We start from the raw sequence: 230,686 nt of genomic DNA, 5'->3' as shown, positions 1-230,686 counted from the left end.
CGGCAGCCCGATTGATATTCTCAACCGCGCCGCACCGGTGGCGCTGCTGGCGATTGGTATGACGCTGGTGATCGCCACCGGCGGGATCGATTTGTCGGTGGGTGCGGTAATGGCGATTGCCGGCGCGACGGCGGCGACGCTGACGGTGGCGGGGCACAGCCTGAGTTTTATTATTCTGGCCACGCTCGGCACCGGGCTGCTGTGCGGCCTGTGGAACGGCGTGCTGGTGGCCCTGCTGAAGATTCAGCCGTTTGTCGCCACGCTGATTCTGATGGTGGCCGGGCGCGGCATCGCGCAGCTGATCACCCAGGGACAGATCGTCACCTTTAACAGTGACAGCCTCGCGTGGTTTGGCAGCGGTTCGCTGTGGCTGCTGCCGGTACCGGTGTGGATTACCCTGCTGGTGGCGGTAGCGGTATGGCTGCTGACGCGCAAAACCGCGCTTGGCCTGTTCATCGAAGCGGTAGGCATCAACCTGCGTGCGGCGCGCAATGCCGGGGTGACCGGCTGGCTGGTGGTGATGTCCACCTACGCCATCAGCGGCGTGTGTGCGGCGGTAGCCGGGCTGATTGTCGCCGCCGATATTCGCGGTGCCGATGCCAATAATGCCGGGTTGTGGCTGGAGCTGGACGCCATTCTGGCGGTGGTGATTGGTGGCGCCTCGCTGATGGGCGGGCGTTTTAACCTGGTGCTGTCGCTGGTTGGCGCGCTGATAATCCAGTCAATGAATACCGGCATCCTGCTGTCAGGTTTTCCGCCGGAGCTGAACCAGGTGGTGAAAGCGGTGGTGGTGATGTGCGTACTGCTGCTGCAGTCGCCGCGCTTTATCGTCATGCTGAAGGGGAGACGTAAACCATGATCAAGCGTCATTTACCGTTAATGATTACCCTGCTGGTGTTTGTCGCGGGTTACCTGTTCTGCCTCAGCCAGTTTCCCGGCTTTGCCTCAACGCGGGTGATTTGCAACATCCTCACTGATAATGCGTTTCTCGGCATCATCGCCGTCGGCATGACGTTTGTGATTTTGTCCGGCGGCATCGATCTGTCCGTTGGCGCGGTGATCGCCTTCACCGGCGTGTTCCTGGCGCGCATCATCGGCGACTACCATGTCGATCCGCTGCTGGCCTTTGCATTGATTCTGGCGGCAGGCGCGCTGTTTGGTGCCATGATGGGCTGGCTGATTGATGCATTAAAAATCCCGGCCTTTATCATTACGCTCGCCGGGATGTTTTTCCTGCGCGGCTGCAGCTATCTGGTGTCGGAGAACTCGATTCCTATCGATCATCCGCTGTATACCACGCTGTCGAGCCTGGCGTGGAAAATTCCCGGCGGCGGACGTCTCAGCCTGCTGGCGGTGATTATGCTGGTGGTGGTGGCGGGGGGCATTCTGCTGGCGCACCGTACGCGCTTTGGTAATCAGGTGTACGCCATTGGCGGCAATCTGACGTCGGCTCAGCTGATGGGCGTGTCGACGCGCGCCACCACGATTAAGATTTATATGCTGTCGACCACGCTGGCGACGCTGGCAGGCATCGTATTTTCCATTTACACCTCGGCCGGCTACGCGCTGGCCGGGCTGGGCGTCGAGCTGGATGCCATTGCTTCGGTGGTGATTGGCGGTACGCTGCTGTCGGGGGGCGTCGGTACGGTGCTGGGCACGCTGTTTGGGGTGCTGATTCAGGGGTTGATTCAGACATGGATTAACTTCGATGGCACGCTGAGTTCGTGGTGGACCAAAATCGCCATCGGTATCCTGCTGTTTGCCTTTATTGCGCTGCAGCGTCTGCTGACGGTGATGTGGGACCGCCAGCAGAACGCGCCGGTTAAGCGTTTAACGTCTTAGTCGTGATCGCATGTGTATTAAGAGGTGCGCAAACTGGCGCACCTTTTTTTATGCTCTGATTCGTGGATGTTGGGTAGGATTGCTGTTAATTGGGTGCCCGGCCCCACAAAGGCCAGCCCGATCGCAAAGAAACCCCGCATCCATGCCGATCGGCCGCGCCATCCCTGGCGCGGACGCTTTGCTAATCGGGCTGGCCTTGATGGGACAGTTAAGTTGTTCATCGCTGTCATTTGTGCGCTGCGCAGCATTTAAATCTGACCACTCGCAGCACACGGATATGAGAAATAGAGGCGGGCAGTGGCGTAAAGCGTACGCTGCAGGGATGCGGCGGCCGGGGCGACAGGGAGGTATTCACGCCGGCTTTACATAACGCCTGCCTTTGTTGACTGGACCGCACGTTTTAAGCCAAAAAAAGCCGCGATACACTCGCGGCTTACTTCAACATCTCAGGCAATTAACGTTTCAGGCGGTAGTACGCGTCGTTCCAGCGCAGCGCATCTTTGAAGGCCGGCAGGCGCGTCTCGTCATCAATCACCAGCACTTCGATGCCGTGCAGTTCGCCGTACAGGTACATATCCTCAACATCCAGCGCCTGGCTGAACACCGTATGGTGTGCGCCGCCCGCCAGGATCCACGCTTCAGAAGCAGTGGCCAGCGACGGCTGTGCGCGCCACAGCGCGCGTGCCACCGGCAGCTTCGGCAGCGCGTGCGGCTGTTCAATGGTATCGACCACGTTGACCAGCAGACGGAAGCGGTCGCCCATGTCGATGACGCTGGCGTTCACCGCGCGACCCGCCGGCGTCGAGAAAATCAGACGCGCCGGATCGGCTTTACCGCCAATGCCGAGGAACTGCACATCAATCAGCGGCTTCTCCTCTTTGGCGATCGACGGGCACACTTCCAGCATGTGCGAGCCCAGTACCAGCTCGTTGCCCGGCGCGAAGTGGTAGGTGTAATCCTCCATAAACGAGGTGCCACCGGCGCGCGTGCCGGCCTGTACTTTCAGGATGTGCAGCAGCGCTGCGGTTTTCCAGTCGCCTTCACCGGCGAAACCGTAGCCCTGAGCCATCAGGCGCTGAACCGCCAGACCGGGCAGCTGGGTCATACCGTGCAGCGTCTGGAAATTGGTGGTAAAGGCTTTACAGCCTTCGCTATCGAGGAAGCGCTTCAGGCCCAGTTCGATGCGTGCGGCATCCAGCACATTCTGCCGCTTGTCGCCGTTTACTGACGCCGCCGCGCTGAACAGATACTGGCTCTCATATTCGTCGACCAGCGCGTTGACATCACCGTCGCTGACGCTGTTCACCACCTCAACCAGATCGCCGACGCCCCAGCCGTTAACCGCATAGCCAAACTGAATCTGCGCTGCCACTTTATCGCCTTCGGTGACCGCCACTTCGCGCATATTGTCACCGAAGCGCGCCACTTTCAGCTGCTGGCTGGCCTGCTTCGCCAGGGCGGCATTGATCCAGCGCGCGATACGCTGCTGGCTGGTTTTATCCTGCCAGTGACCGGTCACCACGCTGTGCTGCAGACCCATGCGCGCGCCAATGAAGCCGAACTCACGGCCGCCGTGCGCGGTCTGGTTCAGGTTCATGAAGTCCATGTCCATGCTGTCCCACGGAATTTCCGCATTGAACTGGGTGTGAAACTGCAGCAGCGGCTTATGCAAAATACTCAGTCCGCCAATCCACATTTTTGCCGGCGAAAAGGTATGCAGCCAGGTAATGATACCGACGCACTGGCTGTCGTGATTGGCCTCACGGCACAGCGCCAGCGCTTCATCCGGTGATTTCACCAGCGGCTTCAGCTCAAGAGGCACCGGCAGCGTACCGGCCTGGTTCAGGCCGTCCATCACCTGGCGCGCATGCTGCTCAACCTGGCGCAGGGTTTCCGCTCCGTAGAGATGCTGTGTACCAATCACAAACCAGACTTTCTGTTCCATTCATCGCTCCTTTACTTAGCGGATGCGGCGCGCGCGGCGTACTGCGGTTCAGCCGCCTGGCACCAGTGTTGATAACGTTGATAAAGCTGCTGATAAGTCGCCACGCGCGCGCTGTCCGGCTGCAGGGTGACGGCAATCGGACTGGCCATCACCTGCTGCGCCGCCGGCACATCGGGGTAAACGCCGGCGGCAACGGCGGCAAAAATCGCCGCGCCCAGCGCGCAGCACTCATCGGAAGCGACAATGTCCAGCGGCCGGTTCATCACATCGCAGCAGGCCTGCATGATGGCAGGGGATTTGCGCGCAATGCCGCCGAGCGTCAGGATGTTCTGCACCGGAATCTGCTGCTGCTCGAAGCACTCCATGATGGCGCGTGCGCCAAAGGCGGTGGCGGCAATCAGGCCACCGAACAGCGCCGGCGCATCGGTGCCGAGGTTGAGGTCGGTAATCACGCCTTTCAGGCGCTGGTTGGCGTCCGGCGTGCGGCGACCGTTAAACCAGTCCAGCACCACCGGCAGGTGATCGAGTTGCGGATTTGCCGCCCAGGCGTCGGTCAGCTGGCGGATCAGATCCTGCTGCAGCGCAGCCAGCTGCGGCTGTAATTCAGGATGGCGCTGCGCCGCCTGCTGCAAAGGCCAGCCGAGCAGGCGACTGAACCAGGCATAGATGTCGCCGAACGCCGATTGTCCGGCTTCACAGCCGATGGCGCCCGGCATTACGCTGCCGTCGACCTGACCGCAGATGCCTTTGATCGCGCGATCGCCAACCTGTTCGCTGTCGGCGATCAGGATGTCGCAGGTGGAGGTGCCGATGACTTTCACCAGCGTGTACGGCTGTGCGCCCGCGCCAACCGCGCCCATGTGGCAGTCAAAGGCGCCACCGGACAGCACCACCTGTTCTGACAGACCGAGGCGCTGCGCCCATTCGCCCGACAGCGTGCCGACCGGCACATCGGCGGTAAAGGTATCGCTGAACAGCGGCGAATCGAGCTGTTCCACCAGCATGGGATCGAGCGCGCGAAAGAACGCCGCCGGCGGTAAACCCTGCCACTCCGGATGCCACAATGATTTGTGCCCGGCGGCGCAGCGTCCGCGCCGCAGTTCGGCCGCTGCGGTGGTGCCGCTCAGCAGCGCGGGCACCCAGTCGCACAGTTCTACCCACGAAACCGCCGCCTCTCGCACCGCGGCATCGGCACGCGACACGTGCAAAATTTTGGCCCAGAACCATTCGGAGGAGTAAACGCCGCCGATGTAGCGGGTATAGTCGGTGAACTGGCCGCTGCGGCACAGGCGGTTGATCTCTTCGGCTTCTTCTATGGCGGTGTGATCTTTCCACAGCACAAACATGGCGTTGGGATTGCTGGCGAATTCCGGACGCAGCGCGAGGACGTTGCCGTCGCGATCGATGGGGGCCGGCGTCGAGCCGGTAGAATCGACGCCAATACCCACCACCGCGGCGCGCTGCGCCGGGGTTAACGCCTGCACCACGCTGACGATGGCCTGCTCCAGCGCATCAATATAATCCTGAGGATGATGACGAAAGCGGTTGGCGTGGGCATCGCAGAATTCACCCTTTGCCCAGCGCGGATAGTTGACCACCGCCTTTTCCAGCTCTTTACCGCTGTGGCACTCCACGGCCAGCGCTCGTACCGAGTCACTGCCGAAATCCAGCCCAATTGTTATGGCACCCGCGCTCATCGGGATTCTCCTGTGTGAGTTGTCTCGCTCTATCCTGGAATGGGGAGCGGGCGGCGGTTAGTCATCAGCGGCTGAGAATATGCACTTTTCTGTCATCGGCGGGGTTGTGTGATCGACAGCAAAAGTTAATGTCCGGTTAATTTTGCTGAATATATGGAGGATTTAGTCATCGTTTTGGGATGTGATACCGCTCTACATTTTTCCGCGCTTTTCCCGCTACAACTAGCCCAGCGTTTGCACAGCCTTTGTACAACCTTTGAGCTAACGCGCTGATTTTGCGCTGTACCCGAACGTGAAATCTGATTGGTAGCGTTTACACCGATTCGTTGATAACAGCGATAAAACACCATTGTGCCGGAGAGCATCATGCATAAATTCACTAAAGCACTGGCGGCCGCAGGCCTCGCCGCGCTTATGTCACAATCCGCTATCGCCGAGACCATGAAGCTCGGTTTTCTCGTCAAACAGCCGGAGGAACCCTGGTTCCAGACCGAGTGGAAATTCGCCGATAAGGCCGGCAAAGATCTCGGCTTTGAAGTGATCAAAATTGCCGTGCCGGACGGTGAAAAAACCCTGAACGCTATCGATAGCCTGGCGGCGAGCGGCGCCAAAGGCTTTGTCATCTGTACCCCGGATCCCAAGCTGGGCTCGGCCATCGTCGCCAAAGCACGCAGCTATGACCTGAAAGTGATTGCCGTGGACGACCAGTTTGTCACCGCCAAAGGCAAGCCGATGGATACCGTACCGCTGGTGATGATGGCGGCAACCAAAATCGGCGAGCGTCAGGGCCAGGAGCTGTACAAAGAGATGCAGAAACGCGGCTGGGATGTGAAGCAAACCGCCGTGATGGCGATTACTGCTAACGAACTGGATACCGCGCGCCGCCGCACCGGTGGCTCAATGGCCGCGCTGAAAGCCGCCGGCTTCCCGGAGAAACAGATTTATCAGGTGCCGACCAAATCCAACGATATCCCGGGCGCGTTTGACGCCGGTAACTCGCTGCTGGTGCAGCATCCGGAAGTTAAGCACTGGCTGATTGTCGGCATGAACGATAACACCGTGCTGGGCGGCGTGCGCGCCACCGAAGGCCAGGGCTTCAAGGCGCCGGACGTAATCGGTATCGGCATCAACGGGGTGGATGCGGTAAGCGAGCTGTCGAAGGGCGCGCCAACCGGCTTCTACGGTTCCCTGCTGCCGAGCCCGGACGTGCACGGCTATAAGAGCAGCGAAATGCTCTACAACTGGGTGACCAAAGGACAGGAGCCAGCGAAATTCACCGAAGTGACCGACGTGGTGCTGATCACCCGCGACAATTTCAAAACCGAGCTGGCGAAGAAAGGGCTGATGTAAGTCGGTTTTAAGCCGTCCTCAATGTGATGTTAATTAACAGGCAGCCGGCATAGTTCGTGCTGTAGCAAGGCGGCAGGCACTTTTATCCCCGGGAGCTTACTGAGGTCAGTGACCGGGGTAAATGTGCGCAGCCAACGCCGCTACGGTGTGAAACATGGAGGCTCAGGAGTTCCCATGAACACGGATCCAGCATTTCTGTCATTTCATGGCATCAGCAAAACCTTCCCTGGCGTGAAAGCGCTGCAGGATATCTCTTTTCAGTGCCGCGCCGGGGAAGTGCACGCGCTGATGGGAGAAAATGGCGCGGGCAAATCCACGCTGCTGAAAATCCTCAGCGGCAGCTATCAGCCCAGCGGCGGCGAAATCCGCATCAAAGGCACAGCGAAAAGCTTCAGCAATACCGTTGATGCGCTGGATGCCGGCGTGGCGATCATTTACCAGGAGCTGCATCTGGTACCGGAAATGAGCGTGGCGGAGAACATCTATCTAGGCCAGCTGCCGCACAAGCGCGGGCTGGTTAACCGCAAGCTGCTGCGCTACGAAGCCGGTCTGCAGCTGAAAAATCTTGGCATGGATATCGATCCCGACATGCCGCTGAAATACCTGTCGCTCGGCCAGTGGCAGATGGTCGAAATCGCCAAAGCGCTGGCGCGCAACGCGCGCATCATCGCCTTTGATGAGCCGACCAGTTCGCTGTCGGCGCGCGAAATTGAGCATCTGTTCCGCGTGATTCGCCAGTTGCGCGAGCAGGGCCGGGTGGTGCTGTACGTTTCGCATCGCATGGAAGAAATTTTCGCGCTGAGCGATGCCATTACCGTATTTAAGGATGGGCGCTACGTGCGCACCTTCACGGATATGGCCAACACCCACCATGACGATCTGGTGGAGGCGATGGTCGGACGCAATCTCGGAGATATCTATGGCTACGCGCCACGTGAGCTGGGCCCCGTGCGTCTGCAGCTGGACAAGGTGGAAGCGAAAGGCGTGCGGATGCCAATATCGCTGACGGTGCGCGCCGGAGAAATTGTCGGTCTGTTTGGACTGGTCGGTGCCGGCCGCAGCGAACTGATGAAAGGGCTGTTTGGTGCCACCCGGCTGCGCGCAGGCACGGTCACGCTGGACGGTAAACAGCTCAACATCCGCGAACCGATTGATGCCATCCGCGCCGGCATCATGCTGTGCCCGGAAGATCGCAAAGCCGAAGGCATCATCCCGGTGCACTCGGTGCGCGAGAACATCAATATCAGCGCGCGCCGCCACAACCTGAGTGCCGGCTGTCTGATCAAGCCGGGCTGGGAAGCGAAAAACGCGGACCACCACATTCGCTCGCTGAACATTAAAACGCCGGGCGCGCATCAGCTGATCATGAATCTGTCCGGTGGCAACCAGCAGAAGGCAATTCTGGGCCGCTGGCTGTCGGAGGAGATGAACGTGATCCTGCTCGACGAACCGACGCGCGGCATTGATGTCGGCGCCAAACATGAAATCTATAACTTGATTTATCAGCTGGCGAACAAAGGGATCGCGGTGCTGTTTGCCTCCAGCGATCTGCCCGAAGTGATGGGACTGGCCGACCGCATCGTAGTGATGCGCGAAGGTGAGATTGCCGGTGAACTGCCCCACGACGCCGCCACGGAGCAGCTGACGCTGAGCCTGGCCATGCCGAAAACCACTCAAGCGGCCGCCGTGGCCTGAGGTAAAGGAGAGTAAAAATGGCTTCATCTACCACGTCCAATACGCCACCGGTGCAGCGCAGTGGCCTGCAGCTCGGGCGCATCTGGGACAACTTCGGCATGCTGGTGGTGTTTGCGCTGCTGTTTATCGTCTGCGCCATCTTCGTGCCTAATTTTGGCACCTTTATCAACATGAAAGGGCTGGGCCTGGCGATGTCGATGTCCGGCATGGTGGCGTGCGGCATGCTGTTTTGCCTCGCCTCCGGCGATTTCGACCTGTCGGTGGCGTCGGTGATTGCCTGCGCTGGCGTCGTCACCGCCGTGGTGATTAACATGACCGAAAGCCTGTGGATCGGCGTCGCCGCCGGCCTGCTGCTCGGTATGGCCACTGGCTTCGTTAACGGCTTCGTGATTGCGCGTCTGAAGATTAACGCGCTGATCACCACGCTGGCGACCATGCAGATTGTGCGCGGCCTGGCCTATATCTTCTCCGACGGTAAAGCGGTGGGGATTGAGGATGAGCGCTTTTTCACCCTCGGCTACGCCAACTGGCTGGGCGTGCCGGCACCGATCTGGCTGACCATCGCCACCATGATCGTGTTCGGTTTCCTGCTGAACAAAACCACCTTTGGCCGCAACACGCTGGCGATTGGTGGCAACGAGGAAGCGGCGCGGCTGGCCGGGGTGCCGGTGGTGCGCACGCGCATCATCATCTTTATCCTTTCCGGGCTGGTATCAGCGGCGGCCGGCATTATCCTGGCTTCGCGCATGACCAGCGGTCAGCCGATGACCTCGCTCGGCTATGAGCTGATCGTCATCTCCGCCTGCGTGCTGGGCGGCGTGTCGCTGAAGGGCGGTATCGGCAAGATTTCCTACGTGGTCGCCGGGGTGTTGATTCTGGGTACCGTCGAGAATGCGATGAATTTATTGAATATCTCGCCATTCTCACAGTATGTGGTGCGCGGTTTGATACTGTTAGCGGCGGTGATCTTTGACCGTTACAAACAGAAAAGCAGAACCGCCTGATCCCGCGGGCGCAGCCGCAACGCTGCGCCCCAACGTCACGCGAACCGGGAGATCCTTATGTACCACCGCGAAGCGCCGAGTGAACAGCAAAATCCTTTACTGCCGGGCTATCCGTTTAACGCCTGGCTGGTGGCCGGGCTGACGCCGATCAACGCCGGCGATCAGCTCGATTTTTTTATCGATCGCCCGCACGGCATGAAAGGTTACATCCTCAATCTGACCATTAAAGGCCAGGGACGGGTATTTGACGGGGCGTCAGCGTTTGACTGCGAGCCGGGCGACCTGCTGCTGTTTCAGCCAAAAACGCCGCACTATTATGGCCGCGCGCCGGACAGTCCGTGCTGGCATCATCGCTGGGTCTATTTCCGTCCGCGCGCCTACTGGACCGACTGGCTGCAGTGGCAGGATCAGAACCAGGGCGTTGGCCGGCTGCGGCTGCCGGATGCGCTGCGCGCCGAATTTGACCGTCTGTTTGCCAGCATCGAACAGACGCACAACTCCGGACGTCGCTTTGCCGAAGAGCTGGCGATGAATCTGCTGGAGCGCCTGCTGCTGCGTGCGGTGGAAGAGGATCCGCGCAGCCATCAGCAAATTCGCGACCCGCGCGTGATTGAAGCCTGCCAGTACGTCACCAATCATCTGGCCAGCGAGGTGAAAATCGAGGAAGTGGCGCGCCACGTCTGTCTGTCGCCGTCGCGTCTGGCCCACCTGTTCCGCGAGCAGATGGGCATTAATCTGCTGCGCTGGCGCGAAGATCAGCGGGTGATCCGCGCCAAGCTGCTGCTGCAAACCACTCAGGAACCGATCGCCTCGGTGGGGCGCGAGGTCGGCTACGACGACCAGCTCTACTTCTCGCGCGTCTTCCGCAAGCGGGTGGGCGTCAGTCCGAGCGATTTCCGCCGCCGCAGTCAGGATGCGCACGACGCGCTGGTGGCCCAGGAGAGCTGGCAACCGGCACGGAGTGCGATCTCCTGAGCTTTCAGGTGATTCCGCCTTGTTCTTACTGACTGATTCGTCTTAAATCAGTCAGGTCACGAACAAGAGGAATGAGAATGAGCGATAAACTACGTGTCGGCCTGATCGGCTACGGATTTGCCAGCAAAACCTTCCATGCGCCGCTGATCGCCGGTACGCCAGACGTTGAGCTGGCGGCGATCTCCAGCAGCGATGCCAGTAAAGTGCACGCTGACTGGCCGTCGGTGCAGGTGGTGGCCGATCCCCAGGCGCTGCTGGATGACCCGACGCTGCACCTGATTGTAATTCCTACCCCGAACGACACCCATTTCCCGCTCGCCAAAGCGGCACTTAATGCTGGCAAGCATGTGGTGGTCGATAAACCGTTTACCGTGACACTGTCACAGGCGCGTGAGCTCGATCAGCTGGCCAAAGCCAAAGGGCTGCTGCTGTCAGTGTTCCACAACCGCCGCTGGGACAGCGATTTCCTGACGCTGAAAACGCTGCTGAACGACGGCACGCTGGGCGAGGTGCGCTATCTGGAGTCGCACTTTGACCGTTTCCGTCCGGAAGTGCGTCAGCGCTGGCGCGAAATGAAAGGCCCGGGCAGCGGGATTTGGTTCGATCTTGGACCGCACGTGCTGGACCAGGCGTTGCAGCTGTTTGGACCGCCGGTGGCGATCAACGTCGACATGGCTGAACTGCGTCCCGGCGCGCAAACCACCGATTACTTCCACGCGGTGCTGACTTATCCCACCCGGCGCGTGGTGCTGCACGCCAGCATGCTGGTGGCCGCGGAATCGGCGCGTTTTGTGGTGCACGGCACGCGCGGCAGCTACGTTAAGTATGGGCTCGATCCGCAGGAGGACCGTCTGAAAGCGGGTGAGCGTCCGCCGCGTGAAGAGTGGGGCTACGATATGCGCAACGGCACGCTGACGCTGGCCGAGGGCGACGTGATGGTGGAGAAAGAGCTGCTGACGCTGCCGGGCAACTATCCGGCCTATTATGCGGCGATCCGCGACTCCATTGCCGGTAATGGTGCCAACCCGGTTACGGCGGAAGAGGCGATTCAGGTGATGGAGCTGATTGAGCTTGGCCTGCAGTCGGCGGAGAAACGCCAGACTCTGTCCCTGAAATAAACCGGACGGCGTTATCGCCAGCCGATCAACAAGGAGCGCAATCTGCGCTCCTTTTTTATGGCTTATGCCGCCACGCGCTGGCGCAGCGCGGCTTTCTCCGCCTCGGTTAAAAAGGCGATGGCAATACCGTTCTCCTGCGCCTGGCGAATCTCGGCGGCGCTCAGGCCCGCCTGTGGCGCAGCGACCTCATATTCATGCGCCAGCTCAATGCCCTGTACCGCCGGATCGTCAGTGTTGATGGTTGCCAGAATGCCATGCTGCAGGAACGCCTTCAGCGGATGGCTGGCCAGCGAGGCCACGGTGCTGGTCTGAATGTTCGACGTCAGGCAGGATTCAACGCCAATGCGCTGTTCGGCGAGGAAATCCATCAGCGCGCGGTCTTCAATCGCTTTGACACCGTGACCGATGCGCTCAGCGCCCAGCTCGCGGATCGCCTGCCAGATGCTCTCCGGTCCGGCGGCTTCACCGGCATGTACGGTGATGCGGAATCCGGCATCGCGGGCGCGGTTAAAGTGGCTGAGGAATTCGCTGCCCGGGAAGCCCAGTTCGTCACCGGCCAGATCGACGGCAGTGATGCCGTCGCGGTGCGCCAGCAGACCTTCCAGCTCGCGCAGGCAGGCTTCTTCGCCGAAGGTGCGGCTCATGATGCCAATCAGCTTCACATCAACGCCGTACTGCTGCACGCCCGCGCGCACGCCATCAATCACCGCTTCCACCACGCCAGCAATCGGCAGCTGATGGTTCATCGCCATGTAGCCCGGGGAGAAGCGCAGCTCAGCGTAATGGATACCGGCCTGCGCGGCGTCAGCGACGTTTTCCAGCGCAATGCGGCGGCAGGCGTCGAGATCGCCCAGCACTTTGACGCCCCAGTCAAGCTTCTGCAGGAAGCTCACCAGGTCCGGCTGGTTGGCGGTCACCTGCACGTGCGGACGCAGCGTATCCAGCGTATCGGCGGGCAGCGCAAGATTGAACTGGCGACCTAAATCAAGGATGGTCTGGGCGCGGATATTGCCATCAAGGTGGCGGTGAAGGTCGGTGAGGGGAAGTTTCGCATCAATCATGTCGCACTCGCTGAATTAACGTAAAGTGCAGACCATTATAAAAACATCTTGCGCAACCGCGCCAGTGATTTGCGCAAAGCGGGCAGCGGATGCTGAATTAATCAGCATCCGCTGTGGTTCAGAACGATTGCAGTGCGGCAACCAGCCGGTCCAGCCCGTCATCCAGCTTGCTGCGCGGGCAGCCGGCGTTGAGACGCAGGTAGCTGCGGCTGGCGCTGCCGTAGGTGCTGCCTGGCATAATCGCCACCTTATGCTGCTGGATCAGCCGCTGCTGCAGCGCGACGTCATCAATGGCCAGCGGCGCGGTGTCAATCCATGCCAGATAAGTGGCCTGCGGCGGTTGCCAGTTAAGCCCGGCAAACGCCGCGTTGAGCCGTTGCGCAATGTGCTGCATATTGGCACGCAGATAATCGCGCAGCGCGTCGAGCCAGGGTGCGCCGTGACGGTAGGCGGCAATGGTGGCAGCCAGCGCCATCACCGCCGGTGACGACAGCCCGTCCTGCTGCTTCAGCGCGTGAAACCACGCCCGGCGGTCGTCCGCGTCCGGGATAATACCCCAGGCGCCGGTCAGCGCCGGAATATTGAAGCTCTTCGAGGCCGAGGTAAACAGCGCCCAGCGGCCTTGTGCCACTTCGCACCATGGCGTGTGGCGCGCCTCGCTCAGCACCATATCCATATGGATTTCGTCGCTGATCACGCTCACGCCATGCCGTTCGCACAGTGCCGCCATCTGCTGCAGCTCTGCGCGCTGCCACACTTTGCCGGTGGGATTGTGCGGGCTGCACAACAGCATCACCTTACAGCGCGGCCGCGCCAGCAGGGTTTCCAGCTGAGCCATATCACAGTGCCATGTGTCGCCAGCGCGCTGCAACGGTAACTCCAGCACCCTGCGCTGATTCCCGATGATTGTCTGGTAAAACGCATCATAGGCGGGCGTATGAATCAGCACTTCATCCTCCGCCTGCGTCCAGTGGCGCAGCAGCTGCGCCACCATATAAATCACCGACGGGCCATACACCAGCGACTCTGCCGCGATCTCGCTGGCAAAGCGGCTGCGCATCCAGTGCTGCAGGGCGGAGAGAAAATCCTCGTGCTGCCAGCGGCTGTAGCCCAGCACGCCGTGATTCAGCCGCTGCTGCAACGCGTCAATGATGCAGGGAGCGGTGGCGAAATCCATGTCCGAGATGGTGAAGGGCAGCAGATCGGCCACGCCAAAGCGGTCGGCGACAAAGTCCCACTGCGTGCACCAGCTGCCGTGGCGATCCACCACCCGATCAAAATTAAACGCCTGCATATTTACACCGTCGCGCTCATCAGATGGGCCATTTCATCCTTGACCGACTGCACCTGCGGGCCAATGACTACCTGCAGATTGGTCTGATTGAGGTGCACCACGCCGATGGCGCCGTTGGCTTTCAGCGCGGCATCGTCGACCTTGCTCATGTCGGCCACCGACAGGCGCAGGCGCGTCAGGCAGTTATCCAGCGAGGTGATGTTGTCAACGCCACCCAGCGCCGCGAGAATCGCTGGCGTGTTGTAGCCGGATTTGCCCACGCCGGCGCGGCTGACCTGCTGCTCAACGCGGCTGGTTTCTGCTTCGCGGCCGGGTGTTTTGATGTTGAAGCGGGTGATGGCGAAACGGAAGATGGCGTAGTAACCCACAAACCACACGGCGGCAATCACCGGCACCCAGTACCATTTAGTAGAAAGGCCGTGCAGCACGCCAAACACGAAGAAGTCGATCACGTTACCGTCGGTATTACCGATGGTCACGCCAAGCATCGCCATTACGGTGAAACCGAGACCGGTCAGCAGCGCGTGGATCAGATACAGCACCGGTGCGACAAACAGGAACAGGAATTCGATCGGTTCGGTGGTGCCGCCGACCACGCAGGCAACCACGCCCGAAATCAGCAGACCTTTAATTTTGTGACGGTTTTCCGGGCGTGCGCAGTGGTAAATCGCCAGCGCTGCCCCCGGCAGGCCGCCAAGGAATGCCGGCATTTTACCCTGCGACAGGAAGCGGGTAGCGCTTTCCGCGAAGCCGTGAGTTTCCGGACACGCCAGCTGCGCCTGGAAGATCGTCAGCGCGCCGCTGACGCTGTGACCACATACCTCCATGGTGCCACCGGCATCGGTAAAGCGAATAATCGCCACCAGAATATGCTGCAGGCCAAACGGCAGCAGCAGACGTTCACCGGTGCCGAAGATCATTGGGCCGAATTCGCCCGCGCTGTTGATCATCCAGCCAAGACCGGTGATCGCGCGCGCAAAGAATGGCCAGATCAGCGGTACCACCAGCCCCAGCAGGCCCATCACCACGGTAGTGATAATCGGCACAAAGCGCGTGCCGCCGAAGAATGCCAGCGCATCCGGCAGGCGAATATTGTGGAAACGCTCGTGCAGCCAGAACACCACAATGCCGACAATCACCGCGCCGAGAATACCGGTGTCGATGGACTGAATGCCGAGAATGTTCTGCACGTTATTGGCTTTCAGCACCGCCGCATCGGTAGTCGGCAGAATCCCGTTGATGTTCAGCCAGAAGTTAACGCTGAGATTGAGCACCGCAAAGCCGACGAAGCCGGCAAATGCCGCCACGCCTTTGTTTTCCCGCGCCATGCCCAGCGGGATGGCGATGGCAAACATCACCGGCAAATAGCTAAAGGCAAAGGAGCCGATTTTCGCCATCCAGATAAACAGGTATTGCAGGAACGGCTGGTCGAGCAGCGGGATCAACGTCAGTACATCATGGCTGCTGAGTGAACTGCCGATCCCTAACATGATGCCGCAAAACGACAGCAGCGCCACGGGTAGCATGAAGGTTTTCCCCAGGCTCTGGAAAAATTCCCAGAGCGACATTTTGGGTTGGCTGTGAGGCATAGTCTCTCCTGGCTAAAAAGTAACAAGCGGGTAAAGTGGTGGGGGATGATAAAACGTTTTATCACGGCTTTTTGTGGTGATAATCACAAAGCGTGACGAGCATCAGGCTTTATTTTTATGTGAATCAGTGTAACGTTTTACCTCTTTGAATTTTCCGGCAACGAATAGCGTCACACTATGTCCCAGCAAAAAATCACCATCCATGATGTCGCGCAGGCCGCTGGCGTATCGGTTAGCACGGTATCGCTGGTGCTGTCCGGCAAAGGGCGGATTTCAGCTGCCACCGCCGCGCGGGTGAATCAGGCGATTGAGCAACTCGGCTATGTGCGTAACCGCTCGGCCTCCATGCTGCGCGGCGGTGAGAGCGGGGTGATTGGCCTGATCGTGCGCGATCTCAGCCAGCCCTTTTATGCGGCAATGACGGCGGGACTGAGCGAGGTGCTGGAGCAGCAGGGCAAAGTGCTGGTGCTGACGCAGAGTGGTCAGCATGGCCAGCATCTGCAGCGCTGTTTTGATTCGCTGGCGGCGCAGGGCGCCGATGGCATTGTGCTGGGCGGCGCGGTGGCGCAGGCGGAATCGCTGCGGCTGCAGGCGCAGGAGCAAAATATTGCGCTGATCTGCGCCGCGCGCGCCAGCAGTCTGGAAAAGGTCGATTCGCTGCGTCCGGATAACAGCCAGGCGGCGCGGATGGCCACCGAGTATCTGATCAAACAGGGACATCAGCGCATTGCCTGGGTGGGCGGTCTGGGGTCCTCACTGACGCGCGCCGAACGTATCGGCGGCTATTGCGCCACGCTGCTGCAGTACGGTTTGCCGTTTCGCCCGGACTGGATTATCGAATGTGACGATCGCCAGCAGAGCGTCTCCGCGCTGACGCAGGCGCTGTTGCATCAGCATCCGCGTATTACCGCTATTCTGGCCCACAATGCCAGCACCACGCTCGGCTGCTATTTCGGCGCGCTGCGCAGCGGCCGCACCCTCGGGGAAGACGCCGTGGACAGTTACTACACCCAGCAGCTGGCGCTGGTCGGGTTCAACGACGATCCGCAGCCTGAGCTGAACGATCCGGCATTGACGTTTGTCAGCAGTGAAGCGCGCATCGTCGGGCGGCGCGCGGCAGAACGCATATTACAGCGCCTGGCGCAGCCACAGGCCGATGTGCAGACGTTAATCGTGCCGCCGCAGCTGGTGCAGGGCCGCTAAGCCTGTCGCCCGCCCGGCGTCAGATCATTACTCGCCGCGTTTCTGTTACCGCTGCTTACCGATTGTCAGCTGGCCTGTGATCATCGTTCTGCTTATGCATTGCGGGCCAGCAGAAAATAAAGATTAAGCTTCAGCATCAAATATTGACACGAAACTGTCATAATATGGCCAGCGTTAAATGAAAATCAACGCGTTAGCCATTTATCTGAATTCCGCGAATTTTGTATTGATTAATATTCTTTACCGGCCGCGCCTGTATTTTATTCAGGCTGGCTGATGTTATTACCTGTCACAAAATGTGTATTTTCTTATTGTTTAGCGCGGGTTTACTTGCTCGCTGGATTTGTGACTGGCGAGGAATATACTGCCAGCTATGCTTATTTTTCCTGTGCCGGGGCACGTATGAAAATAATCGTAAATGGGAAAGGTTATCCGGAAAAGAGAAATATCATCGTCAACGATTCACACCATTATCTCAATCTGAAATATAAAAATATCTGGTTTTATCGTAACGCCGTCAGGCAGAAAATCCGCAAAGCCAATAAGTTGTTTATTTTCGCGCCGCTACCGTTCTCGGTGCCGGACGATGCACAAATCATCCATCTTTTTAATGAAGTGGCCTGCACGAAAAAACGCTGGATGGCGACATTTGAAACCGAAATTCCGCGCGTGCTGCCGGTGCCGGGCATGGCCAAACTGCATAATCCACAATTGCAGAAACAACTCAAACTGATCGCGGCACCGCAGTGTACGGCGCTGCTGGCTATCTCCGACGCGACGAAAAAAATTCAAATCAAGCTGTTACAGGCGTTTCCGCAGCAGGCTGCAGCCATTTTGCCCAAACTGCACACCCTGCATCCGCCACAGGCAATTATCTGTGATCGGGTCAGGCCGGTGAATCAGGCGAAGCTGACGTTCAGCTTTGTCGGCAATGAGTTTTATCGTAAAGGTGGGGCGGAAGTGGTGCTGGCCTTTAGCGAGTTGCTGGCAGAAGGCATCATTCAACCCGACAGCGTGCAGGTGAATTTAACGGGCAACCTGAAGCATCGCTATAATATCGCGCACGGCGCGCAGCAGGATGACGCGCAATTTCATCAGCGGATTGAAGACCTGATTAATCAACAGGCAATCTTCAGGCATGAAACATTTTTGCAAAATGATCGGCTGATGAAAATGCTCGAACAGACCGATGTGGGATTATTACCGACCTGGCAGGATACCTACGGCTTTTCAGTGCTGGAAATGCAGGCGTGCGGCTGTCCGGTTATTACCACCAATGTACGCGCACTGCCGGAAATAAACCCGGCTTCGGCCGGCTGGCTTATTGATTGTCCGTTGAATGATATGTTTGAAATCGCTATCGGTTCAGCGCAGGAGAAACAGGCGATCAGGGCCAGAATTATTGCGCAGCTCAAACAGATCATCACGCAGATGATGGCGCAGCGCGAGGCGATCAGCACCCGCTCGGCGCGGGCGCTGCAAAGAATTAAAGACCAGCACGATCCGGCGCGCTTTCGCGCCCGTCTCGACGCCTTTTATCAGCAGACAGCACAGGTGAATCGTGCCCCGGGCGTCAGCGCTAAAGAGATTTGACGCATGAATCACGCCGGGTGGAGGAAGCGGATCCCCGGTTGTCGCAGGTGGCGCTGACGCAACGGCCAGCGCGCACGGCATTAGCGGGCTCTGGCCGTCAGACTAAAATAGGGATGTTTTCCTGCCAGCAGCAGCAAAAACTCATATTCTCCCTGACTGAGCGGCGACGGTTTTGCTGCGGACTCCTTCATCTGCCAGACCCGCAGGCTGAGGTCGAAGCGTTCAGCCGCGTGCAGTTGGGTCATGCCCGTGGCGATGCGTAAGTCACGCACATCAGTCTGAACCGGAACGATGTGCTGCAATGATTGATGGCTCATAAGTTCTTCTCTTTCTGTGGCCTGTCCCTGGCGGTATGGTTATCGGCTGCGAGCTATGCCGGGTCAGAGACGGCAAGCTTTTCTGTCGCGAAGCTGTCAATGGCTGAAACGGGGCGCTGACCGGCCAGCAGCGCGCTGTCATGCGGGCTGTCAGAAAAGTTAAAATGACTGATTACCGCAGCCAGCGTTCCGGTACGGCCATTCAGGCTGCCGGCCGAGGCGGCAATCTCTTTCACCAGGGCGGCATTCTGCTGGGTAACGCGATCCAGATCGGTCACGGCCAGCGTAACCTGGGCAATGCCTTTGCTCTGTTCGTCTGACGCCAGCGCAATCTGGCCAATCAGCGAGGTGACGGCGGAAACGCTTTGCGTGGCGCTGTCCATGATGGCGCCGGCGCGCTGCGCGGTCTGCGCTCCCTCGCCAACGCGCATCACGGTGCCATTAATCAGCCCTTCGATCTCCTTCGCGGCGCTGGCGCTGCGTTGTGCCAGCGTGCGCACTTCAGCTGCCACCACGGCAAAGCCGCGTCCCTGCTCGCCGGCGCGGGCGGCTTCAACAGCCGCGTTCAATGCCAGAATATTGGTCTGAAACGCGATGCTGTTAACCGTGGCGGTAAACTGACGGATTTTATCGGCTTCGGTGGCGATATCGGCCATCATCGCTGACACGCTTTTGACCAGCGCTTCGCCGTCGCGTGTTGTGCGCGCCGCATCCTCAGCCAGCTCGCGCGCTTCGCCGGCGCTGTGGGCATTTTTCTCTACGGTGGCGCTAAGCTGCTCCATGCTGGCCGAGGTCTGCTCGAGCGCGGCCGCCTGGCGGGTGGTGCGGTCGGACAGATCGGCGTTGCCGCTGGCGATATCCGCAGACTCCTTGCGCAGCACGTCGGTGTTGTCATGCACGGCGCGCACCGTGGTCAGCAGGCTCTGCTGCATCAGCCTGACCAGCGGAATCAGCTGACCCACACAGTTGCGGCCAAAATCCTGCGGTTCCCGCGTAAGATCGCCAGCGGCGATGCCGCGGAAATGTTCCCGCAGCGCCCCCAGCGGCCGTACCAGATGCGTGACCAGAAACCGGTCACAGAACAGCAGCAGCGCGAGCATCAGCAGTGCAGCTATGCCAAAGGCCATTTGCAGACGCTGGCGGTCGGACTGGTCGGCATGGTTATTCGCTGCGATGTCGCGCTGCAGCAACTGCAGGCGCTCAGCCGCAGGCACCGCAAAGTCAGCCGGCGAGGCGGCGAGGGCGGCACGCAGCGGCGCCCAGTCGCTATCGGCCGGGGCATCGGCCGCTACGGCCGCTTTTGCCGCCGTGGTTCCCGATGCCATCACTAAACTGGCACGATTGAGAAACAGCAGCTGGCTGGTCAGGGTGGCGTTATGCAGTTCGCGCTGATGCATGTCGCGCAGCACCGTGCTGCCATAGATCCCGGCCAGCGCCACAATCAGCAGCGCCGCGACCAGGATGCACTGCACAACCCGGCGAATGGTGAAGTTTTTAAGAAATTGCATGGTGAGTTTCCCCGGTGTCGTTTAAGACACAATGGTGTCGAGCGTTATTATTTATTGTTCGCGATAATATCGCGTACTATGGTTTAGCGTTTTAAGCATGGCAGGGAATTCTGAAAAAGAAAATGAATCGTCGATAAAATATTTCTTTCCCGAAGACACGCCAGATTAATTTATAAAAGGGTTATTTCGCCGGGCCGCGGCAGTCAGGCTCGCCGGCGGATAAATAAACATTCATTGTTTTTGCCGTTTGCTGAAATTGAGCGTTCAGTGCCCGTTAATTTAGCTTAAGTCACGCCGTAATGATTAACAGCACTCCGCCTGCAACACGCTGGGCATCAACAAATAATAAACGCTGCCGCGTTAACGCTAATTTCACCCGTGACCATCACCGATTATAAATTCACACTGTAAAGCACCGGACCCGTTGGACGTCCGGTTGGCGAACCGCCGTGCGGCTCGAGACTGATCGCCAGCGTTGCCTTAACCAGCAACTGCTGTTTCTCAATCGGATACTGCTGCGGCGCACTTCCGGTGACCAGACCGAGTGAAACGGGCGCCCGGCCAGGCGGAATCAGCCACAGTTCCAGACTCTGATCCGCCCTGACCGCGCTGACCTGCAGTGGCGCCAGACTGATCACGTCCTGCCGGCGGCTGGCGCTCACCACCCATTGCTGACTGTGTTGCGCATCGGTCAGCACCGCCAGCGGTGTCATCACCGGCTCGCGCAGCCAGTAAGCCGACAGCGCGAAGCCCAGCGCGACGCAGGCGGCAGCCAGCCACGGCAGCGTCCGGCGTGCGGGCGCGACGCGCTTGTCGGGCGGCAGGGAAAGGGCAATTTTTTTCCATAGCGTTTCCGGCGGTGTGACGGGCGGCTGAACCTGGTCGAGACCCGCCAGCAGCGTCTGCCAGCGGGCGACCTGCGCCGCCAGCACCGGCTCGGCCTGCAGTCTGCGCTGAAAGCGCAATCGCGCGCTGCCGCGCAGCGTGCCGAGGGCGTACTCCGCCGCCAGGGCGTCATCCCGCTGCACCTTGTCACTCATCGTCCAACACACTCCCGCAGATGGTCCAGGCCACGTCGAATCCAGCTTTTAACCGAGCCGACCGGCTGCTGCAGCCACCCGGCAATGTCGCTATGTGATAAGCCCTGATAATAGGCCAGCGCAATCGACTGGCGCTGTTCACTGCTCAAATGCTGCAGACAATGGTGCAGGCGGGCAACCTCGCGATCGTGCTGCTCATCCAGACTGACGTCACCCGGCGTGCTGCTTAAATCGTCGAGCCAGGCTTCATCTGCATGGAATTGTCTGGCATAGCCGCTGCGCAGCCAGTCAATACAACGGTTGCGTACAATGTGCGTCATCCAGGTCAGGGGAGAACTGAGCGCGCTGTTAAATGACGCGGCGTTGTGCCAGACCGTGATGTAGCATTCGTGCAGAATCTCTTCCGCCCACGCCCGCTGGCGTAACATGCGCAGCGCTACCGCAAACAGATGCGGGGAAGTCAGCCGGTACAGCTGTTCAAAAGCCAGGCGATCGCGCTTCGCGACCGCCTGTATTAAGGCTATTTGTTGCTCAGCCTGAGAGGCGTCCATAATACTCCTGGCCGGTTTGTTTAACCTTACCGAGTATAGACAGTTATTCAGGCATTAAGACGGTATCAATAACGTCAATGACGCCATTTTTCTGGTTTACATCATAAGTGCTGATATTTGCCACATTACCCTGACCATCTTTCAGCTGAATATTGTGTGGCCCGTTGCTCATAATCCACAGCGGCTGACCATTCACCGTTTTCAATTCGGCTTTACCGCCACCCTGTTTAATTTTTTGCTCCAGCGCTTTCATATCATATTTACCGGCGACCACATGGTAGGTCAGCACGCTGGTGAGTTTGGCTTTGTTTTCCGGTTTGAGAAGTGCATCAACGGTGCCGGCAGGCAGTTTGGCAAAGGCGGCGTTAGTCGGCGCAAAAACCGTAAACGGGCCTTTGCCCTGTAAGGTATCGACCAGACCCGCGGCTTTAACGGCGGCGACCAGCGTAGTGTGGTCCTTCGAGTTCAGGGCGTTTTCAATAATGTTTTTTTGTGGATACATTGCCGCGCCGCCTACCATCACCGAATCGGCGTGCATGGCCGCCATCGCAGCGTTCGCGCCAAGCAGGGCGGCAGACAGGACGGCATAACTGATTAACTTTTTCATCATATATCCTCATTGAAGGAGCAGAAGGGTGCTCACAAAGGGATATACGTACGGTGCGGCTGAACGGATGCAGAAAAGGGTGAAATTTTTTTTGCCGGGGGAAAACGGCAGCCCGGAGCGGGCTGCCGCGGGGATTACTCTGGCATGCCTTCGCTGGTTGGCGCGCCTAACATGTAGCGCGACAGGAACTGCTCCAGCGTCATTTTGTCGCCATTCATGGTGACCTGACCGTTAGCGTATTGCAGGCTGGTGGTGATGTTATCGTCCTGCTGCTGCGTCAGACGGAACATCTGACCCATCGCCGCCAGACCTTTAACCTGCTGATCGGCCAGCTTCTGCGCGTCATCACCCTGATAACCTTCCGCCAGCCCGACGTGACGCATCACTTCGGTCGCCATCGGCATATTGATGCTCAGCTTGCCGTCGAGCGTTTTCAGCACGCGATCCACGGCGGCACCCAGACTCTGCGGTTCACCGGTGACGGTCGCCGGATCGTTAAAACCGACGTTAAGGTTGAACGTGCTCTCGCCTTTGTCATTTTTCCAGCTCAGCGGCGCCACGCTTACGGTCGGCGAACCTTTCAACAGGGTCGGCAGGTTATTTCTCAGGATAGTCTGCACGCTGGCCTGGTAGCGGATAGGATCGTCCACCACGCCAGGCTGGTTCAGCAGATCCTGCATCTGCGCATTGTACTGGTCAGAGAAGGTTTTCACCGCCTGAGCATCAAACTGCGCAAATTTCATCGCCAGTTTGGCCTCGCCGAACGGCTGTTTCTGCAGGCTGATGTTGTCGACCTGATAATCAATCTGGCCGCCAATCTTGCCGTCTTTATTGTCGAACGAGGACTTCCCGTCCAGCTTCTCCAGCGTCAGGCCTTCCTGACCGTTGATGCTGGCGTCGAGCTTATCCAGCGTGATGGTCTGGTCGCCGACGCGCACGCCTTCCGGACTCAGGTGGGTGTCACCGCCCAGCTTCAGACCGTTAAGGGTAAACAGCACCGGCTGCTGCAGCTGGTTTTTGCTGGTGACGGCGATGCTGGAGAAGTCGCCCTGCAGACTCACTTTGTCGCCTTTGCTGTCCGCGCTGACGTTGAGCGTGCCGCCGTTAGTGGCGAGGCGATCACCGGTCTGCGCATTGCTGTAATCCACCGGCAGCAGGTGCAGCGCGGTATCGGTCGCGCCGCTGTAACCAACGCGGGTATCGGCATTAACCAGCGATTTGCCCTGGGTCAGTTCAAACAGTTTCTTCACCGCATCGGTGTTTTCCAGTTCGGTGTGCACCGAGGCCATGCTGGGGATCAGGTTGCCGCGCTTCAGCTGAGCAAACGGGAAAGGACCGTGGTCGATGGTTTCGTTGAGCACGATGCTTTGACCCGGCTTCAGCAGCGGATTGTCTTCGGTCTGCGAACTGGCCTGAATTACCAGTTTGGTTTTGCTGCTGAATACGCCACGCTGGTAATCCTGATAGCTGAGCGTCAGACGGCTATTCGGCGCGTACGCGTTGATCTGGCTGTTGGCATTTTGCAGCATCTCATCCATGTGGCTTTCCAGCTGTTTACCGGTAAACCACGCTGCGCCAGTCCAGATTACGCCGAGCGCCACAATCACACCTACGGCAACCTTGGTCTTTTTCATCGCTGAGTCGTCCTTATCCTTGCGTGCGCATACCGTTGGGCCGCGCGACGGGTGAAGAAAAACGCCCGCAGGCGTTTTTTAATTAATAGTTTGAAATAATAGCAGTTAATGCTGCAGGCGTCAGCCGCCTCACGTCAGCGCGTTGAACACCCGCGCCAGACGACCGTTCCCCGCCGCGCTCACCGGCGACTCGCTGGCTGCGACAAAGCAGGATTCGCCTGGTTGCAGTACCAGCTGCTGCCCGGCCTTTTCAATCACCGCCTGGCCTTCAATGCAGAACAGCAGGGCGGCACTGTGCTGTGCCAGCGTTTGCGGCGTGGCCGAAAGCGTGTGGATGGCGAAGGCAAAATCCTCTACCGGAATCGGGAAGTTGAGGCTGTCGCCCTGTGTCTGCGGCTGTGTGAGCAGCGTCGCCGCCGGTTTGGCCTCGAACTTCAGGTTGGCCAGCAGTTCCGGAATATCAATGAATTTCGGCGTCAGGCCGGCGCGCAGCACGTTATCCGAATTGGCCATCACTTCCAGCGCCACGCCTTTCAGATAGGCATGCGGCGTTTCGGCGAACAGGAACATCGCCTCACCCGGTTGCAGGGTGATGACATTCAGCAGCAGCGGTGAGAACAGGCCATTATCGTCCGGATAGTCGCTGGCGATCGTTTTGATGGTCTGCCACGGTTCGCCTTCGCGCGCGTTCAGCGCGGATTTCAGCACGCCGAGTGCGCGGGTTTTGCTCTCGTCTTTCAGCGACAGCAGGGTAGCGAACAGTTTAGCCAGCGCGGCTTCGCTGGCGTTTTCGAGGAAATGGGCGATCTGCGGATGCGCGCCCGCGACCGGCTCCAGCAGCGAGACAATCTCAGGCAGTTCGCGAAAGCCGTTCATCGCCTGGAACGGCGTCAGGGCATAGACCAGCTCGGGCTTGTGGTTAGCATCTTTATAGTTGCGCTCGGCGGCGCTGAGCGGAATGCCCGCCGCGTTTTCACGCGCGAAACCGGCTTCAGCGGCAGTTTTACTGGGATGCACCTGAATCGATAACGGCTGATCGGCGCACAGCACTTTAAACAGAAACGGCAGCTCACCGAAACGCTGCGCTACCGCAGCCCCCAGCGTCGCGACCTGATCGTCATTGATCACGTCACGCAGCGAACGGGTGATGCCATTCACTTCAACGGTAGAGGGGCTTTTGGGGTGCGCGCCCATCCATAATTCCGCCATCGGCAATCCCTGCGGGTTTTCGATGCCGTAGAGTTCGGTCAGCGCGGTTTTGCTGCCCCATGCATAATTTTGCAGCGAATTGTTCAATTTTTGCATCGTTTACCCTTAATAACGGTAAGTAAATAAGCGTATTAAAGCAGAAAGTGCCATAGAAAATACACGAACAAGTGCAATAAACGCGATGGGCTCGCATAATGTTAATTTCTTGTATGTGACAATCTTGCTCGCTCTAAGGCGTCGCGGGAAGACGACTTAGGCGGAAACCTCAAAATCTGAGCTAAGGAGACGTAGTCATGGCAGCCAACCGCATTGAAAAAGATTCAATGGGTCCGATCGAAGTTCCGGCAGATAAGTTGTGGGGCGCACAAACGCAGCGTTCGCTGGAGCACTTCCGTATCTCCACCGAGAAGATGCCCGTGGCGCTGGTGCATGCGCTGGCGCTGACCAAGCGCGCCGCCGCCCAGGTTAACCGCGATCTGGGGCTGCTGCCGGCTGAACGGGCCGGGGCGATTATCGACGCCGCTGACGAGGTGCTGGCCGACCAGCACAGCGACGAGTTCCCGCTGGCCATCTGGCAGACCGGCTCTGGCACCCAGACCAACATGAACATGAATGAAGTGCTGGCGAACCGCGCCAGCGAACTGCTGGGCGGCGAGCGCGGCATGTCGCGCAAAGTGCATCCGAATGATGATGTTAACAAGAGCCAGAGCTCCAACGATGTGTTCCCGACGGCGATGCACGTTGCCGCGGTGATTGCGCTGCGCGAACAGCTGATTCCGCAAATTGAAGTGCTGAAAAATACCCTGAGCGAGAAGTCGGCTGCGTTTAAAGACATCGTTAAAATTGGTCGTACCCACCTGCAGGACGCCACACCGCTGACGCTCGGCCAGGAAATTTCCGGCTGGGTTGCCATGCTGGAGCACAATCTGAAGCACATCGAACACAGTATTCCGCACGTCGCCGAGCTGGCGCTGGGCGGCACCGCGGTCGGTACCGGTCTGAATACCCATCCGGAATATGCGGTGCGCGTGGCGAAAGCGCTGGCCGACCTGACGCAGCAACCCTTTGTCACTGCGCCCAACAAGTTTGAAGCGCTGGCGACCTGCGATGCGCTGGTGCATGCGCACGGCGCGCTGAAAGGACTGGCCGCGTCGCTGATGAAAATCGCTAACGACGTGCGCTGGCTGTCATCCGGTCCGCGCTGCGGCATCGGTGAAATCAGCATCCCGGAAAATGAGCCCGGCAGCTCGATCATGCCAGGCAAAGTCAATCCTACCCAGTGTGAAGCGCTGACCATGCTGTGCTGCCAGGTGATGGGCAATGACGTGGCGGTGAACATGGGCGGTGCGTCCGGTAACTTCGAACTCAACGTCTACCGGCCAATGGTGATCCACAACTTCCTGCAGTCGGTACGGCTGCTGGCCGACGGCATGGACAGCTTCAATCACCATTGCGCGGTGGGCATTGAGCCCAACCGCGAGCGCATCGATCAGCTGCTCAACGAGTCGCTGATGCTGGTTACCGCGCTGAATACCCATATCGGCTATGACAAAGCGGCGGAAATTGCCAAGCAGGCGCACAAACAGGGGCTGACGCTGAAAGCCTCGGCGCTGCAGCTCGGCTACCTGACCGAAGCGCAGTTTGACGAATGGGTGCGGCCGGAAGAGATGGTTGGCAGCATGAAGCAATAGCTTTACTTTACTGCCGGACACTACAGCGCGACCTGTCGCGCTGTTTTTTTGCCTTACAGACGGTCACTCCATAAATGCAGCCGCGGGATGATCAGATGCAGCGGCTGCGCCAGCGGCTTGTAACGGTGCGCGATGTTTTCAGCATCGTAATCCAGCAGTTCACCCAGCGTCGGCACCTGCGTACGATCGCGGCACAACACCAGCAGCGGCGAAGGGCAGGCCAGCTGCAGCTGTTTTTTCTCGCTGGCGCGCCACAGCCGCGCGATAGGTTGCACTTTGACCGGCCGCTTGATCTTCAGCTGCGCGCCGTCCGGCAATGACCGCACCCGCTCCAGCTCCTGCTGCACTTTCTCAGCCCACTGTTCGCGCGTCCACGGCGCCTGCGCGCGGTTCGCCTTCAGGCTGCGCTCCAGCTGCCCGACGATGGCCTCGCGCGTCACCTTCTTGATGATGTTTTTATTCGCCCAGCCAAAACGCAGCGTATCCGGCGCCTGCAGTAGCGTGACGCTGCGGTAGGCGTTGAGGGTGATCAGGCCACGCAGATGCTGGTGCACAAACTCAAAACGCGCCTCGCTCGGCAGGCCGGAGTCGACGGTGATCAATTGCTCCAGCCGCTGCTTGAGGGTGTTGATGGTCGTGACCTGCTGCTCCAGTCGCTGGCTGGCTGCCTCATCCGCCTCAATGCAGAGGGCGCCAGGCAGACGCACCGCCGCTTTGGTGCTGAGTTTTTCTGACTGATGCTGCATAAACAGGCGACAGTAGTGGGCGAGGGCCATTTCGCGCGCGCGTTTACCGAGATGCTGGGTCACCGCGATGCGGTTTATTTCATCATGCTCTTTGCCTTTCTCGATCTCAGGCAGGCTGAACACGCGCGCCAGCAACAGCGGCTGCTGTTCAACCGACGCCCGCAGTGCAGTGAGTTCGCGCTCCAGCGTATTGACGCATTCATGTAAATCAGCCACCAAATCATAGCGAGCCATCGCGGTTCTCCATAGTTACAACATACCAAAGGGTGGCACTGAATGACGCGGCGAGCAAGCAGGCATACTAGTTACAACATACTATAATAGGGTTTATCCATCCAGTCGCTGAAACCCCGGCGTGGAATTCGGCTCAACAGGACGCGCGGGCATTTTTCCTGCCGGATGAACATGTTATAACCGTGATTTACCTGTTAACGGATATTAGCTGTGGAGTATCAGCCAAAACCGGGCGCGCCCGCTATCGTCACGCTCGGCGCCGTGCAGATCCTGTCATGGGGCGGATCGTTTTATCTGATGGCCGTGATGGCTAACCCGATCATCGCGGAAACCGGCTGGTCGCAGCAGTGGGTGTATGGCGCACTTTCGCTCGGCATTCTGGTCTCGGGCCTGCTGGCACCGCTGTGCGGCCGGCTGATTGCCCGCGCACAGGGTCGCCGGCTGCTGGCGGCAAGCGGGGCGGTGATGGCGCTCGGGCTGGTGATCATGGCGCTGAGTCACAGTTTGCCGCTGTTTCTGTTTGCCTGGCTGATTATCGGCGCGGGTATGGCGATGGGCCTGTATGACGCGCTGTTCGCCACGCTGGGCACCTTATATGGCGGCCAGGCGCGTGGCGCAATTACCGGTATTACGCTGATCTCAGGATTCTGCACCTCGCTGGTGTGGCCCGGCATCGCGCTGCTGATCCACTGGCTGGAGTGGCGCGGCGCCTGTCTGGCTATTGCCGCGCTGCTGTGTCTGGCGGTGCTGCCGGCTTACCTGTATGCGCTGCCGGCGCCGCGCACGCCATCGATGCCAAAAACCAGGCAACAGTATACCGCACAGAATTCACTGGCTCCCACGCTGTTCTGGCTGCTGTGCAGCATCTTTACCCTCGCGTCGGTGATCATGACGGCGATATCGGTGCAGCTGATTACCCTGCTGCAGGCGAGCGGGCATTCGCTGAGCGCCGCGCTGGCGATCAGCACGCTGCTGGGGCCGTGCCAGGTGGCGTCGCGCATTGTCGATATGGCGTTCAAACGCGGCCATCCCATCTGGACCACTTTCTTCTCGGTCGGACTGGTGGCGCTGGGATTACTGCTGCTGGCCTGTTATCCCGCGTGGGCGCTGGTGAGTATGGTGCTGTACGGTGCAGGGAATGGCTTGCGGGCTATCGTGCGCGGTACGCTGCCGCTGGCGATGGTGAAACCGGAAGAGTACGCCATTGTGGTTGGCCGCATGGCGCGACCGGCGCTGATTGGTCAGGCGCTCACACCGCTGATTGGCGGCTATATTTTCCAGCATTCCGGTGCGCAGGCTACGCTGTGGCTGTTATGTGCGCTGGCGCTTATCAACGTGCTTTTGGTGGTGGTGCTGAAGCGGAAATTGCCGGCAGGCGCTCCGGAATCCGCAGGTTGAAATCGCCACTGACGGCTAACGGGCAGAGATGGCCGCTGCTGCGCTTTAGTGGCGATCCGTCAGATATTGCAGCAGGCAACACAACGCGCTTAACAGCAGAGTGCAGCCAGCCGAGACAACGAAAGGCAGCGGTGCCATACGCACGCATTGCCATAAGGTTGGCGCGTTCAGGCAGCTGGTTGCCGCCGTGATGATGCCCACCGTCAGCGGGAGAACGGTCAGCAATAACGCGCCGACGACCGGGGATAATACAGACATTATTTCGCGCCTCGAAAATAGTAACGGCGCGCATTTTGTGCAAAAAATAGCAAGGGAATCATGACCCTGATCAATATTATTCCTTTCAGAAACCGGTTAATCGACCCTGACGCAGCCCCTTCGCCGGTGTGTTTTTGTTTCTTACACAGAAACAATGGTTTGTCTGAAGGTCGGTTGCGCACACGGCGCGACACCCGTGCAGAAATAATCGTCCCTTTGTCACAACGTCCTTCACCAGCCCGCAGCTACAGCGGTGGGGGCAAAAAAGTGACACGTCGCGCATATTGTTGCGCAAGGCTCAGAGTGCTAAAGCGGTCAGCGGCATGCCATGTTGGAATATACTTATCTAAATTCAATAGTTTAAGACGATATTAAGGCGGGTAATAGCTCAGGTTAGTCACGAGTGGAAAGCATTTTCGGTATTCTAAAAAGCAACAGTGTTTGTTATATTTATTGCTCATTGATTATTCACTGCCGCGGTATGAAAACAAGAAGATAGGCCGCAACTCAGGAAACAGAAATGCTAGATTACCGCTTCCCGACAGCTTTGCAGATGGTTTTGAGCGTAGCGATGGCGGAGCAATTGGGTAAACGCTCGACCAGTGCCATTCTGGCGTACGGTCTTGAAGCGAACCCCAGTTTCATTCGGAAACTCATGGTTCCGTTAACGCGCGATGGCATCATTGTCTCGACGCTTGGCCGTACCGGCTCGATCCATCTGGGTCGTCCGGCCGCTGAGATCACGCTGCGCGATATCTACACCTCAGTGATTGAAGACAAAAAACTGTGGGCGTCGCGCCCCGATGTCGCACCGCGCTGTCTGGTCAGCGCCAACCTGTGCTGGTACTTCAAATCGATCGCGGAGCAAGCGGAAGAGGCGTCGCTTAAAGTGCTGGAAACCCGCACCGTCGCCGATGCCCTTAACGAGCTGAAAAAGCACGATACCAGCAACTGCGAACCGCTGCCTGACCTCGAAATCGCCGAACTCTGCAAAAAAGATCGCTAACCTCGCGTGCGCATCGCTGATGCGCACCTTGCCATTCCGCTTCTGCACGCGCAGTCTACCCCTGTAAATCCTGTGAAATCCCGCTGCTGTGCTCTGGCGCAGAGGCGCGCTGTTACTGTGTAACATCGTCATGCTGCGCCAGGTAAAAAAAATCCGGGCACGATGGCCCGGATGGGTTTTACTCCTTAGCGTTTACACCGTCTGCGTTTCCACCGCCGGCTGCTGCTTGCGCGTCACCAGCTTACGCAGCGTCACGTAGAACACCGGCGTCAGGAACAGGCCGAACAGCGTAACCCCCAGCATGCCCGAGAACACGGTGATGCCGGTTACGCCGCGCACTTCCGCACCGGCGCCTTCACCCAGAATCAGCGGCACGGTGCCGGCGATAAAGGCGATGGAGGTCATGACGATCGGACGCAGACGCAGGCGACAGGCTTCCAGCGCCGACTCGACAATTCCTTTGCCCTGCATCTCCAGCTCGCGAGCGAACTCGACGATCAGGATAGCGTTCTTACACGCCAGCCCCATCAGCACCACCAGCCCGACCTGCACGAACACGTTGTTATCGCCGCCGGTCAGCCACACGCCGACCAGCGCGGAGAGCATCGTCACCGGTACGATCAGGATCACCGCCAGCGGCAGCGTCCAGCTCTCATACAGCGCCGCCAGCACCAGGAACGCCAGCAGCACCGCCACCGGGAACACGATAAACGCGGTATTGCCCTGGGTTGCCTGCTGGTAACTCAGATCGGTCCATTCGATATTCATGCCGTTCGGCAGCACCTGGCTGGACATCGCCTCGAGTTTTTCCATCGCCTGCGCAGAAGAGAGCACACGCGGATCGGCATCGCCAATCAGGTCGGCCGCCGGATAGCCGTTATAGCGAATCACCGGGTCCGGACCGTAGGTGGTGGTGATGTTCACCATGCTGCCAATCGGTACCATCTCACCACGATCGTTGCGGGTACGCAGGTTCGCGATATCCTGCACGCTGTCGCGGAAATCCCCGTCAGCCTGCGCCATCACGCGCCAGGTACGACCAAACTTGTTGAAGTCGTTGACGTAAGACGAACCCAGATACACCTGCAGCGTCGTGAACAGATCGGTCAGCGATACGCCCTGTGCTTTGGCTTTGTCGCGATCGACCTGCACATCCAGCTGCGGCACGTTGGCCTGATAGGAGGAGATCGGGAACATCATGCCAGGCGTCTGCATCACCGCACCGGACAGGGTATTAATCGCGGTTTGCAGTGCGCCATAGCCGAGGCCCGCACGGTCCTGCACATACAGCGAATAGCCCGATCCCTGGCCCAGACCGAGGATCGGCGGTGGCATGATGGAGAAACCGAAGCCCTGCTGGATTTTGGAAATTTTCGCGTTGATCTCAGCATTGATTTCCGCCGCAGTGCGGCTGCGCTCGCTGAATGGTTTCAGACCGAAGAACACCGTGCCGGTATTGGGCGTATTGGTGAACTGCAGCGCATTCAGGCCGGGGAAGGCGACGGAGTAGGCCACGCCTTCGGTGTTCATGCCGATTTCGCTCATCTTACGAATCACTTCATCGGTACGCGCCAGCGATGAGCCTTCCGGCATCTTCACGCCACCAATCAGGTACAGCTTATCCTGCGTCGGAATAAAGCCGCCTGGCACGGTGTGGAACATGAAGCCGGCACCGGCCAGCAGCAGCACGTACACGCCAAACACCGCACCGCGCCGGCGCAGGGTTTTGCCGACCATCGATTCATAGCCGTCCGAGCTGCGCTGGAAGAAGCGGTTAAACGGCCGGAACACCCAGCCCAGCAGGCGATCAATCAGGCGCGTCGGCAGGTCCTTCGGCGCACCGTGCGCCTTCAGCAGTTTCGCCGCCAGTGCCGGAGAGAGCGTCAGCGAGTTAATCGCCGAAATCACCGTCGAAATGGCAATGGTCACGGCAAACTGCTTATAGAACTGACCGGTTACGCCCGAGAGGAAGGCCATCGGCACAAATACCGCACACAGCACCAGCGCGATGGCGATAATCGGCCCGGAGACCTCGCGCATCGCCTGGTGAGCTGCCGCCACCGGTGTTAAGCCCTGCTCAATGTTACGTTCGACGTTCTCCACCACCACGATGGCGTCATCGACCACGATACCAATCGCCAGCACCAGCCCGAACAGACTCAGGGTATTGAGCGAAAAGCCCAGCAGATAGAGCACGCTGAAGGTACCGACCACCGACACCGGCACGGCCAGCAGCGGGATGATCGAGGCGCGCCACGTCTGCAGGAACAGAATCACCACCAGCACCACCAGCACGATGGCTTCGAACAGCGTCTGGACCACGGCGCGGATCGAGTCACGCACGAACACCGTCGGGTCATAAGGCGCGGCCCACTGCACGTCATCCGGGAAGCGCGTTGCCAGCTCGGCCATCTTGGCGCGTACCGCATTCGACAGGTCGATGGCGTTTGCGCCCGGTGACTGGAAGATACCGATACCGACCGCATCCTTGTTGTTCAGCTGCGAACGCAGGGCATAGCTGCCGGAGCCCATCTCGATGCGCGCCACGTCACGCAGGCGCACCAGCGTGCCGTCGTCGGCGGTTTTCAGGATGATGTTGCCAAACTGCGCCTCATCTTCCAGCCGCCCCTGGGTGTTGATCGACAGCAGAAAATCGCTCTCTTTCTTCGTCGGCTCAGCGCCCAGCTGCCCGGCAGAAACCTGCACGTTCTGCTCCTGCATGGCGCTGACCACGTCGCCGGCGGTCATGCCGCGCGCCGCCACTTTGTTCGGGTCGAGCCAGACGCGCATCGCGTAGTCACCGGCACCGAAGATCTGAATCTGGCCGACGCCCGGCAGGCGCGCCAGCTCATCTTTCACCTTCAGCGTGGCGTAGTTACGCAGATAGAGCGAATCGTACTTGCCGTGGGGCGAGAACAGATGCACCACCAGCGTCAGGGTAGGTGACTGCTTCTGGGTGGTCAGGCCGAGCTGACGCACCTCTTCCGGCAGACGCGCTTCAGCCTGCGCCACGCGGTTTTGCACCTGGACCTGCGCCTGGTCGGGATCCGTCCCCGGGCGGAAGGTCACGGTGGTAACCAGCACGCCATCTGAGCCGGCTACCGACTTCATGTACATCATGTTTTCCACCCCGTTGATCGCTTCTTCCAGCGGCGTTGCCACCGAATCAGCAATCACTTTGGGGTTGGCACCGGGATATTCTGCGCGCACCTGCACGCTGGGTGGTACCACGTTGGGGTATTCACTGATCGGCAACAGCGGAATGGCGATCAGTCCGGTGGTAAATATCAAAATCGACAGCACCGCGGCGAAAATCGGTCGGTCGATAAAAAAGCGGGAGAAATCCATAACGGGCAGTCTCGATTATTATTGAGCGGAGCGCATGGCCACCGGCTGCGCTTTTACCGGCATACCGGGCATGAACACTTTCTGCAGACCGTTGACAATCACCTTGTCGCCTGGCTTCAGACCCTGCTGCACAATACGCAGGCCGTTAGCCAGATCGCCCAGCTGAACATCGCGGCGTTCGGCTTTGCCTTGCGCATCAACCACGTAAACGTATTTACGATCCTGGTCGGTCAGCACCGCGCGGTCGTCGACCAGCAGCGCGTTGAATTCTGCGCTGCCCGGCAGCCGCACGCGGGCAAACAGGCCTGGGGTAAACTGACGCTGCTGATTGTCGAGCGTGGCGCGCATGCGAATGGTGCCGGTGCTGGCGGTCAGCTGGTTATCGAGAAAATCGACGGTGCCGCGGTGCGGATAGCCCTGTTCGCCGGTCAGCGCAATCTCTACCGGCAGCGAACCGCGGTTCTGGCCCTGACGCGCCATCGCCTGGTACTGCAGATAAATCGCTTCGTCGACGTCAAAGTAGACGTACATGCGGTCCTGCGACACCAGCGTGGTGAGGACGCTGGCGCTGTCGCCGGCGGTCACCAGGTTACCGGTGGTGATCATCGCCCGGCTGGCGCGTCCATCAATCGGCGCGGTGACGCGGGTAAAGTCGAGGTTCAGCTGCGCCATATCGACTGCCGCCTGGGCGGCCAGCACGCTGGCCTGCGCCTGACTGGCGGTCGAACGCCGCTGTTCCCACTCTTCGCGCGATACCACCTGGGTGCCGATCAGCTTGTCGGTACGGGCCGACTCGCTGCGGGCCAGCGCCGCCTGGCTACGTGCGCTGGCCAGTTCGGCCTGCGCCTGCTCCAGCGTGGCGCGGTAGGTGCGGTCATCAATGGTAAACAGCACCTGACCTTTCTTCACCTCATCGCCTTCGCGATAGTTAACCTGATCGATGTAGCCCGAGACGCGCGGACGCAGCTGCACGCTCTGCACCGCTTCAATGCGGCCATTGAAGCTATCCCACTGGCTGACTTTTTGTTGCACCACCTGCGCGACACTCACTTCGGGCGGAGGCGGCGGCGCATTTTGCGCCACACCGCGATCACAACCGGCCAGCAGGCTTCCCAGCAACATCACTCCTGACAGGCTTACGGCCCGACGAACCCCATATGTTTGCAGATGCATTGTTGTTATTCCGCGTTGGTGAAAAAGAAAGGAGACGTACGAAAAATCTGCAACTTTTAAGATTGCATTAAAACCACAGGAGTGTAGGCTTGGGCGAACTGCATCTGCAAGAATATCTGATACACTTTATGTGCGGTTTTGATCAATTCGTAACAGGTAGCGAAAGCCCCTACGGCGAGTGCGGCATTTAATGCAATAATAAAACTTGCATTAAGTGCGATAGTCAGTCACCCTTAAAGTGTAATTGCAACTGATACTGATACTGTTCGCCATGGCGACGGGAGAGAATGGGATGATGAGCGACGCTTTTATTCACGATCTGATCGACTGGATTGATAACAACATTGAAGCACGTCTGGATCTGGACACCGTAGCGGGGCGCGCCGGCTATTCGAAGTGGCACCTGCAGCGCATGTTCAAAGAGCACACCGGCTATCCGCTGGGTGAGTACATCCGGGCCAAAAAGCTGAAAAAATCGGCCGACCGCCTGACCACCACCAACGAACCGATCCTCAACGTGGCGATTTCGCTGGGCTTCGATTCACAGCAGTCGTTTAACCGCAGCTTCAAGCGCCAGTATGGCGTGGCACCGGGCGCATGGCGTCGTCACGCCGCGCACACCCCGAGCGCGATGCAGCAGTAAACCTCCGCCAGGGCCAGCCATGCTGGCCCGCGTTTTTCCCCGCCTGAAACCTGCTATTATCGGCGTCCTGCTTTTCAGGATGTCACTATGTCGAAAAAACTCTGGATTGGATTACTGTTTGCGCTGGTGGTTTGCTGGATCGGGCTGAAGCCCCATCTGAGCGGTACTGCGCCGGAAAAACAGACGGATATTGCGCAACTGACCGATGCAAAGCGCGTGGCGCGCTGGCTGCAGCAGCATCACCGTTTGCCTGATTTTTATCTCACCAAAAGTGCGGCACGTCGTCAGGGCTGGAACCCGGCGCAGGGTAACCTGTGTGAGGTGTTGCCAGGGCGGGCGATTGGCGGCGATCGCTTCAGTAACCGCGAACGGCGGCTGCCGATGCAGGCAGGACGCCAGTGGTATGAAGCGGACGTCAATTACGACTGCGGCCACCGCGATGCCGATCGTCTGCTTTACTCTTCTGATGGGCTGATCTTTCTCACCACCGATCACTATCGCAGCTTCACGCCGGTACCCTGACTATGCTGACACTCCATTTTGATTTTCGCACGCTGGGCACGCGCCAGGCCTTTTATCAGGCGCTGGTCGATCAGAGCGGCTGCGGTGAACGCTTTGGTTACAATCTGGATGCGCTGTGGGACTGGCTAACCGGCGGCATGGCGCTGCCGGCAACGCTGCATCTGCAGCATGTCGCCGAGGTCAGCACCAGCGCGGAGTTTGCCCCGGTGCTGGCGCTGCTGGAAGAGGCGGCGCAGCAGCTGGCGGGCGAGCTGCGCCTGATTACTCACTGACTACGCGTGCAGCGGCAGCAGCATAATCGCCAGCGTCTGGCGTGCGCTGGCCGGCAAATCGCCGCCGCCGGTGTAGCCGTTATTTTCGACGATCAGCGAATTTAACCCCACCAGCCAGTCATAAATGTAATAGGCGGTGTGGTTAGCCGGCGCGGCAGACAGCCGCGTCAGACGCTGGCCTGACGAAAAGCTGACGCTGGGCGCCGGCGGGCGGGCGAAAATCGGGCTGCCGCGATTGACGCGACTCTGCGGCCGTTCACATTCATCCCGCTGCAGGAAGCCGAGCCAGGCGACAAAGTCACCCAGCACCGTCATGGCACGCGACACCTGGCGATCGGTGCGCGCTTCATGGGCACTGGCCTGCGTCTCCGTTTCGTTCAGCGCGCTTTGCAGTTTGCTCAGCACCTGCAGACGGAAGCTGGCGGTGATGAGCTCTTCCACCAGCAGTTCCAGCGTTGGCTTATCAACGTTGAGCAGCGCCAGCAGGCTCTGGCTCTCCGGCAGCTGACGCAGGTGCGCCAGCCACAGCGCGAACACCTGCTGGGGAAACTGCTGATCGCGCTGGCCGCTGCTGCTGCGCGGTTCGGCGGTGGTTACCGGCTCATCGTTAAACAGGTCAAACTCAAAACCAATACCAAAATAGCTCTGCTCTGCCGCGGCTGGCTGGCCGCCGGTGGACGGCGTGCTGCCGTGGCTCTGACTCAGCCACAGCTGGCGCACCGCTTCGCGCGAGGGCTGCAGACGCTCAAGCAGCTCGCCGTGCAGGCCGGTGCGATGTTGTAAACACTTCAGCAGCGTATCGGCGATGGCCTGTTTCCGCGCGGCCTGTTCCGGCGTGGCGCTGGCTTCGGTCCACGGCTGCAGACGCTCCACCAGTTTCTGCTGCAGCGTGCTGAGCTGCAGCGCCAGCCGGTCGCGCCGTGCCTCCGGCTGCATCTCATCCTGCAGCCAGCTGCTCATGCGGTCGACACCGGCGCGATCGCGCGCCAGCATGGAGCCCCAGCTTTGGCCAGGCTGACCAATCTGCCGCTGTACCGCTTCATCGACGTTGATTTGCGACTGCTGATAGCGCGCATCGTGCGGCGTAATCGCCCAAATCAGGCGCGGCTTATCCGCGCTGGCCGTCGCGCTCTGCTGCAGTTGCCACTCGCGCAGCGCGCTGGCGGCGAGATCCGCATCCTGACGCTGGCTGGCGGCGGTACAAATCAGCATTAAATCGATGCCCTGACGGGCGGCATAGAAGCCCGGCTGCAGGGCACGTTTCTGTTCCAGCAGAGTGGCGCGCAGTGCATCACGCGCCTGCAACCTTGCGCGCTCGTCCTGCTGATCGCGGTCGGCGGGCGTGCCCGGTGCGGGCAGTTCCAGCATATCGGCTTCGTCATATAGCGCCTGACGCGGCGTCGAACTGAGCGGGAGGGTGATTTCCAGCGTCAGCAGCGCCAGCCAGCCGAGCGGTACTGACTGCGGTTTGCCCACGCGGTTGGCGACAACCGGACACACTTCAATCAATTCGTTCAGGTCGGCGTCATGGCCGATGAGCTTTTCAGCGGGCAGTGAGGCGTCATCCACCAGCAGGCTGAGCGGTGCCAGCACGCGCGGCGCGTGCCGCAGCTGATGGCGCAGATGCAGCAGGCTGCGCAGGGTTTCATTCAGCGCCGGACGCTGCGGCCACAGCAGCGCAAACAGCTGCACGCGGTCGTCCACGTTGAGCCACGGTGCCAGCTCAATCGCCTGCGGCCAGAAATGACGGTCCAGCACCTCGGCGTGGTCGGGCTGGCGGCGATGCCACGCCCACAGCGTCACCAGCGCGTCGCTGACGAGGCCGGGCTGCATCTCGCTCTGGCGATGGCGCTGCAGGCGCTGCAGCGCGGCATCAATCGCCGCGCTATCCGGCTGGGTGTCTGCGCTGGCACAGGCCAGCATCAGACGAATCAGCTCGGCTTCGCTCAGCAGCGTCATCTCCAGCGGCCACGCACCAGACTGCGCTTCACGCTGATGGCTGAAACGGGTGGCGATGGCAAAATCGAGATTGCCGGGATTGATGTGCTGAAAATAGTTCAGGGTTTTGTCGCCGAGACGGGCGATCAGCTGGCCCTGCGCGTCGCCGACCATTTCACTCAGCAGCCAGGCTTTACCCGCCTGCGACTGACCAAACAGCGCCAGGGTGACCGGCCGCGCCAGCTGTCGTGCCAGCGCGTGGCTTTCAACGCGGGCGCGACGCAGCTGGAGCCGCAGCGTATCGGCTTCCAGCGCCAGACGCGGCGAGTGCGCCTGGTGGCTCTCCACCCAGTTCAGCGCGCCGTCAACCGTCTCCTGCAGCAGGCCCAGGCGTTTAGCAGGCGTCGCCGGCGTGGCTTTTTTGGCAGTTCTCATCGTTTACACACGCTCCCGCTGTCGATCCAGTATTGCGCATTGGCGTTGCCGGTGGCCGACAGCGTATTCAGTTTCAGACTCAGTTGCTCCAGCGGCACGCGCGTGCCATCGTCCATGCGCGCCTCGCTCAGCACCAGCCGCTCCGGGCCGAGATTATCCGGGCCCGGTTGTACCGCCAGCCTGATGCGCAGCACGCTTTCGCCCGCTACCTGGCGCGCCAGCTGCGGATCGGTAATGCTCAGGCTGTAGAGCGGTGTCGCCGGCCAGCGGTCGTTCTCCAGCTGGCGGAAACCGAGGCAGACGTTACCGCGAATGCGGAAGCTGCTTTTACGGTCCAGCGCGAAGCTGTGGCTGTCGAGATCAATCTCGCTGTAGCACAGATTGTCATCGCTCAGCGTGGCGTTTTCATCCAGCACGCCAAGATAGCGAATGGTCGAGTAGGGTTCAAAATCGCCGGCGCGGAACCAGAAGCTGCTGAGACGCAGATCGAGTGCCAGCAGACACAGCATGGCACCGACCGCCGCGGTGGATTTCGGGTTATCAATGCGTCCCTGTTTGTTGAACGGATACCAGTCGCTGGTGTGATACCCCTCCAGCGACAAAATGCGGCTGCCCGGCAGCGGCTGCAAATGACGCACCAGCGCCTGAATGCCCGGGAAGCGCGACGGGCGACCGGTCAGCAGCAGCACATCGCACTGATAGAGGGAAACCACTTCGCACATGGCGCGCAGCGCCGGGATGATCGCCATCCGGTGCTGCAGGAACTCAGCATGCAGCTGCGCCATGCTCACCACCAGCGGCACGTCAAGCAGATCGAAACGGCTGTCGCCGCCGAGCGTGCGCTGAATCTCTCCGTTGACAAACGCCAGCACGCTGCTGGCTGGCTTCTGCGGCACCAGCTCGCCAAACAGCGCGTTAATTTCGCTGTGGCTGTCGAGCGGATTCCAGTTTTCATAGCGCTCCAGCACCGCCTGCGCCAGCGGAATAAACAGCTGCAGGGTGACCTGCTGGCGCAGCGTGGCCTGACCGTCCATGCGGCTGTCGTGTCCAAACAGCTTGTTCATCAGCGGTTCCGCCAGCGCCAGGCCGGCTTTTTGCAGACTCTGCTGTAACGCGGGCAGGATCCACAGCTGAATCACGTCCAGCAGAATGTCATCGCCGGCCACTTTAAACCCTTCCCGGAACAGCAGACGCGGGGTGATTTTCACGTTGTTGCCCTGACCATCATCCAGACGATACTGGGTGATGGCGAGATCGGTGGTGCCGCCGCCGATATCAATCGAGGCGATGCGCAGGCTTTTGCCCGGCAGCTCATCCGCTTCGCGCGGGCGATCCGGGCGCGCCATGCTGCTGAAGAAATCTTCCGCGCGACCGGCAAAGTTCACCTGGGTTTCGTTGAATAGCCACACCATCTGACCGCAGGTGGCTTCATCCCACTCCATCTGCACATCCGGTACCGGCCGCAGGCTGTGTGCCTGGCTGGCGGCGTCAAACGCGGCGTCGGCCGGATGCCAGCCTTCGGCTTTCCACACCAGCGCGATGGCTTCCTGCATGCGGCGACGGAAAATTTCCCGCTCCGGCTTCGGCATGGCCGACGGCAGCGTCAGGATCACATGACGCAGCTGGCGCGGCGCCTGGCTTTGCGGCATACGCTGGCGCTGGGCCACGCTGTTCATCTGCATCATGGCCTGCGCCAGCAGCTCACACAGCATAAAGGTCATCAGCGAGCTGCGGCTGTAGCTGGCAGAAAACACCGGCAGGCGGTCATCTTCCGGCAGGGCATGCAGCGGCTGCCCCTCATCGTTGAGCAACAGGGTAAACGGCAGCGCGGTGGCCTGCGGCTCGTCGCTGCCGCCGCTGGCGTTGAAGCGCCAGCCGGGCTGATAACGCGCTTCGTCCCATAAGTAGCGGCGCGGGCTGGAGAGGCCGGTGCTGCCCTCGGTGCCGGCGCGCTGCAGCGCCAGGCGGCTGGCTTCGCGACCGACGCGGGTCAGTGAGGGCCACATAAACGCGTTTTCGCGGCCGCTCTCCAGCGAGAAGTTGGCTTTGCCAAAGTGCGTTTCGGCAAACTCCAGCCGGCTGTCAAACAGCTCGTTGTAGACCTGGTGCGGCTGCGACAGATCGCGCAGCTGCAGCTCATAGGTCTGGCGCAGGCCGTTGCTCTCTTCGGGGTGATCTTCCACCAGAATGCCGCAGGTATGCGAGTTGCCGACGTCGAGAATGATATCCACGTTGACCGCCGGCGTTTGCGGTGAGGCCGCCTGGATAGTGATTTCTGCCAGATCGAGCTGTTCGCCCAGCAGTTCCAGCACGTTGAGATAGTGCGCCTGATATTCAAATTCGCGCAGCGCCTGGTTTACTTCCTGCTCGCGGCGTGATTCCAGCGCATACACCTGCTGGCTGAACGTCTCGCGCAGCCAGCCGTCAACCCAGGTGAGGTCGAGGAACTCGCCCAGTTCATAGTTGTGCCACGCCAGCGCAAAGCTGACGTCGTTCTGCGCATCGGCTTTGCTCAACCCCAGCTGCTCACCGCCGTCCGTGTCGGCCACCAGGCGCGTATCGAAGGCGAGGGTGATGCGATGGGTATTGCCCGCCGCGTCGGGCTGGCTGAGCGGCGCAAGGCGCAGACGCGCCCAGTTATCCGGGCCACCGATGAAACGACGGCCGCTGGAACAGCGCAGCACCGGCAGCGGCAGCCACTGCCCGGCCAGCAGCGTCAGGGAATCGGCCAGCGCGATATCGGTTTCCGGGCGCACCACCTCAGCGGCGCCGCCATCCTGCGGATAGAGCAGAAACTTGCCGCTGTTGCCATCAACGTTGAGACGCAGCAGCGGACCATTGGCGGTCTGGCGCACAAACTGCCGCCGCGCCTGTAGCGCGGGCAGGCGCAGACCAAAATCAAGAAACTGCACACCGCTGTCTTCGATCAGCGTGATTTTCTGTTTGTCATCAATCAGGGGAGCCAACATGGTTACTTACTCTCACGCTTAATCGTCAACGGGAACACCTGATCGGCGCCATACTGCGCCGTACAGCTGGCAATGCCATCACCGGCTTTGCACACCAGCTCCGGCATGCGATAGCGTGATTTATCGCTGCAGCTGGCAGTATAGCGGCTGCGCACTACCATGGTGCCGTCGCTGGTCATGGCGGCGGTGACATCAGCTTTACAGCGAATATTGTCGCCCTGGGTAATCACTGCGCTGCCTTTACCGTTGCGGATCTGATAGCGCAGGCTCGGCGGCTTGCCGGTCGGCAGATTGGTCTGACGCAGCGTCACGCGCCAGGTACCATTGATAAATTTCACCGAGCCGAGGCGCGCGTCATCGGGCGTCATCACCAGATCGTCCGCTTTGGCCGGTTCGGTATGTTCCGCTACGACCTCCGGCGGTGCCGATGGGGCAGCCGGTGCCGGCGCAGGCGTCACTGTCGCACTGCTGTGCGGCAGCGTGGCGGCCAGCGTCTGTGCTTTCGCCAGTATCGCCGGGGCCAGCGCGGGCGCGGCGCTGACCACAGGCGCGGTTTCGGTTTCTGCCGGCTGGACCGGCGCGTCGTGTAACCAGAAGGCCACGCCCGCTGCGGCGGCAGCGGCCAGAGGCAGCACCAGCAGCAGCGGGCGCAGTGCGGATTTCTTCCGCGCGGGCGCGTCGGCGACAACGCTCAGCGGTGCAGGTTCAGGCTGTGGTTCGGGTTCCGCCAGCCGTTCCGGCTCGGGCTCCGCCACAACGGGGGCCGCAACCGGTTCAGGCGCGGCAGCCCTTTCTGGCTCGGGCGCGGGCACCACCAGCGGCGGCAGTTCTTCATCAAGGCTGTCGCGCAGGCAGGCCAGCGCATCATCACGCGTGCGCGCCTGCGGGTCGACAAAGCCCCAGAAGGTGATCACCGGCTTGCCATCCACCAGATAGACGTATTGCTGATCGGGAAACTGCAGCGTCTTCGCCAGCAGTGCCCCAAACAGGCGCATCGCCGGATTGTCGGCATCCCGGGCGCGCAGGCTGAGCGCCTGCAAATCCTGCTGATTAAGGGTGAGCTGATCCAGCGCCTGACGCTTTTCGCGATCGCTGGCCGCCAGCCAGGATTTCACTTTGCCGCTGAATGGCGCGTACCAGTCAAGGCGGTCACCGCGCTCGTTGGCCTGCGGGATCGCGAGGCAGTTGGCCAGTGTCGTCTGGCGGCGCAAACGTAACGTTTCGCGAATTTGCAGGGCAGAAGCCCAGACCGGCTGGCCGTTCTCCCCCAGTGCCAGTAACGCGTCGAGATTACCGCTGCGCAGAAAAGTTTTTGCCACTCGTTGGGCCCTTATCGGTGGTTATCTGAAGCCAAACATCGGGTGTGATGGGCGATGGTAGTGATCTTAAGCCAAATGCGCCGCAATCAAACGGGGGAAAAAGGGGGGAAAACAGGGCGTTATTCCCCCCACGGTACGCGGGGTGGTGAAATGTTAACCGTTCCGGCGCGGGCTGAGCAGCAAATGGGTGAGGACGCCCCCGATCAGGCCCCAGAACGCCGAACCGACGCCGAGCAGGGAGATGCCGCTGGCGGTGATCAGGAATGCCACGATGGCTCTATCGCGCTGCGCCGGTTCCGCCAGCGCGCGCTGCAGACTGCCCGCCAGCGTGGCCAGCAGTGCCAGACCGGCCAGCGTGGCGATCAGCACCGGCGGCAATGCGCTGAGCATCACGGCGATCAGCGCGCCGGTAAAGCCGGTCAGCAGATAGAACACGCCCGCCAGCGCGGAAGCCACCCAGCGGCGCGCCGGGTCCGGATCGACATCATCGCCCATGCAGATCGCGGCGGTGATCGCCGCAATACACACCGAAAAGCCACCGAACGGCGACAGCAGTAGCGCGATCAGGCCGGTCCAGCCGGTGAGCGCGGAGACCGGCGGCCGGTAGCCATGCGCCTGCAGCGTGGCAATACCGGGCGCATTCTGCGACGCCATGGTCACCAGAAAGTAGGGTAAGCCGACGCCAATCAGCGCGGCAGGATTAAAATGCGGCATGATAAATTCCGGCACGCTCAGCGTTAGCGCATGAGGCGGAAAGTGGATGGCGCGCTGACCCAGCGCCACCAGTACGCCCGTCACCAGCGCCAGCAGAATGGCATAACGCGGCAGCCAGCGGCGGCCCAGCAGCCATACCAGACACATGCTGCCGCACAGGGCAAAATGATCCTGTAAGCCGCTGAAGGTGCCGATGCCAAAACGCAGCAGAATCCCCGCCAGCATCGCGGCCGCCAGCGACTGGGGAATATGGTTCATCAGCCGGGCAAACAGGCCGGTCACGCCGCTCAGCACAATCAGCAGATTGGTAGCGACAAACACCCCGACCACTTCATTCAGCGTCAGGCCGTGCACGCTGGTGGCCAGCAGCGCGGCACCCGGCGTCGACCAGGCGGCGAGCACCGGCATCCGCGTCCACAGCGACAGGCCGAGTGACGCCAGCCCCATGCCCACGCCCAGCATCGACAGCCAGCCGCCAATCTGCGCCGGTGAGGCGCCTGCGGCCTGCGCCGCCTGGAAGATCAGCGCCGCGGTGCTGCTGTAGCCGACCAGCACGGCGATCAGGCCGGAAATCAGCATCGGAAAGGAAAAAGCCGGACGAACAGTCGCAGTGGTCATGGAATCACATCCTGTTGTGCGTTATAACGCACATTGTGGCACGCACGGTATGGCGCGCACAAGTGGTACACTGCGCGCCCGCTTTTCAGGAGAATTCATGGAAAATCTGCATCAACATCTCAGCCAGGCGCTGAAGCAGCTGCGTCAGGCCAATGGCTGGAGCCTGACGCTGGCGGCGGCGCGCACCGGCGTGAGTAAAGCCATGCTCGGTCAGATTGAGCGCGGGGAGTCGAGTCCAACGATCGCCACGCTTTGGAAAATCGCCACCGGCTTTAATGTGCCGTTCTCCTTTTTTGTGCAGAGCGGGGCGCAGCCGTCGGGCGATGTGGCGACCTTCAGCCAGCCCAATGCACAAATGCAGGTGAAGCCGCTGCTGCCGTATGACGCGCGTTTGCGCTTCGATCTGCTGGAAGTGACGCTGGCGGCGGGCGCGCAAAGCGATTCGTCAGCGCACGAAAGCGGGGTGATTGAGCAGGTGGTGGTGCTGGAAGGTGAGCTGTTGCTGGGCATGGCGGGCAGCTGGCGTCGCCTGCAGGCCGGAGAAGCCAGCCAGTTCGCCGCCGATCAGCCGCACAGCTACCGCAATCCGCTGGCCAGCCCGTTGCGCTTTCATAGCCTGATTCACTATTTGCAGCGCAGCTGAGTGGCGGGATGCGCAATTACAAATTGATACGAAGGCAAACTACACAGTTTACCTGCGTATTTATATACTGCGGTCTCATCAGTAAAGGAGAAGGGCGATGAGCGAGCTGATTAGCGCCGCTGCCGCGTTACGCAGCATCAATGGCAAACTGATGCGCCGCCTGCGTGAATCGGCCCCGCCGGGCGATCTCACCTGGCCGCAGGTTTCCGTGCTGGGGTATCTGGTGCGCGACGGCGCAATGACGGTGACCGAGCTGGCCGCGCGCGAAGGGGTGCGCAGCCAGTCGATGAGTGCCACGGTCGCCAGCCTGCAGACGCTGGGCCTGGTACAGGGCGTGGCCGATGCGCAGGATGGCCGCAAAACCCGTTATCAGCCTACCGCTGCCTGCCTGCAGCTCATCGCCAGCAATCGCGCTCAGCGTGACGACTGGCTGCTGCACAGTATCAGCAGCCTGCTCAGTCCGCAGGAGCAGCAAACGCTGCTGGCCGCCATTCCCTTACTGCAACGACTCGCTGACCACTAATTTGAGAGGACTCACCATGGCTGTCACCACGTTAGATGCCCAAACCGCCCTGATTGTCATCGACCTGCAGCACGGCATCGTCCGCCTGCCGGTTACGCCGCGCCATCCGGATGAAGTGATTGCACGCGCCACGCAGCTGACGCAGGCGTTTCGCGCGAAACAGCTGCCGGTGGTGCTGGTGAACGTGGCAGGCGGCGCGCCGGGCCGTAATCAGCAGCCGCGCCACGATGCAGCTTTGCCGGCAGACTGGGCGGTGCTGGTGCCGGAAATGACACCGCAGCCGGGCGATATCAGCGTAACGAAAAAAACCTGGGGCGCGTTCCACAATACCGATCTGCACCAGCAGCTGCAGCAGCGTGGCGTAACGCAGGTAGTGGTGTGCGGGATTGCCACCAGTATCGGCGTGGAATCCACGGCGCGTCAGGCTTACGAGCTGGGCTATAACGTCACGCTGGCGACTGATGCGATGAGCTGCCTGAACGCTGAAACCCACCACAACAGCATTGAGCGCATCTTCCCGCGCCTCGGCGAAACCGGCACCACTGACGAAATTCTCGCGCTGCTGAACTGATCTTTTCCCTCCAGGGCTGGCGTTGCCGGCCCTTATCTTTACCGTTCCCTGAAGGCTGTCTGGCGATGCTGGATGTTAGGCTGGCGATGAATAGTTAATTTAATAAAAAATCAGCCCAAAATGTGAGCTTTAAAGTTGCACAGTAACCATTTTTATCAGGCTCATTACCACAAAAACCGCATATAAAAGTAATGAAAATATTGACAGGTAATAATAAGTGTCAAGCCACTTTGTTACGTTTACATCGATAGCATTTAGAAAGGTAGAAATAGCCGCCTGCTCTTTGGGTTGAAAAATAATTTTCTGGCCTTTTTTAAGCCTGGAGAAGAAGTAGGACATGCCAAAAGAGCCAAAAAAACCCATGGAGCCGTAGAATCTATACAGTGGTGGTAATTCGAATGCGCTGTCGAGGTATTGCGATAACAAAGTGTTATATTTGCGTTTGTTAATTAAATAAATAATAAACTGTAGCGTAGTTATAAAGAAAGGGATGATCGCACATCCGAGAGCAACATAAGAAAGAGTCGTGTTCATGCTATTTCAACCATAGATCCATAAGATAATCACTTGCTGAGCTGGCAGCAGTCCCACCTACTAATGAACCTACAGCGGCGCAAGCAACCCCTCCGGCTCCTGCAGTGGCTATGCCTACAGCAAAACAAATACCGATACCAGCAGATGCACCCAGCGTCCCTCCAGTAATACCAGCAAATGTACCGCTGGCGAATTTACTATATTCTTTAAAGGCAGTTTTGCCACATTCACTCTCGCGTCCCCTGGTGCACGCGTTAACTACCTCATTAGTGGTGTTTGCAAATGAGAAACCGATACCAATAAAACCGCCCATCCTGAGAAAACGAGCCGCCCTGGCGGCATTCCCTACGTAATATGAATAGCCTGGAATTCCACCCATCCCAACGGTAGACCACTCATGCACAATAGATCTACTGGACAGGTTAAGTGCGCGTTTCATATTCTCGTATTGCTGAAACTTAACTGAATATCGAGCAAGATTACTAAGCACAGGTTTGTTGACCAGTTCTTTCAGCTGGTTCAACAACTGATTTCGCTCAATAAAAATTGCTGGCTTATCAGTGTTCCCTGAGTGCGAAACTGGTTTTGATAACTTGCTTCGATTTTCTTAAGCGTCTGCTCAATGGCATTGAAGTATTTTTCACCAGCATCACCGACGGTTCCGAAAACCTTATCTCCAGCACTGGTTAGCGCAGCAATTATGCCATAGTGTTTCTGCATAAAACCGGACTCGTCAACGCTGACTCCGACCAGGGCGTTATTAGTGCGGGACTTTGCCTGTTTTAATGCTGTAAGTGCTTGCATGGTTAGAGGGGCCGGCGTCTCTGGGTCAGCAACAATCAGTATCTGTCCCGGCCTTAACCAGGGCGTGTCAGCGTTCAACTGCATAAACATGGTAACTGCCGGAGCACGGGTGTCGCGAAACAATTCTCTGGCCTGGTACTCCAGTGATCCAGCGCGTTCGACAACACAATATCCCGGGGCGATGTTACGTGTCATGAATCCTTTCTCCCTTACCTGACTAACATCCTGCACGCCTGACTGCAGCAAACAATATAAGTAATTCTATTGCGCGGCGCAAAATGTGTTGGCTAACAAATGTGGTGTGAGCGCTCAGATGCGTAAACGCGAAACCGGCACCACTGACGAAATCCTCGCGCTGCTGAACTGATCTTTTCCCTCCAGGGCTGGTGCTGCCGGCCCTTGTCTTTGCGGCTCCCTGCCGCGGGTTATTCTGCTGCGCCTCGCTTTCCCTGCCGCCGTTGAGAATTGGTTGTAACAGTGCTGGTTACTGTCACAGTATGCACAGCAACACGATAACCAATATTTAGCCTGACTTTACGTTTTTATTAACACCAGTGAGCAGCAGGAACGGGCAGAGCAGTACAGCGCTATTCTGCTGCAGGGAGGTAGGGATGCTAAAAAAATTAAACGTGCTTTATCTCATCGCCAGCCTGTTTTTTCTGGGCACCGGTATTACCTTAGGTCTGGTGCTGTCACCGTTAATTACCGCGGAAGTGAATGCCACGCAAAAGGAGGTTGATCTGGTGAAACAGCGGGCGCTATATAGCGGTGAGTTTGATCGCCATCAGCCGGGCAGTGATGCGCTATACTGGGCCAGCGGTAAGGTCTATCTCAATGAAAACGTTATCGCCTTTGAGGGGGAAATTGCCCCCGGTCCACACTATAAAATTTACCTCACCAAAACTCAGGCGTTTGATCAGCACTCATTTCTGCAAATAAAGCATCAGTCGGCGTTAATTGGCGATTTAAATAACTTTGGTGATTTTATTAAATCGCTGCCGGAAGGCATCGATCCGCAGGAATATTGCGCCGTGCAAATCTGGAGTGAGCAATTTTCGAAATTTGTCGGCTCAGCGCGTTATCGCACCTGAATAAGGCACCGACGTGCGCCGGTGCCCGATTTAGATTACTGGAAAGCGTAACTCAGCGTTAGGCCGACGCTGTAATTACGCCCCGGTGCCGGTTCGTAATACCGGCCATTGCTCTCATTAACGATGACCGAGCCGATATAGTGGCGATCGAGCAGATTATCCACGCGGCCAAACAGATCCAGCGTCCAGTTCTGCACCAGCCATTTATAGCCGCTGTTCAGTCCCACCACCGTATACGCCGGCGCTTTAACATCATTCTGGTCGTTGGCCGCAATGTCGCTCAGGTAGCGCAGGTCGCCGCCGGCATACCAGCCTTGCTCCGGCGCGTAGGCCAGTCCGGCGTAGGCCATATTGCGTGCAATACCGGGGATGCGCTTGCCGTCACAGCTGTCGCTGCCGCAGGCGTTACTGCGGTAGCGCGCGTCGAGCAGCGTCCACGCGGCTTTCAGATGCCAGTCATAGCCAAACTGCTGATCGAGCCCAAGTTCCAGGCCACGGCGGCGCGTCTCACCGGCGTTTTTGTAGCTGGTGCGGCCTTCGTAACTGCTGTCTGACACGATCTCGTTTTTGGTATCGGTCTGAAACAGCGCAGCGGTCAGCAGGCCGTTGCCGAGGCGTTTTTTGCTGCCGAGCTCAACGGTATTGCTGGTGGCCGGCTGCAGGTTGAGATTGAGCCCGGCCTGATCCGCCGCGCGGTAGGAGAGTTCATTGAGCGTCGGCGTTTCAAAGCCGCGACCGGCGGAAACATAGGCGTTCCAGCCATCATTAATCGCGTATTTGAGCGAGGCCGCAGGCAGCCAGCGGTGATAGCGGCGGTTACCGCTGTCATCCGGGTCGCTGGCGGTCACATAATAGTCGTTAGCATCGAAATTGACCGTGCTGAAGCGCACGCCGGCGTCCAGCGACCAGCGATCGCTCAGCTGCCACGCGGTCTGCAGATAGGGATCGAGGTTCCACATCAGGTTGCGCTCGTTGCGGCGCAGATCACCCCGCACGCCGTAGTCGGTGGCACCGTCACTGCGGGTAAAGTTCTGATAGCCTTTGCGCTTCTCGCTCATGGTCTCATAGTCGAGGCCGCCGGTCAGGGTCACCGGCAGCGTCAACAGCGTAGCGCGGTGCGTCCAGCGCGTATCAATGCCCTGGTAGTGGCGCGCCAGTGAAATGACACCGCCGGGATAGCCGGCTTTCAGCTGAGTCGCCAGCGGGATAGACTGATACTGGGTGGTTTCGCGTTCACCGGCATAGAGCATCACGCTGAGGTCGTCGTTGTCGCTCATCTGGCGCTGGTAGTGCAGGCCCGCCTGGGTCTGGTCGACGGTTTTACGCGCGTTGTACAGCGTGACGTTGCTGGCCACCTGGCGCGGATTATCACGCCACTGTTCCGGCGTCAGGCCGCCCGGATCCTGCGCCTCAACGTGAACGCTGTTGAACAGCAGCGTCAGGGTGCTGACATCGTCAATGCGCACGCCGAGCCTGGCATTGCCGAGGTTTTTCTGCGCGGCGCTGTGGTCGCGATAGCCGTGCGTGGTGAAGCGCGAAGCCGACACCGTATAGTCAACGTCGCCGGCGTGGCTGCCATCACCGGTGGCACCGCTCGCTTTCACGCTGTTGCGCCAGCTGCCGTAACTGCCGTACCAGCTGCTGGCTTCCAGCGTGGTCGGCTGCTGGCCGCGCTGGGTTTCCACGTTGATCACGCCGCCCGATGCATTGCCGTACAGCGCGGAGAACGGACCGCGCAGCACTTCCACGCGATCGATGGAACCGATATCGATATTCGAGGTTTGCCCCTGGCCATCCGGCATGCTGGCCGGAATGCCGTCGACGTAGAGGCGAATGCCGCGCAGGCCGAAGGTGGAACGCGAGCCAAAGCCGCGCACCGAAATCTGCAGGTCCTGCGAATAATTCTGGCGGTTCTGGATTTGCAGACCCGGCACGCTGGTGAGGTTTTCAGACAGGTTAACGCGCGGTGCGGCGTGGCGCATATCGTCGCCGCTGACGACGCTGACCGCCGCCGGGGTATCCAATTCGGAGAGTCCACTGGCCGCGGGCGCGGCGCTCACCACCAGGGTATTGCTGGCATTGTCCGCCGCCAGCAGCGGCAACGGCAGGAGTGCAGGCAGCATCAGCAACGGTGCCTGTCGCAAAAGAGCAATTTTCATTTTAATAACCGTAAAAGACGTGAAATGAACCAATCGGGACATTTATCGCGCGTATGTTAATCGTTTTAGCGCGGGTTTGAAAAGCGTTAATAGTAGGGCAGAACCCTGTTAAGTGTGGCGTGAAAAATGTCCTTTCACCGCACCTCTGGCCTGGCTGTCAGCCCCAATTTCTGTCAGTGTGATCGTTTTGCCTGCGGTAAGAAGAAGGAGAAAACATGAGTCAGCAACCTGTAGTGGCGGTACTGGGATTAGGCGCGATGGGACACGCATTTGCCGCCAATCTGTTGAAGAAGGGCTTTACCGTGCGCGGCTGGAACCGCACGCGTGCCAAAGGTGAAGATCTGGTGGCCGCAGGCCTGACGCTGAGCGACAGCGCCGCGCAGGCTGTGGAAGGCGCAGACGTGGTGATTGCCATGCTGGCGGACGGCGCTACCACGCGCGCCACGCTTAACCAGGTGCAGAAAGCACTGCAGCAGGGGGCTACCGTGGCGCAGATGGGCACCATCGGTGTTGAAGCGACCGACGCGCTGATCGCCGGGCTGGCGGCCGCACGGCCGGACGTGGTGTTTATTGATGCGCCGGTCTCCGGTACCAAAGCGCCGGCTGAAAACGCGCAGATTCTGGTGATGGCCAGCGGCGACCGGCAGCGCGCCCAGGCGGCGGAGCAGGTGTTCGCCGCGATTGGTAAAGGGACGCAGTGGCTGGGGGCCGCCGGTGCCAGCTCGCGCATGAAGCTGGTGGTGAATAGCTGGCTGATTGGCCTGATGCAGAGTCTTGCCGAAAGCACCCGGCTGGCAGAGCAGTTTGGTTTCACTACCGACGATCTCTGGCAGGTGCTGGTAGGCGGTCCGCTGGCAGCGCCGTACGCCAAAATGAAACTCGGCATGATTGCCAGCGGCGACTTTACGCCGCAGATGCATCTGATCTGGGCGCTGAAGGATGCGCGGCTGGCGCTGGACGCGGCCGGCGACACCTCGCTGCCGGCGCTGGAAAACATCGTCGATGTCTGGCAGCAGGCGGTCGATGCCGGTTACGGCGAGCAGGATCTGGCGGCGGTTTATCAGTACCTGAAACGCTAAATGAGTCAGCGGCTCGACTTTGACTTCTCGCAGCGTCCGCTGGTGCCGTATGCGCATGATTACGCGCACGGCGATGCGGAGCCGTGGCACTATCACCACTGCGCGCAGCTGATACATACTTTGAGCGGCGTGGTGAAAGTGGAAACGCAACACGGCAGCTGGATTGTGCCGCCCAGCCGCGGCGTGTGGCTGCCGGCCGGCACGCGTCATGCGCTGCACATCGTTGGCAGCGTGGCGGCGCGCACGCTGTTTGTCGATCCGCTGGCGCGCGCCGATCTGCCCGCCAGCTGTCAGGTGGTGCAGATATCGCCGCTGCTGCGGGAGCTGATTGTCAGCGCGCTCACGCTGCCGGAGCATTACGCGTCTGGCAGTCGCGCCGAGCGCATTTACGAGCTGATTCTCGATGAAATTCGCGTGATGGACGTGCTGCCGTTTGGCCTGCCACTGCCACACAGCGACCGGCTGCTGGCGCTGTGCCAGCAGATTCAGCAGGCGCCGGGCGAGAGCTGGACGCTGGCGCGCGCGGCAGCGCAGCTGTGTGTGGCGGAACGCACGCTGGCGCGCCATTTCAGTCGCGAAACCGGTTTGCAGTTTAGCGACTGGCTGCGGCGTGCCCGGCTGAGCGTGGCGCTGACCCGGCTGGCACAGGGCGATACGGTGCTGGCCGTGGCGCTCGACCTCGGCTACGACAGCCCGAGCGCCTTCAGCGCCATGTTTCGTCGCGTGCTGGGCGTTACGCCAGCGAACTACTTTCCGGCGGCAGAAAAGCGCCCGCCGCGTTAAGCAATGCCTGGAGCGAGGCGCGCGTCACGTCATTATCAATACCCACCCCCCACGCACGCTCGCCACGCGGCGTGATGCAGCTGATATAGCACACCGAACGGCTGTCGCTGCGTTTGCCCAGCGTGTGTTCATGGTAATCCTCAATGGTTACGGCCAGATCGTAGCGCTGACGCAGCGCGGCGACCGCTGCTGACAGCAGTCCGTTGCCGCGGCCTTCCAGGGTCAGCTGCAGCGGACCCTGCTGCAGGCGCGCTTTAATCCGCGTCTCGCCCTGATCATCGCTATGGCTCTCCGCCTGCAGCAGGCGACACCGCGGCTGTTGCAGGCCGTACTGCTGACAGAACAGCTGCCACAGCGCGTGGTGCGTCATCTCCTGGCCGTGAGCATCGGTCTGCTGCTGCACGCAGCGGCTGAAATCCTGCTGCAGGCCGCGCGGCAGTTGCAGACCGTGATTTTGTTCCAGCAGCCAGGCGGCACCGCCTTTACCGGACTGGCTGTTCACGCGGATCACTGCTTCATAGCTGCAGCCGATGTCCAGCGGATCGAGCGGCAGGTAGGGCATTTGCCATACCACTTCATTACGCGCGCTGCGTTCGGCAAAGCCTTTGCGAATGGCATCCTGATGCGAGCCGGAGAAGGCGGTGAACACCAGTTCGCCGGCGTAAGGATGGCGCGGATGGACCGGCAGCTGGTTACAGCGCGTCACCACTTCCAGCACCTCGCGCATATCGCTAAAGTCCAGCTCAGGCGTCACGCCCTGGGTATAGAGATTCAGCGCCAGCGTCACCAGATCGACGTTGCCGGTGCGCTCGCCGTTACCAAACAGACAGCCTTCAACGCGATCGGCCCCGGCCAGCAGCGCCAGCTCGGCGCAGGCGGTGCCGGTGCCGCGATCGTTATGCGGATGGACGCTGATGGCCACCTGCGAGCGCTGGCTGAAGTGGCGACAGAAATACTCGATCTGGTCGGCATACACGTTAGGCGTGTTGACTTCCACCGTGGCGGGCAGGTTGATGATCATCGGCCGCTGCGGTCCCGGCTGCCAGATGGCGGCGACCGCTTCACAGATTTCCAGCGCAAACACCGGCTCGGTAAAGCAGAAGGTTTCCGGCGAGTACTGAAAGGTCCAGCGCGTGGCGGGCTGCGCCGCACAGCGTGCGCGGATTTGCCGCGCGGCGGCGCAGGCCAGCTCGACGATTTCAGCTTTGCTCTGACGAAATACGCGCTCACGGAACAGCGGGGCGGTGGCGTTATACAGATGGACAATCGCCTGCGGCGCGTCACGCAGCGCTGCAAAGGTGCGATCGATTAAATCGTCGCGCGCCTGGGTTAATACCTGAATAGTGACGTCGTGAGGGATGTGCTGCTGTTCAATCAGCAGGCGCACAAAGTCATAATCGGTTTGCGAGGCGGCGGGAAACGCTACTTCAATCTCTTTAAAGCCGCAGCGCAGCAGCAGTTGCCAGAATGCTAATTTGCGCGCGCTGTCCATCGGCGTAGCCAGCGCCTGATTGCCATCGCGCAAATCGGTTGAGAGCCAGCGCGGCGTGCGGGTGATCTGGCGTGACGGCCACTGGCGATCCGCCAGATTGATGACAGGCCACGGGCGATATTTTTCAGCAGGTTGAGTCAGCATGGGGGTCTCCTTGAGGTCTGCCTGTAGTCTGCAGTAACCTGCCGGACGCGGCTCACGCATAGCTGACAACCCGGCGTGCAAAACTGACAGCTGCCGCAGCGCGACGCCTTCAGTGATACCCGTCTGTTAAACCCTACTGAGATTCGATCCCGTGTTTTTTCATCATCGCCCGCAGCTGATGATAAGTGACGCGCAACAGTTCAGCGGCGCGGCGCTGGTTGTATCGCGCCTGTTGCAGACTGGCTTCGACCAGTGCGCGCTCCTGCTGGTTTTGCCACTGGCGTAAATCCAGCGGCAGCGCCGGCAGGGCACTTTCACGCTGTTCTGCTTCCGCTTCAGTTACCGCAGGAGCGCTGCGTGGCGCAAACGGATTGATGATGATGGTGTCGAGCGCCTGTTCGGTGCTGTGATGACGGTACACCGAGCGCTCCACCACGTTTTTCAGTTCACGCACGTTGCCCGGCCAGCTGTGCTGCAACAGAGTGAGCTGAGCGCGCTCGCTAAAGCCGGGAAACAGCGCCAGTCCCAGCTCGCGGCACATCTGAATGGCAAAATGCTCGGCCATCACCAGAATATCGCTGCGGCGCTCGCGCAGCGGCGGCAGCTGGACGACATCGAACGCCAGGCGATCAAGCAGGTCGGCGCGAAAACGGCCGGCGGCGGCCAGCGCGGGCAGATCTTCGTTGGTAGCGCACACCAGCCGCACGTTAACCTGCAGCGACTGATTGCCGCCAACGCGTTCCAGCTGGCCATACTCAATTACGCGCAGCAGTTTCTCCTGCACCAGCATCGGCGCAGTGGCAAGCTCATCCAGAAACAGCGTGCCGCCATCGGCGCGCTCAAAGCGGCCAAGGTGGCGCTTCTGGGCGCCGGTAAAGGCACCGGCTTCATGGCCGAACAGCTCGGAATCCAGCAGGTTTTCATTCAGCGCGGCGCAGTTGAGCGAAATAAACGGCCCCTGCCAGCGGTCGGAGAGGTAGTGCAGGCGGCTGGCAATCAGCTCTTTACCGGTACCGCGTTCGCCAGTCACCAGCACCGGTTTCTCCAGCGGTGCCAGTTTCGATACCTGTTCCAGCACCTCTAAAAAGTTATTCGACTCGCCCAGCAGATTGTCTTTACCGTTTGCCATGATGAAATTCACCACTGATTAATTAATTTCACTACCTTAACGGATTGCGCCGCGCGTGTAAAACAGTCAAACCCAGTAAAATCAGCACATTAAAAACTGGCACGCATCTTGTATTAGTCATGAGCGTAAAGACATGACAACCAGAGGAACATCATTATGGGTATTTTTTCTCGTTTCGCCGATATCGTGAACGCTAACATCAACTCGCTGCTGGAGCGTGCCGAAGATCCGCAGAAACTGGTACGCCTGATGATTCAGGAAATGGAAGACACGCTGGTGGAAGTACGTTCCACCTCGGCCCGCGCGCTGGCAGAAAAGAAACAGCTGCTGCGCCGTATTGAGCAGGCCGAAATTCAGCAGGCCGAATGGCAGGAAAAAGCTGAGCTGGCGCTGAGTAAAGAGAAAGAAGATTTAGCCCGTTCGGCGCTGATTGAGAAACAGAAGCTGACCGACCTGATCGCCGCGCTGCAGCAGGAAGCCAGCCACGTTGAAGAGACGCTGGACCGCATGAAAGGCGAGATTGGCGAGCTGGAGAAAAAACTCAGCGAAACCCGCGCCCGCCAGCAGGCCCTGACGCTGCGTCACCAGGCGGCTTCATCGTCACGCGATGTGCGTCGTCAGCTCGACAGCGGCAAGCTGGATGAGGCGATGGCACGCTTCGAATCGTTTGAACGTCGCATCGATCACATGGAAGCAGAAGCGGAAAGCCAGCGCTTCGGTAAAAGCAAAACGCTGGACCAGCAGTTTGCCGACCTGAAAGCTGATGACGAAATCAGCCAGCAACTGGCTGCGCTGAAAGCCAAAATGAACCGCAGCGAGTGATCGCCCCGGGCCTGCTAACGGGCCCGGATTGCCGGGTGTACTGAAAAAGGAGAGTCAATGAGCGCACTATTTCTGGCCATACCGTTAACGATCTTCGTGCTGTTTGTGGCACCGATCTGGTTATGGCTGCACTACAGCAACAAACGCAACGGCGGGACGCTTTCGTCCGGTGACCTGCAGCGCCTGCAGCAGCTGACGCAGGAAGCGCGCCGCATGCGTGACCGGGTCGAAGCGCTGGAAGCGATCCTCGATGCCGAACACCCGAACTGGAGGCAGCCATGATGAACGGACGCAAACTGTGGCGTATTCCGCAGCAGGGCAAAGTGCGCGGCGTGTGTGCCGGGCTGGCCGAGTACCTGGATATTCCGGTGCGGCTGCTGCGTGTGATTGTGGTGCTGTCACTGTTTTTCGGTCTGTTTATGATCACCGTGACCGCCTATTTTATCCTTGGCTACGTGCTGGATGAAAAACCGCTGGACGCACCCTCTGAGCGCACACCAACAGCGCGCGAACTGCTGGATGAGCTGGAGAACACGCTCACCGCGGATGAGCGTAACGTACGCGATATTGAGCGTTACGTGACCTCAGAAACCTTCAGCGTACGCAGCCGTTTCCGCCAGATTTAATCCCTGTCGCGGGCCCGTCAGCGAGTCCGCTGCTCTAAGAGAGGCGCTATGCATACGCAACGTTTAACTGCTCTGCGCCGCCGCGCAACGCCTGCGTTGAAGTCGGCGGGAAAATTCATCATCATCAGTGCAGTAACCTATGCGCCCGGCGGCCTGGCCGGCTGGGCAGTGAAATCGGTGGCGCGCCGTCCGCTGCGCCTGTTGCTGGCGGCCGCCCTGGAACCGTTGCTGAGTAAGGCGTTTAACCGCCTGTCAGCACGTTTCATCAGGGAGAGCGATGAAAAGACTGCAAAATGAGTTGATGGGGCTGATGAACCGTGGCGTGGATCGTCATCTGCGCCTCGCCGTCACCGGCCTGAGCCGCAGCGGCAAAACCGCCTTTATCACCTCGCTGGTTAACCAGCTGCTCAATGTCCACAGCGGCGCGCGTCTGCCGCTGTTTTCCGTGGTGCGCGAAGAGCGGCTGCTGGGCGTGAAGCGCGTACCCCAGCGAGAGCTGGGTACGCCGCGCTTTACCTATGACGAAGGGCTGGCCCAGCTGTACGGCACACCGCCGATGTGGCCGACCCCGACGCGCGGCGTCAGCGAGATGCGCCTGGCGCTGCGCTACCGGCCGGATCAGTCTCTGCTGCGCCATTTCAAAGATACCGCCACCCTTTACCTCGAAATTGTCGATTATCCCGGCGAGTGGCTGCTCGATCTGCCGATGCTGGCGCAGGATTATCTCAGCTGGTCACGCCAGATGGTCGGCCTGCTGCAGGGCGATCGTCAGCAATGGGCCGCGCGCTGGCACAGCCTGAGCGCCGACCTCGACCCGTTCGCGCCCGCCGATGAAAACCGCCTGGCGGAGATCGCAGCGGCCTGGACCGACTACCTGCATCAGTGCAAAACCGAAGGATTGCACTTCATCCAGCCGGGACGTTTTGTGTTGCCGGGTGACATGGCTGGCGCGCCGGCACTGCAGTTTTTCCCCTGGCCCAACGTCGATGAACAGCAGGCCGGCAAGCTGCTGCAGGCGCCGGCTGGCAGCAATTTCGCCATGCTGCAGCAGCGTTTCCACTACTACTGTCAGCATGTGGTGAAAGGATTTTATAAAAATCACTTCCTGCGCTTCGATCGTCAGATCGTGCTGGTCGATTGCCTGCAGCCGCTCAACAGTGGACCGCAGGCGTTCAATGATATGCGGCTGGCGCTGACCCAGCTGATGCAAAGTTTTCACTATGGCCAGCGCACGCTGTTCCGCCGTCTGTTCTCGCCGGTCATCGATAAGTTGCTGTTTGCCGCCACCAAGGCCGATCACATCACCGCCGATCAGCACGCCAATATGGTGTCCCTGCTGCAGCAGCTGGTGCAGGACGCGTGGCAGAACGCCGCGTTTGAAGGCATCAGCATGGATTGCCTGGGGCTGGCGTCGGTGCAGGCGACCGAGAGCGGGCTGGTGGTGCATCGCGGAGAAAAATTACCGGCGCTGCGCGGCCATCGCCTCGCCGACGGTGAACCGCTGACCTTTTACCCGGGCGAAGTACCGCCGCGCCTGCCGGGCAACAGCTTCTGGCAGCAGCAGGGGTTTCAGTTTGAACAGTTCCGGCCGCAGCAGCTGGATGTCGATCGGCCGTTGCCGCATATCCGCATGGATGCTGCGCTGGAATTTTTACTGGGAGATAAATTGCGATGAGCGATGAAACGCCACTCAAACCACGGATAGATTTTGCCCGCCCGTTGCAGGAGCCTGTGGAGCCGACCCTGCGCGCGGCACACACCTTTAGCAGCGACGCGCAACAGGGGTTTCTGGTGACGCCTGACGCGGAGCCGCTGGAAGAGGGCGCCGGCGAGAAAGTGGTGGAAGCCGCGCTGCGGCCAAAGCGCAGCCTGTGGCGCAAAATGGTGGGCGTCGGGCTGGGTATTTTTGGCATCAGCGTGGTGGCGCAGGGCGCCCAGTGGCTGCACGATGCCTGGCTGACGCGCGACTGGTTTGCACTGGGCAGCGGCGTGGCCGGTGGGCTGATTGTCGCCGCCGGCGCGGGCGCGCTGATTGCCGAATGGCGTCGGCTGTATCGTCTGCGTCAGCGGGCGGAAGAGCGGGACGTGGGCCGTGAGCTGCTGGCCAGCCACGGTATCGGCAAAGGCCGGGCGTTCTGTGAAAAGCTGGCGCGCCAGGCGCAGCTGGATCAGGCGCATCCGGCGCTGCAGCGCTGGCACGCGGCACTACACGAAACCCATAACGACCGCGAAATTGTCACGCTGTATGCCCAGCTGGTGCAGCCGGTGCTGGACCGTCAGGCGCGGCGCGAAATCAGCCGTCACGCGGCAGAATCGACGCTGATGATTGCCGTCAGCCCGCTGGCGCTGGTGGACATGGCGTTTATCGCCTGGCGCAACCTGCGGCTGGTGAACCGCATCGCGGCCATCTACGGCATTGAACTCGGCTACTTCAGTCGCATCCGGCTGTTCCGGCTGGTATTACTGAATATGGCGTTTGCCGGTGCGTCAGAGCTGGTGCGTGAGGTGGGCATGGACTGGATGTCGCAGGATATCGCCGCGCGTCTCTCGGCGCGTGCGGCGCAGGGCATCGGTGCCGGGCTGCTCACCGCCCGGCTGGGGATCAAAGCCATGGAATTATGCCGTCCGCTACCGTGGCTGGCGGAGGACAAACCGCGGCTCGGCGATTTCCGCCGTGAACTGGTGGGACAGCTTAAAGAATCGCTGGCCAAAAGTGGTGATAAAGCAGGTCAGGCTGCTAAATAATCTCACCATGTCTGCCTTTCACGCTGCCGATGGCGTGAAAGGTGAAATTATCTGTGCTCAGAGCGATTTCTGGCGGGATTATTGTTGGTTGTTCCGCTACACTTCTCTTCGTCACCTGCCTCAGAGTGTCAACTTTTCATGACAGAACTCTTCTGAGGCGCTGCAAGTTAGCGTATTATCTCTAAAATCAAAACCTGACTAAGGCTCATCGCAATGCGTTTGGAAGTTTTCTGCCAGGACCGTATCGGTCTGGCGCGCGAGCTACTCGACCTGCTGGTTGCCCGTAATATTGACCTGCGCGGCATTGAAATTGCCTCGCTGGGCCGCATCTACCTCAACTTTTCTGCGCTGGAATTTGACGCATTCAGCAACCTGATGGCGGAGATTCGCCGTACACCGGGCGTGACAGACGTTCGCACCGTGTCTTTCATGCCGTCTGAACGTGAACATCGCGCGCTGAGCGCGCTGCTGGTGGCGATGCCCGAGCCGGTGTTCTCCCTCGACCTGAAAGGTAAAGTCGAACTGGCGAATCCGGCGGCGCAGAACCTGTTTAACCTCGACGAACAGAAGATCCGTAACCAGAACGCCGGCACGCTGATTGCCGGCTTTAATTTCCAGCGCTGGCTGGAGAGTGAACGTGTTGACGCGCAGGCGCAGCATGTGGTGATACAGGGGCGTGATTTCCTCATGGAAGCGCGCCCGATCTATCTGGCGCAGGAAGATGAGCAGAACGATCAGCCGGTAGGTGCGATGATCACCCTGAAATCCACCGCGCGCATGGGGCGGCAGTTGCAGAACCTCAGCGTCACCGATGACTCCGAATTCGATCACATCGTGGCGGTGACGCCGAAAATGCGTCAGGTGATCGACCAGGCGCGCAAACTGGCGATGCACGATGCGCCGCTGCTGATTGTCGGCGACACCGGAACCGGTAAAGATATGCTGGCGCGCGCCTGCCACCTGCGCAGTGCACGCGGTAAAAAACCGTTCCTGGCGCTTAACTGCGGCTCGATCCCGGATGACGTCGCTGAGAGCGAGCTGTTTGGTCACGCGGCGGGCGCGTATCCCAACGCGCTGGAAGGGAAGAAGGGCTTCTTTGAGCAGGCGAACGGCGGCTCGGTGCTGCTGGATGAAATCGGCGAGATGTCGCCGCGCATGCAGACCAAACTGCTGCGCTTCCTGAACGATGGCACCTTCCGCCGCGTCGGCGAGGATCATGAAGTGCATGTGGATGTGCGCGTGATCTGCGCCACGCAAAAGAATCTGATTGAGCTGGTGCAGCGCGGCGAGTTCCGCGAAGACCTGTTTTATCGTCTGAACGTGCTGACGCTGAATCTGCCGCCGCTGCGCGAACGTCCGCTGGATATTCTGCCGCTCACCGAAATGTTTGTGGCGCGCTTCGCCGATGAGCAGGGACTGCCGCGCCCGCGTTTGTCACCGCAGCTGACGCCGTTCCTGACGCGCTATAACTGGCCGGGCAACGTGCGCCAGTTGAAAAATGCGCTGTATCGCGCGCTCACGCAGCTGGAAGGTTATGAACTGCGTCCGCAGGATATCGTGCTGCCGGAGCAGGCGCTGGATGTGTCGCTGGGCGAAGAGGCAATGGAAGGGTCGCTGGATGAAATCACCAGCCGTTTTGAGCGTTCAGTGCTGACTCGTCTCTATCTTTCGTATCCCAGCACGCGTAAACTGGCGAAACGTCTTGGGGTGTCACACACCGCGATCGCCAACAAGCTGCGCGAATATGGCCTCGGCCAGAAACGCAGCGAAAACGAATAATCCGCGTTATGCATGAAAAAGCCGTCTGCTGCAGACGGCTTTTTTTATCAGCAATAGCCTTACTTCAGCGCGGCCAGTGCCGCTTCATAGTTTGGCTCTTCGGTGATTTCATTCACCAGCTCGCTGTACAGCACCTTGTCGTTCTCATCCAGCACCACCACGGCGCGAGCGGTCAGGCCTTTCAGCGGGCCATCGGCGATGGCAACGCCGTAACCTTCAATGAATTCTGCACCGCGCAGCGTAGACAGGGTCACTACGTTGTTGACGTTCTCGGCGCCGCAGAAGCGCGACTGCGCAAACGGCAGATCGGCTGAGATGCACAGCACCACGGTGTTGTCAGCTTCGCCAGAACGCTCGTTGAATTTGCGCACCGACGCGGCGCATACGCCGGTATCAATGCTTGGGAAAATGTTCAGAACTTTGCGTTTGCCTGCATACTGAGAAAGGGACACATCACTGAGATCTTTCGCTACCAGGTTGAACGGTTTTGCCTGCTCGCCAGCCTGCGGGAAGTGGCCGGCAACCGGCACCGGATTGCCCTGAAAGTGAACATTCTGCGACATACAATTTCCTTTTAACGATGAAATATCTGGCGTTAACCCCACCAGAACAGGTATAGCGTTTGTTTATGACATAAATTTTAAGGGTTTACGAGCCTAATTCAACGTGGAGCTGCACCAGCACGTTATGACGTCATGGATTTGAGGAGTCAGTATGAGAACAGTGAAAAGTTATCCGGAAGCCTGGCCGCTGCACTCGCCGTTTGTGATTTCGCGCGGCAGCCGCACCGAGGCGCACGTGGTGGTGGTGGAGATTGAGCAGGATGGCCTCAAAGGGATTGGCGAGGCCACGCCCTATGCGCGCTATGGCGAAAGTGAGGCTTCGGTGCTGCAGCAGATTGCTTCACAGCTCGGTGCGTTACAAAACGGCATGACGCGGGCGGCGCTGCAACAGGCGTTGCCGGCCGGTGCCGCGCGCAACGCGATTGATTGCGCGCTGTGGGATCTGGAGCGCCAGCAGCAGCGCACCAGCCTGGCGGCGCTGTGTGAGGCGGTGCCGGCACAGGAGATCGTCACGGCGCATACCGTCAGCATCGATACGCCAGAAGCGATGGCCAGCAGCGCGCTGGCGCTGTGGCAGCACGGCGCGCGCCTGCTGAAAATTAAGCTGGATAACCATCTGATCAGCGAACGGCTGGTGGCGATCCGCAGTGCGGTGCCGGACGCCACGCTGATCGTCGATGCCAATGAGTCCTGGCAGGCAGAAGGGCTGGCGGCGCGTTGCCAGTTGCTGGCGGATTTGCAGGTGGCGATGCTGGAGCAGCCACTGCCTGCCGCGCAGGATGCGGCGCTGGCCCATTTTATCCATCCGCTACCGATCTGTGCGGATGAGAGCTGCCACACGCGCGACAGTCTGGCAGCCCTGCACGGGCGCTACGACATGGTGAATATCAAACTGGATAAAACCGGTGGGCTGACCGAAGCGCTGGCACTGGCCACGGCCGCGCGCGCGCAGGGATTTGCCATCATGCTGGGCTGTATGTTGTGTACCTCACGCGCCATTCGCGCCGCGCTACCGTTAACGCCGCAGGCCACGTTTGCTGACCTCGACGGTCCGACGTGGCTGGCGGCCGATGTGGAACCGTCGCTGCACTTCTCGCACGGCGTGCTTAAGACGACGGCTGCCAGCGCAGCAGGTTGATCATCGCATCGAGATACACCTCGGTGGCTTCGTCCACCGAGATGGCCGGCATTTCGGCGGTGATGCAGGGCAGACTGAGATCGGCGCACCAGCTGCCAAACGAGCCCGGCGTGGCGTAGCCGACGCTGCTCACCACCGGCAGACCGGTTTGTTCCGCCAGCCAGCTGGCCAGCGGGCTGTGGTGCGGATCGTCAATACAGGCCAGCGGTTCGTGCCAGGAGACGACCCAGCGCGGCCGGATACGATGAATCAGCTGGCACAATGCGGCGGTTTCCGGCTCTGACGCCGGCGCGTTTCCGGTTGAGAGCAGCACATCGCGCGCATCGGCCACGCTGTTCCAGCGATAGACGGTATCGCCCGCTTGCCAGTTGGCGGCAGGGAAGTTGCGGTTGAGATCGACACCGTTGACATTGGCGCGCAGCCCGAGCTGGCAGCCGTCCGGATTGACCGCCAGAATCACATGATGACGCCGCAGCGTGTCCGGCAGCGTGCGCATGGCGGCAGAGAGCGTGGCTACCGCCGCGTTTTCATCGCCGTGCGTGCCGGCGATAATCAGTCCGCTGTCCTCGTCGGCCGCCGGTGCCGGAAACCACAGCAGCGGCGCACCCAGCACCGAATGTCCATATTGTTGCCAGACGGCGTCCAGCTTACCGCGCAGCGGGCGCGGGTGGTGTGTCGACATAACCTTCCTCTCTGTCATGCATCGCGTTCAGCCGCAAAAATTGTGAGCTGCAATCCAGCCTCAACATAACGGTAAACAGCAGACGGGGAAATAGCTATTTATCAATCAGCGATTTGCGATAAAGTGCGAAAAGTTGCTGGCGACGCATTGGTTTGGCCGTCGCCCTTTTTTCGGGTCAAGGAGTCGTGATGAAACTAACTTTCCGCACCACGCTGGCCGCGCTCATCATCAGCAGCGCTCTCTCATCCGCCTATGCCGCCAGTGTGCCAGCCGGGGCGCAACTGGCCAGCAGCCAGGAAATCGTCCGCCATATCAAAGATGAACCGGCCTCGCTTGATCCGCTCAAAGCGGTCGGTCTGCCGGAGATTCAGGTGTTGCGCGATCTGTTTGAAGGGCTGACCAACCAGGATGCGCAGGGCAAAATCGTGCCGGGCGTTGCGCAGAGCTGGAGCAGCAATGACAACAAAACCTGGCTGTTTACGCTGCGCAAAGATGCGCGCTGGTCCAGCGGTGAACCGGTGACCGCACAGGATTTTGTCTACAGCTGGCAACGTCTGGTCGATCCCAAAAATAGCTCGCCTTTCGCCTGGTTTGCCGCGCTGAGCGGCATTGAGAACGCTGAAGCCATCACCAAAGGGCAGATGAGCCCGGACAAACTGGGCGTGGTGGCGACCGATGAGACGCATCTTAAGGTGACATTGTCACGTCCGCTACCGTGGTTCCCCAGCATGGTGGCCAACGTGGCGATGTTCCCGGTGCCGCAAAAGGTCATTGCGCAAAACGGCGATGGCTGGACTGCGCCGGGTAAGCTGGTAGGCAACGGCGCTTATCAATTGCAGGAGCGCGTGGTTAACGAAAAGATTGTGCTGGTGCGTAACCCGCACTACTGGGATAACGCCCATTCGGTACTGACGAAAGTGACCTTTATTCCCATCAATGAAGAATCCAGCGCCACCAAGCGTTACCGCGCCGGGGATATCGATATCACGGAATCCTTCCCAAAAAATATGTACGGCCTGTTGAAAAAAGAGCTGCCGGGGCAGGTGTATACGCCGGATCAGCTTGGCACCTACTATTACGCGTTTAATACCCAGAAAGGGCCGACGGCGGATGTGCGGGTGCGTAAGGCGCTGTCATGGAGCATTGACCGCCGCATCATTGCGGAAAAAGTGCTGGGCACCGGCGAGAAACCGGCATGGCACTTCACACCAGACGTCACCGCCGGCTTCACGCCGCAGCAGAGCTTTCTGCAGCAGCACAGCCAGCAGGAACTGAATGCGCAGGCCAAATCCCTGCTGACCGCCGCCGGTTACGGCCCGGCTAAACCGCTGCACCTGACGCTGCTGTATAACACCTCTGAAAGTCACCAGAAGATTGCGATTGCGGTGGCCTCGATGTGGAAAAAGAATCTCGGCGTTGACGTGACATTGCAGAACCAGGAGTGGAAAACCTATATCGACAGCCGCAACAGCGGTAATTTCGATGTGATTCGCGCTTCGTGGGTGGGCGATTACAATGAGCCGTCGACCTTCCTCAGCCTGCTGACCGCCAGCCACAGCGGTAATATTTCCCGCTTCAGTAACGCGGAATATGATGCGGTGCTCAGTAAGGCCAGCAATGAAACCAGCGTGGCGGCGCGCAATGCCGATTACAACAAAGCCGAGCAGATCATCGCTGACCAGGCGCCGATTGCGCCGATCTACCAGTACACCAACGGGCGGCTGATCAAGCCGTGGGTTAAGGGCTATCCCATCACTAATCCGGAAGACGTTGCCTACAGCCGGGAATTGTGGATTGAGAAGCACTGACGCTGAACCGCCACGGAGGGCGGTGAACGATCCGGTTGCGCTGTCATTTTTACTCACACCCTGGTAATTGCAACTGTCCCGCGCCGCGCTAGACTGTATCGTATTGTTTTTGCTAGTGAGGCGAGTACGTGAACGTCATTGAAGGAAAAGCGCTGCAGGTGTCGGATGCGATTGTCGCCTGCCAGTTCGACGGCAAGGGTGGCGTTATCGCCATTGAAGATAAAGATGTCATCAACTGCGAGCGTCACTGCTGGCTGCACCTGAACTATACCCAGCGGCAAAGCGCCGACTGGTTGCAGCACACGCCGCTGATCCCTGATGCGGTGCGGGATGCGCTGGCCGGTGACAGCATGCGACCGCGCGTGACGCGCCTCGGTGACGGCTTTATGATCGTACTGCGCAGCGTGAATCATAACGCCGATTCGCGCCCGGACCAGCTGGTGGCGATGCGGGTATTTATCAATGACAAGCTGATTGTTTCTACCCGCCGTCGCAAAGTGTATGCCATCGATGAAGTGCTGACCGATCTGCAAAACGGCAACGGGCCGGTGGACGGCGGCAGCTGGCTGGTGGACGTCTGCGATGCGCTCACCGATCACGCCAGCGAATTCATTGAAGAGATGCACGATAAAATTATCGCGCTGGAAGATGCGCTGATGGACCAGCAGGTCCCGGCGCGCGGTGAACTGGCGCTGCTGCGCAAACAGCTGATCGTGATGCGCCGCTATATGGCGCCGCAGCGTGATGTCTATGCGCGGCTGGCAAGCGAGAAACTGCCGTGGATGAGCGACGACGATCGCCGCCGCATGCAGGATGTTGCGGACCGGCTGGGGCGCGGGCTGGATGACCTCAATGCGGGTGTGGCGCGTACCGGTATTCTGGCGGATGAAGTGGCCTCGCTGCTGGCGGAATCCATGAACCGGCGCACTTACACCATGTCGCTGATGGCGATGATTTTCCTGCCTGCCACGTTTCTCACCGGGCTGTTTGGCGTCAATCTCGGTGGCATTCCCGGTGGCAGCTGGCCGCACGGCTTTACCATGTTCTGCGGGTTGTTACTGGTGATGGTGCTGGGGGTCGCGCTGTGGCTGAAACGCCGCAACTGGCTGTGATGTTATCAGGGGGTTATCTGCAGCTCATGAACGGATAATTGTGGCGGTGCAGGGGAGAAAAGCGGAAAAAACCTGATCGACATCAATAAGCGCATAGCCCAACCGGGGCAAACTCTCTCCCGCAGGTGAATGCAACGTCAAGCGATGGGCGTTGCGCTCCATATTGTCTTACTTCCTTTTTTTGAATTACTGCATAGCACATTTGATTCGTACGACGCCGGCTTATCCGCCGGCTTTTTTTTGCCGTTTGGCTTGCTGCCGCATCCTTTCCTATGCTTAACAGACATTCAGCGAACAGGAGAACGGCATGCGCATGATTCACGCCAGCGAACCTATCCCGACCGATCCGCCACCGATTCCCGAACCCGTGCCGCAACCGCAGCCCATTCCCGAGCCTGAGCCGCCGCACGATCCTGAATTTCCGCCGATTAGCGATCCTCCGCCGCACCGTTAATAAAAAAGGCGCGTTGCCGGAGCAACGCGCCTCTATGTTGCAAAGTCACCGCGTTATTTAATTTCCAGCACGTCGAGGCGAGCACTCAGGTCCGGCTGATCGTCCTCGTCAGCCTGCCAGCCGACTGGCTGCGCTGGCAGCGATTCGCGATCGAAACCAATGTCCCCGCCGTCAACCACCGCATCACCATGCTTAATGCCTTTAAAATCAAACAGATTAATATCAGCCATATGTGATGGCACGATGTTCTGCATGGCGCTGAACATGGTTTCAATGCGGCCTGGATAGCGCTTGTCCCAGTCACGCAGCATATCGGCAACCACCTGGCGCTGCAGGTTCGGCTGTGAACCACACAGGTTGCACGGAATGATAGGGTACTGGCGCGCTTCGGCAAACCGTACGATATCTTTTTCGCGGCAGTAGGCCAGCGGGCGAATCACGATATGTTTACCGTCGTCGCTCATCAGTTTTGGCGGCATGCCTTTCATCTTGCCGCCGTAAAACATGTTGAGGAACAGCGTCTGCAGGATGTCATCGCGGTGGTGACCTAAGGCAATCTTGGTGCAGCCCAGTTCAGTGGCGGTACGGTAAAGAATACCGCGACGCAGGCGCGAACAGAGCGAGCAGGTGGTTTTGCCTTCCGGTATCTTCTCTTTAACGATGGAATAAGTGTCTTCGTTGACGATCTGATACTCCACGCCCAGCGTGTCGAGGTAAGCCGGCAGCACGTGTGCCGGGAATCCCGGCTGTTTCTGGTCAAGATTCACCGCCACCAGCGAAAAATTGACCGGCGCGCTCTGCTGCAGGTTACGCAGAATTTCCAGCATGGTGTAGCTGTCTTTACCGCCGGACAGGCACACCATGATGCGATCGCCTTCCTCAATCATGTTGAAATCCGCAATCGCTTCACCGACGTTACGGCGCAGGCGCTTCTGCAGTTTGTTCAGGTTGTACTGCTCTTTTTTATTAACTTCTTGATGTTCAGACATGAATTTCGGTCTCGGTGATCGCTGGTCAGCTGCGGATGTCGCGTTGATGCGGCCCTGCTCAGGCCTGCATTAACTGTGTCCGCGCACGCTGCGGGTCGCTGCGCTGGCCTTTATGGGTGCCGGCTGACCGCAGTCAGCAGGAAAAGTCTGTGGCGTATGGTACGGATTACAGCGCCAAATTCCAGCACGATTTATGGGTTTGCCGGTGATGCGCTCTGTGCGCCGCACGATCGCGGTCAGAGACCTGTTGCGCTATTCACAATTTTTAGTTTGTCGCGGATTTTGCAAGCGGTACACTGCCTGCTTCCCCAGGGAGGAATAAGCGATGAAAAATGTTGTGTTAAGCATGCTGGCGAAGATTTCACAAATTGATGCCACCACCAAGCAGTTGACCGCGCGCGTTGAGGCTCAGTCGCTGCTGATCGGTGCGCTGGTACTGGCCGTCAGTAAGAAAGGCGGCGTCACTGAAGTTATTGAAAGCGCCAACAAAGCCATCAACATGGTGATTGAGTCAGCCGAGGCTGACGATATGCTTAAGTCGGACGCCGCTATTCTGCTGAGCGAGTTTCAGGATCTGTTGACGATTTCGCGTGCGGTTGACAGCGCCGATGATGTCATCAATCAGCAGGCGCTGGAAGGTATTACCGGTGTGAGCAGCGCCAGCGATGACGACAAAAAGGATCCGTCCTAATCGCGCAGCGCCGCAGTCGGCTACCATTGCGCACATTTTGCCAGCGGTAACTGCATATTTATTGATCTGGGTAAAGATTTCTTCTCACTGCGCTGACAGGATGGATTCAGCGCTTTTTTTAGTTTTTAAAGGTGAGGAGAGGAACAATGCAAACGTACGATATGGTGTTTGAGGAGGCGTGCCGGCTGGTGGGGCAATGCTATCTGGAACTGGCGCAGCGCGGTGCCGCTACCGAAAAAGAGGTGCTGGCCAGCGAGTTGCGTAACCTGCAACTGCGTTATCGGGAATTAACCGGCGCGCCTAACCGCGCCGTTGAAATGGCGATTGGACAACTCAAACCCTGCTAACCCAGCCGCCCGGCCTGCAGCGCCGGGCTTTTTATCTTCCATCGACCGCAGCGATTAACCCGCCAGCGCCAGCGCAGTCAAACCATTTCCAGCGACTGCACGCCTTTGATTTCCATCACTTTGTCATAAATGCTGTGCATAGGAAATCTGCGTGACAATGTCACCTCAACGCTCAGCTCGCACAGGCCGCTCTCTTCGTTACGATTGACTACAGCGATGTGGCCATAGCGCAAATTTTCGCGCTGCAGTACCAGCAACACCAGCGGTACGCTTTTGGCTTTGAGATGGACGATGAGGGTGTGATGGCGGCCAATCAGCCAGTGGCTGATACGGCGGAACGTTTCCAGCACCACCAGCGCCAGCACCGTGCCGTAAATACCGATTTCATACATGCCGCTACCGATCACCAGGCCAATTGCGGCGGTCACCCACAGGCCGGCGGCGGTCGTCAGGCCTTTCACAATCTGCTTTTGAATGATGATGGTTCCAGCGCCAAGGAAGCCCATGCCGCTGACCACCTGCGCCGCAATACGGCTGGGATCCAGCGCCACATGATCATTAGTCAGCATATCGGCAAAGCCATATTTTGACACCAGCATGAACATGGCGCTGCCAATGCCGACCAGAATGTGAGTGCGCAGGCCCGCTTCTTTAGCGCGCATCTGGCGCTCCAGACCAATCAGTCCACCCAGTATTCCGGCTAACGCGATGCGGATGAGCATGTCGGCTAACATCCTTCCTCCTTATTGATTGATGTTGCGTATGAACAGGCAGAGAAAAGAGGCAAAACGCTGCAATCAGGATAATTCTGCTTGCCAACGACGATATTAAATTTTGTAAAAAGCTGTGTCGCCTATCGATCGCGCACCGCTGCTGACATATGCTGGTGCGACTTTTCCGCTCACACTCCCGGAGCCCGACCGATGAAAGCCGCAACTTTACTGCTGGCCGGCGCAGCGCTGTTACTCTCTGCCTGCAGCAGCAACAGCGACAATGAACCGCCGCAACAGGCCACCGCCGCGCACGTGCAGCCGCACGTCGTGATGTCGTCCATGGCAGAAGCCAACTGCAACAGCGCAGGTGGCACGCTGGCGTTCTCGCGTCAGTTAGACGGATCACGCATCGGGATGTGTCAGCTGGCTAACGGTCGTCGCTGCGACGAACAGGCGCTGATCGGCGGTGCCTGCGCCCGCTAACGCAGGCGCAGAACGTTACGCCTTAACCTGATTTGCACAGGTTTCCCCGCGCGCCAGCTGCTGTAAATTGCTGAGCGTGGTTTCTGAAATCGCCGTCAGCGCTTCGGCGGTGAGAAAGGCCTGATGGCCGGTAAACAACACGTTGTGACAGGCCGACAGGCGGCGGAACACGTCGTCCTGAATCACGTCATTCGACTTGTCTTCAAAAAACAGGTCGCGTTCGTTCTCATACACGTCCATGCCGAGCGAGCCGATTTTCTGCTGTTTCAGCGCCTCAATCGCCGCCTGTGAATCAATCAGCCCACCGCGGCTGGTATTGATAATCATCACGCCATCTTTCATCTGGCTGAACGCCTGTGCGTTGAGCAGATGATGGTTTTCCGGCGTCAGCGGACAGTGCAGGGTGATGACATCGGACTCCGCCAGCAGCGTTTTCAAATCAACATATTCCGCCCCGAGCGCCAGCGCGGCGTCACTGGGGTACGGATCGTACGCCAGCAGACGCATGCCAAAACCTTTCAGGATGCGCATCGTCGCCACACCAATCTTGCCGGTGCCGACCACGCCAGCGGTTTTGTTATGCATGTTGAAACCGGTCAGGCCGTCCAGCGAGAAGTTGGCATCGCGCGTGCGCTGGTAAGCGCGGTGAATGCGGCGGTTGAGCGTCATCATCAGACCTACCGCGTGTTCCGCTACCGCTTCCGGCGAGTAGGCGGGCACGCGCACCACCTGCAGCCCCAGCGCGGCTGCGGCGTCGAGGTCGACGTTGTTGAAACCGGCACAGCGCAGCGCGATATATTTCACGCCCAGCGCCGCCAGCTCCGCCAGCACCGCTTTGCTCCCGTCATCGTTAACGAAGATACAGACCGCATCACAGCCAGCAGCGTTTTTCGCCGTGGTTTCGCTCAGCAGGAAGTCAAAAAACTGCAGCTCAAATCCGTAGCTTTCGTTAACGTGCTCGAGGTATTTTTGGTCGTAATGCTTGGTGCTGTAAACCGCAACTTTCATTGTTTCGCTCCTGAAAAATGTTACGTCGGTATCACATCAGGATAACGTTTTCCGCGTCATTTTGCTGTTCTTCAGCCAGACTAAAGCGGTAACGCCTTCATTTGCCGGGCGTAACATGCCATCATCACTGTCAGGATTGGGTAAAGAACAGGAACGTTAACAGCCATGACGCGGGGCCTCCGTCGACTACTTGCTGCGCTACTGGCGCTGATACTGCTGCTGCTGGGATTGCTGCTGACGCTGACGCACTGGCTGCCGCGGCTGGCAGGTATCTGGCTGCCGGAAAATACCCGCGTGGAGCTGCACGGCGCGCCGCACTGGCGGCAGGGCCGGCTGGTGTTTCCTGATGTGCGCTATCTGGCCGGCGACTGCCTGCTGGCGCAGGTCGCCGACGTGGGGCTTGGCCGGACGCAACAGCGCTGGCAGCTTGATGCGCGCGAGGTGGCGTTCAACAGCGATTGCCTGCAGGCGCTGCCGCACAGTGCCACGCGCGATGCGCCGCGCAGCCTCGCAGAGTGGCAGCAGATGCTGCCCGGCGCGGATATCCATCTGCAACAGCTCAGTATTTTGCCATGGCAGCAATATGCGGGCCGCTTCGATCTGACTTTAGATAAAGACCTTCAGCAGCTGCATTATCAGGGCGACAACCTGCGCGTCGCCGCGCGCCTGCAGGGGCAGCAGCTGCACATTGATCAGCTGCAGCTCAGCCATCCCATACTGCCGCAACCGGTCGAACTGCATGGCAATCTGACGCTGCCGACTTTTGCCGATGGCCTGCCGGTGGCGGGTGAGCTCAGCGGTGCGCTTAACCTGACGCAGTGGCCGCAGCCGCTGGCGCTGACGCTCAACTGGCAGCAGCAGCAGGGCGAACTGGTGGTGCGCCAGCAACAGGAACCACAGCCGTTGTTACAGCTGCCGTGGCAGGTCGATGCACAGCAAATCCGCATCACTGCCGGTCACTGGCGCTGGCCGTTCGGGTCGCAGCCGCTGTCGGGCGGCGTGGCGCTGACACTGGATGACTGGCAGCAGGGGCTGGAACAGACGCAGATCCGCGGCCGCTTCAATTTACTGACCGCCGGACGCGGCGGGAAAGGCAACCTGGTACTGAGCGTTGGGCCGGGCAAGCTGAGCCTGACTGACAGCGCACTGCCGTTCCAGTTAACCGGCGAAAGCAAGTTTGCCGACCTGCAACTGTACGGCACCATTCCCGGACAAGTACATGGCATGCTCAGCGATCCGCAGCTCAGCCTGCAGCCGGGCGCACTGCTGCGCCTGCGCGGACGCTTACTCTCGACGCTGGAAGTAGATGAAGCGCGCTGGCCGCTGGCCGGCGTCAGCGTGGCCTCGCGCGGCATCAACGGCCGGTTACAGGCGATTCTCAACGCGCACGACCCCAGTTTCGGCCGCTTCAGGCTGCATCTCGACGGGCGCGCCAGCGACTTCTGGCCAGACAGCGGACGCTGGAACTGGCGTTACTGGGGCGAAGGCGTGATGGCGCCGCTTAGCGCCAAATGGGATGTGAAGGGCACCGGCAGCTGGCACGACACCCTGATCAGCCTCGATACGCTGAACACCGGGTTTGATCAGCTGGCGTACGGCATGGTGCAGGTGGATAAGCCGCGCCTGATGCTGACCGCGCCGGTGCGCTGGCAGCGCGATGTGGCACAGCCAGCGTTTAACGGCGGGTTTGCGCTGCGTTCCGGCCAGACGCGCTTCAGCTACGGTGGCTGGCTGCCGCCGTCCGAACTGCGTTTCGATGCCAAAGGGCGCGATCCAGGGCATTTTCTGTGGCGCGGTCAGCTCACCGCTGAAGACATCGGACCGCTGCGCGTGCATGGCCGCTGGGACGGCGAACGGCTGCGTGGTGAAGCCTGGTGGCCGGCGCAGTCGCTCAGCGTATTTCAGCCGCTGCTGAGCAGCGATCTGAAGATGCGTATCCAGTCTGGCGAGCTGCGCGCGCAGATGGCCTTTTCCGCCGCCAGCGGCCAGGGGTTTGAGGCGGGCGGTTTCTGGGCGGTGAAACAGGGCAGCGTATGGATGCCGGACAGCGAAATTAACGGCATCGATTTTACCCTGCCGTTCCGCCTAAAAGATCATCAGTGGCAGCTGGGGCGCCGCGGGCCGGTGTCGCTGCGCATCGCCGAAGTGAAGAACCAGTTTGCGCTGCAAAACATAACTGCGGATCTGCAGGGCCACTATCCGTGGCAGGAGCGCCAGCCGCTGACGCTCAGCAACGTCAATCTCGATCTGCTCGGCGGGCACGTCAGCATGCCAGCATTGCGTTTACCGCAGCATCAGCCGGCGCGGATTTCGCTGCGTGACATTGATCTCAGCCGGCTGGTGACGGCGCTCAAGCCGAAGCAGTTTGCCATGTCCGGTAAAGTGAATGGCGAATTGCCGCTGTGGGTGAACAATCCGCACTGGCTGATTGAAAAGGGCTGGATCGCCAACAGCGGCCCGCTGACGTTCCGCATGGACAAAGACATGGCGGATGCGATTGTCAGCAATAACGTGGCCGCCGGGGCGGCGATGGACTGGCTGCGCTACATGGAGATTGCCCGTTCGTGGGCGACGCTGGATCTGGATAACTTCGGTAACCTGATTCTGCAAAGCGAGGTGAAAGGCACCAGCCAGTTCAGTAACCGCCGCCAGTCCGTCAATCTCAATTACCGTCATCAGGAAAACCTGTTCCAGCTGTGGCGCAGCCTGCGCTTTGGCGATAATTTGCAATCCTGGGTGGAGCAAAACGCCACCCTGCCATCCAACAAGGACCCGAAACCATGAGCCTGAGGGCATTACTGGTGCTGACAGCGGGACTGCCGCTGCTGGGCTGTGTGCCGCGCATCGAAGTCGCCGCACCCAAAGAGCCAATCACCATCAACATGAACGTAAAAATCGAACATGAAATCCACATCAAGGTGGATAAAGACGTCGAAGCGCTGCTGAAGAATCAGAGCGGACTGTTTTGAGGAGAGGCCCGATGAAACGCAAGGGGATAGCGCTGTTAGTGGCGCTTTTGCTGGTGCCGTCGGCCTGGGCGCTGACGCTGGATCAGGCGCGCCAGCAGGGGCGCGTGGGCGAAACGCTGAGCGGTTATATCGCCGCTCGTCAGCAGGATGAAGAGACGCTGGCGCTGGTTAAGCGCATCAATGACGGCCGCAGCCAGCAGTATCAGCGCGTGGCGCAGCAGAACAACCTCACCACCGCCGAGGTGGCGCGCATCGCCGGCGAGAAGCTGGTTAACCGTGCCGGCAGCGGCGAATATGTGCGCGGGATAAATGGTCAGTGGGTGCAGAAATAATTGCTTCCACGATAGCGCAGGCATAAAAAAGCCGGGCACTCAGGCCCGGCAAGATAGATAGCATTGTTTTAATGATGATTACGCAGCAACAATCTGTTTGATGGCATCTTTAGCATCGCTGGCGGCTTTGGTTGCCACTTCCGGACCGTAGGCAATGCCTTCGGCAAACACGAAGTCAACGTCGGTGATGCCGATGAAGCCGAGGAACAGTTTCACGTACGGGGTCAGCAGATCAGTCGGGGTGTCTTTGTGAATGCCGCCACGGCTGGAGAGGATCACCGCACGTTTGCCTTTCACCAGTCCTTCCGGGCCTGCTTCGGTGTAGCGGAAGGTGACGCCGGCACGGGCAATCAGGTCAAAGTAGTTTTTCAGCTGAGTAGGAATGTTGAAGTTGTACATCGGGGCGGCGATAACCACGGTATCGTGCGCCTGCAGTTCAGCAATCAGTTCATCGGACAGGGCCAGCGCGTCCTGCTGACGTGGCGACAGCGGCGCGTCTGAAGGACGCAGGGCGCCAACCAGTTCACCGTCCAGTACCGGAATCGGCTGGGCAGCCAGATCGCGTACCGTGACCTCATCGCCTTTGGCGCGGGCTTCATCAGCGTAGAAGTCTGCCAGCTGGTTAGACTGTGAGTAACCGGCAAGGATGCTTGATTTCAGAACTAAAACTTTGCTCATGGTATTTTCCTGTACGTTACGCGGTTGGCTTACCGCTCAATGCGTTACACTCTACGGAGTTCGTCCGGCAGGTAAAAGCGCAATATTTCGAGGCCTATGTTCGAAATTATTGAATAAGGTGGCACGTCCGGTCAGGTGAGATGTTCCAATCTGTGCTAAGATGGCGGGCATTAATCGATTGAATCCGCCGGAAAATTCTGCCCGGCGCCGAGCCGCGAATGCCGGCTCACTGCAACAACAGGTAATTCATCACTATGTCATCATCCGTTACGTCACCTCTGGCCCCACTCTGGTCGCGGCTCAATAACCTGATGCTGCGCGACCGCAAAGCGCTGCAGCGTCGACTGCACGGGGCGGCAAAGGTGAAAAATCCCGCGGCGCAGCAGGAAATTATGGCTGAGCTGGAGCCGGTGTTCGCCGCGGCAGAACAGCGCGTGGCGCAGCGCGCTGCCGCGACGCCGCGCATTACGTTTCCGGACAATCTGCCGGTCAGCCAGAAGCAGCAGGACATCGCCGACGCGATTCGCGATCATCAGGTAGTGATTGTCGCCGGTGAGACCGGCTCAGGTAAAACCACCCAGTTGCCAAAGATCTGTCTGGCGCTCGGGCGCGGTGTGAAAGGGCTGATTGGGCATACGCAGCCGCGTCGTCTGGCGGCACGCACCGTGGCGAACCGCATTGCCGAAGAGCTGGAAACCACGCCCGGCGGCACCGTCGGTTATAAGGTGCGGTTTAACGATCAGGTCAGCGAAACCACTCAGGTCAAACTGATGACCGACGGTATTCTGCTGGCGGAAATTCAGCAGGATCGTCTGCTGCTGCAGTATGACACCATCATCATCGATGAAGCGCACGAACGCAGTCTGAACATCGATTTCCTGCTGGGTTACCTGCGCGAACTGCTGCCGCGTCGTCCCGATCTGAAAGTGATCATCACATCAGCAACCATCGATCCGCAGCGCTTCTCGCGCCACTTCAATAATGCCCCGGTAATCGAGGTTTCGGGCCGCACGTATCCGGTCGATGTACGCTATCGTCCGGTGGTAGAAGATGCCGAAGACACCGAGCGCGATCAGCTGCAGGCAATTTTCGATGCGGTTGACGAACTGAGCAGCGAAGGGCGCGGCGATATCCTGATCTTCATGAGCGGCGAGCGCGAAATTCGCGATACCGCCGATGCGCTGATGAAGCGCGATTTACCGCACACCGAGATTCTGCCGCTCTATGCGCGCCTGTCCAACGCCGAACAGAACCGGGTGTTTCAGGCGCACAGCGGCCGCCGCATTGTGCTGGCGACCAACGTCGCTGAGACCTCGCTCACCGTGCCGGGCATTAAATATGTCATCGATCCCGGCACTGCGCGCATCAGCCGTTACAGCTACCGCACCAAAGTGCAGCGTCTGCCGATCGAGCCGATCTCGCAGGCGTCGGCTAACCAGCGCAAAGGGCGCTGCGGCCGCGTGTCGGAAGGGATCTGTATCCGCCTTTATTCAGAGGATGATTTCCTCAGCCGCCCGGCGTTTACTGACCCGGAAATTCTGCGTACCAACCTGGCGTCGGTAATTTTGCAGATGACGGCGCTTGGACTGGGCGACATCGCCGCATTCCCGTTCGTCGAAGCGCCGGATAAGCGCAATATTCAGGACGGCGTGCGCCTGCTGGAGGAGCTCGGCGCGATCACCCTGAGCGAGGAAGGTGCGTACAAACTGACGCCGTCCGGGCGCAGCCTGGCGCAGCTGCCGGTCGATCCGCGCCTGGCGCGCATGGTGCTGGAAGCGCAGAAATTTGGCTGCGTGCGCGAAGTGATGATTATTGCCGCTGCGCTGTCGATTCAGGATCCGCGCGAGCGTCCGGTGGAGAAACAGCAGGCATCTGACGAGAAACACCGGCGTTTTGCTGACAAAGAGTCGGATTTTCTCGCCTTTGTTAATCTGTGGAACTACCTGCAGGAACAGCAGAAAGCGCTGTCCGGCAACCAGTTCCGCCGCCAGTGTAAAAGCGATTATCTCAATTACCTGCGCGTGCGCGAATGGCAGGACATCTACACCCAGCTGCGTCAGGTGGTGCGGGAACTGGGCATGCCGCTTAACAGCGAGCCGGCACCGTATCGCGAAGTGCATTGCGCGCTGCTCACCGGTCTACTGTCACACATCGGTCAGAAAGATGCGGAAAAGCAGGAGTTTACCGGCGCACGCAACGCGCGTTTCGCTATTTTCCCCGGTTCCGGGCTGTTTAAGAAGCCACCAAAATGGACCGTGGTGGCGGAACTGGTGGAAACCAGTCGCCTGTGGGGCCGCGTTGCGGCGCGCATCGATCCGGAGTGGATCGAACCGCTGGCCCAGCATCTGCTGAAGCGCAGCTACAGTGAACCGCACTGGGAGAAAGCGCAGGGCGCAGTCATGGCCACCGAGAAAGTCACGCTGTACGGGCTGCCGATTGTGCAGGCGCGTAAGGTCAATTACAGCCGCATCGATCCACAACTCAGCCGGGAGCTGTTTATCCGTCATGCGCTGGTGGAAGGCGACTGGCAGACGCGTCACGCCTTCTTCCGCAATAACCTGAAACTGCGCAGTGAAATCGAGGATCTGGAGCACAAATCGCGGCGGCGCGACATTTTAGTCGATGACGAGACGCTGTTTGCGTTTTACGATCGCCGCATTGGCAGCGAGGTGGTCTCAGCGCGGCACTTTGACAGCTGGTGGAAACAGGCCAGTAAGGACAATCCGGATCTGCTGAGCTTTGATAAGCAAATGCTGATCAAAGACGGCGCGGAGAAGGTCAGCCAGCTGGATTACCCGAACTTCTGGTATCAGGGCAACCTGAAACTGAAGCTCAGCTACCAGTTTGAACCGGGGGCCGATGCGGATGGTGTGACGGTGCACATCCCGCTGCCGCTGCTCAACCAGGTCGACGAAGCCGGCTTCGAGTGGCAGATCCCCGGCGTGCGCCGCGAGCTGATCATCGCACTAATTAAGTCGCTGCCCAAGCCGGTGCGACGCAACTTTGTGCCGGCACCCAACTACGCTGAAGCCTTTCTTGGCCGCGTGACGGCGCTGGAGCAGCCGCTGCTGGATGCGCTGGAGCGTGAGTTCCGCCGCATGTCTGGCGTCACCATTGAGCGCGACGCCTGGCAGTGGGATCAGGTGCCCGATCACCTGAAAATGACCTTCCGCGTGGTGGATGAGCACAACCGGAAGCTGCAGGAAGGCAAAGACCTGCATCAGCTGAAGCAGGTGCTGAAAGGCAAGGTGCAGGAGACGCTGTCCAAGGTGGCGGATGACGGACTGGAGCAGAGCGGATTACACCTGTGGAGCTTCGGCGATCTGCCGCAAAACTATGAGCAGAAGCGCGGCAACTATCAGGTCAAAGCCTGGCCGGCGCTGGTGGATGAAAAAGACAGCGTCGCGATTCGTCTGTTTGACAGTGAACGCGAGCAGCAGAAGATGATGTGGCGCGGCCAGCGGCGGTTACTGCTGCTGAACATTCCTTCGCCAATCAAGTATCTGCACGAGAAGCTGCCGAACAAAGCCAAGCTCGGGCTCTATTTCAATCCGTACGGCAAAGTGCTGGAGCTGATTGATGACTGTATCGCCTGCGGCGTGGATAAGCTGATGGCGGACGCCGGTGGGCCGGCGTGGCAGCAGGAAAACTACGAGCAATTGCGCGATAAAGTACGCGCCGAACTCAACGACACGGTGGTGACCATCGCCAGCCAGGTCGAGCAGATTCTCACCAGCGTGTTCAACATCAACAAGTTCCTCAAGGGGCGGGTGGACATGACGCTGGCACTGGCGCTGGCGGATATCAAAACGCAGCTGAGCGGCCTGGTGTATCGCGGTTTTGTCACCGGCAACGGCTATCAGCGGCTGGGCGACACACTGCGCTATCTGCACGGTATTGAGCGCCGGCTGGAGAAGCTGCCGGTCGATCCACACAGCGATCGGGCGCGGATGCTGAAAGTGCAGGCGGTGGAGCAGGCGTGGCAAAGCTGGCGTAACAAGCTGCCGCCGCAGCGTCAGGACGATGAAGAGGTACAGGCGATTCGCTGGATGCTGGAGGAGCTGCGCATCAGTTATTTTGCGCAGCAGCTGGGCACGCCGTATCCCATCTCCGACAAACGTATCCTGCAGGCGATGGAGCAGCTGGGCTGACTTATTGCGCCAGCGCTTCCAGCTTGTCTTTAAAGGATGTGACGGCAATGGCGCGGTTATCGGCGCGATAGCGATCGGCCGGTGCCGGCGCCGAGCTCTGTACCGCAATCAGCTGCCACTCGCCGTCGCGCTTCAGCAGCAGCGGTGAACCGCTGTCGCCGGGCAGGGTGTCGCACTGGTGCGACAGCACGGCACGCTGCGCCCAGCCGGTGATCAGGCAATCGCTGTGCGAGTAGAGCGTATCCAGATGGTCAGCGGGATAACCGGCCTGTGTCACTTTGCGGTCGGTGGTTTTCAGCGCGGCGGTTAAATCGCTGCGTGAACCGTCAAACAGCGGAATCGGCACGATACCGGACGGCGGATTGTGCAGAATCACCAGGCCGTAATCGTAAGGTGCCGCGTCTGGCGGCACGATCCAGCCTTCACCATCCGCCTGCAGACGCCGCGCCAGCGAAGGCTCTACGCGCGCGTCAATATCATGAATTTCGTAGCGCCAGCCTTTGGCACCCGCCATAAAGCGCAGCGCGACCGGCTTGTCGAATTTGCCCGGGGGCGTCAGTAAGCAGTGTCCGGCCGTCAGCGCCAGATGGGCCGAAATCAACGTGGCACTGCACAGATTGCCGCTTTCCGTCTCTAACTGACCAATGGCATCCCACGGCGCCGCACTGACGTCGGTAATGGCTTTACGATGATCTTTGCCGAAGAACAGGGTCTTAATCTCTTCCGGGCTGGGGCCGTCTTCATCATCGGCATGGGCTGTGAGGTTAAAGCTAAAAAGACCTACAAATAACAGGATAGCCAGGCGCATAGTTCTCTCAATGGCGAGAATAAATAGAGGTTATGGTCATCACGCTTGAGCGATAACTATAGTCGGTGAGCGGTAAAAAAGGGAGAAATATTGGAGTAATCAGCACGCTACAACGACTAGATAAAAAAGCTGGCCGCAATAATGCCGCACAGAATCATGACAATCAGGATAATTTCGAAGCGATAGCGACGCACCATTTTTCGCTACTCCAGTAAATAAACACCCGGCAGAACCGGGTGTTTTCAATCATTAATGCGGTGTTGGCGCGCAAGGCAACCTTATTTAGCAGCTTTTTTCGCTTTGTGGTGCTTTTTAGCAGCCTGAGCTTTCTGAGCAGCAGGTTTGGTTACTTTTTTGTGGTGCTTTTTAGCCGCCTGAGCTTTCTGTGCAGCTGGCTTGGTGGCTTTGTGGTGTTTTTTAGCAGCCTGGGCTTTCTGAGCAGCTGGCTTGGTGGCTTTCTTGTGGTGCTTTTTAGCGGCCTGGGCTTTCTGAGCAGCTGGTTTGGTGGCTTTCTTGTGGTGCTTTTTAGCCGCCTGCGCTTTCTGAGCCGCTGGTGCTTTCTTCTCTACTTTCTTGTGCTTTTTGGCAGCCTGCGCTTTCTGAGCAGCGGCTTTTTTGTGGTGAACAGCTTTGTGCTTAGCCGGTGCAGCGGTAGTTGCAGCAGCAGCAGGAGCAGCAGTTGTTGTCTCAGCAGCGAAGGCTACAGAAGACAGACCCATAGCAGCGGCGATCACCAGCGCAAATAATTTTTTCATTGCAAAACCCTCGAACTATTTTTTCATGTGTAGCCCACTGCGGGGCCGGTGAATGCACTATATGTAAAACAATTCGTGCCTTCAGTGAGGGAATGGTATCGGCGTGTAACGGATTGTACAAAGCAGGAAAACCGGGCGAGGGCGCTGCAATCGCGGGCGACTGTACGGGTAAAAAACGGCGGCCAGCCCGGCCGCCGCACGGTTATGCAGAGAGATAACGCTGTTCCAGATGCTGACGGAAATAGTGTGGGTTGAGCGCTTCGCCAGTGGCGTTGACCAGCAGCTGCTGCGTTGGGAAGCGGCTGCCGTGCTGCCAGATGTTCTGCTGCAGCCAGTCAAACACCGGTTGCAGTTCACCCTGCTGAATCAATTGGTCCACCTGCGGAATGGCGCGTTTTACCGCCTGGAACAGCTGAGCGGCGTACATCGCACCCAGCGTGTAGGTCGGGAAGTAGCCGAAAGCACCGTCGGTCCAGTGAATATCCTGCATACAACCGTCGCGGTAATTACCACGCGTATCGATACCCAGCGACTGCTGCATTTTTTCATCCCACAGCGCCGGAATATCCTCGACTTCAATCTCGCCTTCAATCAGCGCCCGCTCGATTTCGTAACGTAAAATCACGTGGGCCGGATAGCTCAGCTCGTCGGCATCGACGCGAATGAAGCCCGGCTGCACGCGCTGGGTCAGACGAATAAAATTGTTGCGCTCCAGCGCCGGCTGGTCGCCCATCAGCGCCACTACCTGGGGATGAATATGCTGCAGGAACGCGTGGCTGCGCCCCAGCTGCATCTCCATAAACAGGCTTTGCGATTCATGCATCGCGGTCGAGCGCGCCAGCGCCACTGGCTGTCCGCGCCACTGCTGTGGCAGATTCTGTTCATAGCGCGCATGGCCGGTTTCGTGGATCACGCCCATCAGCGCGCTGAGAAAATCGTTTTCGTTGTAGCGCGTAGTGATACGCACATCTTCCGGTACGCCGCCGCAGAACGGGTGCGCGCTCACGTCCAGCCGGCCGTGATTAAAATCAAACCCTAACGTCGCCATCACGCTCAGGCCGAGCTGCTTTTGTGATTCGATGGCGAAGGGGCCGACCGGCTGGGCAATCGGCGTTGCCTGCTGGCGGGCTACCGCTTTTTGCAGCAGATCCGGCAGCCAGCTTTTCAGATCGCCAAAAGTGCTGTCGAGCTGCGCGCTGGTCATGCCTGGCTCAAACACATCCAGCAGCGCATCGTAGCGTGATACGCCGAGCGCATCGGCGCGCAGCTGTGCCTCTTCGCGGCTCAGCTTCACCACTTCTTTCAGGTTAGCGCTGAAGCCCTGCCAGTCATTGGCCGGACGCTGACTGCGCCACGCGTGTTCACAGCGCGAGCCGGCCAGCGATTTGGCTTCCACCAGCGAGGCCGGCAGCAGCGTTGCCTGGCGCCACGCGCGCTGCATTTCGCCCAGATTGGCCTGCTCCACATCGTTCAGCGACTCCTGCTTGGCGGCGTCAAACAGCCCGCCGAGGCGCTTGTCGGTCAGCAGCTCGTGCATAAATACGCTCAGCTCCGCCATCGCTTCTCCACGCGCCTGGCTGCCGCCCGGCGGCATGGTGGTTTGCATATCCACGCCGGCAATCGCGCCCAGATGGCCAAAACGCGCCAGGCGCTGAAAGGTGCGGCTAAGTTCCTGATAAGCTGCGGTCATGTAACATGCTCCTTATGAAGGTAAGCGCGGCGTCACGTCGCGCAAGGGGAGATCAACTGGCCAGCAGAAGCGCACGCAGGCGCCGCCCAGCGGACTGCTCTCAATCGAGACCTGGCCCTGCAGCGCCTGCGCAATAGAGTGCACAATCGCCAGACCGAGGCCGCAGCCACCGGTGGCGCGATCGCGGCTGGGATCGAGCCGTACGAAAGGCTCGAATACCCGCTGGCGTTCATCCGGCGGAATGCCCGGACCATCATCTTCAACCTGCAGATTGCCGATGGCGCCGTCAAACCACAGGCTGACGCGCAGCCGCTGCTGCGCATAGCGCAGGGCGTTATTAACGAGGTTATCCAGCACCCGCTCCATCAGGCGCGTATCTGCCGCGCCAATGTTTTCCAGCTGCGGAATATCCAGCGTAATGTGCGTTTGCGGATTCATGGTCTGCACGTCAGCGATGTGCACGCGCAGCCACTGGGCCAGATCGAAAGATTGCAGATTGAGGTCAACGCGCGGCCGGTCGAGGCGCGCATAGGTCAGCAGCTCCTCAATCAGGCTCTCCAGCTGGCCGACGTCACGGTTCAGCGCCGCGGATTCTGCCGCGCTGAGGTTTTCACTCATCTCCAGCCGGTAACGCAGCCGGACCAGCGGCGTGCGCAGCTCGTGCGCGATACCGTCAATCAGCTGTTTTTTACTCGCCACCAGGGTATTGATGTTGTCCGCCATCTGGTTGAACGCCACGCCAAGGCTGTGCAGGCTGGAGGTGTTTTCAAAATGGGTGCGCACGTCAAGCTCGCCGCGACCAAAGCGCTGAGCCGCTTTCTCCAGCCGCTGCATCTCCTGCCAGTGCGGTCGCAGCCAGATGAACACCGGCAGCGCCAGCGACATGCCAATAAACGCCAGCAGGGCGATATCAAGGATGCGCATCTGGTGCAGATAAAACAGGTAAGGGATCGGTCCGACCGACAGCACATAGTGGCTGCGCGGGATGTGCTGCAGGAAGGTGTACTGATCGTCGAGGGCGACGATCTCACCGGCGCGCAGCCGCTTCATGTCGGCTTCGTCCAGCTGATATTTGCTCATCGGTTCGATGTGCAGCTCAAAGGATAAATCGAGATCGAGGTTGCGGATGGTTTTGTTCCAGTCGCGCGGCGGGATCTCACGCAGTTCGCTGCGCATCAGAAACAGCGAGCTGGCCATCAGGTCGTTCATTGACTGACGTCCGGCGCGCTCGGCGGTGAATTTGTACACCAGACCCACCAGCAGCGTCATCACCAGGAAGCAGACGAACAGCAGCAGATAGAACTGAATGAATAGCTTTCTCATCAGGAGCGGGTATCCCAGGCCTGCGGCGCGAACAGATAGCCTTTGTTACGGATGGTTTTGATGCGGAACGGCTCGGTGGCGCTGTCGTACAGTTTCTTGCGCAGGCGTGAAATGGCGACGTCGATGCTGCGATCCATGCCGTCATAGCTCACGCCGCGCAGGGTTTTCAGCAACGCGTCACGGTCGAGAATTTCTCCGGCGTGGCTCGCCAGCTCCCACAGCAGGTCAAAATCGGCGGTCGAAAGGGTGATCGGTTCGTCGAACAGGATCACCTGGCGGTTGAGCGCATCAATGGTGAGTGAACCAAACCGCAGCACCTTTTGCGAGCTCTGCACGGCGGGTGCGGCTTCCGGTTTGGCCACGTGCGCCTGGCGCAGATGCAGGCGCAGACGCGCCAGCAGCACCGCCGGCGGCGTGGTTTTCAGAATATAGTCATTGGCGCCCATCTCCAGCGCCAGAATGTGGTTCATGTCGCTGTCGAGCGAGGTCAGCAGCACAATCGGTCCCTGCCAGTGCGCACGCAAATCGCGGCACAGCGTCATGCCATCTTTGCCCGGCAGCATGATATCCAGTAATACCAGATCCGGATCGGCGGCGAGAATGGTCGCTTCCGCGCGATCGCCGCGCGTCTCAACCAGCACCTCAATATCGTGGCGGCCAAGATAAGCCGCAATCAGTTCGCCGACTTCCGGCTCATCTTCCACATAGACAATTTTGTTCATAATGCTCTGTCATGGCTGAGAATGTCAGCAGCATAGCTTTTCCTGGTCCTGAGCTCTACGCTACCGCACGAATTATCCTTGTCTTACTGGTATGTACACCGTGAAATGTGCCATTATTACCGGCGCGTTCTGGCGCAAGGTTCGGAATCGTACTGAAAACAGGAGGAGTGCGAGGGTGTCTGATAAAGAGCTGGCTTCAGCCGGATACAGTGACCGCATCTGCTTCAACTACAGTGACTTCCTTTCCGCTTCCTGCAAAAAACGCTGGAGCTTTGTCGATGCCATTTACGGCGTGATGCCAATTTTTGGCATGGTGACGCGCAAGTCCGGGCACAGTTTACAGGCCAGCGACGACCATCTGAAAGAATTAGCATTACAAATCATTTCAACCCAGGTCAGCGACGAAATTAACATTGCCCGCCTGATTACCCTGGCCGAACAGCAGCACATCAGCCGCTTCGATATTCAGCTGCCTTATCCGCTGTCCGCTGAGCAGCTTGACGCCATCCATCTGGAATACCGCAAGCCGCTCAATCTGACACAGCAGAACGATCTGCTGTGTGTTTCCATTCCTTTACAACCGCACTGATTAGCGCGTCAGCTGCCACAGCGCGGGCAGTGAGGCGGCAATTAACAGCACGATGGCGATGCGCTCCAGCGCAAACAGCGGTTGATCGCCGCGGCCACCGCGTCGTGCGTACAGGAACAGCAGCAGACCCGGCGCGTAAAGCACCACCGACAACAGCAGATGCAGCGGCCCCGAGGCGTACAGCAGCCATAACCCATAGGCGCTGGCACCGAGACCGGTCAACAGGGCCAGCGGTTTGTGCTGACCGCGTACCACTTTGACCAGATACAGACCGACCAGCAGATAGGGCACGAGGATCATTTCTGAGGCGATAGTCAGCAGCGTATTGTAATCCGCGCCGGTAACCGCAATCAGAATCAGGCACACCTGCACGCTGCCGTTAGTCAGCCACAGCGACGCCGCCGGCGCGTTATGGCGGTTCTGCCGGGCAATGCTGCGCGGAAACGCGCCCTGCTGCGCGGCGAGGAATGGGACTTCCGCCGCCATAATGGTCCAGCTGAGATAGGCCCCGCACACCGATATAATCAGGCCAACCGCAATCACCGCATCGCCCCAATGACCCAGCAGGCGTTCCATCAGACCGGCCATCGACGGATTGCGCATCTGCGCCAGTTCCGCACGCGGCACCACGCCAAGCGACAGCAGCGTCACCAGCAGATAGACCAGCAGCGCGGCCAGCACCGCCAGCAGGGTGGCGCGCCCGACATCTTTCTTGTGGCGCGCGCGGGCAGAAACTACCACCGCGCCTTCCACACCAATAAACACCCACAGTGTGATCAGCATGGTTTGTTTAACCTGCTGCCACAGCGGCTGGCCGAGCGCGATACCGTCAAAATCAAAACGGAAGCGATCGTAATTAAATGCCAGTAGCGCCAGCACCACGAACAGCAGCAGCGGCACCAGCTTGCCGAGCGTCGCCAGCAGGTTGATACTGGCTGCGGTCTGGACGCCGCGCAGCACCAGCCAGTGCACCAGCCACAGCAGCACGGAAGCGCCGAGCATCGCCTGCCAGGTATTGCCATCGCCAAACACGATGCGATCTGGCGTATCGGTAAAGAAGCTCAGCGCCGAGAACACAATCACCAGATACGAGACGTTAGCAATTACCGCGCACAGCCAGTAGCCCCATGCCGAGCAGAAGCCGGTCAGCTCGCCGAAGCCGGCGCGCGCGTAGGTGAAGATGCCGCCATCCAGTTCCGGCCGCAGGCGCGTCAGCAGCAACATCGCCAGCGACAGAAAGAGGATACCGACACCGGTGATCAGCCAGCCGATCAGCAGCGCGGCCGGACCGGCAACCGCCGCCATATTTTGTGGCAGGCTAAAGACGCCCGCGCCGAGCATCGAGCTGAGCACCAGCGCAGTGAGCGCGCTAAGACCTAATTTTTTATCCAAAACGCCATTCCTGAGCAGCAGAGTGTGCTGGGTAGTAGTTGTTCAGCCAGAGTGTAACGTGGCAATCAGTCCCGTTTAAAACGGAATACCCTGAAAACAGGCGGCAGATTTTACGGAGAGCGAACGGTGAAGGCAATGCAAGACTATGCAGATTTGCACACGGATTATGCAAACGGCAGGGCGACGGGCGCCGCCCTGCGCGGGGATTATTTAAACAGGTCAGCGGTGACGGTCAGGTTGCCGCCGCTCTGGTTCTGCCACTGGCGCGTAATGTGATAATACTTCGCGCCTTTGGCGATGGCGCGTTTGCCCACGGCTTCTGAGATCTCGGTTGGCGTGCCGAAGTGATCGGAGAAGGAGATGGTGTCAAACGGTTGCATCTGTGCGGCCGTGATCGCATTGACTTCCTGCACGCTGCGGCCATCCGGCTGCGTCACAGTATAACGCTGACCGGTAGAGCTTTGGGTTTCAAAGAAACGACCCACGCTGGTGCTTGGCGTATCTGAGGAAGCAACGCCAGGGATTGCCACTTTCTTCGCCGCTGCGCCGCCCGCAGCCAGGGCTGCTTTGCCGGCTTCTGAGTCAGCCGGAATGGAGTCAGAGGTATCCTGCACCACGCGCGCTTTGGCATCGGCTTTATACACGTAGGCGGTCACGTACTGGTTGCCACCGTTGTTAGCATCCACCTGACGCACAATAAAGAAGGAGGCCGCGCCTTTGTTTTTCGCCGCTTTGGCGATGGCTTCGTTCACGTCCGGCTGGCTGGAGAAGAAGCCGCTGACGGAGACGGTGTCAAACGGCTCAAGGCGATATGCTTCCGCCTTCGGCAGCTCTTTCACGCCGTTGAACATCCGGTATTGCGTGCTTTGTTCCACTTTCGCTGCATTGGCTTTGTACAGATCGGCGGTAACGCGCCAGTTGCCACCGTTACCGTTGCTGTCGTTGATGCCCTGCACGTAGAAAGAGTCCGCGCCTTTGGCGTCGGCGGCTTTAGACACGGCGTCTGTTGCATCGCCAATTGCATTAAAACGGCCGCTAATATTGATGCGTTCGAATGGTTTTAACGCGGCCGCTTGTTCTGGCGTTAACTCTTTGGCAGCAAACGCATTGGCTGCCAGCAGTGATAACAGGGTCGACGCCAGAATGGTGTTCTTCAGCTTCATAAAAATGATCCTTCGCCTTACGCAAATTGAGTACGAAAACGTGCTGGACTCTTGATGTATAACAGATTAGCCGCTGATTATTGCATGTAATAATCGGCCTGTCTCAGCCAATTTATGCGCATAACATTGACAATCCCAGCATTTTATTCATCGGCCTGTCATCTTTCGCTGTTATGGCTTTTTTTTGGTCAGCTTACCGCTTTAACCGGTATCGCTTAGTACCAGAATAGTTAACGCATTGTTAAATATAGGTTTTTAAAAACAGTTAATTCGTCATGACACGATTAGGCACAGCAGATTATTTTCCATAATGCCGCAAACCTGGTCGCATACCGCGGTATTCATCGCTGGCATCTGAATATCTGTGTGAATGTCATAAGTGTGCGTTATGGCGCTAGATCGTCCTGGGCATTTTCAGTAGGTTATAAAGACTTTGTTACATAGTGCATTTCGCTCATAAAAAGCTGAAACAGCGTTTCGGCTTTTAAGCATGTGCCCCTTACAGAACCTCATCCTTTAATCATGGAAAGGAAACAGTATGTTAATTGGGATACCCAAAGAGCGGTTAGCCAATGAGTCCCGCGTCGCAGCGACGCCAAAGACCGTTGAGCAGCTCATCAAGCTGGGATTCAGCGTCACCGTTGAGCAGGGCGCCGGTTTACGCGCCAGCTTTGATGATGACAGTTTTATCGCCGCCGGTGCCAGCATCAGTAACACACAGGATGTCTGGCAGTCCGACATCGTACTGAAGGTGAACGCGCCAGACGACAGCGAGATCGCCCTGATGCGCGCGGGCAGCACGCTGGTGAGCTTTATCTGGCCAGCGCAGAACCCGGCGCTGCTGGAGAAATTAGCCGCACGCAACATCACCGTAATGGCGATGGATTCCGTACCGCGTATTTCACGCGCGCAGTCGCTGGATGCGCTCAGCTCGATGGCGAACATCGCCGGTTATCGTGCCATTGTCGAAGCAGCCCATGAGTTTGGCCGCTTCTTCACCGGGCAAATCACCGCTGCCGGTAAAGTGCCACCGGCAAAAGTGATGGTTATCGGGGCTGGCGTGGCCGGTCTGGCGGCGATTGGCGCGGCGGGCAGCCTCGGCGCCATCGTGCGCGCCTTCGATACCCGTCCGGAAGTGAAGGAGCAGGTGCAGAGTATGGGCGCCGAGTTCCTTGAACTCGACTTTGAAGAGGAAGCGGGCAGCGGCGACGGTTACGCCAAAGTGATGTCCGAAGCCTTTATCAAGGCGGAGATGGCGCTGTTCGCGGCGCAGGCGCAGGAGGTGGACATTATCGTCACTACCGCGCTGATCCCGGGCAAGCCGGCACCGAAGCTGATCACCGCAGAGATGGTGGCCAGCATGAAGCCGGGCAGCGTGATTGTTGATCTGGCGGCAGCCACCGGCGGCAACTGCGATCTGACCGTCGCCGACCGCGTCACGCTGAGCGACAACGGCGTCAAAATCATCGGCTACACCGATCTGCCGAGCCGGCTGCCAACGCAGTCCTCTCAGCTGTACGGCACCAACCTGGTGAACCTGCTGAAGCTGCTGTGTAAAGAGAAAAACGGCGAGATCACCGTTGACTTCGATGATGTGGTGGTGCGCGGCGTCACGGTGATCCGTGATGGCGAAGTCACCTGGCCAGCACCGCCGATTCAGGTCTCTGCTGCGCCACAGGCCGCAAAACCTGCCGCACAGCCGCAGGTGAAAGCGGCAGAGAAGCCCGCTGCGCCGTGGCGCAAATATCTGCTGCTGGCGCTGGCGGTAGTGCTGTTCGGCTGCCTGGCCAACGTCGCGCCAGCGGAATTCCTGTCGCACTTTACCGTGTTCGCGCTTGCCTGCGTCGTCGGGTATTATGTGGTGTGGAACGTCAGTCACGCGCTGCATACGCCGTTAATGTCCGTCACCAACGCCATCTCCGGCATTATTGTGGTGGGCGCGGTGCTGCAGATGGGCCATGGCGGCTGGGTCACCTTCCTGGCGTTTATCGCCGTCCTGATTGCCAGCATCAATATCTTCGGTGGTTTCACCGTCACCCAGCGCATGCTGAAAATGTTTCGTAAGAATTAAGGGGTAACAACATGTCTGGCGGATTAGTGACTGCAGCATACATTGTTGCCGCAATTCTGTTTATTTTCAGCCTGGCCGGGCTCTCGAAGCATGAGACCTCAAAGCAGGGCAATATCTTTGGTATCAGCGGCATGGCGCTGGCGCTGCTCGCCACCATTTTTGGTCCGCACAGCGGCCACGTGGCGTGGATTCTGCTGGCGATGGTGATCGGCGGTGCAATTGGCGTTCGTCTGGCGAAGAAAGTCGAAATGACCGAAATGCCGGAGCTGGTGGCGATTTTGCACAGCTTTGTCGGTCTGGCGGCGGTGCTGGTCGGGTTCAACAGCTACCTTGACCACGCGCCAGGGCTGTCAGCGGTGATGGAAAATATCCATCTGACCGAAGTGTTCCTCGGCATCTTTATCGGCGCGGTGACCTTCACCGGTTCGGTGGTGGCATTTGGCAAACTGCGCGGCAAGATCTCCTCAAAAGCGCTGATGCTGCCGCATCGCCATAAAATGAACCTGACGGCGCTGGTGGTCTCATTCCTGCTGATGCTGTGGTTTGTGCGTACCGACAGCACCGCTGCACAGGTCGTTGCGCTGCTCCTTATGACGGTGATTGCGCTGGTGTTCGGCTGGCATCTGGTGGCGTCGATTGGCGGTGCGGATATGCCGGTGGTGGTCTCGATGCTCAACTCCTATTCGGGCTGGGCGGCGGCGGCGGCGGGCTTTATGTTGAGCAACGACCTGCTGATCGTCACCGGTGCGCTGGTGGGCTCCTCCGGTGCCATCCTGTCGTACATTATGTGTAAAGCGATGAACCGTTCCTTTATCAGCGTGATTGCCGGCGGGTTCGGCACTGACGTGAGCGGTGCCGACGCGGGCGAAGAGGCGGGTGAACACCGTGAAATCAGCGCGGAAGAGACGGCAGAACTGCTGAAAAACTCGACCTCGGTGATCATCACGCCGGGCTACGGTATGGCGGTCGCCCAGGCGCAGTATCCGGTGGCAGAGATCACCGAGAAACTGCGCGCGCGCGGTATCAAGGTGCGTTTCGGTATTCACCCGGTCGCCGGTCGTTTGCCGGGGCACATGAACGTGCTGCTGGCGGAAGCCAAAGTGCCGTACGATGTGGTGCTGGAGATGGATGAGATCAACGATGATTTCAGCGATACCGACACCGTGCTGGTTATCGGTGCCAACGACACCGTCAACCCGGCGGCCCAGGACGATCCGCGCAGCCCGATTGCCGGTATGCCGGTGCTGGAAGTGTGGAAAGCGCAAAACGTCATCGTGTTCAAACGCTCGATGAACACCGGCTATGCCGGGGTGCAGAACCCGCTGTTCTTTAAAGAGAACACCCAGATGCTGTTTGGCGATGCCAAAGCCAGCGTCGAAGGCATTCTGCGCGCGCTGTAGGAAACGAAAAGGGCGGTGATATCACCGCCCTGATAAGCTCAAACCGGGGCGGCGCAGGATGGCCGCCCTGCGTTATTTAATCCTCTTCATCTTCCTCATCGTCGAGGTCAATCGGCGATTTGAAATCATCCGGCTTAATCGCCAGCAAATCACAGCGCAGGTGATCGATTACCTGTTCAGCGGTATTGCCGAGAAACGCAGCTGACAGACCGGTACGACCGATGGTGCCCAGCACCACAATCCCGGCGTCGAGATGCGACGCGATATCCGGGATGACTTCTTCCGGCAGGCCCTTCGCCACGTGGGTAAACTCCTCGCCGATGGAGAATTTCTGGCGCAGCGCTTTCATCGCCACCAGATGCTGGCCGCGAATGGCATCGTTATAGACGCTGGGATCAAAATCCGGCAGTTCGATGGCAATGTTGATCGGCGTGACGGGATAGGCGCCCACCAGATGCACCTCGGTGTGATTCACCATTTCAGCCAGCTGCGTGGTCTCGCGGATCAGTTTTTGATTAAGCTCATCATGATGCGGTTCCTCGCTGGCAAGGTTTACCGCCACCACCGCTTTGCCGCCTTCCGGCCATGGCTGGTCTTTGACCATCCACACCGGGCACGGGCACTTACGCAGCAGGTGCCAGTCGGTGGGGGTAAAAATCACCGCTTCCAGACGATCGTGCTGGTGCGCCATCTTCAGGACCAAATCATGCTGATGCGCCAGCACTTCCTGAATGATGGCTTCGTACGGCCGGTTATGCCACACCACTTTGATCTCGATATCCACGCCGGCTTCCAGATAGGCCTGCGCCTGTTCGCGGATCCATTCGGTACGCTGGCTAATCACCCCTTTGCGCATGTTGACGCGCTCGTCGGGCGACAGCAGGGTGGTCATTTCGTAGGAGAAGTCGTAGATAGGCAGGAAGGCTTTGATTTTTCCGCCGATACGTTGATTGAGATACACCGCACGCCGCAGCGCCGGCTGGTCGTCCTGCTGAGCATCAATCGCCACCAGAATATGCTGATACCGGGACATAAGGCACTCTCCTCAAACCAAAGCGAAGTTGGATTAAAGATAGCCTAAGATGGCGCAGGGCAGAAGCGGAAAAGTTGTTGCCGGATCAATAAAATAACATTTATCGACCCGGCAGGCGGTTACGCTGCCTGATCGGTCTGGCCAGCCAGTTCAGCCAGCAGCGCATGGTTTTCGATGGTGATATATTTGCCTTTCACCGCCAGCATGCCGCTTTTCTGGAAACGACCCAGCAGACGGCTGATGGTTTCGACGGTGAGTCCCAGATAGTTACCGATGTCGCCGCGCGTCATGGTCAGGCGGAATTCACGCTGTGAGAAACCGCGCTGGCCGAAGCGGCGCGACAGGTTCCAGATAAACGCCGCCAGACGCTCTTCCGCGTTCTTCTTCGATAACAGCAGGATCATATCCTGATCGCCTTTGATCTCGCCGCTCATCAGACGCATCATCTGCTGACGCAGCGCCGGCATTTTACCGGACAGATCGTCGAGGGTTTCAAACGGGATTTCACACACCATGGCCGTTTCCAGCGCCTGAGCGAAGCTCGGATGATGCGCACTGACGATGGCATCAAAGCCCACCAGATCGCCCGCCAGATGGAAACCGGTGATCTGTTCATCACCCTGTTCGGTAATGGTGTAACTTTTAATGGTGCCGGAGCGGATAGCATAAAGGGATTTCAGTTCATCACCGGCTTTGAACAGCGTCTGGCCTTTCTGAATCGGCTTTTTGCGTTCAATAATATTGTCCAGCTGATCCAGTTCATGTTCGTTCAGCGTGAAGGGAATACACAACTGGCTGATACTGCAATCCTGACAGTGGATGGCACAACCGCCAGACTGAATACGTCGAATGCTGCGTTTTTCCGGGATCATATAGGTACGCTCGATGATTATTGACTGTCGTCAATTTTAACATTTTTCTTTGTCATGTGAACTCATCCGAGCAGTAATAATGATCAAAACCGCACAAATGCTGGGTATTCGCGGCTTTGATGTCTGCAAATGACCAGCCGTTTTTTGATCTGGAACGTTTTCTTTCCATATTTACATCCGGACACAACCTGATCCCGCGCAGAAAGTGACGGATGTGATAGCCGATAACCTTTGCTACTATTTTGCTTTCGGGTGGCATGTTGCGCCCGATTCACCACCAGGCGTGAGGAAAACACCATGAACCTTGATGATGAAGACCTTTTCCGCGATGCCATGGGTGATGTAACCCCGTTAAAAGATTGCGCCAACACCCAGTGGCTGCGCGCGCCGTCTACCAAAGCGCCGCGCCAGCAGCCGCATGACGACGCACCGGAAAACTTCCTGACGCGCGGCTTCCTTGAGATTATCCCGCGCGACACGCCGCTGGAATATAAAGCCGATGGCATTCAGCAGGGCGTGCTCGATAAGCTGCGGCTGGGCAAATATACGCTGGACGCCAGTCTTAATCTGTTGCGCCAGCCGGTGGAGACCTGCCGGCAATCGCTGTTCAGCTTTATGCTGGAAGCGCGCAAACAGGGCCTGCGCAATCTGCTGATTATTCATGGCAAAGGGCGGGATGATGAAGCGCACGCCAATATTGTCCGCAGCTACGTGGCACGCTGGCTGCGTCAATTTGACGACGTTCAGACCTTCTGCAGCGCGCAACCGCAGCACGGAGGCAGCGGCGCAGTTTATGTCGGGCTGCGCAAAACCGATCGCGCGCGCCTCGACAATCGCGAACGCCACGCCAAACGCAGCCGTTAACTGTGAAATTTGCGGATGGTGGCCATCAGCACTTCCGCGCTTAACGAGAGAGAGTGGCCGCTGCGGGTAATAATGCCCACCGGTTCGCCGGGGCCGGGCGATGCGATGGGTAGCGCGCTGAGCGCATTGTGACTTAAATCTTCCTTCACCGCGCCGGATGGCACAAACCACACATAGTCATAACGCAGCGCCAGCTGGCGGGCCAGCGAGGTGGAAGAGGTTTCGACACAGTTGCCCGGCAGCGAGCAGCCTTGTTCATCCAGCATGTGCTGGGCAATGCGGCGCGGCGCGGTGCCTTCAGGCGAAATCACTACCGGCCACTGCATAGCGCGGGAAAGTGTGACATTGTCACTTAACAGCGGGTGCTCCGGTCGCACCACCAGCTTGAGCGATTCGAGAAACAGCAATTCGTAGGTCAGGCCGGTCATCATTTCGCTGTCCGCCATACGGCCAATGCCAATATCAAACTCCCCGGCGCGCAGGCCAGCCAGCAGCACATTATTGTGCAGCGTGGCTACCTGTACCGTGGTGTTCGGCTGCTGTTCATGGAAGCGATCCAGGATCTGCGGCAGCATCCCCATGGCGGCGGTGGTGAGGGCGCCAAGGCGGATCACGATCGGGCGTCCGGAAACCGGCGAGTTGAAACTTTGTCCGGCGTGGTTAAGCGCATCCAGTACTTTCACCGCGTGGGTCAGGAACTGTTCTCCCAGTGTCGTCAGCTGAGCACCGAGGCGACCGCGCTCAAACAGACGTGCACCCGCCAGTTCCTCCAGCTCATTCAGCGTCTTAGACAGCGCCGGCTGACTCAGATTGAGGGTTTCCGCCGCGCGGCCCAGCGTGCCCTGTTGCGCGACTGCCACAAAGGTGTGTAAATGGCGCAGACGAATGCGCTGATTAAAGAGATGATTTTTGTCCATAAACGCCAGCGTAATGAGTCAGAGTGGTCAGCGGCAAGTGGCTGACCGAGATTCTGTTAACTTACCTGCAAAATTATATTAACAAAAACAGTCAGCGTGAGAAGTTTTAGTAAGTGGCTGTATTGGTTGGCTTTATAAATAACCGGGTATCCAGGCGCGTTTCTGTACTCAGCGTTATCAGTAGCTTAGCGGGTAAAATGTTGAATAATTCTCAATTTCACTTAAAAATCCTGCCCGTTATTGTTAACGATGCGCTATCATAAGCGCCGTTTTTTTTACCAAAACTGATGACCTATTCGTGATAATCCTGCAGGAGTGGTACCGTGACCAGCGCTGAAGCCATTGACGTCCGCCAGCTCATCAACCAGAGCGCGTTAAGCAGCTGGCAGAAGCGTTTAATTGCGCTGTGTTTTGTCGTGGTGGCGCTGGATGGCATGGATATCGCGCTGATGGGCTTTATCGCGCCGACGCTGAAAGCCAGCTGGGGCGTGACCAATCATCAGTTGGGGATGGTGATCAGCGCGGCGCTAATTGGGCTGGCGCTGGGTGCCATGGTGGCTGGACCGCTGGCCGATCGCTACGGCCGCCGCGTGATGATTCTGCTCAGCGTGCTGTTTTTTGGCCTCTGGACGCTGGCGACCGCCATGGCGCAAAACATCGAACAGATGATGCTGTTCCGCTTCCTCACCGGTCTGGGACTGGGAGCGGCGATGCCCAACGTCGGCACGCTGGTGGCCGAATACGCGCCCGAGCGGCGTCGCTCGTTTATTATCACCGTGGTGTTCTGCGGCTTCACCTTTGGCGCGGCCTCCGGCGGTTTTGCCGCCTCGTGGCTGCTGCCGCGCTATGACTGGCATTCGGTGATGCTGATGGGCGGCGTGCTGCCGCTGCTGGTGCTGCCGTTTCTGCTGCGCGGCCTGCCGGAGTCGGTGCGCTTTCTCATCAGCCAACGCGCGCCCGCTGCGCGCATTCACGCCATTCTGGCGCGCATGCTGCCGGGCAGCGTCCGGCCTGAAAGCCATTTTCAAAGCAGTGAACCGCTGGCCGCGCGCCACGGTGCAGTGGCCACCGTCGTCTCACCCCGCTATCTGTTTGGCAGCCTGATGCTGTGGGGCGGCTACTTTATGGGGCTGTTTCTGGTCTACCTGATTGGCAGCTGGCTGCCATCGCTGATCAACACGCTGGGCATGTCTGTCACCGAAGCGGCTATCGTCACCGCCATGTATCAGGCGGGCGGCACCGTTGGCTCACTGTTTGCCGGCTGGCTGATGGACCGCATCAACGCCAATCTGGCGCTGGCCATCATTTACTTTTGCGGCGGCATCGCCATCGTGGCGCTCGGGTTTTCCCCGGCGCAGGTCGGGTTGATGAGCGCCATCGCCTTCTGCAGCGGCTTCTGTTTTAACGGTGCCAACACCGGCATGAATGCACTCTCGGCCAGTTACTATCCCACCCATGCCCGCGCGACCGGCTCCAGCTGGATGCACGGCGTTGGCCGCATCGGCGCGATCATCAGTGCCTTCGTCGGCGCTGAGCTGCTGTCCCTCGGCTGGTCGTTTAGCCAGATCTTTCTGCTGCTGGCGTTGCCGGCGGCGCTGACCACGCTGATGCTGGTACTGAAATGTCGCTTTGGTGACCAGCCGCGCGCCACCGAGTGACAGGGCGATCACAGTTCCGCGAAAATGTTACCCGCCGCTAAAGGGTTGATCTACAGTAGCAGCAACCCTTTAGCCCAAGGTGATGACCATGGATAACTTTCTCACCCGCGATGCCATCCGCACGCTGTTCTCTCAGGCCATGTCGGCCATGTACCAGCAGGAGGTGCCGCAATATGGCACCCTGACGCAGCTGGTTACCGCCGTTAACGAACGCACCTTAGAAGCGCAGCCGGCGCTGAAAAACCGTCTGGCCGCCGCCGATGAGCTGAGCCGCCTCGGCGTGGAGCGTCACGGTGCCATTCGCGTCGGCACTGCCGCAGAGCTCAGCACGCTGCGGCAGATGTTTGCCGTGATGGGGATGGAGCCGGTGGGCTATTACGATCTGTCACAGGCGGGCGTGCCGGTGCACTCTACTGCCTTTCGCCCGGTCAGCGACAGCGCGCTGCGGCGCAATCCCTTCCGCGTTTTCACCTCGCTGCTGCGGCTGGAGCTGATCGACGATGCCGCACTGCGCGACAAAGCCGCGGCTATTCTGGCGGCGCGCGACATCTTCACGCCTGGCTGCCGGGCACTGATCGCGCAGCATCAGCAGCAGGGCGGTCTCAATGCTGCCGATGCCGCGCGCTTTGTTCAGGAGGCGCTGGAAACCTTTCGCTGGCATGCGCACACCACGGTGGACAGCGCCACCTACCGCGCGCTGAGCCAGCAGCATCGCCTGATTGCCGACGTCGTGTGCTTCCGCGGTTGCCACATCAATCACCTGACGCCACGCACGCTGGACATCGATCGCGTGCAGGCGCTGATGCCTTCGCGCGGCATCGAACCGAAAATCCTGATTGAAGGGCCGCCGCCGCGCGCGGTGCCGATTCTGCTGCGCCAGACCAGCTTCAAAGCGCTGGAAGAGGCGGTGCATTTTAATGATGGCACGCCGGGCACCCATACCGCGCGCTTCGGTGAAATCGAGCAGCGCGGCGCGGCGCTCACGCCTAAAGGCCGCGCGCTGTACGACCGGCTGCTGGCGCAGGCCGGTACCGGCAGCGATAACCAGCAGCATCAGCAGCACCTCAGCGCGGTGTTTCGTGATTTTCCTGATGATGAACAGACGCTGCGCGAGCAGGAGCTGGCGTGGTTCCGCTACCGTCTGACGCCGCAGGGTGAGCATCAGCCGCCGCGCGCCGGGGAAACCGTGGCGCAGCTGCTGGCCGCCGGCCGTTTACAGGCGGAACCGATCGTCTACGAAGATTTTCTGCCGGTGAGCGCGGCCGGGATTTTCCAGTCTAATCTGGGCAACCAGACTCAGGCACGCAGCGCCGGCAATGCCAGTCGTGCCGATTTTGAAGCCGCACTCGGTGCCGCCGTGCAGGATGAGATGGTGCTGTATCAGCAGACGCAACAGCGCAGTCTGGCGCGCTGCGGCGTGCAGGAATAGGGCGTAGAAAAGCGGCCTGAAAAGTGACAGGATCACTTTTACAGGCCGGCTGGTTTTCTTTCTAATGATTATTGCAGGCGTGCGTCGCGCACCAGCGTATATTTTCCGGCACCCAGGAACAGGATGGCCAGCGCGCCTAGCAGGTAAAGCGCTTCCGTTTCCAGCGACCAGGCGCCGACATCGGTGCGATGCCAGAGTGCGCCCATTTTCACCAGCAGCGTTGCGACTACCATGTTAACGGCAATGATAAAGGCCGCCGGGCGCGTCAGCAGGCCAACGATGACCATAATGGGTGCCACAATTTCCCCGATGTAAGCACCGTAAGCGATGAAACCTGGCATGCCTTTGACGCTGAGCAGATGGGCGATCCAGCCGACGCCATGAATCGCCTTAAACTCGCCATGAAACAGCAACAGCCCGCCGAAGGTTAAGCGTAACAGCAATTTACCGAAATCCGGGTGATCGCTCATCCGGGTGAACAGCTGATTGATGCCAGCAAACATCGCGTCTCTCCGTCACGCCAGGTTAACTTGCAACCATAAAACAGAATGTGCCGCTGCAGTTAACCAAAAAATTTGATGAAGTTGTTCAATGAATCGGTCGCTTATTCGGCTTAATCTGCAAATGCTTGCAGAACATAGACATTCCACTGAGGCCTGCAAATAATGGAATCAGGCTTTACCAGGAACCCGCAATGAAAAATGAACGACGTCTGAGGATCATGACGGCAGAAGGTGAACTCAGAGGCCTGATGGATGATGAACTGTTTACCTTTAAAGGAATACCTTATGCAGCACCGCCGGTTGGCGCACTGCGCTGGCGTCCGCCGCAGCCGGTGGTACCGTGGCAAACGCTGCGCGACGCCACCGCGTGGGGCGATGCCAGCTGGCAAAATCGTGACTACTGCGTGGCGGCCGGCGGCGGCGATCCGGGCCGCTTCAGCGAAGATTGCCTCTATCTGAATGTCTGGACGCCCGATGTCGAACCCGCTACGCCGTTACCGGTAATGGTATGGCTGCACGGCGGCGGCTTCAGCATTGGTGCCGGCAGCCTTGATCCCTATCGCGGCAAAGCGCTGGCAGCGCAGGGCGTGGTGGTGGTGACACTCAATTACCGCCTTGGCCATTTCGGCTTTTTTGCGCATCCGGCGCTCGACGCCCAGTATCTGCCGGGCAAGGTGGTCAATAATTTTGCGCTGCTGGATCAGATTGCCGCGCTGCAGTGGATTCAGCGCAACATCCCGGCATTTGGCGGCGATCGCCATAACGTCACGCTGTTTGGCGAATCGTCCGGCGCGCGCAGCGTGCTGTCGCTGTGTTGCTCGCCGCTGGCCGAAGGGCTGTTTCATAAGGGCATCGTGCAAAGTGCCTACAGTCTGCCGGACGTGCCGCATAAGCAGGCGCAGCAAACCGGCCTGCAGGTGGCAGCGCATTTCAATCTGGCCGCGGATGCCAGTGCGGAACAGCTGCGCGCACTGCCGGCCGACAGTTTCTGGCCGCTGGAGCGACCGCTGGCGCTGGGGCCGGTGGCCATCAGCGGCGATGCGGTGCTACCCAGACCGATGCTCGACACCTTTATGGCGGGTAAACAGCATCGCGTGCCGTTGATGATTGGCAGCAACAGCGACGAAGCCAGCGTGCTGGACTACTTCGGCGTGGATGCCCGCAGCGTGTTACAGCAGCTGCGCAGCAAAAGTCGCCTGAGTTATCGCCTGCTGAAGTGGCTGTATGATATCCATGATGACAGTCTGCTGGGGCGCGCGGTGGCGCGCGACATGGCGTTTACCGTCATGCCGCTGCTGGTGGCACAGTCACAGCACAGCATCGGCATGCCTGCGTGGCGTTACTGGTTTGATTATGTGTCAGAAAACGCGCGTCATCTCTATCCGCACGGCACCTGGCACGGCAACGAAATTCCTTATGTCTTCAATACGCTCGCGACGCTGCCGCCGCCGGGTGACTGGCATTACAGCGCCAGCGATATCGCCTTTGCCGGTCGCGTCAGCGCCTGGTGGGTGGCCTTTGCACGGGATGCCAGTGAGTTCAGCCATCGGCTGCGGCTCGATGGAGAACCTGACTGGCCGGTATGGCGGCCAGGGGAAGATTTGACTCTCGCCTTTGGCCACGACGGTAAAGCGGAATCGGTGCTGAAGGCGCGATTTATGCGCGGCCGTCTGCGTCTGTTTCGCCTGATGATGCGCAGCCACGTTAAACTTTAATAAGCCTGCTAATCATGTAAAAACATCAATGTTTTTTTAAGGCAAATTGGCCGCTATCTGCCTGATTTTACGACCGCTCAGCCGCTCCGCGCGGCACCTCATCCTGCAATTAATTAGCTTACAAAACATTTATCTTTTCCCGGTTCGCTGCCGATAAATACCCTAAGCCCTGTTTTATCCGGGCTGCCAGCGTTCACACCAGGGGATTATGTATGGGTATGTTAAAAAACTTCACGATTCGCGCCGTTATGCTGACCATTCTCGGGCTTTTCTGCCTGTTATGGTGTGGCGTAGGGCTGTTCAGCGTCCACTCGCTGAATGCGCTCGGCGAGGGTAACGAGATTGATCGTCAGCTGGTAAACCAGATGACGGCGCTCAGCAAAGGCAACGATCAATATTTCCGCGTGGTCACGCGTCTGTCGCGGGTAATGGAAGGCCGCACCGCCGGTAACGCGCCGACCGCAGAAGCGTTCGCGCCGGTGCAGCAGGCACTGGATAACATGAAACAGCAGTTAACCCAGTTCAAAGCCATGGCGCCGGGTCCGATGGACAGTGAGACGGTGAACAATGTGATCAGCAGCTGGCAGAAACTGCTGGATGAGGGTATCGCGCCACAGGTGGCGCTGGCGCAGCAGGCTTCACTGGATGCATGGCGCGCGCAGGCCAACAATGTCACGCCGCCGCTGAGCCGGGCGTTTGGTGCCAGCGCAGAAGCGTTTAATCAGGCCGCCAGCAGCAAGCTGGATGAGACCCGCGTGACCGTGGACACGCTTACCAGCATGACCAAAGTGATTATTGTGTCGGCGGTGGTATTCGGCTTATTGATTCTGCTGTTCACCGACCGTTACCTGGTGACGATGCTGGTGAAACCGCTGGATCGCATTCGTAACCATTTTACCGTGATTGCGCAGGGCGATCTCAGCCAGCCGGTGGAAGAATTTGGCCGCAACTGCGTCGGCAAACTGGTGCCACTGCTGCGGGCGATGCAGGACAGCCTGCGTGAAGCAGTCAGCGCCATCCGCAGCGGCACGGAGAACATCTATCGCGGCGCGGCAGAAATTTCAGCCGGCAATAACGATCTTTCATCGCGCACCGAAGAGCAGGCGGCCGCGCTGGAACAGACCGCGGCCAGCATGGAGCAACTGACCGCCACGGTGAAATTCAACGCCGACAACGCACGTCAGGCCAGCGCGCTGGCGGAGACCGCCACCGGCACCGCGCAGCAGGGCGGCCGTCTGGTTGGCGAAGTGGTGACCACCATGCAGGGCATCTCCGGCAGTTCGAAAAAGATTGCCGAAATCACCAGCGTGATCAACGGCATCGCCTTCCAGACCAACATCCTGGCGCTCAACGCGGCAGTCGAAGCGGCGCGTGCCGGTGAGCAGGGGCGCGGCTTTGCCGTGGTGGCCAGCGAAGTGCGCAACCTGGCGCAACGCAGCGCCGGCGCCGCAAAAGAGATCGCCACGCTGATTGAAGATTCAGTATCACGCGTTGAAAAGGGCTCGGAGCTGGTCAGCAGCGCCGGCAGCACCATGCATGACATTCTGAAGTCGGTGCAGGATGTGAATGAGATCATGAAGCACATCGCTGCCGCGTCGGAAGAGCAGAGCAAAGGGATTTCGCAGGTCGGCACCGCCGTCACCGAAATGGACAGCGTCACCCAGCAGAACGCATCGCTGGTGGAGCAGGTGTCGGCGGCGGCCAGCGCGCTGGAGCGTCAGACCGAAGAGCTGCAGGCGTCGGTGGCGAAGTTCCGTCTGTCCGACAGCGCGCCGCGCGCACAGGCTGTGGCATCCACTGCTGCGCCTGCGCTGCGCCGGCCGGTGTTATCTGCCGCCGCAGGCGCTCAGGGTAAACCCGCCAGCAGTGAAGAGTGGGTTTCATTCTGAGACTGACACAACCACGCCACCAGCTGCGGCAAAAACGGTGGCGCATCTTTTTCCGCCCGCTGTAACAGGCTGTAGCTCGCCCCGGTTGCCACACTCGCGGCAAACGGGGCGATTAACCGCCCATTCGCCAAATCATTCTCCACCAGCGTAATATCCGCCACCGTCACGCCAAATCCCTGAATCGCCGCGCTGATCGCCAAATCCATGGTGGCGAAGTGCTGATTGCGCGCCATCGGCAGCTGCTCCGCCTGGCCGGACAGCCACAGCTGCCAGTCGCGCGTGTCGCCGGTCGGATGCAGGAAGGTGAATTTGGCCAGTTCGCTGACATGGCGCGGCGCCGGCACGCTGCTGGCCAGCACCGGCGTCAGGCGCTCGGCAAACAGCGGAATGGCACCGGCAGGCGGCGTGCCGAATACAATTGCCGCATCAAAGTTTTCCAGCTGCGACGCATGATCGAGCGTGGTGGTCAGCGCCACGTGAATGTCTGGCCGCTGCTGCTCCAGCGCCACCAGACGCGGCACCAGCCAGCGCATGGCGCAGGTCGGGGCTTTCAGCCGAATCGAGGCGTTGCTGCGGCTGGCTTTCTCAGTGGCATTGACCAGCAGATTGAATCCCTGTTGCAGCTCCGGCAGTAGCGCCGCGCCCTGATCGGTGAGATGCAGACCGCGCGCGTGGCGTTCAAACAGGGCAAATCCCAGCCAGCTCTCCAGCGCCGCAATTTTGCGGCTCACCGCGCCCTGAGTGATGCACAGTTCGCTGGCGGCGCGCGTCAGGTTGAGATGACGGGCGGTGACCAGAAAGGCATGAATGGCGTTGAGCGGCAGAGCAGAACGGGACATAACGGCCTCGAGCTATGATTTTTTATCATGGCTATTATGACAACAATTCGCTTGTCGACTCAAGCGTCGCGCCGTTGAATAGAAATCTACTTCCGATACGTGGTTATGCAACCTGTGGAGCAATGATGACCCTGAACAGCAGCGTGAAGCTCTCCTCCAAACAGCCGGACGTCGGCACCACCATTTTTAGCGTGATCGGCCAGCTGTCCGCACAGCATCAGGCCGTCAATCTCTCCCAGGGCGCGCCCAATTTCCCGTGTGACCCGCAGCTGGTTGAGCTGGTCAGCCAGGCGATGCGCGACGGCCATAATCAGTACGCCGCCATGACCGGTTTACCGGCGCTGCGTGAAGCGCTGGCGGAGAAGGTGCACCGCCTGTATGGCCAGCAGTACGATGCCGCCAGCGAAGTCCTGATCACCGGCAGTGCCAGTCAGGGCATCTACATGGCGATTTCGGCGCTGGTGCATCCGGGTGATGAAGTGATCTTCTTTGAGCCAGCCTTTGACAGCTACGCGCCGGTGGTGCGGTTACAGGGCGCGACGCCGATCGGCCTCAAGCTGCAGGTGCCGGATTTTGCGATTGACTGGGACGAACTGCGTGCCGCGATCACGCCGCTTACGCGCATGATTATCATCAATACGCCACATAACCCGAGCGGACAGGTACTGAATGCCGCCGATCTCGACCAGCTGGCGGCCCTGACGCGTAATACCGACATCGTGGTGTTGTCTGATGAAGTCTACGAACACATCGTGTTTGACGGCCAGACGCACTGCGGCATGGCCACGCACGCGGAACTGGCACAGCGCAGCGTGGTGGTGTCCTCCTTCGGTAAAACCTTCCACGTCACCGGCTGGCGCGTCGGCTATGCGCTGGCGCCTGCTGCGCTGATGGCGGAGATCGTCAAGGTGCATCAGTTCATGATGTACGCCGCCGATACGCCCATGCAGGTTGGCTTCGCGCAGTATCTGCAGAACCCGCAAAATTATCTGCAGCTGTCGTCGTTTTATCAGGCGAAGCGCGATCGGCTGCAGACGCTGCTGCAGGATTCACCGTTCAGGCTGTTACCGAGCGCCGGTTCGTTCTTTATGTTGGCCAGCTACGGACATTTCAGTGACGAAAGCGACAGTGAAATGGTAAAACGTCTCATCGTCGATCACGGTGTGGCTACCATTCCGCTGTCGGCGTTTTATATGGATGGCACTGACAATAAATTAATCCGCCTTTCTTTTGCTAAAGACGACGCAACGCTCGAAGCCGGCGCGCAGGCGCTGTGCCGGGTTAAAGGGTAATTAGGGGAAAAATAATGAAAAAACTGAACGCACTGTTTATCGCACTGGGCATGATCACCTCCGTGCAGGCGCTGGCGCAGGAGAGCCTGCGCTATGGCCTGGAGTCGCAATATCCGCCGTTTGAAAGCCGCAACGCGCAGGGCGAGCTGGAGGGTTTTGACATCGAACTGGGCAAAGCCATCTGCCAGGTCGGCCATTTTGACTGCAAATGGGTTGAGAGCAGCTTTGATGCGCTGATCCCGGCGCTGCAGGCGAAAAAATTCGATGCGATTAACTCGGCGATGAACATCACCGAGGCGCGGGCGAAAAGTATCGACTTCACCAACCCGATCTACCGCATTCCCACCATGCTGATTGTGAAGCAGGGCGAGAAACTCGAGCCGACGGCGGCGTCGCTGAAAGGAAAAAATATCGGCGTGCTGCAGGGCTCAATCCAGGAAACCTACGCTAAAAAGCACTGGGAATCCCAGGGCGTGACGGTGACGTCGTATCAGGATCAGAACCAGGTATACAACGACATGGTCGCTGGCCGTCTTGACGGTACGCTGGTGATGTCCGCCGCCGGTCAGTCTGGTTTCCTCGATAAGCCGCAGGGCAAAGGTTTCGCCTTCGCCGGTAAGCCGGTGGAAGACGACACCATTCTCGGTTCCGGCATTGGTTTCGGTCTGCGCAAAGGCGATAGCAAGCTGAAAGGTGAACTGGATGCGGCCATCGCCAAAGTCCAGGCCGACGGCACCGTGACTAAACTGGCGGCGAAATTCTTCCCGGGCATTGACGTCAGCGTTAGCAAATAAGCGGGTGTCAGCCTGACCGGCAGTCGCCGGTCAGGCAGTTTCAACATTTCTCTGCAACCGCGCTTATCGGGCTGCCAGATAACACAGCGCTTCCGCCACCTGATACGACTTCACAAATGACGGGATCGGCAGGAATTCAAAGCGCGAATGGAAATTGTGCGCGCCGGTGAAGAAATTCGGCGTCAGTAACCCTTTGGCCGACAGCGCAGACCCATCGGTGCCGCCGCGCATCGGAATCACTTTAGGTTCCACACCCACCTGCTGCAGCGCAGCAAAAATCAGATCGATTGCCCGCCGGTCCTCACCTATCGCGTTACTGATGTTGCTATAGATATCATTGATCTTCAGCGCGACGTGACCAGTCGGATAGTGCGCGGCGATCTGATCGGCGACTTCCACCAGTTGCTGCTTCTTCGCATCAAACCCCTTTAAATCGAAATCGCGAATCGACGCTTTCAATACCGCGTGGCTGGCATTGGCCTGCATATCATTGAACCAGATATAGCCTTCGCGCCCGGCGGTATGCTCAGGCGTGGCAAGCCGGTCGAAGCGGGCGATGAAGTCGTGTGCCATCAGCAGCGGATTCACCAGCACGCCTTTGCCTGACATCGGATGCGCCGGCACGCCGGTAAACGTAATCTCGGCGGACGCACCATTAAAGCACTCATACACCACTTCGCCCAGCTCGCAGCAGTCGATGGTCCAGGCGAAATCGACGTTAAAGCGCGTCTCCAGGTCCAGCGCTTTGGCGCCGCGCAGGCCGATCTCTTCATCCGGCACAAACGCCACCACCACATCACCGTGCTCGCCACGCAGGTTCTCCACCAGCGTCATCACCACGCTGACTGCCGCTTTGTTGTCGGCCCCCAGCACGCTGGTGCCGTCGCTGAACACAATCTCCTGACCGACATACGGCAGGATTTCCGGATGCTCCGCCACCCGCAACCAGATGTCCTGCTGCGCATTCAGACACAGATCCGCGCCCTCAAAGCGCAGGGTTTGCGGATGGATATCCGGCGATAGCCCGACATCGACGGTATCAATATGGGTGATAAAGCCTACGCGCGGCGCGCCAGGCCGGTTGCCCGGTTTCACGGCGGTCACCGTGGCATGCTGATCAATCACCACATCCTGCAGACCGAGATCGCGCAGCTCCTGCGCCAGCAGTTCCGCCATGGCGTGTTGCGACGGCGTACTGGGCAGCGTGCTGGATTTGGCATCGCTCTGGCTGGAGACCGCCAGATAACGGTAAAAACGCTGGGTCAGCTGACGGGCAAGTTGGTCTGTCATCACAATTCCTTATTAGCTTTGCGCCACTGGAGATACGCCAGACGGCTAAATCATGTTATTTATGAAATAAATACCGATGCTGGCTCATGGAAGTCAATAAAAAGCGAGAAGACGATGAAAAAGATGATAGGAAAACTGGCGCTTAGCGCACTGGGGTTAGCGGTTGCAGGCGGCGTCTCGGCCAAGACGCTGGTTTACTGTTCTGAAGGCTCGCCGGAGAACTTCAACCCGCAGCTCTACACCTCCGGTACCAGCGTGGACGCCAGCGCCGTGCCGATTTTTAACCGCCTGGTGGATTTCAAACCGGGCACCACCGAGCTGGTGCCCAGCCTGGCGGAGCGCTGGGAGATCAGCCCGGACGGCAAGGTGTATACCTTCCATCTGCGCAAAGGGGTTAAGTTCCAGAGCAATAAACTGTTTACGCCGTCGCGCGATCTCAACGCCGATGACGTGATCTTCTCGTTTATGCGCCAGCTCGATACGAAAAACCCGTATCACACCGTTTCGGGCGGTAACTATGCCAACTTTGAAAGCCTCGAGCTGGCAAAACTGATCACCCGTATCGATAAGGTGGATGATCTGACGGTGCGGATGACGCTGGCCCATGCCGAAGCGCCGTTTCTCGCCGATCTGGCGTGGTATTTCGCCTCGATTCACTCGGCGGAATATGCCGACCAGATGCTGAAAGCCGGTACGCCGGAAAAGGTCGACATGCAGCCGATTGGCACCGGACCGTTTGAGCTGGTGCAGTATCAAAAAGATTCCCGCATTCTCTACAAAGCCTTCCCGCAGTACTGGCAGGGCAAGGCTAAAATCGATCGTCTGGTGTTTTCCATCACCCCGGACGCCTCGGTGCGCTATGCCAAACTGGAGAAAAACGAGTGCCAGGTGATGCCGTTCCCTAATCCGGCCGATCTCGACAACATGCGCCACAACCCGAACATCACGCTGGAACAGAAATCTGGCCTCAACACCGGTTTCCTGTCGTTCAACACCACCAAAGCCCCGCTGGACAACGTGAAAGTGCGCCAGGCGCTGGCGATGGCCATCAATAAGCAGGCGATCATTGATGCCATCTTCAAAGGTACCGGCACGGTGGCGAAAAATATTCTGCCGCCGGATGTGTGGAGTGCAGATAAAGATCTGCAGGATTACGCCTACGATCCGCAACAGGCCAAAGCGCTGCTGCAGCAGGCCGGCATTCAGCCGGGCACCGAAATTTCACTGTGGGCGATGCCGGTCCAGCGGCCGTATAACCCCAACGCCCGCCGCATGGCTGAGATGATTCAGGCCGACTGGGCAAAAGTGGGCATCAAAGCCAACATCGTCAGCTATGAGTGGGGCGAATACCTGAAGCGCGTCAAGGGCGGCGAGCATCAGGCGGCGCTGATGGGCTGGACCACCGCCACCGGCGATCCGGATAACTTCTTCGGGCCATTGTACAGCTGCACCTCGGCGAACGGCGGCTCCAACTCGTCCAAATGGTGCTATGCGCCGTTTGAGAAAATCATCACCGAGGCGCGCGCCGAGCAAAATCACGACAAGCGCGTGGCGTTGTACCGCGAGGCGCAGCAGATGATGCATGACCAGATGCCGGCGGTCATGATTGCGCACTCAACGATTTTCGAGCCGGTGCGTAAATCGGTCAGCGGCTACCAGGTGGATCCGTTCGGCAAGCACATCTTCTATCCGGTGGATATCACGCCTTAATCGCAGCGGACAGCGCGCTGAGCTGCTGTTGCAGAAAGGTCAGAAACAGAGTCAGGGCGGCGCTGCGGGGTCGCCCTGACTGCGTCTGCAGCTGCAGCGTACGCTGGCTAAGCTGATCGATATTGACCGCGCGCATCACCAGACCCTGCTGCTGCGCTTCCTCCGCCAGGGTAAAACTGCTGCAAATGGTCACCGCCAGCGGCGTGCGCAGTAAAAAATGGAACAGGGTGGAGAAATTGTCGCAGGTCAGCACCGGTTCAATCAGGTGGCCACTCATGTGGCTGGCCAGCTCAAACAGCTGGCGTACCGTGGTGTTTTGCTGCGGTAGCGCCAGCGGATAGTGGCTGAGATCGGCCAGCGCCACCTGCGGCACGCCCGCCAGCGGATGGCTGTCATGCATCACCAGCAGCACTGGCGCCGGCCATGAGCCCACCACCTCAACCGCACGTTCCGCGTGCAGGCTGAACTGCAATGCCACATCGCACTCGCCGCTGCGCAACAGTTCAGCCACGTCCTGTGCGCTCGCCACCCGGACGTCAAACAGCACGCCGGGATGATCGCGGCGAAAGGCGGCAATCAGCCGGGGCAGCAGGGTAAACGCCAGCCCGTCGGTGCAGGCGACACGAATCAGCGTGCGCCGCACCGCCTTCAGGCCTTTGATCTCCGCCAGCGCATACTCCATATCCAGCAGATTTTTGCGCACGTGATGGGCAAAAATCTCGCCGGCCTCGGTCAGCACCATGCCGCGCGCATGACGCGCAAACAGCGTCACGCCCAGCTGCTGCTCCAGCCGCTGAATCTGGCGGCTGATGGCAGAGACCGCCACAAACAGCTGGGCGCTGGCCGCGCTGAGCGAACCGCAATCGGCTACCGCGAGAAAATAACGCATTTCCGTGCTTAACATGCCATGGCCTCCGTCTGTGCCTGCCTCGAAATCGGGCAACGCAGCTTTGCTTTAAAGGCAAATCTTACTCGATAAATTGATAATTGTGGCAAAGCTGCCTTTCCGCAAAGATGAAAAAACAGCAGACCTATAACAGGCAGGGCAAACATGACAGCACAACAGGCGGTTCAGCAGGCCACCGCATATTTCGACAGCGGGGAATTTCAACGTATCCTGGCGCGCCGCGTGGCGTGGCGCACCGAGAGCCAGCGCAACGATCGCGATGCGGCACTACAGGACTATTTGCAGCAGGAGATTGCGCCGCAACTGCAGGCGCTGGGCTTCACGCTACAGCTCATCGATAACCCGCACGCCGCCGGCCGGCCATTCCTCGTGGCGGTGCGCATGGAAGATCCCGCCTTACCGACCTTGCTGAGCTACGGGCACGGTGATGTGGTATTCGGCGATGACGAAAACTGGCGCAGCGGGCTGTCGCCGTGGCAGCTGACCGAAGAGGGCGATCGCTGGTACGGGCGCGGCAGCGCCGACAACAAAGGTCAGCACTGCGTCAATCTTGCGGCGCTGGAGCAGGTGTACCAGGCGCGCGGCGGCCGTCTCGGCTTTAACTGCAAATGGCTGTTTGAGATGGGCGAAGAGATCAGCTCGCCGGGGCTGGCGCAGCTGTGTCAGCAGCAGGCGGAACTGTTGCAGGCTGACCTGTTCATTGCCTCAGACGGTCCGCGGCTCAACGCCGTGCGGCCGACGCTGTTCCTCGGTTCGCGCGGTGCGGTAAATTTCCGCCTGACCATCAGCGCGCGTGACAATGCTTATCACTCCGGCAACTGGGGCGGACTGCTGAGCAATCCCGGCACCCGACTGGCCAGCGCCATCGCCACGCTGGTGGACGCGCAGGGCGTGCTGCAGGTTGAGGCGCTGCGGCCCGATTCGCTGACCCCGCAGGTGCGCGCCATTCTCAGCGATATCGAGGTGGGTGGCATGCCAGGCGATCCCGCGATTGACACCAACTGGGGCGAGCCAGGCCTGACGCCTGCCGAACGCCTGTACGGCTGGAACACGCTGGAAGTGCTGTCGTTTCTTACCGGTAACCCGGCGCGCCCGATGAATGCCATTCCCGGCAGCGCGACGGCGGTGTGCCAGCTGCGTTTTGTGGTCGGTACCGACTGGCAGCGGCTGGCGCAGCACGTCAGCGCGCATCTGGCGCAGCACGGCTTCCATGATGTTGAGGTTGAATTTTTGCGCGGTTCACCCGCCACGCGTCTCGATCCTGACGATCCGCTGGTGCACTGGGTGCTGAACAGCATGGCGGCAACCAGCGGCAAAAAACCGGCACTGCTGCCCAACCTTGGGGGATCGCTGCCGAATGAAGTGTTCGCGGAGATTCTGGGCCTGCCAACGCTGTGGGTGCCACATTCGTATCCCGCCTGCGGTCAGCATGGCGTGAATGAGCACATGCTGAAATCGATTGCCCGCGAAGGGCTGCAGATCATGACGCAGCTGCTGTGGGAGCTGGGCGAGCAGGGCACGGAATGGCTGGCGCAACACCGCGCCTGTGCCGGAGGTGGCGCATGAGCAGCCTCAGCCATAGCGCGCCGCTGAGCGGGGTGAAGCCAAACCTGCATAAAACGCTGTTTGCGACCTGCATCGGTAATGCGCTGGAGTGGTTCGACATTGCGGTGTATGGCTTCTTCGCCAGCTATATCGCCCACGCCTTCTTTCCCACCAGCGATGCGTCGGTCTCGCTGCTGCTGACCTTTGGCAGTTTCGGCGTCTCCTTTCTGATTCGCCCGCTGGGCGCGGTGGTGCTGGGCAATTATGCCGATCGCCACGGGCGTAAAAAAGCGCTGCTGCTGTCGATCAACCTGATGATGCTTGGCGGAGCCATCATTACTTTTATGCCGGGCTACGACAGCATCGGCCTGCTCGCACCGCTGCTGATCCTGCTGGCGCGCCTGGTGCAGGGCTTCTCTGCCGGTGGCGAATTTGGCAGCTCTACGGCGTTTCTGGTCGAGCATTTTCCCGAGCGCAAAGCCTTTATCGCCAGCTGGCAGTTCGCCACCCAGGGCGCCAGCACGCTGATGGCCTCGGCGTTTGGTCTCGGTCTGACGCAGATCCTGAGCGAAGGCCAGATTCAGGCATGGGGCTGGCGTATTCCGTTTGCCTTCGGCCTGCTGATTGGCCCGCTCGGGCTGTATATCCGCCGTCACGTGCACGAGCCCGCCAGCTTTGCCGCACAGACGCCGGAAGCGGCCCCGCTTAAACGGCTGTTTGGCCGGCAAAAAGCGCTGATGCTGCTGGCGATTGGCCTGATGGTGATCTCCACGGCGGTCAACTACATGCTCAACTACGTGCCGACCTACGCAACCAAAAACCTGCATCTGCCGGGCTCGGTGGCCTTTACCGCCACGCTGCTGGCCGGAGTGATTCTGACGGTGGTGACGCCGCTGATGGGATTGTGGGCGGAGCGCATTGGCCGCCTGCCGCTGATGTGGGGATCGCTCATACTGCTGATGGTCACCATCTATCCGGCCTTTCGGCTGGTGGTCAATCACACCACGCCGGCCACGCTGATCGTGCTGGTGTGCTGGATGGCGCTGCTGAAATCGATCTATTTTTCTACCGTACCCTCGGTGATGGCGGATCTGTTCCCGATTGGTACGCGCGCCAGCGGCATGGCCATCAGCTATAACATTGCGGTTACGGTGTTTGGCGGTTTTGCACCGCTGATTTGCACGCTGCTGATCAGTGCCACCGGCACCAGTCTGGCGCCGGGCTACTACCTGATGGCGATGTCGCTCTTTAGCGGGGTAGCGCTGCTGCGCAGTCAGAAACGGATACGCTAAGTGGCAACCGGTGCGCGCGCTGCGCACCGGTGTTTACGCATCAGGCAAACTGCAGATAGGCGACGTGCGTTTGCAGATACTCCTCCAGCCCGTGGCGGCCATCGGCACCGCCGATGCCGGATTTGCGCCAGCCGGCATGGAATCCCTGCATCGCTTCAAAATTTTCGCGGTTAATGTAGGTTTCCCCGAATTTCAGCCGGCGCAGCGCGATCATCGCGGTGTTCAGATCGCGGGTATACAGCGATGAGGTCAGGCCATAGTCGCAGTCGTTAGCCAGCGCGATGGCTTCATCCAGCGTGTTAAAGCGCATCACCGGCAGCACCGGGCCAAAAATCTCCTCACGCATGATCGCCATCTCCTGACGTACCCCGGTGATGATGGTCGGTTCAAAATAAAAGCCGCGTTCACCGGCGCGTTTGCCGCCCAGCACCACTGTGCCGCCCTGCGCAACGGCGCTGGCGACCTTTTGCCCGACGCGGTCGCACGCGGCTGCGCTAATCAGCGGCCCCATATCCACATCGGCCTGCTGCGCCGGATCGCCAAATTTCACCTGCTGCATCGCCCCGGTCAGGGCGCTGATAAAGCGATCGTAAATACCGTCTTGCACATACACGCGCTCGGCGCAGTTACACACCTGACCGCTGTTAATAATGCGCGAACTGACGATAGCCCTGACGGCCAGATCGAGGTCGGCGTCGTCCATGACAATTGCCGGCGCTTTACCGCCCAACTCCAGCGACACTTTGGTCACATTCGGCGCCGCCGCGGCCATGGTGGCGATGCCGGCGTTGACGCTGCCGGTCAGGCTCACTAACCCGACTTTAGGATTGGCGGCCAGTTCCTGTCCCACCTCCGGGCCATAGCCATAAACGATGTTAATCACTCCGGGTGGCAGGCCGAGGTCGTCGATAATGGCGGCGAACAGGGCGGCGTTGTTCGGGGTGATCTCACTCGGCTTCAGCACGATAGTGTTGCCGGTGATCAGCGCCGGTGCCGCTTTGCGCGCAATCAGGAAGAAGGGAAAATTCCACGGCAGAATGCCGGTGGTCACGCCAATCGCTTTCTTAAACACAAAGATGTTTTCGTTTGGGCGATCGCTGTTGACGATTTCCCCTTCGTAGCGTCGCGCCCATTCCGCCATGTAGTCGAGATAGTCAGCGGTAAACAGCACTTCGGTTTGCGCCAGCGCCTGGGTTTTGCCGCCCTCCGCCACGAGGGTGGCGCTCAGCTCAGGCTCGCGCTGGCGAATTGCCGTGGCGATGCGGTGCAGCCAGCCGCCGCGCGTCACCGCCGGTAACGCTTCCCAGCCGGGCTGAGCGGCTTCTGCGGCGGCAATCGCTGCCGCCGCCTGCTGTTTGCTGCCCTGGGGCACGCGTGACAGCAGGGTCTCCGTCGCCGGGTTAATCACTTCAATCCAGCTATCGTTATGCGCCTCGACAAACGCGCCATTAATGTAGTGTTGATGATGAAGGGTCATGTGCAGGGGCTCCACGCTCGGTTTTGTTAAACTGATGTGAAGGAAGAGTGAAGCAGATGAACGCTGGCGACCTTTTTATCACTGCCAGCACTGGCAGGGCGCTGGCAATAGCGGCAAGAATCACGCGACCGACGCAGCATTCTGCGTCAGTGGACCGTTTCAGGAACCGGGCATCATGGCGCCGCTGGCAATAAACCAGACCAGAAAACTGACACCGGCAACAATAATGGCGATGGGGAACAGCAGACCGATTTTCATATGCATCCTGAGCGTTAGGCGAGCTGGATTAGCGCGCGGTGGGTTTTCATCATACTGAATAGCTGAAATTGTGTCGCGTCATCGACCTGACGCAGATGTTCGCCTTTCTGATACTGAATCTGATGCACATGGCCGAGCTGACGCCACACCACAATGGCTGACGCCAGCAGCGCGCAGTTCTCTTCACTCTGCACGCAGTCCAGCGTGGTGTAGTGAGTAGTATCTAAGCCATTAATGAACACATTCAGCGCCTCGGGCGGCACGATGGCGCGGATGTCATCCAGCATCACGCGGCTCACCGCCTGCGACAGCACCAGCGTTAACCGTTTGCTCTTCATCTCAATCCCTGGTTCCGATGATTTTTCCCACGTTATACGGATTTAACCTCGTCGGGGGAAGTGCTTCGCGCAGCTTTGTGTGAGTGCCATGTTAAGCGGCGCGCTGGCAACAGAGGAAAAACTGTGCCGATCAACACAACATAAATCAAAAATATGCCGAATAATAAGCAACTTAAATAACTTATCCGGCATAACAGCGGCAAATGCGAATTTGTGATCCTTATGTTGCATACCCCCCCGATTTTGCCAGTCAGCCTGGCTTTACGGCAACCATCCAAAGGCTGAGTCCACACAGTGCGCCATAGACTGCCACTAATCGGAAACCGCAGGTGTTTCCGTCTGGCCTCAACCTTACGAAGGAATAACAATGAACAGTGCCATTCTTGCAGGTATCTTCTGGCATCTGGTGGGTGCCGCCAGCGCCGCCTGTTTTTATGCTCCGTTTAAACAGGTTAAAAAGTGGTCATGGGAAACCATGTGGTCGGTCGGCGGCGTGATGTCGTGGCTGATTCTGCCCTGGGCAGTCAGTGCCGCGCTGTTACCAAACTTCTGGGCGTACTACAGCAGTTTCAGTTTATCGCAGCTGCTGCCGGTGTTTCTGTTCGGTGCCATGTGGGGCATCGGCAACATCAACTATGGCCTCACCATGCGCTATCTGGGGATGTCGATGGGGATTGGTATCGCCATTGGCATTACGCTGGTGGTGGGGACGCTGATGACGCCGCTGTTGCAGGGCCGATTCGTTGAACTGTTCAGCTCCGCCGGTGGCCGGATGACGCTGCTGGGCGTGCTGGTTGCGCTGCTGGGTGTGGCGATTGTGTCACGTGCCGGACTGCTAAAGGAGCGGGCGCTGGGGATCAACGCCGAAGATTTTAACCTGAAGAAAGGCCTGGTGCTGGCGGTGCTGTGCGGCATCTTCTCTGCCGGCATGTCATTTGCCATGGATGCGGCGAAGCCGATGCATGAAGCCGCTGCCAGTCTGGGCATCAATCCGCTGTATGTGGCGTTGCCGAGTTACGTGGTGATTATGGGCGGTGGCGCGCTGATCAACCTCGCGTACTGCTTTATCCGCCTGGCGGTGAAGCCGGAGCTTTCGCTGCGCCGCGACTTTTCCGTGGCAAAACCGCTGCTGATCGCCAACATCGCCTTCGCCGTGCTGGGGGGAACCATGTGGTATCTGCAGTTCTTCTTTTATGCCTGGGGCCACGCAAAAATTCCTCCGCAGTACGACTTCGTAAGCTGGATGCTGCACATGAGCCTGTATGTGCTGTGCGGCGGCCTGGTGGGACTGGTGCTGAAGGAGTGGAAATCGGTGGGGCGTCGACCGGTGAGCGTGTTGTCGATTGGCTGCGTGGTAATCATTATCGCGGCAAACATTGTCGGTCTCGGTATGGCCGCCTGATAACGCTTAACACCGCACCGCCTGACGCGTCTCTGCGCGCGTCAGGCTTTTTCTTTGTCTGCCATCGATTCGCGCGGCGACAAAAAACGCTGACGCCATGCGCTGGGCGTTAACCCGGTTTCGCGCGTAAACACCACGGAAAAGTAGTTGCTGTCATCAAACCCGCAGCGCGCCGCCACTTCGCTAATCAGGCATGCCTGCGTGCGCAACAGATATTTTGCCTGACACAGCTGCAGCTGACGCAGGTAGTGGCCGATGGTCATGCCGGTTTGCTGACGGAACAGCTGTTTCAGCGACCGTTCGCTGAGCTGATTTTGCTGGCAGAAATGGGGCAGATCGAAGGGGCGGCTGATATCGCCGAGCAGCGCCGACATCAGCAGATCGAGCTGTTCGCCCTCCGGCAGCACCCACGGGCGATCGGCGGCGTAGCCGTGACGGCGCAATATCAGTGCCAGCTGCAAAAACAGCGCTTCCGACAGCTGAATCGATAGCGAATCGCTTTTGCGACTTTCGCGCTCCAGCTGGCTGATGACGCCGCGCGCCAGCGCCATGCCGCGCGTGGTCAGACGCCAGCTGGCGGGTGTCTCTTCATCCTGTGGCGGCAGCAGCTGCTGCCAGTCGAGCGCCAGGCTGAAGCGATCGCGGCAGTAGAGAATATTGTCTAGCGCCAGGTCGTTGACGCTATCAAAGCTGTGGCAATCACTGTCGCGGATGTAAAACACATCGCCGCAGGTGATCAGCCACGGCCGATCGTTGAGGATATGCAGGCCATTACCGCGCCAGACAATCACAATCTCGCTGAATTCATGCCGGTGCGGTGGGAAAGAGGGCTGCGGCATGCGTTCTGCCACGGCTATAGGCAAATTGCTGGCCGGGAAGTAATCCTCGCGCGTCAGTAACAGCGGCATGTCAGCCCTCCGGTTACCCCATCTGCTGGCGCGCCATGCGCGGCGCGCAGCCAAATTCCCGCCGGAACAGGGTGGAGAAGTGATTACTGTCACCAAACCCACACTGATAGGCGATGTCCGTGATGCGCATCTCGCTGTGGCGCAACAGGTGCCGCGCCTGCAATAAACGCAGCCGATTAAGATAGCGCTGCGGCGTGCTGCCGGTCTGCTGCTTCATCTGGCGATGCAGGGTACGCAGCGACAAACAGAAGCGATCGGCCAGCGCTTCCCACGCAATCTCCTCACTGTAGTGCGCATTCAGCCAGTCCAGCAAGCGGTGCAGGCGGGCATCCTGGTCCTGCGCCTGATCGTTGTGCGCCGCCTCGCGCAGCAGCACCAGCAGCTGCAAAAAGTGCTGTTCCTGCTGCGCCTGACGTTCCAGCGACCAGCTGGCCGGCTGCTTCATCTGCGTCACCAGCTGCAGCGCCTGCGCCATCACTTTATGGTTAACTCGCCAGTGTGAAACATACTGGCCGTCCTGTTCGCGCGGCAGCAGCGCCTGCAGGCCGGACAGAAAGCGGAACGCCGCCGGACTGCGATACAACACATTCGTCAGGCACAGATTGTCGGTTTGCTCGTACAGATGGCGATCGTGATCGCGCACAAAACAGACGCAGCCGGCGCTGAGCGCCTGCGGCTGACCATTAAATACGTGGATGCCCGAGCCCTGTTCCACCAGCACAATTTCGTGAAAATCATGGTGATGCTCCGGAAACGCCGACTGCGGCACACGTGGCTCAATGGCAATTGTGTAATCGCCGGCCGGAAAGAAATCAGCACTGTGTAATACCGTCATCATGCGCCCTCAGTTAACAAAACCGTAACCGAGTCTACGCAGCCGCCTGCCACCTTACCTTGAATTTTGCACCGGGCAGCGCAGGAAAATCGCCAATTATTCAAGATCGCCTAAGTGATTGATGGAATTGCGGCAAGGCTCACAACTCTGCCGTTATGCGGTTCTGTGAGCTCACTCACGAACATCTTTGCAAACCTGCCAGCAGTGATGACCCGCTGGCACTCGCGGGAAGGTGTCTGCGGCGCAGGATTTCTACTCTGTCGCCATGTCTTCACAGGGAGTACTCGCCATGAGTCTGCGTAATATTGTTGCCATCGATTTAGGCGCATCCAGTGGCCGCGTCATGCTGGCCAGCTGGCAGGCTGACCGTCAGCAGCTCAGCCTGCGCGAAGTGCGGCGTTTCGCCAACCCGCGCGTGCAGCGCGGCGATTATGACTGCTGGGATTTGGACCGGCTGGAACAGGAGATTCGCGCCGGGCTGCAGCAGCTGGATGAGGAGGACATTGTGCCGGACAGCCTCGGCATTGATACCTGGGGCGTGGATCTGGTGCTGCTGGACGCGCACGGCGAGCGGGTGGGTGAAGCGGTCAGCTACCGTGATAAACGCACCGACGGCCTGATGGCCCAGGCGATGCGTGAACTCGGGAAACCGGCGCTCTATCAGCGCACCGGCATTCAGTTTCTGCCGTTCAACACGCTGTATCAGCTGCGCGCGCTGCATCTGCAGCAGCCGGACTGGCAGGCGCAGGTGAAGCACGCGCTGATGATTCCGGATTATCTGCACTATCGCCTGACCGGTGAACTCAACTGGGAATACACCAACGCCACCACCACCCAGCTGCTTAACATTCACAGCGGCGAATGGGATCGCGAGCTGCTGGCCTGGGCGGGCGCAGACGCCAGCTGGTTCGGCACGCCGCGTGCGCCGGGCAATACCGTCGGTTACTGGCGCAATGCCAGCGGCCAGCGCATCCCGGTGATCGCCGTCGCCACCCATGATACCGCCAGCGCGGTGCTGGCCACGCCGCTGGAGCAGGACGATGCTGCCTATCTCAGCTCCGGCACCTGGTCGCTGATCGGCATCGAAAGCCTGCAGCCCTGCGTCAGCGAGGCGGCGCTGCAGGCTAATCTGACCAATGAAGGCGGTGCGGAAGGCTATCGGGTGCTGAAAAACATCATGGGCCTGTGGCTGTTGCAACGGGTGTGCAGCGAACTGCACATCAGCGATCTCACTGCGCTGATCGCCGACGCCGCGCGGGAACCGGCCTGCCGCGCCCTGATTCACCCTAATCATCACCGCTTCATCAATCCGGCCAGTATGGTGCAGGAGATCCAGAACGCCTGCGCCGAACAGGCGATGCCAGCGCCGCACAGCCCGGCGGCACTGGCGCGCACCATCTTTGACAGCCTGGCGCTGCTCTATTCGCAGACGCTGCAGGAGCTTAGCCACCTGCGCGGCACTGCGCTGCGGCAGTTACATATCGTCGGTGGCGGCTGCCAGAATCCGCTGCTTAATCAGCTGTGTGCCGATGCCTGCCAGCTGCCGGTGTTTGCCGGTCCGGTGGAAGCCTCGACGCTGGGCAACATCGGCTGCCAGCTGATCGCGCTGGGTGAGTTGCGCGACGTGGCCGATTTACGCCGCTGCATTCGCCACAATTTCCCGTTAGAAAAATTTATCCCGCTGAATCACAGCGTCTTTGCGGCCCATCAGGCTCGCTTTGCGGCGCTGAGCCTACCTGCTAAGGAACTTGCATATGACTAAGCTGATTGAACAGGCCTTTGAACTGGCCAGACAACGCTACGCCGCCATTGGGGTGGATGTGGAACAGGTGATGGCACAACTGGATACCATTCCGGTGTCGATGCACTGCTGGCAGGGCGACGATGTGCGCGGGTTTGAGAATCCGCAGGGGGCGCTCACCGGCGGCATTCAGGCGACCGGCAACTATCCGGGGCGGGCGCGCAACGCGGTTGAACTGCGTGCCGATCTCGACAAAGCGATGTCGCTGATTCCCGGCGCCAAACGCCTCAACCTGCACGCCATCTACCTCGAGAGCGACCGCCCGGTGGAACGTGATGCGATTGAACCGCAGCACTTCAGCAACTGGCTGGAGTGGGCGAAAAGCAAAAAGCTGGGGCTGGATTTTAACCCAACCTGTTTTTCTCATGCGCTCAGCGCAGACGGGTTTACGCTGTCGCATGCCGATCCGGGCATTCGCCAGTTCTGGATCGACCACTGCACCGCCAGCCGCCGTATTTCCGCCTGGTTTGGCGAGCAGCTGGGCACGCCGTCAGTCATGAATATCTGGGTGCCGGACGGCATGAAAGATCTCACCGTCGATCGCCTTGCGCCGCGCCAGCGTCTCGCCAGCGCGCTGGATGAGATCATCCGCGAACCGCTGAATCCGCAGCACCACATTGATGCAGTGGAAAGCAAACTGTTTGGCATTGGCGCGGAGAGTTACACCGTGGGTTCCAGTGAGTTCTGCCTCGGTTACGCCACCAGCCGCCAGACCGCGCTGACGCTGGATGCCGGCCACTTCCATCCTACCGAAGTGATCTCCGACAAAATCTCCAGCGCCATGCTGTTTGTGCCGCGCCTGCTGTTGCACGTCAGCCGTCCGGTCCGCTGGGACAGCGATCACGTGGTGCTGCTGGATGATGAAACCCAGGCGATTGCCAGTGAGATCGCCCGTCAAAAGTTGTTCGACAGGGTGCACATCGGTCTCGACTTCTTCGATGCCTCGATCAACCGCATTGCCGCCTGGGTGATCGGCACGCGCAATACCCAAAAAGCCCTGTTGCGGGCGCTGCTGGAGCCGGGCGAACAGCTGCGTCAGCGGGAGCGTGATGGGGATTTGACCGCCCGTCTGGCGCTGCTTGAAGAGCAGAAATCGCTGCCGTGGCAGGCGGTATGGGAAACGTGGTGCCTGCGCCACGATGTGCCAGCCGATGCCAGCTGGCTAAGCGAAGTCCGTCACTACGAACAACACGTGCTGCGTCAACGTTAAGGAATCGACTCATGCAAACAATTCTCTCCGCGTGGTTTGTGCGCGACATGGTTAAAGCCACCAGTGACATGTGGCTGAAAGGCTGGGATGAACGTAACGGCGGCAACGTCAGTCTGCGTCTGTTGCCGGAAGAGGTCAGCGCGTATGCCAGCGATTTTTATCCGGCACCACGCTGTATTGAACTGAGCAAGCCGGCGCCCGCGCTGGCCAACGACTGGTTCCTGGTGACCGGCTCCGGGAAGTTCTTTCGCAACGTGCAGCTCGATCCGGCAGACAGTCTGGTGCTGCTGCAGGTGGATGACAAAGGGCTGTCGTACAAAATTCACTGGGGGCTCAGCAACGGAGGGTTGCCAACATCCGAGCTGGCGGCGCACTTTCAGTCACACAGCGTACGCAAGGCACTGAGCCACGGCGCGGACCGGGTGATTATGCACTGTCACGCCACCCACTTTATGGCGCTCAGCTATGTGGTGGATCTGGATGCGGCGCGCTTTACCCGCCTGCTGTGGGAGGGCAGCACCGAGTGCCTGGTGGTGTTCCCCGATGGCGTCGGCATTTTGCCCTGGATGGTACCGGGTACCGATGGCATTGGTCAGGCGACGGCAGAAGCGATGGCCAGCCATAGCCTGGTGATGTGGCCTTTCCACGGAATCTTTGGCGCCGGACCGACGCTCGACGAAACCTTTGGTCTGATTGATACCGCTGAGAAGTCATCGCAGGTGGTGGTCATGGCGCTGTCGATGGGCGGCATTCGTCAGAGCATCACCACTGAACAGCTGATTGCGCTGGGCGAGCGCTTTAACGTGAAGCCGTGGCCGGCGGCGCTGCAGGCGGAGCGCAGTGATGTTGCGTAAAGCGTTCGTCATGCAGGTCTATGCGCACTGCCATGCGGAGTATCAGCGCCGTCACACGCCAATCTGGCCGGAGCTGGAACGGACGCTGAAAGCGCATGGCGCGCATAACTACGCGATCTGGCTGGATGCTGAACGCAACCTGCTGTTTGCCAGCGTCGAGATTGAATCCGAAGCGCGCTGGCAGGCTGTAGCGCAAACTGAGGTGTGTCAGCGCTGGTGGGCGTCAATGCGTGACCTGATGCCATCAAATCCCGACGACAGCCCGGTGAGCAAAGCCCTGCAGCCGATGTTTTTCCTGCCTTAGCCGGCCATGTCAGCAGCGGTGCCGCCAGGGGCGCCGCTGCCTGTGAAACGCATTAGCCGTTGGAGCGCAGCTGCGGATAACGGCGGAAAATGGCGATACACCAGAACAGTCCCGCCAGGCCAATGATTGCGCCCACGTTGCCCACGTCTGCCATCTGCAGATGCAGACTGACCTGGTTACCGAGTAGCGCGCCTGCGCCAATACCGATGTTATAAATACCGGAAAACAGCGACATGGCGACGTCGGTGGCGTCCGGTGCCAGCGATAGCACGCGCACCTGCATCGCCAGGCCGATCATCATCATTGCCATTCCCCAGATAATACACAGCACGGTAATCGCTGCCGGGCGTACCGCAGCAAACACCAGCAGACCCATACACAGGGTAATCAGCGCAATGGCGGCGATCAGCAACGCGGACGGGAATTTATTGCCCAGCGTGCTGAACAGAATACTGCCCAGAATGCCGGCTGAGCCGAACAGCAGCAGTAACAGGGTGGTAAAGTTCTCATCAGCGCTGGCTACCACCTGCATAAACGGCTCGATATAGCTGTAAGCGGTGTAGTGCGCGGTCACCACGACGGTGACCAGAATGTACATCGCCACCAGCGCCGGGCGGCGAAACAGCATCGGCACGCTGCTGAGTGAACCGGTGTGCTCACTCGGCAGGCGCGGCAGTATCCGCACCAGCATAATCAGCAGTACCAGCGCTGACAGGCCGATCATACCAAAGGTGGTACGCCAGCCCAGATACTGACCCACAATACGACCAATCGGTACGCCCAGCACCATCGCCAGCGCCGTGCCCGTGGCCAGCATACTCAACGCCTGGGTTTTCTTGCCGGCCGGCGCAACGCGAATCGCCAGAGAGGCGGTGATCGACCAGAACACCGCGTGTGCCAGTGCAATGCCAATGCGCGACAGCACCAGCGACGTGAAATCCCACGCCACGGCCGATAACAGGTGGCTGGCAACAAACAGAATAAACAGGATGGCCAGCAGCAGGCGGCGCTCGACGTTGCGCGTCAGCAGCATTAACGGCAGCGATAACAGCGCCACGACCCAGGCATAGATGGTGAGCATGATACCGACATCAGCGGTTTTCATTGCAAAGCTGCTGGCGATGTCCGAAAGCAGGCCAACCGGCACAAATTCGGTGGTATTGAAGACAAAAGCAGCGATAGCCAGCAGCACCACGCGCAGCCAGGCTGTTTTACGGGAAACGTTTGTAGATTGCATTGAATTCAAATCGGCTAAACGACGAGTGAGGGGGGCAGGAACGCACCCGGTAAAGTGACCTCGATCACAAATTTCCGCTATTGTGGAGCATTAGTCAGCCGATGAAAACCGTTAACCCGGGTTTTATCACTGAATATTTCTTATCGCGCTGAGCGTGGTAAATAGCCTGTGGTTATGGGGAGTTGTTGCGCCAGCGTGCTGCCGGCCCGCAAGTCTGCCGTACCAGGACAGGCTAAGTCAGCTGTTTCTGTCATAGAAAAATCGCTTAGCCGTGCTGAGGGCGAGTACCGTGCGGGCGGGTGCGGTTCAGACCAGGATTATCAGAGTCACGCCATATGCTTTAGTGCCACGCTAAAGTTGTGTGTCGGATTTTTTTTTACGCCCACCGGGCAGCAGTGTTCGCAGCCCAACGCAGTGGCATAAAATTTACGCGCCTGCTGGATTGCGGCTCCGGGCGTGTAAAAAGTCCCCAGAAAACGGCGACCGCCGTCGGAAGGCAGGAACGGACAGCCCTTCGCATGCACCACATGATTGTCGTTATAACCGGCATGCTTATCGACATAATAGTAAAGCTCCATCTGACTACCTCATTGCTGTGTAAAAAATAAGTCTATGTATTATTGGAATAGAACGAATTATAGCGATGAATTGCTATTTTGTTTTAAGTGGTACGGCGCGAATGCCTAATTATTCGAATCCAGCGGAGCAGGCGGGACGCTGAGGTCCCGCGCTAACGATGAAGGGTATTACAGTTTGCGGCCCTGTAAACGCAGGCCAACCAGCAGTGCCAGCACCAGCAGGGCGCTGATAAACAGGGTTACGCCCGGCCAGCCGTAGCGGTGCCAGAACACGCCGCCGAGGGTGCCGGCCACGCTGGATCCCACGTAGTAGCTGAACAGGTAAAGTGATGATGCCTGGCCTTTCGCCCGGCGCGCGCGCGGTCCAATCCAGCCGCTGGCCACCGAATGGGCGGCAAAGAAGCCGGCAGTGAACAGCATCATGCCCGGCAGAATCAGCCACAGCGAATTAAAGGCGGTCAGCAGCAGACCGGCCAGCATGATTGCCGTGGCGCCCGTCATCACCGGACCGCGACCAAAGCGGCTGGTCATCGCGCCGGCTTTCGGCGAACTCCACGAACCGGTGAGATACACTACGGACAACAGCCCGACCACCGCCTGGCTCAGTGACCACGGCGCGCTCAGTAAACGGTAGCCGATGTAGTTAAACAGCGTGACAAACGCGCCCATCAGCAGAAAGCCTTCGGCAAACAGCAGCGGCAACCCTTTGTCGCGCCAGTGCAGGCGGAAGTTGATAAGCAGACTGCGTGGCCGCAGCGAGGCAGGGCGAAAATGGCGCGACGCGGGCAGAATTTTCCAGAACATCAGCGCGCCAGCCAGCGCGCAGCAGCCAATGACGCCAATGGCAATACGCCACGAGAAAAAGTCGGTCAGCACACCCGAGAGTAAACGACCGCTCATGCCGCCAATCGAGTTGCCGCTGATGTACAGCCCCATGGAGAAGGCGATGACCCGCGGATGCATCTCTTCGCTCAGGTAAGTCATGCCCACCGCCGCGACGCCACTGAGCGAAAGACCGGTCAGCGCGCGCATCAGCAGAATCCCCTGCCAGCTGCTCATGGTGGCGGAGATCAGCGTACAAATCGCCGCCAGCATCAGCGCGGTCACCATCACCGATTTACGTCCAATCGCATCTGACAGCGGGCCGGTGAACAGCAGGCCCAGCGCCATCAGCCCGGTGGAGAGCGACAGCGAAATACTGCTTTCGGCAGGCGTCACGCCAAACTGCTGTGACAGCACCGGCAGAATCGGTTGTACACAATAGAGCAGGGCGAAAGTGGCAAGACCGGCAGAGAACAGCGCCAGCGTCACGCGCATAAACTGCGGCGATCCACGTTCAATCCATTCAGTAGCGGTATCGGCGGTAACAGGCTTCGTGGACAAGCTGTCCTCATCAAGCGTCACAGCCTGGGAAGAGCGACTCACAGTACATCCTCAATTCAGCAAATGTCTGAATACTGTAGGAAAGGCTAAATAGGTTGTACAATATATTAATAATCTCAAATGAGACGTTTAAGATATGATGATTGAGCTGCGCCATCTGCGCTACTTTATTGCCGTTGCGGAAGAGCTGCACTTTGGCCGCGCCGCACAGCGGCTGCACATTTCTCAGCCGCCGCTCAGTCAGCAGATTCTGCAGCTGGAACAGGCGCTGGACGCGCAGCTGTTCACCCGCACTAATCGCAGCGTACAGCTCACGCCGGCCGGCCAGTCGTTTTTACAGGATGCGCGCGCGGTTTTATTGCAGGTGGAACAGGCGGCCGGGCGCGCGGCGCGCATTCATCACGGTCAGCAGGGAGAGCTGCGCATCGGCTTTACCTCCTCGGCGCCGTTTACCGGACTGGTGTCGGATGCGCTGTATCACTATCGGCAGCGCTGGCCGGAGGTGCATATTCAGATGCAGGAGTACAACACGCGGCAGCAGCTGGCGCCGCTGCACGAGGGGCGACTCGATCTGGGCGTCATGCGCAATACGCCGCTGCCGGAGGATCTTCAGCACCGCCTGTTGCTGCGTGAACCGCTGTGCGCGGTGGTGCACCACGCGCATCCGCTGGCACAGGCCACGTCAATTAGCATCCGGGCGTTAGCCAGCGAACCTTTTGTTTTCTTTGATGCGCAGGGCGGCACGGCCCTGTACGGTGAAATTCTGGCGCTGCTGCATCGCTACCAAATCAAACCTTACATTACCCAGGAAGTGGGTGAAGCCATGACGATACTCGGTCTGGTGGCAACCGGGCTGGGCGTTTCGATTTTACCCGCCTCGTTTGCCCGCGCGCGACTGGCGGAAGTCGCCTGGATTCCGCTACAGGAAAGCGATGCCATTTCTGAGGTGTGGCTGGTGTGGTCAGCGCTGCGCCAGCCGAGTGCGCAGATGAGCAATATGATGGCGCTGCTGCTGCACAATGCCGAGGAATGAACCCGCGGGTACAGAAAACCGCGTTCTTTGTGTGCGATAAATCACATTTCTAATCAAATATTTGACGCTGCGCGCCAATCTGCATCACCATAGCTGCTGTTTATTTAGAAGCGCGAAAATATCCGGGAGCAGGGCGTGAATCTGGACAGTCAGCCTGGCCATATTGACCAAATAAAACAGACCAATGCCGGTGCAGTGTATCGTCTGATTGACCATTACGGTCCGATTTCGCGGATTGAGCTGTCGAAACGTGCCCAGCTGGCCCCGGCCAGCATCACCAAAATTGTGCGCGAAATGCTGGATGCGCATCTGGTGCAGGAGACCGAGTTTCAGGAGCCAGGCAGTCGCGGACGGCCGGCGATAGGGCTGATCCTCGATACCCTGGCCTGGCACTATCTGGCTGTTCGCCTTCAGCCGGGGTTCATCACCCTGACGCTGCGCGATCTCAGCAGCCGCGCGCTACAGGAAGATCGCCTGCCGCTGCCTGCCAGCGCCGACACGCCGCTACTGCAGACGCTGCAGGAGCTGGTCAACGCCTTTTTCATTCGCCATCAGCAAAAACTTGAGCGTCTGACCGCTATCGCCATTACCCTGCCGGGACTGATCAACGCCGCCTCCGGTGTGGTGCACCGTATGCCGGGCTATGACGTACAGGATATGCCGCTGGGCGAAACCCTGGCGCAGCGCACCGGGCTGCCGGTATTCATCCAGCATGATATCTCCGCATGGACGCTGGCAGAGGCGCTGTTTGGTGCCTCACGGGGTGCGCAGGACGTGATTCAGATTGTCATTGATGAAACGGTGGGCGCCGGGGTGATCAGCGGTGGCCAGCTGCTGCACAAAAGCGGACGCGCGCTGGTGGAGATTGGTCATACGCAGATCGATCCTTACGGCCAGCAGTGTTACTGCGGCAACCATGGCTGTCTGGAAACGGTGGCCAGCACCGGCAGCCTGCTGCAGCTGGCGGCACAGCGCTTATCGTCACAGCCGGACAGCCAGCTGCACCAGCAGCCGCTGACGCTGGCCTCGCTGTGTGCCGCTGCGCAGCAGGGCGACCGGCTGGCGCGGGACGTCATTGCCGGCGTCGGTCATCATATCGGGCGCATGCTGGCGATGATGGTCAACATCTTTAATCCTCAACAAATTCTTATCGGTTCACCGCTTAACCAGGCGGCGGACGTGCTGTTCCCGGCGGTCAGCAGCACCATTCGCCAGCAGGCCCTGCCGGCGTACAGTCACGCTATCCAGCTAACCCCCGCGGCTTTCAATGATCCCGGCACGCTGGGCGGCGCGGCGCTGATCAAAGACGCGCTCTATAGCGGCCATTTACTGATAAAACTGTTGCAGGGCTAACGCCAGCCCGCCTTAAGTTTGCGCTAACGCAAGCTCTCGCCTGGGACAAATCCTTAAACTGCCTCCTTTGCAGGTTACACATCGCTTTAATGAAGGAGGAGAAAGGTGAAAACGATTTTTGTCACCGGTACCGACACCGCGGTGGGTAAGACCGTGGTTTCCCGCGCACTGTTACAGTGCTTTGCCAAAGCGAATCTGTGTGCCGCTGGCTACAAGCCGGTTGCCAAAAGCGCGCAGCACACGCCGGAAGGGCTCCGTAATAAAGATGCCGTACTGCTGCAGCAGGCATCCGGCCTCACGCTGAACTACAGCGACGTCAATCCCGTGACGCTGGAAGAGGATGAAATCAGCACCAGCCCGGCGCAGCGCATCGATTATCCGTTACTCAATCGCGGGCTGGCTGGCTTACAGGATCGCGCTGCACGCGTGGTGGTGGAAGGCACGGGCGGCTGGCGCAGCCTGATGAACGACTTACGGCCGCTGTCGCAGTGGGTGCAGCAGGCGCAACTGCCGGTGGTGCTGGTGGTGGGCATTAAAGAGGGTTGCATTAGCCACGCTTTACTGACCGCCGAAGCGATTGCCGCCGATGGACTGACGCTGGCGGGCTGGGTCGCCAATCGTATCAATCCCGGTCTGGCGCACTATGCTGAAATCATTGATGTTCTGCGCGATAAGCTGAACGCGCCGCTGTTGGGTGAACTGCCTTATCTGCCGCGCGCCGAACAGCGTGATTTGAGTGGTTATCTGGATATTACGTTACTCGGGGGTGATGCGTTGCACAGCGAAAGTGCAAAGCCCGCCGCCTGATGAAACAAAATGCGGCATATCGCACGCAGCTGAATCCGGAGTTTCAGGAGCGGCTGCTTTTTTTTACGCCGTAAACCTGTTTGTATTCAATCATCTGCCCTGAATTTTTTCTCTCCGCTGTCGCCCTGGCGCGTTTCATGCATCAGGCAAACTGATAAATCGTTTGCCGGAGCCCTGCTATGTCGCACCCAGAAGAAGAGAAAGGTTTGTTGTACGGGCTGGATGCCCGCATCGGTCCTGCACCGGCGTTCTTTGCCGCCCTGCAGCACGTGCTGGCCAGCGTGGTCGGTATCATCACGCCGCCGCTGATTATCGGTTCCGTACTGGGGTTACAAGCCTGGATCCCGTATCTCATCAGCATGTCGCTGTTGGTTTCCGGACTCGGCACCTTTCTGCAGGCGCGCCGTTTCTGCGGCATTGGCGCAGGCATGATCTGTCTGCAGGGCACCAGCTTCGCCTTTCTCGGCGTCATTCTCTCGGCGGGGATGACGGTGAAAGCGCAGGGCGGTTCACCGCAGGCGATCCTCGCCATGATTTTTGGCTGCAACCTGGTGGCGGCGCTGATCCCGATGCTGATTAGCCGCTGCATCACACCACTGCGAAAAGTGCTGACCCCGGTGGTGACTGGTACGGTGATCACCCTGATTGGTATCAGCCTGATAAAAGTCAGTATTACCGACTGGGCGGGCGGGCATAACGCCCGCGATTTTGGTGCGCCGGGTAATCTGGCGCTGGGGGCGGTGACCCTGCTGGTGATTATCGTGCTTAACCGCTCCCACTCGCGCTGGGCGCGGCTGGTGGCGGTGGTCGCCGGCATTGGTGCGGGCTGCATCGCGGCGGCGCTGAGCGGTCATCTGCCGCTGAAGCCGATGGCGGAGACGCACTGGCTGGTGCTGCCTTCGCTACTGCATTTTGGCTTTGATTTTAGCTGGACGCTGTTTGTGCCGATTGCGCTGGTCTCGGTGATCTGCGTGATTGAGGCGGTGGGCGATCTGACCGCCAACTGTCTGATTTCACGCCAGCCGCTGGAAGGCGACGGGTTTCAGCGTCGGCTGCAGGGCGGGATTCTGGCCGATGGCCTCAGCTGCCTGCTGGCGGCACTGTTCTCGGCGTTTCCCAATACCACCTTTGCGCAGAACAACGGGGTGATTCAGATGACCGGCGTCGCCAGTCGCTACGTGGGAATGGTGATTGGCCTGATGCTGGTGCTGCTGGGCATCTTCCCGCTGGTCGGCAACCTGCTACAGCAGATTCCGCCGCCGGTGCTGGGCGGGGCAACGCTGGTGATGTTTGGCAGTGTGGTCGCCGCCGGTATTCGCGTGATGACGCAAGCCCCACTGGGGCGGCGTGAGATGCTGATTGTGGCGGTGTCGTTTGGCATTGGCCTCGGGGTGGAAGCGGTTCCGGACGTGCTGAAACAGTTTCCGCCGCTGGTCAGCAACCTGTTTGGTCATGCGGTCACCACCGGCGGGATTCTCGCCATGCTGCTGAACGTGGTGCTGCCGAATGAAGCTAAAACGGTTGCGGCGGTCGGCGCGGTCGAAGAGAGCAACTGACGCACAATTTACCTGGAGAATCGCGCCCTCCGTGGCGCGGTTCGGTCGGGGTTACGGGTTGAGACGACGGCGCGTGCGGCCGGAGCTGAGGTAATCCGCAATGTAATCCTGCGAAATTTCGCCGCTGTAGCGACCTTCCTCATCGACAATCGGCATCCATACCGTGTTGTGTTCATACAGCTTCGACAACACCACGCGCAGGTTCTCCTCCGCTTTGCCGGTGACCTTAAAGGTGTGCAGCATCTCCTCGCAGCGGCCGGTGGCGCCGCGCGCTTCACGACGTTTGACAAAGCCCAGCGGTTTGCCATCTTCGTCGACCACCGTGACCGAACGCATGTCGTTGTCGTCCATGGTCGCGAACGCCTCCTGCAGCGGGGTGCTGCGCTGCACGGTGATGGTCGGCTGCTGATCGGTGACGTCGCCCGCCTGCACCAGCAGCAGACGCTTAAGCGTACGGTCCTGACCGACGAACGAGCCGACAAATTCGTTGGCCGGCTGCGCCAGCAGTTCGTCCGGGCTGGCGCACTGCACGATTTTGCCCTGGCCAAACACCGCGATGCGGTCACCGAGCTTCAGCGCCTCGTCAATGTCGTGGCTCACCAGCATCACGGTTTTCTTCAGCTGGCGCTGCATATCGAGGAACTCGTTCTGAATCACCTCGCGGTTGATCGGGTCGACGGCACCGAACGGTTCATCCATCAGCAGTACCGGTGGATCCGCCGCCAGCGCGCGGATCACGCCGATGCGCTGCTGCTGGCCGCCCGACATCTCACGCGGGTAGCGATGCAGAAACTTCGTCGGGTCAAGCGCCACCATGCTCATCAGCTCCGTCGCCCGTTCCCGACAGCGTTTTTTGTCCCAGCCCAGCATGCGCGGCACCACGGTAATGTTCTCTTCAATGGTCATGTTCGGGAACAGACCAATCTGCTGAATCACATAGCCGATGTTGCGGCGCAGCGTGACAGTATCCTGGCCACTGGTGTCTTCGCCATTAATTAAAATCCGTCCGCTGCTGGCGGGGATCAGACGGTTAATCATCTTCAGCGTGGTGGTTTTGCCGCAGCCGGATGGGCCCAGCAGCACACACATCTCCCCGGCAGGCACTTCCAGGCTGACGTTGTCAACGGCATTGAACGTGGTGCCGTTTTTTTGCGTAAAGGTTTTCGTCAGGTTTTCCAGTTTTATCATTATCGAATCCCCTTAGGAGTCAGCGCCGACTGCAGACGGTGCAGCAGCCAGTCAAGAATAATCGCCAGTAAACAGATCATCAGTGCGCCGGCTATCAGCATACGCACATCACTGCCGCTGATGCCGTCCAGCAGTTGCAGGCCCAGGCCGCCGGCACCGATCACCGCCGCAATGGCCATCACGCCGACGTTCATCACCACGGCGGTACGGATACCGCCGAAAATCACCGGCAGCGCCATCGGAATTTCCACCCAGCGCAGGCGCTGCCAGAAGGTCATGCCGATACCGCGACCGGCTTCGCGCAGCCCGGGCGGCAGGTTTTCCAGCGCGGTATGGGTATTACGCACAATCGGCAGCAGTGAATAGAGAAACACCGCGGTAATCGCCGGCAGGGCGCCAATTCCCTGACCGATCAGTGAAAACAGCGGAATCATCAGGCCAAACAGCGCAATGGTCGGGATGGTCAGCACGATGGTGGCGATGCCCAGCACCGGTGTTGCCAGCCATTTGAAGCGGACAATCAGAATGCCCAGCGGCACGCCGACGAGGATGGCAAAACCTACCGCTACCAGCACCAGCCAGGTGTGCTGCCAGGTCAGCGCCAGCAGCGTGTTCCAGTTATCCATGATGTAATGCAGGGTATCCATTGCGCCTCCTTACAGCATGTTTTTGGATTTGAGAAAATCACGCGCCACCTGCTGCGGCGACTGGTGATCGATATCGACGCGCTTGTTCATCTCGGTGATGGCTTCATCGGTGATCAGCGGCGACAGCGCATTCAGCGCGGCCTCAAGGCCAGGATGGCTTTCCAGCACATCCTGACGCACTACTGGCGTGACGTTGTAACTTGGGAAGAAGTGCTTATCATCCTCCAGTACTTTCAAATCAAAGCCTTTTACCCGGCCATCGGTGGTGTAGATCAGTCCGGCATCGACAAAGCCGTCGCGTACTGCGTTGTAGACCAGACCGGGGTCCATCTGACGAATCTGTGGGCGATCCAGCGGCATGTTGTAGGCTTTTTGCAGCGGTTTCAGACCATCCGAGCGGCCGGCAAACTCCAGATCGAGACCGAGTTTCCAGTTGTGATCCGGATCGGTGTTGCGTACCTGTTCCAGCTTCGCCACCAGCTGCGACATGGTGCTGATGCCTTCGGCGTCAGCGCGCTGGCGCTGCATGGCAAACGCGTAGGTGTTATTCATCGGGGCAGGATTGAGCCACACCAGTCCCAGCTTCGCGTCCAGCTGTTTAACGGTTTTGTACGCCTCTTCAGACGACATCGGCTTGTTGATATGGTTAAAAATAATCAGCGAGGTGCCGGTATATTCCCACGTCATATCAATCTGCTTGTTGATCATCGCGTTGCGCCCGATGGTGGTGGCGATATTGGTTTTCGGGATGACCTGAAAACCTTTCTTTTGCAGCCACATCACCGTCATCGCAGACAGGATATGTTGCTCGGTAAAGCTTTTGGTCGCCATTACGATGGGCGTGGCGGCGAGCGCGCCGTGACTGAGGGTTAAGGTGGCGGTCAGGGCCAGCGCGGTGCGTTTGACCCAGCGCGCCAGCAGATTAGCAGTGGCCATAATTACATGCTCCGGGTTAAGCCGCAGAGTGCGGGCTGAGGACGCGTCCCAATGCTGCCAGCAGCATGTCGAGGATCAGGGCAAACAGGGCGGTGGCCACTGCGCCGAGGATCAGCGTCGGGAAGTCGTTGAGATAAATACCGGGGAAAATCAGCTCGCCGTAGCTGCTGGCACCTATTAAAAAGGCCAGCGGCGCGGTGCCGACGTTAATCGCGGTCGCGATGCGTACCCCGGCGAGGATCACCGGCAGCGCATTCGGCAGTTCAACCCGGCGCAGCCGCTGCAGTTTGGTCATGCCAATACCGTTAGCAGCTTCAATCAGCGACGGCGGCACCGCGCTCAGACCGGCATAGGTGTTGCGCACAATTGGCAGCAGCGAGGCGAGGAACAAGGCGATCAGCGCCGGGCGATCGCCAATGCCGACAATCACCATCGCCAGCGCCAGCACGGCCAGCGGTGGCAGCGTGTTACCGACGTTGAAGATTTGCATCACATATTCAGCCCAGCGACGGGCGAAGGGACGGCTGAGCAAAATCCCGCTCGGGATGCCAACCAGTAAAGCGCATAACATCGACCAGAACACTAAGTACAGGTGTTGCTGCCCAAGGTAAAGTAAATCCACCTTGCGGTCGCGCAGCGTATCCAGCCCTAATCCCCACACCAGCAGGGCTATCACCACCACGATGGCGAGCAGTGCCAGCCCGGCACGTCGGGCGAGCGATGCATTGTGCATAGCGTGCGTCTCCCTGATTGAAAAAATCGATTGATTTTATGACGTTATTTTCAGCGTACCGGCGTTATGCGGTACAATACACAGACGAAAATCCAGCACGCTGTCAAATTGCAGTTAAAATGACTGTTTCCCGGCTTTTTCACAGTGAAAAACCAGAAACTGCCTTTAGAGCTATAGCAACGCTTGATGATCATTGCCAGTTTTCACGGCAAAATCAGGTAGATACAAAAGCGGTAAAACTAAGCGAAACCCGCATGAAATAAGGTGTCGCTCTACAATAAAAAATTTTCATCAAGATAGGTGACATTGTCACAAATAGGCGCACGCAGAGGAAACTGAGTCGGCGAAATTTCGACTAGCCTTGTAAGAAAAAGGGAGACGTATGACTGAAAGCGCACAATTACAAACGGAACATCGCCACTGGATTCTGATTGCCTGCATGCTGGCGATGTTTATGGCTGCCATTGAGGTCACCATTGTGGCCACGGCCATGCCAACCATCATTGCCGATCTTGGCGGTTTCGCGCAGTTTGGCTGGGTGTTTTCTATTTATCTGCTGACGCAGGCGGTAAGCGTCCCGTTGTACGGCAGACTGGCGGATATCTGGGGCCGCAAACGATTATTTTTCATCGGCGTAACGCTGTTTTTGCTGGGCTCGGTGCTGTGCGGTTTTGCCCATAGTATGACGTGGCTGATTGTATTTCGTGCCTTTCAGGGCCTGGGTGCCGGGGCGATCATGCCGCTGACTACCACCATCGTGGCGGACATTTACTCACCGCGCGAGCGCGCCAGCGTGCAGGGCTGGCTCTCCAGCGTCTGGGGCGTTGCGGCCGTCATAGGTCCGCTGAGCGGTGCCTGGCTGGTTCAGCACTTTAACTGGTCGGTGATTTTCTGGGTAAACGTGCCGATTGGCCTGCTCTCAATGCTGCTGCTGGCGCGTTTTCTGCCGGCGCGCGAACAGCATCAGGGCGCAACGCTGAATCTGACCGGCAGCTGCTGGTTGATGATCAGCGTCACCGCACTGCTGGTGGCGCTGTTACAGGCGGAAGCGCTGGGTTTCTGGCTGGTGCCGTTCCTGGCGCTGGCGCTGCTGGCCGGCTGGCGGCTGAAACACCATGAGCAGCGCGCCGATGCGCCGCTGTTTCCACTGGCGCTGTGGCGCAGCCGCCTGATTGTTGCCGGTAATGCCGGGAACCTGATTATCGGGGCCACCATGATGGGCATCAGCGCGTTTCTGCCGACGTGGATTCAGGGCATTACTGGCGGCACGCCACTGCAGGCGGGCAGCGCGCTGGCGATGATGTCAATTGGCTGGCCGCTGGCCAGTACGCTCAGCGGGCGCCTGATGCTGATCACCTCGTATCGCTTTACCGCGCAGCTCGGCGCGTTTTTACTGATTGCCGGCAGCGCGCTATTACTGCTGCTGCGCGCCGACAGCAGCATCATGCAGGCCGGGCTGACGGCGTTTGTTATTGGCACCGGGATGGGCATGACCAGCACCACCTTTCTGGTGTCGGTACAAAATCATGCGCACTATGAAATTCGTGGCATCTGCACCGCCTCAATTATGTTCAGCCGCATGCTGGGTTCAGCCATCGGCACCGCGATAATGGGCGCGGTGCTCAACCTTAACCTGTCGCTGCGGCTGCCGCAGGCCAGCGATCCGATGCAGAAAATTATGGCACCGGAGAGCCGTAAGACGCTGCCGCAGGAACAGTTACACTTCTGGACCGGACAGATTGCCAGTTCGCTGCACTGGGTATTTGTGGTGGCATTGCTGATTGCGCTGCTGACGTTGTGGATTGCGTGGCTAATGCCGCGTCAGCGGCCGGAGGCGGAATAAAGCAGGGCGGCCGACCAGCCGCCCGAAGAGATTACTGTGCGGGAGCATCCTGCGAGCTGCCCGCGCTGTCCGGCACGCTGCTATCCGCATCGCGACCGTTTTTCTTGTAAACGATTTTCTGCGTGTCGTTTTCACAGTGGCCAACGACCTGACCGCCTGCCTGATCAACCTGATCGTTCGGCACGATATCCAGCGTAAAATCCGATTCTGCCACGCCATTGTTGATGATCTTTTTGCTGATGTCGGCGCGCACGCTTTCGCAGGACGCCTGCACCGCCAGCGGTAACGCCAGCGCCATTAGCAACACAACTGCATTACGTTTTTTCATCACTCACTCCTTGTTGCGTCATTCCCGTGAAAACTATAGCAGCTGTCGCGCGTTACGGCGCCAGCGGACGGCCGGTGCGGCGATCGAGGCAGCGCAGGGTGTTCGGTTCCCAGTACGCATTAACGTTGTAGCTTTTTTCGCAGGCGTCGCGGGTATCAAAGGCCCGGTCTGCCTTATCGAACTCTTTCTCCACGCGGGTATTTACCTTGTTACGCAGGTTGCGCGTATCGTTCCACTGCTCTTTGCTCTGACGCGCCGCCTCGTTGCTGGCCGCGTTGTTGCCATCTTCGATAATCAGGCGATCCGTCTTAGCGACAGCCAGCGGCGCAGTCAGCAATACGCTGGCGGTCAGCGTGGTAGCCAGCAGGGCGGAAAACAGTTTTTTCATCGTCATTTCCTTTCGTTAACTCCAGCACAGCGCGCAGGGCGGCTGTCACAACACTGTCTGTCAGTATATCATCGCTGCTTCTTTGCTCACCAGCGGTGAGCGGTTTGTTTAACGATCAGAGAGACTTTGTATGCTGGTGAAAACCGCGCTGCTGTTTTTTATCACTGCGATTGCCGAGATCACCGGCTGTTTTCTGCCGTGGCTGTGGCTGAAGCGTGGTATGAGCGCCTGGCTATTGTTACCGGCCGCAGCCAGCCTGGCGCTGTTTGTCTGGCTGCTGACCCTGCATCCGGCAGCCAGCGGCCGGGTATATGCGGCTTATGGCGGCGCGTATGTGTTAACGGCGCTGATCTGGCTGCGGCTGGTCGATGGCGTCAAACTGAGTGCATGGGATTGGGTGGGTGCGCTGGTGGCGTTCAGCGGCATGCTGATTATCGTTATCGGCTGGGGCAAGGCCTGAACCGGCCGCGCAGGGCGACCCGACGGGCCGCCACGCGCAGCTTGCTTATCCTTTAAACACTTTCAGTCCGGCGGTGGTTTGCGTCACCGGCATAATTTCCAGCGTGTTGATGTTGACGTGCTTCGGCAGCGTGGTCACCCAATAGACCGCTTCCGTCACGTCTTCCGCCGTCAGCGCGGTGGTGCCTTCATACACCGCATCCGCGCGGCCATCGTCACCTTTGAAGCGCACGTTCGAAAACTCGGTGCCGCCCACCAGGCCAGGCTCGATATCGGTGACGCGCAGCGCGGTGCCGTGCAGGTCGGTGCGCAGATTGAGGCTGAACTGGCGCACAAACGCCTTGGTTGCCCCGTACACGTTGCCGCCGGCGTACGGCCAGCTGCCGGCTATCGAGCCAATGTTGACGATGTGACCGACGTTGCGCTCTACCATGGCAGGCAGCACGGCGCGCGTCATGTACACCAGCCCTTTGTTGTTGGTGTCGATCATATTTTCCCAGTCTTCAACGCTGGCTTTATGCGCCGGTTCGACGCCCAGCGCCAGCCCGGCATTGTTAACCAGCACATCGATATCACGCCATTCGGCGGGCAGGGCAGCGATGGCTTCTTCGATAGCCGCGCGGTTACGCACATCCAGCTGCACGGTATACAGGTTGTCGCCCAGTTCCTGTTTTAATTCCTGCAAACGCTCAGCACGGCGTCCGCTGGCGATCACTTTGTGACCTGTAGCAATGAAGCGGCGGGTGATACTTTGACCAAAACCGGCGGTCGCACCGGTAACAAAAATAATCATCTCACTGTTCCTTATACGATTTCAGGTTCTCTGCCACACCTTAGCATTAACCCCGCAGCGGCGCTCATGAAAAGCGTGAGCGGCGTGTTGCAGAATCTTTCCTGCACGTTTGCGGTGCAGCCCTGCACCATGAGCGTGCCCGATCAGGCCCCTTTTCCCGGCGTAAAACGCCAGCGCAATGCGCAAGGGCAATACCACGAACAGGCAATCGGTTACGCATACGATTGCCTGCAATTTTTGCGACGATAATCGCGCTGAAACTGTGTATTTATCTGAATTTAAAGTGATTGTTGGGTGAACTTGCCTGGCATGCGGTTTGCAATATCTTTGCTATATCTATCTGAAACCTGCATTACACCCTGAAGGAAGCGTCATGTCAGACTCTGTTGTAACCCGCCTGCGCGCCAGTTTTTTTGATTTCCCCGCGCTGGCCGACCAGCCCGATGGCCTCGCCGACCGGGCGCGCTATATTGAAGACGGTCTGCTGACGCTGCGCGACGGCAAAGTGGTGAGTCTGGAGCGCTGGCAGTCGGCACATCAACACCTGGAATCAACGCAGGTGATCGATCTGCGCGGCAAGCTGATCCTGCCGGGGTTTGTGGATACCCATATTCACTATCCGCAGACCGAAATGATCGGCGCATTCGGTGAACAGCTGCTGGAGTGGCTCAATCAGTACACTTTTCCGGTCGAGAGCCAGTACCACTGTGCGGCGCACGCGGCGCGCATGTCAGCGTTTTTCCTGCAACAGCTGCTGGCCAACGGCACCACGACTGCGCTGGTGTTTGGTACGGTGCATCCGCAATCGGTAGACGCGCTGTTCAGCGCCGCCGAACAGCTGGAGATGCGGCTGATCGCCGGCAAGGTAATGATGGATCGTCACGCACCGCCGGAACTGACCGAAACGCCGGCGCAAAGTTATCAGCAGACGCGTGAGCTGATTCAGCGCTGGCACCAGCGCGGGCGTCTCGGTTATGCGCTGACGCCGCGCTTTGCGCCGACCTCATCGCCGCAGCTGCTGGAAAAAGTGCAGCAGCTGAAAAACGAGTTTCCCGATACCTGGCTGCATACCCATCTCAGCGAAAATCAGCAGGAGATCGCCTGGGTAAAAAAGCTGTTTCCCGCCCATGATGGCTATCTTGATGTGTATCACCAGCATCAGCTCACCGGCAAACGCAGCGTATTTGCCCACTGCCTGCATCTGGAGGATCGCGAATGGCAGTGCCTGCACGATACCGACTCGGCGATGGCCTTTTGTCCGACCTCCAACCTGTTCCTCGGCAGCGGGCTGTTCAATCTTAAACGCCGCTGGCAGCAGCGCGTGCGCATGGGCATGGGCACCGATGTTGGCGCCGGCACTACCTTCAATATGCTGCAGACGCTGGGTGAAGCCTATAAGGTGGGGCAGCTGCAGCAGTACAAACTCAGCGCTGCAGAAGCGATTTACCACGCTACGCTGGGCGGCGCCCATGCGCTGGATCTTGATGACAAAATCGGCAACTTCAACCCCGGTAAAGAGGCAGATTTTGTGGTGATCGATCCTGCCGTATCACCACTGCAGCAGCTGCGCATGGCCAACAGCGACGATATCCATCAGCGTTTGTTTGTCCTGATGACGCTGGGTGATGACCGTAACATCGCACAAACCTGGGTCAACGGTAAGTGCGTGTGGCAGCGGGAAAGCCATACGCACGCGCAAGGTTGTTGCCAGGCGACGAAACTGCCAGGATAAAAGCATCCCGCCGCAGGTGGCTGCGGCGTTGCTGATTATCAGGAGCGATAATGACTTCACGTGCCAATCCGTTTTTTAACGTCAGCCCGTTGCCGTACCAGACACCGCCGTTTGATCTGATCGACGAAGCGCATTTCCTGCCGGCGCTGGAAGCCGGAATTGCCGAAAAGCGCCAGGAAGTGGCGGCCATCGCCAGCAACCCCGAGCCGGCAACCTTTGCCAATACCTATGAAGCGCTGGAGCGCAGCGGTAGCCTGCTAAATCGGGTGTACCCCGTTTTTGCCGCGATGACCTCAGCCAATACCAGCGAGCAGCTCCAGCAGGTTGATGAGCTGATCACCCCGCAGCTGACGGCGCTCAATGACGAAATCTACCTTAACCCGGCGCTGTTTGCGCGGCTCGACAGCGTGTATCAGCAGCGCGGTTCGCAGTGCCCGGATGCCGAAGCGATGCGTCTGGTGGAAGTCACCTGGCAGCGCTTTCAGCTGGCCGGCGCCAGCCTGAGTGAGAGCGATAAAGCGCAACTGCGCGCCTGTAATCAGGAGCTGGCCAGTCTGGGCACGCGTTTCGGTAACCGGCTGCTGGCGGCAACTAACGCCGCCGCTTATACCGTCAGCAGCGCGGCGGCGCTGGACGGCCTGTCGCCGGCGGCGCTGGCACAGGCGAAGGACGCCGCTGAGGCGCGCGGGCTGCACGACGCATGGCTAATCCCTCTGCAAAATACCACCCAGCAGCCGGTGCTGCAGTCGCTGACGGTGCGCGCCACGCGCGAAGCGCTGTTTCAGCAGGCGCTGACGCGCAGCGAGCAGGGTGACGACAACGACACGCGCGCCATCGTATCGCGCATGGCGCAACTGCGTGCGCAGCAGGCCAGTCTGCTGGGCTTCGACAGCTTCGCAGCATGGAGCCTGCAGGATCAGATGGCGAAAACGCCGGAAGCCGCCCAGTCCTTCATGCGCAACATCGTGCCCGCCGCGACGGCGCGCGCCGGGCGTGAAGCGGCGGATATTCAGCAGCTGATCGCCGATCAAAACCACAGCTTCACGCTGCGCGCCTGGGACTGGAATTACTACGCGGAGCAGGTACGCACCGCGCAATACGCGCTGGACGAAGGGCAAATCCGCCCCTATTTTGAGCTCAACACTGTACTGGAAAAGGGCGTGTTCTGGTGTGCCAGCCAGCTGTATGGCATTCGATTTGAACAGCGCCACGATCTGCCGGTCTACCATTCGGACGTCAACGTTTATGAGATTTTCGATGCCGACGGTGCACCGTTAGCGCTGTTCTACACCGATTTCTTCACGCGGGATAACAAGAGCGGTGGCGCATGGATGGGCAATTTCGTCGACCAGTCGACGCTGCTGGAAAGCCGGCCGGTGATTTACAACGTCTGCAATTACAGCAAGCCGCAGCCCGGTCAGCCGGCACTGCTCAGCTGGGATGAGGTGATCACGCTTTTCCATGAGTTTGGCCACACGCTGCACGGCCTGTTCGCCACCCAGCGCTATGCCAGCCTGTCCGGCACCGCCACACCGCGTGATTTTGTCGAGTTTCCGTCGCAAATCAACGAACACTGGGCCAGTCAGGATCAGGTGTTTGCCCACTATGCACGTCATTATCAGACCGGTGAAGCGATGCCCGCTGCGCTGCGCGACAAAATGGTGCGCGCCGCGAAATTCAACAAAGGCTATGACATGACCGAACTGCTGGCGGCGGCACTGCTTGATTTGCAGTGGCACTCGCTGTCACCGCACGATAATCCGCAGGATGTCAGCCATTTTGAGCAGCAGGCGCTGGCGGCGGAGAATATTGCCCTGAGTGCCGTGCCGCCGCGCTATCGCTCCAGCTACTTTCGTCATATCTGGGGTGGCGGCTATGCGGCCGGGTATTACGCCTATATCTGGACGCAGATGCTGGCCGACGATGGTTATCAGGCGTTTGTCGAGCGGGGCGGTCTGACGCGCGAAAATGGTCAGCGCTTCCGTGAGCAGATTTTGTCGCGCGGTAACAGCAGCGATCTGCAGCATCTGTGGCTGGCCTGGCGCGGTAAAGCGCCGGACATCGGGCCGATGCTGAAACACCGCGGCCTCGACGAGGCGTAACGCGCCGTAACCGAAGGGCCAGCCAGCGGTGCAGCTGGCTGGCCTGCACGCTTATCCCAGCGGACCGCCTTCAATGGTGTCACACATGCCGGCCAGCACGCGCTCGCCGGTTTCCTCTTTCAGTCCGGCATACCATTCCGCGGTGACCGCCGCATCTTTGGCGTGGGTGACATCACAACGCTTGCGCGCTTTCAGCACCAAATCACGGGTGCGCTCGACGCGGCGCGCTTCATAGCGCAGCAGCCCGTCCTCAATGCCCAGCGAGTGGGCGGTCAGGGTTTGCGCCAGTACCACCGCATCTTCCATGGCCGCACAGCCGCCCTGACCGATATCCGGCGTGGTGCTGTGTGCCGCATCCCCCAGCAGCGCCACACGTCCTCTGACAAAGCGGCTGAAGGGTTCGATATCATGAATCTCCACGCGATTGGTGGTTTGTGCGTCAATGCTGGCGATCAGCCGCTGAACCGGCTCGGCCCAGCCGGCAAAATAGCCGCGCAGATCGTCTTTCACCGTTGCGCGATCCTGCGCCAGCCCTTTTGGCAGCGGGACATCAAAGAAAAAGTAGAAGCGGTTACCGCTCACCGGCATCAGCGAGACGCGCTTGCCCTCGCCGACAAACGTGGTCCACTGATCGGCGGGCGCGATGCTCTCATCGATGGTGACCAGGCCATTCCAGTTAACGTAGCCTGCGTAGCGGCGCTCGACGTGTTCGCCCAGCACGTGATGGCGAATCACCGAGTGGGTGCCGTCGGCGGCCACCATAAAATCCCCTTCAGCCTGGCTGCCGTCATCAAACCAGGCGGTCACGCCGCTGGCATGCTGCTCCACCCGTTCAACGCGTTTGCCAAAGCGGATGCGTTCGCGGCCGTAGCTGTCGATCAGCAGCGCCTGTAACTCTGCGCGTGCGACCGGATAAGGGTATTCGCCAACCTGCTGCACCAGCGGTGACAAACTGAAGCGGGTCAGGGTGCTGCCGCTGTGGCCATCGTTGTAAGCCATAAACGCCATATTGCCGCCGAGCGCGCGCAGCTGTGCCTTGAGCCCCAGCGCATTGAGACACTTCACGCCGTTAGGCCAGATAGAGATGGCCGCGCCGACCGGTTTCATCTCTTTCACCGCTTCATATACCGCGGTGCTGAAACCCGCTTTTTCCAGCGCCAGCGCCGCGCTCATGCCGCCGATGCCCGCTCCAATCACAATCGCTTTCATTATCGTCTCCTATACTGTGCACCCTAAGCCCTGCAACTTTTGTACCATCTTGCAGGGTCAGGGTGATGGTGAGTTAAAGTATTGAAAATAATGATTTCTATTCTGGTCGGGTCAGACGCTGCTTCGGCAATGGGCGCAGATGCTGCACCTTAACAGGGCGTCATCCGGGGGAAGGTGAACCAAAGGTTTCACGCTGGCAATCATCCGGCCAGCGTTCATACTCTCTACATCCATCCTGCGAGGACTGAATGATGAAATGGATAATGATGTTATGGCTGCTGGGCAGCCTGAGCGCAGCGGCGCAAACGCCGTGGCAGCCGGAGAGAAAAGGGGATTTGCCGCAGCTCACGCCGGTAGCAGCGAAGTGTGATGTCTCTTCCTGTCAGCAGAATTGTTATGTGCAGCAATCGCAGTGCAAGAATGACAACGGCGGCGGTTGTGGCTCGCTGGCGCAGATTTGCGTACAAAACTGTGCCAGCCAGTGCCGCTAGAGCGTTTACGGATCGTCTTTGATACGGCGATCGATGGCGAAGGGAGCGGAGGTCGCTGTGGCAATCAGCGCGGCCGCGGCCGGGTGATCGGGGTTAAACAGCGCATTATCTTCGCCGGTGAGGATGCTGGGCACCGTCATCAGCAGGGGAAAGCCATTGTGCGGATCGAGAAACGCCGCGCCGATGGCCTGCGTCTCCTCCTGCTGCTGATATTTTTCCCAGCCGGCCGGCAGTTTACTGCTGTCGAGGGCGATGATGTCGGATTCCGGTACCGCCACGGTAAACACCACAAAGCGGCTTTGCTCCAGCAGCGTTTTCCCGGCGTGCACCACCAGTTCCAGCGTCGCCAGCGCTTTAGAGCTGCTGAGGTAAACCGCTTTCATCCCGGGCGGATTCCAGCGGCCACCCCATTTTTCTGCGCCAGCACCGTTAAACGCCTGGCTGGCGTACTCCGCTTTGACAATTCGATAGAACACCCTGACGGGTGTGGCCGGATCCTTCCGTCGTGTCATCAGACAATCACTCCGTGCTCCAGGCGGCCAATCAGCGTCAGCACCGCATCGCAGCCGGCGGGCGTACTGAGCATGTTAATCGGCTGCGCGTTGTCGAGCGCCAGCGCAGGCTGATACATCCAGTGCATCGCCACTTCCGGATCGCCAGCGAACAGCTGGATCACCGCATCCAGCACTTCAAACACCTGATAGATGCGCGCGCCCTGTTCGACCGAGAGCTGCGATCCAGACTTCTCGCGGCGCCGGTAGGTATTGCGGTCAATCGAGACCATTTGCGCGATGTCGATCGGCGTCGCTTTCAGAATCGTGGCGGCGCGTTCGACAATGCCGACATCCATGCCGTCGGTGATCAACTTATGCGCCTTAAGCCGGTTACGCGGCAGCCCCATCTGATCCATAAAAGAGGGGCGGGCGTGCTGAATCAGCGACGGATCAAAGATGCGCGATCCGCTGGTGGGATTAAAAGCCGATGCGGTGGACATCACAACCTCCTGATAATGTTCATGTGAACATTTTTATGCATCAAGTGTACAGCATTTGCCCGCCGGTGTCATGGTTTGTTCACGCCGCACCGCCATTAACTGGCGGTGCGCCAGATGTCGCTCATCGCCAGCTCAAGTTTTTTAAACAGCCGGTAGCGTGTGTCATGGAACGCGAAGCGCGCCGCGCGGGGCTGCAGCGCCTCCGGCGTAAGCGTGACCGCCTGCTGCACGGCGGCAGCCAGATTCGGCCACTGACCCACGCCCACGCCCGCACACAGGGCCGCGCCCAGCGCCCCGGTTTCGTGGCAGGTTGCGACGCGAATCGGCATCCCCAGCACATCCGCAAACATTTGCGGCCAGACACTGCTGCGCGTCGCGCCGCCGGAGAGCGTGGCCTGGTTGACCGTAATGCCGGCCGCGCGCAGCCGGTCAATGTGCGCCCGGTGGGCAAAGGTCACGCCTTCAAACAGGGCAAACAGCATGTCAGCGCGCGTATGCCAGCCGCCGAGACCGTAAAAGCCGGCTTTGGCGGGTTCGGCTTTCCGCCCTGAGTAGAGGTAAGGGTGATACAGCGGCAGCTGCGCGTCAGGCCTGACCTGTGCCACGCTGTCGCTGCTGCGCGCCGCGCCCTGGCCGGCGCGGCCATCATCAAATTCACGCAGGAACCAGTCAAGATTGGCGGCAGAAGTGGCGCTGGCCTCGATCGCCATGTAGCGGTCGCGTTCGATGATCGAATTCATAAACACCGGGCGCAGATAATCAGGTTTGTCGACCACCACCTGATTGATGCTCCAGGTACCGGCGACAATGGAGGCCTCACCGCAGTTCACTACGCCCGAGCCGACCGCGCTGGCAACCACGTCAAACATGCCGGCCACCACCGGGATGCCAGCGGGTAAACCGGTGAGCTGTGCCGCGCGGGCCGACACCACGCCGGTGACCTCGCAGGATTCACGCAGCGGTGGCAGCAGGGCGAGCGCCTCTTCGATGCCATACAGCGCCAGCAATTCGCCACTGTAGCCGCGCTGGCGGTAATCAATCAGCCCGGCACCGGCGGCATCCGAATAGTCCGCGCTGACGTTGCCGCACAGAAAATGGGCGATGACATCTTTGGCACACAGCAGATGGCCGATCTGCGCCCAGCGTTCCGGCTGATGCTGACGCATCCAGCTGATCAGCACCGGCGTTGCGGCGGGCCACGGTTTCTGCAATGACAGCGCGTAAATCTGCTGCGCCGCACCGCTGGATTCCAGCGCCTGCACCGTGGCGCTGGCGCGATGATCAATCGACTGGATGCCAAACAGCGGGCGCTGCTGACGATCCAGCGCATACAACCCGTTGCCGTGTCCGGCGGCCCCGATGGCAATCACTTCGCTGCCACGCGTGCCGGCTTGCTGCAGGCAGCGACTCACCGCGTTGCTGACGCCGCGCCAGATATCTTCAACTGGCCGTTCAGCATAGCCTTCCTGCGGCTGATGCGTTTCGCCGGCGCACTCCGCTACCGACAGCACGCGGCCGCTCAGGTCAAACAGTACCGCTTTGATCATGGTGTTTCCGGCATCGATGCCGAGAATCTGGCTCATATCCGACTCCGTTTCAGGCGAAGACGGCGCACCGCTTAAGCGCCGGTGCAGGTCACGCTTAACCCTGCTGGTAGATGTCCAGCGCATCCGTGCCGCTGACACCCTGATGAATAATCGCCATCAGCGCGCTGACCACGCGTGACGGATTATCATGTTGATAAACGTTGCGGCCATACACCATGCCGCTGGCACCCTGCGCCATCAGCGCGGCGCTTTTCGCCAGCACCGCGCCCAATTCCCCTTTGCCGCCGCCGCGCACCAGCGTCGGACAGCGCGCCGCCTCCACCACACGATGGAAATCCTCTGTGTTATCCGTGGGGTCGGCTTTAATGATGTCGGCGCCCAGCTCCCGCGCCAGCCGCACCAGCGGCACGATTTGTCTGACGTCACCGAGCGAGCCGTACGCCGCGCCCTGGCCGGCGGGGGCCATCACCAGCGGCTCCACCATCAGCGGCATGGCATAGCGATCGCAGGCCTGGCGCAGGCGGCCAATGTTCTCCACGCACATGCGAAAAATGCCCGGTTCATCCGGGATCTGGTAGAGATTGACCACCACAGCGGCGGCATCCATCTGCAGCGCGGCAAGAATCGGTGCCTCCGGATTGTGCAACACCGCCCACATCTCGCGATGGCGCGCTGCGTTATAGGCATTGCCGACGTCGGTGCGCATCACCAGCGCCGGTTTGCGCCCGGCAACGCGCTGCAGCAGATCGGCCTGGCCATAATTGACCTGGATCGCATCCGGCTGTGCGGCAATCAGGTTGCGCATCACGCTTTCAATATCTTCCAGCCCCAGCAGAAAATCGGGCTCGTTGGCGATGCCATGGTCGATCGCCACATCCAGGCACTTGCCGTGGTGAAATAACCGGTTGAGGCGAACTTTAGGGGTGAGTGACATCCTGAACTTCCTCCTGTGAAAACGCGGATGCGAGCGCGTGCAGCCCATGGCGCTGCGCCAGGCTGATTGCGGTGTGCTGCAGATGTTCAGCGCGCTGGCTGTCCTGCCAGCCGAGCGAGTCGGCCAGCAGCTGCGAAATTTCCTGCATGAGCGGCGGCGTTAATTCACCGCAGATAGCCAGTGACGTGCGGCGCACCAGCACATCTTCCAGCTGGCACACCTGTTCATGCTCAATCAGATAGCGCAGTTCGGTGGCGCTGTAACCGGCATGATGCTGCAGCGGCTGTTCGCCGTGCTGCTGAATCTGCTGCAGCAGCGGCAGGGCCCGGCTGCCGTAGCGTTTCACCAGTTGCGTCACGCGCACCAGCGGAAGGTCATAGTGCTGCGCCAGCGCACTGAGCCAGGCGGGCTGGGCGGACGGCGCCGGAAAATCCCGGCCGCCGCCAATCGGCAGGTCGCTGCTGGAGACGCGACGCTTTTCTCCCAGCAGGCGCAACACGCGGTCGGCGGCCTCTTCCCCGAAGCGGCGGAAGGTGGTCCATTTACCGCCGACCAGACATAGCGTGCTCCAGGCACGCGCGTGGTCAGGCGGCAGCAGCACCAGCGAATGGTTACGTGAAATCTGGCCATTCACTTTGGCCTCGCTGGCCGGCAGCGGGCGCACGCCGCAGAAGGTGTAAACCACTGCGGATGCTGGCACCACAATGTCAGGAAATACAAAGCGCAGCGACTCAAGAATGTAAGCCTGCTCTTCGGCTTCGCACACCACGCCCTCAGGGTCATCAACGCGGATATCGGTGGAGCCCACCAGCACTTTGCCGAACCAGGGAAACATGATGCACACCCGGCCTTCCTGATTTTCGAAATAGACCATTTCACCGTCCAGCATCTGTAACAGCTGTGGGTGATCGAGGATCAGGTGCGATCCTTTGGTGCCGCCTATCAGTCTGGTGGGTGGTGAATGCACGGCCAGTTGCTGATTCAGCTGGTCGATCCATGCACCGCCGGCATTCACCAGCACGTGCGGCTGCAGGCTAAAGCGCTCACCGCTCAGCGTATCTTCCAGCAGCACCGTCTCGTCGCTGGCGCTGACCACCCGCAGATAATTGAGCGCCAGCGCCTCCGGGCAGGCGCGTTCCGCATCTTCAATCAGCTCAAACCCGAGTCGCTCCGGCGCGCTAATCCACGCGTCGTAGTAGCTGGCGCTGTATTTCACCCAGGGCGCGAAGCCAGGCCAGCGATCGCGCGTGGCGGCTTCGTTACGCAGCTGGTGGCGCGGCATAGCGCCGTACTGTCGCGTGTAGAGGTCGTACAGGCTCAGGCCGGTTTTGATCAGCAGCGCGCCGCGCCGGGTGGGCTTATCGCTCAGGCGCAGGAAACGTCGCGTGGCGTTAACCAATCCACCGCCGAGATTATCGATAGGTACGGTGGTACGCAGCGGAAACACATAGTGCGCGGCGTTTTTCAGCAGGCGATCGCGCTCCATCACCGACTCCTTCACCAGGCCAAACTCGCCGGTCTCCAGATAGCGCAGGCCGCCGTGAATCATGCGCGACAGCGCGCCGCTGGCCGCCTGGCACCAGTCACCTTTCTCCACCAGCACCGCAGGAATGCCCTGTAATGCCAGCTCACGAAAAGTACTGATGCCGTTGATGCCGCCGCCGACGATCAGCACCGGCAGCGAACTGTGCGCGCGCAGGCGGCTAAGCCGTTGTTCGCGGGTCAAAACCTGTTCCATTGTCAGCTCCTTGCGATGAACGCTTACTTGTCAAAGGTATAGGAGCGGGCGCAGCAAACGGCAAATCAGGTCATACAGGATGTGATTTTGTTCACTACCAATGAGAATTGTCGGGAAGCCTGGCAGGGGTAACGATATACTGCCGGTCAGACATCATGGTTAACCTGCAGGAAAAGGAATTTTCATGTTTTCATGGGCCCGATTAAGCGCACTTGCGCTGCTGGTCAGCGGCAGTGCGCTGGCAACGACATCACCAGACAGCATCATCAAACCGCTGATGCAGCAGTATCAGATCCCCGGTATGGCGGTGGCGATTCTGCACGACGGCAAAACCGAATTTTATAACTACGGCGTGGCATCGAAAGAGAGCGGACAGCCAATCAACGAGCAGACGCTGTTTGAAATCGGCTCGCTGAGTAAAACGTTTACCGCCACCTTAGCCAGCTATGCGGCGCAGCAGAACAAACTGAAATTCAGCGACGCGGCCAGCCAGTGGCTGCCGGAACTGAAAGGCAGCGCTTTTGATCGCGTCTCGCTGCTGAATCTGGCGACGCACACCAGCGGCACGCCGCTGTTCGTACCGGATGACGTGACCAATACCCGCGAGCTGATGCGCTGGTACAAACAGTGGCAGCCAGAGGCCCAGCCGGGCACGATGCGCGTTTATTCCAACCTCGGTATCGGTATGCTCGGCATGATTGCGGCTAAGAGTCTGCATCAGCCGTTCATCAGTGCGATGGAAAAGCAGCTGCTGCCGGCGATGGGCATGACGCACAGCTATGTGCAGGTGCCTGCATCGCAGATGGGGCGCTACGCCCAGGGTTATAACAAGCAGGATCGCCCGGTGCGGGTCACGCCAGGCCCGCTGGATGCGGAATCCTATGGCCTGAAATCTACCTCTGCCGATCTGATTCGCTGGCTGGCCATTCAGCTGCAGCAGCAGCCAGTCGCGCCCGCATGGCAACAGGCGGTGGCCGCGACGCATCAGGGCTATTACCACACCGAGGCCGCTTTTACTCAGGCGATGATGTGGGAATATTACCCGCTGCCGGTAACCACGCAGCAGCTGGTGGACGGCAACAGCGGCGCGCGCATCATGAAGGGCATGAAAGCCACGCGGATTACGCCGCCGCAGGCTGCGCCGCAGCAGGCGTGGTACAACAAAACCGGCTCCACCAACGGATTCGCCACCTACGCCGTCTTTATTCCGTCGCAGCGGGTTGCGCTGATTATGCTGGCAAATAAGTGGTTCCCGAATGACGATCGGGTGGTGGCTGCGGAAAAAATCATCAGCAACATCGGGAAGGGCGAATGATCACCATCAGAGCGCTGCGCGCAGAAGATTTTATGCCGTGGCTGGCGCTGTGGCAGGGCTATCAGCGCTTTTATCAGACTACCATTGACGATAACACCACCGGCGAGAGCTTTCGCCGCTTGCTGTCCCGCGCGGAACCCATGCACTGTCTGGTGGCCGAGCAGGACGGCGCGATGGTCGGGCTGGTGCATTTTCTTACCCATCGCTCAACCTGGACTCAGGGCGACTACTGCTATTTGCAGGACCTTTACGTCAGCGAAGCCGCGCGCGGTCTGGGGGCCGGCAAGGCGCTGATTCTGGCGGTCTATGAACAGGCAGAGAAGCTCGGCTGTTCGCGCGTTTACTGGCTGACGCAGGCGTCTAATAGCCACGCGCGGGCGCTGTACGATCGGCTGGCGCAACAAACCGACTTTGTGCAGTACCGTCATTTATTCGATCAGCCGTAATTTTCCTGGGCTGCCATGGAGGGCGGCCCCCGCATGCCTGATCAAGGCGCGCTTGCGTTATTCATCCCACCGTTTCGCTCCCTGACCCTTTCAAACGAAAATCCCTCAGATAAATAACTGTGACCATGCTCGCTATTTTCTGCCTGCGTGCTGTCTTTTTGTTCGCCTGATGTTATGAATGAATATGTAATGTATTTCGAATGAAACCAAAGCGTAAACAGACGGAGTGCGAGATGAACACCACTTTTACCTCAGAACAACAACCCGACGATTTTAAACAGCATGTGCGCCTGATGAAGCAGGTGCTCAGAGCACAGATTGGCGATGTCGAAGGCCTGTTTGAGCAGGTCAGAAGTAAGATTGTTAGTGAAATCGCGGCCGCGCGCGCCGAAGAGAAGCAGCACGGAACGGCGTGGCCGCAGGTCAGCTTCGCGGATCTGGCCGCTGGCCGCATCAGCGAACAGACCAAAGATCACATCCGCCGCCGCGGCTGCGTGGTGGTGAAGCAAACCTTCAGCCGTGAGCAGGCGCTGGCATGGGATGCTGACATGCTTAACTACCTCGACGACAATGACTTCGACCGTGTCTATCAGGGGCCGGGCGACAACTTCTTTGGCAACCTCGATGCCTCGCGGCCGGAGATCTATCCCATTTACTGGAGCGATGCGCAGATGTCGGCCCGCCAGAGCGAGGCCATGGCGCAAACCCAGGCGTTCCTCAATCGCCTGTGGAAATTCGAATCCGCCGGTACGCGCTGGTTTGATCCAGACGTGAGCATCATCTATCCGGATCGCATCCGGCGCCGGCTGCCGGGTACCACCTCAAAAGGGCTGGGCGCGCACACCGATTCCGGCGCGCTGGAGCGCTGGCTGTTGCCGGCCTATCAGCAGGTGTTCAGCAAGATCTTTTCTAACCAGTTCGATCAGTACGATCCGTGGGATGCGGCGCACCGCACGGATGTGCAGGAGTATCAGTCTGGCACCACCACCAAATGTTCGGTGTTCCGCACTTTCCAGGGCTGGACCGCACTCTCTGATATGCAGCCCGGTCAGGGACTGCTGCACGTGGTGCCGGTGCCGGAAGCCATGGCTTATCTGCTGCTGCGTCCGTTACTGAAGGATGTGCCGGAAGAGGAACTGTGCGGCGTGGCGCCCGGCAAAGTGCTGCCGGTATCGGAGCGCTGGCATCCGGAATTAATTGCCGGCCTGTGTTCGATCCCGGCGCTGCAGGCGGGCGATTCGGTGTGGTGGCACTGCGATGTGATTCATGCGGTGGCGCCGGTAGAAAATCAGCAGGGCTGGGGCAACGTGATGTACATTCCCGCCGCGCCGATGTGCGGTAAAAACGCCGACTATGCGCAGCAGGTGGCGCAGGCGCTGGCGACCGGTGTCTCGCCGGGCGATTTCCCCAAAGAGGATTACGAAGCCAGCTGGCGCGGTCGTTTTACGCCGCAGGATCTGAATGAAAACGGCCGGCGCAGTCTGGGATTAGCGTGATTTCTGCTAAGCTGGGCAAAAACTTTTTTACAGCAGGCTCTATGAACGCACGTCATCAGCACATTATTCAACTGGTCAGCGAGCGCGGCAGCGTCAGCGTCAATGAACTGGCGCAGACCACCGGCGTTTCGGAAGTGACGGTGCGCCAGGATCTGAACCTGCTGGAGAAGGGCGGCTTTCTGCGCCGCGTGCACGGTTCCGCCGTGGCACCGGAAAGTGATGACGTAGGCGCGCGCATGCAAACCCGCTTTACGGTGAAAAAACGCCTGGCGGAGTACGCCGCCGGGCTGGTTAATCCCGGCGAAACGGTGTTTATTGAAGGCGGCAGCACCAATGCGCTGCTGGCGCGAGAGCTCAGCCATCGGCAGGACATCACCATCATCACCGTCAGCCATTACATCGCCGGACTGCTGCGTGAGCAGGGCGGCGATGTGATTATCCTCGGCGGGCTGTTTCAGAAAAGCAGTGAGTCAGTGGTCGGGCCGTTAACGCGGCTGTGCATTCAGCACCTCAACTTCCATAAGGCATTTATTGGCATTGACGGCTGGGATGAGGCGACCGGTTTCACCAGCCGCGACATGCTGCGCTGCGATGTGGTGAACGCCATCATGGAAAAGCCCACCCACACCGTCGCGCTCACCGACTCCTCCAAATTTGGCCAGATTCATCCCTATGCGCTGGCGCCGCTTCAGCCGTTTAAGCAGGTGATTACCGACGCGGAACTCGCCGCAGGCTGGCAGCAACAGCTGCGTGCGCAGTCGCTAAAGCTCAGTCTGGTTTAACCTTTATTGCGTTCAATCTATCCCTCAGGCTTAGCGTGATCAGCCATTGATTGCATCGGTGCACCTTTCATGTAATAAATAAAGTTACATGAAGGCAACTAATCGGGACAATGATGACGCAAAATACCAACGACATCTTCAACGAAGAGTTTGCGCGGCAGTACGACGCGTATAACGGCAAACATCAGCCAATCGCTGATAATCTGCATCTGCTGATTTCACTGGTGCTGGACAACGCGCCGCCGCAGGCGCGGGTGCTGTGTGTGGGCGTCGGGACCGGCAGCGAAATTATCCGGCTGGCGCAGCAGCACCCGGAATGGCAGTTTACCGGTGTCGATCCTTCACCGGACATGCTGGCGGTCTGCACAGAGAAACTCAGCGCCGCCGGGATACGGGCGCGCTGCCAGCTGCATCAGGGCTACCTTAATGACGTGCCGGTTACCGCCGATTACGATGTGGTGCTTTGCCTGCTGGTGACGCATTTTATCCAGCATCCGCAGCGGGCGGGTATTTATCAGCAGATGCAGCAGCAGCTGAAACCGGGCGGACGCTTAGTGACGGCAGAAATTGCCGGCGATGTGCAGGATACCGGCTTTGATGAACAACTGCTGTTCTGGAAAACCATGCATGAGAGCGCCAGCGGCAGGGCGCAAAATCTGGATGAGATGAAGCAGATGCTGACGCAGCGGCTGTTGTTGCTGCCTGCTGCCCAGACCGAAGCGCTGATGGCGCAGGCCGGGTTCACGCCGCCGCAGCGTTTCTTTCAGTCGCTGCTGATACATGGCTGGACCGCGCGTAAGCGCTAAACCGCTTAATAAGGTTGGGTGAGCTGACGATTCAATAAGATAGCAGTGCCTGCGCCGTCAGCTCGTCGGTGATCAAACCGGTGACGAGTCCGCTGGCCAGCACCGCGCGGATCGCTGCCACTTTGCTCGGTCCGCCGGTCAGCGCCACGATCTCTGCGCGCTGCGCCAGATCCAGCGGCACTGACAGTGTGCGTGCCGTCAGCGAGTTGTGAATCATCTGCCCGTCGGCGGCAAAAAAGTGCCCCAGCAGTTCGCCCACCGCGCCGGCTTCCGACAGGGCGCGGATCTCGGCTGTATCGATCATCCCGGCTTCCACCAGCTGGGCGGCCGGTTCCACGGTGCCAATGCCCACCAGCTTCACTTCACTGTGCGCGGCCATGCTAAATACTTCGCTGACACCACGCTGCGCCAGTAGCACATCGCGATCCTCTTCGGTGTTAGCAAAAAACGGTACCGGCATCATGTAGGCCTGCGCACCGGTTTTTTCGGCGATGCGATGCATCACGTCATGCGGATTGAGCGCGTAGTTGCGCGTCAGACAGCCGAGCAGGGAGACAAAGCGCAGGTGCGGCGCGTCGATACGTGCCAGCTGGTGAATTGCTGCCGACAGCGTCCGGCCGTGGCCGAGACCCAGCGTGATCGCCGGCGTGGAGGCCAGCAGATTACGCAAATAGTCGGCACCGGCCATGCCCAGCGCGCGCACCGGCAGGCCTTCTTCACCGAGATCGGGTGCCACCTGACAAAAGTTCAGGCCGTAGCGGCTGCGCAACTGCTCTTCCAGCGTCACGCAGGCGACAATCGCGCCGTCGATGGTGACTTTCACCGCGCCTTCGGCCACCATGCGCGCAATCAGCCGATGGGTTTTCACCGACGGCAGGCCGAGCCGTTTGGCTACTTCAGCCTGCGTCAGGCCGCCGACATAGTGCAGCCAGGCCGCCCGCAGGGCCAGAGAGTCATCGCGTTCAGCGGAAGTCGGTGCGGATTTCATCGGGTTGTCCCTGTCTGGTTGAGGGGTGCTGCGGGCTGACGAAAGCCCTCAGCACGGCATGCTCACGCGAGATGCAAATCCTGCACCCCGGTATCAATATGGTCGGCCCAGAACGCCACGCTTTCGGCAATCTCCGCCACCACATTGCTGTCGGTGGGTTCGCGCTCTTTGAAGCTTAGCTCGAGGCAAATCTCGTTATCCTGCGCGCCGCCGCGCGCCAGCGCCTCAAGCAGCGGCTGCGGCTGAATGCGACCGCCGGCATTGTACTGCAATGTAAAGGGCCTGTGCCCGCCTTTATCCATCATGCTCTGCTTTATATGGATGATGGGCGAAAAGCGCGGCACCGCTTCAGCCCACGCGTAAGGGTCGTAGTCACGCGGATCGGCAGAGGTGACATCGCCATGATCGATATCCGCCATCATCCACATCGGCAGGGCAAACTGGGCCGCGCTCAGGCGCTGCTGCAGCGCCATACAGGCGGGAATGGTTTCGCCAAATTCGCGCCCGACGCTCATCGGTTCCCAGAACAGGTAACGCAGACCGGCCGCTTTGGCGTGTTCCGCCACTTCCGCCCAGCAGTCAATGGCGATGGCAATCAGCGCTTCACGCCGCGCCGCATCGTTAAAATCCCGTTGAGTGAAGATGGCAAACTGCGAGCCCACCGCGACGCCGCCCAGTTCCGCGGTGATGTCGGCAAAGGTTTTGAACCAGTCAATGTAATAGCGACGTACCGCCGCATCCGGATGACCAAAATGGTTGAGGCGGCCATACGGCCCGGTCATGCCGGAGGTGACGCGCACGCCGGTGGCACGCAGCGCCTGCTGCATGCGGCGCGTCATGTGGGTGAGCGTGGCAGCAGGCCAGCCGGGATTGATAAATTCATGCGTCAGCTGCAGATCGCGGATGCGGATCTGCTGCGCCACGGTGTGAATTAAATCGCCGGGATCGGCGAAGCGGTTCACCAGCGGATTGGTATTCAGCGAAAGCGTTAATGGCATGCGGCACCCCTCAGCCAGCGTGGGCGCGCAGCGGCGCGGCAGGGTGGAAAGTCTGTTCGAACCACTGGCTGAACGCGGTGCGCTGTGCAGCGCTGAGGTGCAGCTGATGTTTGGTGCGACGCCAGAGAATGTCTTCCGGCTGCTGCGCCCATTCGTACTGCACCAGATAACGCACCTCGGCCTCGTACAGCTGGCCGCCAAAATGCTCACCGAGATCGCTCAGCGAACTGGCGGTGCCCAGCAGCGTGCTCATACGCGCACCGTACAGTCGCGCATAGTGCTTGCGCAGCGGCTGCGGCAGCCACGGCCAGCGCGTTTTGATCTCCTCCAGGAAGCTGTCAAAATCGGCATTGGCGATCTCGCCGCCCGGCAGCGTGGCGCTGCGCGTCCAGTCCGCGCCCATGTTGGGGAAAAACGGCGCCAGCTGCTGCAGCGCATGCTCGGCCAGCTTGCGGAACGTGGTAATTTTGCCGCCGAACACGTGCAGCAGCGGGGCATCCTGTTGATTATCGAGGTCGAACACATAATCCCGCGTCACCGCCGAGGGATTGCCTTTACCGTCGTCAAACAGCGGCCGTACGCCGGAGAAGCGGGTAATCACATCGCTGGCGCGCAGCTTAACCTTGAAGTAGCGATTCACCACGTCGATCAGGTACTGCTGCTCACTATCATCCGCACTGACATCTTCCGCTTTGCCCTGCCAGGGAATGTCGGTGGTGCCGATTAACGCTTTATCACCCTCATAAGGATTGATAAAAATCACCCGCTTGTCGGTGTTTTGCACCAGATAGGCCTGCTGGCCCTCCCAGAATTTCGGCACGATGAGGTGCGAGCCTTTCACCAGCCGCACGCTGCGCTGGCTTTGCGTGTGGCTAACCTGATTGACGATATCCAGCACCCACGGCCCGGCGGCATTCACCAGCGCACGGGCGAACACCGTGCGCTGCGCGCCGCTGGCCTGATCCTGCAGGGTAATCTGCCATTTGCCCGGCAGACGCTGTGCTGCCACGCAGCGGGTGCGCGGCAGAATGGTGGCGCCGCGCTCGGCGGCATCCAGCGCATTGAGTGTCACCAGCCGGGCATCGTCCACCCAGCAATCGGAGTACTCAAAGCCTTTCTGGTAGCTGTCCAGCAGCGGTGCGCCTTCAGGATCGCGCGTCAGATCGAGCACGCGCGTGCCCGGCAGTTTTTTGCGTCCGCCAAGGTGGTCATACAAAAACAGCCCCAGCCGCACCAGCCACGCCGGACGATCGGACGGGCTGTGCGGCAGCACAAAGCGCATCGGCCAGATAATGTGCGGCGCCGCGTTCAGCAGCACCTCGCGTTCAATCAGCGCCTCGCGCACCAGGCGGAATTCGTAGTACTCCAGATAGCGCAGGCCGCCGTGCACCAGTTTACCGGAGCGCGAGGAGGTGCCTGCGGCAAGATCGTCTTTTTCACACATCATCACCGACAGCCCGCGCCCGGCGGCATCGCGCGCGATACCGGCACCGTTAATGCCACCGCCGATCACAAACAGATCCAACGTGTTGTCACTCATGCGTTACTCCTTAAAACTGTTTAATGCCTGCCAGGCGGCAGGAAGATCGCGGCGGATCTGCTGATACTGAGGGAACAGCTGCTGGTAGCGCTGCATCAGCGCAGGCAACGGCGCTTCGGCGTCGTCCAGCAGCGGGCGCACCCAGCGTTCAACGCACTGCGCCATGTCCGGATACGCGCCAATCGCCACCGCCGCCATCATGGCCGCACCCGCTGCGCCGGCTTCCTCGCGCTGGCTGATGCGCACCGGCGCGCCGATGCAGGCGGCAAGAATCTGCCTGAGCGGCTGCGATCGCACCGCACCGCCGGTAAGGCGAATTTCTCCCGGCAGCGTGGCGCCCATCGCCTGATAACAGTCGCGAGCTGCCATGCCGATGCCTTCAATCACGCCGCGCACCAGGTCGCCAAAGTTGTGCTGGTAGTTGAGGCCGGTGAAACTGGCGCGCGCGTCGGCGTTGACGAACGGTCCGCGTTCACCGGCCAGCGAAATGTAAGGATGGAACAGCAGGGTGCCCGGCTGCGCGTCGTTGAGCCAGCGATCGATCTGCTGCACCAGCCGCGCATGATCGGTTTCACAGCCAAAGCTGCTCAGCAGATCGCTGGCCACGTTCAGCAGCCAGTCGAGATTGAGCGTGGAAGCCATGTTGGTTTGCACCTGAGTGACATAACCTGGCCACGGCAGCGGGATCACGTAGCCGGTTTGCGCCGGGTTGAGCCATACCTCGTCAATAGTGACGCTGCGCAGATGCACGCCGGTTGAGCCGACAATCGAACAGGCGGTATTGGCTTCACCGGTGTGCACCCCGGCACCGAGCGCGGTCATCGCCATATCGACATAGCCGAGACACACCGGCGTGCCAGCCAGCAGGCCGGTTTGTCGGGCGGCGTCAACGGTCAGGCCATGGGTGATTTGCGTGCCGTCGATGATCTCCGGCAGCAGGTGGCGCCGGTGGTTAAGCCCCAGCGCGTCAATCACCGTATCGTCATAGCGCTGGTGGCGATAGTTGCCAAAGGTAAAGCTGGCTTCAGATGGGTCGGTGGCGCGCACACCGGTCAGATTGAGATAGAGCCAGTCCTTACAGTGCAATGCCACTTCGGCGCGCGCCAGCAGTTCGGGATAGTGCTGGTCCATGTGCGCCAGCTGCGCGCCCTGCTGGCAGGTGTTAAGACCGGTGCCGGTGGCCTGAAAGCGTGCGGCGGCCAGCGGCTGCTGATTAAGTTTTTCCACCGTGGCGGCGGCGCGGGCATCCAGCCAGATCCACGCATCGTCCACCGGCTGATTATCAGCACCGACCAGCCAGCTGCCGTCGCCCTGGGCGGTCACCGCCACGGCCACCACGCGCGCCGCCAGATTCTCCACCCGATCGCCGAGCTTGTGAATCGCACTGACCGCATCCTGCCAGGTTTGCGTCATTGACTGCTGGGCGGCACCGCCTGCGCTGCGGTAATAGCGATTGCGCGCCGACGCGCACGCCAGCTGGTTACCTTCCAGATCAAACGCCACCGCTTTAACCACCGAGGTGCCGGAATCCAGACCCAGAATGATATCGCCACTCTCCACATACACCTCCGTTCGCTGCTCCCGGTGCGGGAACCCCTGTTTGGTTTATCCGCAGCCTTGTTAATGAGCTGTGATGATTTTGCTAAATACTGTCTTACACCACTTCTCATGGAGATAACATATCTGATGTATTATTTTTCTCAAAAAAGAATAAATTTCACTCCGGATGGCGAGTTCGATCACAAAATCAGCGGGTGTTGCGGATGGGGCTGAACACTGTGAAAGGTTTTTAATGATTGTATTAAAGGGGTTTTTAAACGCATTGGGGGTGATTACAGGCAAATAAGCGATCCAGATCGCGCTGTGCGAAAAATTGCGCGCCACCTGTTGACAATTTAGTCACAACAGCACAATTCTCATCACACAAGTTATCACATTTATAACATTGCACGGCGATGAACATCGTCGCTGTGCATCCTGAGAGGTCACGTTATGTCCGAGGTCTCAATCTTAACGCAGCAACTGGCACGCAAACGTCGGCGGCGCTACACGCTCAGCGGTGTGGTGATCGTGGCGCTGGTGGCTGCCATGGCGCTGAATACCAAAGTGGTGCGCATCGGTTCGGCGGACGACGCGCGTCAGCAGGGCTTCTCCGCAGACAGCTACGGGCAGAAAACCTTTCCCGGCATCCAGCAGGATGTCGAAGCGCGCGCGGTGGATGCCGCCACGCTGGCGGCCGCACTGAACAGCGATCGGCAGCAGGCGGTGGCCAGATACGGTGTCGGCTCGCCGCTGCCGGTGCTGCCGGTCAAACTGCAGGGCGTGGTGCAGCCGGGGCAAATGGGTGTATTCCCGTTACAGGTCGCCGGTCTGCCAGCGGGCACGCAGCTGCGGTTGCAAACCGGCCCGGCGATCACCGGCACCGATTTGCGTGATGCCAGCGGCAAAATTCAGTTTGGTGATTTTACTAATCAGATCGAATACCAGAACGCCGGGGCGGCGATTAATCGCGCCATGAAAGTGGCGGTGCTGGAGAAACTGGACCGCGACGCGCTGCCGGGCAAAACCGTGCAGGTGGTCGGCGTGTTCCGTCTGCTCAGCCCGACCAACTGGCTGATTACGCCGGTGCGCGTGGAGGTGCAATGAAACCGTTCAACGTCAACCCGGCGCTGCTGAAAGGAGAAGTGATTCTGCAGGCGCGCAACGTCAGCAAAGTGTATGGCTCCACCCATGCGCTGAAAGGCGTCAATTTTGAAATCCGCCGCGGCGAAGTCACCACGCTGTTCGGTGAAAACGGCGCCGGTAAATCGACGCTGATGAAAATTCTTTCTGGCGTGATTACGCCAACATCCGGGGAAATTCTGTTAAACGGCGAAGCAAAGGTGTTCCGTTCGGCCACCGAGGCGCGCGACTGTGGTATCTCGATTATTCATCAGGAGCTGAATCTCGCGCCCAACATGAACGTGCGCGACAACATTTTTATGGGGCGCGAAATCATGCGGCCCGGCGGGGTGGATTACGCCGAAGAGGCGCGGCTGACCCGCCATCTGATGGCGGCGCTGGAGGAGGAGATTGATCCGCTGACGCCGGTGGAGAACCTGCGTCTCGGGCAGCAGCAGATTGTGGAAATCGCCCGCGCGCTGTCGGTGAATTCACAAATCCTGATCATGGATGAACCGACCTCGGCGCTCAGCGCGGCGGAAGTGGCGGTGCTGTTTCAGGTCATCCGCGATCTGACCAGTCAGGGCGTGGCAATTGTGTATATCTCACACCATCTGGAGGAAGCACTGGAGATCACCGATCGCGCAGTGGTGCTGCGTGACGGCGTAATGACTGCCTACGCCCGGCGCGACGAGATCGACCTCGAATGGATCGTGCGCAACATGGTGGGAGAGCACTTCGACCTCGGTTCACCGCCCGGCGGCTATGCCTTCGGTGGCGACGCGCTGACGGTGCAGGCGTTAACCGTGAAAAGCAAAACCGGTATCCGGCTGGTGGATCAGCTGTCGCTGACGGTGCAGGCCGGCGAGATTGTCTGCATTTATGGCCTGATGGGCGCGGGGCGCACCGAGCTGCTGGAGTGTCTCGCCGGACGGCTGAAGCAGAGCAGCGGGCACATCCTGCTGCAGGATACCGAGATCTCCGCGCTGTCGCTGTCGCAACGCATCAAAATGGGACTGGCGCTGGTGCCGGAGGATCGCCAGCGCGACGGGCTGGTGCAGACCATGACGGTGGGCGAAAACCTGTCGCTGGCCAGCATCAGCGAGTTTGTACGCGGGCTGGTGCTGTCAACGCGACGGGAGAAACAGCTGATTGGTGACAGCATTCGTAACGTGACGGTCAAGACTGCCGGCGGTGAGGCGGCCATCGGTTCCCTGTCCGGCGGCAATCAGCAAAAGGTGGTGATCGGCAAAATGCTCGCCACCCGACCCAAAGTGATTCTGCTGGATGAACCGAGCCGCGGCATCGATATCGGTGCCAAAGCCGAAGTGTTTCGTCTGCTGGCGGAGAACGCCAGCAAAGGGCTGGCGGTGGTTTACACCACCTCAGAAGTGGGCGAGTGCCTGAGTATCGCGCACCGCATCGTGGTGATGAGCAAAGGGCGCATCTCGGCCATCTTCGACGCCAGCGTGAGTAAAGAACGCATTATGGCCGCTTCGGGCGAGTCTCTGGTGGCATGACATGAAAAACGGAGCAAACGGTATGACTGACAGAACCCAAACGCTGGATAGCGCACCGCGGGTGGCGAAACCGGCCAGCGGCAAGCGCCTCAATCTGGCGCGGCTGCTGCTGGAAGGGCGTGCCTTTATCGCGCTGCTGGTGATTATCGCCACTTTCTCCCTGCTTTCGCCCAACTACTTTACCGGCGCGAACTTCCTCACCATGGCATCGCATGTGGCCATCTTCGGTTTGCCGGCGATCGGCATGCTGCTGGTGATCCTCAACGGCGGGATTGATTTGTCAGTCGGCTCGACGCTGGGACTGGCTGGGGTGATGGCCGGCTTTATGATGCAGGGCATCAACCTTGAAGCGCTCGGCGTGGTGCTCTATCTGCCGGTGTGGGCGGTGGCAATTCTGACGCTGGTGCTGGGCGCGCTGGTAGGGCTGGTCAACGGCGTGCTGATTGCGATTTTTCGCGTCCCGGCGTTTGTCGCCACGCTCGGCACCATGTATGTGGCGCGCGGTATCGCGCTGCTGATCACTAACGGTCTGACCTACAACAAACTCTCCGGCAGCGAAGCGCTGGGCAATACCGGCTTCGACTGGCTCGGCTTTAACCGCCTGTTCAACATCCCGGTCGGCGTGCTGGTGCTCGGCGCAGTGGCGCTGGCCTGCGGTTTCCTGCTGAGTCGCTCGGCGTTTGGCCGCTGGCTGTATGCTTCAGGCGGTAACGAGCGCGCCGCCGATCTTTCCGGCGTGCCGGTAAAACGCATCAAAATCAGCGTCTACGTGCTGTCGGGTATCTGTGCGGCGATGGCCGGGCTGGTGCTCTCTTCGCAGCTGACCTCCGCCGGTCCGACCGCGGGCACCACCTACGAGCTGACCGCCATTGCTGCGGTGGTGATTGGCGGTGCGGCGCTGACCGGAGGACGCGGTAACGTGCGCGGCACGCTGCTCGGCGCGTTCGTGATTGGCTTTCTCTCTGATGGCTTGGTGATTATCGGCGTTTCTGCCTACTGGCAGACGGTGTTCACTGGCGCCGTGATTGTGCTGGCGGTATTGCTCAACACCCTGCAATACGGCCGGCGCGGTCGCTAACCCTGTGCGCGCTGGCAGGCTGGCGCGCGAGTAACCGTAAAACAAACCTGTACCCTAATAATAACGGAGCACCTATGTTCACTAAACGTCTGTTTATCGCCGCCGCCGCGATGGCCATCTCCACCTTTGCCTTACCCAGCTGGGCCAACAACGGCCTGATGACCATCATCGTCAACGATCCCTCCAACCCATACTGGCTGACTGAGGGCCAGGTCGCGCAGAAGGCGGCGGAGAAGCTGGGCTACAGTGCCAAAGTCAGCGCGCACAAAGGGGATACCAACACCGAAAGCCAGCTGATTGATACGGCGATCACCAATAAATCGAAGGCGATCATTCTCGATCCGGCTAACGCCGACGGCTCGATTGGCTCGGTGAAGAAAGCGATTGCCGCCAATATTCCGGTGTTCGTGATCAATGCCGAACTGAACCAGAGCGGGCTGGCTAAAGCGCAGCTGGTGTCGAATAACGCGCAGGGCGCGGCAGTGGGCGCGATGGAGTGGGTGAAGCAGGTGGGTGACAGCGCCAGCTATGTCGAGCTGGTGGGACCGCCTTCGGATAACAACGCCGCCACGCGCGCCAACGGTTTCGATACCGTGCTGTCTCAGTACCCGACGCTGAAGAAAGTCGGCCAGGAAGTGGCGAACTGGGATCGCACCCAGGGCTTCAATAAAATGCAGTCACTGCTGCAGGCTAATCCGAACATCAAAGGGGTGATCAGTGGTAACGATGAGATGGCGCTGGGTGCTATCGCCGCCCTGAAGGAAGCCGGCAAACTCAGTCAGGTGAAAGTGGGTGGGTTTGACGGTTCACCGGATGCGGTCGACGCGGTTAAAGCCGGTACGCTGGCCTATACCGTGATGCAGCCGGTAGCACAGTTCGCACAGAAGGCGGTAGAGCAGGCGGACACCTTCCTCAAAACCGGCAAAACCGGTGTAGCACAGGAGAAGCAGCTGTTTGACTGTATCCTGATCACCAAAGACAACGCCGGTGATTTCGTTTCGCCGTTTGTCCTGAAGCAGTAAGTCAGATTACCGATGGCGGCATTTTGGCCGTCATCGGTTAGCTGCTGCGCGCCTGATTTGCAAAAGAAACGTTTACGCGCTGTAATCAAAGCCGAAACTGCATTTCCGCTTCACTTTCCGGACGAAACATGGCGCATAACCCGCAAGAGACCTCCGCTGGTCACTTCCTGAATGAAACCTTACCGGGCGACAGCCGTCAGGCGCGTCAGCTGGCACGACGCCAGCTCATAGCCGAAGCCGTGATGGCCGAAGGCGCGGTGCGTATCGAAGATATTACTGAGCGCTTCGGGATCAGCCTGATGACCGCCCATCGCGATATTGATGAGATGGTTGAGCGCGGGCTGCTGCATAAATCACGCGGCGTGGTCTCTGCCACACCAACCAGCCTGGTGGAATCCAGCGATCTCTACCGTGCCACGCGCCAGCTGGAAGAGAAACAGGCGATTGCCGAAGTGGCCGCTGGCTACCTTGAACCCGGCCAGGCGCTGTTTCTGGATGATTCCACCACCGTGCTGCAGATGGCGCGGCTGCTGCCGGCCAAAGCGCCGCTCACGGTGATCACCAATTCGCTGACGTTAATGAATGAATTACGCAACGGTCGCGATATCACTCTGATGGGGCTCGGCGGCCAGTTTCATCACTGGTGTAACGCCTTTATGGGGCGCATGACGCGAGACGAAATCGCCAGCCTGCGCGCCGATGTGTTTTTTGTCAGCATGTCGGCGATTATTGATGATGCGGTGTTTCACCAGTCGGCCGAGACGGTGGAGACCAAGCGTGCCATGTTCGAGGCGGCGCAGAAGCGCATCCTGATGATGGATAACACCAAGTTTGAGCGGCGCGCGCTGCATCGCTTTGCCCACCTGAGCGAGTTTGATGTGGTGATCGTCAATCAGGGCACGCCGGTGCCGGTGCTACGTCGCCTGCAGGAGCTGGGGGTGAATGTGGTGGTGGCACCGATGAAAACCGGGCAGGGACGCACAGAGGCGTAATGCCCGGTTTGCGCCTTAGCCAAGGCCGATGAAGAAGCCGGCGATGGTGGCGCTCATCAGATTGGAGAGCGTTGCGGCGATCAGCGCGCGCAGGCCCAGCCGCGCGATTTCCGGGGTGCGCTCCGGTGCGACGGCAGAAAAGGCGCCGACCACCACGCCAATCGAACCAAAGTTAGCAAAGCCGCACAGGGCGAACGAGACGATGGCGATGGTTTTGCCGTCGAGCGCGCCCGCCTGATGCAGATAAGGTGAAAAGCTGATGTAGGCGACAAACTCGTTCACCACCAGTTTCTGACCTATCAGACTGCCCGCCAGCGCCGCATCGTGCCACGCCACGCCCATCAGCCACGCCAGCGGGGCCAGCGCGAAGCCGAGTATTCCCTGCAGGCTGATGTCGCCGTGACCAAACCAGCCGCCGATGCCGCCGAGTATGCCGTTGAGCATCGCGATGATACCGACAAACGCCATCACCACCGTCGCCAGACCGGCGGCTATTTTCATCCCGGTAATCGCTCCGCTGGCGGCGGCTTCAATCAGGCTGCGTGCCGGCGTGTCGCTAAACGACAGGTTGGTAAAAGTCACCTGCGACGCTTCCGTTGCCGGACTGAGCAGCCGGGCGAACAGAATGCCGCCAGGAATGGCCATCAGCGAGGCGGCCAGCAGATATTCAATCGGTACCCCCAGCCCGGCATAGCCGAGCATAGTGGAACCGGCTATTGAAGCCATGCCGCTGCAGATGGCGGTGAACAGTTCGTTGCGATTGAGACGGTTGACGAAGGGTTTGACGATGGCCGGGATCTCATTCTGGCCGAGGAAAATGGTGGTGACCGCCACGAAGGATTCGATCTTACTGATATTGAGCGCGCGCTGAAAGATGCCGCCGAGCAGGCGAATGATGGCGCCCATCACGCCAATATAGTAGAGCACGCTAACCAGCGCGGTGATAAAGATGATGGCCGGCAGAACGTGAAAAGCAAACACAAAGCCGGCGCCGTTGAACACCTTGTCCATTTGCGGTCCGGCCAGCGCGCCAAATAGAAACGCGCTGCCCGCATCACTGTAAGCCAGCGCCTGATGCACGCCGCTGGCGACTTTTTCCGCCAGCCATTTGCCCGGCGGCAAATAAAGGATCGCGCCGCCGAGGGCAATCTGAATCAGTAACGCGGCACCGGTGGTGCGCAGACTGATGTGCTTTTTATTTACTGACAGCAGAAACGCGATCGCCAGTAATACCACCATACCCAGAACACTTCTCATTATATCCATCATGATATTTCCTGATATCAGCCTGGTGAGGTTGCATAGCGGTATGGGCGACCACTTTCTGCCCATATTGTGGGGTTAAATGATTAGCGGTACCTGCGCACGCAGTCTTCGACTAAATCCCAGAACCATGCGGTATCCAGCGTGATGCCCACTTTGGTGTTTGCCGGTTTCCCCAGCACGCCCAGCGCATCACACACCGTGCGGCCATAGCAGGGACCGCTGTTAACATCGATTTCGACAAACATCGGCTGAACGTTGAAGGCATCCGGATTAATCAGATAGGCGACACAGGTGGCGTCATGCACCGGGCCGCCCGCCAGACCGTAATTATCGTGCTGGGTTTTCAGCGTAAAATTCATCATGTCGCTGAACAGCTTTCCGGCCGGGCCGCCGGCCTTTTCCATGCGGGTAATGATGTCCGGCGTGCACACCGTCTGGTGCGTTAAGTCGAGCCCCATCATCACCAGCGGGGCGCCGGCGGTAAATACCACGCGCGCGGCTTCCGGGTCGGCAAAAATATTAAACTCCGCCGACGGGGTAAAATTACCGGTGCCGTAAGCGCCGCCCATCAGCACAATTTCACGGATTTTAGGAATGATTTTCGGCTGCATGCGCATCGCTACTGCAATATTAGTGAGCGGGCCGACCGGCACCAGCGTGATATCCCCGTCGCTGTTCATCAGCGTATCGATAATAAAGTTCACCGCGTGCTTTGTTTCCGCCTTACGCGTCAGCGGGCCGAACACCGGGCCGTCAAGACCGGTTTCGCCGTGAATATTATCGGCGACGATCTGCTGGCGCATAATCGGCTGCGGCATGCCGGCATAAACTGGCGTGTCAATATTCAGCATCTGGCAAACGTTCAGGCCGTTGACCAGCGTTTTGTCCAGAATTTGATTGCCCGCCACGATACTGATACCGAGCAGTTCAATCGAAGGATGTTTCGCGGCCAGCATGATGGCGATGGCATCATCATGACCGGGATCACAGTCCAGAATAATTTTACGTGCTGTCATGGTTTACTTCTCAGCTTCTTTATTTATCACCTTAATTTCATTGCAGAAATTTTCCGGTGCGGTAGGGTAGAGGCCTTCACCTTAGCAGCGGCGTGACACGCCAGAGTATGAGAAATCTCATAGTGGACATCGAATGATGAAAGAAATAAATAATGACGCGCTGAAGCAGCAGTTAATAATGGCGTCCGGCTATTGCGATAAATTTTCAGCCGATGTGATCCCGCACACACATTTATTTCATATTCTTGCCGGGGACTATATTGTGCGCGAGGGGGCTCTGCCGGCGTATATGTTTTATCTGGCGCGCGGTCGCACCAAACTGTATGTCACGCTGGCCAATGGCCGTATTTCGCTGGTGGATTTCTTTAATGCGCCCTGTTTTATTGGCGAGATTGAAGTGCTGGATGAAACGCATGCTTCACGCGCGGTGCAGGCAATTGAAGCCTGCTGGTGCCTGGCGCTGCCGGTGAAAACCTGCCGCACGCTGTTGTTAAATGATGCGCAGTTCCTGCGCCACGCCTGTCTCGGCCTGGTGAAAAAGAATTTCCGCAATATTGTCACCTCAACGCGCAATCAGGCGTTTCCGCTGGTTAACCGGCTGGCGGCCTTTATCCTGCTGACTCAGCATGACGGTGTGTATAAAGAGAAGCATACGCAGGTAGCGGAGTACCTTGGCGTGACCTATCGCCACCTGCTGTATGTGTTTGCGCAGTTCAGCGCAGAAGGGGTGCTGCGTAAGCAGCAGGGGGGTTATGCGATCGGTAACCGCGCGGCGCTGACGGCCTTAGCCGAAGAGATGGAGCCCGGCGCAGCGCTGCCGGGTCACTGAGTTTATGCGCCCTGGCGGGTGGCCGCCAGCACGATCTCCCGCACGCAGACCGACTGCGGCTGCGAATAGGCGTAATCGATGGCGCTGGCCACGTCGTCTGCGCTGAGCACCTTGCCGCCCATTTCGTCTTTCCAAGCGTGATAACCGTCCTTGATTGCTTCGCTGGTGGTGTGACTCAACAGCTCGGTTTCAACTGCGCCCGGCGCGATAACGATCACGCGTACATTGTGCGGCGACAGCTCTTCGCGCAGGTTCTCTGACATGCCATGCACAGCGAATTTAGTGCCAACATACACTGCGTGATTAGGAAACGTCTTCCGTCCGGCCACTGAGCTGATATTAATGATCGTGCCCCCTTTACGGTCAATCATGCCTGCGGTGACCGCCTGCACGCCATTGAGCAGGCCTTTCACGTTGACGTCGAACATCTTATCCCATTCGCCGGCATCCTGTTGTTCAATCGCGCCGAGCAGCATCACGCCCGCATTGTTAATCAGCGCATCGACCGGGCCAAACTGCTGCTCAGCATCCTGCACTGCGGTGGTAAATGCGTGGCGATCGGTCACATCAACCGCGCGGCACAGGGCGTTGGGCAGGTTCAGTGCCGTCATACGATCGATACGGCGAGCCAGCAGCAGCAGGGCATGTCCACGCGCCGAAAGCAGTCTCGCCGTGGCAAGACCGATACCGGAGCTGGCGCCGGTGATGACGATTAAGGGTTTAACATTCTGCGTCATAATGACTTCCTCATAGATAAAATTAATGGCGAAGCTGAGGCGTGCACTTTAAATCGCGCGGCAATTGGTGAAAAATGGTTTATTTCTTTCGCCGATATAATCATTTTCTATGGATAAGCGACAGCTAAAAGCTTTTATCTGCGTGTTTGAGGAGCGCAACATCACGCGCGCCGCACAGTTACTCAATCTGACGCAGCCCGCGCTCTCGGCCACGATCAAACTGCTGGAAGAGGAGCTGGCCACCACGCTTTTTATCCGCAGGCCGCGCGGCGTGGAGGTCACGGAGGACGCTCGCGTCCTTTATCCGCAGGCGCGCAAGATGCTCAGCGATATGCAGGCGCTGGTGACACGCTTTCGGCAGCCGTCGGATTGTCTGCCGTTGAAGATTGGCGTTGAAGGGGATGTCGCCCCCGCCCAGCTGGCGCAACTGCTGACGGCCATCCGGCAACATTTTCCCACGGTGCTGCTTAACGTCGAGCCCGGTTGCGTGGGCGATATCCGGCTGGCGTGTGAAAGCCTGCGCTGCGAAGACGAGCTGTTTATGCCGCTGTTTGAAGAGCACTACGTGCTGGCGTATCCCGCCAGTCATGCGCTAAATCAGCTGGAAACGCTGACCCATGATCAGTTGCATCCGCTGTCGTGGGTGATGGTGCCGACTGATGAGTCACATCAGCGGCTGCTGCCGTTTTACGGTGCGGGTGCGGCAGCGGCCAACGCCGGCAGCTACGCGCTGGCGCTGGATCTGGCGGAAGCCGGCTTTGGCGTCACCATTGCGCCGGCGCCGCTGGTTGCCGCGCGGCATCGCCTGGCCTGGCGCGCTTTACCCGGTCAGCCGCTGATGCGGCGTGTCGGCATTTGCTATGCGGTTCAGGCGCAGGCCAATCCGGCGGTAGAACGGCTGCTGGCGCACTTCAGCCACGGCGCGCCTTTGCGTACTTCGTGATAGATCCGGTACGCTGCCGGGCGCACCGGTTCAAAGCAGATTAGCGCGGGTTCATCATGTCAAATATGGCGTCAAAATTGCCGTCGCGTTCGGCCCAGCGCCGCGTATAGTCGCGCTCCAGCAGCAGTTCGCCGCGCGCGACCGGACCATTTTCCAGCATCTGCAGAATCTGCGCGATATAGTCTTCCAGCGGCATGGCACGGGGATCGCTGAGCTGGTGATCACCGGTCAGCGCCGTCTGTAGATATGGCGGCAGCATTTCCAGCACCTCAACCGGGGTATTACGCAGCTGATGACGCAGCGAAACCAGCCAGGAATGCAGAAAGGCTTTGCTGGCGCAGTAGGTGGGAAAACTGGCCAGCGGCATGAAGGCCAGCGCGGAACTGGTTGCCATCAGCGTGGCCTGCGGCTGACGGCGCAGCAGCGGCAAAAACGCGGCGGTGACGCGAATCACACCGAGGATGTTGGTCATCACGATTTGCTCAGCAATATCACTGGTCCATTCGTCTGTCGTCACCGTTTCCGGCTGCGAGATACCGGCGTTGGCGATCAGCACGTTGATATGCGGGAACTGCGCGTGAATCGCCGCAGAACAGCGGGCGAGGGCGGTGGTGTCATTAACGTCCAGAGCAAAGCCGGTAATGGCCGGGCGCTGGGCGGTGATCTCATCGAGCAGCGCCTGACGTCTGCCGGTGATAATGACGCGGTTACCGCGATCGTGAAAAACCTCGGCCATGCGGCGGCCAATACCGCTGGTTGCGCCGGTGATGAGCAGGGTGTTGTTGGTCAGTTTCATAGTGTGCCTTGTCAGTCAGAGAATGAAAGGCCACGTGCAGTGATGCACTGCTAGCGATCCCGTGAAACAGGATGCGTAGAAAGCGTGAACGATGCCGTGGCGCTGTTCCGGTTTTCCTCTGCGCAGAGGCCCATTCCGGTTCAGGGCGCGTTGGATGACGGTAACGCCTACGGCAAGTCAGAAGTGAGATGCGCGCTTACTATATAGCGAGCCGGGGAGGGATGTCTATCCTGTCGTCCTGTTCCTGCAGACTGTGGCGTTTCGTTTTCTGACCATGATCAGTTATGCTGATTTGTATTAAAAATCATAAAGGAATTATAAAGTGCGCACCCGCGATTCGGCTCGTTTGCTTATTATAAATCCCCTTAATCAGGTTTTATTATTCTGGTTTAAGCATAAAAATAATGCCCTGTCAGGCAGAGAATACTGGGCCACACCCGGTGGAGGCGTTGAACCGGGAGAGACTTTTGAACAGGCAGCTATCAGAGAGCTCAGAGAAGAAACAGGCTTTTATGTCGATGATGTGGGTCAGCCGTTAACTGAGCGCATTTTTGAAATGACGCTTCCCAGCGGTGAGGTGGTTTTGGCAAATGAACGATTTTATTTAATTAAAGTTGGAGATGAAGATATCTGTACCAGTGGTTGGACTGAAAATGAAAAGTCAGTCATTGATAGTTATCACTGGTGGGATCTTACTGAGCTGCGAAACACTCGCGACGTCGTTTATCCAATAAATATTGCTGATCTCTGCACATTGCCGGATTAATTACGCGACGTGTCATAGCGTTGAGCGTATGAATCTATCATTGCCGCTTTCAAATGGAATCTTATTGCAGGTGATCAGAGTATGTTCAGTGGAGCCGACACATGCTCAGGAAAGCAAAGTTTGAAGCATGAACTCACGGAAATGCTTGCAGAATTTATACAGGTATCTGAGGATTTTCAGCAGGTAGCCTAAAGCGGCCTGGTCAGCTTAGCTCACAGCGATCAGGTCAGCTTTGCCCCTGTGATTAAATGGCGCATAATGTATATTATGTTAAATAAGATATCTAATCGCGTATTTCAATCCTTCAGTTTCGCCCTTCACGCCTCTTACCAGGCTCACAACTCATTCACCACGGCGACACTATGTGAAAACGTATCCCACCGGTCCGTTTGATGGACACCACGGCGTTATCCTGGTGCGCATCAATGCGCACCCTACAACTGACTGCACGGTTAGCTTCTTCGCCCTCGGTGCTTTAAACATCTGCTCATCCACAATGACAACGAATCTTGCGACACTACGACGTTATCCTGGTGCGCATCAATGCGCACCCTACAGCTGACTGCCCGGTCAGCTTCGCGCTTCGTCGCTTTAATCATGGCTTTAGCTCATCCAGCATGACAACGCTACGCGAAAACTTCCCGGTTATCCCTCAGCGCTTTTGTCAGATTTCACGTAGCGCGATCGGTCTGTTTGCTGAATATCGCGATGTCATCCAGGTGCGCATCAATGCGCACCCTGCAATGCCACTCCGCACTGCACAATCGCAGGGGCGCCATTCATGGCGACCGAACCCGGCGCCGTCAGCGGATTGCCAGCCTCATTTATCTTTAAAATAATCTTCCGGCATTTGTCCCGGCGGCATGTTGATTACGGCATCATTATCCGGACCTTCATTCTTCATGTAGGTCACTTTGGCAAACTCAGGAATCACTACGTACGGATACGCTGGCCCTTCATCACGGAAACGATGCATATCTTCGATGAATTCATTCTGATAGCAGATGGTTTTTTCCGGATGCTGTCCTTCGCCGGCAATCCACTGCGGGAAAAAGATGGTGCCGTGAATCACCTTGCGGTTGATATCAAACAGCAGACTGACGCAGGTGCCGGTCGGCTCGTGCCAGTCGACTTTATAAATGCCCGGCGCGAACTGCACCGCATTCATACTTTGGTTGGTCACCCAACGGCCACCAACCAATCCCTGATGGATACGATAATCACAGGTTGTTGCGTTGCGCGCGTACCACTCATATTTCCAGCCATTATCATAGGTATAAACAAAATGCGTCCCGACAAACGCAGACAAATCTTTGGAAAATTCATCCGTTATCATGGTGTTATCCATTGTTTTACCTCATCAGCAGTTTGTTGAAGCAGGAATAGTAAGTTATAGCGCCTGTGTGAAAACCAGACGGCAAATTAACAAAAAAATCCGCATCCTGAGCGTGCAGCCGGCTTGACAGCGCCCGTCCCCCTGCTCTTTTATCTCCTCTGCACGTCGGGCCAACTGTCGCTGTTACATTCTGAAGGCGTCATCGGGTCGTTTTCCTGCTAAATCTCGCTGCAATCTTTGCAACAGCGAGGTCAAACGTTCGGCGATGTAATCGGTAAATTCTGCCCGTCCCAGCGTTCTGGCAAATACCTGCTGGGGTATGAAACGGCGCATCTCGTTGTAAAAACGTCCGTCTTTGACGATGTTTTCGATACCAGCCAGCCGCTGTTTTAATAACTTTTCATAGTCAGGAATCCGGTAATCCTCGATTTTTTGCCGAATCCACCCCACATCATACGCAGCGCCTTGCTGCATCAGCCAGGGTAAATCCCAGACATCGCGGTAACGAAGATATTTGGTGGTCGCAACCAGGGAAATAAGCTTATCACTCATGATTTCGTCGAGACTTTCACACATCACCAGCGTATCGCTGTAGCCATCCGGCAACACCGGATAATTGCGGCTCAGCGGCAACGGTTTGCGACTGTAAGCGGGAATATTAGCAACTTCGACCTTGATGCGTTGCTTAGGCATATCGCGTTTTTCGGGTGCCGTCGTCACGGAGACCTGCCATTTATCGACTCTGATCTCTTCATAGCCCGGCTGGCGGCGAAGTTCTGCCGGCTCTTTGACCGTAACTTCTAAACCGTAACGCGTGCCGAGATAGTCTTCGATACAGACCTTCATGTTTTTTAAATCTGCACCGGAAAAGTTGATGCCGCCGGCGAAATCCAGATCCTCGCTAAACCGATTGCCGTCATAACATAGCCGCAAAGAGGTACCGCCCTGGAACGTCAGATTTTGCAGCAGACCCGCTTTATCCAGACAGTAAAGGATGTCGTAGTGTAAAAGCTCTTTTTCCACTACGTTACGCATACCCTCGAGTTGCGCTGAAGCCATGGCCTTAGCGACCAGTTCAGTGAAACTGACTTTCTGATTCATCGTTCGTTTCCGCCTCATCAATCAGATGCGTATTACGTCCCACCCGACGTAAATCGCGCAGTGCGGCTTTTTTGGTTGCCAGGCGCAAAGGTGACTCGCCCAAAATGGTGTCCTGCAAAATTTGTTCAGGCGATCGTTTGGTATGCGTGAATTCGATCACGCCATAAGGCGTAATGTGTTCTTCAGAACGGCCCGTGGTCATAACGGTAAGACGCCCCATCGGGATTTGTGAAATTACACCGTAAGCCGATAACGCCGATTCCAGGCTCAGGTAACTGTATTCTCCTCTGCGCAACGTCTGGACGATTCTTTCCAGCGTGTAAGCGTCTTTACTTCTCGCATAGGCGTAAACATAGACGCCACGGCTGGCGCGCTGCAGGATGCCGTCCTTCACCAGACGGTTCAGGCCAGCATTGAAAGCCTTGTCACTGTCGTCATAAAAGACTTTGGCTAAATCACGAACAGCAAAGACATAGCGCCCCTGCCTGTCAAACGCGTTAAGCCGCTCGATTGCCGTCATTTTGTTCATATAAGTCTACGGGAAAACCACATTTATAGAGTATTCATGTGTACATGATTTGCCCTGCACTTTCAAGTGCACATGAATACCAGCAAAAAGTAGTATTCATGTGCACTTACTTCACCTGCTTCAAATCGGACAACTCTCCGTGCGTGTTACCAAAATCGCATGCCGGTTAAATGCAGGGTTCTGGCGATGCCACCGACAGCGATCAGCGCCAGCACAATGCCCAACCCCGCCATCGCTTCAAATCCAAGGTGTCTGAACAGCAGATAACCGACAACGCAGCCGGAAAGAAATGAGAAAATCGTGACCAGATGAGTAAAAAGCACAGTTCGGTGGCCATCGCGATCGGCGGCCTCGCTTTGACTGAACGATGCGCGCAGCCAGGAGCCTAACGCGATGCCGGCGTCGGTCAGTGTGCCGGTCACGTGCGTGGAGCGAACGCGACCGGAAGAAAGCTGGGTTGAGGTTGAGTTATGGATGCCCATCAGCAGACTCAGCGTAACCAATATTTCGCCGTTGTTTCGTTCGGAATACCACAGGATTTCTACCAGGGAGGTCAGCAGCAGGAAAATACCCTCTGCCAGCAGCACCAGACAGTAAATGGTGCGCAGATTCCGCTTCAGGCCGTAAGCTACCGTTAAACGCGCCAGCATGGCACCACAGACAAAAGCAAAAATCAGCACGGCCAGAAACAGCAGATCGTGCAGGTCAGAACCATTTACCTCTGCCGAAATTTGCGAGGTATTGCCGGTCATATGGGAAGGGAAAAAACCAAATGCGCCAAACGCCATGGCGTTAAGGATACCGGCCGTGGTGGCCAGCGTTAACGCCAGCAGGCGGTCTTCGCTGTGAGAGCGGATTTTCTTCTTGCGCAACAGCATAATCTATTCAGCACTCCTTTGAGAGATTCTCGGGTTGGTCGGGTCTCATCCTTATCAAGCATAGCGGCTATGCTCCGACTCACGGCTAATCCTCTGCTTTTATTACTTTTAAATCCTCCGCTGCCACATCGTGTCGCTGTCATTTTTTTGTCATTTCCACGTCAGCGGAATGTTGGTCCCCGGCGCTTACAGTGGTGCATGAACCCCGATTAATTATGAGGATCGATCATGACATTACGCAAAATCACGGCGCTGACGGCGCTGGTAATCTCAGCCCTGAGTGCCGGACTGGCGCACGCCGATAGCGCTGCCGCGCCGCAGGAAGTAAAAAATATTGTGCTGGTCCATGGCCTGTACGCTGATGGCTCCAGCTGGGGCAAAGTCATCCCACTGTTGCAGGCGAAAGGTCTGCACGTCACCGCGGTACAAAACCCAACGACGTCGCTGAATGATGACGTGGCGGCGGTGAAACGCGCGCTGGCACAGCAGGATGGACCGGTGATTCTGGTTGCGCACTCCTACGGCGGCATGGTTATCAGTCAGGCGGGCGATGAACCTGAAGTGAAGGGGTTGGTATATATCGCGGCGCGCGCGCCGGAGGCCGGTGAAGATTATCCGGCGCTCACCAAAAAGTTCCCTGCGGCACCGGTTGCCGCTGGCCTGAAGTGGCGTGACGATGGCTTTGGCGCGCTCAGTGAACAGGCGTTTATCCATGACTTTGCCGGCGATCTGCCAGAAAGCGAAGCGCGGGCTTATTACGCCGTTCAGCAGCCGATGGGTAAAGCCATTACCCAGGCGAAAACCAGCGTGGCGGCCTGGCATAGCAAACCGAGCTGGTATGCGGTGTCGACGGAGGATCACACTATCAATCCGGATCTGCAGCGCTTTATGGCGAAACGCATGCATGCGCAGACCATCGAACTCAAGGCCAGCCATGTGTCGCTGATTTCCCAGCCGCAGGCGGTGGCAAATCTGATTATGAAAGCCGCGCACGTACCGGGGTATTGAGCGCACCCTTACCGGGTGCATGTTTGATAGCGGCGCAATTTATTGCGTGATAAATCGCGCCGCCAGAAAGGGTGCGCGCCCTGCCTTATGAATGCGCTGGGGCACTCTTCATATCCAGTTCATAAACCACACAGGGCTGGTCGTAATGCTGCTCGATACCGCGATAGCGCATACCCAGCCGCTGCATCACCCGATGGGATGCAAGGTTTTCCGGATGTGCCACCGCCACCAGATAATCCACGCCAATCTGCCCGGTAGCAAACTGCACAATCGCCGTGGCGGCTTCGGTGGCATACCCTTTCCCCTGACTGCTGCGCAACAGTCGCCAGCCAATTTCCAGCGGCGCCTGTTCCTGATGGGCCAGATGCTGCAGACAAGCCGCTCCGACGATGTCATCGCTGCTCTTCTCGCGCAGCGCCCACCAGGAAAAACCATAGCGCTGCCAGCGTTGCTGCACGCGCTCAATGGTCGCCAGCGTCTCGTCCTCGCTCTTCACCTGTCCCTCATTGATATAACGCATGATTTCCGGGTCATCATCCATCGCGCGCAAGCCGGTGAGGTGGCTTAGCGCAAAGGGTTCCAGTCGTAAGCGTTCTGTTTCAATCACTGCCTGCATGATTCCCTCCCCGGGTTGTCCTGATCGCCACAGTTAGTGGGTCTGTAGTTAGCGCATCATCGCCTTTGTGCGCGTCCGTTACTGGACAATCTCCTGACATTAACGGACAACATTGCCAGCGTCATCACAATTTCCAATGACCGGTCAGCTTGTAACCTCATCAACCTCGTGACAATATCGCTACATGTATATACATGTATGTTTCGTGACATTTACCACTGACTAACAAGAAAAATCAATGACTAACCACCTTTAGCCGTTCCAGCGAGGAAACTATGTCCGCTCAGATACCTGCCGCAGATTATTCAGGTGCAGAGAAACAGCGCCTGTCAGAAACACGTTCCATTGATTACATCCCGCTCAGCGAGCGTCACGGGCATCCGTTTAGCCAGTTCACGTTGTGGTTTGGCGGCAATTTGCAGATCACCGCCATTGTTACCGGTGCGCTGGCGGTGGTGCTGGGCGGCGATGTGGTGTGGTCGATTGTCGGTTTACTGGTGGGACAGATCGTCGGCGCGGCCATCATGTCGCTGCACGCGATTCAGGGCCCGCGCCTTGGCCTGCCGCAGATGATCACCAGCCGTATGCAGTTTGGCGTGTTTGGCGCGGTGATCCCGCTGGTGCTGGTGTGCATTATGTATGTGGGCTTCTCGGCCAGCGGCACGGTACTGGCCGGCCAGGCGCTGGCGAAGCTGGTCAACGTCAGCAATGCAGCCGGCATGATCATCTTCAGCGCCATCATCATCGTGATTGCGGTGCTCGGCTATCGGGTGATTCATAAACTCGGCAAAGTGGCCAGCGTCATCGGCGTGCTGGCGTTTGTTTACCTGTTCATCACCCTACTCTCCAGCCACGATTTAGCGGCCGTCTGGCAAAATCAGCACTTCAGCGTTGCCAGTTTTCTGCTGGCGGTATCGCTCTCCTCGTCATGGCAGATTGCGTTTTGCCCTTATGTGTCGGACTACTCGCGCTATCTGCCGGTGGATGTCTCCGCGAAAAAGCTGTTCAGTTCGGTGTTTTTTGGCACCGTGCTGGGCACGCAGGCATCCATGACGCTGGGCGTCATTGTGGCTGCAATTGCGGGTAAAGCGTTCTCCGGTAATGAAGTGGGCTACATCGTCGGGCTGGGCAGCAGCGCCACCATGGCGATGGTTATCTACTTCGCCATCTGCTTTGGCAAAATCACCTTCACTACGCTCAATGCCTACGGCAGCTTTATGTCGCTGACCACCATTGTCTCCGGTTTTCGCCAGCAAACCGCGATCAGCCGTGGCGGACGTATCCTGTTTGTGGTGCTGATGGTGACGCTCTCCTGCATCATTGCGCTGCTCAGCGAACCGGCGTTTCTCAAATCATTTACCCACTTCCTGCTGTTCCTGCTGGCCTTTTTTGTGCCGTGGAGCGCCATCAGCCTGACGGATTTTTATCTGATTACCAAAGGGAAAGTCGATGTGCCCGCGCTGTCGCAACCGGATGGCCGCTATGGTCGCTGGAACTGGGCCGGCATTATCATTTACTTCCTCGGGGTGCTGGTACAGCTGCCGTTCATTGATAACCCGCTGCATCATGGTTCCCTGACGTGGATTTTTGCCGGCAACGATGTGTCATGGATCATCGGCTGGTTTGTTACCGCATTGCTGTGGCTGGCCGCACGTCGCTTTGATCGCCGCGGGAAACTGGCCGACTCTGTTTACCCTCAGTGACGTTGTCACATATTAGTGCTGCGGCGCGTGTTTTCGCGCCGCCCTCATCGGCAATATCCTGATAATGCCGTAAACGCTGCGGCACGCTACACTGCTGATCGCCCTTTCGAGAATGCAGGAGTCATGGATGCCAGCCTCAGCGCTTTCACTGTTCACCCCGGCCACGCAACAGTGGTTTCGCCGCACTTTCCCGGCGGCGACCCCCGTACAACAGGAAGCCTGGCGCGCCATCGCCAGCGGACAACACTGCCTGGTGATTGCCCCGACCGGCTCCGGCAAAACGCTGGCGGCATTTCTGCATGCGATCGACGCGCTGTTTCGCGAACGCAGCCGGGACGAACCCGTAGCGCGCAGTCATAAGACGCGCATTCTGTATATTTCACCGGTTAAAGCGCTTGCGGCTGACGTGCAGCGTAACCTGGCGCTACCGCTGGCGGGTGTTGCCGCTCAGCGCGCGGAATTGGGTGAGGCGGAAATCACGCTGGAGGTCGGCATGCGCTCCGGCGACACGCTCAGCGCCGAACGGGCAAAGCTGCAGCGCCGGCCGCCGGACATCCTGATTACTACCCCGGAATCACTTTTCCTGCTGCTGACGTCAAAAGCCCGCGAAACGCTGCGCGGCATCTCAACCGTGATTATTGACGAAGTGCACGCGGTGGCCGGAAGTAAACGCGGCGCCCATCTGGCGCTCAGCCTGGAACGTCTCGATGTATTGCTGGCGCAGCCTGCTCAGCGCATTGGCCTGTCGGCCACTGTGCGACCGCCAGAAGCGGTGGCGGCTTTCCTCGGTGGCGCAGGTATTGCGCGCATCGTCAACCCGCCGGCGCAGCGGCCGCTACAGCTGACAATTACCGTGCCGGTAGAGGACATGACGGACATCCAGCAGCGTCCCGATGCGCGCGCCGCGCAGGAGAGCAGCCTCGCCGCCGGTTCCATCTGGCCGCATATTGAAGCCGGCATTCTGGATGAGGTATTGCGCCATCGCGCGACTCTGGTGTTTACCAATTCGCGTGGGCTGGCGGAGAAACTCACCGCACGGCTCAACGAACTGTATGCGCGACGCGCCGCGCCGGAACTGGGCGTAACAGAGCCCGCCCTCGCCTATGGCTCTTTTAGCGGTGGAACCGAAAAACGCGCCACGCCTGCTGAAGCGTATATTGCCCGTTCGCATCATGGCTCGGTGTCGAAAGAGCAGCGGCTGGAGATTGAGAACGCCCTGAAAGCCGGCGAACTGCGCTGCGTGGTGGCGACATCCAGTCTTGAACTGGGAATTGACATGGGTGATATCGATCTGGTGATTCAGGTCGGGGCACCGCCTTCGGTGGCCAGCGCGCTACAGCGTATTGGCCGGGCCGGTCACCAGGTCGGCGGTACGCCGAAAGGCATTATCTGGCCGCGCACGCGCCGCGATCTGGTTGATGCGGCCGTGACGGTGGACGCGATGCTGGCAGGCGAACTGGATGCTATCGCTTTGCCACACAATCCGCTCGATATTCTCGCTCAGCATACGGTGGCGGCGGCGGCCATGGACACCCTGTCAGTCGAGGCATGGTATCAACAGGTGCGCCGTGCCGATCCGTTCAAAACGTTACCGCGTAACGCCTTCGATGCGGTGCTGGATATGCTGTCTGGCCGCTACCCTTCGGACGAGTTTGCTAACCTGCGCCCGCGCATCATCTGGGATCGACAACAGCAAACCTTAAGCGGTCGCCCGGGCGCGCAGCATCTGGCCGTCACCAGCGGTGGCATCATTCCGGATCGTGGCATGTTCAGCGTGATGCTGCCGGAAGGCGAAGAACAGTCTGGTGCGCGCCGGGTCGGCGAACTGGATGAGGAGATGGTGTATGAGTCGCGGATTAACGACATCATCACGCTTGGCGCCACCTCGTGGCGCATCCAGCAAATTACGCACGATCAGGTGGTAGTGGTGCCGGCACCCGGTCGCTCGGCGCGCCTGCCCTTCTGGCACGGCGACAGTCTCGGGCGTTCGGCGACACTCGGCGAAGCCATTGGCCGCTATTTGCGACATGCCGCCAGCGGGGTGTTGCCCGGCAGCGACAACCTTGACGCCAATGCCCGACACAACATTCGTGCGCTCATCGACGAACAGATTGCCGCCACAGGCCTGGTGCCTGACGATCGCAATTTGCTGATTGAGCGCTGTCGCGATGAAACCGGCGACTGGCGCGTGATTTTGCATTCCCCTTATGGTCAGCGCGTGCATGCGCCATGGGTGCTGGCCATCGCTGAGCGGATTGGCCGCCAGATGGGCCTCGATCCGGCCGTGGTCGCCAGCGATGATGGGATTGTCGCGCGCTTCCCTGACAGCGAAGGCCGGGTGCCAGGCGCTGAACTGTTTTTGTTTGCGCCGGACGAACTCCAGCGACAGGTGACGGCTGCGGTGGGACATTCTGCGCTGTTTGCCGCCCGCTTCCGCGAATGCGCCGCGCGCGCCCTGCTGCTGCCGCGCCGCAATCCCGGTAAACGTTCTCCGCTGTGGCAGCAGCGGCTGCGCGCCGGGCAGCTGCTGGAGGTGGCGCGGCAGTTCGACGATTTCCCGATTTTGATCGAAACCGCGCGTGAATGTCTGCAGGACGTGTATGACCTGCCGGCGCTGCATCAGCTGATGGCGCGGATACAACAGGGCGAGGTTAAGCTGACTGAAGTTACTACCGATACGCCCTCGCCGTTTGCTGCGCCGCTGCTGTTTGGCTATGTCGCCGAATTCATGTATGCCAGCGATGCGCCGCAGGCGGAGCGGCGCGCCTCAATGCTGGCGCTCGACAGCGCGCTGCTGAGCGATCTGCTGGGCCAGGTTGAGATGCACGAGCTGCTGGCACCCGAGGTGGTGGCACGCGTTGAGCAGGAGCTTCAGCGCACCGTCCCCGATTATCAGGCCAGCACTCAGGAAGCTGTGGTTGATCTGCTGCGCGAGCTGGGGCCGCTCACTGTGCCGGAAATCACGGTGCGCTACAACGGCGAGGCGGCGCTGATGCCGCTGCTAACCGCGCTGCAACAGGCGCAACGCATCATTCAGGTTACGATTGCGGCAGAGGCGCGCTGGGCTGTCGCCGAAGATGGCGTGCGGCTGCGCGACGCACTGGGCACGGCGCTGCCAGCTGATCTGCCCGCCGGGCTGCTCGCGCCGGTGGCCCGTCCGCTGCATGACTTACTTAATCGCTATCTGCGCACTCACGCTGTCGCCACCAGTCTGCAAATCGCCGCCCGCTTTGGTCTGGGCCGCGCCGTGGTCGACGACACGCTGGAAGAGCTGCGTCAGCAGCAACGCGTACTGAAAGGCGACTTCCTCTCGCCTGCGGTCGATGCGTCAACGCAGTGGGTAGCGGAAAGCGTATTTCGTCGTTTGCGCGTGCGATCGCTGCAGGCGGCGCGTGAGGCCACCCGACCGGTCGAAGCGCCGGCGTACGTGGCTTTTCTGCTTGAGCGTCAGGGATTACTGAGCGACGTCGCAGCATCCGCGGCACAGGGCGCCTTTGCCGGTATCAACGGCGTGGTGCGGGTGATTGAACAACTGGCTGGCGTTGCGCTGCCGGTTTCGCTGTGGGAAAGCCAGATTTTGCCGGTGCGGGTGCGTGACTATCAGCCTGCGATGCTGGATGAGCTGCTCTCTTCCGGTGAAGTCATCTGGAGTGGCCAGCGAGCACCTGGCGCGCAGGACGGTCTGGTCTCACTGCACCTGAGCGAGTTTGCCAGTGAAACGTTACCGGTGCCTGATGAAGGTAATAATGTGACATTGTCACCTTTACAGCAGGCGATTGTGGCGCAGTTACAGGATGGCGGCGGCTGGTTCGCCCGCGAGCTGCTACCGCGCGTGATGGCGCAGCCTGAACACTCTGTCGATCCCGGCGAAGTCTTTGCCGCGATGTGGGAACTGGTATGGCGCGGCTATCTGACCATGGATACCTGGGCCGCGCTGCGCCAGCTCAGCACCACCAGCCACACGCCGCGTCCACGCCCGGCCCGTCCTGCGCGCAGTCGCCACAGTCGGGCCAGTTTCGCGGCCAGCCGCAGTGCTGCTGCGCAGCCCTCGCTCAACAGCATGGCCGGACGCTGGTCGCTGATTGTGCGGCAGCCGCTGGCCGATACCGAGCGCGCCCTGGCGCTGACTGAAAATATGCTCGACCGCTTTGGCGTGATCACGCGCGGTGCCGCCGTGGCAGTGCAGATTCCCGGTGGCTTTCCGGCGCTGCAGCCGCTCTTGCGCGGTATGGAGGATGCCGGACGGCTGCTGCGCGGCCGCTTTGTTGCTGGCATGGGTGGCGCGCAGTTTGCTGAAAATCCGGCCATCGATCGGCTGCGTCAGCTCGGCAGCGCGCAGGCCACACATCCGCCGGTGGCGCTGACGGTGCTGGATCCCGCCAATCCCTTTGGCGTGCAGCTGACGTGGCCGCTCAGCGTCGGTGGCGTGCGGCCTACCCGCCGCAGCGGCGCACTGGTGGTGATTGGCAATGGGTGCGTTATGCTGTGGCTGCCGCCGGGTGGTAAAGAGCTGTTAACTTTTGGCGACATTAGTGAGGAGCAACGCCAGGCCGCGATCGTGGCGCTGGGCCAGGCCTTACGCCGGGAGAAGACCCACAGCTTCATTCTCGAACGGGTGGACGATCAGCCGGCCAGCCAGTCATCACTGCTACCGGCCCTGAAAGCCATCGGCTTTTCCCGCGTGCCGAAAGGTTACAGCTGGTATGACTAAGCCTGCAGGCGGTAACGATGCTGCTGCAGGCGTTCGGCCTGACGCGGCGTGGCCACCGGCCAGCTAAGTTGCGGAAACAGGTATAACCGGATGCTGAACAGATGAAACAGCGGCAGCAGCAGCGCCTCGTCACGCTGCGCCAGCTGTTCCAGCTGCATCAGCAGCACATCGAGCTCCTCCTGCAAATCCTCATGCGGCGGCGTCTGCAGCGACTTCAGCCTGCGCTTAAGAAACAGTCCCAGCTCGTGAAACATCTGCCCGCTGTCCAGCTGATAACGGCTCAGCAGCGCCTGATGGCGCGCGTAGTAGTCAAAGCTATTAACCCCCAGCCACACCTCGGTCAGCAGCATTCCTGCCGGCGCCATATCGGACTGCGGATCAAGGTGCAGGCGTGGCAGCACCACGTTGACCTTATCCAGCATCAGGCCAATAAAACGCTGGCGTCCCAGCAGCGATGAGCCGTTGCGCTCAATTTCCTTGATAAAGCGCAGCAGTTCACGCAGGCCGTGACGCACGGCACGGCGCGCGGTCCACGATGGCCGCTTGTTGCGCATCAGCGCGGTCAGGATCACCGCAAACAGCACGCCGGCCATTGAAGCAATCGCGTTATTCACCAGCAGCACCAGATCGGGTTTCAGATGATGTCCGAGCCCGATAAAGCCGGGGATCTGAATCGCCACGCTCAGACCGATCATGTTGCTGGCCGGTCGCGCAATCATCAGCCCGAGCAGCAGCAAACCCGGGGCCAGGCAGAGGATCAGCGCCTCGAACGAGGTTGCCTGCGGCAGCAGCAGCGCGACATAAATCACACTGATAAAGATCGCCACGATCACCCCACGAATAAACAGCTTCATTGAGGTCAGCGGCGTATCGAGGCTGGCGAAGAAGGAGCTGAGAATCGCGGCCATCACTGGCGCTGATGCCCCGTCGCGCCAGCCGGTCGCCATCCACGACAGACAGGAGCCAAAGGTGGCGCAAAATGCCGTCAGCGCCGACAGCCGAATCAGCCCTTTGTCGAAAAAGCGATGCGTGCGTTTGCCGCGCGCCAGCGTGGTGTCGCCTGACAGATCGCTGACCAGCCCGCCCACGCTCTGGTAAGCCCCGGCGATACGCACAAAATCCACCAGCCGCTCCAGCAGGCCGGTAAACAGCAGACAGTGTTCGGTAGACAATTCGCCGTTGCGCCACGCTGCATTCAGCCGATCCTGACAAAGGCTCAGTTCCAGCTGAATGCCAATGACATCGCCCACCGCTTCGCCGTCATTCAGCCACAGCAGGAACTGCTGCAGGGTCTGCTCAACCCAGGCAGGAAAGGCAATCTGGCGCGCCGCCAGCCGCTGCAGCCGCATCTCAATCGCCGTCAGCGTGGGGATTAAGTATGAAAGATGCTGATACTGCATGCTGACAAGGCGAATCAGCCGCCGGGCCGCGTCGCCCTCGTACACGCAATGGGTAATCAGGATCTCGACCTGCTGCGGATTAGTGGCCATGCGGGTCAGGATTTCGTCGCGTTCTGGCGATCGGTCAGCGGAAATGCCAGAGAGTAAATCGCGGCACAGCTTGCGCCCGTTGAGATACCACTGGCTGACGCTCTGCTCCAGCAGACTGCGCATCGAGACCGGAAACAACAGCGCGTGCACCAGGCTGCTGCAGACAATACCTAAAGTAATTTCCTCAATGCGCGACAGCACGGTGCTGGTGATACCGAGCGGCGTCGTCACTTCCGGGAAACCCATAATCGCGGCGCTGTAGCCCGCCAGCATAAAGACATAGCTTTTCGGCGTGCGGTCGTGCAGCGACAGATAGAGACACAGGCTCACCCACAGTGAGATACACAGGCTGAACAGCAGCGGATGCGCCACAGTGAGCGGAAAGATAAAAAAGATGAAGACGCCACCGAGCAGCGTGCCAAGCAGGCGGAACAGCGATTTGGAAATGGTGGAGGCCGAATAAAGCTGCGATGCCACAAACACCGTGGTCAGCGCCCAGGCGGGACGATCAACATTCAGTTCAAGAGCCAGATACAATGCCAGAAAGGCGGCCAGACAGGTTTTTACAGCAAAAAAAACGGCGTTTTTCGAAAACCACTGCATGTCACGGAGACCAGAAGGCGCTAAGTGCGGCGTATCCTGCCAGAATCTGGCGGGCGCTCATCCCGATAACTACGACAAATTGTTTCGTAATCGAAAACTGTGTTCATACTCGCCTGACATCAGGCACAGAATGCTTTAAAGAAACTAATAGAATGCAGCGATCGGCGGGTCGCAGGCGGGATATCTGCGCTGTCACTGCCGCAGAAAGCAACAAACTGCCTTCAGCGGCAGAAATGTGTCGCAGATCACACTTTGCTGCCGGACGATGCTATCCATAAAATAATTTCGCGCAATAAGGCGCAGTTTCCTGCGCCCGATCATTTTAATAGCTGACGATGGTCACCCAGTTCGCGTCCCGGCCGGCTGGCGCCTCGCCCACCCGCTGCAACGCCCCGCTGCGCGCCTCAATCGCGTAGCTGCCAATAACCGCACTCTTCTCACCGCTCACCACCAGCCAGCGGCCATCGGCGCTGATCGCCATGCCGCGCGGCTGTTTCTCCACCGGCCAGCTGCCGATCAGCGTCAGTTTGCCATCCTGCTGGTTAACACGATAACCGCTCACGGTACTGCTGGTGCGCTCGCTGACATACAGAAAACGCCCGTCCGGCGTCAGCTGGATATCCGCTGACCAGATGCGCGGCGTGCTGTCGCTGTAACCCGGCGGCCGTTCACGGCCATGTTGCAGATGATACTGTGCCGCCACCGCGTTGGGCGTTTCCGCCACTTTCACCAGTTCGCCGCTGGTTTCGCGCCGGAACTGGGTAATGATGCCGCCCATTTCACCAATGTTGTACAGATAGCGATTATCCGGCGACAACACTGAGTGACGCGGACCGTTATCGGCGGCGGTTACTACCTCCCCCTTGCCGAGGGCGCTGAGCGTGCCGTCTGCGCCCAGCCTGAGCTGCAGCACGCGATCGGTGCCAAGATTGCCCACGTAAGCGTGACGACCGCTGGCATCGATAATCACCGAATGCGCCGCATGACCGGTTTTATAGCTGCCGACCGGCGGCGTAGCGATGGTGCCGCTGGCTGTCAGGCGGTAAACCTGCACCACGTCGCCATCATAAGAGGCCCCCAGCAGAAAGCGTCCCTGACGGTCAGTGCTGATGTAGGGGTAACTGGCCGCAGCCGGCACGGTGTGCCGGTTGTTCAGCTCGCCGCTCTGCGAGTCAATCTGCCAGCTCGCCAGTTGCAGCGGTTTACTGCGAATCGCCGCGTACAGCGTTTTGTGATCCGCACTGAGCGCCATCGGCATCACTTTGCCCCCGGCCTCAGTGTGGCCAAGCAGCTGCAAAGCGCCGCTGCGTGCGTCCAGCGTATAGCGCGCGATGGTGCCGTCGTCGGCGGCGGATACGTAAACAAAGGTCTGCGCCAGCAGTGGCGCGCTCACCGTCATTGCCGCCAGCAGCGTAACGGTGCGCAGGCTGTTTATCATGGTGTTCTCCTTGATGAGGGGTAATCAGACCCGGTTATACGCAGTAAAGCATGCGCCTGTTATGTGAGATTGCCCGACGTCACCTGGGCACTTCTCCAGCAAGCCATGCTAATCAGGCAATTAGCGCGCCGGCGAACCTGATGTTTTGTCCGGGTTTGTGCGCGCGCTCACCTGGCGTGGCCGCGATGTGGTGCAGGATTTTGCGGTGATGATTCTGGCTACGGTGGGTATACCACACAATAACGCGGAAACCGGCTGAACACCTGACAGCGCGTCAGGTATTCAGCGGTGTCACAGGTTTTAACCTGCCGATTGCGCGACAGGCGCAAAGCTTACTGCAACTTCACGCCTTTGGTTTCTGGCGCTAACCAGACCACCACCATCGCGGCAAGAAAGGCGATCACCGTGGTGGCCAGCCCGGCGGTGAATCCTCCAACGCTGGCCACAAAGCCAATCAGTAGTGGCGCGATAAAGCCGCCCAGGCGCCCGCCGTTATACGCCAGCCCCATTAAAAAGCCGCGTGACTGCGTGTCGCCAATGATCTCGGCGAGAAAAGGACCGGAGCCGGCAAAAATACCGTTTACGCCAAACCCTGCCATAAAGATCGCGACCATCAGAATCAGCGGCTGAGTGGTCGCCAGATACATGCCGACCGCCACCGCACCGATAAACAGGTAGAGCAGAAACATCGGCCTGCGCCCCCACTTATCGGCCAGCAGTGAGAACACCAGGAAGCCAGCAATGGCACCGGTTTGCAGGGCCAGCACAAATTTCAGGCTGTGAAGAAAATCGAGATGCTTAACTTCACGAAGATAGGTTGGCGTCCAGGTGAATACGCCCCAGAACAGGTACTGAATGAAAAAGATAAAGGTAAATGCCAGCAGCAATCCTTTGAGGTTGATTTTGCCGGTACCTGCCTCTTTGCTCTGGCGGTGAGCGCGTTCCTGCTGGCGCGCCAGCCAGACGGGTGATTCAGGCGTGATATAAGCAATAACCATCATGATAAACACCGGCAGTGCGCCAATCATGAAAAGGTAGCGCCAGCCGCCGTTTTCCAGCCCGCCGGTCAGGGCCGTCACAAGCGCCGTCAGGCCAATCGCCAGGATCGCCCCCACCGGTAACCCCATTTGCATCAGCGCGCCACCGCGTGCACGACGTTCCGGACGCCATGTTTCGGCGATCAGTGCCGCTCCTGACGTCCACATGCCGCCCATACCCAGCGCACCGCAGAATCGCAGCGCAGCAAACGCCTGAGGATTGTGGGAGAACGCCAGCAGTCCGGAGAAGAGTGAATAGATCGCGATACAGATAAAGGCCGTTCTGACGCGTCCGATCTTATCGGCAACCAGCCCAAACAGAATGCCACCAATAATCTGCCCGCCTGCCGTGGTGCTGATAAACACGCCAAGTTCCGTTTTGCTGACATCAAATACCACGCCCAGTACCGGTAGTAACAGCGAGAGCAAAAACGAGTCATAGCTTTCAAACGTCCACCCTAACCCGCCCAGCGCCAGCGTCCTTTTTTCTGCCGATGTATACGAGATCGCTGCAGCGGACGCATCCTGCGCCAGGGGAGGCGCTTCATGCAGTCTTGATTTGATATTCATCCATATTCTCCAGGGAGGATAAGCGATAGCGTGCAGCCGCGGTGCGCCAGAACAGCTGTTCTCTTTCGGTCGGCGAAGCGTGCTCAGCCAGCCTTTTACAGGCATTCCAGAATACGCCGTAGCTGAACATCCCTTTGTCGACCGGGAAGTTGCTGGCAAACATACAGCGCCCGACGCCAAATGCGTCAACCAGGGTTTCAAACTGCGGCCGCCAGGCCTGCGAGAGCGTCAGGGAGTCGGGTGGCGTGGCATGCTGAGCGAAGGAGTAGCCCATGACGGTCATGCCGAAACCGCTGATTTTGATGCTCACGTTTGGCAACGCCGCCAGCGCGATGATGGCCTTTTTCCATTCCTGGAAGGTGGCATCCCGTTTGTCGGCATACGGCCCGCTACCGATCGGCCCGCCGCAATGGTCCACAATAATGTGCAGATCGGGTAGCGCCCGTGCCAGCTCAGCGATTTCATCGAGTTGGGTGTGATAAACCCAGACATCCAGCGACAGTCCTTTGCGGGCCAGGCATGCGGCACCGCGCCGGAATGCGGCACTGGCCGCCAGACCGGCGGGCGGCGTCACGGGATTGGATACCACGCGTGGGTCATCGTGCCAGGCCAGCGGATTACGCATCCCGCATAATCGTCCCCCTGAACGTTCCGTCATGCTTTCAATCACCGGCAGCAGGTCATCGCCAGCCAGCAGGCTGGCACCGCCGACAATCGCTTCACAGCCTGCCGCCGCGCCGTAATGGCCGCTGTCAAACATTGCCGCAACGCCGCTGGCAAACTCCACCTCACCGACGGGTTTGAAGGCCTCCGGTCCGTTACGGCGCAGCATTGAACGGCATTGAATGTAGACGGTGGAGAGTATCCGGTGGCCGGACGTTTCGATATCGTGGCTGAATTCAGGCGCCAGATAACGCCCTGACTGGCGGTCCCATAAGTGATGATGCGCATCGACCATCGGCAGGTCGGGCATCAAAGCGGGTTCATGATGCAGTGCCAGCCAGTGCTCTCTGACTGGCAGATGCGGTGCGTTAACGATCTCCATAGTATCCCCTCTTAACTGCCTGATTTAAATCAGGTCTGAAACGCTGCTGGCATACCTCATCGCCAAAGCCATGAGTTGCACCAGATAAAACACAGTTTTACATAGTAAATTGACTATAGATTCACCGCATAACTGATAGCCAGCAAAAAGGGGATGTTAATGATGTAAGTAAGATGTTAATCACAAATGTCCTGCTACACCGTCAGGTTTCAATCTTTGGTAGTAGCGTCACCTTCAATATGTGTCGCCTCGTCCTGACAAACAAGACTACGCCTCTCGGGTTTTAAGCGCTTTCAGGCGCGCCGGAAGCGCCCGCTCTGTCGCTTTGCGATGGTAAGGCGAAAGCTTACGCCAGCTTTGGGTTTCCCCACGGGTGCGTCCGCATCCTTCGCACCAGCCGGTTTTCGTATCAAACACACAGAGATCGATGCACGGCGATTTTGCGGCCATATCCAGCCTCCTGGGATTTGGATGTCAATGTCGGGGTAATCAGTTGCAGGCGGCCCGAAAGCGCCGTAAAGTGAGTTATATACTATACCCCAGTATAGGACATGATCAAACGGAGGCAGTTATGGCCCATACCCTGAGAAATCAGAAAAGCTTGCTCACCCGCATTCGACGCATAAAAGGTCAGGCGGCGTCGCTGGAAACCGCCGTCGAATCGGGTGAGGAGTGCCTCAAGGTACTGCAGCAGGTTGCGGCAGTGCGCGGCGCTATTAATGGCCTGATGAGCGAATTGCTCGAAGGCCATATACGCGAACATTTGATGAACGCAGAGGCTACGCCGCAGGCGCGAAGTGAGGATCTGGAAGAGATCGTCGCGGTCATTCGTTCTTACCTGAAATAGAACCTCAGGCACGCAGTCGGCTTAATGATAATTATCGGGAATAACGATGCTCTGGCTAATCTCAAAATACGCGTTAACCGCCTTTATGGTGGTACTGATCTCAGAAGCCGCGAAACGCAGCGATCGTCTGGGCGGCCTGCTCGCCGCTTTACCGCTGGTCACCTTGCTGGTGCTTATCTGGATGAAAATAGAAGGACAAACGCAGGAAAAGATTGCCGCTCACGCATGGTATACGTTCTGGTATGTGGTGCCGACACTGCCGATGTTTATCCTGTTTCCGTTTTTTTACCAGCGCGCCGGCTTCTGGCTCACGCTGTTACTCTCCTGCGTGATTACCGTGGTGTTGTTCGCCCTCTGGGCGCTGTTGCTGAAGCGGTTTGGTATCATTCTTATGTAGACGCAAGCCGCATCAATTCCTGCGGGTTTAGGCTGGCTCATCTGCTCTGTTGGCGAACGAGGAGCGGGAATTACTAACGGTCAATGCAACTGGATTTCAGCTTTAATCGATCACTGAAAAGTTGTCACAATCCGAATCAATAGTAATGGTTAAATCTGAATTTTCAGGCCTCACTATAAGCACACTGGTATCATCATGAGCGAATTCTTGATTATCGCTTTCGGAGCGCCAGTAACCATCGGTACAAAGCAGTAGCATCTCTCCATCTCGCCATTCAAAACTTATCTGATCTGGTAATGTAAAGCGCCGTGCTTTTAGCACGCGGGTGAGAATGTTAGCATAGCCGTCACCCAGCCCAGGGAAAGTGTTAACCATAATATGGGGCTCATTCACCCAGTTAGTTTTGCCATTATTGCTTATACCTAACCTGCAATCGCCGACATAAATGACCTTTCCGCTTCGCCCTTCTATGTCTAAATCAATAAGTGTATAGCTGGCACTTTCGGTAAGATAGTCAGGAATGAGTGTGCGGTGAATCTCTTTCAGAAGCGACACAACTGATGCATGTTTGTGCTTTGTATACTGCCTTGATAGTGCTTTCGCCCAATATTCAGCCAGGCGACGAGGCGCCCTACCTTTATCTAATGCATCGACGATAACTGCAATAAAGCGGCCGTCACTAGCACTGATGGCGACATAATCATTATTATCACTACGAGAGACGCCTTGCTGACTTTTCCATGAAATTTGCATTAGCATGAAGTCCTGGCAACTATTTCTTCAATGCGTTCAAATATAATACGCTCACGCTGAGGGTTATTATTGCTTTGGCTGCTTACTGCATATTCAAAATTACTATCTTCCAGTAGTCGGCTAAATTGCTCGGAGATAAATGCTTTAACTGCATCTGCGGTATTGCTCAGTTCATCGATAAGTTCCTCACGGCCATCAATCAAATTGATGATGTCCTCAATATCGCGACTGGTCAATGCATCTCCCTTACCCCTGCCAAGCCAGGCTTCGAGTTTGGTGGCAACAAAATAATCCGGGGAAACGAGCTTTATGGTGATATCTTCACATAACCTATAATCAATGGCGTTTTGCATGGCTTTTTTATACCATCTGTTGCTGAATCCAAGGATAGATTCATCATCCGGCATAATATCCACACGCAGTTCATTGAGTTGCATTGCACAAATGGGAATGTCTTCATCTGGATCTGGTGCCGTTATTTTAAATCCTCTTCTTTGTAACTCCTCCTGAAGAGCATAATATTTTGTATAACTAATTACATGAACAATTAAATCCACATCGTCTGTATGCCGTACCTGCTCTGCCGTAACTTCATCTGTCAGTAAAAGCGCCGTAGTGCATCCCCCGACAAAAGTGACCTGATTTACCAAATCAGCACCCAGAGCACGAGCCACTTCTACCAGCATACGATGTTGTTGGGTAGCTTCCATGATCACATCTCCGTAAACATATTTTCCAGCATTTTGGCGGCAACCCCCGCTTCACGTGGATTTCCAAGCCGGATAGCATCCACGAGTGCAAGCATTGCATAGAGGTCACCGTCCTGCCTGACAGCATAGGGCACGGAATGAAATAAAGGTGTTACTTTTAAACCTTTGCTTTTTGCACGTTCATCAGGCCAGACAGCCACCAGTTCACCTGCGCTGAATAATTTTTCATTCAACACTGGTGCAGAGAAAGAGGTGGCTATTCCGCGTGTCAACTCTCCCATCTTAACAGGGAAAACATATTTGATTCCGTAGATAAAAAATTCCAGCAGGGATTTCTTATTGGTTCTCGGCACGCCATATTTACGGTCTTTACGGACCAGACCAATATCTGTACATCGCCTGATTGAATCGGCGATTTGGGTTTTGCTTATACCCGTGGTTCTTTCCAGGCCACGAACGGTATAAAGGCTTTCCCGATAAGCTTCAATTCCCCCTGACTCAATGATGCCTTGTTGCTTCAACTCATCTTCTTCCGTGATTTCCCAGTCCTGCCACGATAGTACGTCCGTTTTGAGGCCTTCACTATCGTTTAAATTTTTTTCCTGGCGCTGCAGCGATACCAGTTTTAGCAGCAATAAAATGTCTTGACCTTTCATATCGGCTAACCTCACCCTGTCCTGTGTCCCGGGACGCAGGACAATGCTGTTTCCTTTCAGGCAGGAAAGCAAGAAAAACTTTGCACTGCTTAATCCACGGCTACCAGCAAAATAGCGGACATGGCGACCCGCAGAAACTGCTCAGAAGAAAGTCTCTTATGGCGAGATGGCACATCCGGCCCCACATCAATCATCCATTCCATGCCCGATCATTGGCTACACTTGCTGTTTTACCCGCGCAGAAACAAGGAAATGCTATGACTCAACACGCTTCACTCAATCACGCCTGGCTGCTGGCGTCACGCCCGGACGGCGAGCCGGTGAAAGAGAACTTCCGCTTTGTCGAACAACCGCTGCCGCAGGTGCAGGCGGGACAGATGCTGCTGCGCACCCACTATCTGTCGCTCGACCCGTATATGCGTGGCCGCATGGATGACAGCAAATCCTACGCGCCGCCGGCGCAACTCGACCAGCCGATGGTCGGCGGCACCGTATGCCAGGTGGCGGAATCGCAGCATCCGGACTTCAGCGTCGGCGACTGGATACTGGCGGCCAGCGGCTGGCAGAGCTATGCCCTGTCCGATGGCACTGGCGTGACTAAAATCGGTCATCTGCCCCATCCATCCTGGGCGCTGGGCATTCTGGGTATGCCGGGCTTCACCGCCTACATGGGCCTGATGGATATCGGTCAGCCCAAAGCCGGTGAAACGCTGGTTGTCGCCGCCGCCACCGGACCGGTGGGTGCCACGGTCGGTCAGCTCGGTAAGCTGAATGGCTGCCGCGTCGTCGGCGTGGCCGGCGGTGAGGAGAAGTGCCGCTACGCGATTGACACCCTCGGTTTTTCCGCCTGTATCGATCATCATCGTGACGATTTCGCGGAACAGCTGGCGGCCGCCTGCCCGGACGGTATCGACATCTATTTTGAAAACGTCGGCGGCAAAGTATTCGATGCCGTCTTCCCGCTGCTCAACACCGCCGCGCGCGTGCCGGTGTGTGGCCTGGTGTCGGGCTACAGCAGTCGCGAACTGCCACCCGGCCCCGATCGCACGCCGCTGATCATGGGCGGGATTCTGAAACGCCGCATCCGTATGCAGGGCTTCATCATCTTTCAGGATTATGGCGATCGCTATCCGGAATTCCTGCAGGCGATGACGCCGCTGGTCGAGCAACAAAAAGTGTTGTACCGCGAACACATGGTAGAAGGGCTGGAGCATGCGCCGCAGGCGTTTATTGACATGCTGAAAGGCAAAAACTTCGGCAAAACCGTGGTGAAAGTGGCGTAATGTCACTGTGCCGCCGCATTTCAGGTGCGGCGGCAAGTCAGGGCGATCAGCGCCCTTTTTTCTTGCGTCCCGGCTGGGTAAAGCGCTTGCGGTTCGCGCCCTGACCCGCTTTGTCACTCTGTTTCGGTGCGCTGACGGCCGGTTTTTTCGCGGCGGGCGTCGCCGCTTTCTTCTTCGCCTGTGCCTGCTGCGTTTTTTGATCTTCTGACGACGAATCCTCAATCAGCTTAAACAGATCGATCAGTTCATCGTCCGTCAGATCGCGCCACTCACCAAGCGGGATACCTTTCAGGCTCACGTTCATGATCCGCGTGCGTTCCAGCTTCGTCACTTCATAGCCAAAGTGTTTGGCCATGCGGCGAATCTGCCGGTTCAGTCCCTGCACCAGGATAATACGAAATACAAAGGTCGACTCCCGCTTCACTTTGCATTTTTTCGTCACTGTGCCGAGCATCGGTACGCCCGCCGCCATACCAGCAATAAACTCGTCGGTGATCGGCTTATCTACCGTGACCACGTACTCTTTTTCGTGATTGTTACCGGCGCGCAGGATTTTATTCACCAGATCGCCGTGATTGGTGAGGAAAATCAGCCCCTGCGAGTCTTTATCCAGCCGGCCAATCGGGAACACGCGCTTGCTGTGGTTGACGAAGTCACCAATGTTGTCACGCTCGCCCTCTTCCATGGTAGTGACAATGCCCACCGGCTTGTTGAGGGCGATTAATACCAGATCGTCTTCGTTGCGCGGTTCAATCAGCCGCCCGTTGACTTTGACCTCATCCCCGGCGAACACCTGCGCACCGACGCTGGCGCGTTTGCCGTTAATGAAAACGTTGCCTTGTTCGATGTAACGATCGGCGTCACGGCGCGAGCAGATTCCGCTCTCGCTGATGTATTTATTCAGGCGCGTGGATGAGTTGGGCAGCATGGTTCCTCCGAAAAAAAACGGACTATACAGCATGTGCGCGCGTTGCGTAAGGCTGGGTTAAGCGTCCGGTGGCGGTTGTTCTTTGCGGTGTGATATGGCGAAAAAGCGGTGCCGGGTGTCATAGCGATTTATGGCACATAAAAATCCATCCTGTCGGTTAAAATAGCCCGCACGCCCCTGAGCAAACTCCGGGTATTCTGAACACCTCTCCGTTAACCAGGCATGAAAATGTACAACGTAAATCATCTTTTCGTCAGCCGGGAAATGAATGTGAAAAAGCTGCTGGCTTACGGTTTCCGCAAGGACGGGCAGGATTACGGCTACCGCTGTGATGTGATGAATAAGCAGTTCACCCTGCAGGTAAACATCACTACTCAGGGTGACATTGCCGCCACCATTACCGATAAAGTCACAGGAGAAGATTACATTCTTCATCGTATTACTTCTGCCACCGGTGCCTTTGTGGGGCAGGTTCGTGAAGAACATGACGCTATCTTGCTGGATATCGCAGAAAACTGTTTCCCGCAGAAGCATTTCAAAACAGCGCAGGCCGATGCGATCGTTCAGCACTTAAAACAGCAGTATCAGACTGAGCTGGAATTCTTATGGCCGCGCTTTCCTGAAAACGCCATCTTTCGCCGCAAAGATAATCAAAAGTGGTTCGGCGCGCTGTTGATGATTCACAGCAGCAAGCTGGGCCGACCGGATGATAGCCTGATTGAAATCGTCAATATTAAAGCCTCGCCGCAGACGATCGCTTCGCTGGTCGATGGCGAGGTATATTTCCCGGGCTACCATATGAACAAAAAGCATTGGGTCACCCTGTGTCTGGATGGATCAGTCCCGACGGCCGAGGTTTTGTTGCGCATTGACAACAGTTTTAACCTGGCCGGCTAGCCATCGGCGCGGCACCGTATACCTCTTCGCGGCTGATTTCGCCGCCCCATCCGCGCAGCCGCAACGTCTCGCCCGTCAGTTCCACCACCGCAAAGGGCACGCGCGACGGGCCATCCAGCATCCCCTGCAGGGTTATAAACACGGTATCCGCGCGGCGATGATAGCCGCCACGGTGATCGTGGCCGGCAAAACAGGCGCGCACGCCATAGCGGCAGAACAGTTCTGCCAGCTGCGCACCGTTGAGCAGACTGTGGCTGTAGCCCGGTGCCAGCGGATAATGGCCGAACACCACTACCTGCTGGCCGCAGGCGCGGGCCTCGATAAGCTGCGTTTCCAGCCACGCCAGCTGAGTCGCACCGACCGCGCCATTCCACGGCTGCGCCTGCGGTTGCTGGCGCGCCTGTAAATCAGCCAGCAGTGCGGCCGCGCGCTGGCGATCGTCGCCGTTGTGTTGATTGCAGTACAGGCTGATATCGTTGCCGTCGTAGACAATAAAGCGCCAGCCCGGCAGCTGAAAGGCATAGTAACTTTTTGGCAGCGGCAGCGCGTCATCGAGGTGCTGCGCGATGGTCTGGGCGTCGTGATTCCCCAGCACCACGGCATGTGGATGGAGTAGCCGATCGTAGAGCGGCAGCAGCGTGGCATAGCTGGCCCAGTGGCGATCCACCAGATCGCCGAGCGTAACGACAAAATCCAGCGGCTGCTGATTGAGCGCGGTTATCGCCTGCGGCAGCTTATGCAGCGCATGACGATAGTAGAGATTCGCCGGGACATCCGCCTCAACGTCAGCATATTGCGGATCGGCCAGCAGCCCGAAGCGCAGCGTGCCGTCGAGCGGTGCCGCGCGTAAATCCGGTAACTGATACAGCTCAGCGACATCACCGAGCCGCTGGCGTTGCGCTGCGGTTAGCGCATGGGCATATCCCATCTGTGGCTCTCCTTAGCGAATACCGGCACGCATGAATGACTGAATAAACTGCCGCTGGAACAGCAAAAACAGCAGCAGCAACGGCAAGGTGGTCATCAGCGTAGCTGCCCCAATCAGCGCCCACTGCACGCCCTGCTCCGGCGCAGAAAACAGCTGCAGCCCGACGGTTAACGGACGCACCTGAACCGAGTCGGTGATCACCAGCGGCCAGAGAAAATCGTTCCAGTGGAAGCTGATCGAGACCAGCGCGAACGCCACATAGATTGGCTTTGCCAGCGGAATGTAGATGTGGCGCAGAATGTAAAACCGGCTGGCCCCCTCAACGGTTGCCGCCTCTTCCAGCACCAGCGGAATGCTTTTGAACGTCTGCCGCAGCAGAAAGATGGCGAACGCCGAGGCAAAGTACGGCAGCGCAATGCCGGTCAGGGTATCGCGCAGCCCGAGCGCGCTGATGGTGCGGTAATTATTCAGAATCAGCACATCCGGGCTGATCATCAGCTGCAGCAGAATCAGCGCGAAGAGGAAACCGGAAAATTTCAGGCGGAACCGCACCAGGGCATAAGCGGCCAGCGTGGCCAGCACCAGCTGGACCACCACAATCATCAGCACCAGCAGCGTGGTATTGAGGAAGTAGCGGGCAAACGGTGCCGCGTGCCAGGCATTGATGAAGTTCTCCAGCGTCCGCGGCGCCAGCAGTGAAAAGTGCCCCTGTCCGGCGGCCGGATGAATGGCAATCCACAGCGCCACCACCATCGGCAAGCTCCACAGCAGCGCGGCCAGCCAAATCAGCAGGTTGAGCGCAAAACCGCCCGGAGAAGATGCAGCTTTCATTGATAATGGGCTCGCTTGTCCAGCAGATGAAATTTGATCAACGCAATCGATCCGAGGATCACCAGCAGCACCACCGTCATGGCCGACGCGGCTGGCATGTCCCAGAAACTGAACGCGGTACGATAGATATAAAACAGCAGCAGGCTACTGCTGTTGTTCGGGCCGCCGTTGGTCATAGCAATCACCTGATCGACAATGCGGAAGGCGTTCATCGAGGCGTTGATCAGCACAAACAGCGTGGTTGGCAGCAGTAGCGGCCACTGCACGCGGCGGAAAAAGTAACGGCGCGATGCGCCTTCAATCGCAGCGGCTTCGCTGAGACGCGGATCGATCTGCTGCAGGGCGGCGAGGTAAAAGATCATGAAAAAACCCGCCTCGCGCCATACCGAAACCGCCATCAGGCAGTACAGCGTGGTATCCGGCTCGCCGAGCCAGTTGACCGCCGGGAGCGAAAACCATGCCAGCAGGCTATTCAGGATGCCAAGCTGTGGCGTATAGAAAAACAGCCACAGATTGGCGATGGCGATCATCGGCAGCAGCGACGGAATGAAGAAGGCCGCACGCACCAGTGCGTTGCCGCGCAGCCGACGATTGACCGCCAGCGCCATCAGCAGCGCCAGCGTCACCGCCAGCGGAATGGTGATCAGCGCATACAGCAGGTTATTCCACAGCGACTGCATAAAAATGTCGTCATCCAGCAGCGCGCGATAGTTATCCAGCCCGACAAAATGGGCCGGATGCGAAGCGCGCGCGGCGCTGAACAGGCTCTGCCACAGCGTGGCCAGCGCCGGATAATGAGTAAACAGCAGCAGGAAGCTGAGCGCGGGCAGCAGCAGCAAATAGCCGCTGAGCTGCAGTGTCCACCCGCGCGGGCGCAGCGTGGCGGCGCTGCCAGAGAATGAGCTCATCACGCGGCCGTCACTGATAATTTTTCAGCAGGCGCTCAGCCTGTTTCTGCGCATCGGCCAGCGCCTGGGCCGGGGTTTTGCTCTGCGTCACCGCCGCTTCAATGGCGTGATTGAGCGCGTCCTGAATCTGCACGCTGTTGTAGGTCGAGAGCTCCGGCTGAGCATATTTCAGCTGCTCACGCGCCACCAGTGCCTGAGGCACCTGCTGCACATAGGCTTTCATTGCCGCCGTGTCCCACGCTGCCGGCGAGGTGGCGACATAGCCGGTAGCGATACTCCAGCGCGCGGCCTGTTCCGGTGCGGTGACCCAGCGGATGAAGCGCATCGCCGCCTGCTGCTGCGCCGGTGAGGCGCTTTTGAACACGTACAGGTTGCCGCCACCGGTCGGGCTGCCGCGCTGGGTTTTCTCCGGCAGCATGGCGACGCCAAACGGGAAGGTCGCGTTATCGTGCACGTTGGTCAGGTTACCGGTGGTAGTGACCATCATGGCCGTTTTACCACTGATAAAGTCCTGCGGCGTGGTGCCCCAGGCAATCGCACCCTTCGGCGAGACTTCCTCTTTCTGGCCGAGATCGGTCAGCCATTGCAGGGTTTCCACGTTGCCCGGCGTGTTGAAATACACGGCGTTGCCCTTGCCGTTATCCAGCCGTCCGCCATTGGTGGCTGCCAGCCCCTGGAAATTCCAGTAGCCGTTCGGCGTGGAAGGGATTTCAATGCCCCACTGGCTGACGCCGCTGGCCTGTTTCAGCGTCAGTTTTTTGCTGAATGCCACCACCTGCTGCCAGGTGGCGGGCGGTGTATTCGGATCGAGGCCGGCTTTCTCAAATGCCTGTTTATTCCAGTACATCACCACGGTTGAGCGCTGAAAAGGCACGCCCCACACTTTGCCCTCAATGCGACGCAGAAAGGCCGGATAGAAGCTGTCGATCCACTGTTTGCCCTCTTCACCCGTGGCTAAATCGCTGGCGGCGACGATGGCACCGGCATCCATCAGCGACCAGGCTTCAATATCGCCCATCACCGCCAGTTGCGGTGCGTTACCGCCGCGAAACGCCGTCAGCGCTTTGGTCACGGTGGTGGCGTAATCGCCGGTGTAGACCGGCTGAATGCTGATCTCAGGGTGCTGTTTTTCAAAATCCGCCACCAGGGCTTCCACGGTGTGGCTGACTTTACCGCCGACCGCAATCGGATAGTACATCTGTAACTTCACCGGCTCAGCAGCAAACACCGACGCGGAGGCACACAGCATAACGACACAAGCCAGAGGCGAGAAACGGATCGCAGACATGATTTTCCCTTGAATAAACGACAACGGTTAAACAGCGTATTTTTTCTCAGCGAGCAACATCGGGTGTTCAGCAGCGACACAGCGCTGGCCGCTGGTGGTGGAAAACAGGTATTGCCGGCTGGTGGACCACTGCAGGCCGACCAGGCTGTCATCCGTGAAGCGCTGCAGGCCGGGCACTTTGACGGTCAGTGATTCCGTGATGCCGGGCAACCGACAGACCAGCAGCGTATCCGCGCCCATGTATTCGTAGCTCACTACCCGCGCACTCAGCGCGGCCTGCTGCGGGGCGACCAGCTGGATATCCTCCGCGCGCAGGCCCAGACTCAGCGCCGTTTCGCCGGCATAGCTCAGCAGCGGTGTGCTGAGATGGCTGAGGTAGTGATGCGCGCCTTTGCTGTGCAGTGGCAGGATATTCATTGGCGGTGCGCCAATAAACTGCGCGGCAAAACAGCTCGCCGGCTGGTTGTAGAGCTGGTCTGGCGTGCCGTGCTGCTCAATGCGGCCATCGTTAAGCAGAATGATGTGATCGGCCATGCTCATCGCTTCGGTCTGATCGTGGGTGACGTACAACATGGTCAGCCCGAGCTGCTTTTGCAGCGCGCGGATTTCGCGCCGCATGCTCTGGCGCAGTTTGGCATCCAGATTGGATAACGGCTCATCCATCAGGCACAGCGTATTGTTGGCGATCACCGCCCTGCCCAGCGCCACGCGCTGCTGCTGCCCGCCGGAGAGCTGTGAAGGCAGGCGCGCCAGCAGCGGTTCCAGTTCAAGCAGTGCGCTGACCTGCGCCAGCCGGGCGGCAAACTGTTGCTTATCTTCACCGCGCGCCTTCAGGCCAAACAGCAGATTCTCCCGCACGCTCAGGTGAGGAAACAGCGCGTAAGACTGAAACACCATCGACAGCTTGCGCTGCGCCGGTGGCAGAGGCGTGACGTCGGTGTGATTGAAATAAATGCGGCCGCTGTCGGCCGTTTCCAGCCCGGCGAGGGTGCGCAACAGCGTCGATTTACCGCAGCCTGAAGGCCCCAGCAGTGCGACGAAACTGCCTTGCGCCACGTCGAAGCTGATATCCTGCAGCGCGATTTTATCGCCCCAGGTTTTGGTGATGTGTTGCAGCGAGAGATGGCTCATGCATCCGCAGTCCTGAAATCAGAATGGCGGTAAGCTAGCTGAGGCGGATGAAAGATTTATGGCGCTGACGTGACGGTTGGGTGATGGACAGCGACCTGGCGCAGAATCCCCCTCACCCGGCACGCCCGCAGGCCGCGCCGGGCAGGCGTTTATGCGTTACTGCGACATGCTCAGAATGGTGCGGATGTTCTGCGCCGTGGTGGCAATGATGTCGATAGCGCCGGTGCGCAGCGCGCCGAGGATCGCCATGGCTTTGGTGTTTTCAGCGGCAATGGCAATCACGCAGGGAATTTTACGCAGCTCGTCGATACTCAGGCCAATTACCCGGTCGTTCATCACCGTATCCACGTGCTGGCCCTGGGCATTAAAAAAATCATAGCCGGCCACATCACCGGTCACGCCCTGATTGACGCTGGCATCAATGATTTCGTGCGGTGTGAACCAGCCGAGCTTCACCATATAGCTGTTTTCGTTCATGTCGCCGATGCCCACCAGTGCCACATCCGCTTTCCGCGCGCGGTCGAGCGTCTCTTTGATGGTGCCGTTTTGCATGAAAGCGTCGCGCAGCGCCCGGTTTTCGACGTAAGCCGGGGCGTACAGGGTTTCGCTGATGCCGCCAAACTTTTTGGCCAGCCGGCGGCTGATGTGGTCCGCGTTGATGGCATCCCCCGGACGATGGGTGCCGCCGATGCCGCTGATAAACAGGCAGTTGCGCGTCGGCACCTGACCGGGATAATCGGCGACGGCCGCCACGTTGCGCCCCTGGCCCACGGCGACAATGGCGTTGTCTTTCAGCGACTGCGCGAGATGCGCCGACACCAGCGCCGCCACCTGACGCCGCTGCTCGTCGCTGTCTGGCGAATCGAGGGCAATCAGCGCGCGCTGCAGATGAGGAAAGCGCGTCTGCAACTGCTGTTCCAGCCGCGTACTGAACACCGGATGGTAGCGCACATTGATCTCGACGATGCCCTCTTCACGCGCGCGTTTCAGCAGTCGCCCCACCTTGATACGGGAAATCCCAAACTTACGCGCAATCTCCTCCTGGGTGATTTCGTCCTGATAGTAGGCGACGGCAATTTCCGTCAGCAGCTCGGAGTCCTGAGAAAGCGTGTTTTTTTCCATCCGTTACCTGTCTTGTATCGTCGTGCGGAGTGCTCAGCAGGGAGTTATATCATTGATGCGACTCGCTTCGCCAGCCAGCAACGCCGCGAGTCGCCGCTGCTGTCACGCTTAACGCTGAATGGCGTCAATTTTCAGCATGCGGGCAATAACCTTATCCAGCTCTTGCTGATCGAAGATCTGTTTCCAGTCCGGCTTGATGATCTTCTCGCGGCCATACTCCATGGCGATCATGCAGGCGTCCGAGAACGGGTTGGTGGCGCGGAAAGCCACCGCCAGCGCAATCTGAATATGGCCGTACAGCATGGCCTTCGCTGCCTCTTCCGGGACGCCGCTGTGTTTCACCGTTTCATCCAGCGCCTCTTTCATGAAGGCACCGACCATGCAGGCGACGGTTTCGACCAGCGTCGGTTCCAGATACGCCAGCTGCGTCACCGTGACCCAGTGCACCTGATCAACCGGGCCGTACATCACGCTAATCACCTTACTCAGCTCTGCCTTCTGTTCAGCGCTGCCGCTTTCCCAGGCTGCCGCGACGTGCTGGACGGCAGCAACGCCACCAAACGCATCGGCGTGCTCCTCTTTGGTGTAGCGGGCAAGAAATACCGACGGATGGCACGGGTGCGCGACCGCGTATTCAATGCCGTCACGCTGGGCGATCAGGTTGGCGTAGGCCGCGGCCGGATCGAGCGTCAGCAGCACCGCACCGCTTTGCATCTGTGGCACCACGCTTTGCGAGACTTTGCCCAGTACGATATCCGGCACGGCGAGGATCACCACGTCACTCAGCGGCACCACCGACGCGGCATCCGACAGCTCGCGTCCCTGTGCAATCACCTGCTGCTGCGCCTGCGGTGAATTCTCGCAGTAAAACACCTGATAAGCGCTGTGCTGCAAATTAGCGGAAATACGCATGCCCATTTTGCCGCCTGCGCCGATCACGGTGATGGTTTTCAATGCCTTGCTCATGTTAACGACTCCTGATCTTGTTTACTGCGTAGGAATTCAACGGCGCGGCGGGTCCATTCGGCTTCCCGCGCGCAGGTCTGCGCGGCATCGTCCTGCCACGGCAACCAGTGTTCGATGATTTGGTTGATGTCGCGATCGGCTGGCCGCACGCTGGCGATCAGCCGGTCATAATCCAGCTTCCCTTCGCCCATCGGACAGCCGGCCAGGGTAAAACCGACCCAGCCGGCACGGCGGGTAAAGGCGAAATCTTTGATGTGCAGATTGCCGACGCGCGCAGCGGTATTGGCGATCACCTGCTCCTGCAGTTCCAGTCCGGCGACGCAGTTGGCCGGATCGAGACAGACGCACAGCCACGGCGAGAGAAAGCGGTTGATCACCGACATCATCGCCGCGCTGCTGACCTGCTCGTAGGTTTCCAGGCACAGCCGCACCTGCTGGCGGGCAAAATCCGGCAGCACGGCAGCAATCAGATTGGCCGCTTCATCCAGCGATGGCCGGTGATCGGCGGTGTTGAACATTGAGCGCACCACGCGCGCGTCGAGAATAGCGGCGATATGCAGATAGCGGCGCAGATGCGCGCTGCCGAGACCACGCGTGCCCAGCTCCAGCGTGATGCCAAGCGCATCCGCCTGCTGACGCAGCGCCAGCAGCTGTTCATCTGACCACTGCTCAATCGCCGGGTAGTCGCAGATCTGGAATACTGACACGTCGAGATCGGCAGTCTGCTGCAGCATCTGCGCCAGCGTGAGCGGCTGTGGCACCTGGGGCGACATACGCCAGAAAAACGCATAGGTACTGAGTCCGATGCGGCTCATGACGGCAGCTCCCCGGCCAGCTCACTGGCTTCTTGGATAATCTGCGCCAGCGCCTGCGGATCGTGAGCAAAGCGCCCCAAGAACAAGCCGTTGACGTCGCCGCCGAGGCGCTGAATCAGTCCTGGCCCGGCGCTGCCGCCGTAAATCACCCGCAGCGTGATGCCGTCGGGCGTCGTCAGCTGCTGTAGCCCGTTGCACACCGCGCGGATGTAGCTGTCCGGCGCCGGCTGCGGTGCGCCAATGGCCCACTGCGGTTCGTAAGCAAACAATACCTCACCGCTGAGCGCGTGTTGCGCGGCCTCCGACAGCGCCTCCTGCAGCTGCTGCTGGCACAGCGCAATCGCCTGCTCAGGCGTGCCCTGCTGCGGTTCACCGATGCACAGCACCGGGGTCAGGCGATAACGCAGCGCCATCGCCACTTTGGCGGCAATCTGCGTTTTATCTTCATGAAAATGGCGACGGCGTTCGGCGTGACCGATCTCCGCCAGTGAGCACCCCAGCTCCTGCAGCATGCTGGCGCTGACCTCACCGGTCCAGGCGCCGTTTTCCGCCTGACACACGTCCTGCGCACCGACGCGCACCGGCGTGCCGGCAAAGATTTCCGTCACCGCCGGGATGGCCGGATAAGCGGGCAGCACAAACAGCCCGACATCACCGCGCTGCACTGCCGGATGCTGCGCCAGCGTCGCGACCTCGCGACACCACGCCAGCGTTTGCTGATAGCCGAAATACATTTTCAGGCTGACGCCAAGCCAGATTTTAGGCTGAGCCATAATTACGCTCCCTGTTCAGATGCACTGTGTTCTTTTAACAGATCGCCAACGGTGTTGACGATCATCGCCAGTGAAACCGCACCGGCGTCCGGCGTGCCAACGCTTTTCTCGGCCAGCGGCCGCGCACGCCCCACTTTCGGTACCAGCTGCGCGGTGGCCTGCGCGGCCTGCTCCGCCACCGCTGCCGCACGTAACCAGGCTTCGGTGAGTGATGCGCCCTGCGCAACCGCAGCGCTCAGCGCGTCGCTAAACGGAACCAGCACGTCAACCATGGTTTTATCACCGACGCGCGCTTTGCCGAAGTGCATAATGCCCTCTTTGGCATCCCGGACGCCGGCAGCGACGCGTGGTGCATCCGCTGCCGCGCTGTCGCCCAGCGCGGTGCCGAGCGCGGTCAGTGCCACGCCCCACAGGGCTCCGGACGTGCCGCCCGCTTTATCCGCCCAGGCATCGGCGGCGCGACACAGCAGACTGCCAGCGCCGGCGCCACGCGCGGCCACCTCACGCGCCTTTTCCACCGCGCCGAGTACGCCGCGCTCCATACCAATGCCGTGATCGCCGTCGCCCGCTACCGCATCAATGTCGCCCAGCTGGCCGGCATGACGCTGAATCATCACCGCCACTGCTTCCAGCAGTTCAAGAACGCGCCGGGCGCTGTGTTGTGATGCAGTGCTGGCCTGCGGTAACGTCTCTTCACTGATCTCTTCGCACTCGGCGGCGCTGAGCGGTTCGGCAATCAGGACGCTGCCTTTGCGGTAGGCTGGCGTATTGGCCGGCGCGCGCCACAGCGTTTCCAGTTCATCATCAAGCCACATCAGCGTCAGCGAGACGCCCGCCATGTTAAAACTGGTGACGAATTCGCCGACATCCGGCTCCACCACCTGCAACTGCGCCGCCGACAGCAGCTGGGCGATGCGGCGATACACCACAAACAGCTCTTCATACTTGACTGAACCGAGACCGTTGAGGATTACCGCCACGCGCTGTCCCGCCACCTGCGCCACATCCGCTGGCCGCTCACTCAGCAGCCGGTCGACAAAGATTTCTGCCAGCTCGTCGGCGCGCGGCACCGCTGTTTCGCTGATGCCCGGCTCACCGTGGATGCCCAGCCCGAGCGCCATGCGCCCTTTCTCTACCTCAAACAGCGGATGCGCAGCGCCCGGCAGCGTACAGCCGGAAAATGCCACGCCAAAGGTGCGGGTGCGATCGTTGGCGTGCTGCGCTTTTTTCAGCACCGTAGCCAGATCGTCACCCGCTTCTGCCGCGGCCGCCGCCACTTTAAACACACACAGATCGCCAGCGACGCCGCGTCGCTTCAGACGCTCATCGTGGCTGGCGCTGGACACATCATCCGTTACCGCCAGCACCTCACAGGCAATACCTTCAGCGCGCAGCCGCTCGCACGCCTGACCAAAATGCAGCACGTCACCGGCATAGTTTCCAAACAGCAACAGCACACCCGCGCCGTTATGCGCCGCGCGCGCGACGTTATAGATTTGCTGCGCCGACGGCGAAGCGAACAGGTTGCCCATTGCCGCCCCGTGCGCCAGGCCCTGGCCGACCAATCCGGCAAAGGCGGGATAGTGACCGGAACCGCCACCGACAATCACCGCCACGGTATCCGGCTGGCTGCGCGTGCTGCGCACCACGCCACCGCTCACCTGGCGTACTTTATCGGCGTTGGCGGCCACAAAGCCTTCGATCAGTTCCGCGGCAAACGCGGATGGCTGGTTAAACAGGTACGTCATGTTATTGCTCCTGTACAAATGAGGCTGGCAGAGGCTGCGCGCGACGGCGATTGAGGAACAGCATCAATACAGCGGAGAGCAGCATAAAACCGCCGACCACGAACATCGGTAACACATAACTGTGAGTGGCATCATGCAGTGCGCCGGTGATGTAACCGGCGGAGAAACCCGCCACGTTGCCAAGAGTGTTAATCAGCGCAATCGCCGCCGCGGCCGATGCGCCGGTCAGGAACTGCGTTGGCAGCGTCCAGAAGTTGGGCAATGCGGCGAAGATGGCGCTGGCCGTTACGGCGATCACCAGGATGGTGGTAAACGGTGAATCCATGTAGAGCGCCAGCGGTACGCTGAGGCCGCCCGCGACCGCAGGAATCGCGATGTGCCAGGTTTTACAGCCGCGCCGCGCGGCATCCCGCGACCAGAAAAACATCACGACGGCGGCGATCAGGTACGGCACGCCGGTGATCAGCCCTTTCTGCATCACGTTGAAGGTGGTGCCAAACTGCTGCTGGAAGCCGGCGATAATGGTCGGCAGGAAGAACGCCAGCGCGTACAGGCCGTAAATAAAGCCGAAGTAGATCAGGCACAGCATCCACACGCGGCTGTTGCCCATCACCGAACGCACGCTGTGCGGGTGCTGTCCCTGCTTGTGCTGATGTTCCGCTTCCAGTTCGGCTATCAACCAGTTTTTCTCGTCGTCATTCAGCCACTTCGCCTGACGCGGCGAGTCCACCAGCCAGAACAGCGCCACAACACCGATGAGGATTGCTGGCAGCGACACGCCCATAAACATTACGCGCCAGCCCTCCAGGCCAAACAGCCCGTGCTGCTCAATCAGCGAGGCAGCCAGCGGTGCGCCAAATACCACCGTCAGCGGTTGTGCCAGGTAGAACAGCGAGAGAATTTTGCTGCGGTGGCGCGCCGGCACCCACAGGCTGAGATAAAGGATGGCGCCCGGGAAGAAACCGGCCTCGGCAATCCCCAGCAGCAGGCGCAGCGTGTACAGCCCTTCGACACTGCTGACCCAGGTAAACAGCAGCGAGACGATGCCCCAGCTGATCATGATGCGCGCCAGCCAGCGCCGCGCGCCGAACTTATGCAGCGCCAGGTTGCTGGGCACTTCCAGCAGGATGTAACCAATAAAGAAGATGCCGGAGGCGAGACCAAACTGCAGCGCACTGAGGCCGAGGTCCTGCGTCATGCCGTTTGGGCCGGCAAAGGAAATGGCGGTGCGATCGAGGAAGTTGATAAAGAACATCAGCGCCACAAACGGTACCAGGCGCCAGGAGATTTTGCGGATTGCGGTCTGCTCAACCGCGCTGACAGCAGAGTGATTCATAACGCACCTCCGAAACGTGCGCAGTGAGACGGTGTTGGCCAGGCGCAAAACCGGCGCTGGCGACAGACAAAATGCGAGGTAAGAAGCAAATGACACATGTTCGAGTCCTCAATGGGTCTTCTTGTACATGGATAGGGTCATGCGAACAAATGAACACTACACGCATATTTGATCAATCCTCAAGCGCGGTTGGCGAAAGTGTGACAATGCGCATGAGATTTGATTTCAGCGACATTTTCAGGATTTTTCGCAGCAGAGCGGCATTTCGCGACCATGGCGGCAGAGTTGGCACGAGATTTTGCGTAGCCGATCGCTAAATCATATGAACACGCATTGAACATATGTTTGATTTTATGGCAGGCTGTCAGTGAACATCTAATCACCTGACGAACATATGTGCAGGTGTCAGACCCTGTATCACTGGAGAGACGTGATGAAAACTATCGCTATTGGTGCCGATGATGCGGCTATCGACCTGAAAAACATCATTAAAAAGCTGCTGGAGGAGCAGGATTATCAGGTAACTGATTACAGTAACGACGCGCAAAATGACCGCCCGATGTATCCGGACGTGGCATTTGCGCTGGCTACGGCGGTGCAGCAAAAGCAGTTTGAACGCGGCATTTTGCTATGTGGCACCGGCATTGGCGTCGCGATTGTTGCCAATAAAGTGGAAGGCGTGCGTGCCGCGCAGTGCCATGACACCTTCTCCGCCGAGCGCGCGCGCAAAAGTAATAATGCGCAGATCATGACCATGGGCTCACGCGTAATCGGGCCGGAGCTGGCGAAAAACATCGTTAACGCCTGGCTGGCATCCGAGTTTGAAGGTGGCGGTTCGACCGCCAAAGTGGAGAAGATCGGTTACTACGAACAGGTGTCACACGCGAAATAAGGGGTTATCGGACGCTGAGTCGCAAAGCCGGCAGCGCCTGAGTGGGTGATATCGCCAGCGGCACGCTGACACGACTGGCCACTTTGGTGCATGCCAGCCGTGTCATACCCGGTGTTTTAACTGCCGCTTAGCGTACCGCTCAGCACCGCAGGCGCATCCTGCTGCACCAGAAAGGCGACCAGCAGGGCGTCGCGTTCACCGTGGATAGCCGGCAAGGCAGCGCTATCGCTCACCGCATCGCCTTTTTGCAGCCGCACATCCCCGGTGCGTGCAATGCCCTCCAGCACCGTGACCCAGCTGGCATAACCCGGCAAATGCGGCACCTCGATCTGTGCGCCACGATCCAGCCTGACGTCATAGATGTAAGCGGCCTGACGCAGCGTCAGCGGCGCCTCACTGTGCTGCGGACCGGCCAGCAGCGTCCACTGGTTAAGCGCCGCCCCTTCTGCCCGGTACACGCTCTGCACCTGCCCTTCACCGCCGCCGGATGCCGGGCGGATGTACGCCTGCAGCATTTCGCTTTCAATCAGCGGTGCTGACTCTTCATGACGCACCCCACTGCCCGCGTTCACCAGCAGTGCGCGTTTGCCGTTGAGGGCGATAGTGTCTCCCTCCTCGCGCCGGTACTGCACCGAGCCGCGCCAGACATAGCTGAAAATCTCATCATCCTGATGGCGGCGCATCGGTACCATCGCGCCGGGCTTCAGCGTCATCTGGTCGACAATCGCCAGCGCGCCCAGTGGTTCTCCCGGGCGCTGCCGGCGAATGGTAAAGGGACCGTATTCAAACAGCTGGTCACGCTGCGCTTTAATCACGTTCATCAGTGGCTTCCTCAAAAATCAGGTTCTGATGACCATCATAAAGGCTGCAAAATTGCGTAACAGTAGGGCTTTTTGTTGGCTTAAATCAGTGGTTTTGAATGACCTTCGTCCGCGCCTTTAGCCTGCTGCAGTACGAAGCTGAGCGCCAGGTGCGGGCTGGTAAGTGGCCGCTGTAGCGCAGGAAAACGCGACGCGGCGCCGGCCATTGACACCTGCGCTAACGCCACCTGAACCGCGCCCTGCTGCTGTCCCTGAGCGACGGCATCGGCGATCAGCGTGTAATAGTCGTCCAGCCGGCCAGCTTTGAATGCGGCCCAGGCATCCGGGATAAGCCTGACTTGCGGACGCTGGTCGGGTGCCAGACGCTCCGGGCAAAACAGCTGGCGTGTGCTGTGCAGCGTAGACTCCGCGGCACACAGCACCAGCGCGGGTGCGCCACGGCGATGCACTTCGTCCGCCAGCATACGGTCAGTGCGATAAACCGCACAGCGCTGTTGTGCATCGCGCAGGCTGTCTGCGGCGGCACCTAAGGTAGAGCAGGTAATCAGTATCGCGTCGAACCACGGCGTCAGGCTGAGTAACAGCTGCTCCAGACGCTGCTGCTGGGCCGGCGTCATGCCACCGCTGAGCTCTGCTTCTGCCAGCAGATGTGGCATCACCAGATGGCTGATTTGCTGAGGCGGAATGCCGAGCGACTGTGCGGCGTCATCAAAAATAGCAATATTACTGGCGGCGGTATGCAGGCAGGCAATGGTCACAACGATTCCTTATCGCTTCAGGTTCAGTACGTTGCACTATAGCCGCAATCGGTGACTGAATGCAGCTTTACCGCTGGCTGGCAGGCTTCGTCGGATGCGGTGCGAGGCATTTTTCAACGCCTCGCACCGTGCAACCCTCCTTCAGCCGGTCAGCGCGAAAGGCGATCTCAGAACCACACTTCTGCCTGTACGCCAAAGTTCCAGCTACCGCCAGCGGTAAAGCCCGCGCTGCCGAAATCATCGTTCAGCGCATAGTTGTCCAGCGCTTTAGACCAGTTCATCCAGGTCGCGAACAGCCGAATCTCCGGCCGCACCAGCATATCGTTGATGTTGCCGACTTTAAACGTTGGCGCAAAGCTCAGCTTATACACATCGCCCTTCACCGCGTTGTACGTCGCGATGCTGCCGCCATCCTGATAGCTGCGGCCATTGGGTTTGAGGTCCATATACAGCCACGACGCTTCATACTGCAGCGCAAAGTTTTCCGTAATCGCCTGGGAGGCGCGCAGGTTGATGGTTGCCCAGTCATAGCGATCGCCTTTGCGGTAGCGATCCTCGCTGTGCTGCGCCAGCAGCGACGGGGCGACTGACCAGCGATCGCTCAGTGGCATCACGCCAAAGGTGGCCAGTCGCAGCGCGCTGGCGTTGCGCGTTAAGTCGCCGTCGCCACCGATCTGCCGGGTTTCTGCGCCCAGCCCTTTCCCCCATTGAATGGCGTGAGTGCTGCTGCCCGGTGCCAGTCCGTAGAAGCGGTTTTTGTCGTGCCAGGCCAGCATGGTAAATACGCCGTGCTTTGCCGTATCGTCACTGCGCAGCGCATAGCTGCCGGTGGTCGATGCGCGCCCTTTCAGCTCGTCGTTGCCGTTTGCGCTCATGCCGGTCAGCATCCACTGCCAGTTACCGTAAAACTGGTTAGAGGTCAGCAGCAGGTTTTGCACGTTGTTATCGTCGTAGCGGCTGCTGCCCAGGTCGCCAAAACTGCGGCCATAAATGGAGAAATCGCTGCGCCATTGCTCGTTCCATTGCAGGTTGCTGATGCCGCCGCCGGTGCCGCCAAGAAAGACGATATCGGTATCGGTGAAGTGCAGATCAAAATTGTCGCCGTCAAAGCGTTTGCCCGCCCACAGCGAGGCATGTTGCGCGGCGCCCCCAAAGCTGGGCAGATCCCCCATTTCGACATATACCTGGCGGATATTCAGGTTGTTGTCATTATTCTGCACCCACGGGTCCGGACTGGATGAGCCATCTGCCAGCAGCGCTTTGAAATTGGCCCACGAACCATTACTGAACCGGGTTTGATTATGAAAGCCCAGCTCGATGTAGTGATCTTTTTCATTACCTAACCGGCCAATATGCGCATCGCCGCCGATCGAACTGGCAGGCGAAATAGCAGGTCCGGCACGTCCGCCGCGCCCTTTATCATTAACCAGCAGGCCGGAACGGGCGTAGCCGGAAAAGCGGAACGTGTTGGTTGTTCCGGCGCTCGCCTCCTTTTGTTGCTGCTCATCGCGCGCGATTTTCTCTTCCAGCTGGGCCAGACGCTGCTCCAGCGTTAATGACTGTGCCGCTGCACTGCCACCCACCATCATCCCCGCGATAGCCAGCGCCAGGCGCGCGGTTTTAGCCTTATGCATCACCATATTTATCTCTCTTATTATGTCCATTCATTAATTACAACGGGATTGCCTTTGACGCAGCGAGAGCATAAATAAGCGGATTGTGGTTCTTTTTGATCAATATCATTAAATTAAAAAGTGATATTTTACATGAAGTTATAAAATGATTGATTAATTCAAGGTCTGTTTTTACCTAAATGGAAAAATCCTTTGCGACCTGTCTTAAAAGACGGGTGAATTAATTTTTCTTTTCCGATCCCATTCGCAGAATGGCGCTTTTTCCGGCACGGAAAATCTGCTTAGCCTGCAGCAGAAATAAAAAGCAAATTTGCGAGCTGTGCCGCATCGCTTAATGCGGCAACCAGATGAGACGGCGCAATTATTCGGGCAAGCCTGCGCCTCGCTGCTACGCTTAGTGGTTGGATTATCCTTACAAAAGCTGGAGATATTATGAGCAATGACGATCGCAAGCCGACCACCACGGATGCTGGCATTCCGGTAGCCAGCGACGAACATTCTTTGTCCGTCGGTCCTGACGGCCCGCTGATGCTGCACGATCACTACCTGATTGAGCAGATGGCTAACTTCAACCGCGAACGTATTCCAGAGCGTCAGCCGCACGCCAAAGGCAGCGGTGCGTTTGGCTATTTTCAGGTGACAGAAGATGTCAGCCGTTACACCAAAGCGGCGGTTTTTCAGCCCGGCACCAAAACCGATGTGGTAATGCGCTTCTCCACCGTGGCCGGCGAGCGTGGCAGCCCGGACACCTGGCGCGATCCGCGCGGCTTCGCGATCAAGTTTTACACCAGCGAAGGCAACTACGACATGGTGGGCAATAACACGCCGGTGTTCTTTATTCGTGACCCGATGAAGTTCCAGCACTTTATCCGTTCGCAGAAGCGCCGTGCCGACAACAATCTGCGCGATAACGATATGCAGTGGGATTTCTGGACGCTGTCGCCAGAGTCGGCGCACCAGGTCACCTGGCTGATGGGCGACCGCGGCATTCCGAAAAGCTGGCGCCACATGAACGGTTACTCGAGCCATACCTATATGTGGGTTAACGCCTCCGGGGAAAAGTTCTGGGTTAAATACCACTTCAAAACCGATCAGGGTGTGGAGTTCCTGACGCAGGATAACGCCGATCTGCTGGCCGGCCAGGACGGTGATTACCACACGCGCGATCTGTTCACCGCCATCAAAAATGGTGATTTCCCCAGCTGGACGCTGTACATGCAGATCATGCCGTTCGCCGAGGCGGAAACCTACCGCTTCAACCCGTTTGATCTGACCAAGGTCTGGCCACACAGCGATTATCCGCTGATTAAAGTCGGCAAACTGATGCTGAATCGTAACCCGACCGACAACCACGCGCAGATTGAACAGGCGGCGTTTGAACCAAACAACCTGGTGCCCGGCATCGGGCTGAGCCCGGATAAAATGCTGATTGGCCGGGTGTTTGCCTATGCCGATGCCCACCGCGCCCGTCTTGGCGTTAACTACAAGCAGATTCCGGTCAACGCCCCGCAGGCACCGGTGCACAGCTACAGCAAGGATGGCGCGATGCGCATCAATCCGGTCAGCGATCCGGTCTACGCGCCGAATTCGAAAGGCGGTCCGGCGGCGGACGGCGAGCGCTACCCGACGGATTCCACCTGGGAAGCGCACGGCAACATGGTGCGCGCGCCCTACACGCTGCGTCAGGATGATGATGACTTTGGCCAGGCCAATACGCTGGTCAATAAAGTGCTGGATGAGGCGGCACGTGACCGTCTGGTGAATAACGTCAGCGGTCATCTGCTCAACGGCGTGGAGGAGCCAGTGCTGTCGCGCGCGTTTGAATACTGGCGCAACATCGACCAGACGATTGGCGATCGCATTGCCCAGCGGGTGCAAACCGAGCGCGCAAAACGTTAACGCGCTGATATCAGAGCTATAAAAAAGGCGCCCGCGGGCGCCTTTATTGCATCGGCAGGATTATTTCAGACGGAACGCCACCACGCTGTCGCCGGCTTTGGTGCCGAGCGAACCGTGACCGCCCGCAGCAATTACCACGTACTGCTTACCGTCGCTGCCCATGTAAGTGGCTGGTGTCGCCTGCGCGCCGGCGCTAAGCTCCTGCTGCCACAGCAGTTCGCCGGTGGTGCTGTCATAGGCACGAATGAAGTTGTCTGCGGTCGCACCGTGGAACACCAGATCGCCGGCCGTCAGCAGTGGCCCGCCGTGCGCCACCATGCCCATCGGGAAGCCAATCGGGAAGCGGCCCGGCAGGAAGCTGGTTTTCAGGTTTTTCGTGGTGCCAACGCGACGCAGCCATTCGGTTTTGCCGGTTTTCAAATCCACGCCGACCATGCGGCCCCACGGCGGTGCAATGCACGGAATGCCGAGACCGGAGGCCAGCTGCTGGATGTGGATGGCGTAATCACCGTGGAAGTTTTCGTTCCAGTAAGGCTGGCCATCTTTGGTGAACAGGCGCTCCGTCGCCGTGGCGGGCGTACGCTTGATCAGGTTGTATTTGTAGGCGAGGCGCACCGGTGCGGCAATCAGCATCTGACGCTGCGGATCAACCGCCACCGATCCCCAGTTAAACACCCCGATATTGCCCGGGAACACCAGCGAGCCGCCTTCTGTGGCTGGCGTCCACGGATTGCCGTCATAGCGCAGGCTGCGGAAATCCATACGGCAGGCCATTTGATCAAACGGCGTGATGCCCCACATTGACTTCTCAGTCAGCGGCTGCGGAATAAAGTTCAGGCTGGATACCGGCTGGGTGGCGGCGAATTTCTCGCCCGGCACGCCGCCTTCCGTCGAAACCTTCACGTCGTTAACCGGATAAACCGGCTGGCCGGTCAGGCGATTGAGTACAAACAGGTTGCCGGTTTTGGTCGGCAGGATCACCACCGGCTGTTTCTGGCCCTGATAATCGATATCGACCAGCGATGGCTGTGACGGATTATCGCGGTCCCACAGATCGTGATGGGAGCTCTGATAGCGCCATTTGAATGCACCGGTCTGCAGATCGAGCGCCACTAACGCATCACGGAATTTCTCTGTATTGCTATTGGCATCGCGCTCGATGCCCAGTTCATCCGGCGAGGCGTTGCCAAACGGCACATACACCAGGCCGTTTTTCAGGTCAGCGCTCAGCGTACCCCAGGCCACCGGCGTATCCTGCGGATAGGTCTGGCCAGCAGCTATCGGCGCGGTATTTTGCGGATTAGCCGGATCAAAGTTCCACACCAGACGACCACTTTGCACATCATAGGCGCGAATTACGCCAGAGGGGTTACCGCTGTTGAAGCCGTTATCCATAACCGAGCCGCCGACAATCACCAGATTGCCCGCGACCAGCGGCGCGGCGGTCTGCATCAGCGCGTGTGGACGAACCTCACCCATATTGGCATGCAGATCCACCACACCGTTGTTGCCAAAATCGGCGCACGGTTTGCCGCTGTCGGCATCCAGCGCAATCAGCCGGGCGTCAGTGGTGGCGTTAAAGATGCGCTTGCGGCACATCGCCGGCGTCGCCGCCGTGTCCTGTGCGGCAGCCGGTGCGCCCGCGTAATAGCTGACGCCACGGCAGGTCTGATGCTGCTGCAGATAAGAACGATCTTTCGCCGGCGTGTATTTCCACTTCACCGCACCACTCTGCGGATCGAGCGCGTGGACCTCATTGTGCGGCGTACAGAAATAGAGCATGCCGTTGGCTTTCAGCGGCGTGGCTTCGAAGGTGTATTCGGTGGCGTCGTTATCCTGACGCAGATCGCCGGTGTGATAGGTCCAGGCCACTTCGAGATTGCGCACGTTCTCTTTGGTGATCTGATTCAGGGCGGAGAAACGCAGGCCGTCGGCGGTGCCGCCGTAGGCGGTCCAGTCAGCGCTCGCGCCCTGCTCGCTGTTTTGTTCACGCGCATTGGTGATGGTGCCGGCCTGCGGCAACGGATCGTAAAAGCATAATCCAATTACCAGCACAATCATGATGGCCACCGTGCTGCCGAGCAGGCCGTGGAAGCGACGCTGTCCCTGATACAGCGGTTTGACCACCCACGGCATCGCCAGCCACAGGCCGATCACGCCAAATAGATCGCCGCGCGGGATCCACTGCCACTTGTCGAAGCCGACTTCCCAGATCATCCATGCCAGCGTAATCCACATCAGCACCGCATACAGGCTCAGCGCGCTGCGCTGATTGCGAAACAGTAAAATGGCGGTGATCAATAATCCCACCGCCATCAATGCGTAAAATGCGCTGCCGCCCATCATCAGCAGCTTGCCGCCCATATAGAGCAGCGCAACACCCAGAATCGCCAGCACGAGGCTGGTCAGTTTGTTTATCATGCGAATCCCTCAACGCTCATCATTATTAACCACCCCAAACTAAAGACACATAAACTCAACAAAATCTTAACTTACGTAACCGTTAGTTAAAAATCTGCCTGGCAGCGTGTCGTTAGTGCCGCTTATCAATGTAGCTCTGCTCCTTCCTGCTGCGCCCCGCTTCGCTCGTAGTGTGAGTGAAATCACGTTTCAATTTTGTTGGAGGAAATTAATCAATCATCAGGAAAATCCGCATTTTTTGATAACGCAGCGTGCGATATGACTAAAGGCGCGACAGGCGTGCTGCCGGGCAGCCTGCAATTTGTCGTTGCATGTATTTCTGGTGAAATTATTTAATTGATTAGTGGCGTACAAATGCGATTTGTCCTGGTCATGTCAGAACCTGATGCTAAAAAAGCAGGCAACGCTGCGCTTTGCCCTAAAAATAGCGTCTTTCCGGCGCGGTGACATTGATAAATGAAATAGTGTGTTTCTTATTTTGAGAGTTTCCTTAGCCTGTCTGCCAAATTAATCGGTGATATATATTATCTGACTGCTCTGCGGCAAAGCCGCTTATAAAAAGAAGGTTATTATGATCAGCGCAGACGCTTTTTATCGCAAATTACGTTTTCCATTTAAACTCACACACGCTGCCATTAAATTTCCCGTAGCCAATGCGCACGCGCGGCAATACCAGGTCCTGTCAGCAGAACAGACCATCGATCTGCTGCTCAGCGATGACCGGCTCTCAGTGTGCCGCTATGGGGATGGGGAACTGGAAATGACGCTATTTAAGAATATAGGCTTTCAGTCTTTTGATGAACGCCTCTCCATTCGCCTGAAAGAGATCATGCGCCGTGGCACGCAGAGCGATAATCGCTGTCTGTTGTGTATGCCTGATGCCTTTCGCGGCACCGGAAATATGCGTTTTGGCTCAGCGCTTTTCTGGTTTTTTCATAAAGCTTTTTTCTTTCGCCACTATGAGCATTTATTAAAGAAAGGCTATCGCTATGGTAATACGTCGGTAACGCGTCCTTATCATGATTATAAAGATAAACAGCCGGCGGCACGTATTTTTGCCAAATTTAAACAGCTGTTTCATGATAAAAAAATTCTGATTGTTGAGGGTAGCGGCACGCGCCTTGGTCTCGGTAACGATCTGCTCGAAGGTGCCCGGCAGATCCGGCGCATTACCACCCTCAACCGTAACGCGTTTTCGGTTTATAACGAGCTATACAGTAATGTGCTGGCGCACGCGCGCGAGTTCGACATGGTATTGATATCCCTTGGCCCGACGGCAACCGTGCTGGCTTACGACCTCAGTCAGCACGGCATTCGCTGCATTGATACCGGCCATATCGATATTGAGTATGAGTGGATGCGCAGCGCGGCACGCACTAAGGTGCAGGTCGCGGGGAAAAATGTGAATGAGGTCGGTTTATTACAGAGTGACGAACAGCAGGAAGCGGATGCGCATTATCGCAGCCAGATTCTGCTGCACGTTGGTTTAGGTCAGGAGCCACTGCGCAGTGCCGCGGTGGTCACGCAGCCGACAGTGTGATGCAGCGCACCGTAACCGATCGTGCCGGCGATCGGTTTGGTGCAGCACACTCAGATAGCGACTATTTATTAGCCAGCGCGATGGTTCCCACTGCGGCGGCGCGGGCACTATGCCATGGCGGACACTAATTAGTTAGCAGCCTTAGCAATCTGGCATTACCTTTGCTTAATGATTCCTGTGTTCATTTTCAGGAGTCGCATGATGAAAGCGTCCTCAACCCGCTACACCATTTTCTCGCTGCTGTTTCTCATCGCACTGATTAACTACATCGACCGCGGTGCGCTGTCGTTCGCCGCCAACGCCATCTCGCAGGAATTTCACTTCAGTAAAGTGCAGCTCGGTGCCGTGCTGGGCTACTTTGGCTTTGGCTATCTGTTCGGGTCGCTGTGCGGCGGCTTCCTTGCCGATCGGCTGGGCACCAAAAAGGTCTGGCTGATGGCTGGCATTCTGTGGTCGCTGCTGGAGATCGCCACCGCCTGGGCCGGAGAGCTGGGCATGGCGCTGTTTAGCGGCTCGGCGATCATGGGGTTTGCTGCACTGCGCGTGCTGTTTGGCTTCAGCGAAGGGCCGGCCTACGCGTTGATGAACAAAACCATCGCCCACTGGGCGCCGGATAACGAACGCGGTTTCGCGCTGGGAATTGGCCTGCTGAGCACCCAGGTGGGCTCGCTGCTGACCGCACCGATTGCCGTCGGACTGCTGCTGCTCACCAACGACTGGCGCATGATGTTTATGCTGCTCGGCGCGTTTTCACTGCTGGCGATGCTGCTGTTTGCCCGCCACTTTACTGATACTCCACAGCAGCATCCGCGTGCCAATGCCGTCGAGCGTCAGCTGATCATTGCCGGGCAACGCCAGCAGCCGCAGGACGAAGGCGCGCTGCCGTGGTGGCGCTTCTTCACCAGCCGCACGCTGGTGTGCAACGCGCTGGGCTATTTCAGTTTCCTCTACATCACCTTTACCCTGGTGACCTGGCTGCCGAAATATCTGCAGGATAATTTCCACTATGACCTGCACTCGCTGTGGTATGTGGCGATGATCCCGTGGAGCGGTGCCTGCCTGACGGTGCTGCTGGGCGGACGCATCGCCGATCGCCTGCTGGCACGCTTTAACAATCTGCGGCTGGCGCGCAACCTGTTTGCCGCCGTGACGCTGTGCGCCACCGCCTGCTGCTTTATGGCTATTCCCTGGGTCGGATCTGCTGCCGGCATTATCGCGCTGATGACGCTCGGCAACGCGCTTAATGCGCTGGTGAATAACGTCTACTGGTCGGTCGTGATTGACGTGACGCCAAAGGCATCGGTTGGTACCTTCAGCGGCATGACGCTGGCCATCGCCAACCTCGCGTCGATCATTTCACCGATGCTGTGCGGCTGGCTGGCGCAGTACTACGGTTATAACGCCATGTTTACCGTCACCGCCTGTATCGCCTTTGGCAGCATGCTGGCCATGACGCTGCTGCAGCCGGAGAAACGCCTGCAAGCCGATGCGCCGCCAGCCGCCGCGCAGCAGGCTGTGTAAGGGTTATCGCCCGTGCCGCTGGCAGAAGGCGGCGATATCCGGCGACTGAAAATCCGCCAGGTGCGCCATCAGCTTCTCCAGCGGCCAGTTCCACCAGGCAATCGCCTGCAGCTGCGCCGCGATGTCAGCGCTGAAACGGGCGCGAATCGGTTTCGCCGGCACACCTCCGACGATAGTGTAAGGCGGCACATCTTTACTCACCACCGCCCCGGCCGCCAGCACGGCGCCGTCACCGACCGTCACGCCAGGCAGGACAATCACGCCGTGACCGATCCACACATCGTGACCAATGATAACCCGATCGGCACGGCGTCCGGCGAAGAAACCGGCATCGCGCTGCGCGCGGCTGTCGTAATACTCCGGGCAGTAGGTGAAGCGATGCTGTGAGGCGCGGTCCATCGGATGATTCGGTGCCCCGATACGCACCTGATTGGCGATGGCCGTGAAGCGGCCAATCTGTGCATCCGCCACGCAGCAATGTTCCCCAAGGTAGGAAAAATCACCCAGTTCGCTGTATTCCAGATAACTGTGCGCCAGAATTTCACACTGCTGGCCAATCTGCGTGTCGCGCAGACGGACGCTGGGATCGATCGCGGTGTGTTGCAGTTTAGCGGGATGCTGTGTGGCAGAAATCATAAAGCAGGTGCTCCGTTGTGGTCAGATGTCTGGATAAGTGGTTGCCTCAACGCAACCGCGAGCCACAACACTAGAGCGGGAAGATGACAGGAATGCTATCGTGTTGCTCCACCGGGAGATCTTCAGGAGAAAATGGAATGAAAGCGTCCCTGCCGTTATTAGCCTTGCTATTCAGTACCGTCCCCGCCTTTGCCGCCCTGCCGCCCGACATCAAAGCCGGAGAAATTGTGCAGGTCGAACTGGCGCAGCTGCATCCCACTCAGGCCGCCATTGGTTATCGCCAGCTGGATTACAAGCAGCATCGTTATCAGGCCGATCCGGAAAAGCTGTTCGATGACTATTGCGAAAGCATGGGACAAAAAGGGGTGAAAAGTTTCACGCCGCGCTCCACCCTGCGCGATCCGGCCAGTTTCAGCTGTAAGGCGCCGGTCGGCAGCGAACCCGGCCCGATGAAAACCGCGGTGATCGGCCCGGATAATCAACTGTACCTGACTGATGGCCACCACACGTTCAGCAACTTTGCTGACATGGCCGGCCTGTCAACGCCGGTGCAGGTGCGCATTACCGATGATTTCCGCCCGCTGAAAAGCCAGGCTGCTTTCTGGCAGAAAATGGCGGCGGCACATCTGGTGTGGCTGGAGACGCCAAACGGTAAAATCGCCCCTGAAGCGCTGCCGCAGGAGCTGGGTCGCCAGCATATGCAGGATGATGAGTATCGTTCGCTGATCTACTTTGTGCGCGATATCGGCTTCGATAAGCCAGACAACCCGCCGCCGTTCCTGGAATTCTTCTGGGGACAGTGGCTGAGCCGGGAACTGCCGCTGAAAGCGTTCAACCTGCGTGACCGCGACGGCTACGCCGCAGCGGTGAAAAAGGTGGCGGAGAAGATGGTGAGCGTGCCGAAGGATACGGTGATTGCGCAGAGTGATAGCGGTCCGCTGACGGCACAGGTGCTCGGTGCCAGAGACGCGGTGAACCAGAAGGCGCTGAACAAGTTAAGCGCCGATAACGGTAAGCTGAGCTGGGCGTTTAAACGTTAAGCGGGCTGGGTAGTGTTGGGTTTATCCAGGTGCGCATCAATGCGCACCCTACAAAATTACACACTATTGCTGCTGGTGCGCAGCAATGCGCACCCGACAAAATCACACATCATTGTTGCTGATGCGCAGCAATACCCACCCGACAAAACCCCACACCATTGTTGCTGGTGCGCGGGCAGGCGTCTTTCACCGTTGTGGCAGGGTCGCCATGGATGGCGACCGAAAACGGCGGTTATGCCAGCTCGCTGTTTTTAACATCCGCAGACGGTGCCAGCAGGTTTTGATCGAACACGCGCAGCGGCTGGCCGTGGCGAACGCGCTGTGGCCAGTCCGGGTTGGCCAGCGCGCTTTTGCCCAGCGCCACATAATCTGCGCCCTGATACAACGCCATGCCGGCACGTTCGGCATCTGACAGCGATCCGTTGATCACCACCGGCAACTGTGGCGCAGCCTGGCGCGCCAGCTGTAGCAGCGACTCCGTCGCGTCCGCAAACGCAGGCTGCAACGCATCGTGCTCGGTCAGGTGCAGATAATCGATACCTGAGTCAGCCAGCAGCGCAAACACCTGGCGCGCTCCGGCAGTGCCCTCCTGCCATTTATGCGTAAAATCATTCACTTTCCCCTGAGAAATCCGCACGCCCAGCGTGACGTTGGCACCGATGCGCTGCCGCACCACGGCGATCACCTCCCGCGTCAGCGTCAGTCTTGCGATAATATCGCCGCCCCAGCGGTCGCTGCGCTGGTTGGTGTAATCGGTAAAGAACTGATCGAGCAGATAACCGTTGGCCGCGTGAATTTCAATGCCGTCAAAACCGGCTGCCTCAATGGCGCGCGCCGCGCTGTCAGCAAAGGCGTCAATCACCTGCTCAATCTGTTCATCACTCATGGCGCGCGGCAACGGATAAGCGCCGTGGCCATGGTAAAACCGCAGCTGTTCGCCACGTGGCGGGATCGCCGAAGGCGCCAGCGTATCGCGCCGGTAAATATTGCCCTGCGATATCGCACCGGCGTGCATCAGCTGTGCAATGATTTTGCTGCCGTGCTGGTGCACGCTGTTGGTGATGGCCCGCCAGCCGGCGATCTGCTGGCGATTGACCAGCCCGGCCTGAAAAGCATAAGTCTGTGACCAGGCTTCATCGATGTAGAGACCTTCGGTGATTACTGCGCCAAAGCCACCGCGGGCGAAACGCGTGTAGTACTGCTGCATACGCTCGCCCGGGACTCCATCCACACTGGCGGAGATGCGCGTCATCGGTGCCACCATCAGGCGATTGGTTAAATCGAGGTGGTTAAGCGTACTGCTCTGAAACAGGTGTTTGTCGGTCATTCGGCGCTCTGAAATAAATTATCATCAGGAGCCATTATAGTGAGTCGCCATTGTGGCAAAAATGACCGATTATGATACGTCTGCTTAACGGAAACCGTTACAATGAACTCCCGGGATATTGATGTTTTTCTGATGGTGTCGCAAACCCGCAGCCTGACGCAGGCGGCGCGGCGGCTCGGCACCACTACTATGACCGTGTCGCGCCGGCTGGCCTCACTGGAGGAGGATCTCGGCGTACGGCTGCTGCATCGCACCACGCGCGCCATTGCCCTTACCGATGAAGGCGAAGAGTTTCTTCCCTATGCCAGAACGCTGGCCGAGACCGAACAGAGCGCACGCAACCTGTTCGCGCCCGATAAACAGGGGGCCACCGGCCAGCTACGCATCACCGCGCCTACGGGGTTTGGCCGCCGCACCATCATTCCACTGCTGCCGTCACTGATGGAGCAAAACCCCGGGTTGCGCGTTGAGTTTCAGCTCAGCGACGATGTCACGGACATTGTCGGGCTGGGCTTTGATGTCGCGATTCGCATTGCCCCGCTGCGCGATTCCCGCCTGGTGGCACACCGCCTGGCCGATAACCCGCGCCGGCTGTGTGCGGCTCCGGGCTATCTGCAACGCTTCGGCACGCCGCGTCATCTGGCGGATCTGCATCAACACCACTGTCTGCGCCTGTCGAATGTGGTGCAGTGGAGTTTTATGGTGGACGGTCATCTCTCCAGCCTGAGTGTTGACGGCCGCTTTAGCGGCAGCAATGTCGAAGGGGTGCGTGCGCTGTGCGTGGCCGGCAGCGGCATCGCGCAGCTATCCGAATGGGATGTGCGGGAAGAGCTGGCATCCGGCGAACTGGTGGCGCTGGAGCTGGAGGACGCGCAGCCGCAGATGCTGGGCGTGTGGGCGCTGTTTCCCACCACGCGCCACCTGCCGGCGCGCGTCAGCGTGTTTGTTGCGGCGCTCAGACAGGCAATGCAACAGCAAAGCCGGCCCGGCGCGTGACGCGGGCGTACGAAAAAAGGCGGAGGGGTGAGCTCCGCCTTGTTTCAAGTTCCGGTCAGTGCGCCTGACCGGTCAGTTGCAAAAGGGCAACGATGATTTGCAGGATCACCCGGACCAGGTCCAGGAGTAATCGAACAAGTTCCATCACTTTCCTTCTCCTCTGACAGGAGCGCGCTGTTCAGCTTTCGGGGCCCTGACTCTACCCGCCGACCGCCTAAGCACATCTGTGAGGAGCGCTGAGCGGCACTCATTGTGAAAGCCACAGGCCAGCACCACCTGAAACCTGCCGGGGTTTGACTATCCGCGCCCCTGGAGTCATCAGAAAACAATAAGCATCCGCCGCGCTCAACACCTGTATAACCATACAGTATTTTAGCGAAACTTGAAATCTTTCGCTGCACATTTTATCATTCCTTTTGTGAGGAGTGCTGAGCACCCCGTTCCGAGCGCGGTTACCAGCCGGGTGACGAACATAAAAAAAGGATTTGGCGACCTGGCCAAATCCTTTTTTATTGCCTGCGATGACCCTACTGTGCGGCGCTGATACGCCAGATCGCGTTGCCGGCATCGTCGGCAATCAACACCCCGCCCTGATTATCCGTCGCCAGTCCTACCGGCAAACCGCGTACCTGCTTCTGATCGTCGGTGAGGAATCCTGACACCACCGTCTGCGGTTGCCCGACCGGTTTGCCGTTTTCAAATTTCACCCAAATCACTTTATAGCCGTTGAGCGGCGTGCGGTTCCAGCTGCCGTGTTCACTGATGAACGCGCCGCCGCGGTACTGCGGCATATTATCCGCGCCATAGAACAGCAGGCCGAGCGGTGCCACGTGTGAGCTCAGCGCATAGTCCGGCTTGATGGCTTTCGCGACCAGATCCGGCCGCTGCGGCTGCGCGCGCTCGTCGACGTGCTGACCAAAGTAGCTGTACGGCCAGCCGTAGAAACCTTTGTCCTGCACGGAAGTCAGATAATCCGGCACCAGATCCGATCCGATTTCGTCACGCTCGTTGGCGATGGCCCACAGCTTGCCACTTTGCGGCTCCCACTGCAGACCGGTAGGATTGCGGATGCCGCTGGCATAAATGCGGCTGGCACCGGTTGCGGCGTCCACTTCCCACACCGCCGCGCGGCCATACTCTGCGCCGATGCCGTTCTCTGTGATGTTACTGTTGGAGCCGACACCGACGTACAGTTTGCTGCCGTCCGGACTGGCGAGCAGCGCTTTGGTCCAGTGGTGATTCAGCTCACCGCCCGGCAGCGACGTCACCTCTTCCGGCGGCGTACGGATTTCGGTTTCGCCGGTCTGGTAAGGGAATTTCACCAGGCTGTCGGCGTTAGCCACATACAGCGTATTGCCAATCAGCTGCATGCCAAACGGCGCATTGAGGTTTTCGATAAACCGGTGCTGTTCCCACTTGCCGTTAACGTTGCGCAGCAGCGTGATGCGGTTGCCGCCCGGGCCACCTTTGCCGGAAGATTTCTGCACCAGGCTCATGATCAATTCTTTCGGTGCCGTGACCGGGTTTTTCACCCCGTTGGCTTCTGCCACCAGCACGTCGCCATTCGGCAGCACATACAGTTGACGCGGGTGCATCAGGCTGGCCGGGATTTTCTCGATCTTCAGGCCGTCGGCCACTTTTGGTGTCTCGCCCTCTTTCCACGCGGTGCCTTCCGGCACCTGCATCGGCGGCATAAAGAAGTTTTTGGCCTGCGGCAGCTGCGGATCAGGGCCGATTTGCCGTTGCGGATCGAGGTCCGATCCGCTGTCGCAGGCGCTCAGCAGTACCGCAATTCCCAGCGCACTCATTACACTAAATTTCATGGGCGGCCTCCCTGTAAACGACGCTCGCGCAGCGCCAGCTGCAGATTCGCTATCAGCAACACCACCACCACCAGGGTGGAGAGCGTTACGCCCATCGGCACCACCGCATAGGCATCGCGGCTGTGAATGAATGCGTTGACGATGGCCAGCACGATCGCCAGCAGTGACAGCCAGAAATGGGTCTTCTCTGCGGCAGGTGCGCCACGGAATAAATGAATCAGGCTGATTAGTCGCGGCACAATTGCCAGCACCAGCCCGATGGCGATCAGCCAGCTGGCGGCTTTGGTCCACATGACGATGAAGGTTTGCAGATAGATAATATCAAACAGCCAGGCAGCAAAGAAAAAGCCCAGCGGCAACGGCTCAAGCAGGGTAAACAGCGTCACGCCAACAACCGAGCGTCCCGAGGTATGGTACATCGCACTCTCCCTATCACAGTTTTTCCAGGCGAGAGCGATCCGGCCAGGCATCGCTTCGCACGCCTGAGAAATATTAGTAAAGATAAAGAGTCATGCGCACAGCCCGCACAAAAAGTTAACCGTGCCGACGGAACTGGTTCAGTTCCTGCGCGTCGTGGCTGCAGAACAGCTGCACCTCTTGCGCGTGCTGCAGTGACAGTTCACGCAGCCGCTGCTGATTGCTGTGCCAGGCGGCGCGGTCGCTGCACATCAGGCGCTGATAGGCGCGCAGACCCGGCGTACAGTGGCGCTGGCTGTGGTACATTTCACCGCGATAAAACCAGGCGTCGCCGCCATGCAGCAGCCAGCCGCCCTGATGACGAATCGCCACGCCCGCATGGCCCAGCGTATGTCCCGGCAGCGGCACCAGCAGAATCTCATCGCTGAGATAGTCGACCGCCTTCACCGCATCAAAGCCATACCAGCGCTCGCCGCCGCTGGCGTAACCGCGCCAGCCATCGTGCGCAGTCCACTGCTGCGGGCGAAACCGCTGACGCGCCAGCCAGCTGCTATCGCCCGCCTGGGTTACGGTATCCAGTTCACGCTGCAGCAGATGAATGCGGGCGGCCGGAAAATCACTGATGCCGCCGGCGTGGTCAAAATCGAGGTGGGTCAGAATAATGTGGCGCACATCTTCCGGGCGAAAACCCAGCAGCTGAATCTGTGCCAGCGCGCTGAGCTGCTCGTTATAGCGAATATTATTCAGCGCGCGGAAAAAGCCCGACAGGCGGCGGTCAGGATGGCGCATATCCTGCGTGCCCAGACCGGTATCCACGAGGATTAAACCGTGACGGTCAGTTTCCAGCAATAAGCAGTGGCACACCAGTTCAGCAAACGGACCTTTGCTGAAACCATCGAATAACGCGCCACCGAGCGGGCACATGCAGCCACAGTTGAGGTGATGAATTCGCATTGCTCTCCCCCAAAATAAAATGGCGCGAGCGCGCCGTTATTAAATGAATAAATAAAAAAGTGATTTAACATATATGTGTCATGATGATGCTAATTGCAAATAATCCAGAATGATTCATTTATCGCTTTATTTATTACTCATTAAATTTCAATGTATTGAAATATTGTATGCGTGTTTGCATCAGCAAAAAAAATAACCGCAGCGCAAGGTTATTCACGCTACGGTTATTTAACGCGGTCGGTTAACCGTTAATGATTAATCAGGCAGCGCGTGCCGCCCACCACAGGCGCAGCTTCAGCCCCCAGCTGCTGGTCCAGCCGCTGCTGGTGCTGACCACCTTGCCCTGATGCAGCACGATGAACGTCGGCGTGGCGCTGATTTGCCAGCGCTGTCCCAGCGCCCCGCTTTCATCATTGACGGCGAATCCCCGTACTCCTTTTTTATCCAGCCAGGTGGCAACGCGCGCATCGCTGCCGGATCGCAGAGCCACACTGACCACCTGCGTGCCGTGCTGACTGAGCGCGGCCACCGTCGGTGTGGTGAGTTTGCACACGCCACACCAGCTGGCCCAGACGTAAACCAGCACCGGCCGCTGCTGGCTCAGCGTCGCCAGGTTCACCTCGCCCTGCAGCGCGCTGAGCGGCTGCCGGGCCACATCCGCGGGCAGCTGCGGTGCACGCAGCCAGTCCATGGCCAGCAGCAGCGCCGCTGCCATCAGCACCAACAGCACGCCTTCACGCAGCCAGCGCGTTACCCGGCTCATGGCTGAGCCTGCAGCGCACCTTTTACCGCGGCTTCCAGCTGTGCATAAGGCACTGCCCCGCTGATCAGCTGATTGCCCACCAGCGTGGCGGGCGTACCCTGCACACCGAGCTGCTGCGCCAGCGTCAGGTTGAGGTTGATGGTGTCGAGGCTGGCGGTGCTCGGCGCCGATAAGCTGATGCCACTTTTGTCCAGCGCGGCGGCGATGCTGGCTTCATCATGGTTGCCTTTCTTTGCCATCAGCCGTTCATGCAGCTTAAGAAAGTTATTCGGCTGCTGCTCCCACACCGTCAGCGCCAGACGCGCCGAACTGAGCGAGCTTTCAGCGCGGTACGGCAGCGGCTTCAGCACCACCGCCACCTGCGGATAGTTGTGCAGCAGTTTTTCGATATCCGCCTCAAACTTTTTGCAAAAGACGCAGTTGTAGTCGGTGAAATAGACCAGCGTCAGTGCCGGTTTTTTGGCACCGATGCGCGGTGAGCCGGCATCGTTAAACAGCGCCGCGCGGTTTTTCTCTACCATCTGCGCAACCACGTTTTGCTGCTGGCGCGCGGCTTCTTTATCAAATGCGTCGGCGGCTTCCGCCAGAATCGCCGGATTTTGCACCAGGGTTTCGCGAATCAGTTGTTTGATGCGCGCCTCCTGCTCGGGGGTAAATGGCGCGGCGGCCAGGGCGGGTGCCGCCAGTAACATCAGCGAAAGTAACAGGGATTTTTTCATCATTTTTTTGCCTCAGAGAGTGTTGAAATCACCGCATCACGACTTAATAACGGCGATAAAATCTGGCCGTGCGGCAGTGCCGGGCCATAAATCTGGTTAAAGGGGATCGCTACGCGATCGCGGCGGCGCAGGAACTCGCCGATGGCCGGATCCGGTTGTGTCCAGTCACCGCGCAGCAGCACCACATCCTCTGCGCCGAGGGCGGCACGCACGTCAGGCTGATTCAGCACCCGCGATTTATTCACTTTGCAGGTGATGCACCAGTCAGCGGTGACATCGACAAAGACGCGCTTATCCTGCTCCAGCGCCTGATTGATGGCGGCTTCGGTCAGCGGTTGCCACACCAGCGATTCTTCTTCCGGGGAGAGGCGCGTCAGCAGTAACAGCGCGCCCGCCAGCGTCACGGTAATGAACACCAGACCTGCCTGCGGCAGCGCGCGGCGTGCGATTAGCCAGCCCGTCAGCGCCAGCAGCAGGATGGCCGCCAGCAGAATGGCGACGGTGCTGCCCCAGTGGGGAATCAGCAGCGTCACCAGCCACAGCGTTGCCAGCAGCATCAGCAGCCCCAGCAGCGTGCGCAGATGCAGCATCCAGCTCCCCGGACGCGGCAGGCAGCGCGCCATACCCGGCAGCGCCGCAACCAGCAGCCACGGCAGACTCATGCCGACACCGAGCGCGACAAACAGCAGCCACAGCTGCGGCAGCGGCGCGGTCAGCGCATAGGCGACGGCGGTGCCAAGAAACGGTGCGCTGCACGGCGTCGCCAGCAGCGTGGCAAAGGCCCCCTGGCCAAAATGTCCTGCCAGACCGGCACCGCCGTGCGTCGCCAGCCGGGTAGTCAGGCCGGAAGGCAGTCGAAAATGCAGCAGATCGAACAGACTGGCGCTGAACAGGAACATCACCAGCACCATCACCAGCAGAAAGCCGCTGCTCTGAAACTGAATGCCCCAGCCCAGCGCCTGACCGCTGAGCCGTAGCACGGTCATAAGCAGCGCCAGCAGCAGGAAAGAGAACAGAATACCGGCGCTGGACGCGAGAAACTGCTGACGCGTCTGGCGTTGCGTCTGTCCCTGCTGCTGCACCAGACTGCTCAGTTTGATCGCCAGCACCGGCAGCACGCAGGGCATCAGGTTGAGAATCAGCCCGCCGAGCAGCGCCAGCAGCACTACCGACCACAGCGTGGCGTTCCCGGCGGAGGGAGAAAACAGCGGCTGATGACCAAGGGTCAGCTGGCTTTGCTGAGCGATACCGGCGTCAGCGATGACCAGTGACAGCGCTTTGCCGCGCAGGTCCGGCGCGGCTTCGCCCCATTCGTCGGTTACCGCCACGCGAGCGGTCAGCGTCTCGCCCTGCACGCTGATTTGCGGCGCAGCCAGCATGCTGCCCTGCGGATAATCAAAGAACAGTTCCGGCTGCTGCCAGCCCTGCTGACGCTGCGCCCGGATTTGCAGCGTGCCATCAACGAAACTGGCATCAAGCTGATCGGTCAGCCCGCTGTCAGCCGGGATCTGCCCCATCGCCTGGGCGAAGTCACGTGCAAAATCCGGACTGGCGGGCTGCGAGAGATCGAGCTGGAACGGAAAATCCGTCAGGATGCAGACGTCGCTACAGGTGGACAGCGTCAGCGTGCCGGCCAGCGTGCCCTGCGGGGCAGATTCGAGCACGATGGGCAGCGTAACGTTGCCTTTGTAGCCCTGAGTGGTGAGGCCGCTGACGTCAAAGCGCGCTGGCACTGGCCACGACCAGCTGGCGTTGACATCCGGCGTTTGCCAGCGGATTTCCGGCGCGACGCCGCCTTCGCCCGGCGAGCGCCAGTAGGTTTTCCAGCCCGGCTGCAGGCGAATATCCAGCAGCAGTTGCAGGTGATCGCCCTGCGGCGCGGCGCGCAGGCGCACTTCGGCGTGGCTGTTTTGCGCATTGCGCAGCCAGCCCGTATCGGCGGCTTGCACGGTCAGCGCGCAGCTCGCCACGAGGAGCAGCAGGCTCCTGATCAGGAATGTCATAATCGTTTCTCCGGTGAATAACAGGGTTTACGCGGTGGATCGCGTGGTGTTATTCCCGGAAGACGCAGAGCGTGAGATGGCGCCGTCGCAGCGGCACCAACAGCGGTTCACGCCGCCAGACAGTGGCAGACGAAGTCTGGAAGAGCGTGGCGATCAACGCCAGCAGCAGTACGAGGAATGGCAGCGCGGTATCGAGCAGCGGCGCGCTGCCGCTGAGTGACTTAGCGCCCAGCGCACAGGGTTTATCACTGCTGGCACCGTCATCAACGGCGGCGCTGTGAGCAGTAATGCTAACGACAGGCTGGGTCGGGAGATTGAAGCTGCGCTGGACGAGACAAAACGCCAGCACCAGACAAACCAGTGCCAGAATCCATTTTGCGCGTTGGGGCGATATCGTCATGCCACAGCCTCAGAGAAAAGTGCGGCCAGTTTATGCAAAAGCAGCAGAAACACCAACCCCTGCTGTGTAAACTTTTGTCTTTATGCCAGCGGGAGCAGGCTGACTGCAGAGAGGGAGAAATTATTCACGTTGATTAATCAGCAAGCGCCAGCGGCGGCGTTCGCGCAGCAGGCGCTGATGCAGCCGCTGCAGCTGGGGTAACGTGAGCGCGGCGACCGCTTCTGGCGTAAGCACCGGCAGTCCCTGCTGTTTTCGCAGTGCCTCACTGGCGGCGTCGGCGTTCTGGTATGGCTGGCACTGCGCCAGTAGCGTCGCCTGCCAGCTCTCTAGCGTTTCATCGTTGATGGCGGCGAGTTCACTCACCATGTCGCGCAAAAACGCTTTGCAGTGTTGCAGCAGCGTGCGCCAGCCAATGGACGGTGATTGCAGCGCCAGCTGCAGTCCATCCACATCCGCCACGCGCTGGTAGCGCGCTGACACCACATAGCCAATCTGTTGCCCGACCCGCAGCCGCTGAAAGAAACGCGGTTCAAACATCAGCGCCAGCGCACGCAGCGCCGCGAGGCTGGCATCATCGGCAGCGGGCAGCGGAATAAACAGCAACAAGGCCTGATCGTTCGCAGCACAGCGCAGCGCGCTGACGCCGTGCTGCAGCGCCGCCGCGCGCGCCGGCGCAGGCTGCGTCTGCACCACCTCGCTCAGCCAGTGCGCGGCGTGCTGACTGACGCTTTCGCTGTGGCCGCACCAGGCGGCCTGCCATGCAGGATGCGCAGCCGGGGCCAGCAACTGCTGCGGTAGCGCTTCCAGCAACTGACGAATCACAATACTTTGTGCAGCACGGTGCGGTTGCGGCAGCACCGGCGCATTCAGCGCCGCCAGCACGCCAGGCAGCTGTTGCAGCGCGGGCATTGCATCGTCAGGCAGATCAATCACCAGTTGCCAGACGCCCTGCTGCTGTTGCCAGCGTCCGCTGCCACCGGCATGGCGCAGTGCGGCAAGCCGTGGGCGCAGCTGCTGCTGCCAGCTTAGCGCCGCCTCGTCACTCAGGGTGTGATAAAACGCCGGGCGCACCAGCAGCGTTCCCTGCGGCTGCACCGGACTTACGCGCAGCAACGGCGGGCCATTTACCGGGAGTTCCGGCAAATGCAGGACGTCAGCGCACGGATAAAATGACCAGTTAACCGGCGCGACCGGGCCAGCCGCAGTCTGTGGCCATGGCGCGCGCTGCAGACAGAATCCCTGCGTGGTATAAGGCACGGCGGACAGCTGTCGCTGCGTCAGCAGCCGCGTGCACGAGGCCTGTGGCAGCGCGGCGATAAAACCGGTGAAATCTGCGGGAACGTCAGCTGACGGCGCCGATCCCAGCGCCCGTCCACGCAACTGCGTCAGCGGCGACAACGCAGCGAAATCCTGCTGTGCCAGTTGCAAATAGTGACCATGCTGCGCTGGCGTGGCGGCGCGCACCGCACGCAAATGCTGCCAGAAGAGCTGTTCAATGCGTCTTGCTGCCGAAGGTGACAGCGCTGGCGCACTGAAGCGCAACGTCAGCCAGCTATGATCGGCGCTCTGCCACAGCCATTCACACTGCAGCGATGCGCACAGTTGCTCGCTGCGCAATTGAGCCATCAGGCTGCCAGGGGCTTCATCCTGCCAGAAAGCCTCCAGCAATGTGACATTGTCACGTAAAGCGTTCTCTTCGCCGGTGATAAACAGGCTAAGCCAGAATGATTCTTCATCGGCAAGCTGGATGAGCGTTTCAACAGGCTCCGGCGCAGGAATGGCTGGCAATAAGGAGTGCGCCGCACCGCCTGGCTGGCGAACAGCAAACGCCTCGGCCAGCTGCTGTAATTCATCCAGCGATTGCGGTCCGCTCAGCCACAGCTGCTGGTTGGCGGCGACAAAATGCTGCTGATGAAACAGCCTCAGCGCCTGCTGCAGTTCCGTTACGTTGTCACCAAAACACGCTGCACTCCCGACGCGAAAGCGGCGCAGTGCGCCACCGGCCGCGTCGAGCAGCGCTGCTTCACTCAGCGTCTCGGCATGATGCCGCAGCAGCTGATATTCTGCCTCAATGACCGCCGCTTCCTGCGTAATCGCCGTACCGGTCAGCAGTGGCGCAACCAGCATATCTGCCAGCCTTGCCACGCCCGCCGCCAGCGCCTGCGCCGGCAGCTGGAAGAACCAGGCACTGCGGCTGAGTTGCGTGGTGGCATTCACCTGACCACCCTGTTGCTGCAGCCACGGCATCAGGCGCTCGTCACCGGTAAAGCCAGCGCTGCCGCAAAACAGGAGATGTTCCAGCAGATGCGCCAGGCCGGGCCAGCGAT

The 230,686-nt window shown here is 59.0% G+C and carries 206 protein-coding genes and 1 pseudogene (2 of these 207 running past the window's edge); 94 read left to right on the top strand and 113 right to left on the bottom strand.

The features are described from left to right. Both ytfT and yjfF read left to right on the top strand, forming a co-directional pair. On the top strand, positions 1-859 hold the 3' portion of the coding sequence (ytfT, locus tag C1N56_RS10575) for a galactofuranose ABC transporter, ATP-binding protein YtfT (protein WP_394516638.1). 158 nt of this gene lie to the left of the window's left edge; the window shows 859 of its 1,017 coding nt (coding positions 159-1,017); its start codon lies beyond the left edge, outside the window; its stop codon occupies positions 857-859. Beyond that, positions 856-1,842 carry a galactofuranose ABC transporter, permease protein YjfF gene (yjfF, locus tag C1N56_RS10570; protein WP_021506182.1) on the top strand — a complete coding sequence of 329 codons (987 nt, stop codon included), beginning with the start codon at positions 856-858 and terminating at the stop codon, positions 1,840-1,842. Before ytfT ends, yjfF begins: the two co-directional genes overlap by 4 nt. 454 nt (positions 1,843-2,296) lie before the next feature. On the opposite strand, the gene araA is transcribed toward yjfF, so the two are convergent. Next, positions 2,297-3,787, bottom strand: coding sequence for an L-arabinose isomerase (gene araA, locus C1N56_RS10565; RefSeq protein ID WP_394516637.1), 1,491 nt, complete (start codon positions 3,785-3,787; stop codon positions 2,297-2,299). Positions 3,788-3,798: 11 nt separating this feature from the next. After that, positions 3,799-5,484 (bottom strand): ribulokinase, encoded by a 1,686-nt coding sequence (locus C1N56_RS10560; protein ID WP_394516636.1) that lies wholly within the window; start codon positions 5,482-5,484, stop codon positions 3,799-3,801. A gap of 366 nt (positions 5,485-5,850) precedes the next feature. On the opposite strand from C1N56_RS10560, the gene C1N56_RS10555 reads away from it, so the two are divergent. The 5 genes from C1N56_RS10555 (at position 5,851) to C1N56_RS10535 (ending at position 11,626) form a co-directional block, all read left to right on the top strand. After that, on the top strand, positions 5,851-6,834 hold the full coding sequence (locus C1N56_RS10555) for an arabinose ABC transporter substrate-binding protein (protein WP_021506179.1): 984 nt from the start codon (positions 5,851-5,853) through the stop codon (positions 6,832-6,834). 174 nt (positions 6,835-7,008) lie between these two features. Further along, complete coding sequence (gene araG, locus C1N56_RS10550; protein ID WP_058758463.1) at positions 7,009-8,529, top strand: L-arabinose ABC transporter ATP-binding protein AraG; 1,521 nt, start codon at positions 7,009-7,011, stop codon at positions 8,527-8,529. Between the two features lie 17 nt (positions 8,530-8,546). After that, positions 8,547-9,533 (top strand): L-arabinose ABC transporter permease AraH, encoded by a 987-nt coding sequence (gene araH, locus C1N56_RS10545; protein ID WP_021506177.1) that lies wholly within the window; start codon positions 8,547-8,549, stop codon positions 9,531-9,533. Between the two features lie 57 nt (positions 9,534-9,590). Further along, a complete protein-coding gene (araC, locus tag C1N56_RS10540; protein WP_021506176.1) occupies positions 9,591-10,508 on the top strand; it encodes an arabinose operon transcriptional regulator AraC in 918 nt (305 codons plus the stop codon). A 77-nt stretch (positions 10,509-10,585) separates the two neighbouring features. Then, complete coding sequence (locus C1N56_RS10535; protein WP_394516635.1) at positions 10,586-11,626, top strand: oxidoreductase; 1,041 nt, start codon at positions 10,586-10,588, stop codon at positions 11,624-11,626. Positions 11,627-11,688: 62 nt separating this feature from the next. On the opposite strand, the gene add is transcribed toward C1N56_RS10535, so the two are convergent. The 3 genes from add to malX all read right to left on the bottom strand — a co-directional run bounded on the left by add (position 11,689) and on the right by malX (position 15,570). Beyond that, entirely contained in the window at positions 11,689-12,687 is a 999-nt protein-coding gene (gene add / locus C1N56_RS10530) for an adenosine deaminase (protein WP_058758464.1), read from the bottom strand. Positions 12,688-12,805: 118 nt separating this feature from the next. Then, positions 12,806-13,981, bottom strand: a complete 1,176-nt coding sequence (locus C1N56_RS10525; protein WP_394516634.1) for a MalY/PatB family protein — start codon at positions 13,979-13,981, stop codon at positions 12,806-12,808. A gap of 2 nt (positions 13,982-13,983) precedes the next feature. Next, positions 13,984-15,570: a maltose/glucose-specific PTS transporter subunit IIBC gene (gene malX, locus C1N56_RS10520; protein ID WP_031279154.1), complete on the bottom strand. Its 1,587-nt coding sequence runs from the start codon at positions 15,568-15,570 to the stop codon at positions 13,984-13,986. 177 nt (positions 15,571-15,747) lie between these two features. On the opposite strand from malX, the gene malI reads away from it, so the two are divergent. Next, positions 15,748-16,773 (top strand): Mal regulon transcriptional regulator MalI, encoded by a 1,026-nt coding sequence (malI, locus tag C1N56_RS10515; protein WP_125309648.1) that lies wholly within the window; start codon positions 15,748-15,750, stop codon positions 16,771-16,773. Positions 16,774-17,175: 402 nt separating this feature from the next. Then, the gene (locus C1N56_RS10510) at positions 17,176-18,366 is read left to right on the top strand and encodes a glycosyltransferase (protein ID WP_104186745.1); all 1,191 of its coding nucleotides are present in this window, start codon (positions 17,176-17,178) and stop codon (positions 18,364-18,366) included. Positions 18,367-18,446: 80 nt separating this feature from the next. Here the strand turns inward: C1N56_RS10510 and C1N56_RS10505 are convergent, their stop codons facing one another. The 7 genes from C1N56_RS10505 to manA form a co-directional block, all read right to left on the bottom strand. Continuing rightward, on the bottom strand, positions 18,447-18,683 hold the full coding sequence (locus C1N56_RS10505) for a hypothetical protein (protein WP_021506169.1): 237 nt from the start codon (positions 18,681-18,683) through the stop codon (positions 18,447-18,449). A 53-nt stretch (positions 18,684-18,736) separates the two neighbouring features. Next, positions 18,737-20,191 carry a methyl-accepting chemotaxis protein gene (locus C1N56_RS10500; RefSeq protein WP_394516633.1) on the bottom strand — a complete coding sequence of 485 codons (1,455 nt, stop codon included), beginning with the start codon at positions 20,189-20,191 and terminating at the stop codon, positions 18,737-18,739. 392 nt (positions 20,192-20,583) lie between these two features. Beyond that, a complete protein-coding gene (locus C1N56_RS10495) occupies positions 20,584-21,231 on the bottom strand; it encodes an anti-sigma factor (RefSeq protein ID WP_278707562.1) in 648 nt (215 codons plus the stop codon). Continuing rightward, the gene (locus tag C1N56_RS10490) at positions 21,228-21,782 is read right to left on the bottom strand and encodes a sigma-70 family RNA polymerase sigma factor (RefSeq protein ID WP_021506166.1); all 555 of its coding nucleotides are present in this window, start codon (positions 21,780-21,782) and stop codon (positions 21,228-21,230) included. The genes C1N56_RS10495 and C1N56_RS10490 overlap by 4 nt, the downstream gene beginning before the upstream one ends. 43 nt (positions 21,783-21,825) lie before the next feature. Next, positions 21,826-22,389 (bottom strand): fasciclin domain-containing protein, encoded by a 564-nt coding sequence (locus C1N56_RS10485; protein WP_031279149.1) that lies wholly within the window; start codon positions 22,387-22,389, stop codon positions 21,826-21,828. Positions 22,390-22,523: 134 nt separating this feature from the next. After that, positions 22,524-24,023: a YdgA family protein gene (locus C1N56_RS10480; protein ID WP_021506164.1), complete on the bottom strand. Its 1,500-nt coding sequence runs from the start codon at positions 24,021-24,023 to the stop codon at positions 22,524-22,526. 129 nt (positions 24,024-24,152) lie between these two features. Beyond that, positions 24,153-25,328, bottom strand: coding sequence for a mannose-6-phosphate isomerase (gene manA / locus C1N56_RS10475; RefSeq protein WP_394516632.1), 1,176 nt, complete (start codon positions 25,326-25,328; stop codon positions 24,153-24,155). 197 nt (positions 25,329-25,525) lie between these two features. Between manA and fumC the strand changes: the two genes are divergently transcribed. Next, positions 25,526-26,923, top strand: a complete 1,398-nt coding sequence (gene fumC, locus C1N56_RS10470; protein WP_021506162.1) for a class II fumarate hydratase — start codon at positions 25,526-25,528, stop codon at positions 26,921-26,923. Positions 26,924-26,976: 53 nt separating this feature from the next. Here the strand turns inward: fumC and tus are convergent, their stop codons facing one another. Next, positions 26,977-27,903: a DNA replication terminus site-binding protein gene (gene tus / locus C1N56_RS10465; protein ID WP_059008706.1), complete on the bottom strand. Its 927-nt coding sequence runs from the start codon at positions 27,901-27,903 to the stop codon at positions 26,977-26,979. Between the two features lie 210 nt (positions 27,904-28,113). Between tus and C1N56_RS10460 the strand changes: the two genes are divergently transcribed. After that, positions 28,114-29,301, top strand: coding sequence for an MFS transporter (locus tag C1N56_RS10460; RefSeq protein WP_394516631.1), 1,188 nt, complete (start codon positions 28,114-28,116; stop codon positions 29,299-29,301). 45 nt (positions 29,302-29,346) lie between these two features. Here C1N56_RS10460 and C1N56_RS10455 read toward each other — a convergent pair whose 3' ends face one another. Then, positions 29,347-29,559 carry a hypothetical protein gene (locus C1N56_RS10455; RefSeq protein ID WP_088515833.1) on the bottom strand — a complete coding sequence of 71 codons (213 nt, stop codon included), beginning with the start codon at positions 29,557-29,559 and terminating at the stop codon, positions 29,347-29,349. A gap of 520 nt (positions 29,560-30,079) precedes the next feature. Between C1N56_RS10455 and C1N56_RS10450 the strand changes: the two genes are divergently transcribed. Continuing rightward, on the top strand, positions 30,080-30,565 hold the full coding sequence (locus C1N56_RS10450; RefSeq protein ID WP_031279147.1) for an RrF2 family transcriptional regulator: 486 nt from the start codon (positions 30,080-30,082) through the stop codon (positions 30,563-30,565). Positions 30,566-30,757: 192 nt separating this feature from the next. Here the strand turns inward: C1N56_RS10450 and oqxB are convergent, their stop codons facing one another. Both oqxB and C1N56_RS10440 read right to left on the bottom strand, forming a co-directional pair. Further along, the gene (gene oqxB, locus C1N56_RS10445; RefSeq protein ID WP_058758475.1) at positions 30,758-33,913 is read right to left on the bottom strand and encodes a multidrug efflux RND transporter permease subunit OqxB; all 3,156 of its coding nucleotides are present in this window, start codon (positions 33,911-33,913) and stop codon (positions 30,758-30,760) included. A gap of 18 nt (positions 33,914-33,931) precedes the next feature. Further along, entirely contained in the window at positions 33,932-35,086 is a 1,155-nt protein-coding gene (locus C1N56_RS10440; protein ID WP_031279145.1) for an efflux RND transporter periplasmic adaptor subunit, read from the bottom strand. Positions 35,087-35,378: 292 nt separating this feature from the next. On the opposite strand from C1N56_RS10440, the gene C1N56_RS10435 reads away from it, so the two are divergent. From C1N56_RS10435 to C1N56_RS10425, 3 genes are all read left to right on the top strand, one after another. Next, complete coding sequence (locus C1N56_RS10435) at positions 35,379-35,729, top strand: helix-turn-helix domain-containing protein (RefSeq protein WP_021506154.1); 351 nt, start codon at positions 35,379-35,381, stop codon at positions 35,727-35,729. An 87-nt stretch (positions 35,730-35,816) separates the two neighbouring features. Then, positions 35,817-36,251: a ribonuclease domain-containing protein gene (locus C1N56_RS10430; RefSeq protein ID WP_166718766.1), complete on the top strand. Its 435-nt coding sequence runs from the start codon at positions 35,817-35,819 to the stop codon at positions 36,249-36,251. Positions 36,252-36,253: 2 nt separating this feature from the next. Beyond that, positions 36,254-36,523: a barstar family protein gene (locus C1N56_RS10425; RefSeq protein WP_132462653.1), complete on the top strand. Its 270-nt coding sequence runs from the start codon at positions 36,254-36,256 to the stop codon at positions 36,521-36,523. Here C1N56_RS10425 and C1N56_RS10420 read toward each other — a convergent pair whose 3' ends face one another. From C1N56_RS10420 to C1N56_RS10405, 4 genes are all read right to left on the bottom strand, one after another. Then, a complete protein-coding gene (locus tag C1N56_RS10420) occupies positions 36,524-38,896 on the bottom strand; it encodes a virulence factor SrfC family protein (protein ID WP_394516630.1) in 2,373 nt (790 codons plus the stop codon). Next, on the bottom strand, positions 38,893-41,865 hold the full coding sequence (locus tag C1N56_RS10415; RefSeq protein WP_394516629.1) for a virulence factor SrfB: 2,973 nt from the start codon (positions 41,863-41,865) through the stop codon (positions 38,893-38,895). The genes C1N56_RS10420 and C1N56_RS10415 overlap by 4 nt, the downstream gene beginning before the upstream one ends. A 2-nt stretch (positions 41,866-41,867) precedes the next feature. Then, entirely contained in the window at positions 41,868-43,184 is a 1,317-nt protein-coding gene (locus C1N56_RS10410; protein ID WP_394516628.1) for an SrfA family protein, read from the bottom strand. A 153-nt stretch (positions 43,185-43,337) separates the two neighbouring features. Next, a complete protein-coding gene (locus tag C1N56_RS10405) occupies positions 43,338-44,516 on the bottom strand; it encodes a benzoate/H(+) symporter BenE family transporter (RefSeq protein WP_394516627.1) in 1,179 nt (392 codons plus the stop codon). Positions 44,517-44,613: 97 nt separating this feature from the next. Between C1N56_RS10405 and C1N56_RS10400 the strand changes: the two genes are divergently transcribed. The 3 genes from C1N56_RS10400 to C1N56_RS10390 all read left to right on the top strand — a co-directional run bounded on the left by C1N56_RS10400 (position 44,614) and on the right by C1N56_RS10390 (position 46,253). Next, on the top strand, positions 44,614-45,159 hold the full coding sequence (locus C1N56_RS10400; RefSeq protein WP_021506147.1) for a helix-turn-helix domain-containing protein: 546 nt from the start codon (positions 44,614-44,616) through the stop codon (positions 45,157-45,159). 97 nt (positions 45,160-45,256) lie between these two features. Further along, the gene (locus C1N56_RS10395; RefSeq protein WP_021506146.1) at positions 45,257-45,682 is read left to right on the top strand and encodes a MarR family winged helix-turn-helix transcriptional regulator; all 426 of its coding nucleotides are present in this window, start codon (positions 45,257-45,259) and stop codon (positions 45,680-45,682) included. Positions 45,683-45,698: 16 nt separating this feature from the next. Further along, complete coding sequence (locus C1N56_RS10390; protein WP_058758482.1) at positions 45,699-46,253, top strand: isochorismatase family protein; 555 nt, start codon at positions 45,699-45,701, stop codon at positions 46,251-46,253. Positions 46,254-46,382: 129 nt separating this feature from the next. On the opposite strand, the gene C1N56_RS10385 is transcribed toward C1N56_RS10390, so the two are convergent. Both C1N56_RS10385 and C1N56_RS10380 read right to left on the bottom strand, forming a co-directional pair. After that, positions 46,383-46,787 (bottom strand): hypothetical protein, encoded by a 405-nt coding sequence (locus tag C1N56_RS10385; RefSeq protein ID WP_058769737.1) that lies wholly within the window; start codon positions 46,785-46,787, stop codon positions 46,383-46,385. A gap of 1 nt (position 46,788) precedes the next feature. Next, positions 46,789-47,786, bottom strand: a pseudogene (locus tag C1N56_RS10380) (hypothetical protein). A gap of 416 nt (positions 47,787-48,202) precedes the next feature. Here C1N56_RS10380 and C1N56_RS10375 point away from each other — a divergent pair. Then, positions 48,203-48,682 carry a DM13 domain-containing protein gene (locus C1N56_RS10375; RefSeq protein WP_152391040.1) on the top strand — a complete coding sequence of 160 codons (480 nt, stop codon included), beginning with the start codon at positions 48,203-48,205 and terminating at the stop codon, positions 48,680-48,682. 35 nt (positions 48,683-48,717) lie between these two features. On the opposite strand, the gene pqqU is transcribed toward C1N56_RS10375, so the two are convergent. After that, the gene (gene pqqU, locus C1N56_RS10370) at positions 48,718-50,841 is read right to left on the bottom strand and encodes a TonB-dependent receptor PqqU (protein WP_394516626.1); all 2,124 of its coding nucleotides are present in this window, start codon (positions 50,839-50,841) and stop codon (positions 48,718-48,720) included. A 215-nt stretch (positions 50,842-51,056) separates the two neighbouring features. Between pqqU and C1N56_RS10365 the strand changes: the two genes are divergently transcribed. Together C1N56_RS10365 and C1N56_RS10360 are read left to right on the top strand one after the other, a co-directional pair. Then, positions 51,057-51,920: an NAD(P)-dependent oxidoreductase gene (locus C1N56_RS10365; protein ID WP_394516625.1), complete on the top strand. Its 864-nt coding sequence runs from the start codon at positions 51,057-51,059 to the stop codon at positions 51,918-51,920. Next, on the top strand, positions 51,921-52,703 hold the full coding sequence (locus C1N56_RS10360; RefSeq protein WP_021506142.1) for an AraC family transcriptional regulator: 783 nt from the start codon (positions 51,921-51,923) through the stop codon (positions 52,701-52,703). On the opposite strand, the gene leuA is transcribed toward C1N56_RS10360, so the two are convergent. Together leuA and pspF are read right to left on the bottom strand one after the other, a co-directional pair. Continuing rightward, a complete protein-coding gene (gene leuA / locus C1N56_RS10355; protein WP_394516624.1) occupies positions 52,654-54,339 on the bottom strand; it encodes a 2-isopropylmalate synthase in 1,686 nt (561 codons plus the stop codon). The two genes, C1N56_RS10360 and leuA, sit on opposite strands and share 50 nt — an antisense overlap. A 133-nt stretch (positions 54,340-54,472) precedes the next feature. Next, positions 54,473-55,468: a phage shock protein operon transcriptional activator gene (gene pspF, locus C1N56_RS10350; RefSeq protein WP_058780664.1), complete on the bottom strand. Its 996-nt coding sequence runs from the start codon at positions 55,466-55,468 to the stop codon at positions 54,473-54,475. A gap of 156 nt (positions 55,469-55,624) precedes the next feature. Between pspF and pspA the strand changes: the two genes are divergently transcribed. From pspA to tyrR, 7 genes are all read left to right on the top strand, one after another. Beyond that, positions 55,625-56,290: a phage shock protein PspA gene (pspA, locus tag C1N56_RS10345; protein ID WP_058758491.1), complete on the top strand. Its 666-nt coding sequence runs from the start codon at positions 55,625-55,627 to the stop codon at positions 56,288-56,290. 57 nt (positions 56,291-56,347) lie between these two features. Beyond that, positions 56,348-56,572: an envelope stress response membrane protein PspB gene (gene pspB / locus C1N56_RS10340; RefSeq protein WP_021506138.1), complete on the top strand. Its 225-nt coding sequence runs from the start codon at positions 56,348-56,350 to the stop codon at positions 56,570-56,572. Further along, entirely contained in the window at positions 56,569-56,916 is a 348-nt protein-coding gene (gene pspC / locus C1N56_RS10335) for an envelope stress response membrane protein PspC (protein WP_058758492.1), read from the top strand. Before pspB ends, pspC begins: the two co-directional genes overlap by 4 nt. A gap of 48 nt (positions 56,917-56,964) precedes the next feature. After that, complete coding sequence (gene pspD / locus C1N56_RS10330; protein WP_021506136.1) at positions 56,965-57,213, top strand: phage shock protein PspD; 249 nt, start codon at positions 56,965-56,967, stop codon at positions 57,211-57,213. Further along, positions 57,194-58,591: a YcjX family GTP-binding protein gene (locus C1N56_RS10325; RefSeq protein WP_211724474.1), complete on the top strand. Its 1,398-nt coding sequence runs from the start codon at positions 57,194-57,196 to the stop codon at positions 58,589-58,591. The genes pspD and C1N56_RS10325 overlap by 20 nt, the downstream gene beginning before the upstream one ends. Next, the gene (locus C1N56_RS10320) at positions 58,588-59,661 is read left to right on the top strand and encodes a YcjF family protein (RefSeq protein WP_211724473.1); all 1,074 of its coding nucleotides are present in this window, start codon (positions 58,588-58,590) and stop codon (positions 59,659-59,661) included. The genes C1N56_RS10325 and C1N56_RS10320 overlap by 4 nt, the downstream gene beginning before the upstream one ends. A 213-nt stretch (positions 59,662-59,874) precedes the next feature. Beyond that, positions 59,875-61,440, top strand: coding sequence for a transcriptional regulator TyrR (gene tyrR, locus C1N56_RS10315; RefSeq protein ID WP_211724472.1), 1,566 nt, complete (start codon positions 59,875-59,877; stop codon positions 61,438-61,440). 59 nt (positions 61,441-61,499) lie between these two features. On the opposite strand, the gene tpx is transcribed toward tyrR, so the two are convergent. Next, positions 61,500-62,003 carry a thiol peroxidase gene (gene tpx, locus C1N56_RS10310; protein WP_021506132.1) on the bottom strand — a complete coding sequence of 168 codons (504 nt, stop codon included), beginning with the start codon at positions 62,001-62,003 and terminating at the stop codon, positions 61,500-61,502. 151 nt (positions 62,004-62,154) lie between these two features. Between tpx and ycjG the strand changes: the two genes are divergently transcribed. Next, positions 62,155-63,141, top strand: coding sequence for an L-Ala-D/L-Glu epimerase (ycjG, locus tag C1N56_RS10305; RefSeq protein ID WP_021506131.1), 987 nt, complete (start codon positions 62,155-62,157; stop codon positions 63,139-63,141). Here the strand turns inward: ycjG and mpaA are convergent. Then, positions 63,110-63,823, bottom strand: a complete 714-nt coding sequence (gene mpaA, locus C1N56_RS10300) for a murein tripeptide amidase MpaA (protein ID WP_021506130.1) — start codon at positions 63,821-63,823, stop codon at positions 63,110-63,112. The two genes, ycjG and mpaA, sit on opposite strands and share 32 nt — an antisense overlap. A 188-nt stretch (positions 63,824-64,011) precedes the next feature. Between mpaA and C1N56_RS10295 the strand changes: the two genes are divergently transcribed. From C1N56_RS10295 to C1N56_RS10285, 3 genes are all read left to right on the top strand, one after another. Beyond that, positions 64,012-65,631, top strand: coding sequence for a peptide ABC transporter substrate-binding protein (locus tag C1N56_RS10295; protein ID WP_275024946.1), 1,620 nt, complete (start codon positions 64,012-64,014; stop codon positions 65,629-65,631). A 128-nt stretch (positions 65,632-65,759) separates the two neighbouring features. Beyond that, a complete protein-coding gene (gene zntB, locus C1N56_RS10290; RefSeq protein ID WP_021506128.1) occupies positions 65,760-66,743 on the top strand; it encodes a zinc transporter ZntB in 984 nt (327 codons plus the stop codon). 307 nt (positions 66,744-67,050) lie between these two features. Beyond that, entirely contained in the window at positions 67,051-67,197 is a 147-nt protein-coding gene (locus C1N56_RS10285) for a hypothetical protein (protein ID WP_021506127.1), read from the top strand. Between the two features lie 53 nt (positions 67,198-67,250). Here the strand turns inward: C1N56_RS10285 and ttcA are convergent, their stop codons facing one another. Continuing rightward, positions 67,251-68,186, bottom strand: a complete 936-nt coding sequence (gene ttcA / locus C1N56_RS10280; protein ID WP_021506126.1) for a tRNA 2-thiocytidine(32) synthetase TtcA — start codon at positions 68,184-68,186, stop codon at positions 67,251-67,253. A 325-nt stretch (positions 68,187-68,511) separates the two neighbouring features. On the opposite strand from ttcA, the gene iraP reads away from it, so the two are divergent. Together iraP and C1N56_RS10270 are read left to right on the top strand one after the other, a co-directional pair. Further along, entirely contained in the window at positions 68,512-68,877 is a 366-nt protein-coding gene (iraP, locus tag C1N56_RS10275) for an anti-adapter protein IraP (protein ID WP_010618425.1), read from the top strand. A gap of 146 nt (positions 68,878-69,023) precedes the next feature. Further along, the gene (locus C1N56_RS10270; protein WP_010618426.1) at positions 69,024-69,224 is read left to right on the top strand and encodes a DUF2767 family protein; all 201 of its coding nucleotides are present in this window, start codon (positions 69,024-69,026) and stop codon (positions 69,222-69,224) included. Between the two features lie 77 nt (positions 69,225-69,301). On the opposite strand, the gene C1N56_RS10265 is transcribed toward C1N56_RS10270, so the two are convergent. Next, the gene (locus tag C1N56_RS10265; protein WP_021506125.1) at positions 69,302-69,958 is read right to left on the bottom strand and encodes an MgtC/SapB family protein; all 657 of its coding nucleotides are present in this window, start codon (positions 69,956-69,958) and stop codon (positions 69,302-69,304) included. Between the two features lie 189 nt (positions 69,959-70,147). Here C1N56_RS10265 and C1N56_RS10260 point away from each other — a divergent pair, with 189 nt between their 5' ends. Further along, the gene (locus tag C1N56_RS10260) at positions 70,148-70,420 is read left to right on the top strand and encodes a putative hemolysin (protein WP_021506124.1); all 273 of its coding nucleotides are present in this window, start codon (positions 70,148-70,150) and stop codon (positions 70,418-70,420) included. 15 nt (positions 70,421-70,435) lie between these two features. Here C1N56_RS10260 and C1N56_RS10255 read toward each other — a convergent pair whose 3' ends face one another. Further along, positions 70,436-71,428, bottom strand: coding sequence for a 2-hydroxyacid dehydrogenase (locus C1N56_RS10255; RefSeq protein WP_215800138.1), 993 nt, complete (start codon positions 71,426-71,428; stop codon positions 70,436-70,438). Between the two features lie 165 nt (positions 71,429-71,593). Here C1N56_RS10255 and C1N56_RS10250 point away from each other — a divergent pair, with 165 nt between their 5' ends. The 3 genes from C1N56_RS10250 to C1N56_RS10240 are packed head-to-tail and all read left to right on the top strand — an operon-like array spanning position 71,594 to position 74,729. Continuing rightward, positions 71,594-74,212 (top strand): YdbH family protein, encoded by a 2,619-nt coding sequence (locus C1N56_RS10250; protein ID WP_394516623.1) that lies wholly within the window; start codon positions 71,594-71,596, stop codon positions 74,210-74,212. Further along, positions 74,209-74,397, top strand: a complete 189-nt coding sequence (locus tag C1N56_RS10245) for a YnbE family lipoprotein (protein ID WP_010618431.1) — start codon at positions 74,209-74,211, stop codon at positions 74,395-74,397. Before C1N56_RS10250 ends, C1N56_RS10245 begins: the two co-directional genes overlap by 4 nt. A gap of 11 nt (positions 74,398-74,408) precedes the next feature. Next, positions 74,409-74,729: a YdbL family protein gene (locus tag C1N56_RS10240; RefSeq protein WP_264239709.1), complete on the top strand. Its 321-nt coding sequence runs from the start codon at positions 74,409-74,411 to the stop codon at positions 74,727-74,729. A gap of 78 nt (positions 74,730-74,807) precedes the next feature. Here C1N56_RS10240 and azoR read toward each other — a convergent pair whose 3' ends face one another. Then, positions 74,808-75,407: an FMN-dependent NADH-azoreductase gene (gene azoR, locus C1N56_RS10235; protein ID WP_021506120.1), complete on the bottom strand. Its 600-nt coding sequence runs from the start codon at positions 75,405-75,407 to the stop codon at positions 74,808-74,810. A 254-nt stretch (positions 75,408-75,661) separates the two neighbouring features. On the opposite strand from azoR, the gene hrpA reads away from it, so the two are divergent. Then, complete coding sequence (gene hrpA, locus C1N56_RS10230; protein WP_394516622.1) at positions 75,662-79,558, top strand: ATP-dependent RNA helicase HrpA; 3,897 nt, start codon at positions 75,662-75,664, stop codon at positions 79,556-79,558. A 1-nt stretch (position 79,559) separates the two neighbouring features. On the opposite strand, the gene C1N56_RS10225 is transcribed toward hrpA, so the two are convergent. The 5 genes from C1N56_RS10225 to rstA form a co-directional block, all read right to left on the bottom strand. Continuing rightward, entirely contained in the window at positions 79,560-80,366 is an 807-nt protein-coding gene (locus C1N56_RS10225) for a trypsin-like serine peptidase (RefSeq protein WP_021506118.1), read from the bottom strand. A gap of 278 nt (positions 80,367-80,644) precedes the next feature. Continuing rightward, positions 80,645-81,121 (bottom strand): acid resistance repetitive basic protein Asr, encoded by a 477-nt coding sequence (asr, locus tag C1N56_RS10220; protein ID WP_071813568.1) that lies wholly within the window; start codon positions 81,119-81,121, stop codon positions 80,645-80,647. A gap of 202 nt (positions 81,122-81,323) precedes the next feature. Beyond that, the gene (locus tag C1N56_RS10215; protein ID WP_021506115.1) at positions 81,324-82,811 is read right to left on the bottom strand and encodes a carboxypeptidase M32; all 1,488 of its coding nucleotides are present in this window, start codon (positions 82,809-82,811) and stop codon (positions 81,324-81,326) included. Between the two features lie 12 nt (positions 82,812-82,823). Next, entirely contained in the window at positions 82,824-84,134 is a 1,311-nt protein-coding gene (gene rstB, locus C1N56_RS10210) for a two-component system sensor histidine kinase RstB (RefSeq protein ID WP_021506114.1), read from the bottom strand. Beyond that, positions 84,134-84,856, bottom strand: coding sequence for a two-component system response regulator RstA (gene rstA / locus C1N56_RS10205; RefSeq protein ID WP_021506113.1), 723 nt, complete (start codon positions 84,854-84,856; stop codon positions 84,134-84,136). Before rstA ends, rstB begins: the two co-directional genes overlap by 1 nt. Before the next feature lie 175 nt (positions 84,857-85,031). Between rstA and C1N56_RS10200 the strand changes: the two genes are divergently transcribed. Then, the gene (locus C1N56_RS10200) at positions 85,032-85,445 is read left to right on the top strand and encodes a hypothetical protein (protein ID WP_021506112.1); all 414 of its coding nucleotides are present in this window, start codon (positions 85,032-85,034) and stop codon (positions 85,443-85,445) included. Here the strand turns inward: C1N56_RS10200 and C1N56_RS10195 are convergent, their stop codons facing one another. Both C1N56_RS10195 and ydgH read right to left on the bottom strand, forming a co-directional pair. Continuing rightward, positions 85,446-86,837, bottom strand: coding sequence for a basic amino acid/polyamine antiporter (locus tag C1N56_RS10195; protein ID WP_211726209.1), 1,392 nt, complete (start codon positions 86,835-86,837; stop codon positions 85,446-85,448). 206 nt (positions 86,838-87,043) lie between these two features. Continuing rightward, a complete protein-coding gene (gene ydgH / locus C1N56_RS10190) occupies positions 87,044-88,000 on the bottom strand; it encodes a DUF1471 family protein YdgH (RefSeq protein ID WP_021506110.1) in 957 nt (318 codons plus the stop codon). 538 nt (positions 88,001-88,538) lie between these two features. On the opposite strand from ydgH, the gene pntA reads away from it, so the two are divergent. Together pntA and pntB are read left to right on the top strand one after the other, a co-directional pair. Next, positions 88,539-90,071 carry a Re/Si-specific NAD(P)(+) transhydrogenase subunit alpha gene (pntA, locus tag C1N56_RS10185; protein ID WP_264441285.1) on the top strand — a complete coding sequence of 511 codons (1,533 nt, stop codon included), beginning with the start codon at positions 88,539-88,541 and terminating at the stop codon, positions 90,069-90,071. Between the two features lie 11 nt (positions 90,072-90,082). Beyond that, the gene (gene pntB, locus C1N56_RS10180) at positions 90,083-91,471 is read left to right on the top strand and encodes a Re/Si-specific NAD(P)(+) transhydrogenase subunit beta (protein ID WP_394516621.1); all 1,389 of its coding nucleotides are present in this window, start codon (positions 90,083-90,085) and stop codon (positions 91,469-91,471) included. Positions 91,472-91,547: 76 nt separating this feature from the next. Here pntB and uspE read toward each other — a convergent pair whose 3' ends face one another. Together uspE and C1N56_RS10170 are read right to left on the bottom strand one after the other, a co-directional pair. Then, on the bottom strand, positions 91,548-92,504 hold the full coding sequence (uspE, locus tag C1N56_RS10175; protein ID WP_058769760.1) for a universal stress protein UspE: 957 nt from the start codon (positions 92,502-92,504) through the stop codon (positions 91,548-91,550). Positions 92,505-92,623: 119 nt separating this feature from the next. Continuing rightward, a complete protein-coding gene (locus tag C1N56_RS10170; RefSeq protein WP_031279133.1) occupies positions 92,624-93,376 on the bottom strand; it encodes an FNR family transcription factor in 753 nt (250 codons plus the stop codon). A gap of 297 nt (positions 93,377-93,673) precedes the next feature. Here C1N56_RS10170 and smrA point away from each other — a divergent pair, with 297 nt between their 5' ends. Continuing rightward, positions 93,674-94,240 (top strand): DNA endonuclease SmrA, encoded by a 567-nt coding sequence (gene smrA, locus C1N56_RS10165; protein ID WP_021506105.1) that lies wholly within the window; start codon positions 93,674-93,676, stop codon positions 94,238-94,240. Here smrA and C1N56_RS10160 read toward each other — a convergent pair. Next, positions 94,237-95,157, bottom strand: a complete 921-nt coding sequence (locus tag C1N56_RS10160; RefSeq protein ID WP_021506104.1) for a LysR substrate-binding domain-containing protein — start codon at positions 95,155-95,157, stop codon at positions 94,237-94,239. The genes smrA and C1N56_RS10160 overlap by 4 nt on opposite strands. Before the next feature lie 323 nt (positions 95,158-95,480). Between C1N56_RS10160 and C1N56_RS10155 the strand changes: the two genes are divergently transcribed. Together C1N56_RS10155 and C1N56_RS10150 are read left to right on the top strand one after the other, a co-directional pair. Continuing rightward, the gene (locus C1N56_RS10155; RefSeq protein ID WP_394516620.1) at positions 95,481-96,815 is read left to right on the top strand and encodes an MFS transporter; all 1,335 of its coding nucleotides are present in this window, start codon (positions 95,481-95,483) and stop codon (positions 96,813-96,815) included. A gap of 88 nt (positions 96,816-96,903) precedes the next feature. Further along, on the top strand, positions 96,904-98,244 hold the full coding sequence (locus C1N56_RS10150; protein WP_021506102.1) for a 2-oxoadipate dioxygenase/decarboxylase HglS: 1,341 nt from the start codon (positions 96,904-96,906) through the stop codon (positions 98,242-98,244). A gap of 68 nt (positions 98,245-98,312) precedes the next feature. Here the strand turns inward: C1N56_RS10150 and C1N56_RS10145 are convergent, their stop codons facing one another. Further along, on the bottom strand, positions 98,313-98,747 hold the full coding sequence (locus C1N56_RS10145) for a DoxX family protein (RefSeq protein ID WP_058769762.1): 435 nt from the start codon (positions 98,745-98,747) through the stop codon (positions 98,313-98,315). A 191-nt stretch (positions 98,748-98,938) separates the two neighbouring features. Between C1N56_RS10145 and C1N56_RS10140 the strand changes: the two genes are divergently transcribed. Together C1N56_RS10140 and C1N56_RS10135 are read left to right on the top strand one after the other, a co-directional pair. Then, positions 98,939-100,462, top strand: coding sequence for a carboxylesterase/lipase family protein (locus tag C1N56_RS10140; protein ID WP_394516619.1), 1,524 nt, complete (start codon positions 98,939-98,941; stop codon positions 100,460-100,462). Between the two features lie 212 nt (positions 100,463-100,674). Then, the gene (locus tag C1N56_RS10135; RefSeq protein WP_058769764.1) at positions 100,675-102,351 is read left to right on the top strand and encodes a methyl-accepting chemotaxis protein; all 1,677 of its coding nucleotides are present in this window, start codon (positions 100,675-100,677) and stop codon (positions 102,349-102,351) included. On the opposite strand, the gene C1N56_RS10130 is transcribed toward C1N56_RS10135, so the two are convergent. Continuing rightward, complete coding sequence (locus tag C1N56_RS10130) at positions 102,309-103,190, bottom strand: LysR substrate-binding domain-containing protein (protein WP_211726206.1); 882 nt, start codon at positions 103,188-103,190, stop codon at positions 102,309-102,311. The genes C1N56_RS10135 and C1N56_RS10130 overlap by 43 nt on opposite strands. 125 nt (positions 103,191-103,315) lie before the next feature. On the opposite strand from C1N56_RS10130, the gene C1N56_RS10125 reads away from it, so the two are divergent. Both C1N56_RS10125 and C1N56_RS10120 read left to right on the top strand, forming a co-directional pair. Further along, on the top strand, positions 103,316-104,482 hold the full coding sequence (locus tag C1N56_RS10125) for a methionine aminotransferase (protein WP_394517467.1): 1,167 nt from the start codon (positions 103,316-103,318) through the stop codon (positions 104,480-104,482). A 14-nt stretch (positions 104,483-104,496) separates the two neighbouring features. Further along, positions 104,497-105,276 (top strand): transporter substrate-binding domain-containing protein, encoded by a 780-nt coding sequence (locus C1N56_RS10120; RefSeq protein WP_021506096.1) that lies wholly within the window; start codon positions 104,497-104,499, stop codon positions 105,274-105,276. Between the two features lie 63 nt (positions 105,277-105,339). Here C1N56_RS10120 and pepT read toward each other — a convergent pair whose 3' ends face one another. Next, the gene (pepT, locus tag C1N56_RS10115) at positions 105,340-106,566 is read right to left on the bottom strand and encodes a peptidase T (protein ID WP_394516618.1); all 1,227 of its coding nucleotides are present in this window, start codon (positions 106,564-106,566) and stop codon (positions 105,340-105,342) included. A 114-nt stretch (positions 106,567-106,680) separates the two neighbouring features. Here pepT and C1N56_RS10110 point away from each other — a divergent pair, with 114 nt between their 5' ends. Then, on the top strand, positions 106,681-108,276 hold the full coding sequence (locus C1N56_RS10110; protein ID WP_394516617.1) for an ABC transporter substrate-binding protein: 1,596 nt from the start codon (positions 106,681-106,683) through the stop codon (positions 108,274-108,276). Here C1N56_RS10110 and C1N56_RS10105 read toward each other — a convergent pair. Then, positions 108,266-109,180 (bottom strand): LysR family transcriptional regulator, encoded by a 915-nt coding sequence (locus C1N56_RS10105; RefSeq protein WP_394516616.1) that lies wholly within the window; start codon positions 109,178-109,180, stop codon positions 108,266-108,268. The genes C1N56_RS10110 and C1N56_RS10105 overlap by 11 nt on opposite strands. Positions 109,181-109,327: 147 nt before the next feature. On the opposite strand from C1N56_RS10105, the gene C1N56_RS10100 reads away from it, so the two are divergent. Both C1N56_RS10100 and C1N56_RS10095 read left to right on the top strand, forming a co-directional pair. Next, complete coding sequence (locus tag C1N56_RS10100; protein WP_394516615.1) at positions 109,328-110,749, top strand: M20 family metallopeptidase; 1,422 nt, start codon at positions 109,328-109,330, stop codon at positions 110,747-110,749. Further along, positions 110,746-112,020 carry an MFS transporter gene (locus C1N56_RS10095; RefSeq protein ID WP_394516614.1) on the top strand — a complete coding sequence of 425 codons (1,275 nt, stop codon included), beginning with the start codon at positions 110,746-110,748 and terminating at the stop codon, positions 112,018-112,020. The genes C1N56_RS10100 and C1N56_RS10095 overlap by 4 nt, the downstream gene beginning before the upstream one ends. 40 nt (positions 112,021-112,060) lie before the next feature. Here C1N56_RS10095 and aldA read toward each other — a convergent pair whose 3' ends face one another. The 3 genes from aldA to C1N56_RS10080 all read right to left on the bottom strand — a co-directional run bounded on the left by aldA (position 112,061) and on the right by C1N56_RS10080 (position 114,093). Continuing rightward, positions 112,061-113,497: an aldehyde dehydrogenase gene (gene aldA, locus C1N56_RS10090; protein ID WP_394516613.1), complete on the bottom strand. Its 1,437-nt coding sequence runs from the start codon at positions 113,495-113,497 to the stop codon at positions 112,061-112,063. 159 nt (positions 113,498-113,656) lie between these two features. Then, positions 113,657-113,755 carry a YoaK family small membrane protein gene (locus C1N56_RS10085; RefSeq protein ID WP_021313714.1) on the bottom strand — a complete coding sequence of 33 codons (99 nt, stop codon included), beginning with the start codon at positions 113,753-113,755 and terminating at the stop codon, positions 113,657-113,659. 14 nt (positions 113,756-113,769) lie between these two features. Then, positions 113,770-114,093: a hypothetical protein gene (locus tag C1N56_RS10080; RefSeq protein ID WP_150058111.1), complete on the bottom strand. Its 324-nt coding sequence runs from the start codon at positions 114,091-114,093 to the stop codon at positions 113,770-113,772. A gap of 367 nt (positions 114,094-114,460) precedes the next feature. On the opposite strand from C1N56_RS10080, the gene rhaT reads away from it, so the two are divergent. Further along, positions 114,461-115,495 (top strand): L-rhamnose/proton symporter RhaT, encoded by a 1,035-nt coding sequence (gene rhaT, locus C1N56_RS10075; RefSeq protein WP_021506088.1) that lies wholly within the window; start codon positions 114,461-114,463, stop codon positions 115,493-115,495. A 41-nt stretch (positions 115,496-115,536) separates the two neighbouring features. On the opposite strand, the gene rhaR is transcribed toward rhaT, so the two are convergent. Next, a complete protein-coding gene (rhaR, locus tag C1N56_RS10070; protein WP_141495454.1) occupies positions 115,537-116,403 on the bottom strand; it encodes an HTH-type transcriptional activator RhaR in 867 nt (288 codons plus the stop codon). A gap of 13 nt (positions 116,404-116,416) precedes the next feature. Beyond that, positions 116,417-117,238 (bottom strand): HTH-type transcriptional activator RhaS, encoded by an 822-nt coding sequence (gene rhaS / locus C1N56_RS10065; RefSeq protein ID WP_288443178.1) that lies wholly within the window; start codon positions 117,236-117,238, stop codon positions 116,417-116,419. A gap of 289 nt (positions 117,239-117,527) precedes the next feature. Here rhaS and rhaB point away from each other — a divergent pair, with 289 nt between their 5' ends. From rhaB to rhaM, 4 genes are read left to right on the top strand one after another with little or no spacing between them, the layout of a single operon-like run. Continuing rightward, positions 117,528-119,000 carry a rhamnulokinase gene (rhaB, locus tag C1N56_RS10060; RefSeq protein WP_058780587.1) on the top strand — a complete coding sequence of 491 codons (1,473 nt, stop codon included), beginning with the start codon at positions 117,528-117,530 and terminating at the stop codon, positions 118,998-119,000. Next, complete coding sequence (locus tag C1N56_RS10055) at positions 118,993-120,249, top strand: L-rhamnose isomerase (RefSeq protein WP_394516612.1); 1,257 nt, start codon at positions 118,993-118,995, stop codon at positions 120,247-120,249. Before rhaB ends, C1N56_RS10055 begins: the two co-directional genes overlap by 8 nt. A gap of 11 nt (positions 120,250-120,260) precedes the next feature. Continuing rightward, positions 120,261-121,103, top strand: a complete 843-nt coding sequence (rhaD, locus tag C1N56_RS10050) for a rhamnulose-1-phosphate aldolase (protein WP_088515799.1) — start codon at positions 120,261-120,263, stop codon at positions 121,101-121,103. After that, positions 121,093-121,407 (top strand): L-rhamnose mutarotase, encoded by a 315-nt coding sequence (rhaM, locus tag C1N56_RS10045; protein WP_104186682.1) that lies wholly within the window; start codon positions 121,093-121,095, stop codon positions 121,405-121,407. Before rhaD ends, rhaM begins: the two co-directional genes overlap by 11 nt. A 52-nt stretch (positions 121,408-121,459) precedes the next feature. Here the strand turns inward: rhaM and C1N56_RS10040 are convergent, their stop codons facing one another. From C1N56_RS10040 to C1N56_RS10030, 3 genes are all read right to left on the bottom strand, one after another. After that, a complete protein-coding gene (locus tag C1N56_RS10040; RefSeq protein ID WP_159378179.1) occupies positions 121,460-122,644 on the bottom strand; it encodes a sugar transporter in 1,185 nt (394 codons plus the stop codon). Positions 122,645-122,970: 326 nt separating this feature from the next. Continuing rightward, a complete protein-coding gene (locus C1N56_RS10035; protein ID WP_021506080.1) occupies positions 122,971-123,222 on the bottom strand; it encodes a hypothetical protein in 252 nt (83 codons plus the stop codon). A gap of 168 nt (positions 123,223-123,390) precedes the next feature. Then, the gene (locus tag C1N56_RS10030; RefSeq protein ID WP_058780585.1) at positions 123,391-124,647 is read right to left on the bottom strand and encodes an MFS transporter; all 1,257 of its coding nucleotides are present in this window, start codon (positions 124,645-124,647) and stop codon (positions 123,391-123,393) included. Positions 124,648-124,741: 94 nt separating this feature from the next. Here C1N56_RS10030 and C1N56_RS10025 point away from each other — a divergent pair, with 94 nt between their 5' ends. The 4 genes from C1N56_RS10025 to C1N56_RS10010 all read left to right on the top strand — a co-directional run bounded on the left by C1N56_RS10025 (position 124,742) and on the right by C1N56_RS10010 (position 129,354). Then, the gene (locus C1N56_RS10025) at positions 124,742-125,638 is read left to right on the top strand and encodes a LysR family transcriptional regulator (protein ID WP_394516611.1); all 897 of its coding nucleotides are present in this window, start codon (positions 124,742-124,744) and stop codon (positions 125,636-125,638) included. 135 nt (positions 125,639-125,773) lie between these two features. Then, the gene (locus C1N56_RS10020) at positions 125,774-126,991 is read left to right on the top strand and encodes a sugar metabolism global transcriptional regulator Mlc (RefSeq protein ID WP_394516610.1); all 1,218 of its coding nucleotides are present in this window, start codon (positions 125,774-125,776) and stop codon (positions 126,989-126,991) included. A 105-nt stretch (positions 126,992-127,096) separates the two neighbouring features. Continuing rightward, a complete protein-coding gene (gene bioD, locus C1N56_RS10015; RefSeq protein ID WP_021506076.1) occupies positions 127,097-127,798 on the top strand; it encodes a dethiobiotin synthase in 702 nt (233 codons plus the stop codon). 179 nt (positions 127,799-127,977) lie between these two features. Then, a complete protein-coding gene (locus C1N56_RS10010; protein WP_058769779.1) occupies positions 127,978-129,354 on the top strand; it encodes a nucleobase:cation symporter-2 family protein in 1,377 nt (458 codons plus the stop codon). A gap of 51 nt (positions 129,355-129,405) precedes the next feature. Here the strand turns inward: C1N56_RS10010 and osmV are convergent, their stop codons facing one another. The 4 genes from osmV to C1N56_RS09990 are packed head-to-tail and all read right to left on the bottom strand — an operon-like array spanning position 129,406 to position 132,858. Next, positions 129,406-130,542, bottom strand: a complete 1,137-nt coding sequence (gene osmV, locus C1N56_RS10005) for an osmoprotectant ABC transporter ATP-binding protein OsmV (RefSeq protein ID WP_021506074.1) — start codon at positions 130,540-130,542, stop codon at positions 129,406-129,408. Continuing rightward, the gene (gene osmW, locus C1N56_RS10000; RefSeq protein ID WP_021506073.1) at positions 130,542-131,189 is read right to left on the bottom strand and encodes an osmoprotectant ABC transporter permease OsmW; all 648 of its coding nucleotides are present in this window, start codon (positions 131,187-131,189) and stop codon (positions 130,542-130,544) included. The genes osmV and osmW overlap by 1 nt, the downstream gene beginning before the upstream one ends. A gap of 9 nt (positions 131,190-131,198) precedes the next feature. Next, positions 131,199-132,125, bottom strand: coding sequence for a glycine betaine ABC transporter substrate-binding protein (locus tag C1N56_RS09995; RefSeq protein WP_058758530.1), 927 nt, complete (start codon positions 132,123-132,125; stop codon positions 131,199-131,201). A 16-nt stretch (positions 132,126-132,141) separates the two neighbouring features. After that, entirely contained in the window at positions 132,142-132,858 is a 717-nt protein-coding gene (locus C1N56_RS09990) for an ABC transporter permease (RefSeq protein ID WP_021506071.1), read from the bottom strand. Between the two features lie 17 nt (positions 132,859-132,875). Here C1N56_RS09990 and C1N56_RS09985 point away from each other — a divergent pair, with 17 nt between their 5' ends. Both C1N56_RS09985 and C1N56_RS09980 read left to right on the top strand, forming a co-directional pair. After that, positions 132,876-133,121, top strand: coding sequence for a hypothetical protein (locus C1N56_RS09985; protein ID WP_125308735.1), 246 nt, complete (start codon positions 132,876-132,878; stop codon positions 133,119-133,121). 119 nt (positions 133,122-133,240) lie between these two features. Next, entirely contained in the window at positions 133,241-134,701 is a 1,461-nt protein-coding gene (locus C1N56_RS09980) for an MDR family MFS transporter (RefSeq protein WP_394516609.1), read from the top strand. Positions 134,702-134,732: 31 nt separating this feature from the next. Here C1N56_RS09980 and C1N56_RS09975 read toward each other — a convergent pair whose 3' ends face one another. Both C1N56_RS09975 and C1N56_RS09970 read right to left on the bottom strand, forming a co-directional pair. Continuing rightward, positions 134,733-135,029, bottom strand: coding sequence for a DUF1161 domain-containing protein (locus C1N56_RS09975; RefSeq protein ID WP_058769782.1), 297 nt, complete (start codon positions 135,027-135,029; stop codon positions 134,733-134,735). Positions 135,030-135,081: 52 nt separating this feature from the next. Next, the gene (locus C1N56_RS09970; protein WP_010618460.1) at positions 135,082-135,417 is read right to left on the bottom strand and encodes a DUF1283 family protein; all 336 of its coding nucleotides are present in this window, start codon (positions 135,415-135,417) and stop codon (positions 135,082-135,084) included. A 133-nt stretch (positions 135,418-135,550) separates the two neighbouring features. On the opposite strand from C1N56_RS09970, the gene C1N56_RS09965 reads away from it, so the two are divergent. Then, positions 135,551-135,877, top strand: a complete 327-nt coding sequence (locus C1N56_RS09965; protein ID WP_152391547.1) for a YnfA family protein — start codon at positions 135,551-135,553, stop codon at positions 135,875-135,877. Positions 135,878-135,922: 45 nt separating this feature from the next. Here C1N56_RS09965 and ydfG read toward each other — a convergent pair whose 3' ends face one another. Further along, complete coding sequence (gene ydfG, locus C1N56_RS09960; protein WP_010618462.1) at positions 135,923-136,669, bottom strand: bifunctional NADP-dependent 3-hydroxy acid dehydrogenase/3-hydroxypropionate dehydrogenase YdfG; 747 nt, start codon at positions 136,667-136,669, stop codon at positions 135,923-135,925. Positions 136,670-136,735: 66 nt separating this feature from the next. On the opposite strand from ydfG, the gene C1N56_RS09955 reads away from it, so the two are divergent. The 3 genes from C1N56_RS09955 (at position 136,736) to dcp (ending at position 140,503) form a co-directional block, all read left to right on the top strand. Continuing rightward, positions 136,736-136,918, top strand: coding sequence for a hypothetical protein (locus C1N56_RS09955; protein ID WP_132462541.1), 183 nt, complete (start codon positions 136,736-136,738; stop codon positions 136,916-136,918). 124 nt (positions 136,919-137,042) lie between these two features. Then, entirely contained in the window at positions 137,043-138,401 is a 1,359-nt protein-coding gene (gene guaD / locus C1N56_RS09950) for a guanine deaminase (RefSeq protein WP_394516608.1), read from the top strand. A 50-nt stretch (positions 138,402-138,451) separates the two neighbouring features. After that, positions 138,452-140,503 (top strand): peptidyl-dipeptidase Dcp, encoded by a 2,052-nt coding sequence (gene dcp / locus C1N56_RS09945; RefSeq protein ID WP_394516607.1) that lies wholly within the window; start codon positions 138,452-138,454, stop codon positions 140,501-140,503. A gap of 51 nt (positions 140,504-140,554) precedes the next feature. On the opposite strand, the gene hpxO is transcribed toward dcp, so the two are convergent. Next, positions 140,555-141,712, bottom strand: a complete 1,158-nt coding sequence (gene hpxO, locus C1N56_RS09940) for an FAD-dependent urate hydroxylase HpxO (protein WP_021506065.1) — start codon at positions 141,710-141,712, stop codon at positions 140,555-140,557. Positions 141,713-141,960: 248 nt separating this feature from the next. Between hpxO and C1N56_RS09935 the strand changes: the two genes are divergently transcribed. Then, positions 141,961-142,203: a hypothetical protein gene (locus tag C1N56_RS09935; RefSeq protein ID WP_369974293.1), complete on the top strand. Its 243-nt coding sequence runs from the start codon at positions 141,961-141,963 to the stop codon at positions 142,201-142,203. A gap of 5 nt (positions 142,204-142,208) precedes the next feature. Here C1N56_RS09935 and C1N56_RS09930 read toward each other — a convergent pair whose 3' ends face one another. The 5 genes from C1N56_RS09930 to C1N56_RS09910 form a co-directional block, all read right to left on the bottom strand. Beyond that, positions 142,209-142,715 carry an RES family NAD+ phosphorylase gene (locus C1N56_RS09930; RefSeq protein ID WP_104186664.1) on the bottom strand — a complete coding sequence of 169 codons (507 nt, stop codon included), beginning with the start codon at positions 142,713-142,715 and terminating at the stop codon, positions 142,209-142,211. Beyond that, the gene (locus C1N56_RS09925; RefSeq protein ID WP_021506062.1) at positions 142,715-143,197 is read right to left on the bottom strand and encodes a type II RES/Xre toxin-antitoxin system antitoxin; all 483 of its coding nucleotides are present in this window, start codon (positions 143,195-143,197) and stop codon (positions 142,715-142,717) included. Before C1N56_RS09925 ends, C1N56_RS09930 begins: the two co-directional genes overlap by 1 nt. Positions 143,198-143,292: 95 nt before the next feature. After that, complete coding sequence (locus C1N56_RS09920) at positions 143,293-144,780, bottom strand: FGGY-family carbohydrate kinase (RefSeq protein WP_282954104.1); 1,488 nt, start codon at positions 144,778-144,780, stop codon at positions 143,293-143,295. Between the two features lie 58 nt (positions 144,781-144,838). Next, positions 144,839-145,678 (bottom strand): class I fructose-bisphosphate aldolase, encoded by an 840-nt coding sequence (locus C1N56_RS09915; protein WP_125308717.1) that lies wholly within the window; start codon positions 145,676-145,678, stop codon positions 144,839-144,841. After that, positions 145,662-147,416 carry a glycerol-3-phosphate dehydrogenase/oxidase gene (locus tag C1N56_RS09910; RefSeq protein WP_394516606.1) on the bottom strand — a complete coding sequence of 585 codons (1,755 nt, stop codon included), beginning with the start codon at positions 147,414-147,416 and terminating at the stop codon, positions 145,662-145,664. Before C1N56_RS09910 ends, C1N56_RS09915 begins: the two co-directional genes overlap by 17 nt. Before the next feature lie 184 nt (positions 147,417-147,600). On the opposite strand from C1N56_RS09910, the gene ampC reads away from it, so the two are divergent. The 5 genes from ampC (at position 147,601) to C1N56_RS09885 (ending at position 152,261) form a co-directional block, all read left to right on the top strand. Continuing rightward, positions 147,601-148,731, top strand: coding sequence for a class C beta-lactamase (gene ampC / locus C1N56_RS09905; protein WP_127834085.1), 1,131 nt, complete (start codon positions 147,601-147,603; stop codon positions 148,729-148,731). Continuing rightward, complete coding sequence (locus C1N56_RS09900) at positions 148,728-149,177, top strand: GNAT family N-acetyltransferase (RefSeq protein ID WP_021506057.1); 450 nt, start codon at positions 148,728-148,730, stop codon at positions 149,175-149,177. The genes ampC and C1N56_RS09900 overlap by 4 nt, the downstream gene beginning before the upstream one ends. A gap of 233 nt (positions 149,178-149,410) precedes the next feature. Further along, positions 149,411-150,673, top strand: coding sequence for a DUF1479 domain-containing protein (locus C1N56_RS09895; RefSeq protein ID WP_394516605.1), 1,263 nt, complete (start codon positions 149,411-149,413; stop codon positions 150,671-150,673). Positions 150,674-150,714: 41 nt separating this feature from the next. Then, the gene (locus C1N56_RS09890; RefSeq protein WP_215480311.1) at positions 150,715-151,455 is read left to right on the top strand and encodes a DeoR/GlpR family DNA-binding transcription regulator; all 741 of its coding nucleotides are present in this window, start codon (positions 150,715-150,717) and stop codon (positions 151,453-151,455) included. A gap of 110 nt (positions 151,456-151,565) precedes the next feature. Next, positions 151,566-152,261, top strand: coding sequence for a class I SAM-dependent methyltransferase (locus tag C1N56_RS09885; RefSeq protein WP_223815614.1), 696 nt, complete (start codon positions 151,566-151,568; stop codon positions 152,259-152,261). A 31-nt stretch (positions 152,262-152,292) separates the two neighbouring features. On the opposite strand, the gene C1N56_RS09880 is transcribed toward C1N56_RS09885, so the two are convergent. The 4 genes from C1N56_RS09880 to C1N56_RS09865 form a co-directional block, all read right to left on the bottom strand. Next, on the bottom strand, positions 152,293-153,249 hold the full coding sequence (locus tag C1N56_RS09880) for a sugar-binding transcriptional regulator (RefSeq protein WP_215480312.1): 957 nt from the start codon (positions 153,247-153,249) through the stop codon (positions 152,293-152,295). 62 nt (positions 153,250-153,311) lie between these two features. Beyond that, a complete protein-coding gene (locus tag C1N56_RS09875; RefSeq protein ID WP_141495441.1) occupies positions 153,312-154,247 on the bottom strand; it encodes a sugar phosphate isomerase/epimerase family protein in 936 nt (311 codons plus the stop codon). A 10-nt stretch (positions 154,248-154,257) separates the two neighbouring features. Further along, positions 154,258-155,787, bottom strand: a complete 1,530-nt coding sequence (locus C1N56_RS09870; protein WP_059008817.1) for a glycerol-3-phosphate dehydrogenase — start codon at positions 155,785-155,787, stop codon at positions 154,258-154,260. Between the two features lie 3 nt (positions 155,788-155,790). Continuing rightward, positions 155,791-157,347, bottom strand: coding sequence for an FGGY-family carbohydrate kinase (locus tag C1N56_RS09865; protein ID WP_394516604.1), 1,557 nt, complete (start codon positions 157,345-157,347; stop codon positions 155,791-155,793). 432 nt (positions 157,348-157,779) lie between these two features. On the opposite strand from C1N56_RS09865, the gene C1N56_RS09860 reads away from it, so the two are divergent. The 5 genes from C1N56_RS09860 (at position 157,780) to C1N56_RS09840 (ending at position 163,060) form a co-directional block, all read left to right on the top strand. Beyond that, positions 157,780-158,433 carry a DUF2291 domain-containing protein gene (locus C1N56_RS09860; RefSeq protein WP_288422241.1) on the top strand — a complete coding sequence of 218 codons (654 nt, stop codon included), beginning with the start codon at positions 157,780-157,782 and terminating at the stop codon, positions 158,431-158,433. Beyond that, positions 158,430-159,968, top strand: a complete 1,539-nt coding sequence (locus C1N56_RS09855; protein ID WP_394516603.1) for a sugar ABC transporter ATP-binding protein — start codon at positions 158,430-158,432, stop codon at positions 159,966-159,968. Before C1N56_RS09860 ends, C1N56_RS09855 begins: the two co-directional genes overlap by 4 nt. Before the next feature lie 22 nt (positions 159,969-159,990). Beyond that, entirely contained in the window at positions 159,991-161,046 is a 1,056-nt protein-coding gene (locus tag C1N56_RS09850) for an ABC transporter permease (RefSeq protein ID WP_058758647.1), read from the top strand. 74 nt (positions 161,047-161,120) lie between these two features. Further along, on the top strand, positions 161,121-162,068 hold the full coding sequence (locus tag C1N56_RS09845) for a D-ribose ABC transporter substrate-binding protein (protein WP_058758551.1): 948 nt from the start codon (positions 161,121-161,123) through the stop codon (positions 162,066-162,068). A 128-nt stretch (positions 162,069-162,196) separates the two neighbouring features. Continuing rightward, entirely contained in the window at positions 162,197-163,060 is an 864-nt protein-coding gene (locus C1N56_RS09840; protein ID WP_021506045.1) for a DeoR/GlpR family DNA-binding transcription regulator, read from the top strand. A 15-nt stretch (positions 163,061-163,075) separates the two neighbouring features. On the opposite strand, the gene C1N56_RS09835 is transcribed toward C1N56_RS09840, so the two are convergent. After that, on the bottom strand, positions 163,076-164,326 hold the full coding sequence (locus tag C1N56_RS09835; RefSeq protein WP_104187121.1) for a NupC/NupG family nucleoside CNT transporter: 1,251 nt from the start codon (positions 164,324-164,326) through the stop codon (positions 163,076-163,078). An 83-nt stretch (positions 164,327-164,409) separates the two neighbouring features. Then, positions 164,410-165,342 carry a ribosylpyrimidine nucleosidase gene (rihB, locus tag C1N56_RS09830; RefSeq protein WP_058769797.1) on the bottom strand — a complete coding sequence of 311 codons (933 nt, stop codon included), beginning with the start codon at positions 165,340-165,342 and terminating at the stop codon, positions 164,410-164,412. Positions 165,343-165,478: 136 nt separating this feature from the next. Here rihB and yeiL point away from each other — a divergent pair, with 136 nt between their 5' ends. Next, positions 165,479-166,171 (top strand): transcriptional regulator YeiL, encoded by a 693-nt coding sequence (gene yeiL / locus C1N56_RS09825; protein ID WP_127834764.1) that lies wholly within the window; start codon positions 165,479-165,481, stop codon positions 166,169-166,171. Positions 166,172-166,173: 2 nt separating this feature from the next. Here the strand turns inward: yeiL and C1N56_RS09820 are convergent, their stop codons facing one another. Beyond that, a complete protein-coding gene (locus tag C1N56_RS09820; RefSeq protein ID WP_394516602.1) occupies positions 166,174-166,908 on the bottom strand; it encodes an SDR family oxidoreductase in 735 nt (244 codons plus the stop codon). Positions 166,909-167,017: 109 nt separating this feature from the next. Here C1N56_RS09820 and C1N56_RS09815 point away from each other — a divergent pair, with 109 nt between their 5' ends. Then, positions 167,018-167,851: a LysR family transcriptional regulator gene (locus tag C1N56_RS09815; RefSeq protein ID WP_152391003.1), complete on the top strand. Its 834-nt coding sequence runs from the start codon at positions 167,018-167,020 to the stop codon at positions 167,849-167,851. Between the two features lie 40 nt (positions 167,852-167,891). On the opposite strand, the gene C1N56_RS09810 is transcribed toward C1N56_RS09815, so the two are convergent. After that, on the bottom strand, positions 167,892-168,647 hold the full coding sequence (locus C1N56_RS09810) for an SDR family oxidoreductase (protein WP_104186652.1): 756 nt from the start codon (positions 168,645-168,647) through the stop codon (positions 167,892-167,894). A gap of 322 nt (positions 168,648-168,969) precedes the next feature. On the opposite strand from C1N56_RS09810, the gene C1N56_RS09805 reads away from it, so the two are divergent. Then, the gene (locus tag C1N56_RS09805; protein WP_264443549.1) at positions 168,970-169,413 is read left to right on the top strand and encodes an NUDIX hydrolase; all 444 of its coding nucleotides are present in this window, start codon (positions 168,970-168,972) and stop codon (positions 169,411-169,413) included. A gap of 820 nt (positions 169,414-170,233) precedes the next feature. Here the strand turns inward: C1N56_RS09805 and C1N56_RS09800 are convergent. The 4 genes from C1N56_RS09800 to C1N56_RS09785 all read right to left on the bottom strand — a co-directional run bounded on the left by C1N56_RS09800 (position 170,234) and on the right by C1N56_RS09785 (position 173,257). Next, on the bottom strand, positions 170,234-170,749 hold the full coding sequence (locus tag C1N56_RS09800; protein WP_058758650.1) for a phenolic acid decarboxylase: 516 nt from the start codon (positions 170,747-170,749) through the stop codon (positions 170,234-170,236). A 183-nt stretch (positions 170,750-170,932) separates the two neighbouring features. After that, positions 170,933-171,850: a nucleotidyl transferase AbiEii/AbiGii toxin family protein gene (locus C1N56_RS09795; protein WP_058780563.1), complete on the bottom strand. Its 918-nt coding sequence runs from the start codon at positions 171,848-171,850 to the stop codon at positions 170,933-170,935. After that, complete coding sequence (gene abiEi, locus C1N56_RS09790; RefSeq protein WP_021506034.1) at positions 171,825-172,379, bottom strand: type IV toxin-antitoxin system AbiEi family antitoxin; 555 nt, start codon at positions 172,377-172,379, stop codon at positions 171,825-171,827. Before abiEi ends, C1N56_RS09795 begins: the two co-directional genes overlap by 26 nt. A gap of 146 nt (positions 172,380-172,525) precedes the next feature. Further along, positions 172,526-173,257: a YoaK family protein gene (locus C1N56_RS09785; protein WP_021506033.1), complete on the bottom strand. Its 732-nt coding sequence runs from the start codon at positions 173,255-173,257 to the stop codon at positions 172,526-172,528. 228 nt (positions 173,258-173,485) lie between these two features. Here C1N56_RS09785 and C1N56_RS09780 point away from each other — a divergent pair, with 228 nt between their 5' ends. Further along, positions 173,486-174,265 (top strand): alpha/beta hydrolase, encoded by a 780-nt coding sequence (locus tag C1N56_RS09780; RefSeq protein ID WP_021506032.1) that lies wholly within the window; start codon positions 173,486-173,488, stop codon positions 174,263-174,265. Between the two features lie 85 nt (positions 174,266-174,350). On the opposite strand, the gene C1N56_RS09775 is transcribed toward C1N56_RS09780, so the two are convergent. After that, positions 174,351-174,881 carry a GNAT family N-acetyltransferase gene (locus tag C1N56_RS09775; protein ID WP_059008837.1) on the bottom strand — a complete coding sequence of 177 codons (531 nt, stop codon included), beginning with the start codon at positions 174,879-174,881 and terminating at the stop codon, positions 174,351-174,353. 275 nt (positions 174,882-175,156) lie between these two features. Between C1N56_RS09775 and C1N56_RS09770 the strand changes: the two genes are divergently transcribed. Continuing rightward, a complete protein-coding gene (locus C1N56_RS09770) occupies positions 175,157-176,584 on the top strand; it encodes a purine-cytosine permease family protein (RefSeq protein ID WP_021506030.1) in 1,428 nt (475 codons plus the stop codon). Positions 176,585-176,711: 127 nt separating this feature from the next. After that, positions 176,712-181,295, top strand: a complete 4,584-nt coding sequence (locus C1N56_RS09765) for an ATP-dependent helicase (protein WP_394516601.1) — start codon at positions 176,712-176,714, stop codon at positions 181,293-181,295. Here C1N56_RS09765 and C1N56_RS09760 read toward each other — a convergent pair. From C1N56_RS09760 to C1N56_RS09740, 5 genes are all read right to left on the bottom strand, one after another. Further along, positions 181,292-183,388: an FUSC family protein gene (locus tag C1N56_RS09760; RefSeq protein ID WP_394516600.1), complete on the bottom strand. Its 2,097-nt coding sequence runs from the start codon at positions 183,386-183,388 to the stop codon at positions 181,292-181,294. The two genes, C1N56_RS09765 and C1N56_RS09760, sit on opposite strands and share 4 nt — an antisense overlap. A 322-nt stretch (positions 183,389-183,710) precedes the next feature. Continuing rightward, on the bottom strand, positions 183,711-184,826 hold the full coding sequence (locus tag C1N56_RS09755) for a lactonase family protein (protein ID WP_394516599.1): 1,116 nt from the start codon (positions 184,824-184,826) through the stop codon (positions 183,711-183,713). Positions 184,827-185,158: 332 nt separating this feature from the next. After that, positions 185,159-186,433 carry an MFS transporter gene (locus C1N56_RS09750; protein WP_394516598.1) on the bottom strand — a complete coding sequence of 425 codons (1,275 nt, stop codon included), beginning with the start codon at positions 186,431-186,433 and terminating at the stop codon, positions 185,159-185,161. Next, positions 186,408-187,478 carry an amidohydrolase family protein gene (locus C1N56_RS09745; RefSeq protein ID WP_394516597.1) on the bottom strand — a complete coding sequence of 357 codons (1,071 nt, stop codon included), beginning with the start codon at positions 187,476-187,478 and terminating at the stop codon, positions 186,408-186,410. The genes C1N56_RS09750 and C1N56_RS09745 overlap by 26 nt, the downstream gene beginning before the upstream one ends. A 267-nt stretch (positions 187,479-187,745) precedes the next feature. Next, the gene (locus C1N56_RS09740; RefSeq protein ID WP_021506023.1) at positions 187,746-187,928 is read right to left on the bottom strand and encodes a DUF1289 domain-containing protein; all 183 of its coding nucleotides are present in this window, start codon (positions 187,926-187,928) and stop codon (positions 187,746-187,748) included. 121 nt (positions 187,929-188,049) lie between these two features. Here C1N56_RS09740 and C1N56_RS09735 point away from each other — a divergent pair, with 121 nt between their 5' ends. Beyond that, positions 188,050-188,325, top strand: a complete 276-nt coding sequence (locus C1N56_RS09735) for a metal/formaldehyde-sensitive transcriptional repressor (protein ID WP_058769814.1) — start codon at positions 188,050-188,052, stop codon at positions 188,323-188,325. A 46-nt stretch (positions 188,326-188,371) separates the two neighbouring features. Beyond that, the gene (locus tag C1N56_RS09730) at positions 188,372-188,722 is read left to right on the top strand and encodes a DUF3147 family protein (RefSeq protein WP_021506022.1); all 351 of its coding nucleotides are present in this window, start codon (positions 188,372-188,374) and stop codon (positions 188,720-188,722) included. 102 nt (positions 188,723-188,824) lie between these two features. On the opposite strand, the gene C1N56_RS09725 is transcribed toward C1N56_RS09730, so the two are convergent. From C1N56_RS09725 to C1N56_RS09715, 3 genes are read right to left on the bottom strand one after another with little or no spacing between them, the layout of a single operon-like run. After that, entirely contained in the window at positions 188,825-189,475 is a 651-nt protein-coding gene (locus C1N56_RS09725; protein ID WP_058758568.1) for a SpoIIE family protein phosphatase, read from the bottom strand. Further along, positions 189,475-190,185 (bottom strand): hypothetical protein, encoded by a 711-nt coding sequence (locus C1N56_RS09720; RefSeq protein ID WP_394516596.1) that lies wholly within the window; start codon positions 190,183-190,185, stop codon positions 189,475-189,477. Before C1N56_RS09720 ends, C1N56_RS09725 begins: the two co-directional genes overlap by 1 nt. 2 nt (positions 190,186-190,187) lie before the next feature. Then, the gene (locus C1N56_RS09715) at positions 190,188-190,841 is read right to left on the bottom strand and encodes a hypothetical protein (RefSeq protein WP_058758570.1); all 654 of its coding nucleotides are present in this window, start codon (positions 190,839-190,841) and stop codon (positions 190,188-190,190) included. 257 nt (positions 190,842-191,098) lie between these two features. Between C1N56_RS09715 and C1N56_RS09710 the strand changes: the two genes are divergently transcribed. Further along, complete coding sequence (locus C1N56_RS09710; protein WP_394516595.1) at positions 191,099-192,124, top strand: NADP-dependent oxidoreductase; 1,026 nt, start codon at positions 191,099-191,101, stop codon at positions 192,122-192,124. 46 nt (positions 192,125-192,170) lie between these two features. Here the strand turns inward: C1N56_RS09710 and rluF are convergent, their stop codons facing one another. After that, a complete protein-coding gene (gene rluF, locus C1N56_RS09705; RefSeq protein ID WP_021506014.1) occupies positions 192,171-193,052 on the bottom strand; it encodes a 23S rRNA pseudouridine(2604) synthase RluF in 882 nt (293 codons plus the stop codon). Between the two features lie 228 nt (positions 193,053-193,280). Here rluF and C1N56_RS09700 point away from each other — a divergent pair, with 228 nt between their 5' ends. Next, positions 193,281-193,949, top strand: coding sequence for an MmcQ/YjbR family DNA-binding protein (locus C1N56_RS09700; RefSeq protein ID WP_394516594.1), 669 nt, complete (start codon positions 193,281-193,283; stop codon positions 193,947-193,949). Here the strand turns inward: C1N56_RS09700 and C1N56_RS09695 are convergent. The 11 genes from C1N56_RS09695 to C1N56_RS09645 all read right to left on the bottom strand — a co-directional run bounded on the left by C1N56_RS09695 (position 193,933) and on the right by C1N56_RS09645 (position 205,795). Continuing rightward, on the bottom strand, positions 193,933-194,877 hold the full coding sequence (locus tag C1N56_RS09695; RefSeq protein ID WP_141495425.1) for a metallophosphoesterase: 945 nt from the start codon (positions 194,875-194,877) through the stop codon (positions 193,933-193,935). The genes C1N56_RS09700 and C1N56_RS09695 overlap by 17 nt on opposite strands. Before the next feature lie 12 nt (positions 194,878-194,889). Further along, positions 194,890-195,708, bottom strand: a complete 819-nt coding sequence (locus tag C1N56_RS09690) for a carbohydrate ABC transporter permease (protein WP_394516593.1) — start codon at positions 195,706-195,708, stop codon at positions 194,890-194,892. Continuing rightward, a complete protein-coding gene (locus tag C1N56_RS09685) occupies positions 195,705-196,616 on the bottom strand; it encodes a carbohydrate ABC transporter permease (protein WP_059008859.1) in 912 nt (303 codons plus the stop codon). Before C1N56_RS09685 ends, C1N56_RS09690 begins: the two co-directional genes overlap by 4 nt. A 10-nt stretch (positions 196,617-196,626) precedes the next feature. After that, entirely contained in the window at positions 196,627-197,904 is a 1,278-nt protein-coding gene (locus tag C1N56_RS09680) for an ABC transporter substrate-binding protein (RefSeq protein ID WP_394516592.1), read from the bottom strand. Positions 197,905-197,931: 27 nt separating this feature from the next. Further along, positions 197,932-199,035, bottom strand: a complete 1,104-nt coding sequence (locus C1N56_RS09675; RefSeq protein ID WP_058758581.1) for an ABC transporter ATP-binding protein — start codon at positions 199,033-199,035, stop codon at positions 197,932-197,934. 156 nt (positions 199,036-199,191) lie between these two features. Continuing rightward, positions 199,192-200,157: a sugar-binding transcriptional regulator gene (locus C1N56_RS09670; RefSeq protein ID WP_021506007.1), complete on the bottom strand. Its 966-nt coding sequence runs from the start codon at positions 200,155-200,157 to the stop codon at positions 199,192-199,194. A 108-nt stretch (positions 200,158-200,265) separates the two neighbouring features. Continuing rightward, positions 200,266-201,123: a phosphogluconate dehydrogenase C-terminal domain-containing protein gene (locus tag C1N56_RS09665; RefSeq protein WP_021506006.1), complete on the bottom strand. Its 858-nt coding sequence runs from the start codon at positions 201,121-201,123 to the stop codon at positions 200,266-200,268. Next, a complete protein-coding gene (locus C1N56_RS09660) occupies positions 201,120-201,938 on the bottom strand; it encodes a sugar phosphate isomerase/epimerase family protein (RefSeq protein ID WP_059008866.1) in 819 nt (272 codons plus the stop codon). Before C1N56_RS09660 ends, C1N56_RS09665 begins: the two co-directional genes overlap by 4 nt. After that, positions 201,935-202,711, bottom strand: coding sequence for a triose-phosphate isomerase family protein (locus C1N56_RS09655; protein WP_059008868.1), 777 nt, complete (start codon positions 202,709-202,711; stop codon positions 201,935-201,937). The genes C1N56_RS09660 and C1N56_RS09655 overlap by 4 nt, the downstream gene beginning before the upstream one ends. A 2-nt stretch (positions 202,712-202,713) precedes the next feature. Then, positions 202,714-204,459 carry a dihydroxyacetone kinase family protein gene (locus C1N56_RS09650; protein WP_394516591.1) on the bottom strand — a complete coding sequence of 582 codons (1,746 nt, stop codon included), beginning with the start codon at positions 204,457-204,459 and terminating at the stop codon, positions 202,714-202,716. A 1-nt stretch (position 204,460) separates the two neighbouring features. Beyond that, complete coding sequence (locus C1N56_RS09645; RefSeq protein WP_152390992.1) at positions 204,461-205,795, bottom strand: MFS transporter; 1,335 nt, start codon at positions 205,793-205,795, stop codon at positions 204,461-204,463. A gap of 433 nt (positions 205,796-206,228) precedes the next feature. Between C1N56_RS09645 and C1N56_RS09640 the strand changes: the two genes are divergently transcribed. Next, positions 206,229-206,687, top strand: a complete 459-nt coding sequence (locus tag C1N56_RS09640; RefSeq protein WP_021506001.1) for an RpiB/LacA/LacB family sugar-phosphate isomerase — start codon at positions 206,229-206,231, stop codon at positions 206,685-206,687. A 116-nt stretch (positions 206,688-206,803) separates the two neighbouring features. Here C1N56_RS09640 and C1N56_RS09635 read toward each other — a convergent pair whose 3' ends face one another. The 3 genes from C1N56_RS09635 to C1N56_RS09625 form a co-directional block, all read right to left on the bottom strand. Continuing rightward, positions 206,804-207,508 (bottom strand): pirin family protein, encoded by a 705-nt coding sequence (locus C1N56_RS09635; RefSeq protein WP_394516590.1) that lies wholly within the window; start codon positions 207,506-207,508, stop codon positions 206,804-206,806. 80 nt (positions 207,509-207,588) lie between these two features. Next, positions 207,589-208,266: a glutamate racemase gene (locus C1N56_RS09630; protein WP_394516589.1), complete on the bottom strand. Its 678-nt coding sequence runs from the start codon at positions 208,264-208,266 to the stop codon at positions 207,589-207,591. Positions 208,267-208,433: 167 nt separating this feature from the next. Next, positions 208,434-209,855 (bottom strand): carbohydrate porin, encoded by a 1,422-nt coding sequence (locus tag C1N56_RS09625; protein ID WP_394517466.1) that lies wholly within the window; start codon positions 209,853-209,855, stop codon positions 208,434-208,436. 477 nt (positions 209,856-210,332) lie between these two features. Between C1N56_RS09625 and C1N56_RS09620 the strand changes: the two genes are divergently transcribed. After that, complete coding sequence (locus C1N56_RS09620) at positions 210,333-211,799, top strand: catalase (protein WP_104092965.1); 1,467 nt, start codon at positions 210,333-210,335, stop codon at positions 211,797-211,799. 60 nt (positions 211,800-211,859) lie between these two features. On the opposite strand, the gene C1N56_RS09615 is transcribed toward C1N56_RS09620, so the two are convergent. Further along, positions 211,860-214,220, bottom strand: a complete 2,361-nt coding sequence (locus tag C1N56_RS09615; protein ID WP_394516588.1) for a membrane-bound PQQ-dependent dehydrogenase, glucose/quinate/shikimate family — start codon at positions 214,218-214,220, stop codon at positions 211,860-211,862. Between the two features lie 571 nt (positions 214,221-214,791). On the opposite strand from C1N56_RS09615, the gene C1N56_RS09610 reads away from it, so the two are divergent. Together C1N56_RS09610 and C1N56_RS09605 are read left to right on the top strand one after the other, a co-directional pair. Further along, on the top strand, positions 214,792-215,760 hold the full coding sequence (locus tag C1N56_RS09610) for a GT-D fold domain-containing glycosyltransferase (protein WP_394516587.1): 969 nt from the start codon (positions 214,792-214,794) through the stop codon (positions 215,758-215,760). Positions 215,761-215,961: 201 nt separating this feature from the next. Beyond that, complete coding sequence (locus C1N56_RS09605; protein WP_394517465.1) at positions 215,962-217,281, top strand: MFS transporter; 1,320 nt, start codon at positions 215,962-215,964, stop codon at positions 217,279-217,281. A 3-nt stretch (positions 217,282-217,284) separates the two neighbouring features. Here the strand turns inward: C1N56_RS09605 and C1N56_RS09600 are convergent, their stop codons facing one another. After that, the gene (locus C1N56_RS09600; protein WP_127834112.1) at positions 217,285-217,917 is read right to left on the bottom strand and encodes a DapH/DapD/GlmU-related protein; all 633 of its coding nucleotides are present in this window, start codon (positions 217,915-217,917) and stop codon (positions 217,285-217,287) included. Positions 217,918-218,054: 137 nt separating this feature from the next. Between C1N56_RS09600 and C1N56_RS09595 the strand changes: the two genes are divergently transcribed. Beyond that, positions 218,055-218,957: a ParB/Srx family N-terminal domain-containing protein gene (locus C1N56_RS09595; RefSeq protein ID WP_394516586.1), complete on the top strand. Its 903-nt coding sequence runs from the start codon at positions 218,055-218,057 to the stop codon at positions 218,955-218,957. A gap of 232 nt (positions 218,958-219,189) precedes the next feature. Here C1N56_RS09595 and C1N56_RS09590 read toward each other — a convergent pair whose 3' ends face one another. Next, entirely contained in the window at positions 219,190-220,284 is a 1,095-nt protein-coding gene (locus C1N56_RS09590; RefSeq protein WP_394516585.1) for an oxidoreductase, read from the bottom strand. A 102-nt stretch (positions 220,285-220,386) separates the two neighbouring features. Between C1N56_RS09590 and C1N56_RS09585 the strand changes: the two genes are divergently transcribed. Further along, entirely contained in the window at positions 220,387-221,280 is an 894-nt protein-coding gene (locus C1N56_RS09585; protein WP_058758595.1) for a LysR family transcriptional regulator, read from the top strand. Positions 221,281-221,807: 527 nt separating this feature from the next. Here the strand turns inward: C1N56_RS09585 and C1N56_RS09580 are convergent. The 8 genes from C1N56_RS09580 to pqqF all read right to left on the bottom strand — a co-directional run. After that, positions 221,808-223,103, bottom strand: a complete 1,296-nt coding sequence (locus C1N56_RS09580) for a PQQ-dependent sugar dehydrogenase (protein WP_394516584.1) — start codon at positions 223,101-223,103, stop codon at positions 221,808-221,810. Then, positions 223,100-223,522, bottom strand: a complete 423-nt coding sequence (locus C1N56_RS09575) for a DUF2231 domain-containing protein (RefSeq protein WP_021505986.1) — start codon at positions 223,520-223,522, stop codon at positions 223,100-223,102. The genes C1N56_RS09580 and C1N56_RS09575 overlap by 4 nt, the downstream gene beginning before the upstream one ends. A gap of 115 nt (positions 223,523-223,637) precedes the next feature. Further along, the gene (locus tag C1N56_RS09570; RefSeq protein ID WP_394516583.1) at positions 223,638-224,474 is read right to left on the bottom strand and encodes an MBL fold metallo-hydrolase; all 837 of its coding nucleotides are present in this window, start codon (positions 224,472-224,474) and stop codon (positions 223,638-223,640) included. Between the two features lie 259 nt (positions 224,475-224,733). Next, positions 224,734-225,237, bottom strand: a complete 504-nt coding sequence (locus C1N56_RS09565) for a thioredoxin domain-containing protein (RefSeq protein ID WP_058780533.1) — start codon at positions 225,235-225,237, stop codon at positions 224,734-224,736. Continuing rightward, positions 225,234-225,956: a DsbA family protein gene (locus C1N56_RS09560; RefSeq protein WP_088517198.1), complete on the bottom strand. Its 723-nt coding sequence runs from the start codon at positions 225,954-225,956 to the stop codon at positions 225,234-225,236. The genes C1N56_RS09565 and C1N56_RS09560 overlap by 4 nt, the downstream gene beginning before the upstream one ends. After that, the gene (locus tag C1N56_RS09555) at positions 225,956-227,959 is read right to left on the bottom strand and encodes a protein-disulfide reductase DsbD family protein (protein WP_394517436.1); all 2,004 of its coding nucleotides are present in this window, start codon (positions 227,957-227,959) and stop codon (positions 225,956-225,958) included. The genes C1N56_RS09560 and C1N56_RS09555 overlap by 1 nt, the downstream gene beginning before the upstream one ends. Positions 227,960-228,008: 49 nt before the next feature. Next, complete coding sequence (locus C1N56_RS09550) at positions 228,009-228,359, bottom strand: hypothetical protein (RefSeq protein WP_152390984.1); 351 nt, start codon at positions 228,357-228,359, stop codon at positions 228,009-228,011. 120 nt (positions 228,360-228,479) lie between these two features. Beyond that, positions 228,480-230,686, bottom strand: partial view of a pyrroloquinoline quinone biosynthesis protein PqqF gene (gene pqqF, locus C1N56_RS09545; protein WP_394517435.1) — the 3' portion only. It continues 118 nt past the right edge of the window; the window shows 2,207 of its 2,325 coding nt (coding positions 119-2,325); its start codon lies off the right edge, out of view — the gene reads right to left on this strand; its stop codon occupies positions 228,480-228,482.

Source organism: Pantoea sp. SGAir0175, assembly GCF_043547855.1.
This window is presented reverse-complemented; position numbering and strand designations above follow the sequence as displayed.

Bases quoted from the DNA above. Each gene is read 5' to 3' on its own strand.
- yjfF (WP_021506182.1), top strand. From the start codon at position 856: ATGATCAAGCGTCATTTACCGTTAATGATTACCCTGCTGGTGTTTGTC.
- araA (WP_394516637.1), bottom strand. From the start codon at position 3,787: ATGGAACAGAAAGTCTGGTTTGTGATTGGTACACAGCATCTCTACGGA.
- C1N56_RS10560 (WP_394516636.1), bottom strand. From the start codon at position 5,484: ATGAGCGCGGGTGCCATAACAATTGGGCTGGATTTCGGCAGTGACTCG.
- C1N56_RS10555 (WP_021506179.1), top strand. From the start codon at position 5,851: ATGCATAAATTCACTAAAGCACTGGCGGCCGCAGGCCTCGCCGCGCTT.
- araG (WP_058758463.1), top strand. From the start codon at position 7,009: ATGAACACGGATCCAGCATTTCTGTCATTTCATGGCATCAGCAAAACC.
- araH (WP_021506177.1), top strand. From the start codon at position 8,547: ATGGCTTCATCTACCACGTCCAATACGCCACCGGTGCAGCGCAGTGGC.
- araC (WP_021506176.1), top strand. From the start codon at position 9,591: ATGTACCACCGCGAAGCGCCGAGTGAACAGCAAAATCCTTTACTGCCG.
- C1N56_RS10535 (WP_394516635.1), top strand. From the start codon at position 10,586: ATGAGCGATAAACTACGTGTCGGCCTGATCGGCTACGGATTTGCCAGC.
- add (WP_058758464.1), bottom strand. From the start codon at position 12,687: ATGATTGATGCGAAACTTCCCCTCACCGACCTTCACCGCCACCTTGAT.
- C1N56_RS10525 (WP_394516634.1), bottom strand. From the start codon at position 13,981: ATGCAGGCGTTTAATTTTGATCGGGTGGTGGATCGCCACGGCAGCTGG.
- malX (WP_031279154.1), bottom strand. From the start codon at position 15,570: ATGCCTCACAGCCAACCCAAAATGTCGCTCTGGGAATTTTTCCAGAGC.
- malI (WP_125309648.1), top strand. From the start codon at position 15,748: ATGTCCCAGCAAAAAATCACCATCCATGATGTCGCGCAGGCCGCTGGC.
- C1N56_RS10510 (WP_104186745.1), top strand. From the start codon at position 17,176: ATGAAAATAATCGTAAATGGGAAAGGTTATCCGGAAAAGAGAAATATC.
- C1N56_RS10505 (WP_021506169.1), bottom strand. From the start codon at position 18,683: ATGAGCCATCAATCATTGCAGCACATCGTTCCGGTTCAGACTGATGTG.
- C1N56_RS10500 (WP_394516633.1), bottom strand. From the start codon at position 20,191: ATGCAATTTCTTAAAAACTTCACCATTCGCCGGGTTGTGCAGTGCATC.
- C1N56_RS10495 (WP_278707562.1), bottom strand. From the start codon at position 21,231: ATGAGTGACAAGGTGCAGCGGGATGACGCCCTGGCGGCGGAGTACGCC.
- C1N56_RS10490 (WP_021506166.1), bottom strand. From the start codon at position 21,782: ATGGACGCCTCTCAGGCTGAGCAACAAATAGCCTTAATACAGGCGGTC.
- C1N56_RS10485 (WP_031279149.1), bottom strand. From the start codon at position 22,389: ATGAAAAAGTTAATCAGTTATGCCGTCCTGTCTGCCGCCCTGCTTGGC.
- C1N56_RS10480 (WP_021506164.1), bottom strand. From the start codon at position 24,023: ATGAAAAAGACCAAGGTTGCCGTAGGTGTGATTGTGGCGCTCGGCGTA.
- manA (WP_394516632.1), bottom strand. From the start codon at position 25,328: ATGCAAAAATTGAACAATTCGCTGCAAAATTATGCATGGGGCAGCAAA.
- fumC (WP_021506162.1), top strand. From the start codon at position 25,526: ATGGCAGCCAACCGCATTGAAAAAGATTCAATGGGTCCGATCGAAGTT.
- tus (WP_059008706.1), bottom strand. From the start codon at position 27,903: ATGGCTCGCTATGATTTGGTGGCTGATTTACATGAATGCGTCAATACG.
- C1N56_RS10455 (WP_088515833.1), bottom strand. From the start codon at position 29,559: ATGTCTGTATTATCCCCGGTCGTCGGCGCGTTATTGCTGACCGTTCTC.
- C1N56_RS10450 (WP_031279147.1), top strand. From the start codon at position 30,080: ATGCTAGATTACCGCTTCCCGACAGCTTTGCAGATGGTTTTGAGCGTA.
- oqxB (WP_058758475.1), bottom strand. From the start codon at position 33,913: ATGGATTTCTCCCGCTTTTTTATCGACCGACCGATTTTCGCCGCGGTG.
- C1N56_RS10440 (WP_031279145.1), bottom strand. From the start codon at position 35,086: ATGCATCTGCAAACATATGGGGTTCGTCGGGCCGTAAGCCTGTCAGGA.
- C1N56_RS10435 (WP_021506154.1), top strand. From the start codon at position 35,379: ATGATGAGCGACGCTTTTATTCACGATCTGATCGACTGGATTGATAAC.
- C1N56_RS10430 (WP_166718766.1), top strand. From the start codon at position 35,817: ATGTCGAAAAAACTCTGGATTGGATTACTGTTTGCGCTGGTGGTTTGC.
- C1N56_RS10425 (WP_132462653.1), top strand. From the start codon at position 36,254: ATGCTGACACTCCATTTTGATTTTCGCACGCTGGGCACGCGCCAGGCC.
- C1N56_RS10420 (WP_394516630.1), bottom strand. From the start codon at position 38,896: ATGAGAACTGCCAAAAAAGCCACGCCGGCGACGCCTGCTAAACGCCTG.
- C1N56_RS10415 (WP_394516629.1), bottom strand. From the start codon at position 41,865: ATGTTGGCTCCCCTGATTGATGACAAACAGAAAATCACGCTGATCGAA.
- C1N56_RS10405 (WP_394516627.1), bottom strand. From the start codon at position 44,516: ATGACCACTGCGACTGTTCGTCCGGCTTTTTCCTTTCCGATGCTGATT.
- C1N56_RS10400 (WP_021506147.1), top strand. From the start codon at position 44,614: ATGGAAAATCTGCATCAACATCTCAGCCAGGCGCTGAAGCAGCTGCGT.
- C1N56_RS10395 (WP_021506146.1), top strand. From the start codon at position 45,257: ATGAGCGAGCTGATTAGCGCCGCTGCCGCGTTACGCAGCATCAATGGC.
- C1N56_RS10390 (WP_058758482.1), top strand. From the start codon at position 45,699: ATGGCTGTCACCACGTTAGATGCCCAAACCGCCCTGATTGTCATCGAC.
- C1N56_RS10385 (WP_058769737.1), bottom strand. From the start codon at position 46,787: ATGAACACGACTCTTTCTTATGTTGCTCTCGGATGTGCGATCATCCCT.
- C1N56_RS10375 (WP_152391040.1), top strand. From the start codon at position 48,203: ATGCTAAAAAAATTAAACGTGCTTTATCTCATCGCCAGCCTGTTTTTT.
- pqqU (WP_394516626.1), bottom strand. From the start codon at position 50,841: ATGAAAATTGCTCTTTTGCGACAGGCACCGTTGCTGATGCTGCCTGCA.
- C1N56_RS10365 (WP_394516625.1), top strand. From the start codon at position 51,057: ATGAGTCAGCAACCTGTAGTGGCGGTACTGGGATTAGGCGCGATGGGA.
- C1N56_RS10360 (WP_021506142.1), top strand. From the start codon at position 51,921: ATGAGTCAGCGGCTCGACTTTGACTTCTCGCAGCGTCCGCTGGTGCCG.
- leuA (WP_394516624.1), bottom strand. From the start codon at position 54,339: ATGCTGACTCAACCTGCTGAAAAATATCGCCCGTGGCCTGTCATCAAT.
- pspF (WP_058780664.1), bottom strand. From the start codon at position 55,468: ATGGCAAACGGTAAAGACAATCTGCTGGGCGAGTCGAATAACTTTTTA.
- pspA (WP_058758491.1), top strand. From the start codon at position 55,625: ATGGGTATTTTTTCTCGTTTCGCCGATATCGTGAACGCTAACATCAAC.
- pspB (WP_021506138.1), top strand. From the start codon at position 56,348: ATGAGCGCACTATTTCTGGCCATACCGTTAACGATCTTCGTGCTGTTT.
- pspC (WP_058758492.1), top strand. From the start codon at position 56,569: ATGATGAACGGACGCAAACTGTGGCGTATTCCGCAGCAGGGCAAAGTG.
- pspD (WP_021506136.1), top strand. From the start codon at position 56,965: ATGCATACGCAACGTTTAACTGCTCTGCGCCGCCGCGCAACGCCTGCG.
- C1N56_RS10325 (WP_211724474.1), top strand. From the start codon at position 57,194: ATGAAAAGACTGCAAAATGAGTTGATGGGGCTGATGAACCGTGGCGTG.
- C1N56_RS10320 (WP_211724473.1), top strand. From the start codon at position 58,588: ATGAGCGATGAAACGCCACTCAAACCACGGATAGATTTTGCCCGCCCG.
- tyrR (WP_211724472.1), top strand. From the start codon at position 59,875: ATGCGTTTGGAAGTTTTCTGCCAGGACCGTATCGGTCTGGCGCGCGAG.
- tpx (WP_021506132.1), bottom strand. From the start codon at position 62,003: ATGTCGCAGAATGTTCACTTTCAGGGCAATCCGGTGCCGGTTGCCGGC.
- ycjG (WP_021506131.1), top strand. From the start codon at position 62,155: ATGAGAACAGTGAAAAGTTATCCGGAAGCCTGGCCGCTGCACTCGCCG.
- mpaA (WP_021506130.1), bottom strand. From the start codon at position 63,823: ATGTCGACACACCACCCGCGCCCGCTGCGCGGTAAGCTGGACGCCGTC.
- C1N56_RS10295 (WP_275024946.1), top strand. From the start codon at position 64,012: ATGAAACTAACTTTCCGCACCACGCTGGCCGCGCTCATCATCAGCAGC.
- C1N56_RS10285 (WP_021506127.1), top strand. From the start codon at position 67,051: ATGCGCATGATTCACGCCAGCGAACCTATCCCGACCGATCCGCCACCG.
- ttcA (WP_021506126.1), bottom strand. From the start codon at position 68,186: ATGTCTGAACATCAAGAAGTTAATAAAAAAGAGCAGTACAACCTGAAC.
- iraP (WP_010618425.1), top strand. From the start codon at position 68,512: ATGAAAAATGTTGTGTTAAGCATGCTGGCGAAGATTTCACAAATTGAT.
- C1N56_RS10270 (WP_010618426.1), top strand. From the start codon at position 69,024: ATGCAAACGTACGATATGGTGTTTGAGGAGGCGTGCCGGCTGGTGGGG.
- C1N56_RS10265 (WP_021506125.1), bottom strand. From the start codon at position 69,958: ATGTTAGCCGACATGCTCATCCGCATCGCGTTAGCCGGAATACTGGGT.
- C1N56_RS10260 (WP_021506124.1), top strand. From the start codon at position 70,148: ATGAAAGCCGCAACTTTACTGCTGGCCGGCGCAGCGCTGTTACTCTCT.
- C1N56_RS10255 (WP_215800138.1), bottom strand. From the start codon at position 71,428: ATGAAAGTTGCGGTTTACAGCACCAAGCATTACGACCAAAAATACCTC.
- C1N56_RS10250 (WP_394516623.1), top strand. From the start codon at position 71,594: ATGACGCGGGGCCTCCGTCGACTACTTGCTGCGCTACTGGCGCTGATA.
- C1N56_RS10245 (WP_010618431.1), top strand. From the start codon at position 74,209: ATGAGCCTGAGGGCATTACTGGTGCTGACAGCGGGACTGCCGCTGCTG.
- C1N56_RS10240 (WP_264239709.1), top strand. From the start codon at position 74,409: ATGAAACGCAAGGGGATAGCGCTGTTAGTGGCGCTTTTGCTGGTGCCG.
- azoR (WP_021506120.1), bottom strand. From the start codon at position 75,407: ATGAGCAAAGTTTTAGTTCTGAAATCAAGCATCCTTGCCGGTTACTCA.
- hrpA (WP_394516622.1), top strand. From the start codon at position 75,662: ATGTCATCATCCGTTACGTCACCTCTGGCCCCACTCTGGTCGCGGCTC.
- C1N56_RS10225 (WP_021506118.1), bottom strand. From the start codon at position 80,366: ATGCGCCTGGCTATCCTGTTATTTGTAGGTCTTTTTAGCTTTAACCTC.
- asr (WP_071813568.1), bottom strand. From the start codon at position 81,121: ATGAAAAAATTATTTGCGCTGGTGATCGCCGCTGCTATGGGTCTGTCT.
- C1N56_RS10215 (WP_021506115.1), bottom strand. From the start codon at position 82,811: ATGACCGCAGCTTATCAGGAACTTAGCCGCACCTTTCAGCGCCTGGCG.
- rstB (WP_021506114.1), bottom strand. From the start codon at position 84,134: ATGAGAAAGCTATTCATTCAGTTCTATCTGCTGCTGTTCGTCTGCTTC.
- rstA (WP_021506113.1), bottom strand. From the start codon at position 84,856: ATGAACAAAATTGTCTATGTGGAAGATGAGCCGGAAGTCGGCGAACTG.
- ydgH (WP_021506110.1), bottom strand. From the start codon at position 88,000: ATGAAGCTGAAGAACACCATTCTGGCGTCGACCCTGTTATCACTGCTG.
- pntA (WP_264441285.1), top strand. From the start codon at position 88,539: ATGTTAATTGGGATACCCAAAGAGCGGTTAGCCAATGAGTCCCGCGTC.
- pntB (WP_394516621.1), top strand. From the start codon at position 90,083: ATGTCTGGCGGATTAGTGACTGCAGCATACATTGTTGCCGCAATTCTG.
- uspE (WP_058769760.1), bottom strand. From the start codon at position 92,504: ATGTCCCGGTATCAGCATATTCTGGTGGCGATTGATGCTCAGCAGGAC.
- C1N56_RS10170 (WP_031279133.1), bottom strand. From the start codon at position 93,376: ATGATCCCGGAAAAACGCAGCATTCGACGTATTCAGTCTGGCGGTTGT.
- smrA (WP_021506105.1), top strand. From the start codon at position 93,674: ATGAACCTTGATGATGAAGACCTTTTCCGCGATGCCATGGGTGATGTA.
- C1N56_RS10160 (WP_021506104.1), bottom strand. From the start codon at position 95,157: ATGGACAAAAATCATCTCTTTAATCAGCGCATTCGTCTGCGCCATTTA.
- C1N56_RS10150 (WP_021506102.1), top strand. From the start codon at position 96,904: ATGGATAACTTTCTCACCCGCGATGCCATCCGCACGCTGTTCTCTCAG.
- C1N56_RS10145 (WP_058769762.1), bottom strand. From the start codon at position 98,747: ATGTTTGCTGGCATCAATCAGCTGTTCACCCGGATGAGCGATCACCCG.
- C1N56_RS10140 (WP_394516619.1), top strand. From the start codon at position 98,939: ATGAAAAATGAACGACGTCTGAGGATCATGACGGCAGAAGGTGAACTC.
- C1N56_RS10135 (WP_058769764.1), top strand. From the start codon at position 100,675: ATGGGTATGTTAAAAAACTTCACGATTCGCGCCGTTATGCTGACCATT.
- C1N56_RS10130 (WP_211726206.1), bottom strand. From the start codon at position 103,190: ATGTCCCGTTCTGCTCTGCCGCTCAACGCCATTCATGCCTTTCTGGTC.
- C1N56_RS10125 (WP_394517467.1), top strand. From the start codon at position 103,316: ATGACCCTGAACAGCAGCGTGAAGCTCTCCTCCAAACAGCCGGACGTC.
- C1N56_RS10120 (WP_021506096.1), top strand. From the start codon at position 104,497: ATGAAAAAACTGAACGCACTGTTTATCGCACTGGGCATGATCACCTCC.
- pepT (WP_394516618.1), bottom strand. From the start codon at position 106,566: ATGACAGACCAACTTGCCCGTCAGCTGACCCAGCGTTTTTACCGTTAT.
- C1N56_RS10110 (WP_394516617.1), top strand. From the start codon at position 106,681: ATGAAAAAGATGATAGGAAAACTGGCGCTTAGCGCACTGGGGTTAGCG.
- C1N56_RS10105 (WP_394516616.1), bottom strand. From the start codon at position 109,180: ATGTTAAGCACGGAAATGCGTTATTTTCTCGCGGTAGCCGATTGCGGT.
- C1N56_RS10100 (WP_394516615.1), top strand. From the start codon at position 109,328: ATGACAGCACAACAGGCGGTTCAGCAGGCCACCGCATATTTCGACAGC.
- C1N56_RS10095 (WP_394516614.1), top strand. From the start codon at position 110,746: ATGAGCAGCCTCAGCCATAGCGCGCCGCTGAGCGGGGTGAAGCCAAAC.
- aldA (WP_394516613.1), bottom strand. From the start codon at position 113,497: ATGACCCTTCATCATCAACACTACATTAATGGCGCGTTTGTCGAGGCG.
- C1N56_RS10085 (WP_021313714.1), bottom strand. From the start codon at position 113,755: ATGAAAATCGGTCTGCTGTTCCCCATCGCCATTATTGTTGCCGGTGTC.
- C1N56_RS10080 (WP_150058111.1), bottom strand. From the start codon at position 114,093: ATGAAGAGCAAACGGTTAACGCTGGTGCTGTCGCAGGCGGTGAGCCGC.
- rhaT (WP_021506088.1), top strand. From the start codon at position 114,461: ATGAACAGTGCCATTCTTGCAGGTATCTTCTGGCATCTGGTGGGTGCC.
- rhaR (WP_141495454.1), bottom strand. From the start codon at position 116,403: ATGCCGCTGTTACTGACGCGCGAGGATTACTTCCCGGCCAGCAATTTG.
- rhaS (WP_288443178.1), bottom strand. From the start codon at position 117,238: ATGACGGTATTACACAGTGCTGATTTCTTTCCGGCCGGCGATTACACA.
- rhaB (WP_058780587.1), top strand. From the start codon at position 117,528: ATGAGTCTGCGTAATATTGTTGCCATCGATTTAGGCGCATCCAGTGGC.
- C1N56_RS10055 (WP_394516612.1), top strand. From the start codon at position 118,993: ATGACTAAGCTGATTGAACAGGCCTTTGAACTGGCCAGACAACGCTAC.
- rhaD (WP_088515799.1), top strand. From the start codon at position 120,261: ATGCAAACAATTCTCTCCGCGTGGTTTGTGCGCGACATGGTTAAAGCC.
- rhaM (WP_104186682.1), top strand. From the start codon at position 121,093: ATGTTGCGTAAAGCGTTCGTCATGCAGGTCTATGCGCACTGCCATGCG.
- C1N56_RS10040 (WP_159378179.1), bottom strand. From the start codon at position 122,644: ATGCAATCTACAAACGTTTCCCGTAAAACAGCCTGGCTGCGCGTGGTG.
- C1N56_RS10035 (WP_021506080.1), bottom strand. From the start codon at position 123,222: ATGGAGCTTTACTATTATGTCGATAAGCATGCCGGTTATAACGACAAT.
- C1N56_RS10025 (WP_394516611.1), top strand. From the start codon at position 124,742: ATGATGATTGAGCTGCGCCATCTGCGCTACTTTATTGCCGTTGCGGAA.
- C1N56_RS10010 (WP_058769779.1), top strand. From the start codon at position 127,978: ATGTCGCACCCAGAAGAAGAGAAAGGTTTGTTGTACGGGCTGGATGCC.
- osmV (WP_021506074.1), bottom strand. From the start codon at position 130,542: ATGATAAAACTGGAAAACCTGACGAAAACCTTTACGCAAAAAAACGGC.
- osmW (WP_021506073.1), bottom strand. From the start codon at position 131,189: ATGGATACCCTGCATTACATCATGGATAACTGGAACACGCTGCTGGCG.
- C1N56_RS09995 (WP_058758530.1), bottom strand. From the start codon at position 132,125: ATGGCCACTGCTAATCTGCTGGCGCGCTGGGTCAAACGCACCGCGCTG.
- C1N56_RS09990 (WP_021506071.1), bottom strand. From the start codon at position 132,858: ATGCACAATGCATCGCTCGCCCGACGTGCCGGGCTGGCACTGCTCGCC.
- C1N56_RS09980 (WP_394516609.1), top strand. From the start codon at position 133,241: ATGACTGAAAGCGCACAATTACAAACGGAACATCGCCACTGGATTCTG.
- C1N56_RS09975 (WP_058769782.1), bottom strand. From the start codon at position 135,029: ATGAAAAAACGTAATGCAGTTGTGTTGCTAATGGCGCTGGCGTTACCG.
- C1N56_RS09970 (WP_010618460.1), bottom strand. From the start codon at position 135,417: ATGAAAAAACTGTTTTCCGCCCTGCTGGCTACCACGCTGACCGCCAGC.
- ydfG (WP_010618462.1), bottom strand. From the start codon at position 136,669: ATGATTATTTTTGTTACCGGTGCGACCGCCGGTTTTGGTCAAAGTATC.
- C1N56_RS09955 (WP_132462541.1), top strand. From the start codon at position 136,736: ATGAAAAGCGTGAGCGGCGTGTTGCAGAATCTTTCCTGCACGTTTGCG.
- guaD (WP_394516608.1), top strand. From the start codon at position 137,043: ATGTCAGACTCTGTTGTAACCCGCCTGCGCGCCAGTTTTTTTGATTTC.
- dcp (WP_394516607.1), top strand. From the start codon at position 138,452: ATGACTTCACGTGCCAATCCGTTTTTTAACGTCAGCCCGTTGCCGTAC.
- hpxO (WP_021506065.1), bottom strand. From the start codon at position 141,712: ATGAAAGCGATTGTGATTGGAGCGGGCATCGGCGGCATGAGCGCGGCG.
- C1N56_RS09935 (WP_369974293.1), top strand. From the start codon at position 141,961: ATGATGAAATGGATAATGATGTTATGGCTGCTGGGCAGCCTGAGCGCA.
- C1N56_RS09930 (WP_104186664.1), bottom strand. From the start codon at position 142,715: ATGACACGACGGAAGGATCCGGCCACACCCGTCAGGGTGTTCTATCGA.
- C1N56_RS09925 (WP_021506062.1), bottom strand. From the start codon at position 143,197: ATGTCCACCGCATCGGCTTTTAATCCCACCAGCGGATCGCGCATCTTT.
- C1N56_RS09920 (WP_282954104.1), bottom strand. From the start codon at position 144,780: ATGAGCCAGATTCTCGGCATCGATGCCGGAAACACCATGATCAAAGCG.
- C1N56_RS09915 (WP_125308717.1), bottom strand. From the start codon at position 145,678: ATGTCACTCACCCCTAAAGTTCGCCTCAACCGGTTATTTCACCACGGC.
- C1N56_RS09910 (WP_394516606.1), bottom strand. From the start codon at position 147,416: ATGGAACAGGTTTTGACCCGCGAACAACGGCTTAGCCGCCTGCGCGCG.
- ampC (WP_127834085.1), top strand. From the start codon at position 147,601: ATGTTTTCATGGGCCCGATTAAGCGCACTTGCGCTGCTGGTCAGCGGC.
- C1N56_RS09900 (WP_021506057.1), top strand. From the start codon at position 148,728: ATGATCACCATCAGAGCGCTGCGCGCAGAAGATTTTATGCCGTGGCTG.
- C1N56_RS09895 (WP_394516605.1), top strand. From the start codon at position 149,411: ATGAACACCACTTTTACCTCAGAACAACAACCCGACGATTTTAAACAG.
- C1N56_RS09890 (WP_215480311.1), top strand. From the start codon at position 150,715: ATGAACGCACGTCATCAGCACATTATTCAACTGGTCAGCGAGCGCGGC.
- C1N56_RS09885 (WP_223815614.1), top strand. From the start codon at position 151,566: ATGATGACGCAAAATACCAACGACATCTTCAACGAAGAGTTTGCGCGG.
- C1N56_RS09880 (WP_215480312.1), bottom strand. From the start codon at position 153,249: ATGAAATCCGCACCGACTTCCGCTGAACGCGATGACTCTCTGGCCCTG.
- C1N56_RS09875 (WP_141495441.1), bottom strand. From the start codon at position 154,247: ATGCCATTAACGCTTTCGCTGAATACCAATCCGCTGGTGAACCGCTTC.
- C1N56_RS09870 (WP_059008817.1), bottom strand. From the start codon at position 155,787: ATGAGTGACAACACGTTGGATCTGTTTGTGATCGGCGGTGGCATTAAC.
- C1N56_RS09860 (WP_288422241.1), top strand. From the start codon at position 157,780: ATGTCCGAGGTCTCAATCTTAACGCAGCAACTGGCACGCAAACGTCGG.
- C1N56_RS09855 (WP_394516603.1), top strand. From the start codon at position 158,430: ATGAAACCGTTCAACGTCAACCCGGCGCTGCTGAAAGGAGAAGTGATT.
- C1N56_RS09850 (WP_058758647.1), top strand. From the start codon at position 159,991: ATGACTGACAGAACCCAAACGCTGGATAGCGCACCGCGGGTGGCGAAA.
- C1N56_RS09845 (WP_058758551.1), top strand. From the start codon at position 161,121: ATGTTCACTAAACGTCTGTTTATCGCCGCCGCCGCGATGGCCATCTCC.
- C1N56_RS09840 (WP_021506045.1), top strand. From the start codon at position 162,197: ATGGCGCATAACCCGCAAGAGACCTCCGCTGGTCACTTCCTGAATGAA.
- C1N56_RS09835 (WP_104187121.1), bottom strand. From the start codon at position 164,326: ATGGATATAATGAGAAGTGTTCTGGGTATGGTGGTATTACTGGCGATC.
- rihB (WP_058769797.1), bottom strand. From the start codon at position 165,342: ATGACAGCACGTAAAATTATTCTGGACTGTGATCCCGGTCATGATGAT.
- yeiL (WP_127834764.1), top strand. From the start codon at position 165,479: ATGAAAGAAATAAATAATGACGCGCTGAAGCAGCAGTTAATAATGGCG.
- C1N56_RS09820 (WP_394516602.1), bottom strand. From the start codon at position 166,908: ATGACGCAGAATGTTAAACCCTTAATCGTCATCACCGGCGCCAGCTCC.
- C1N56_RS09815 (WP_152391003.1), top strand. From the start codon at position 167,018: ATGGATAAGCGACAGCTAAAAGCTTTTATCTGCGTGTTTGAGGAGCGC.
- C1N56_RS09810 (WP_104186652.1), bottom strand. From the start codon at position 168,647: ATGAAACTGACCAACAACACCCTGCTCATCACCGGCGCAACCAGCGGT.
- C1N56_RS09800 (WP_058758650.1), bottom strand. From the start codon at position 170,749: ATGATAACGGATGAATTTTCCAAAGATTTGTCTGCGTTTGTCGGGACG.
- C1N56_RS09795 (WP_058780563.1), bottom strand. From the start codon at position 171,850: ATGAATCAGAAAGTCAGTTTCACTGAACTGGTCGCTAAGGCCATGGCT.
- abiEi (WP_021506034.1), bottom strand. From the start codon at position 172,379: ATGAACAAAATGACGGCAATCGAGCGGCTTAACGCGTTTGACAGGCAG.
- C1N56_RS09785 (WP_021506033.1), bottom strand. From the start codon at position 173,257: ATGCTGTTGCGCAAGAAGAAAATCCGCTCTCACAGCGAAGACCGCCTG.
- C1N56_RS09780 (WP_021506032.1), top strand. From the start codon at position 173,486: ATGACATTACGCAAAATCACGGCGCTGACGGCGCTGGTAATCTCAGCC.
- C1N56_RS09775 (WP_059008837.1), bottom strand. From the start codon at position 174,881: ATGCAGGCAGTGATTGAAACAGAACGCTTACGACTGGAACCCTTTGCG.
- C1N56_RS09770 (WP_021506030.1), top strand. From the start codon at position 175,157: ATGTCCGCTCAGATACCTGCCGCAGATTATTCAGGTGCAGAGAAACAG.
- C1N56_RS09765 (WP_394516601.1), top strand. From the start codon at position 176,712: ATGCCAGCCTCAGCGCTTTCACTGTTCACCCCGGCCACGCAACAGTGG.
- C1N56_RS09760 (WP_394516600.1), bottom strand. From the start codon at position 183,388: ATGCAGTGGTTTTCGAAAAACGCCGTTTTTTTTGCTGTAAAAACCTGT.
- C1N56_RS09755 (WP_394516599.1), bottom strand. From the start codon at position 184,826: ATGATAAACAGCCTGCGCACCGTTACGCTGCTGGCGGCAATGACGGTG.
- C1N56_RS09750 (WP_394516598.1), bottom strand. From the start codon at position 186,433: ATGAATATCAAATCAAGACTGCATGAAGCGCCTCCCCTGGCGCAGGAT.
- C1N56_RS09745 (WP_394516597.1), bottom strand. From the start codon at position 187,478: ATGGAGATCGTTAACGCACCGCATCTGCCAGTCAGAGAGCACTGGCTG.
- C1N56_RS09740 (WP_021506023.1), bottom strand. From the start codon at position 187,928: ATGGCCGCAAAATCGCCGTGCATCGATCTCTGTGTGTTTGATACGAAA.
- C1N56_RS09735 (WP_058769814.1), top strand. From the start codon at position 188,050: ATGGCCCATACCCTGAGAAATCAGAAAAGCTTGCTCACCCGCATTCGA.
- C1N56_RS09730 (WP_021506022.1), top strand. From the start codon at position 188,372: ATGCTCTGGCTAATCTCAAAATACGCGTTAACCGCCTTTATGGTGGTA.
- C1N56_RS09725 (WP_058758568.1), bottom strand. From the start codon at position 189,475: ATGCAAATTTCATGGAAAAGTCAGCAAGGCGTCTCTCGTAGTGATAAT.
- C1N56_RS09720 (WP_394516596.1), bottom strand. From the start codon at position 190,185: ATGGAAGCTACCCAACAACATCGTATGCTGGTAGAAGTGGCTCGTGCT.
- C1N56_RS09715 (WP_058758570.1), bottom strand. From the start codon at position 190,841: ATGAAAGGTCAAGACATTTTATTGCTGCTAAAACTGGTATCGCTGCAG.
- C1N56_RS09710 (WP_394516595.1), top strand. From the start codon at position 191,099: ATGACTCAACACGCTTCACTCAATCACGCCTGGCTGCTGGCGTCACGC.
- rluF (WP_021506014.1), bottom strand. From the start codon at position 193,052: ATGCTGCCCAACTCATCCACGCGCCTGAATAAATACATCAGCGAGAGC.
- C1N56_RS09700 (WP_394516594.1), top strand. From the start codon at position 193,281: ATGTACAACGTAAATCATCTTTTCGTCAGCCGGGAAATGAATGTGAAA.
- C1N56_RS09695 (WP_141495425.1), bottom strand. From the start codon at position 194,877: ATGGGATATGCCCATGCGCTAACCGCAGCGCAACGCCAGCGGCTCGGT.
- C1N56_RS09690 (WP_394516593.1), bottom strand. From the start codon at position 195,708: ATGAAAGCTGCATCTTCTCCGGGCGGTTTTGCGCTCAACCTGCTGATT.
- C1N56_RS09685 (WP_059008859.1), bottom strand. From the start codon at position 196,616: ATGAGCTCATTCTCTGGCAGCGCCGCCACGCTGCGCCCGCGCGGGTGG.
- C1N56_RS09680 (WP_394516592.1), bottom strand. From the start codon at position 197,904: ATGTCTGCGATCCGTTTCTCGCCTCTGGCTTGTGTCGTTATGCTGTGT.
- C1N56_RS09675 (WP_058758581.1), bottom strand. From the start codon at position 199,035: ATGAGCCATCTCTCGCTGCAACACATCACCAAAACCTGGGGCGATAAA.
- C1N56_RS09670 (WP_021506007.1), bottom strand. From the start codon at position 200,157: ATGGAAAAAAACACGCTTTCTCAGGACTCCGAGCTGCTGACGGAAATT.
- C1N56_RS09665 (WP_021506006.1), bottom strand. From the start codon at position 201,123: ATGAGCAAGGCATTGAAAACCATCACCGTGATCGGCGCAGGCGGCAAA.
- C1N56_RS09660 (WP_059008866.1), bottom strand. From the start codon at position 201,938: ATGAGCCGCATCGGACTCAGTACCTATGCGTTTTTCTGGCGTATGTCG.
- C1N56_RS09655 (WP_059008868.1), bottom strand. From the start codon at position 202,711: ATGGCTCAGCCTAAAATCTGGCTTGGCGTCAGCCTGAAAATGTATTTC.
- C1N56_RS09650 (WP_394516591.1), bottom strand. From the start codon at position 204,459: ATGACGTACCTGTTTAACCAGCCATCCGCGTTTGCCGCGGAACTGATC.
- C1N56_RS09645 (WP_152390992.1), bottom strand. From the start codon at position 205,795: ATGAATCACTCTGCTGTCAGCGCGGTTGAGCAGACCGCAATCCGCAAA.
- C1N56_RS09640 (WP_021506001.1), top strand. From the start codon at position 206,229: ATGAAAACTATCGCTATTGGTGCCGATGATGCGGCTATCGACCTGAAA.
- C1N56_RS09635 (WP_394516590.1), bottom strand. From the start codon at position 207,508: ATGAACGTGATTAAAGCGCAGCGTGACCAGCTGTTTGAATACGGTCCC.
- C1N56_RS09625 (WP_394517466.1), bottom strand. From the start codon at position 209,855: ATGATGGTGGGTGGCAGTGCAGCGGCACAGTCATTAACGCTGGAGCAG.
- C1N56_RS09620 (WP_104092965.1), top strand. From the start codon at position 210,333: ATGAGCAATGACGATCGCAAGCCGACCACCACGGATGCTGGCATTCCG.
- C1N56_RS09615 (WP_394516588.1), bottom strand. From the start codon at position 214,220: ATGATAAACAAACTGACCAGCCTCGTGCTGGCGATTCTGGGTGTTGCG.
- C1N56_RS09610 (WP_394516587.1), top strand. From the start codon at position 214,792: ATGATCAGCGCAGACGCTTTTTATCGCAAATTACGTTTTCCATTTAAA.
- C1N56_RS09605 (WP_394517465.1), top strand. From the start codon at position 215,962: ATGAAAGCGTCCTCAACCCGCTACACCATTTTCTCGCTGCTGTTTCTC.
- C1N56_RS09600 (WP_127834112.1), bottom strand. From the start codon at position 217,917: ATGATTTCTGCCACACAGCATCCCGCTAAACTGCAACACACCGCGATC.
- C1N56_RS09595 (WP_394516586.1), top strand. From the start codon at position 218,055: ATGAAAGCGTCCCTGCCGTTATTAGCCTTGCTATTCAGTACCGTCCCC.
- C1N56_RS09590 (WP_394516585.1), bottom strand. From the start codon at position 220,284: ATGACCGACAAACACCTGTTTCAGAGCAGTACGCTTAACCACCTCGAT.
- C1N56_RS09585 (WP_058758595.1), top strand. From the start codon at position 220,387: ATGAACTCCCGGGATATTGATGTTTTTCTGATGGTGTCGCAAACCCGC.
- C1N56_RS09580 (WP_394516584.1), bottom strand. From the start codon at position 223,103: ATGAAATTTAGTGTAATGAGTGCGCTGGGAATTGCGGTACTGCTGAGC.
- C1N56_RS09575 (WP_021505986.1), bottom strand. From the start codon at position 223,522: ATGTACCATACCTCGGGACGCTCGGTTGTTGGCGTGACGCTGTTTACC.
- C1N56_RS09570 (WP_394516583.1), bottom strand. From the start codon at position 224,474: ATGCGAATTCATCACCTCAACTGTGGCTGCATGTGCCCGCTCGGTGGC.
- C1N56_RS09565 (WP_058780533.1), bottom strand. From the start codon at position 225,237: ATGAGCCGGGTAACGCGCTGGCTGCGTGAAGGCGTGCTGTTGGTGCTG.
- C1N56_RS09560 (WP_088517198.1), bottom strand. From the start codon at position 225,956: ATGAAAAAATCCCTGTTACTTTCGCTGATGTTACTGGCGGCACCCGCC.
- C1N56_RS09555 (WP_394517436.1), bottom strand. From the start codon at position 227,959: ATGACATTCCTGATCAGGAGCCTGCTGCTCCTCGTGGCGAGCTGCGCG.
- C1N56_RS09550 (WP_152390984.1), bottom strand. From the start codon at position 228,359: ATGACGATATCGCCCCAACGCGCAAAATGGATTCTGGCACTGGTTTGT.